At 64.3% G+C, this 228,140-nt stretch carries 200 protein-coding genes and 1 tRNA gene (2 of these 201 only partly in view); 119 read left to right on the forward strand and 82 right to left on the reverse strand.

Annotated elements, in window-relative coordinates; genetic code table 11:
• The 5 genes from VPH41_RS01040 to VPH41_RS01060 all read left to right on the forward strand — a co-directional run.
• Positions 1-1,244 carry the 3' portion of an aspartate aminotransferase family protein gene (locus VPH41_RS01040; RefSeq protein WP_328568683.1) on the forward strand. Its footprint begins 217 nt before the window's first position, so the window shows 1,244 of its 1,461 coding nt (coding positions 218-1,461); the start codon falls outside the window, past its left edge; it ends in the stop codon at positions 1,242-1,244.
• Positions 1,245-1,381: 137 nt separating this feature from the next.
• On the forward strand, positions 1,382-2,530 hold the full coding sequence (locus tag VPH41_RS01045; protein WP_328568684.1) for an ABC transporter ATP-binding protein: 1,149 nt from the start codon (positions 1,382-1,384) through the stop codon (positions 2,528-2,530).
• A gap of 7 nt (positions 2,531-2,537) precedes the next feature.
• Positions 2,538-3,467, forward strand: coding sequence for an ABC transporter permease subunit (locus VPH41_RS01050; protein ID WP_152254919.1), 930 nt, complete (start codon positions 2,538-2,540; stop codon positions 3,465-3,467).
• A complete protein-coding gene (locus VPH41_RS01055; RefSeq protein ID WP_152254920.1) occupies positions 3,464-4,309 on the forward strand; it encodes an ABC transporter permease in 846 nt (281 codons plus the stop codon). Before VPH41_RS01050 ends, VPH41_RS01055 begins: the two co-directional genes overlap by 4 nt.
• Before the next feature lie 36 nt (positions 4,310-4,345).
• Positions 4,346-5,833, forward strand: coding sequence for an aldehyde dehydrogenase (locus tag VPH41_RS01060; protein WP_328568685.1), 1,488 nt, complete (start codon positions 4,346-4,348; stop codon positions 5,831-5,833).
• 105 nt (positions 5,834-5,938) lie between these two features.
• Here the strand turns inward: VPH41_RS01060 and panB are convergent, their stop codons facing one another.
• From panB to VPH41_RS01090, 6 genes are all read right to left on the reverse strand, one after another.
• A complete protein-coding gene (panB, locus tag VPH41_RS01065) occupies positions 5,939-6,814 on the reverse strand; it encodes a 3-methyl-2-oxobutanoate hydroxymethyltransferase (protein WP_328568686.1) in 876 nt (291 codons plus the stop codon).
• Positions 6,815-6,922: 108 nt separating this feature from the next.
• Complete coding sequence (gene folK / locus VPH41_RS01070) at positions 6,923-7,411, reverse strand: 2-amino-4-hydroxy-6-hydroxymethyldihydropteridine diphosphokinase (protein WP_328568687.1); 489 nt, start codon at positions 7,409-7,411, stop codon at positions 6,923-6,925.
• A gap of 8 nt (positions 7,412-7,419) precedes the next feature.
• Positions 7,420-8,793: a polynucleotide adenylyltransferase PcnB gene (gene pcnB, locus VPH41_RS01075; RefSeq protein WP_328568688.1), complete on the reverse strand. Its 1,374-nt coding sequence runs from the start codon at positions 8,791-8,793 to the stop codon at positions 7,420-7,422.
• Positions 8,786-9,457, reverse strand: coding sequence for an HAD family hydrolase (locus VPH41_RS01080; RefSeq protein WP_152284238.1), 672 nt, complete (start codon positions 9,455-9,457; stop codon positions 8,786-8,788). Before VPH41_RS01080 ends, pcnB begins: the two co-directional genes overlap by 8 nt.
• Complete coding sequence (gene hda / locus VPH41_RS01085) at positions 9,457-10,125, reverse strand: DnaA regulatory inactivator Hda (RefSeq protein WP_058048421.1); 669 nt, start codon at positions 10,123-10,125, stop codon at positions 9,457-9,459. The genes VPH41_RS01080 and hda overlap by 1 nt, the downstream gene beginning before the upstream one ends.
• A gap of 76 nt (positions 10,126-10,201) precedes the next feature.
• Positions 10,202-11,284 (reverse strand): AI-2E family transporter, encoded by a 1,083-nt coding sequence (locus VPH41_RS01090; RefSeq protein ID WP_328568689.1) that lies wholly within the window; start codon positions 11,282-11,284, stop codon positions 10,202-10,204.
• 187 nt (positions 11,285-11,471) lie between these two features.
• On the opposite strand from VPH41_RS01090, the gene purM reads away from it, so the two are divergent.
• Positions 11,472-12,515: a phosphoribosylformylglycinamidine cyclo-ligase gene (gene purM, locus VPH41_RS01095; protein ID WP_034788683.1), complete on the forward strand. Its 1,044-nt coding sequence runs from the start codon at positions 11,472-11,474 to the stop codon at positions 12,513-12,515.
• Positions 12,516-12,580: 65 nt separating this feature from the next.
• Here purM and VPH41_RS01100 read toward each other — a convergent pair whose 3' ends face one another.
• Both VPH41_RS01100 and VPH41_RS01105 read right to left on the reverse strand, forming a co-directional pair.
• A complete protein-coding gene (locus tag VPH41_RS01100) occupies positions 12,581-13,912 on the reverse strand; it encodes an MFS transporter (RefSeq protein WP_152284194.1) in 1,332 nt (443 codons plus the stop codon).
• Between the two features lie 124 nt (positions 13,913-14,036).
• Positions 14,037-15,653 carry a GMC family oxidoreductase gene (locus VPH41_RS01105; RefSeq protein WP_152284195.1) on the reverse strand — a complete coding sequence of 539 codons (1,617 nt, stop codon included), beginning with the start codon at positions 15,651-15,653 and terminating at the stop codon, positions 14,037-14,039.
• Between the two features lie 163 nt (positions 15,654-15,816).
• Here VPH41_RS01105 and VPH41_RS01110 point away from each other — a divergent pair, with 163 nt between their 5' ends.
• Positions 15,817-16,665, forward strand: coding sequence for an IclR family transcriptional regulator (locus tag VPH41_RS01110; protein ID WP_328568690.1), 849 nt, complete (start codon positions 15,817-15,819; stop codon positions 16,663-16,665).
• On the opposite strand, the gene VPH41_RS01115 is transcribed toward VPH41_RS01110, so the two are convergent.
• From VPH41_RS01115 to VPH41_RS01145, 7 genes are all read right to left on the reverse strand, one after another.
• Positions 16,662-17,876, reverse strand: coding sequence for a 6-phosphofructokinase (locus VPH41_RS01115; protein WP_328568691.1), 1,215 nt, complete (start codon positions 17,874-17,876; stop codon positions 16,662-16,664). The two genes, VPH41_RS01110 and VPH41_RS01115, sit on opposite strands and share 4 nt — an antisense overlap.
• A gap of 33 nt (positions 17,877-17,909) precedes the next feature.
• Positions 17,910-19,919 (reverse strand): alpha/beta hydrolase family protein, encoded by a 2,010-nt coding sequence (locus VPH41_RS01120; protein ID WP_328568692.1) that lies wholly within the window; start codon positions 19,917-19,919, stop codon positions 17,910-17,912.
• 19 nt (positions 19,920-19,938) lie between these two features.
• Positions 19,939-21,954, reverse strand: coding sequence for a S9 family peptidase (locus VPH41_RS01125; RefSeq protein WP_328568693.1), 2,016 nt, complete (start codon positions 21,952-21,954; stop codon positions 19,939-19,941).
• Between the two features lie 110 nt (positions 21,955-22,064).
• Positions 22,065-24,113: a sodium:solute symporter family protein gene (locus VPH41_RS01130; RefSeq protein ID WP_152284200.1), complete on the reverse strand. Its 2,049-nt coding sequence runs from the start codon at positions 24,111-24,113 to the stop codon at positions 22,065-22,067.
• A complete protein-coding gene (locus VPH41_RS01135; RefSeq protein WP_328568694.1) occupies positions 24,110-24,424 on the reverse strand; it encodes a DUF4212 domain-containing protein in 315 nt (104 codons plus the stop codon). Before VPH41_RS01135 ends, VPH41_RS01130 begins: the two co-directional genes overlap by 4 nt.
• Positions 24,417-25,949, reverse strand: coding sequence for a sensor histidine kinase (locus VPH41_RS01140; protein ID WP_328568695.1), 1,533 nt, complete (start codon positions 25,947-25,949; stop codon positions 24,417-24,419). The genes VPH41_RS01135 and VPH41_RS01140 overlap by 8 nt, the downstream gene beginning before the upstream one ends.
• Positions 25,946-26,680 (reverse strand): response regulator transcription factor, encoded by a 735-nt coding sequence (locus VPH41_RS01145; protein WP_328568696.1) that lies wholly within the window; start codon positions 26,678-26,680, stop codon positions 25,946-25,948. Before VPH41_RS01145 ends, VPH41_RS01140 begins: the two co-directional genes overlap by 4 nt.
• Positions 26,681-26,920: 240 nt before the next feature.
• Between VPH41_RS01145 and recA the strand changes: the two genes are divergently transcribed.
• The 11 genes from recA to VPH41_RS01200 all read left to right on the forward strand — a co-directional run bounded on the left by recA (position 26,921) and on the right by VPH41_RS01200 (position 38,841).
• Positions 26,921-28,027: a recombinase RecA gene (gene recA / locus VPH41_RS01150; protein WP_071321836.1), complete on the forward strand. Its 1,107-nt coding sequence runs from the start codon at positions 26,921-26,923 to the stop codon at positions 28,025-28,027.
• A 119-nt stretch (positions 28,028-28,146) separates the two neighbouring features.
• The gene (locus tag VPH41_RS01155; protein ID WP_287775371.1) at positions 28,147-28,314 is read left to right on the forward strand and encodes a hypothetical protein; all 168 of its coding nucleotides are present in this window, start codon (positions 28,147-28,149) and stop codon (positions 28,312-28,314) included.
• Between the two features lie 34 nt (positions 28,315-28,348).
• Positions 28,349-28,804: a recombination regulator RecX gene (gene recX / locus VPH41_RS01160; protein ID WP_328569600.1), complete on the forward strand. Its 456-nt coding sequence runs from the start codon at positions 28,349-28,351 to the stop codon at positions 28,802-28,804.
• 519 nt (positions 28,805-29,323) lie between these two features.
• Positions 29,324-29,884 carry a DUF2889 domain-containing protein gene (locus tag VPH41_RS01165; protein WP_152254938.1) on the forward strand — a complete coding sequence of 187 codons (561 nt, stop codon included), beginning with the start codon at positions 29,324-29,326 and terminating at the stop codon, positions 29,882-29,884.
• A 78-nt stretch (positions 29,885-29,962) separates the two neighbouring features.
• Positions 29,963-31,132 (forward strand): ADP-forming succinate--CoA ligase subunit beta, encoded by a 1,170-nt coding sequence (sucC, locus tag VPH41_RS01170; RefSeq protein ID WP_152284203.1) that lies wholly within the window; start codon positions 29,963-29,965, stop codon positions 31,130-31,132.
• 13 nt (positions 31,133-31,145) lie between these two features.
• On the forward strand, positions 31,146-32,027 hold the full coding sequence (sucD, locus tag VPH41_RS01175) for a succinate--CoA ligase subunit alpha (RefSeq protein ID WP_034746085.1): 882 nt from the start codon (positions 31,146-31,148) through the stop codon (positions 32,025-32,027).
• Between the two features lie 271 nt (positions 32,028-32,298).
• A complete protein-coding gene (locus VPH41_RS01180) occupies positions 32,299-32,658 on the forward strand; it encodes a hypothetical protein (protein ID WP_152254941.1) in 360 nt (119 codons plus the stop codon).
• A 26-nt stretch (positions 32,659-32,684) separates the two neighbouring features.
• The gene (locus tag VPH41_RS01185; RefSeq protein WP_328568697.1) at positions 32,685-34,007 is read left to right on the forward strand and encodes a TolC family protein; all 1,323 of its coding nucleotides are present in this window, start codon (positions 32,685-32,687) and stop codon (positions 34,005-34,007) included.
• Positions 34,004-35,167, forward strand: a complete 1,164-nt coding sequence (locus tag VPH41_RS01190) for an efflux RND transporter periplasmic adaptor subunit (protein WP_328568698.1) — start codon at positions 34,004-34,006, stop codon at positions 35,165-35,167. The genes VPH41_RS01185 and VPH41_RS01190 overlap by 4 nt, the downstream gene beginning before the upstream one ends.
• Entirely contained in the window at positions 35,157-38,249 is a 3,093-nt protein-coding gene (locus VPH41_RS01195) for an efflux RND transporter permease subunit (protein ID WP_328568699.1), read from the forward strand. The genes VPH41_RS01190 and VPH41_RS01195 overlap by 11 nt, the downstream gene beginning before the upstream one ends.
• A 127-nt stretch (positions 38,250-38,376) precedes the next feature.
• Positions 38,377-38,841 carry a pilin gene (locus VPH41_RS01200; protein ID WP_328568700.1) on the forward strand — a complete coding sequence of 155 codons (465 nt, stop codon included), beginning with the start codon at positions 38,377-38,379 and terminating at the stop codon, positions 38,839-38,841.
• A gap of 21 nt (positions 38,842-38,862) precedes the next feature.
• Here VPH41_RS01200 and VPH41_RS01205 read toward each other — a convergent pair whose 3' ends face one another.
• Entirely contained in the window at positions 38,863-39,585 is a 723-nt protein-coding gene (locus VPH41_RS01205) for a flagellar brake protein (protein WP_287775383.1), read from the reverse strand.
• Between the two features lie 163 nt (positions 39,586-39,748).
• Here VPH41_RS01205 and VPH41_RS01210 point away from each other — a divergent pair, with 163 nt between their 5' ends.
• Entirely contained in the window at positions 39,749-40,129 is a 381-nt protein-coding gene (locus VPH41_RS01210; protein ID WP_328568701.1) for a DUF6713 family protein, read from the forward strand.
• Here VPH41_RS01210 and moaC read toward each other — a convergent pair whose 3' ends face one another.
• On the reverse strand, positions 40,130-40,636 hold the full coding sequence (moaC, locus tag VPH41_RS01215; protein WP_328568702.1) for a cyclic pyranopterin monophosphate synthase MoaC: 507 nt from the start codon (positions 40,634-40,636) through the stop codon (positions 40,130-40,132).
• 196 nt (positions 40,637-40,832) lie between these two features.
• On the opposite strand from moaC, the gene VPH41_RS01220 reads away from it, so the two are divergent.
• On the forward strand, positions 40,833-42,422 hold the full coding sequence (locus VPH41_RS01220) for a beta-barrel assembly-enhancing protease (protein WP_328568703.1): 1,590 nt from the start codon (positions 40,833-40,835) through the stop codon (positions 42,420-42,422).
• On the opposite strand, the gene VPH41_RS01225 is transcribed toward VPH41_RS01220, so the two are convergent.
• From VPH41_RS01225 to VPH41_RS01240, 4 genes are all read right to left on the reverse strand, one after another.
• A complete protein-coding gene (locus tag VPH41_RS01225) occupies positions 42,419-43,015 on the reverse strand; it encodes a DUF2946 family protein (RefSeq protein ID WP_328568704.1) in 597 nt (198 codons plus the stop codon). The genes VPH41_RS01220 and VPH41_RS01225 overlap by 4 nt on opposite strands.
• Entirely contained in the window at positions 43,008-44,033 is a 1,026-nt protein-coding gene (locus VPH41_RS01230) for a YheT family hydrolase (protein ID WP_328568705.1), read from the reverse strand. Before VPH41_RS01230 ends, VPH41_RS01225 begins: the two co-directional genes overlap by 8 nt.
• The gene (locus VPH41_RS01235; protein ID WP_152284214.1) at positions 44,033-44,458 is read right to left on the reverse strand and encodes a YybH family protein; all 426 of its coding nucleotides are present in this window, start codon (positions 44,456-44,458) and stop codon (positions 44,033-44,035) included. The genes VPH41_RS01230 and VPH41_RS01235 overlap by 1 nt, the downstream gene beginning before the upstream one ends.
• Before the next feature lie 74 nt (positions 44,459-44,532).
• Positions 44,533-44,727, reverse strand: coding sequence for a zinc-finger domain-containing protein (locus tag VPH41_RS01240; protein ID WP_034780619.1), 195 nt, complete (start codon positions 44,725-44,727; stop codon positions 44,533-44,535).
• A gap of 258 nt (positions 44,728-44,985) precedes the next feature.
• On the opposite strand from VPH41_RS01240, the gene VPH41_RS01245 reads away from it, so the two are divergent.
• From VPH41_RS01245 to VPH41_RS01295, 11 genes are all read left to right on the forward strand, one after another.
• Positions 44,986-45,720: an AzlC family ABC transporter permease gene (locus tag VPH41_RS01245; RefSeq protein ID WP_328568706.1), complete on the forward strand. Its 735-nt coding sequence runs from the start codon at positions 44,986-44,988 to the stop codon at positions 45,718-45,720.
• Entirely contained in the window at positions 45,713-46,063 is a 351-nt protein-coding gene (locus VPH41_RS01250) for an AzlD domain-containing protein (protein ID WP_152284216.1), read from the forward strand. Before VPH41_RS01245 ends, VPH41_RS01250 begins: the two co-directional genes overlap by 8 nt.
• A 77-nt stretch (positions 46,064-46,140) precedes the next feature.
• Positions 46,141-47,352, forward strand: coding sequence for a phosphoglycerate kinase (locus VPH41_RS01255; RefSeq protein WP_328568707.1), 1,212 nt, complete (start codon positions 46,141-46,143; stop codon positions 47,350-47,352).
• 111 nt (positions 47,353-47,463) lie between these two features.
• Positions 47,464-48,924 (forward strand): pyruvate kinase, encoded by a 1,461-nt coding sequence (gene pyk, locus VPH41_RS01260; protein ID WP_152254955.1) that lies wholly within the window; start codon positions 47,464-47,466, stop codon positions 48,922-48,924.
• An 85-nt stretch (positions 48,925-49,009) separates the two neighbouring features.
• Positions 49,010-50,074 carry a class II fructose-bisphosphate aldolase gene (gene fba / locus VPH41_RS01265; RefSeq protein ID WP_010401625.1) on the forward strand — a complete coding sequence of 355 codons (1,065 nt, stop codon included), beginning with the start codon at positions 49,010-49,012 and terminating at the stop codon, positions 50,072-50,074.
• A 117-nt stretch (positions 50,075-50,191) separates the two neighbouring features.
• Positions 50,192-51,085: a phosphoribosylaminoimidazolesuccinocarboxamide synthase gene (locus VPH41_RS01270; RefSeq protein WP_152254956.1), complete on the forward strand. Its 894-nt coding sequence runs from the start codon at positions 50,192-50,194 to the stop codon at positions 51,083-51,085.
• Position 51,086: 1 nt separating this feature from the next.
• Positions 51,087-51,584 (forward strand): 5-(carboxyamino)imidazole ribonucleotide mutase, encoded by a 498-nt coding sequence (purE, locus tag VPH41_RS01275; RefSeq protein ID WP_328568708.1) that lies wholly within the window; start codon positions 51,087-51,089, stop codon positions 51,582-51,584.
• A gap of 15 nt (positions 51,585-51,599) precedes the next feature.
• Positions 51,600-52,796, forward strand: a complete 1,197-nt coding sequence (locus VPH41_RS01280) for a 5-(carboxyamino)imidazole ribonucleotide synthase (RefSeq protein WP_328568709.1) — start codon at positions 51,600-51,602, stop codon at positions 52,794-52,796.
• Complete coding sequence (locus tag VPH41_RS01285; RefSeq protein WP_287775394.1) at positions 52,793-53,827, forward strand: L-threonylcarbamoyladenylate synthase; 1,035 nt, start codon at positions 52,793-52,795, stop codon at positions 53,825-53,827. The genes VPH41_RS01280 and VPH41_RS01285 overlap by 4 nt, the downstream gene beginning before the upstream one ends.
• Before the next feature lie 241 nt (positions 53,828-54,068).
• On the forward strand, positions 54,069-55,481 hold the full coding sequence (locus VPH41_RS01290) for an esterase (RefSeq protein WP_328568710.1): 1,413 nt from the start codon (positions 54,069-54,071) through the stop codon (positions 55,479-55,481).
• 99 nt (positions 55,482-55,580) lie between these two features.
• Complete coding sequence (locus tag VPH41_RS01295; protein WP_193317593.1) at positions 55,581-56,267, forward strand: OmpW/AlkL family protein; 687 nt, start codon at positions 55,581-55,583, stop codon at positions 56,265-56,267.
• A 42-nt stretch (positions 56,268-56,309) separates the two neighbouring features.
• On the opposite strand, the gene VPH41_RS01300 is transcribed toward VPH41_RS01295, so the two are convergent.
• Positions 56,310-56,816, reverse strand: coding sequence for a flavin reductase family protein (locus VPH41_RS01300; protein ID WP_034780584.1), 507 nt, complete (start codon positions 56,814-56,816; stop codon positions 56,310-56,312).
• A gap of 176 nt (positions 56,817-56,992) precedes the next feature.
• Between VPH41_RS01300 and msrA the strand changes: the two genes are divergently transcribed.
• The gene (gene msrA / locus VPH41_RS01305; protein ID WP_328568711.1) at positions 56,993-57,526 is read left to right on the forward strand and encodes a peptide-methionine (S)-S-oxide reductase MsrA; all 534 of its coding nucleotides are present in this window, start codon (positions 56,993-56,995) and stop codon (positions 57,524-57,526) included.
• Positions 57,527-57,542: 16 nt separating this feature from the next.
• Here the strand turns inward: msrA and VPH41_RS01310 are convergent, their stop codons facing one another.
• Both VPH41_RS01310 and pdxH read right to left on the reverse strand, forming a co-directional pair.
• Positions 57,543-58,778: a cyclopropane-fatty-acyl-phospholipid synthase family protein gene (locus VPH41_RS01310; RefSeq protein WP_328568712.1), complete on the reverse strand. Its 1,236-nt coding sequence runs from the start codon at positions 58,776-58,778 to the stop codon at positions 57,543-57,545.
• Positions 58,779-58,904: 126 nt separating this feature from the next.
• A complete protein-coding gene (gene pdxH, locus VPH41_RS01315) occupies positions 58,905-60,095 on the reverse strand; it encodes a pyridoxamine 5'-phosphate oxidase (protein WP_328568713.1) in 1,191 nt (396 codons plus the stop codon).
• A 112-nt stretch (positions 60,096-60,207) separates the two neighbouring features.
• Between pdxH and VPH41_RS01320 the strand changes: the two genes are divergently transcribed.
• Positions 60,208-61,083 carry a tRNA threonylcarbamoyladenosine dehydratase gene (locus VPH41_RS01320; protein WP_226941509.1) on the forward strand — a complete coding sequence of 292 codons (876 nt, stop codon included), beginning with the start codon at positions 60,208-60,210 and terminating at the stop codon, positions 61,081-61,083.
• Here the strand turns inward: VPH41_RS01320 and thpR are convergent.
• On the reverse strand, positions 61,080-61,607 hold the full coding sequence (gene thpR / locus VPH41_RS01325; RefSeq protein WP_152284226.1) for an RNA 2',3'-cyclic phosphodiesterase: 528 nt from the start codon (positions 61,605-61,607) through the stop codon (positions 61,080-61,082). The genes VPH41_RS01320 and thpR overlap by 4 nt on opposite strands.
• Before the next feature lie 86 nt (positions 61,608-61,693).
• On the opposite strand from thpR, the gene VPH41_RS01330 reads away from it, so the two are divergent.
• Together VPH41_RS01330 and cysK are read left to right on the forward strand one after the other, a co-directional pair.
• On the forward strand, positions 61,694-62,158 hold the full coding sequence (locus VPH41_RS01330; protein ID WP_152284227.1) for an FKBP-type peptidyl-prolyl cis-trans isomerase: 465 nt from the start codon (positions 61,694-61,696) through the stop codon (positions 62,156-62,158).
• Positions 62,159-62,314: 156 nt separating this feature from the next.
• On the forward strand, positions 62,315-63,247 hold the full coding sequence (cysK, locus tag VPH41_RS01335; RefSeq protein WP_152284228.1) for a cysteine synthase A: 933 nt from the start codon (positions 62,315-62,317) through the stop codon (positions 63,245-63,247).
• Here the strand turns inward: cysK and VPH41_RS01340 are convergent.
• Positions 63,208-64,506 carry an SGNH/GDSL hydrolase family protein gene (locus VPH41_RS01340; RefSeq protein ID WP_328568714.1) on the reverse strand — a complete coding sequence of 433 codons (1,299 nt, stop codon included), beginning with the start codon at positions 64,504-64,506 and terminating at the stop codon, positions 63,208-63,210. The two genes, cysK and VPH41_RS01340, sit on opposite strands and share 40 nt — an antisense overlap.
• A gap of 98 nt (positions 64,507-64,604) precedes the next feature.
• Between VPH41_RS01340 and VPH41_RS01345 the strand changes: the two genes are divergently transcribed.
• Both VPH41_RS01345 and VPH41_RS01350 read left to right on the forward strand, forming a co-directional pair.
• The gene (locus VPH41_RS01345; protein WP_328568715.1) at positions 64,605-65,510 is read left to right on the forward strand and encodes a LysR family transcriptional regulator; all 906 of its coding nucleotides are present in this window, start codon (positions 64,605-64,607) and stop codon (positions 65,508-65,510) included.
• 101 nt (positions 65,511-65,611) lie between these two features.
• A complete protein-coding gene (locus VPH41_RS01350) occupies positions 65,612-66,013 on the forward strand; it encodes a ribosomal maturation YjgA family protein (protein WP_328568716.1) in 402 nt (133 codons plus the stop codon).
• Positions 66,014-66,019: 6 nt separating this feature from the next.
• Here VPH41_RS01350 and VPH41_RS01355 read toward each other — a convergent pair whose 3' ends face one another.
• The 3 genes from VPH41_RS01355 to VPH41_RS01365 form a co-directional block, all read right to left on the reverse strand.
• Positions 66,020-68,845, reverse strand: coding sequence for a M16 family metallopeptidase (locus VPH41_RS01355; protein ID WP_328568717.1), 2,826 nt, complete (start codon positions 68,843-68,845; stop codon positions 66,020-66,022).
• A 78-nt stretch (positions 68,846-68,923) separates the two neighbouring features.
• Positions 68,924-69,277 carry a hypothetical protein gene (locus VPH41_RS01360; RefSeq protein ID WP_193317594.1) on the reverse strand — a complete coding sequence of 118 codons (354 nt, stop codon included), beginning with the start codon at positions 69,275-69,277 and terminating at the stop codon, positions 68,924-68,926.
• A complete protein-coding gene (locus VPH41_RS01365; protein ID WP_152254972.1) occupies positions 69,278-70,006 on the reverse strand; it encodes a hypothetical protein in 729 nt (242 codons plus the stop codon).
• Between the two features lie 212 nt (positions 70,007-70,218).
• Between VPH41_RS01365 and VPH41_RS01370 the strand changes: the two genes are divergently transcribed.
• Positions 70,219-71,988 (forward strand): GGDEF domain-containing protein, encoded by a 1,770-nt coding sequence (locus tag VPH41_RS01370; protein ID WP_287775410.1) that lies wholly within the window; start codon positions 70,219-70,221, stop codon positions 71,986-71,988.
• Here VPH41_RS01370 and VPH41_RS01375 read toward each other — a convergent pair.
• Positions 71,981-72,463 (reverse strand): CinA family protein, encoded by a 483-nt coding sequence (locus tag VPH41_RS01375; RefSeq protein WP_152284233.1) that lies wholly within the window; start codon positions 72,461-72,463, stop codon positions 71,981-71,983. The genes VPH41_RS01370 and VPH41_RS01375 overlap by 8 nt on opposite strands.
• 223 nt (positions 72,464-72,686) lie before the next feature.
• Here VPH41_RS01375 and VPH41_RS01380 point away from each other — a divergent pair, with 223 nt between their 5' ends.
• The 3 genes from VPH41_RS01380 to VPH41_RS01390 are packed head-to-tail and all read left to right on the forward strand — an operon-like array spanning position 72,687 to position 77,910.
• Positions 72,687-73,304, forward strand: a complete 618-nt coding sequence (locus tag VPH41_RS01380; RefSeq protein WP_328568718.1) for a YfiR family protein — start codon at positions 72,687-72,689, stop codon at positions 73,302-73,304.
• 2 nt (positions 73,305-73,306) lie between these two features.
• Positions 73,307-75,337, forward strand: coding sequence for an ATP-binding protein (locus VPH41_RS01385; RefSeq protein ID WP_152284235.1), 2,031 nt, complete (start codon positions 73,307-73,309; stop codon positions 75,335-75,337).
• Positions 75,334-77,910 (forward strand): EAL domain-containing protein, encoded by a 2,577-nt coding sequence (locus VPH41_RS01390; RefSeq protein WP_287775414.1) that lies wholly within the window; start codon positions 75,334-75,336, stop codon positions 77,908-77,910. Before VPH41_RS01385 ends, VPH41_RS01390 begins: the two co-directional genes overlap by 4 nt.
• A gap of 18 nt (positions 77,911-77,928) precedes the next feature.
• Here VPH41_RS01390 and thiL read toward each other — a convergent pair whose 3' ends face one another.
• Positions 77,929-78,909, reverse strand: a complete 981-nt coding sequence (thiL, locus tag VPH41_RS01395; RefSeq protein WP_328568719.1) for a thiamine-phosphate kinase — start codon at positions 78,907-78,909, stop codon at positions 77,929-77,931.
• An 88-nt stretch (positions 78,910-78,997) separates the two neighbouring features.
• Here thiL and VPH41_RS01400 point away from each other — a divergent pair, with 88 nt between their 5' ends.
• The gene (locus VPH41_RS01400) at positions 78,998-79,591 is read left to right on the forward strand and encodes a hypothetical protein (protein ID WP_328568720.1); all 594 of its coding nucleotides are present in this window, start codon (positions 78,998-79,000) and stop codon (positions 79,589-79,591) included.
• Here VPH41_RS01400 and VPH41_RS01405 read toward each other — a convergent pair.
• Entirely contained in the window at positions 79,588-80,109 is a 522-nt protein-coding gene (locus VPH41_RS01405; RefSeq protein ID WP_328568721.1) for a MarR family winged helix-turn-helix transcriptional regulator, read from the reverse strand. The genes VPH41_RS01400 and VPH41_RS01405 overlap by 4 nt on opposite strands.
• 125 nt (positions 80,110-80,234) lie before the next feature.
• On the opposite strand from VPH41_RS01405, the gene VPH41_RS01410 reads away from it, so the two are divergent.
• The 3 genes from VPH41_RS01410 (at position 80,235) to VPH41_RS01420 (ending at position 84,747) form a co-directional block, all read left to right on the forward strand.
• A complete protein-coding gene (locus tag VPH41_RS01410; RefSeq protein WP_328568722.1) occupies positions 80,235-81,422 on the forward strand; it encodes an MFS transporter in 1,188 nt (395 codons plus the stop codon).
• A gap of 40 nt (positions 81,423-81,462) precedes the next feature.
• Positions 81,463-82,056 carry an SMI1/KNR4 family protein gene (locus VPH41_RS01415; protein ID WP_328568723.1) on the forward strand — a complete coding sequence of 198 codons (594 nt, stop codon included), beginning with the start codon at positions 81,463-81,465 and terminating at the stop codon, positions 82,054-82,056.
• Between the two features lie 372 nt (positions 82,057-82,428).
• Positions 82,429-84,747 (forward strand): NADP-dependent malic enzyme, encoded by a 2,319-nt coding sequence (locus VPH41_RS01420; protein ID WP_131373471.1) that lies wholly within the window; start codon positions 82,429-82,431, stop codon positions 84,745-84,747.
• A gap of 53 nt (positions 84,748-84,800) precedes the next feature.
• Here the strand turns inward: VPH41_RS01420 and VPH41_RS01425 are convergent, their stop codons facing one another.
• The 4 genes from VPH41_RS01425 to VPH41_RS01440 all read right to left on the reverse strand — a co-directional run bounded on the left by VPH41_RS01425 (position 84,801) and on the right by VPH41_RS01440 (position 91,259).
• The gene (locus tag VPH41_RS01425; protein ID WP_328568724.1) at positions 84,801-85,496 is read right to left on the reverse strand and encodes a hypothetical protein; all 696 of its coding nucleotides are present in this window, start codon (positions 85,494-85,496) and stop codon (positions 84,801-84,803) included.
• A 244-nt stretch (positions 85,497-85,740) separates the two neighbouring features.
• A complete protein-coding gene (locus VPH41_RS01430; protein ID WP_328568725.1) occupies positions 85,741-86,577 on the reverse strand; it encodes a universal stress protein in 837 nt (278 codons plus the stop codon).
• A gap of 312 nt (positions 86,578-86,889) precedes the next feature.
• Positions 86,890-87,909, reverse strand: a complete 1,020-nt coding sequence (locus VPH41_RS01435; protein WP_328568726.1) for a response regulator — start codon at positions 87,907-87,909, stop codon at positions 86,890-86,892.
• Positions 87,906-91,259: an MHYT domain-containing protein gene (locus tag VPH41_RS01440; RefSeq protein ID WP_328568727.1), complete on the reverse strand. Its 3,354-nt coding sequence runs from the start codon at positions 91,257-91,259 to the stop codon at positions 87,906-87,908. The genes VPH41_RS01435 and VPH41_RS01440 overlap by 4 nt, the downstream gene beginning before the upstream one ends.
• Before the next feature lie 296 nt (positions 91,260-91,555).
• Between VPH41_RS01440 and VPH41_RS01445 the strand changes: the two genes are divergently transcribed.
• Complete coding sequence (locus tag VPH41_RS01445) at positions 91,556-92,356, forward strand: class I SAM-dependent methyltransferase (protein ID WP_328568728.1); 801 nt, start codon at positions 91,556-91,558, stop codon at positions 92,354-92,356.
• A 6-nt stretch (positions 92,357-92,362) separates the two neighbouring features.
• Here VPH41_RS01445 and VPH41_RS01450 read toward each other — a convergent pair whose 3' ends face one another.
• From VPH41_RS01450 to VPH41_RS01460, 3 genes are read right to left on the reverse strand one after another with little or no spacing between them, the layout of a single operon-like run.
• Positions 92,363-92,863: a hypothetical protein gene (locus tag VPH41_RS01450; RefSeq protein WP_287775426.1), complete on the reverse strand. Its 501-nt coding sequence runs from the start codon at positions 92,861-92,863 to the stop codon at positions 92,363-92,365.
• 58 nt (positions 92,864-92,921) lie between these two features.
• Positions 92,922-93,668: a M56 family metallopeptidase gene (locus VPH41_RS01455; RefSeq protein WP_328568729.1), complete on the reverse strand. Its 747-nt coding sequence runs from the start codon at positions 93,666-93,668 to the stop codon at positions 92,922-92,924.
• Positions 93,669-93,675: 7 nt separating this feature from the next.
• Positions 93,676-94,092, reverse strand: a complete 417-nt coding sequence (locus VPH41_RS01460; RefSeq protein ID WP_226941356.1) for a GNAT family N-acetyltransferase — start codon at positions 94,090-94,092, stop codon at positions 93,676-93,678.
• A gap of 147 nt (positions 94,093-94,239) precedes the next feature.
• Here VPH41_RS01460 and VPH41_RS01465 point away from each other — a divergent pair, with 147 nt between their 5' ends.
• From VPH41_RS01465 to VPH41_RS01475, 3 genes are all read left to right on the forward strand, one after another.
• Positions 94,240-94,632 (forward strand): Imm10 family immunity protein, encoded by a 393-nt coding sequence (locus VPH41_RS01465; protein WP_077408640.1) that lies wholly within the window; start codon positions 94,240-94,242, stop codon positions 94,630-94,632.
• Positions 94,633-94,700: 68 nt separating this feature from the next.
• Positions 94,701-95,282 carry an NnrU family protein gene (locus VPH41_RS01470; RefSeq protein ID WP_328568730.1) on the forward strand — a complete coding sequence of 194 codons (582 nt, stop codon included), beginning with the start codon at positions 94,701-94,703 and terminating at the stop codon, positions 95,280-95,282.
• A gap of 11 nt (positions 95,283-95,293) precedes the next feature.
• Positions 95,294-95,881, forward strand: coding sequence for a GNAT family N-acetyltransferase (locus tag VPH41_RS01475; protein ID WP_328568731.1), 588 nt, complete (start codon positions 95,294-95,296; stop codon positions 95,879-95,881).
• Between the two features lie 63 nt (positions 95,882-95,944).
• Here the strand turns inward: VPH41_RS01475 and VPH41_RS01480 are convergent.
• The 3 genes from VPH41_RS01480 to VPH41_RS01490 form a co-directional block, all read right to left on the reverse strand.
• Positions 95,945-96,031 (reverse strand) — tRNA-Leu (locus tag VPH41_RS01480).
• A 153-nt stretch (positions 96,032-96,184) separates the two neighbouring features.
• Positions 96,185-97,501, reverse strand: coding sequence for an enoyl ACP reductase FabMG family protein (locus tag VPH41_RS01485; protein ID WP_328568732.1), 1,317 nt, complete (start codon positions 97,499-97,501; stop codon positions 96,185-96,187).
• A gap of 273 nt (positions 97,502-97,774) precedes the next feature.
• Positions 97,775-100,141, reverse strand: coding sequence for a DNA polymerase II (locus tag VPH41_RS01490; RefSeq protein ID WP_328568733.1), 2,367 nt, complete (start codon positions 100,139-100,141; stop codon positions 97,775-97,777).
• Positions 100,142-100,283: 142 nt separating this feature from the next.
• Here VPH41_RS01490 and VPH41_RS01495 point away from each other — a divergent pair, with 142 nt between their 5' ends.
• Complete coding sequence (locus tag VPH41_RS01495; RefSeq protein ID WP_328568734.1) at positions 100,284-101,963, forward strand: AMP-binding protein; 1,680 nt, start codon at positions 100,284-100,286, stop codon at positions 101,961-101,963.
• A gap of 82 nt (positions 101,964-102,045) precedes the next feature.
• Here VPH41_RS01495 and VPH41_RS01500 read toward each other — a convergent pair whose 3' ends face one another.
• From VPH41_RS01500 to hutC, 8 genes are all read right to left on the reverse strand, one after another.
• Positions 102,046-103,026, reverse strand: coding sequence for a choice-of-anchor A family protein (locus VPH41_RS01500; protein ID WP_152282891.1), 981 nt, complete (start codon positions 103,024-103,026; stop codon positions 102,046-102,048).
• A 197-nt stretch (positions 103,027-103,223) separates the two neighbouring features.
• Positions 103,224-104,948, reverse strand: coding sequence for an ArnT family glycosyltransferase (locus VPH41_RS01505; protein WP_152282890.1), 1,725 nt, complete (start codon positions 104,946-104,948; stop codon positions 103,224-103,226).
• 154 nt (positions 104,949-105,102) lie between these two features.
• Positions 105,103-105,372 (reverse strand): type B 50S ribosomal protein L31, encoded by a 270-nt coding sequence (locus VPH41_RS01510; RefSeq protein WP_034746247.1) that lies wholly within the window; start codon positions 105,370-105,372, stop codon positions 105,103-105,105.
• Between the two features lie 294 nt (positions 105,373-105,666).
• Positions 105,667-106,929 carry a transcription termination factor Rho gene (gene rho / locus VPH41_RS01515; protein WP_010401543.1) on the reverse strand — a complete coding sequence of 421 codons (1,263 nt, stop codon included), beginning with the start codon at positions 106,927-106,929 and terminating at the stop codon, positions 105,667-105,669.
• A gap of 155 nt (positions 106,930-107,084) precedes the next feature.
• On the reverse strand, positions 107,085-107,411 hold the full coding sequence (gene trxA, locus VPH41_RS01520) for a thioredoxin TrxA (protein ID WP_152254999.1): 327 nt from the start codon (positions 107,409-107,411) through the stop codon (positions 107,085-107,087).
• A gap of 303 nt (positions 107,412-107,714) precedes the next feature.
• Positions 107,715-108,173 carry a response regulator gene (locus VPH41_RS01525; RefSeq protein ID WP_152255000.1) on the reverse strand — a complete coding sequence of 153 codons (459 nt, stop codon included), beginning with the start codon at positions 108,171-108,173 and terminating at the stop codon, positions 107,715-107,717.
• A 72-nt stretch (positions 108,174-108,245) separates the two neighbouring features.
• Entirely contained in the window at positions 108,246-111,569 is a 3,324-nt protein-coding gene (locus VPH41_RS01530) for a PAS domain-containing hybrid sensor histidine kinase/response regulator (RefSeq protein WP_152282889.1), read from the reverse strand.
• 450 nt (positions 111,570-112,019) lie between these two features.
• Positions 112,020-112,739: a histidine utilization repressor gene (gene hutC, locus VPH41_RS01535; protein WP_152282888.1), complete on the reverse strand. Its 720-nt coding sequence runs from the start codon at positions 112,737-112,739 to the stop codon at positions 112,020-112,022.
• Between the two features lie 181 nt (positions 112,740-112,920).
• On the opposite strand from hutC, the gene ada reads away from it, so the two are divergent.
• The 12 genes from ada (at position 112,921) to VPH41_RS01595 (ending at position 127,925) form a co-directional block, all read left to right on the forward strand.
• On the forward strand, positions 112,921-113,976 hold the full coding sequence (gene ada, locus VPH41_RS01540; RefSeq protein ID WP_328568735.1) for a bifunctional DNA-binding transcriptional regulator/O6-methylguanine-DNA methyltransferase Ada: 1,056 nt from the start codon (positions 112,921-112,923) through the stop codon (positions 113,974-113,976).
• Positions 113,925-114,662, forward strand: coding sequence for a 2OG-Fe(II) oxygenase (locus tag VPH41_RS01545; RefSeq protein ID WP_442906232.1), 738 nt, complete (start codon positions 113,925-113,927; stop codon positions 114,660-114,662). The genes ada and VPH41_RS01545 overlap by 52 nt, the downstream gene beginning before the upstream one ends.
• Before the next feature lie 73 nt (positions 114,663-114,735).
• A complete protein-coding gene (locus VPH41_RS01550) occupies positions 114,736-116,412 on the forward strand; it encodes a mechanosensitive ion channel family protein (RefSeq protein ID WP_328568737.1) in 1,677 nt (558 codons plus the stop codon).
• A 248-nt stretch (positions 116,413-116,660) separates the two neighbouring features.
• A complete protein-coding gene (locus VPH41_RS01555) occupies positions 116,661-117,275 on the forward strand; it encodes a GNAT family N-acetyltransferase (protein ID WP_328568738.1) in 615 nt (204 codons plus the stop codon).
• 66 nt (positions 117,276-117,341) lie between these two features.
• A complete protein-coding gene (locus VPH41_RS01560) occupies positions 117,342-119,015 on the forward strand; it encodes an amidohydrolase (RefSeq protein ID WP_328568739.1) in 1,674 nt (557 codons plus the stop codon).
• Between the two features lie 118 nt (positions 119,016-119,133).
• Positions 119,134-120,837, forward strand: coding sequence for a urocanate hydratase (hutU, locus tag VPH41_RS01565; RefSeq protein ID WP_328568740.1), 1,704 nt, complete (start codon positions 119,134-119,136; stop codon positions 120,835-120,837).
• Positions 120,838-120,856: 19 nt separating this feature from the next.
• On the forward strand, positions 120,857-122,416 hold the full coding sequence (gene hutH, locus VPH41_RS01570; RefSeq protein ID WP_152282882.1) for a histidine ammonia-lyase: 1,560 nt from the start codon (positions 120,857-120,859) through the stop codon (positions 122,414-122,416).
• A gap of 20 nt (positions 122,417-122,436) precedes the next feature.
• Positions 122,437-123,225 (forward strand): N-formylglutamate deformylase, encoded by a 789-nt coding sequence (hutG, locus tag VPH41_RS01575; RefSeq protein WP_328568741.1) that lies wholly within the window; start codon positions 122,437-122,439, stop codon positions 123,223-123,225.
• On the forward strand, positions 123,210-124,598 hold the full coding sequence (locus tag VPH41_RS01580) for a formimidoylglutamate deiminase (protein WP_328568742.1): 1,389 nt from the start codon (positions 123,210-123,212) through the stop codon (positions 124,596-124,598). The genes hutG and VPH41_RS01580 overlap by 16 nt, the downstream gene beginning before the upstream one ends.
• Positions 124,598-125,173, forward strand: a complete 576-nt coding sequence (locus VPH41_RS01585) for a HutD/Ves family protein (RefSeq protein ID WP_328568743.1) — start codon at positions 124,598-124,600, stop codon at positions 125,171-125,173. The genes VPH41_RS01580 and VPH41_RS01585 overlap by 1 nt, the downstream gene beginning before the upstream one ends.
• Positions 125,174-125,183: 10 nt before the next feature.
• Complete coding sequence (gene hutI / locus VPH41_RS01590; protein WP_328568744.1) at positions 125,184-126,410, forward strand: imidazolonepropionase; 1,227 nt, start codon at positions 125,184-125,186, stop codon at positions 126,408-126,410.
• Between the two features lie 84 nt (positions 126,411-126,494).
• Positions 126,495-127,925, forward strand: a complete 1,431-nt coding sequence (locus VPH41_RS01595; RefSeq protein ID WP_328569601.1) for a glycine betaine ABC transporter substrate-binding protein — start codon at positions 126,495-126,497, stop codon at positions 127,923-127,925.
• A gap of 5 nt (positions 127,926-127,930) precedes the next feature.
• On the opposite strand, the gene VPH41_RS01600 is transcribed toward VPH41_RS01595, so the two are convergent.
• Complete coding sequence (locus VPH41_RS01600; protein WP_034746290.1) at positions 127,931-128,110, reverse strand: hypothetical protein; 180 nt, start codon at positions 128,108-128,110, stop codon at positions 127,931-127,933.
• Between the two features lie 228 nt (positions 128,111-128,338).
• Between VPH41_RS01600 and VPH41_RS01605 the strand changes: the two genes are divergently transcribed.
• Positions 128,339-128,476 (forward strand): hypothetical protein, encoded by a 138-nt coding sequence (locus VPH41_RS01605; protein ID WP_193317486.1) that lies wholly within the window; start codon positions 128,339-128,341, stop codon positions 128,474-128,476.
• 196 nt (positions 128,477-128,672) lie between these two features.
• On the opposite strand, the gene VPH41_RS01610 is transcribed toward VPH41_RS01605, so the two are convergent.
• The 4 genes from VPH41_RS01610 to VPH41_RS01625 all read right to left on the reverse strand — a co-directional run bounded on the left by VPH41_RS01610 (position 128,673) and on the right by VPH41_RS01625 (position 131,466).
• Entirely contained in the window at positions 128,673-129,182 is a 510-nt protein-coding gene (locus VPH41_RS01610) for a GNAT family N-acetyltransferase (protein ID WP_328568745.1), read from the reverse strand.
• Positions 129,179-130,123, reverse strand: a complete 945-nt coding sequence (locus VPH41_RS01615; RefSeq protein ID WP_328568746.1) for a DMT family transporter — start codon at positions 130,121-130,123, stop codon at positions 129,179-129,181. Before VPH41_RS01615 ends, VPH41_RS01610 begins: the two co-directional genes overlap by 4 nt.
• 320 nt (positions 130,124-130,443) lie before the next feature.
• Positions 130,444-130,893 (reverse strand): glycine zipper 2TM domain-containing protein, encoded by a 450-nt coding sequence (locus VPH41_RS01620; protein WP_046684332.1) that lies wholly within the window; start codon positions 130,891-130,893, stop codon positions 130,444-130,446.
• Positions 130,894-131,037: 144 nt separating this feature from the next.
• On the reverse strand, positions 131,038-131,466 hold the full coding sequence (locus tag VPH41_RS01625; RefSeq protein WP_152255017.1) for an Mpo1 family 2-hydroxy fatty acid dioxygenase: 429 nt from the start codon (positions 131,464-131,466) through the stop codon (positions 131,038-131,040).
• Positions 131,467-131,552: 86 nt separating this feature from the next.
• On the opposite strand from VPH41_RS01625, the gene VPH41_RS01630 reads away from it, so the two are divergent.
• The 11 genes from VPH41_RS01630 to VPH41_RS01680 all read left to right on the forward strand — a co-directional run bounded on the left by VPH41_RS01630 (position 131,553) and on the right by VPH41_RS01680 (position 146,372).
• Positions 131,553-132,497, forward strand: a complete 945-nt coding sequence (locus VPH41_RS01630) for a hypothetical protein (protein ID WP_328568747.1) — start codon at positions 131,553-131,555, stop codon at positions 132,495-132,497.
• Between the two features lie 36 nt (positions 132,498-132,533).
• Positions 132,534-133,064 carry a DNA-deoxyinosine glycosylase gene (locus tag VPH41_RS01635; protein WP_328568748.1) on the forward strand — a complete coding sequence of 177 codons (531 nt, stop codon included), beginning with the start codon at positions 132,534-132,536 and terminating at the stop codon, positions 133,062-133,064.
• 254 nt (positions 133,065-133,318) lie between these two features.
• On the forward strand, positions 133,319-134,722 hold the full coding sequence (gene uxaC, locus VPH41_RS01640; protein WP_328568749.1) for a glucuronate isomerase: 1,404 nt from the start codon (positions 133,319-133,321) through the stop codon (positions 134,720-134,722).
• 27 nt (positions 134,723-134,749) lie between these two features.
• Positions 134,750-136,348, forward strand: a complete 1,599-nt coding sequence (locus VPH41_RS01645; protein WP_328568750.1) for a UxaA family hydrolase — start codon at positions 134,750-134,752, stop codon at positions 136,346-136,348.
• A gap of 11 nt (positions 136,349-136,359) precedes the next feature.
• Positions 136,360-137,787 carry a tagaturonate reductase gene (locus VPH41_RS01650; RefSeq protein ID WP_328568751.1) on the forward strand — a complete coding sequence of 476 codons (1,428 nt, stop codon included), beginning with the start codon at positions 136,360-136,362 and terminating at the stop codon, positions 137,785-137,787.
• Positions 137,788-137,942: 155 nt separating this feature from the next.
• Positions 137,943-139,232 carry an MFS transporter gene (locus VPH41_RS01655; protein WP_328568752.1) on the forward strand — a complete coding sequence of 430 codons (1,290 nt, stop codon included), beginning with the start codon at positions 137,943-137,945 and terminating at the stop codon, positions 139,230-139,232.
• 114 nt (positions 139,233-139,346) lie between these two features.
• A complete protein-coding gene (locus VPH41_RS01660) occupies positions 139,347-140,618 on the forward strand; it encodes a porin (RefSeq protein ID WP_328568753.1) in 1,272 nt (423 codons plus the stop codon).
• 116 nt (positions 140,619-140,734) lie between these two features.
• Positions 140,735-142,870, forward strand: a complete 2,136-nt coding sequence (locus tag VPH41_RS01665) for a glycoside hydrolase family 28 protein (RefSeq protein ID WP_328568754.1) — start codon at positions 140,735-140,737, stop codon at positions 142,868-142,870.
• Between the two features lie 112 nt (positions 142,871-142,982).
• Entirely contained in the window at positions 142,983-143,930 is a 948-nt protein-coding gene (locus VPH41_RS01670; RefSeq protein ID WP_328568755.1) for a sugar kinase, read from the forward strand.
• Between the two features lie 70 nt (positions 143,931-144,000).
• Positions 144,001-144,723 carry a GntR family transcriptional regulator gene (locus VPH41_RS01675; protein ID WP_328568756.1) on the forward strand — a complete coding sequence of 241 codons (723 nt, stop codon included), beginning with the start codon at positions 144,001-144,003 and terminating at the stop codon, positions 144,721-144,723.
• A 119-nt stretch (positions 144,724-144,842) separates the two neighbouring features.
• Entirely contained in the window at positions 144,843-146,372 is a 1,530-nt protein-coding gene (locus VPH41_RS01680; RefSeq protein WP_328568757.1) for a methyl-accepting chemotaxis protein, read from the forward strand.
• A gap of 1 nt (position 146,373) precedes the next feature.
• On the opposite strand, the gene VPH41_RS01685 is transcribed toward VPH41_RS01680, so the two are convergent.
• Complete coding sequence (locus VPH41_RS01685; protein WP_328568758.1) at positions 146,374-147,582, reverse strand: hypothetical protein; 1,209 nt, start codon at positions 147,580-147,582, stop codon at positions 146,374-146,376.
• Between the two features lie 107 nt (positions 147,583-147,689).
• On the reverse strand, positions 147,690-148,556 hold the full coding sequence (locus tag VPH41_RS01690; protein ID WP_328568759.1) for an HDOD domain-containing protein: 867 nt from the start codon (positions 148,554-148,556) through the stop codon (positions 147,690-147,692).
• A 290-nt stretch (positions 148,557-148,846) separates the two neighbouring features.
• Here VPH41_RS01690 and VPH41_RS01695 point away from each other — a divergent pair, with 290 nt between their 5' ends.
• Positions 148,847-149,425: a DNA-3-methyladenine glycosylase gene (locus tag VPH41_RS01695; protein WP_328568760.1), complete on the forward strand. Its 579-nt coding sequence runs from the start codon at positions 148,847-148,849 to the stop codon at positions 149,423-149,425.
• Here the strand turns inward: VPH41_RS01695 and VPH41_RS01700 are convergent.
• Both VPH41_RS01700 and VPH41_RS01705 read right to left on the reverse strand, forming a co-directional pair.
• On the reverse strand, positions 149,422-151,128 hold the full coding sequence (locus VPH41_RS01700) for a methyl-accepting chemotaxis protein (RefSeq protein WP_328568761.1): 1,707 nt from the start codon (positions 151,126-151,128) through the stop codon (positions 149,422-149,424). The two genes, VPH41_RS01695 and VPH41_RS01700, sit on opposite strands and share 4 nt — an antisense overlap.
• 93 nt (positions 151,129-151,221) lie before the next feature.
• Positions 151,222-151,680: a cache domain-containing protein gene (locus VPH41_RS01705; RefSeq protein ID WP_328568762.1), complete on the reverse strand. Its 459-nt coding sequence runs from the start codon at positions 151,678-151,680 to the stop codon at positions 151,222-151,224.
• A 280-nt stretch (positions 151,681-151,960) separates the two neighbouring features.
• On the opposite strand from VPH41_RS01705, the gene VPH41_RS01710 reads away from it, so the two are divergent.
• From VPH41_RS01710 to VPH41_RS01730, 5 genes are all read left to right on the forward strand, one after another.
• Positions 151,961-153,325 carry a KamA family radical SAM protein gene (locus tag VPH41_RS01710; protein ID WP_328568763.1) on the forward strand — a complete coding sequence of 455 codons (1,365 nt, stop codon included), beginning with the start codon at positions 151,961-151,963 and terminating at the stop codon, positions 153,323-153,325.
• Between the two features lie 2 nt (positions 153,326-153,327).
• Positions 153,328-154,668: an MFS transporter gene (locus VPH41_RS01715; protein WP_328568764.1), complete on the forward strand. Its 1,341-nt coding sequence runs from the start codon at positions 153,328-153,330 to the stop codon at positions 154,666-154,668.
• Positions 154,613-155,461, forward strand: a complete 849-nt coding sequence (locus VPH41_RS01720) for a fumarylacetoacetate hydrolase family protein (protein ID WP_152282859.1) — start codon at positions 154,613-154,615, stop codon at positions 155,459-155,461. The genes VPH41_RS01715 and VPH41_RS01720 overlap by 56 nt, the downstream gene beginning before the upstream one ends.
• On the forward strand, positions 155,461-156,027 hold the full coding sequence (locus VPH41_RS01725) for a carboxymuconolactone decarboxylase family protein (RefSeq protein ID WP_328568765.1): 567 nt from the start codon (positions 155,461-155,463) through the stop codon (positions 156,025-156,027). The genes VPH41_RS01720 and VPH41_RS01725 overlap by 1 nt, the downstream gene beginning before the upstream one ends.
• Before the next feature lie 95 nt (positions 156,028-156,122).
• Positions 156,123-157,676 (forward strand): S1C family serine protease, encoded by a 1,554-nt coding sequence (locus tag VPH41_RS01730; protein WP_328568766.1) that lies wholly within the window; start codon positions 156,123-156,125, stop codon positions 157,674-157,676.
• Positions 157,677-157,732: 56 nt separating this feature from the next.
• On the opposite strand, the gene VPH41_RS01735 is transcribed toward VPH41_RS01730, so the two are convergent.
• The 3 genes from VPH41_RS01735 to yjgA all read right to left on the reverse strand — a co-directional run bounded on the left by VPH41_RS01735 (position 157,733) and on the right by yjgA (position 159,720).
• Positions 157,733-158,401 (reverse strand): alpha/beta hydrolase, encoded by a 669-nt coding sequence (locus tag VPH41_RS01735; protein WP_152282857.1) that lies wholly within the window; start codon positions 158,399-158,401, stop codon positions 157,733-157,735.
• Positions 158,398-159,030, reverse strand: a complete 633-nt coding sequence (gene mog / locus VPH41_RS01740; RefSeq protein WP_328568767.1) for a molybdopterin adenylyltransferase — start codon at positions 159,028-159,030, stop codon at positions 158,398-158,400. Before mog ends, VPH41_RS01735 begins: the two co-directional genes overlap by 4 nt.
• A 90-nt stretch (positions 159,031-159,120) precedes the next feature.
• Positions 159,121-159,720, reverse strand: coding sequence for a ribosome biogenesis factor YjgA (yjgA, locus tag VPH41_RS01745; protein ID WP_152255036.1), 600 nt, complete (start codon positions 159,718-159,720; stop codon positions 159,121-159,123).
• Positions 159,721-159,816: 96 nt separating this feature from the next.
• Between yjgA and pmbA the strand changes: the two genes are divergently transcribed.
• Positions 159,817-161,169 (forward strand): metalloprotease PmbA, encoded by a 1,353-nt coding sequence (pmbA, locus tag VPH41_RS01750; RefSeq protein WP_328568768.1) that lies wholly within the window; start codon positions 159,817-159,819, stop codon positions 161,167-161,169.
• 69 nt (positions 161,170-161,238) lie between these two features.
• On the opposite strand, the gene VPH41_RS01755 is transcribed toward pmbA, so the two are convergent.
• The gene (locus VPH41_RS01755; protein ID WP_328568769.1) at positions 161,239-162,219 is read right to left on the reverse strand and encodes a hypothetical protein; all 981 of its coding nucleotides are present in this window, start codon (positions 162,217-162,219) and stop codon (positions 161,239-161,241) included.
• 401 nt (positions 162,220-162,620) lie between these two features.
• On the opposite strand from VPH41_RS01755, the gene VPH41_RS01760 reads away from it, so the two are divergent.
• Both VPH41_RS01760 and VPH41_RS01765 read left to right on the forward strand, forming a co-directional pair.
• On the forward strand, positions 162,621-165,032 hold the full coding sequence (locus tag VPH41_RS01760) for a TonB-dependent receptor plug domain-containing protein (RefSeq protein WP_328568770.1): 2,412 nt from the start codon (positions 162,621-162,623) through the stop codon (positions 165,030-165,032).
• A gap of 11 nt (positions 165,033-165,043) precedes the next feature.
• On the forward strand, positions 165,044-166,351 hold the full coding sequence (locus VPH41_RS01765) for an aminotransferase class V-fold PLP-dependent enzyme (protein ID WP_328568771.1): 1,308 nt from the start codon (positions 165,044-165,046) through the stop codon (positions 166,349-166,351).
• A gap of 64 nt (positions 166,352-166,415) precedes the next feature.
• On the opposite strand, the gene VPH41_RS01770 is transcribed toward VPH41_RS01765, so the two are convergent.
• A complete protein-coding gene (locus VPH41_RS01770; protein ID WP_152282852.1) occupies positions 166,416-167,540 on the reverse strand; it encodes a M14 family metallopeptidase in 1,125 nt (374 codons plus the stop codon).
• 141 nt (positions 167,541-167,681) lie between these two features.
• Between VPH41_RS01770 and VPH41_RS01775 the strand changes: the two genes are divergently transcribed.
• Positions 167,682-167,933, forward strand: coding sequence for a hypothetical protein (locus tag VPH41_RS01775; protein WP_152282851.1), 252 nt, complete (start codon positions 167,682-167,684; stop codon positions 167,931-167,933).
• Positions 167,934-168,057: 124 nt separating this feature from the next.
• Here the strand turns inward: VPH41_RS01775 and paaX are convergent, their stop codons facing one another.
• Positions 168,058-168,987 carry a phenylacetic acid degradation operon negative regulatory protein PaaX gene (paaX, locus tag VPH41_RS01780; protein ID WP_328568772.1) on the reverse strand — a complete coding sequence of 310 codons (930 nt, stop codon included), beginning with the start codon at positions 168,985-168,987 and terminating at the stop codon, positions 168,058-168,060.
• Between the two features lie 268 nt (positions 168,988-169,255).
• Here paaX and paaA point away from each other — a divergent pair, with 268 nt between their 5' ends.
• The 20 genes from paaA (at position 169,256) to VPH41_RS01880 (ending at position 189,861) form a co-directional block, all read left to right on the forward strand.
• Positions 169,256-170,248: a 1,2-phenylacetyl-CoA epoxidase subunit PaaA gene (paaA, locus tag VPH41_RS01785; RefSeq protein WP_328568773.1), complete on the forward strand. Its 993-nt coding sequence runs from the start codon at positions 169,256-169,258 to the stop codon at positions 170,246-170,248.
• Positions 170,249-170,274: 26 nt separating this feature from the next.
• Positions 170,275-170,559, forward strand: coding sequence for a 1,2-phenylacetyl-CoA epoxidase subunit PaaB (gene paaB, locus VPH41_RS01790; RefSeq protein ID WP_034746356.1), 285 nt, complete (start codon positions 170,275-170,277; stop codon positions 170,557-170,559).
• 14 nt (positions 170,560-170,573) lie between these two features.
• A complete protein-coding gene (gene paaC / locus VPH41_RS01795; protein ID WP_152255044.1) occupies positions 170,574-171,326 on the forward strand; it encodes a 1,2-phenylacetyl-CoA epoxidase subunit PaaC in 753 nt (250 codons plus the stop codon).
• A complete protein-coding gene (paaD, locus tag VPH41_RS01800) occupies positions 171,326-171,853 on the forward strand; it encodes a 1,2-phenylacetyl-CoA epoxidase subunit PaaD (protein WP_328568774.1) in 528 nt (175 codons plus the stop codon). Before paaC ends, paaD begins: the two co-directional genes overlap by 1 nt.
• Positions 171,854-171,893: 40 nt before the next feature.
• Complete coding sequence (gene paaE / locus VPH41_RS01805; protein WP_328568775.1) at positions 171,894-172,973, forward strand: 1,2-phenylacetyl-CoA epoxidase subunit PaaE; 1,080 nt, start codon at positions 171,894-171,896, stop codon at positions 172,971-172,973.
• A gap of 74 nt (positions 172,974-173,047) precedes the next feature.
• Positions 173,048-173,839 (forward strand): 2-(1,2-epoxy-1,2-dihydrophenyl)acetyl-CoA isomerase PaaG, encoded by a 792-nt coding sequence (gene paaG / locus VPH41_RS01810; RefSeq protein ID WP_287775475.1) that lies wholly within the window; start codon positions 173,048-173,050, stop codon positions 173,837-173,839.
• Between the two features lies 1 nt (position 173,840).
• Positions 173,841-175,409: a 3-hydroxyacyl-CoA dehydrogenase PaaH gene (paaH, locus tag VPH41_RS01815; RefSeq protein ID WP_328568776.1), complete on the forward strand. Its 1,569-nt coding sequence runs from the start codon at positions 173,841-173,843 to the stop codon at positions 175,407-175,409.
• A gap of 10 nt (positions 175,410-175,419) precedes the next feature.
• Entirely contained in the window at positions 175,420-175,845 is a 426-nt protein-coding gene (gene paaI, locus VPH41_RS01820) for a hydroxyphenylacetyl-CoA thioesterase PaaI (RefSeq protein ID WP_405002807.1), read from the forward strand.
• A 193-nt stretch (positions 175,846-176,038) separates the two neighbouring features.
• On the forward strand, positions 176,039-177,367 hold the full coding sequence (gene paaK / locus VPH41_RS01825; protein WP_287775477.1) for a phenylacetate--CoA ligase PaaK: 1,329 nt from the start codon (positions 176,039-176,041) through the stop codon (positions 177,365-177,367).
• 31 nt (positions 177,368-177,398) lie between these two features.
• On the forward strand, positions 177,399-178,604 hold the full coding sequence (gene pcaF / locus VPH41_RS01830) for a 3-oxoadipyl-CoA thiolase (protein ID WP_152282842.1): 1,206 nt from the start codon (positions 177,399-177,401) through the stop codon (positions 178,602-178,604).
• Between the two features lie 77 nt (positions 178,605-178,681).
• On the forward strand, positions 178,682-179,833 hold the full coding sequence (locus VPH41_RS01835; protein WP_328568777.1) for an ABC transporter substrate-binding protein: 1,152 nt from the start codon (positions 178,682-178,684) through the stop codon (positions 179,831-179,833).
• 83 nt (positions 179,834-179,916) lie between these two features.
• On the forward strand, positions 179,917-180,795 hold the full coding sequence (locus VPH41_RS01840) for a branched-chain amino acid ABC transporter permease (protein ID WP_152282840.1): 879 nt from the start codon (positions 179,917-179,919) through the stop codon (positions 180,793-180,795).
• Complete coding sequence (locus VPH41_RS01845; RefSeq protein ID WP_152282839.1) at positions 180,792-181,775, forward strand: branched-chain amino acid ABC transporter permease; 984 nt, start codon at positions 180,792-180,794, stop codon at positions 181,773-181,775. The genes VPH41_RS01840 and VPH41_RS01845 overlap by 4 nt, the downstream gene beginning before the upstream one ends.
• Before the next feature lies 1 nt (position 181,776).
• On the forward strand, positions 181,777-182,532 hold the full coding sequence (locus VPH41_RS01850) for an ABC transporter ATP-binding protein (protein ID WP_070311613.1): 756 nt from the start codon (positions 181,777-181,779) through the stop codon (positions 182,530-182,532).
• Positions 182,529-183,260, forward strand: a complete 732-nt coding sequence (locus VPH41_RS01855) for an ABC transporter ATP-binding protein (protein WP_328568778.1) — start codon at positions 182,529-182,531, stop codon at positions 183,258-183,260. Before VPH41_RS01850 ends, VPH41_RS01855 begins: the two co-directional genes overlap by 4 nt.
• A gap of 88 nt (positions 183,261-183,348) precedes the next feature.
• Positions 183,349-183,963 (forward strand): phenylacetic acid degradation protein PaaY, encoded by a 615-nt coding sequence (paaY, locus tag VPH41_RS01860; protein ID WP_099666450.1) that lies wholly within the window; start codon positions 183,349-183,351, stop codon positions 183,961-183,963.
• 94 nt (positions 183,964-184,057) lie between these two features.
• The gene (gene paaZ / locus VPH41_RS01865; RefSeq protein ID WP_328568779.1) at positions 184,058-186,109 is read left to right on the forward strand and encodes a phenylacetic acid degradation bifunctional protein PaaZ; all 2,052 of its coding nucleotides are present in this window, start codon (positions 184,058-184,060) and stop codon (positions 186,107-186,109) included.
• A 414-nt stretch (positions 186,110-186,523) separates the two neighbouring features.
• Positions 186,524-187,786 (forward strand): hypothetical protein, encoded by a 1,263-nt coding sequence (locus VPH41_RS01870; protein ID WP_328568780.1) that lies wholly within the window; start codon positions 186,524-186,526, stop codon positions 187,784-187,786.
• A gap of 10 nt (positions 187,787-187,796) precedes the next feature.
• Positions 187,797-188,204, forward strand: a complete 408-nt coding sequence (locus VPH41_RS01875) for a hypothetical protein (protein ID WP_328568781.1) — start codon at positions 187,797-187,799, stop codon at positions 188,202-188,204.
• Positions 188,205-188,265: 61 nt separating this feature from the next.
• Positions 188,266-189,861: a methyl-accepting chemotaxis protein gene (locus tag VPH41_RS01880; protein WP_328568782.1), complete on the forward strand. Its 1,596-nt coding sequence runs from the start codon at positions 188,266-188,268 to the stop codon at positions 189,859-189,861.
• 33 nt (positions 189,862-189,894) lie between these two features.
• Here the strand turns inward: VPH41_RS01880 and VPH41_RS01885 are convergent, their stop codons facing one another.
• The 12 genes from VPH41_RS01885 to VPH41_RS01940 form a co-directional block, all read right to left on the reverse strand.
• On the reverse strand, positions 189,895-191,118 hold the full coding sequence (locus VPH41_RS01885) for a M24 family metallopeptidase (protein WP_328568783.1): 1,224 nt from the start codon (positions 191,116-191,118) through the stop codon (positions 189,895-189,897).
• A gap of 58 nt (positions 191,119-191,176) precedes the next feature.
• Complete coding sequence (locus VPH41_RS01890) at positions 191,177-191,713, reverse strand: type II secretion system protein (RefSeq protein ID WP_328568784.1); 537 nt, start codon at positions 191,711-191,713, stop codon at positions 191,177-191,179.
• The gene (locus VPH41_RS01895) at positions 191,700-192,083 is read right to left on the reverse strand and encodes a type IV pilin protein (protein WP_152255061.1); all 384 of its coding nucleotides are present in this window, start codon (positions 192,081-192,083) and stop codon (positions 191,700-191,702) included. The genes VPH41_RS01890 and VPH41_RS01895 overlap by 14 nt, the downstream gene beginning before the upstream one ends.
• A 5-nt stretch (positions 192,084-192,088) precedes the next feature.
• Positions 192,089-192,559 carry a type II secretion system protein gene (locus tag VPH41_RS01900; RefSeq protein ID WP_287775490.1) on the reverse strand — a complete coding sequence of 157 codons (471 nt, stop codon included), beginning with the start codon at positions 192,557-192,559 and terminating at the stop codon, positions 192,089-192,091.
• Positions 192,560-192,567: 8 nt separating this feature from the next.
• The gene (locus VPH41_RS01905) at positions 192,568-194,472 is read right to left on the reverse strand and encodes a secretin and TonB N-terminal domain-containing protein (RefSeq protein WP_328568785.1); all 1,905 of its coding nucleotides are present in this window, start codon (positions 194,470-194,472) and stop codon (positions 192,568-192,570) included.
• Complete coding sequence (locus VPH41_RS01910) at positions 194,469-195,008, reverse strand: hypothetical protein (RefSeq protein WP_328568786.1); 540 nt, start codon at positions 195,006-195,008, stop codon at positions 194,469-194,471. The genes VPH41_RS01905 and VPH41_RS01910 overlap by 4 nt, the downstream gene beginning before the upstream one ends.
• On the reverse strand, positions 195,005-195,625 hold the full coding sequence (locus tag VPH41_RS01915; protein WP_328568787.1) for a type 4a pilus biogenesis protein PilO: 621 nt from the start codon (positions 195,623-195,625) through the stop codon (positions 195,005-195,007). Before VPH41_RS01915 ends, VPH41_RS01910 begins: the two co-directional genes overlap by 4 nt.
• A complete protein-coding gene (locus VPH41_RS01920) occupies positions 195,613-196,155 on the reverse strand; it encodes a hypothetical protein (protein ID WP_328568788.1) in 543 nt (180 codons plus the stop codon). Before VPH41_RS01920 ends, VPH41_RS01915 begins: the two co-directional genes overlap by 13 nt.
• Positions 196,146-196,934: a hypothetical protein gene (locus VPH41_RS01925; protein WP_328568789.1), complete on the reverse strand. Its 789-nt coding sequence runs from the start codon at positions 196,932-196,934 to the stop codon at positions 196,146-196,148. Before VPH41_RS01925 ends, VPH41_RS01920 begins: the two co-directional genes overlap by 10 nt.
• On the reverse strand, positions 196,921-198,618 hold the full coding sequence (locus VPH41_RS01930; RefSeq protein ID WP_328568790.1) for a GspE/PulE family protein: 1,698 nt from the start codon (positions 198,616-198,618) through the stop codon (positions 196,921-196,923). Before VPH41_RS01930 ends, VPH41_RS01925 begins: the two co-directional genes overlap by 14 nt.
• Before the next feature lie 10 nt (positions 198,619-198,628).
• Positions 198,629-199,822 (reverse strand): type II secretion system F family protein, encoded by a 1,194-nt coding sequence (locus VPH41_RS01935; RefSeq protein ID WP_328568791.1) that lies wholly within the window; start codon positions 199,820-199,822, stop codon positions 198,629-198,631.
• 249 nt (positions 199,823-200,071) lie between these two features.
• Complete coding sequence (locus VPH41_RS01940) at positions 200,072-202,603, reverse strand: M4 family metallopeptidase (protein WP_328568792.1); 2,532 nt, start codon at positions 202,601-202,603, stop codon at positions 200,072-200,074.
• 674 nt (positions 202,604-203,277) lie between these two features.
• Here VPH41_RS01940 and VPH41_RS01945 point away from each other — a divergent pair.
• The gene (locus VPH41_RS01945; protein WP_152282823.1) at positions 203,278-203,934 is read left to right on the forward strand and encodes a hypothetical protein; all 657 of its coding nucleotides are present in this window, start codon (positions 203,278-203,280) and stop codon (positions 203,932-203,934) included.
• A gap of 52 nt (positions 203,935-203,986) precedes the next feature.
• Here the strand turns inward: VPH41_RS01945 and argH are convergent, their stop codons facing one another.
• The gene (gene argH / locus VPH41_RS01950; protein WP_152255071.1) at positions 203,987-205,384 is read right to left on the reverse strand and encodes an argininosuccinate lyase; all 1,398 of its coding nucleotides are present in this window, start codon (positions 205,382-205,384) and stop codon (positions 203,987-203,989) included.
• Between the two features lie 265 nt (positions 205,385-205,649).
• On the opposite strand from argH, the gene VPH41_RS01955 reads away from it, so the two are divergent.
• The 3 genes from VPH41_RS01955 (at position 205,650) to VPH41_RS01965 (ending at position 207,753) form a co-directional block, all read left to right on the forward strand.
• Positions 205,650-205,847 (forward strand): hypothetical protein, encoded by a 198-nt coding sequence (locus tag VPH41_RS01955; RefSeq protein ID WP_328568793.1) that lies wholly within the window; start codon positions 205,650-205,652, stop codon positions 205,845-205,847.
• Positions 205,848-205,979: 132 nt separating this feature from the next.
• Positions 205,980-206,408, forward strand: coding sequence for a GNAT family N-acetyltransferase (locus VPH41_RS01960; RefSeq protein ID WP_328568794.1), 429 nt, complete (start codon positions 205,980-205,982; stop codon positions 206,406-206,408).
• A gap of 79 nt (positions 206,409-206,487) precedes the next feature.
• Positions 206,488-207,753 carry an alpha/beta hydrolase family protein gene (locus VPH41_RS01965; RefSeq protein ID WP_328568795.1) on the forward strand — a complete coding sequence of 422 codons (1,266 nt, stop codon included), beginning with the start codon at positions 206,488-206,490 and terminating at the stop codon, positions 207,751-207,753.
• A 32-nt stretch (positions 207,754-207,785) separates the two neighbouring features.
• On the opposite strand, the gene VPH41_RS01970 is transcribed toward VPH41_RS01965, so the two are convergent.
• Positions 207,786-209,174 carry a YfcC family protein gene (locus tag VPH41_RS01970; RefSeq protein WP_328568796.1) on the reverse strand — a complete coding sequence of 463 codons (1,389 nt, stop codon included), beginning with the start codon at positions 209,172-209,174 and terminating at the stop codon, positions 207,786-207,788.
• Positions 209,175-209,192: 18 nt separating this feature from the next.
• Positions 209,193-210,329, reverse strand: coding sequence for a succinylglutamate desuccinylase/aspartoacylase family protein (locus tag VPH41_RS01975; RefSeq protein WP_328569602.1), 1,137 nt, complete (start codon positions 210,327-210,329; stop codon positions 209,193-209,195).
• A gap of 202 nt (positions 210,330-210,531) precedes the next feature.
• Here VPH41_RS01975 and VPH41_RS01980 point away from each other — a divergent pair, with 202 nt between their 5' ends.
• The 3 genes from VPH41_RS01980 (at position 210,532) to VPH41_RS01990 (ending at position 215,761) form a co-directional block, all read left to right on the forward strand.
• Positions 210,532-211,539 carry a MurR/RpiR family transcriptional regulator gene (locus VPH41_RS01980; protein WP_328568797.1) on the forward strand — a complete coding sequence of 336 codons (1,008 nt, stop codon included), beginning with the start codon at positions 210,532-210,534 and terminating at the stop codon, positions 211,537-211,539.
• Between the two features lie 33 nt (positions 211,540-211,572).
• Complete coding sequence (locus tag VPH41_RS01985) at positions 211,573-214,362, forward strand: TonB-dependent receptor (protein ID WP_328568798.1); 2,790 nt, start codon at positions 211,573-211,575, stop codon at positions 214,360-214,362.
• A gap of 145 nt (positions 214,363-214,507) precedes the next feature.
• Positions 214,508-215,761: a cyanophycinase gene (locus VPH41_RS01990; RefSeq protein WP_152255079.1), complete on the forward strand. Its 1,254-nt coding sequence runs from the start codon at positions 214,508-214,510 to the stop codon at positions 215,759-215,761.
• Here the strand turns inward: VPH41_RS01990 and VPH41_RS01995 are convergent.
• Together VPH41_RS01995 and VPH41_RS02000 are read right to left on the reverse strand one after the other, a co-directional pair.
• On the reverse strand, positions 215,752-216,954 hold the full coding sequence (locus VPH41_RS01995) for a DUF418 domain-containing protein (protein WP_328568799.1): 1,203 nt from the start codon (positions 216,952-216,954) through the stop codon (positions 215,752-215,754). The two genes, VPH41_RS01990 and VPH41_RS01995, sit on opposite strands and share 10 nt — an antisense overlap.
• Before the next feature lie 8 nt (positions 216,955-216,962).
• On the reverse strand, positions 216,963-217,565 hold the full coding sequence (locus tag VPH41_RS02000; protein WP_328568800.1) for a TetR/AcrR family transcriptional regulator: 603 nt from the start codon (positions 217,563-217,565) through the stop codon (positions 216,963-216,965).
• 214 nt (positions 217,566-217,779) lie between these two features.
• Here VPH41_RS02000 and VPH41_RS02005 point away from each other — a divergent pair, with 214 nt between their 5' ends.
• The 8 genes from VPH41_RS02005 to VPH41_RS02040 all read left to right on the forward strand — a co-directional run.
• Positions 217,780-219,222, forward strand: a complete 1,443-nt coding sequence (locus VPH41_RS02005; protein ID WP_328568801.1) for an IgA Peptidase M64 — start codon at positions 217,780-217,782, stop codon at positions 219,220-219,222.
• A gap of 431 nt (positions 219,223-219,653) precedes the next feature.
• Positions 219,654-219,839 carry a hypothetical protein gene (locus VPH41_RS02010; protein WP_152282814.1) on the forward strand — a complete coding sequence of 62 codons (186 nt, stop codon included), beginning with the start codon at positions 219,654-219,656 and terminating at the stop codon, positions 219,837-219,839.
• Positions 219,836-220,621 carry an enoyl-ACP reductase FabI gene (gene fabI, locus VPH41_RS02015; RefSeq protein WP_152282813.1) on the forward strand — a complete coding sequence of 262 codons (786 nt, stop codon included), beginning with the start codon at positions 219,836-219,838 and terminating at the stop codon, positions 220,619-220,621. The genes VPH41_RS02010 and fabI overlap by 4 nt, the downstream gene beginning before the upstream one ends.
• Positions 220,622-220,631: 10 nt before the next feature.
• Entirely contained in the window at positions 220,632-222,077 is a 1,446-nt protein-coding gene (locus VPH41_RS02020) for an efflux transporter outer membrane subunit (protein ID WP_442906233.1), read from the forward strand.
• 17 nt (positions 222,078-222,094) lie between these two features.
• Positions 222,095-223,168: an HlyD family secretion protein gene (locus VPH41_RS02025; RefSeq protein WP_328568803.1), complete on the forward strand. Its 1,074-nt coding sequence runs from the start codon at positions 222,095-222,097 to the stop codon at positions 223,166-223,168.
• Entirely contained in the window at positions 223,165-225,912 is a 2,748-nt protein-coding gene (gene rbbA / locus VPH41_RS02030) for a ribosome-associated ATPase/putative transporter RbbA (RefSeq protein WP_328568804.1), read from the forward strand. Before VPH41_RS02025 ends, rbbA begins: the two co-directional genes overlap by 4 nt.
• 1 nt (position 225,913) lies before the next feature.
• Complete coding sequence (locus tag VPH41_RS02035; protein ID WP_152282809.1) at positions 225,914-227,038, forward strand: ABC transporter permease; 1,125 nt, start codon at positions 225,914-225,916, stop codon at positions 227,036-227,038.
• A 48-nt stretch (positions 227,039-227,086) separates the two neighbouring features.
• Positions 227,087-228,140, forward strand: partial view of a DUF3141 domain-containing protein gene (locus VPH41_RS02040; RefSeq protein WP_442906212.1) — the beginning only. Its footprint extends 1,235 nt past the window's final position; only the first 1,054 of its 2,289 coding nucleotides appear in the window; its start codon is at positions 227,087-227,089; its stop codon lies off the right edge, out of view.

The raw sequence follows: 228,140 nt of genomic DNA on the forward strand, positions 1-228,140 counted from the left end.
GGAAGATCGTCGACGGCATGTCGGGCCTGTGGTGCGTCAACGTGGGCTATGGCCGCACGTCGATTTCGCAAGCCGTGTACCGGCAGATGGAGACGCTGCCGTTCTATAACAGCTTCTTTGGCACGACCAACGTGCCGGCCGCGCAGCTGGCGGCCAAGCTGGCGCAAATCTCTCCGCCGCAGTTCCAGCATGTGTTCTTCACCAGTTCCGGCTCCGAGGGCAACGACACGAATCTGCGCATGTTGCGCCGCTACTGGGACATCCTTGGCCACAAGGAGCGCCACACCGTCATCAGCCGCCACAATGCGTATCACGGCAGCACGGTGGCGGGAGCGTCGCTGGGCGGCATGGATGGCATGCATGCGCAGGGCGGCATGCCGATTCCCGGCATCGCGCATATCGGCCAGCCCAATTACCTGGAGGCTGGCCATGGATTGACTCCCGAGGAATTCGGTATCAAGGCGGCCGGCTGGCTGGAAGACAAGATCCTCGAGATCGGCGCCGGCAAGGTGGCCGCCTTCATCGGCGAACCGGTGCAGGGCGCCGGTGGCGTCATCATTCCGCCCTCGACCTACTGGCCCGAGATCCAGCGCATCTGCGACAAGTACGGCATCCTCCTGATCGCCGATGAAGTCATCTGCGGCTTCGGCCGCCTGGGGCGCTGGTTCGGCTCCGAGCTGTTCGGCATCAGGCCCGACCTGATCACGTTTGCCAAGGGCGTCACGTCGGGCTACGTGCCGCTGGGCGGCGTGCTGGTGGGCGACCGCGTCGCCAAGGTCCTGATCGAACAGGGCGGCGAATTCACGCACGGCTTCACGTATTCCGGCCACCCCGTCGCCTGCGCGGCCGCGCTGGAAAACATCCGCATCATCGAGGAAGAACAATTGGTGGCCAAGGTGGCCGACGATACGGGACCGTACCTGAAGCAGTGCTTCGCCAGCCTGGGCGAGCATCCGCTGGTGGGCTATGCGGACAGCTGCGGCCTGGTCGCGGGCCTGAACCTGGTGCGCCGGAAGGGCGCCACCGTGCATGAGAACGAACTGTTCGACGAGGATCAGGGCGTGGGCATGATCTGCCGCGGCCACATGTTCGACAATGGCGTCATCATGCGCGCCGTGGGCGAGCGCATGATCGTCGCCCCGCCGCTGGTCATGACGCGCGCGCAGATCGACGAGATGGTGGGCTTGATCCGGGTGTGCCTGGACAAGACGTATGCGGACGTGCAGGCGAAGGGCTGGGTGTAGGTTTTTGCCCAATTTTGCCGCCATCTGCGCATTTTTTGGACCAGAATCGCGGCAGTTCCGCTAAACTTCCATCTTGGCCGCTACTATAGCGGCCAGTTTTTCATTTTGACACCCTCTTACCCAGAAGCTACCCACACATGACGATAGCAACACCTGCCGCGTCGGCCCGCGACGCCCAAGCGCCTTTTCTGCTGATTGATCAGCTGGTCAAGGAATTCGATGGCGTGCGCGCCGTCGATGCGATTTCCGTGACGATCAACAAGGGCGAGATTTTCGCCTTGCTGGGCAGTTCCGGTTGCGGCAAGTCGACCCTGCTGCGCATGCTGGCCGGCTTCGAGACGCCGACGTCGGGCCGCATCGCCCTGGCGGGCAACAGCATCGTCGATGTGCCGCCGCACCAGCGCCCCATCAACATGATGTTCCAGTCGTATGCGCTGTTCCCCCACCTGTCCGTGTGGGACAACATCGCCTTCGGCCTGCGCCGCGATGGCTTGCCGAAAGCGGAAGTGGCGGCGCGGGTCGAGCAGATGCTGGCGCTGGTGCAGCTGGGCCAATACGCGAAGCGCAAGCCGCACCAGCTGTCGGGCGGCCAGCAGCAGCGCGTGGCGCTGGCGCGCAGCCTGGCCAAGCGGCCGCAATTGCTGCTGCTCGACGAACCGCTGGGCGCGCTGGATAAAAAACTGCGCGAGCGCACGCAGATGGAACTGGTGAACATCATCGAACAGGTGGGCGTCACCTGCGTGATGGTCACGCACGACCAGGACGAGGCCATGAGCATGGCCACGCGCATCGCCGTCATGAGCGAAGGGCGCATCCTGCAAGTGGGCGCGCCCGGCGAAATCTATGAAACGCCGAACTGCCGCTTCGTCGCCGACTTCATCGGCAGCGTCAACCTGTTCGATGGCCGCATCACGGAAGACGAACCCGATCACGTGATCATCGACACGCCCGACGGCCGCCAGTATGTCGCGCACGGCATCACGGGCAACCTGGGCATGGATGTCTCGGTGGCCGTGCGCCCCGAGAAAATCGGCATCCAGATCGAACCCCCCGCTCTGGAAGAGCGCGTGTCGCCGGCCGAACATGGCTACAACTGCGCCCAGGGCGTGATCGTCGCCATGGCGTACTTTGGCAATGAAACCAGCTACCACGTGCGCCTCGACAGCGGCACGGTGGTGAAAGTCTCGCGCACCAACGCGGCCCGCCACGATGTCTCGCGCCTCGAGCGCGAGCAGCGCGTGTGGGTATGGTGGGATGGCGCCGACATCGTCGTGCTGACCAGCTGAGGCCATCATGACGTCCCTCCTGCAATCGCTGCGCCACATCGTCACCCTGCGCTGGCTCACGGGCCGCAATGCCGTCATCGCCGTGCCTTCGCTGTTCCTGGCGGCCGCCTTCCTGGTGCCGTTCCTGATCGTGCTGCGCATCAGCCTGTCCGACATGGACACGGCGGGCAGCCCGTTCGGTGGCTTGCTGTCGTACGTCGACGGCATCGTCGTGCTGAAGGTGAAAGTCGCCAATTACCTGTTCATCGCCGCCGATGAACTGTATCTGCTTACCTATCTCAGTTCCATCAAGTACGCGGCCATTACCACGGCCATCTGCCTGTTTATCGGCTACCCGTTCGCCTACTTCATGGCGCGCGCCAGGCCGTCCATCCGCCCCGTGCTGATGATGCTGGTGATGCTGCCTTTCTGGACCTCGTTCCTGCTGCGCGTGTATGCGTGGAAGGGCATCCTGGCCAACCACGGCCTGCTCAACGACCTGCTGCTGGCGCTGGGCGTGGTGAGCGAACCGCTGCACATGATGAATACCTCGTTCTCGCTGGTCGTCGGCATGGTGTACGCCTACCTGCCGTTCATGATCCTGCCCCTGTACGCCAACCTGGTCAAGATGGACATGCGTTACCTGGAAGCGGCGGCCGACCTGGGCGCCACGCCCTTGCAGGCGTTCTGGCGCATCACCGTGCCCCTGTCGAAGTCGGGCATCATCGCCGGCGCCATGCTGGTATTCATTCCATCCGTGGGCGAATACGTGATTCCCGAGCTGCTGGGCGGCCCGGAAACCCTGATGATCGGCAGGGTGCTGTGGGACGAATACTTCACGAACAACGACTGGGCCATGGCTTCGTCGGTGACGGTGCTGGTGATCCTGCTGATCCTCGTGCCGATGGCGATTTTTAACAAATACAAGACGGACCAGGACGCGGAGAAACAAGCATGAACGGACGTAATTTCCTGCAGCGCTGGTTCGGCCGCGGCTGGCTTTCGCTGGGCTATCTGTTCCTCTACCTGCCCATCATCGTGCTGATCGTCTTCTCGTTCAACAGCTCGCGCCAGGACATGGTGTGGAGCGGTTTTTCGCTGCGCTGGTACAGCGAGTTGATGAGCGACACGGAAATCATCTCGGGCTTCGGCCTGTCCTTGAAGATCGCCTTCATGTCGGCGACGTCTTCCGTCATCCTGGGCACGTTTGCCGCCTTTGCGCTGACCAATTACCAGCGCTTCCGCGGCCGCACGCTGTTCTCGTCCATGGTCAGCGCGCCGCTGGTGATGCCGGAAGTGATCATCGGCTTGTCCTTGCTGCTGATGCTCGTGTCCATGCAAAAGGTCTTTGGTTTTCCCGAGCGCGGCGTGCTGACCATCTGGCTGGGCCATACCCTGCTGGGCATGGCGTATGCGGCCGTGGTGGTGCAGTCGCGCCTGCAGGAGATGAGCAAGTCGCTGGCCGAAGCGGCCATGGACCTGGGCTGCCGCGCGCACCAAGTCTTCTTCCTCGTGACCCTGCCGAACATCACGCAGGCGCTCGCCTCGGCCTGGCTGCTGACGTTTACCCTGTCGCTCGACGACGTGGTGCTGTCGGCCTTCCTGTCCGGCCCCGGTTCGACGACCATGCCGCTGGTGATCTTCTCGCGCGCGCGCCTGGGGCTGGACCCGCGCGTGAATGCCATCGCCGCGCTGACCATTCTCGCCGTGACGATCGCCGTCATCGTGTATGCGGTGATGCTGGCGCGCGCCGACCGCAGACGCCGCAAGCAGATGTCTGCGGCGTATTCGGCGGACTAGGAGTAAGCTGGCGTCTTCACCTTTCAGGAGACGGCGATGACGGAAAACACCAGCTGGCATGCACGTGCCGCAGAGATCAAGATCGATGGCCGCGCCTTCATCGATGGCGAACGGATGGCGGCGAAGTCCGGCCAGACATTCGACAATCTGTCGCCCATTGATGGGCGCTCGCTGGGGCCGGTGGCGCGCTGCGATGGCGCGGACGTGGATGCGGCCGTGCAGGCGGCCCGCGCCGCTTTCGACGACCGCCGCTGGGCGGGCAAGTCGCCCGCGCAGCGTAAGCGGATACTGATCAAGTTTGCCGACCTGGTGCAGAAATACGGTCCCGAGCTGGCCCTGCTGGAAACCCTGGACATGGGCAAGCCGATCAAGTACAGCCAGAGCGTGGATGTGGGCGCCACGGCCAATTGCCTGCGCTGGTATGGCGAGGCGATCGACAAGATCTACGATGAAATTGCGCCCACGCCCGCCAACAGCCTGGCGCTGATCACGCGCGAACCGGTGGGCGTGGTCGCCGCCATCGTGCCGTGGAACTACCCGATGATCATGGCCGCCTGGAAGATCGCGCCCGCGCTCGCGGCCGGCAACAGCGTGATATTGAAACCGTCGGAAAAATCCCCGTTGACGGCCCTGCGCCTGGCCGACATCGCGCTGGAAGCGGGCGTGCCGAAAGGCGTCTTCAACGTGCTGCCCGGCTACGGCAACGAGGCAGGTGCCGCGCTGGCGCTGCACATGGATGTCGATTGCATCGGCTTTACGGGGTCCACGCGCACGGGGAAACTGATCGTGCAGATGGCGGGCCAGTCGAACCTGAAACGGGCCTGGACGGAACTGGGCGGAAAATCCGCCAACATCGTCTGCGCCGATTGCCCGGACCTGGACAAGGCCGTGGCCACCGCCGTCGGCGCCATCTTCTTCAACCAGGGCGAAAGCTGCAACGCACCGTCGCGCCTGTTCGTGGAAGAGTCGATCAAGGACGCATTCCTGGCCAAGGCCCTGGCCATGCTGCCCCGCTTCCAGCCGGGCGACCCGCTCGACGAAGCCACCGTCATGGGCGCCATCGTCGACGCCACGCAGATGAAGACGGTCATGGGCTATATCGCGGCGGGCAAGAGCGAGGGCGCGCAGCTGCTGGGCGGCGGCGACGCCGTGCGCACGGAGACGGGCGGCTACTATGTGCAGCCCACCGTCTTCGGCGTGGACGCCGGCATGACGATTGCGCGCGAAGAGATCTTCGGGCCCGTCTTGTCCGTGCTGGGCTTTACGGACATCGCCGAGGCGGTAAAGCAGGCAAATGCCACGCCGTACGGCTTGCAGGCGGCCGTGTGGACTTCCGACATCAGCAAGGCCATCCAGACGGCGCGCGCCCTGCGCGCCGGCACCGTGCACGTGAACCAGTACGACGGCGACGACATCACCGTGCCGTTCGGCGGCTACAAGCAGTCGGGCAACGGGCGCGACAAGTCCCTGCACGCGCTGGATAAATACACGGAGCTGAAGACGACGTGGATACAGGTGGGGTAGGTAAGCCGGAGCGGAGGACCGGGGGCAGACTGGGACGCCGAGTCCCTGAGGGTCTGACCCCGGCAGTCGGGGTTCTGCGAGCAGCCGCGAACCCCGATCAAACCATCAGAAGCAGTGTTCCAGCGCCGGGAAGCTGCCATCCTTGACGGCTTTCACATAGCCGATGACGGCGTCGTCGATGCTGGCCGCGCCTTCCATGAAGTTGCGCACGAAGCGCGCCTTGCGGCCTGGGAACACGCCCAGCATGTCGTGCATGACGAGCACCTGGCCCGAGCAGTCGGGACCGGCGCCGATGCCGATGGTCGGTATCGTCAGCATCTCGGTCACTTCCTTGCCCAGCTGCGAGGGCATCGCTTCCATCAGCACGATGGCGGCGCCCGCGTTTTGCAGCGTCAGCGCGTCGTTCTTCAGCTCCGTGGCGCTTTCCGTGCTCTTGCCCTGCACCTTATAGCCGCCCAGCTGGTGCACGAATTGCGGCGTCAGGCCGATGTGGGCGCAGATGGGGATGCCGCGCTCGGTGAGGAAGCGGACGATGTCGGCCAGCCAGGCGCCGCCCTCGATCTTGATCATATGCGCGCCAGCCTGCATCAGGATGACGGCATTCGCGTACGCCGTCTCGGGCGTGGCATAGGCGCCGAACGGCAGGTCGGCGAGGATCATGGCCGACTTGCTGCCGCGCGCCACGGCAGCCGTGTGGTAGGCCAGTTCGGCCACGGTGACGGGCAGGGTGGAGTTGTGGCCATTGCAGACCATGCCGAGCGAATCGCCGATCAGCAGGATCTCGACGCCGCAGCGGTCCATCAGCGACGCGAAGCTGGCGTCATAGCAGGTCAGCATGGTGATCTTCTCGCCGGCGGCGCGCAGCGTGGCCAGCGTATGGATGGTCACGGCCTTGTTGGCGACAGGCTTGGATGGCGCCGGCGCCGGTACGGCGGCCTTGTCTTTGGCGGCCAGATCTGTTCCTTGCAAATAAGCGGACATAGGTATTCTCTAGAGTGAAAGGGGGTGATGCGATTGCGACGCCGCTAGTGTAGTACTTTATGCGGCGCGCTGCAGGAGCGGCATTGTAGAGGATGCGAGCGAAACGGCTCAGAGCTGGCTGATGGCCTGGCCAGCCACGGCTGCCAGGTAGTCCTGCGCCGGCCCCAGGCCGGGTACGGAGATGGCGGGCGCCAGGGCCAGCAGCGGCACCAGCACGAAGGCGCGCTCGGTGAGGCGCGGATGCGGTACCGTCAGGGTGGTGCTGGCGATCTGTTCGTCACCGTACAGCAGCAAGTCCAGGTCCAGCGTGCGCGGGGCGTTGCGGTAGGGCCGCTCGCGCCCATGCGCCGCCTCGATGGCGTGCAGGGCTTGCAGCAGTTCCTCTGCCGGCAGGGTGGTCGCGATGCGCGCCACGGCATTGATGTAGTCGTCGCCGCTCGAATCGATGGGCGCCGTGCGGTAGCTGGCCGAGGCGTCCAGCAGGCTGGCGCCGGGCAGGCGCGCCAGGCGCGCCAGCGCATCCTGCACGTTGGCGCGCGCGTCGCCCAGGTTCGCCCCGATGCCGATGTAAGCGATAACTTGCGTTGCTGTCTGCATGGCTGCGTTTACTCGCCGCTGGTGCTGCCGGTGGTCGAGCCGCCCGTGCCCGTCTTGCTGCGCGTGCTGCGGCGTGGCGGACGCTTCTTCTTGACGGCGCCCGGCGCGGCATTGGCGCTGATGAGCAGCGCTTCGCGCGTTTCCTCGTCGCCTTCGTAGAAGGCCGTCCACCATTCGCCGATGTCCATGTCGATCTCGCCCGAGGCGCAGCGCAGCAGCAGGAAGTCGTAGCCGGCGCGGAAGCGCAGGTGTTCCAGCAGCTTGTACGGGGCCTTGCCGACCCTGCGCTCGAAGCGCGGCTGCATCGACCAGATGTCGCGCATGTCGGAGCCGATCTTGCGCTGCAGGGCCAGTTTTTCCGTCTGCGAATCGAGCACGTCGTCGGCCGCCAGGTGCAGCGCGGGGATGGTCGACTCGCCGGCGGCGCGGTAGGCCGTCCATTTTTCCAGCACCTGGTGCCACAGCAGCGAGGCAAACAAAAAGCCCGGCGAGACGGTCTTGCCGGCGGCGATGCGGGCATCCGTGGCGTCCAGCGCCAGGGTGACGAATTTCGCGCCCAGCGGCTGCTCCAGCACCACGTCGAGCAGCGGCAGCAGGCCGTGATGCAAGCCTTCCTTGCGCAGCTGCTGCAGGCAGGCCAGCGCGTGGCCGCTCATCAGCAGTTTCAGCATTTCGTCGAACACGCGCGGCGCGGGCACGTTGTTGATCAGCGGCGCCATGACGGGGATCGGCGCGGCGGTGGCCGGCTCGATGGTGAATTTCAGCTTGGCGGCAAAGCGCACCACGCGCAGCATGCGCACGGGGTCTTCGCGGTAGCGCTCTTCGGGCTTGCCGATCATGCGCAAGGTCTGGGCGCGGATGTCTTCCACGCCGCCATGGTAGTCCAGCACTTCTTGCGTGGCCGGGTTGTAGTACATGGCGTTGATGGTGAAGTCGCGGCGCAGCGCATCCTCGTGCTGCAGGCCGAAGGTATTGTCGCGCAGGACGCGGCCATGTTCATCCTTGGGCGCCGAGTCGGCGCCGGCGCCGCGGAAGGTCGTCACTTCCAGCAGATCCTGGCCGAACATCACGTGCACGATCTGGAAGCGCTTGCCGATGATGAAGGCGCGGCGGAACAGGCGCTTGACCTGCTCCGGCGTGGCGTTGGTGGCGATGTCGAAGTCCTTGGGTTTGACGCCCAGCAGCAGGTCGCGCACGGCGCCGCCGACGACGAAGGCTTCGAAGCCCGCTTCCTGCAGGCTGCTGGTGACGCGGATGGCATTCGACGACACCAGTTTCGGGTCGATTCCGTGTTGCGCAGGACCGAGCACCACGGGTGCCGTGGTGTCGCGCGCTGCCTCTTTTTTAACGCCGAGGATCTTGCGGATGAATTTTTTAATCATTGAATAAGTGGAGTGATGGCCAGCCGTGGAGGGATGCGTGTGCGCTCAAAGCGGTGTTGGGATTGGTCGCGACAGGGTGGGTAACGACGGACAGCAAGGGAATATCGTTGTGTGAATCGCTGTAAAAATAGCTGCGCTCGAACTGTCCCAGTTCCTTGCCCATCTTTTCCAGCCAGGCATGGGTGTGGGTCAGCTTGCCCGCGCCCAGGGTCGGCGTGCCCAGCAGCTTGCCCGTGACATTGCCCTCGGCGTCATATTCGGGCATGGCGGCCAGCAGGTGCTCGACGCCCAGCGCATCGGCGATGGGCTTGGTGATGAAATGGTTGGTGGCCGTGACGATGGCCAGCAGGTCGCCCGCGTCCTGGTGCTGTTTCAGCAGGGCCACGACTTCGGGGCGGATGGCCGGCAAGACCACTTCGGCCATGAATTGCTTGTGCAGCGCCTCCAGGCGTTCGCGCGGAAACTGCGCCAGGGTGCCCAGGGAAAACTCCAGGTATTCCACGGGGTCCAGGGTGCCGGCCTGGTATTGCGCGAAAAATTCGTCGTTGCGGCGGGTGAATTCGGCGGCGTCCACGGCACCGATGCGTACCAGGAATTCGCCCCACTCGTGATCCGAGTCGATGGGCAGCAGGGTGTGGTCGAGGTCAAACAGGGCCAGATTCATCATTCTTTCGCTTCCGCCTGCAGCAACTCGCGCAATAAAGGCAAGGTGATCGGGCGTTGGGTTTCCAGGGAGTAGAGGTCGAGAGAGTCCAGCATCGTCGACAGCGAACGCATGTCGCGCCGGAAATGGGACAGCAGATAGGGTAACACGCCCGGCGATAAGGTCAAGCCGCGGGTGGTGGCCGCCTGGGTCAGGGCGGCGATTTTTTCATCGTCCGTCAAGCCGTGGATTTGATAGATCAGGCCCCAGCCCATGCGCGTGCGCAAGTCTTCGCGCACGGGCAGCACGGCCGGCGGCACGGCGCCGCTGCACACCATGAACGCCTTGTTGGCGCGGATTTCATTGAACAGGGCAAAGGCGTCGATCTGCGCCAGCGGCGACAGCTTTTCGCAGTCGTCGAGCAGGTACAGATCCACGTCAGGCGAATACACGAATTCGGACTCGATCGAGAATGGCGAAATATAGCGCGCGCGCTCGGTGCTGGCCAGGGCCTTGAGCAGATGGCTCTTGCCGGCAGCCAGTTCGCCCCACAGGTAGGCAAAATGTTCGCGCGAGGTACGCGCGGCGAACTGGCGCATCAGCTGCGCCACTTCGGCATTCTGTCCCACCTCGAAGGTATCGAGGCTGTGCGCCTGGTCTGTGCCTAAATCGAGCACCAGTTGTTTCATGGCGTACGCCTTGTCCTGTTTTTCATTACTGCATGTGCATCGTGGTATTGCTAGGTTGATATGATATCCGCTTTTATTAGGTATTATAGAAGCTGCTGGAGAGGTAGTGGCGTCTTAGATGCTTAAAAGCGACCATCAGGACGGCAGAAGCAGGCAAAGCCAGCAGAACGCCGACGAAACCAAACAGTTGTCCGAAGGCCAATAAGGCAAAGATCACGGCCAGCGGATTCAAGCCGATGCGCTCGCCTACCAGGCGCGGCGTGAGGAAAAAGCCCTCGATGACCTGGCCGCAGCCATAGATGACGGCCACGGCGATCACGCCGCTCCAGTCGGCAAACTGCAGCAGGGCGGCGATCAGCGCCAGCATCAATCCCAGGCCGAAGCCCAGGTAGGGAATAAACACCAGCAAGCCCGTGATGATGCCCACAGGCAATGCCACTTCGAAGCCGGCGATGGCCAGCGCCACCGAGTAGTACGTGGCCAGCACCAGCATGACGAGCAGCTGGCCGCGCAGGTATTGCGCCAGCAGGGTGTCAACTTCCTGCGCCATGCCCACCGTGCGGCCCACCCAGCGGCGCGGCACGGCGCCGGCGATGCGCGCCAGCATCGGGTGCCAGTCCAGCAACAGGTAGAACAGCACCACGGGGATCAGCACGACGGTGGCCAGCCAGCCCAGCACGGCCGTGCCGCCGATGCGGGCCGAGGCCAGCACGGTGCTCCAGATTTCATCGCCGCTGGTGGCCATCTGCTGGCTCAGCATGCGCTTGATGCCCGTGCCGTCCAGGCGCACGCGGATGCCCAGGTCGCGCAGTTTGGGCGCCAGGAATTCGTTGGCCTTGCTGAGAAACTGGGGAATCTGCGCCTGCAGCAGGGGGATTTCCTTCTGCAGCACGGGCACGACGATCAGCACCAGCGCCGTAATCGCGAGGAAAAACAACACTACGACGATGAGCACGGCCAGGGGGCGGGGCAGGTAAAAACGTTTGTAGTGCAGCCGCTGCAGGCGGTCCACGCCGGGATTGAGCACGTAGGCGAGGATGGCGGCGGCCAGGAAGGGCGTCAGGATGGGGCCCAGGCTGACGAGCAACAGCAAAAATGCCAGCCAGACCGCGATCCAAAATGCTGTTTGCTTCTGTTCGGCGGTGATCGGAAATGGCATGGAGTTGTGTTGTTGCGTTAAAAAAAGGCAGTTAATTACGAAATCGCGGGGGCAGTTTGATAAAATAGCGTCTTGATCGACCGAATTCACCGGCTGGCCGCCTGTCGCAGGATGTCAAAAACATCCGTGCGCGCGCGTGCTGGCGGGTATCCGCCTTCTATTTTACCGCCTCCGCTGCCACCACACCATGAACCAGACTTCTAATGTTTCCCTTTCCTACCGTGACGCTGGCGTCGATATCGACGCAGGCGACGCTTTAGTCGAAGCAATCAAGCCGTTTGCCAAGCGCACCCTGCGCGAAGGCGTGATGGGCGGCCTGGGCGGTTTTGGCGCCATGTTTGAAATCAGCAAGAAGTACAAGGAGCCGGTGCTGGTTTCGGGCACCGACGGCGTGGGCACCAAATTGCGCCTGGCGTTCGAACTGAACCGCCATGACACGGTCGGCATCGACCTGGTCGCCATGAGCGTCAACGACATCCTGGTGCAAGGCGCCGAGCCCCTGTTCTTCCTCGACTACTTTGCTTGCGGCAAGCTGGACGTGGCGATCGCCACCGACGTCATCAAGGGCATCGCCCAGGGTTGCGAACAAGCCGGTTGCGCGCTGATCGGCGGCGAAACGGCGGAAATGCCGAGCATGTATCCGGCCGGCGAATACGACCTGGCAGGTTTTGCCGTCGGCGCCGTGGAAAAATCGAAAATCATCGACGGCACCAAGATCGCCCCGGGCGATGTGGTGCTGGGCCTGGCCTCGTCGGGCGTGCACTCGAACGGCTATTCGCTGGTGCGCAAGATCATCGAAGTGGCCAAGCCGGACCTGGAAGGCGACTTCCACGGCCGCAAGCTGGCCGACGTGCTGATGCAGCCGACGCGCATCTACGTCAAGCCGCTGCTGGCGCTGATGGATGCCATGGAAGTCAAGGGCATGGTGCACATCACCGGCGGCGGCCTGGTGGAAAACATCCCGCGCGTGCTGCAGCCTGGCCTGGTGGCCGAGCTGGACTCGAAAGCATGGACCATGCCGCCGCTGTTCACGTGGCTGCAACAGCACGGCGGCGTGGCTGACGCCGAAATGCACCGCGTCTTCAACTGCGGCATCGGCATGACCGTCATCGTCTCGCAGGAAAACGCGGACGCCGCCATCGCCCAGCTGCAAGCGGCCGGCGAAACCGTCTCGCGCATCGGCACCATCCGCGCCCGCGTGGGCGACGAGCACCAGACCATCGTCATCTAAGTTGTTTTTCGCATGAAAAAGGCAGGCACTCGCAAGAGGCCTGCCTTTTTTTTACGCCTTGGCGCCTACCTTGCGTGCGCCGGCTTCATGCCTCCTTCCGGCTGCGCGCCACCTTTGCCGATCATGGCCACGCTGACGGCCGAGACGAGGGAGGCGAACAGGATGTAGCCGACGATGTGCCACGGTTCGCCATTGCCCGTCTTCAGCAGGTAGGTGGCGATGATGGGCGTCAGGCCGCTGGCGAAGATGCCGGAGAACTGGTATACGAAGGAGATGCCCGTGTAGCGCACCTTGGCGTCGAACAGGTCGCAGAACAGGGCCGCTTCCGGGCCGTACACGGCCGAATACAGCACGCCCAGGGGGATGATCACGGAACACCACAGCAGCAGCGGATTGTCGGCGTGGTTCAGCATGATCCAGAAGGCGGGAATCGACGACACGCCCGTGATCAGCGAACCCCAGAAAAATACCTTGCTGCGGCCGATGCGGTCCGACAGGCGGCCGAAGAACGGGATGCAGAAGCACATCACGACGGCCGACGCCATCACGCCCATCAGCGCTTCCGTGCGGGCGATCTTGATGGTGTTGGTCAGGTAGGTGATGGAAAACACGCCGAAGATATTGAAGAACACGCCGTCGATATAGCGCGCGCCCATGCCTTTCAAGACGTTGCCCGGATAGCGTTTCAAGAGGTCGAAGAACGGGATCTGCGTCTCCGCGTTCTTTTCCTTGACGGCCTGGAATTCCGGCGTTTCCATCACGTTCAAACGTATCCACATGCCGATGAAGACGAGGGCCGCCGACAGGATGAAGGCCACGCGCCAGCCCCAGGACAGGAACTGCGCGTCCGTCAGGCTGTACGACAGGATCGCTACCACGCCGGAAGCGAGGCACAGGCCGATGGCCAGGCCGATCTGCGGCAGGCTCGCATAGAAGCCGCGCTCCTTCGGCGGCGCATATTCATACGCCATCAGCACGGCGCCGCCCCATTCGCCGCCCAGGCCGATGCCCTGCAGCACGCGCAGGAACAGCAGCAAGCCTGGCGCCCAGTAGCCGATATGGTCGTAGGTGGGCAGCACGCCGATCAGGAAGGTGGAAATGCCCATGATCATCAGGGTCATGACCAGCATGCTCTTGCGGCCGATCTTGTCGCCGAAGTGGCCGAAGATCACGCCGCCGATGGGACGCGACAAGAAGCCCACGGCAAAGGTGCCATAGGCCAGCATGGTCGAAACGAGCGGATCGCCGCCCGGGAAATACAGTTTGCTGAACACGATGCCGGCCACCACGCCGTATAAAAAGAAGTCGTACCACTCGATGGTGGCGCCGATCACGCTGGCCATCACGACTTTCCGTAGCTCTTTGGCCTTTTTCGGATTGCGCGGATTGTTATCCATAATATCTAGTCTCCAATCGATATCGATTATGTGTTTTTTGATGCTGGGCTGCTTGCCGAGTCATTGGAGGCGGGCCGCTCTGCCCGCCGTTGGCATCCTCCTTGCTGGGAATGGAACGGGTGGGTCAGGCCGCCTGCGGCAGGCGCACGGCGTCCGCCAGGATCATGTCGGCCGCTTTTTCGGCGATCATGATGGTGGGCGCATTCGTATTGCCCGAGACGATTTCCGGCATGATCGACGCATCGACCACGCGCAGGTTCTGCAAGCCATGCACGCGCAGGCGGTCGTCGACGACGGCCATGGCGTCGTGGCCCATCTTGCAGGTGCCGCTGGGGTGGTAGATGGACTGGCTGAAACGGCGCGCCGCGTCCAGCAGCTGCGCATCCGTCTCGAACTGCGGGCCGGGCACGAACTCGGAAATGATGTGCGGCGCCAGCGATGGCGCGGCGGCGATGCGGCGCGCCACGCGCAGGGCGGCAATCGCCGTCTGCTGGTCGCGGGGATCGGACAGGTAGTTCGGGTAGATGCCCGGGTAGGCGAGGGGATCGCTGGATTTGATCGACACGTGGCCGCGGCTGTGCGGGCGCAGCTGGCACACGGACGAGGTGAACGCGGAAAACGGATGCGCGCCTTCGCCCGGCTTGTCGGCGCTCAGCGGCTGCATGTGGAACTGGATGTCGGGCCGCGTGACTTCGGGCGAAGACCTGGTAAATACCGTCACCTGGCTCGCTGCCAAGGTGAGGGGGCCGGAGCGGGAAAACACATATTGGATGCCCACCCACAGCTTGCCCCACAGGCTGTTGACTTCATCGTTCAGGGTTTTCAGGCGCGTCTTGAAGACCAGGCGGATCTGCAGGTGGTCTTGCAGGTTCTGCCCCACGCCGGGCAAGTCGTGCACGAGCGGCACGCCCACGTCCGCCAGCAGGGCGCGCGGGCCCACGCCCGAGCATTGCAGGATCTGCGGCGAGCCGATGGCGCCCGCGCATAAAATCACTTCGCCGCCGGCACGCGCCTGGCGCAGCTGGCCATCCTGCCTGTACTCGATGCCGACGGCGCGCTTGCCCTCGAACAGCACGCGCGTGATCTGCGCGCGCACTTCCACGCGCAGGTTGGCGCGCTTGCGGGCCGGACGCAAGAAGGCTTTCGCTGTGCTCCAGCGCAAGCCCTTGCTGGCCGTCTGCTGGAAGTAGCCCACGCCTTCCTGCGTGGCGCCGTTGTAATCGGCATTGAAGGGGATGCCGCTTTCCGTGGCGCCCGCAATAAAATGTTCGGCGATGGGACGGCGCAGGCGCAGGTCCGACACTTTCAATGGACCGCCCACGCCGTGGTAATCGCTGGCGCCCCGTTCCTGGTCTTCCGATTTCTTGAAATAGGGCAGCACCTCGGCATAGCTCCAGCCTGCATTGCCCAGCTCGGCCCAGCGGTCGTAATCCTCTTTCTGGCCCCGCACGTACAGCAAGCCGTTGAGCGAGCTGGAGCCGCCCAACACCTTGCCGCGCGGCCATTGCAGCTGGCGTCCGGCGATGCCGGCGTCCGCTTCCGTGCGGTAGCACCAGTCCAGGTTCGGATCGTGCATGGTCTTGAAATAGCCGACCGGCACGTGTATCCAGGGATTGTTGTCCTTGCCGCCCGCTTCCAGCAGCAGCACCTGGTTGCCGCTGTCGTGCGACAGGCGATTGGCCAGCACGCAGCCGGCCGAACCGGCGCCGACGACGATGTAATCGTAGTGTGTTTGCAACATTGCTCTTGTCTCCTGTGTTGCGGTATCGAGCCGCCTCGGCGGGCGTTTTTTGCGATACACTGGTCTTTATTGATTATTTTTGGAACATCTGGTTCCATTTATAAAAGACGTGCAGCACCGGGACAAGCGGAAAACACTGCATACGCGAGAGGTGAAACAGAACATGCATGATGCGTTTCAAAAACGGCCGGCCGAGGCCGAAGAGAGTGGTGCGGCGGGTGGACAGGCAGGCACCGCTGCCGCGGCCAGTCATGGCGACGAGGCGCGGGGCTTGCGCGTGCTGCGCCTGATCGAGCACCTGGCCAGCGCCAGCCAGCCCCTGACCCTGTCGCAGCTGGCCGCCCGCATGCAGGTGCCCAAGGCCAGCATGATGCGTTTGCTCGATACCCTGGAACAGCATGGCTATGTGCTGCGCACGCCCGTGGGACGCGGCTACGTGCCCGGCGCCGCGTCCACCAACCTCGCGTTGGCCACCTTGCGCAACAATGCCCTGATCCGCGTGAGCCGCAGCATCCTGGGCACCCTGGTGGCGGCCACGGGCGAGACGTGCAATCTCGCTATTCCCGAGGGCAATGCGATCGTGTATGTGGACCGGGTGGAAACCCAGGAACCGCTGCGATTGCACCTGGTGCTGGGCACGCGCGCGCCCATGCATTGCACGGCCAGCGGCAAGCTGTTTTTGGCGCACATGACGTTACTGGAGCGGCGCGAATTGCTGGCCATGCTGACCTTGCAGGCGCGCACGCCGAAAAGTATCACGGACCCCGTGCTGCTCGAGCGCGAGATCGTGCGCATCGCTCGCCTGGGCATCGGCATCGATGATGAGGAATTCGTGCACGGCATGGTGGCCGTGGCCGTGCCCATCTGCGCCGCCGACGGGCGCATCGTGGCAGCCGTGGCTTGCCACGCGCCCGTGGCGCGCAAATCCGTGGAACAGCTGCTGCAGCACGTGCCGCAGCTGAAGGAGGCGGCCGTGAAACTGCGGCCGCTATTGCTGGCGGAAAGCCACTAAGGTTTCAAGACTTTCGCTACCTTGGCGGCGCGCAGGCGGAAGGCGTCCGGCATGCCGGAACCGAGCAGCGGACGCAGATACAGGCGGAAGGCATCCGTCACATCCGTGCCGCTGGCGCTGATGAACTCATCTTCCATGGTGCGCGTCTTGCCCGCCACATCGGTAAGGGGCAGCAACTCGTAGTCGACGGAATAAAAGCCCGTGCGCTTGATGGCGACGGAACCGTCGCGCTCGCCCCACATGGCGAACTGCACGGCCTTTTCGCCCACTTCGCGCGCTTCGCGTTGATCGACATCGGAGACGCAGCCGATGAAGGAGCGCTGCAGATAGCCGAAGGTATCGCCGCGCACGCGTTTGATGCCCAGCTTGGCCTTGATCTCGTCGCACAGCAGGTCGGCCAGCGCGCCCGTGCCCGACAGCTGCACGTTGCCGTGCGCATCGCGTTCCACCTCCTTGGCCAGCAGGCTGGCGATCGGTTCGCCCGACGCATCGTGGATGCCTTCCGACACGGCGATCACGCAGCGGCCATATTTTGCATACGTGGCTTTCACGTCGGCGAGGAAGTGATCGAGCACGAAGACGCGCTCGGGCAGGTAGATCAAATGTGGGCCGTCGTCGGGGAACTTCTTGCCCAGCGCCGAGGCGGCCGTCAGAAAGCCCGCGTGGCGGCCCATCACCACGCCCACGTAGACGCCGGGCAAGGCCGCGTTGTCGAGGTTGGCGCCCGCGAACGCCTGCGCGACGAAGCGCGCGGCCGATGGGAAGCCCGGTGTGTGGTCGCTGCCCACCAGGTCGTTGTCGATGGTTTTCGGGATGTGGATGCAGCGCAGCGGATAGCCGGCCTTGTGTGCTTCTTCGCTGACGATGCGCACCGTGTCGGACGAGTCATTGCCGCCGATGTAAAAGAAGTGTTCGATCTCGTGCGCGCGCAGCACTTCGAAGATTTGCTGGCAGTAGGCGATGTCCGGCTTGTCGCGCGTGGAGCCCAGCGCCGAGGACGGCGTAGCGGCCACCAGTTCCAGGTTGTGGCTGGTTTCCTGCGTCAGGTCGACGAACTCTTCATTGATGATGCCGCGCACGCCGTGCAGTGCGCCATACACGCGCGTGACGTGCTGGAAACGCCGCGATTCGAGCACCACGCCCACCAGCGACTGGTTGATGACGGCGGTGGGACCGCCTCCCTGGGCGACAAGAATTTTTCCAGACGGCATGGGATTTCCTCGTAAATGGAACGGTCCTCCAGCCTACTCCTTTTTTGCCGGGGCGCTGTCTTTTCCGATATTCCTGTCGAGAAATTTCTCCACCCGGCCCCAGAAATCGATGCGGTTCTGCGGCAGCGTCCAGCCATGCCCCTCTTCCTCGTACACCACCCATTCGACATCGCGGTTGTGCTGTTTGACGGCCGCATAGAACTGCTTGCCGTGATACAGCGGCACGCGCCGGTCGGCCGCGCCGTACGCCAGCAGCAAGGGCTGGGTGATGCGCGCCGCCTGGGCGATGGGCGAGGTGGCCTGGAACTGGGCGGCGTTGGCCGTCCGATCGCCGATCAGCTCGGGCATGCCGTACTGTTTCCAGTCGTCGCCAAGGTCGGATTTGAAGCTCCAATGGCCGCTGTACAACAGGTTGATATCGGTCACGCCCACCCAGTCGATGGCGCAGCGGAACAGGTCGGGATCGTTGACCAGGCCCATCAGGGCGGCATAGCCGCCATAGCTGGCGCCCGCGATGCAGATGCGGCGCGGATCGGCGATGCCCTGCCCGATGGCCCAGCGCGCGCCGTCGGCGATATCGTCTTGCATCTTCAAGCCCCATTGCTTCCAGCCGGCGCGGAAATGCCTGCTGCCGAAGCCTGTGCTGCCGCGAAATTCCGGTTGCAGTACGGCATAGCCGCGCGAGGCGAGAAATTGCACCTGGGCATCCCATTGCCAGGAGCTGCCGCGCAGGTACGGGCCGCCATGCACGAGCACGACCAGCGGTAATGACTTGCCGCTGCCGCCGCTGGGCACCGTGAGCCAGGCTGGAATATCCAGGCCGTCGCGCGCCTTGTAGCGCACCAGCTGCTGTTCGCTCATCTGCCCTGGTTGGATGAGCGGCTGCGTTTCGCCGATGATGCTCAGCTTGCCCGTGTCGCTGTTAAACAGCGTGAATTTGCCGGGCTGCCGGTCCGAATAGGACGTCACCAGCATGAAGGGCGTGGCGGGCCGCGCCGCCAGCGATACCAGGTTGATGGTATTGGGTAACAGGGCATCGATGCGCGCCTGCGTGGCCGCCATGGCCGGGTCGAACCAGCGTGTGGCGAGCGCGTCGCTCAGATGCCGCACGCCCAGCAGCTTGCCTTGCCGCACGATCAGATTGCCGCTGAAGTCATACCCATCGAGCGAGACGAAGGGCGTGGGTACGATGCGGTTGCCGGCCAGGTCGTAGGCATGCATGGACAGCGTGTCGTTGCCCATGCGGGCACTCACATACAAGGTGCCATCGGGGCCGAAGGACAGGGGCGTGAAGGCATCGGGGCCGCCGAGGTAGGCGTCGAACTGGGCCAGCTGGCGCCATCCGCCGCTGTCCGGATCAAGGTACTGCACGCTTTCGATATTGCGTTCGCGGGTGACCGCCAGGCGCGGTTCGCCGTTCTGGTCCAGCAGCCAGCGCCGCACCTTGCCCGGCGGCTTGACGCTCGTGCTGCGGCCCGTGAGCGTGTCCAGCAGGCGCAGGCTTTCATAATCCGCTTCGCCGGTCGGGGTGTACACCGTGCTGCGGACATAGACGGCACTGGAATGTTGCGCGCCGCGCTGGCCCGTCAGATAGGTATGCCAGGGCAGCAACTTGTAGATCGAGGTGGAGCGGATCAGTTCCGCGCTGCGTGCCGCCAGCTGGCGGAAATCGCTGCCGTCGCGGTTGACGGCAAACAGGCCCGGCCCGTAGCGCAGGTCGCCGGGCGCGGTCTGGAGGTCGCGCGTGTTCAGTATCAGGCGCTCGTCGTTGACCCATTCGACGTCGCCCACGTCGACGTCGCTGAACTGCGCCACGACCTTGATGCTGTTATCGAGCAGGTTGACGACGGCCAGCCGTTCGCGCTTGTTCGGACCGTTGACTTTGACGGCCAGGTGGCGCGCGTCGGGCGACAGCAGGGCGCCGCTGAATTCGGGATTGGAAAAGAAGGCCGACACAGGCGGCGGCGCGGCTTGCGCACCGGCGTTCGTGGCGACGAGGAAAACGGTCGCCAGGGCGGCGCGCAGGAAATGCGATAGGGTCATGGCTGAGCGGGATCGGGGGTTAACGAGGGGCATTGTGGCGGGCCAGGAATTGCTCGACTTTGCGCCAGAAGTCGATGCGGTTGCCGGGCAGTGTCAAGCCCTGGCCTTCATCGTCATAGCGCAGCCATTCCGCGTTCGGGTTGCCTTGCCGGATGGCCTGGTACAGGCTGGCGGCGTCGCTGGCGGCAACTCGACGGTCGAGCTGTCCATGCGCCAGCAGCACGGGCTGCGTGATGCGCGCGGCCAGATAGCGGGGCGAGCTGGCGCGCCACTGGGCGGCATCGCCTATCAGGGTGCTGGCGGGATAGCGGTCGTAGCGCTCGTACAGGCTGGCGCCGAGGCGCCAGCGTCCGTCGGCGATGGTCTCGAGCTCGGTAACGGCGGACAGGGCCACGCCGCAGCGGTACAACTCGCCATCCCTGGCCAGCCCCATCAGCGCCGCGTAGCCGCCGTAGCCGGCACCGACGATGCAGACGCGGCGCGGATCGGCGTAGCCTTGGGCAATGGCCCAGCGTACGCCGTCGGCCAGGTCGTCCTGCATGGCCAGCCCCCATTGTTTCCAGCCAGCGCGGAAATGCGCGTCGCCCAGGCCTTCGCTGCCGCGGTAATCGGGTTCCAGCACGGCGTAGCCGCGCGAGGCGAGAAACTGCGCCTCGCCGCTCCAGCCCCAGGTGCCGCGTTGCCAGGGACCGTCATGCACGAACACGATCAGCGGCAGCCGCGCGGCCGGTGCCTTGCCGGCGCCGGCCCTGGGCAGGGTCAGCCAGGCGGGAATGCGCAGGCCATCGCGCGCCGTGTAGTGCTGCAATTGCTTTGCAGACATGCGCGCGGCGTTGACGCCGGGACGCGACTTGGCCAGGACCGTGAGCTGGCCCGTGTCGCGCTGGTACAGATGGTAGATGGCGGGCTGGGTGTCCGACCAGCTGGCGACAAGCACGAAGGGCGTTTCGCTGCGCGTGCCCACGCTCAGGGTGTTGACGGTGGCGGGCAGCAGGGCATTGACGCTCTGTTGCACGGCTTGCATGTCTTCATCAAGCCAGACGGTGGTTTCCGTGTCGGTGGTGTAGCGGATGCCCAGCAGGCGGGTACTGCTGCGCACCATGCTGGCGCGGATATCGTGATCGGGCGAGGCCACGGCAGGCTGCGCGTCGCGCTGCCTTGTCTGCAGGTTGTAACGGTACAGCGCCGCCTTGTCGCCGCCACTCCTGGCGCTGACATAGAAGTGGCCGTCCGGCGTCAGGAAAGCAGGTTCGAAGACGTCTTCGGCGTTGCTGCGCGGATCGAATTGCGCGAGCAACTGCCATTGTTCCGTGGCGGGATCGCGCCAGTACACGCGGTTCTGGCCATCGGTCTGGGCCGTGGCGATGCGCGCCTGGCCGCCCTGGTCATACAACCAGTAGCGGATACCGGCGGGGGCGTCGATTTCCGCATGGTTGCCATTGACGCTATCGAGGCGCAGCAGCGTTGCCGACTGCACGGCGCCGTGTTCGCCATGCTCCGTTTGCAGCACATGGATAGCGGTGCCGCGCTGGTCGCCGATACTTTCCATCAAGATCGTATTCGGTGGCAGCAAGGTGCGTCCGGCTTTCGACTGCTGTGTACCTTGGCGCGCGGCAAGCTGGCGAAACGCGCTGCCATCGCTGTTGACGGCGTACAGGCCCGAACCGTAGCGGCTGCGTCCCTGGCCTTGCCAACGGTCCGTCAGGCGGAAGGCCAGGCGCCGCTCATTAACCCACAGGAAATCACCTATCGCGGCGTCGCTGAAGGCGGCCGCGGGCTGCATGCGCATGCTGGCCAGATCGAGCACGGCCAGGCGGTCGTGTCCGTCGCCGGGAACCACGCGCAGGGCCAGCTGGCGTCCATCGGGCGACAGCAGGGCGCCGCTCAGCGCGGCATTCTCGAAAAACTGTTCCATGGGTAAGGCTGCCGTGACGGTGACGGTGGCCCGGTCGTCGTTCGCGTGGCTGGCGGCAGACAGCAGCAGGAAAAGCGGGGCGCCGATAGCGCAGAGAAGACTGGCAAGACTGGACCGCATCCATGCTCCATGTGGTGTTGTGAAATGTGGTAGTCATTTAAGCACCATTTTCACAAGATTAACATCGATGCAGTCTCTCAGGATGTTTCTGTACCTTATTTTTCAGGTCTTCATTCCGGCGCCCGGATATGTTCGACCAGCCCCGTGCTGCGGCGTCCCGGCGCCGGTGTCAGCCAGCTGACCAGCACGGCGGCGGCCAGGCCGGCCGGCACGCCGAAGATGCCGGCGGAAATGGGCGCGATATGAAACCATTGACCGCTGGCATTGCCTCCCAGCATGGTGCTCGTGTGCAGCATGTAATACAGGCACACGCCAAAGCCCGTGAACATGCCGGCCAGTGCGCCCTGGTAATTGGTGCGTTGCCAGAACACGCCCAGCACCAGCGGCGGGAACAGGGTCGAGGCGGCCAGGGAAAACGCCACGCCCACCAGCGACAGGATGTCGGCCGGCTTTTGCGAGGCGGCATAGGCGGCGATGAAGGCCACGGCCAGCAGCAGCAATTTGGAAATCGTCACGCGCTTTTGCGTCGAGGCGCTGGGATCGACCACCTTGTAATAGATGTCGTGCGACAGGGCGTTTGAAATGGCCAGCAGCAAGCCGTCGGCCGTCGACAGGGCGGCCGCCAGGCCGCCCGCCGCCACCAGGCCGGAAATCACGTAGGGCAGGCCGGCGATCTCGGGTGTGGCCAGCACCAGCACGTCGGCGTCGATGGAAATTTCCGCCAGCTGCACGATGCCGTCGCGGTTGACGTCGACGATGCTGATCAGGGGACTGAGCTTGTCCACGTTGGCCCAGTACGACACCCAGGTGGGCAGGTTCGCGTATTGCGTGCCCACCAGTGCCGAGTAAATATCGTACTTGACCAGCACGGCCAGCGCGGGAATCGTGAGGTAGATCAACAAGATGAAGAACAGGGTCCAGAAGACGGACACGCGCGTTTCGTGCACGGACGGTGTCGTGTAGGATCGCATCAGGATATGGGGCAGGGCAGCCGTGCCCAGCATCATGCAAAACACGAGGGCGAGGAAATTGTTGCGCTTGATGTCGGACTGCGCGCGGTCCGCAGCGGGAAACGGCTGCGCGTGCGGAATGATCGGCTCGGCGCGTTTCTGGTTCTGCGCCTGCGCCGCCTGCCACAGCACGCGCGCCTCATCCGGGCTTTTCGGATAGGCGATCAGATAGCGCTCTGCATTGCGGATGTCGAACAGCGAGGTATTGCGCTGGCGCAAACTGTCGAGCTGGCGCTGGGCCGCCAGGCGGCCTTGCTCCCACGAGCCGGGCAAGCCGTCGATGCGCGCCTGGTAGCTTTGCGCGCGCTGGCGGAAGATGGCGCGTACTTCGTTTTCTTTCGGGTCCGTTTCCAGCACGTGTTCGCGCGCGCTTAGCTGCGGCAGCACCTTGCCGTAGGCGATCTGCGGCACGGGATTGTCCGCATGCTTGACCGACAGCCACATGGCGGGAATCAGGAAGGCGACGAGGATGATGATGTACTGCGCCACCTGCGTCCAGGTAATGGCGCGCATGCCGCCCAGAAAGGAGCAGACGAGGATGCTGGCCAGGCCCAGGAAGATGCCGACGGAAAAATCCACGCCCGTGAAGCGCGAGGCGATCAGGCCGACGGCGTAGATCTGCGCCACCACATAGGTGAACGACACGATGATGGTGGCGGCCACGGCCACCACGCGCACGCTGGCGCCGCGGCCGTCCGCGCCGCTGCCGTAGCGGGCGGCGAGGAAATCGGGAATCGTGTACTGGCCGAACTTGCGCAGGTAGGGGGCGATCAGGAGCGCCACCAGGCAATAGCCGCCCGTCCAGCCCATGATGAAGGCCAGGCCGTCGAAGCCGTTCAGGTACAGGCCGCCGGCCAGGCTGATGAAGCTGGCGGCCGAAATCCAGTCGGCGGCCGTGGCCATGCCGTTGAACATGGCCGGCACCCGGCGCCCCGCCACATAGTATTCGGTGACGTTCGAGGTGCGGCTGATGACGCCGATGGTGGCGTACAGGGTGATGGTGACCAGCATGAACAGGTAGCCGATCCACGCGCGCGGCATGCCTTCCTGCTCCAGCACGGCCAGGGCCAGCAGGAAGGCGGCAAATCCGCCCGTAAACAGCAGGTAGTAGCGGCTCAGCCGGGCAAAGAAGCTGCGCTGGCCGCTCATGTTTGCTCCTCGGCATGAAAAGCCCGGTCGAGGCGCCGCATGCGCCAGGCGTAGAAGGCGATGATGGCCAGATAGACCAGCGAGGCGCCCTGGGCCGCCATATAGAAGGGCAGGGGCCAGCCGAACAGGTTCAGGTGCAACAGTTCGCGCGCATAAAACACGGTCAGGAAGCCCGTCAGCAGCCAGACCAGCAGCAGGATGGCCGTCAGGCGCCGCGTCTTGCGCCAGTGCGTATCGAGGCGCGCCTGCAATTCGGGGCCGGGCGTGCGCGCGGGCCGCAGCGGCGGCGCGGGAGGGCTGGACTTATCCATACGTGATGTCATCCTCTTCTGGCGCGTCCGGCAACAGCAGGGCGATGCTCAGGCGCAGCAGGGTGCCCGGCAGCTTCGGCGAGTGCGCGCGGGGATTATTGAAAATATCGACTTCGGCGCCGTGCTGCTGGGCGATTTCGCGCACGATGGCCAGGCCCAGTCCGCTACCGTCGACATTGCTGCCGAGAATACGGTAAAAGCGTTCGAACACGTGCGCCCGCTCGGCCGGCGGTATGCCGGGACCCGTATCTTCCACTTCCAGGATGGCCAGTTCCAGGGTGCTGCGCACGCGCACCGTGACGCTGCCCCCGGCCGGCGTGTAGCGCAGGGCATTGTCGATCAGATTGCTCAGCAGTTCACGCAGCATCATGGCATTGCCGGAAATCATGATCGAATACGCGGGCTGTTCGAAGCCCAGGTCGATATGCTGGGCAAACGAGGCTTGCACCCAGTCCTGCACCACGCCGCGCGCCAGTTCGCTCAGCTCGATCGGTTCGAACGCCGTGCCTGCCTGCGGCTGGTTTTCCGCGCGCGCCAGGGCCAGCAGCTGGTTCACCAGCCGCGTGGCCGCTTCCGAGCTTTTCGCCAGCTGCAGCAACGACCGGTGTATCTCGTCGTGGTCGGTCTGGCGCAGGGCCAGCTCCGACTGCATGCGCATGCCCGCCAGCGGCGTCTTCATCTGGTGCGCGGCATCGGCGATGAAGCGTTTCTGCATGTCGATCGACAGCGACAGACGGGCCAGCATCTCGTTGAGCGAACCGACCAGCGGCGTGATTTCCTCGGGCACCTGGCCCGATTCGATGGGCGATAAATCGTCGGGCGGCCGGGCGCGTATGCGCTCCTGCAATTGCGCCAGCGGCGACAGGCCGCGCGCCAGGGCAAACCAGACCAGGGCCAGGATCACGGGCAGGATGATGAACTGCGGCAAGATCACACCCTTGATGATTTCATTGGCCAGCTGGGCCCGTTTTTCCAGCGTTTCGGCCACCTGCACCAGCGCACGGCGCGGTTCGTCGTCGCTGCTGGACGGCATGTCGAGGTAGGTGAACGCCACGCGCACGGGCGTACCGTGGATGGTGTCGTTGCGAAACAGCACCATGCCGCTGCGGTATTTGTCGGGGTCCTGGGGCGGCGGCAAGTCGCGGTCGCCGTCCAGGTATTCGCCGCGCGCGCCCACCACCAGGTAATACAGGGTATCGACATCGTCGCCGCGCAGGAAGTCGCGGCCCTTGCCGTTTTTTTCCGGCACGTGGCGCAGCACGGCGCCATCGGCTTGCTTGACCTGCTGCGTGAGCACGGTCACGCTGTCTTCCAGCGCATGGTCGAACGGCTGATTGGCGATGCTCTTGGCCACCAGATAGGTGATGGCGATGCTCATCGGCCACAGCAGCAGCAGGGGCGCCAGCATCCAGTCGAGGATTTCGCCGAACAGCGAATGCTCGATGGTGTCATCCTGCTCCGTGGTGGGCGGCTCGAACCAGTCGTCGTCGTCCGCCTCGTCCGCTGGCGCCTCGCGCGCCTTCACTTGCTGGCGGGGCCGTTGGTCAGGCCTGCCGACTCGCCCGCTTCAGCGTTCAGGCGCGCCGCTTCCGAGTATTTTTCCAGGCAATAGCCGAGGCCGCGCACGGTGGCGATGCGCACGCCGCCCACCTCGATCTTCTTGCGCAGGCGGTGCACATACACTTCGATGGCGTTGTTCGACACTTCTTCGCCCCATTCGCACAGGTGGTCGACCAGCTGCTCTTTCGAGACGAGACGGCCCGTGCGGCCCAGCAGGATTTCCAGCAAGCCCAGTTCGCGCGCGGACAGGTCGAGCATCTGGTCGTTGATGTAGGCGCTGCGCCCCACCTGGTCGTAGCTGAGGGGGCCGTGCTTGATGATGGTGGCGCCGCCGCCGGCGCCGCGGCGCGTCAGGGCGCGCACTCTTGCCTCCAGTTCCGACAGCGCGAACGGCTTGGCCATATAATCATCGGCACCGAGGTCGAGGCCATTGACGCGTTGTTCGATGGAATCGGCGGCCGTCAGGATCAGTACGGGCAGCAGCGAGGCGCGTGCGCGCAGGCGGCGCAGCACTTCCAGGCCGGACATCTTCGGCAGGCCCAGGTCGAGGATCAGCAAGTCGAATTCCTGGGTGGACAAGGCCGTATCGGCCTCTTGCCCCGTCTTGACGTAGTCGATCGCATAACCGGACTGGCGCAGCGAGCGGGTCAGGCCATCGGCCAGCACGCTGTCATCTTCGGCAAGTAAAATACGCATGGTGCACTTCCTATGCTTGCGGCGGTAGAAGCTTGTATTGTGTTTCATTTTCCGCAAGGTGGCGAATTTTTGTGAAAAACAGGGTTGTATTGATCTGTTTCAAAACAAATCCACGTTCCGCTTGCATTGATCACTGTTTTTTTATACAGTACTGTCTGTGTAAAGAATTTAACCCACTGGCGCTATCGCAGGCCGACCGATTCACGTGAATCGTCGACTGTAGAACGGCTGAAAGAACATATGGACGATAAAAAAGCTGTAGTACCCGCATCGGAAAAAGCCAAGGCGCTCGCCGCCGCACTGGCGCAGATCGAGAAGCAGTTTGGCAAAGGTTCGGTCATGCGCATGGATGCCAGCGCACCGATCGAAGAAGTGCAAGTCGTGTCGACCGGTTCGCTCGGCCTCGATATCGCGCTGGGCGTAGGCGGCTTGCCGCGCGGCCGCGTGGTGGAAATCTACGGTCCGGAATCGTCGGGTAAAACCACCCTGACCCTGCAAACCATTGCTGAAATGCAAAAGCTGGGCGGCACCTGCGCCTTTATCGATGCCGAGCACGCGCTCGACGTCGGTTACGCGCAAAAGCTGGGCGTGAACCTGCATGAACTGCTGATCTCGCAACCGGATACGGGCGAGCAGGCACTGGAAATCTGCGACGCCCTCGTGCGTTCGGGCAGCGTCGACCTCGTCGTCATCGACTCCGTGGCCGCACTGACGCCACGCGCCGAGATCGAAGGCGACATGGGCGACTCCCTGCCAGGCCTGCAAGCGCGCCTGATGTCGCAAGCCCTGCGCAAGCTGACCGGTTCCATCAACCGCACGAATACCCTGGTCATCTTCATCAACCAGATCCGCATGAAGATCGGCGTGATGTTCGGCAGCCCGGAAACCACCACCGGTGGTAACGCACTGAAATTCTACGCGTCCGTACGCCTGGATATCCGCCGCACCGGCTCGATCAAGTCCGGCGATGAAGTGATCGGCAACGAAACCAAGGTCAAGGTCGTCAAGAACAAGATCGCGCCGCCGTTCAAGGAAGCGCACTTCGACATCCTGTACGGCGCCGGCACATCGCGCGAAGGCGAAATCCTGGACCTGGGTTCGGATGCCAAGATCGTGGAAAAATCCGGTTCGTGGTATAGCTACAACGGCGAACGCATCGGCCAGGGCAAGGACAACGCCCGCGCCTTCCTGCAGGAGCGTCCGGCGCTGGCCCGTGAAATCGAAAACAAGGTCCGCGCTTCGCTGGGCGTACGCGAACTGCCGCCGCTGGCTGCTGAAAAGCCGGAAAAAGCGGATAAGGCTGCCGACAAGGCTGCCAAGGCTGCGGAAGCGAAAGCGGCCGAGTAAGAAGGTGGCGCAGGTCGGCTGCGCTGGCATGGCCAGCTGCGGCTGGTCTTGCCTGCGACACGCTGCGATACCTGACGGCCCCTTGCGCCGTGGTTTGCCGCCTAAAAGATCTACAATGAATGCCGCCTCGCGCTTGTGCGCCAGGCGGCATTTGTGTTTTTGACGGCATTGTTGACGGCAATATCGACGGCATTATCGGCGGCATTGTTAACGGCATGTCGGGCGGCATATCTGTCGTGGCGATGTCGTGTTTGAATTGCCTTGAGTTGATGTTGTATTTGATTTGAGTTGTCTTGATGTGTTGAACGATAGGGTGGAATGATGGCAGCGGTACAACTGAGCCTGAAGGGCAGGGCGCTACGCTTTTTGTCGATGCGCGAGCATAGCCGCATGGAATTGCGGCGCAAGCTGCAGCGGCATGCGCAGGAGGGCGACGATGTGGAAGCCTTGCTCGACAGCCTGGAGCAGGCCAACTGGCTGTCGCAGGAGCGTTTTTCCGAGTCGCTGATCCACCGCCGCTCGGCCCGCTTTGGCAACAGCCGCATCATGGCGGAATTGCAAAGTCATGGCATCGCCGGCGAGGCGCTGCAGGAACTCAAGGCGGGCCTGGCCGAAGGCGAGACCGAGCGCGCCTGCGAAGTGTGGCGCCGCAAGTTCGGGCAAGTGGCGCAGGATGCCGAGCAGCGCAGCAAGCAGATGCGCTTCCTGATGCAGCGCGGCTTTTCCCAGCGCGCCGTGCAGGTGGCGTTGAAGGGACTGGAACCCGAGGACGACTAGGCGGGTACTGGTGCGATGCCGGCAAGTCGCGCGTCGCGCCCGTTTTTTGCACTGCCGCTGATCCGCGCTGGCCGTGCTGTGTTCCTGCTACAACAGTTCGCGTGGTGCCCTGGCCGCGCGCACTGGCTGGCCTTGTCGTCTGCCATTATTTTCTTTGCAATGGTCATCGTCCTGTCAAGCGGCTGGCGTGTTGTTGCGTTGCACGTGGCGAACGCTGCCGGTGCTCTGCGATATCGTTGCGGCGGCGGCAACTGAATGTGGTTCACGGTCCCGGCTGCACATATCTATCATCACTGGATCTGATATCTGCATAAAATTTCATGTGTTCTCTGTATACTTTGAAATGTTTTTATCGAAGCAATGAAAAATTATGTTGCGGCGCAACCAGCGCCCAATGTGCTACACTTTTAGGGTTTTTGCGGCGCCGCAGGTGCGGTTGCTGTTCGTAGAAGCTGCGAACGGCGTGCTTTATGCACATGGCTGCTTACTAATTATGGCCGCGCAAGCGGCATCGGTCTTATGCCCCTGTCAACTCCCGTATCCCGGCGCGCCCTACGGCACTCCCGCGTTATCGACGTCCAAGCGTATCTGCGCGACGACGGCCTGTGGGATATTGACGCCCGTATTACCGATATCAAAAGCTACGACGCGACCCTGGCCTCGGGCCCCCGTCCCGCCGGCACTCCTCTGCATGACCTCCATCTCCGCATTACCGTCGATCGCGAACTGACCATTGTCGAGGCCGAAGCCGCCTCCGATGCCGTGCCCTATCCCGGTTTTTGCGATACCATCGGCCCCGCTTACAGGGCGCTGATCGGTTTGAATTTATTGAAGAATTTCCGCCGCGACTTGAAACAGCGCCTGGCGGGAATCGCCGGCTGTACCCATTTGACGGAACTGGCGCAAGTCTTGCCGACTGCGACGGTTCAGGCATTTGCCGGCGATGTCTGGTCGACCCGTGACGGTGCGAATGCTGACTTGTCGCATGAAAAGCCGTTTCAACTCGACAAATGCCACGCCCTGCGCACCGATGGCGGGGCAGTTGCACGGTATTACCCGCGCTGGGTAGCCAAAGCGTGACCCCGGCGCTCTGTTTTTCCTGTTTTTTTTGCACCACTAACCGTATTTTTACAAATCAGTATCAGAAGGGAAGCCAGCATGAAAATCCATGAGTATCAAGCCAAAGAAATCCTCCGGCAATTCGGAGTGACGGTACCACGCGGTATTCCGTGCATGTCCGTTGACGAGGCAGTCAAGGCTGCGGAAACCCTGGGCGGCCCGGTGTGGGTAGTCAAGGCGCAGATCCACGCAGGTGGCCGCGGCAAGGGCGGCGGCGTGAAAGTGGCAAAATCGATCGAGCAGGTCAAGGAATACGCTGACCAGATCATGGGCATGCAGCTGATCACGCACCAGACCAGCGCCGAAGGCCAGAAAGTCAACCGCCTGCTGGTGGAAGAAGGCGCCGACATCAAGCAAGAACTGTACGTTTCGCTGGTCACCGACCGCGTTACCCAGAAGATTGTCCTGATGGCTTCGTCCGAAGGCGGCATGGACATCGAAGAAGTGGCCGAGAGCCACCCAGAGAAGATCCACCACGTCACCATCGAGCCAAGCGTCGGCCTGACCGATGCCCAGGCAGACGACATCGCGACCAAAATCGGCGTGCCTGCCGGTTCCATCGTCGACGCACGCGTCAACTTGCAAGGCCTGTACAAAGCGTACTGGGAAACCGATTGCTCGCTGGCCGAGATCAATCCGCTGATCGTCACCGGCAGCGGCAAAGTCATCGCCCTGGACGCCAAGTTCAACTTTGACCCGAATGCCCTGTTCCGTCACCCGGAAATCGTCGCCCTGCGCGATCTGGACGAAGAAGATCCAGCGGAAATCGAAGCGTCGAAATTCGACCTGGCCTACATCTCGCTCGACGGCAACATCGGTTGCCTGGTGAACGGTGCCGGCCTGGCCATGGCCACCATGGACACGATCAAACTGTTCGGCGGCGAGCCAGCCAACTTCCTGGACGTCGGCGGCGGCGCCACAGCAGAAAAAGTAACCGAAGCGTTCAAGATCATGCTGAAAAACCCAGGCCTGAAAGCCATCCTGGTGAACATTTTCGGCGGCATCATGCGTTGCGACGTGATCGCCGAAGGCGTCATCGCCGCGGTGAAAGCCGTTTCGCTGAACGTACCGCTGGTGGTGCGCATGAAGGGCACCAACGAAGACCTGGGCAAAAAGATGCTGGCCGATTCCGGTCTGCCTATCATCGCAGCCGACACCATGGAAGATGCAGCAAAGAGCGTCGTTGCCGCCGCTGCTGGTCAAGCTTAATTAAGGAATCAACATGTCCATTCTGATCAATAAAGATACCAAAGTCGTAACCCAAGGGATCACCGGCAAGACCGGCCAGTTCCACACCCGCGGTTGCCGCGACTACGCGAACGGCAAAGCTGCCTTCGTGGCAGGCGTGAACCCGAAGAAAGCCGGCGAAGATTTCGAAGGCATTCCAATTTTCGCTAACGTTACCGAAGCGAAAAAAGAAACCGGCGCCAACGTTTCCGTGATCTACGTGCCGCCAGCAGGCGCGGCAGCGGCGATCTGGGAAGCTGTCGAAGCTGAAATGGATCTGGCCATTTGCATCACCGAAGGCATTCCTGTCCGCGACATGATGGCCCTGAAAGACCGCATGGCCAAAGCCAACAGCAAAACCTTGCTGCTGGGCCCTAACTGCCCAGGCTTGATCACGCCAGACGAAATCAAGATCGGCATCATGCCAGGTCACATCCATAAAAAAGGCCGCATCGGCGTGGTATCGCGTTCGGGTACCCTGACCTATGAAGCAGTGGGTCAGCTGACCGCACTGGGCCTGGGCCAATCGTCGGCAGTCGGCATCGGCGGCGACCCGATCAACGGTCTGAAGCACATCGACATCATGAAGATGTTCAATGACGATCCAGATACCGACGCGGTCATCATGATCGGCGAAATCGGCGGTCCGGACGAAGCCAACGCGGCTTATTGGATCAAAGACAACATGAAAAAACCGGTCGTCGGCTTCATCGCCGGCGTGACCGCTCCTCCAGGCAAGCGCATGGGCCACGCCGGCGCGCTGATCTCGGGCGGTGCCGATACGGCACAAGCCAAGCTGGAAATCATGGAAGCTTGCGGCATCACTGTGACCAAAAACCCGTCGGAAATGGCGCGTCTGCTGAAAGCCATGCTGTAATTTCAGCCGGCTTGCCGCAGTACAAAAAAGGAGCTTCGGCTCCTTTTTTTCGTTCCATGCATCGCCGCTCCGAGATCCTTCCTGCCGCCCGTTTCCCTTTTCCTGCCGCGCACCATTGCCGCGCCCGCAGCCATTGGCACGGGCCATGACAGGCATGTGACATTACCAACTTGTAACACCGTTCGGCGCACCGCGCGCCTATGATTCGGCCTGTCAGCACCATCTTCGCGCGCCGCGTGCGCGCCTACTTTCTACATCGGAAATATGCACTATGGATGCCATGAAACCGGGCGTGGCCGCGCTATGCCTGTTGCTGTTATGCGCCTGCGCCGAGGCGCCCAAGGTGGACTGGCAGCGGGGGGCGAAGCGTGCCTGGGTCGTCGCTGCGTACGGGCCGGGACGCGCCGCCGATTTGCCGGCCTGCCTGGCGCGCCTGTCCGACGCCGAACTGGCGAGCCGCCATTTTGTCGAGCTGCGCTACCACCATGTGCGGGTCATGCGCACGGCCGTGGCCGAGGTGCCGCCCGATATCGACGCCAGGCCCGAGATGCAGGTGGAACTGTGGCCGGAGGATTGCGGGCAGGGCCATTTGTCGCGCATATCCAAGTTATTACCCGCCGACAGTAATTAATCCAAGAGAACGCGAAAGCGAACATCATGTCCATGAAACGTTTCCTGTGGCCAGCGGCGCTGCTGCCCTTGTGCCTGCCACTGCTGCTGCATGCGCAGACCCCGCTGGCAGACAGCCTGGGGCTGGAGCAGCTGCAGCGCATTGCGCTCGAACGCAACCACGACGTGCGCGTGTCGGCACTGGCGCTCGATGGTGCCGCCGCCGCCGTGACCAGTGCTGCCGCGGCGCCCAATCCCATGCTGACGGTGCAAACCATGAACATCAACCCAGGCCTTGGCGTGGGCGCAGGCAGCTTGCGCAGCAAGACCGTCGACAGCAGCGTGCGCATCGACCAACTGCTGGAGCGGGGCGGCAAGCGCGGCCTGCGCCGCGAGGGCGCGCTGCACCAGGAGGAGGGGGCGCGCGAAGACGTGCGCGAGGCGCGGCGCCAGTTGCGTCTCGCCGTCAGCCAGGCGTATTACGATGCGCTGGCGGCGGGCGAACGCCTGGCCATCCTCGGCGATACGGCGCAGCTGTACCAGCGTACCGTCGAGGTGGCGCAGAAGCAGCGGCAGGCGGGAGAGGTATCGCCGGCGGACGTGGCGCGGCTACAAGTTGAGGCGCTGCGCGCCAGCAACGATGCAGTGCAGGCGCGCAGCGATGTGGCGCACGCGCGCCAGGCGCTGGCCTTGCTGACGGGCATCGACAGCCGCCAGGCGCAGCTGCCGCTGGCCGATGGCTGGCCAGCGGCCGTCGCCGCCGGCACGCTGGCGCAGGCCGATCTGGCCGGCGCGGCCAGCGATGCGGCCATCGCGCGGCGGCCCGACGTGATGGCGGCCCAGGCGAGGGTGGCGGCGGCCCGGTCGGCGCACCAGCTGGCGCTCGCCGCACGCACGCGCGACGTATCCATCGGCGTGCAGGCCGAACATTATCCTGCCAGCGCCAGCAATCCGCAGGGCAGCGGCAACAGTTTCGGCATATCCGTGCAGGTGCCGCTCTTCCTGCGCTACCAGTATGACGGCGAGATCCGCAGCGCCCAGGCGGCGCTGGACCTGGCGCAGGAAAACCTCGAGCAGGCGCGCATCCTGGCCAGGGCAGAGCTGAGTCGTTCCGCCCTCGACGTGCGCAGCAATGGCGAGCGTTTGCAGCGCATCGACGACAGCCTGCTGCCTGCCGCGCAAAAGTCGGCGCAGGCAGCGGAATTCGCTTACCAGCACGGCGCCCTGCCGATCGCAGATGTACTGGATGTGCGGCGCAGCTACCGTGCCGTGCAGCTCGACGCACTGGCCGCCCGCAACGACTACGCCAAGGCGCTGGCCGCCTGGCTGGCATCCTTTCCCACCGCATCTCTTGAAAGTACGACACCATGATATCGCGCAGCACGTTGACCTATGGCGCCATGTTCGTCCTGCTGTGCGGCGGGTCCGCCGCGGGCGTGCAGTATCTGCAGCGGGCGCACGCCGCCGCCTTGCCGGCCGCAGCCGTTGCCAGCAGCGTCGCCGCGCCTGGCGTGCTGCATTTTGCCGTGAATGCGCCGCAGATGGCCACGCTGAAAATCGCCGCCGTGAGCGCCGTGCCGCTGCCGGCCAGCGCCGCGCTGAACGGACGTATTTCCTATGACGAAAACGTCACCACCCGCGTCAGTTCGCCCGTTCTGGGCCGCGTGCTGGCCTTGCATGCCGATAGCGGCGAGCGCGTGGCACGCGGCGCCTTGCTGGCTGACCTGGATTCGCCCGACCTGGCCAGTGCCGAGGCCGACTGGCGCAAGGCCCAGGCCGACGAAATGCGCAAGCAACTGGCCTATCAGCGCGCCGACACGCTGTTCCGGGGCGAGGTGCTGGCGCGCAAGGATTACGAGTCGGCCGATGCCGACTTCCAGCAGGCACGCGCGGAAACGCGGCGCGCAGCGCTGCGCATGCATAGCCTGAACGCGGCCGGCAGCGACAACGGCCGCTACACGCTGCGCGCGCCGCTGGCCGGCACCATCGCCGACCGCCAGATCAACCCGGGCCAGGAAGTGCGTCCCGACGCCCCCGCGCCCCTGTTCGTCATCAGCGACTTGCGCCACCTGTGGCTGCTGGTCGACGTACCGGAAAGCGCCGTCGCCAGCGTACGGCAGGGACAGGCCGTCAGTGTCGAGACGGATGCCTACCCGGGACGCCGCTTCAGCGCCACGGTGGCGCACGTGGTGCCGGTGCTGGACCCGCAGACGCGGCGCATCCAGGTGCGCTGCACACTGGACAATGCCGATGGCGCCCTGAAGCCGGAAATGTTCGCGCGCGCCTCCTTCCTGGCCGGCGACGGCAGCATACTGGCCGTGGCCTTGCCCAATACCAGCCTGTTTGCCGAAGGCGTGTACAGTTATGTCTTCGTGGAAAAACAGCCTGGCACGTTTGAAAAGCGCCGTGTGAACGTGCGCATCAAGGGACGCGACAGCAGCTTTGTCGATGCGGGCGTGAGCGCCGGCGAGCGGGTCGTCACGGAAGGCGCCTTCCTCCTCAACGCCGAGGTGGCCAGCAATGCTCGCTAAGCTGATCGATTTTGTCCTGGCGCAGCGCGTCTTTGTGCTGATCCTGACGGCGGCGCTGGCCGTCTTCGGCTACCGCGCGCTGAGCAACCTGCCCATCGAAGCCTTTCCCGACGTGCAGGACGTGCAGGTGCAGATCGTTACGCAGTACCCGGGCCAGGCGCCGGAGGAAGTCGAACGCAACGTCACCTTGCCCATCGAGCGGGAAATGAGCGGCGTGCCACAGCAGACGCAGCTGCGTTCCGTGACGATCACGGGCCTGTCCGTGGTAACCCTGACCTTTGCCGATGGCACGAACGACTATTTTGCGCGGCAGCAAGTGCTGGAAAAATTGCAGAACGTCACCTTGCCCACGGGCGTGCAGGCAAGCCTGGCGCCGTTGTCGACGGCGGTCGGTGAAATCTTCCGCTATGTGATCGAGGTGCCGCCCGGCATGGATGCGAACGAAGTGCGGGCCTTGCAGGATTGGGTCGTGCGTCCCGCGCTGCGCATCGTGCCCGGCGTGGCCGACGTCGTCAGCTTCGGCGGTACTGTCAAGGAATACCAGGTGCAGGTCGATCCGGCCGCCCTGCAGCGCTATGGCGTGACCATCGACCAGCTCAGCGCGGCCTTGAACAACAACAGCGCCAACGTGGGCGGCGGCCTGGTGCGGCGTGGCGACGAGGCGCTGGTGGTGCGCGGCATCGGCATCTTCGGCAGCATCGACGATATCGGCCGCGTCATCGTCAGCGCCAAGGGCGGGCGCACGGTGCTCGTGTCGGACCTGGCCGAAGTGACCGTGGGCAATCGTCCCCGTTCCGGCGTGGTGGCTTTCAACCGCGAAAACAGCGTGGTGGAAGGCATCGTGCAGATGAGCAAGGGCAGCAATGCGGCCAAGGTGGTGGCCGACGTCAAGCTGGCCATCGCCGGCCTCGACGCGCGCCTGCCGAAAGGCGTGCACTTGCGCACGATCTATGACCGCACGGAACTGATCGGCCACACGGTGCACACGGTGGCGGAAAACTTGCTGCTGGGCGCTGCGCTGGTGATCGCCATCCTGGTGATATTCCTGGGCAACTGGCGCGCCGCCCTCATCGTCGCGGCCGTGATTCCCCTGTCGCTGCTGTTCGCCTTCATCATGCTCGACGCGCACGGCATTCCCGCCAACCTGATTTCGCTGGGGGCGGTCGACTTCGGCATCATCATCGACAGCGCCGTGGTGCTGGTCGAAGCCTTGCTGGTGCGGCTGGCGCTGCTGGGCGAGCAGGGGCGGCACGATGCCTCCCTGCGCGAGCGCACCTTGAAGCAGACGGTCGTCGACCTGGGCCACCCCATCCTGTTTGCCAAGGCCATCATCATTGTCGCCTTCATCCCCATCTACACCTTTCAGCGCGTGGAAGGAAAGATCTTCTCGCCCGTCGCATTCACGCTGAGCTTTGCCATGCTGGGCGCTATCATCCTGACCATGACCCTGGTGCCGACCTTGCTGGCCTGGACCATGCGCCGCCATCCGATGGCGGAAAAGCACAGCGCATGGCTGCAGCGCATCCAGGATGGCTATGGCCGCCTGCTGGCGGCGGCGCAGCGCCAGCGCATCTTCGTCATGCTCGCTTCGGTGCTGGCGCTGGTCGTGACCCTGGCGCTGGCGCCCCTGCTGGGCAGCGAATTCCTGCCCAAGCTCGACGAGGGCAACCTGTGGCTGACGGTCAGCCTGCCGACCTCCAGTTCGCTGGAAAAGACGCGCGCCGTGGAGCAGCAGGTACGCGCCATCATCCTGTCCTATCCGGAAGTGGGCAATGTCATCTCGCACGTGGGCCGGCCCGACGACGGGACCGACCCCAAGGGCAGCAACAACATGGAAATCCTGGCGGACCTGAAACCGCGCGGCAGCTGGCGCTTTGCGGACAAGGATGCGCTGGTGGCCGACATGTCGGCGAAGATACGCACCTTGCCCGGCGTGCCGACGAACTTTTCGCAAGTCATCGAAGACAATGTGGAAGAGGCGCTGTCCGGCGTGAAGGGCGAGATCGCCGTGAAGATCTACGGCCCCGACCTGGACGTGCTGACGCAAAAGAGCGAGCAGATCGCCGGCATCCTGGGCGGCATTGCGGGCGCGGCCGACGTGGGCGCCGTCAAGATCGGCGGACAAAGCGAACTCGACATCGTTATCGACCGCGAACGCATCGCCCGCCTGGGTGTCAACGTGGCCGATGTCAACACGGCGATCCAGACTGCGCTGGCGGGCAACGTCGTCAACGCGTATTTCGAAGGCGACCGGCGTTTCGACATTACCGTGCGCCTGAAGGAAGCGGCGCGCGATTCCGTCGACGCCATCGGCGCCCTGCAGGTCAATTTGCCAGGTGGCGCGGGCACGGTGGCGTTGGCCGAGCTGGCGCATATCGAGGTACGCCAGGGCGCGGCCCGCATCAGCCGCGAAGCGGGCGGGCGCAATGCGTCCGTCAAGGCCAATCTGCTGGGCCGTGACCAGGGCAGTTTTGTTGCTGAGGCTCAAGAAAAAGTGGCACGGCTCGTGCACCTGCCGCCTGGCTACCAGATCACTTGGGGGGGGCAGTTCGAAAACCAGCAGCGCGCCGTAAAGCGCCTGGAAGTAATCGTGCCGATCACCGCGCTGATGATCTTTTCGCTGCTGTTCTGGGCTTTCCGCTCCGTGCGCAAGGCCATGCTGATCCTGTCCATCGTGCCGTTTACCCTGATCGGCGGCATCCTGGGCCTGGCGCTGGTCGGCCTGCATTTTTCCGTCTCGGCGGCGGTCGGCTTCATTGCCGTGGCCGGTATCTCGGTACAGAATGGCGTCATCATGGTCGAGCAGATCGTCGAGATCGCCCGGCACGATGGCAGCGCCGTCGATAGCGCCATCGCCGGCGCCGTGGCACGCCTGCGGCCCATTCTGATGACGGCGTTGATGGCGGGGCTGGGCTTGTTGCCGGCGGCGCTGTCGCATGGCATCGGTTCGGAAACCCAGCGCCCGTTCGCCGTGGTGATCGTGGGCGGCATCGTGTCGGCCACCTTCTTTACCTTGCTGCTGTTGCCTCTGGCGTATCCTTATTTTGCGGAAAAGAAAGGACTGTCCGCGGACGCGGCCTGACGCAGCTGGTCCGAACCTGCCCAAAAGTGTCGCTTTTCTTTCCATGTGTGCCGCCGCTGCCCGGGCGTGCCGCTGGCATGGCGCTTGCACCATGTACGGCGTGAGCAATGCACAATGGGAGAAGACGATGCGCGCGCAAAGCGGATTTACCCTGATAGAACTGATGATCGTGGTGGCCATTGCCGGCATCCTGGCGGCCGTGGCCATTCCCCAGTACGGCGACTATACGATGCGGGCCAAGGTCAGCAATGTGCTGGCCGCCGCCGCGCCGCTGAAGACGGCCGTGGCCCTGTGCGTGCAGGAAAACGGAGGCGAGGCGACTGCCTGCAGCACGCCCACCCAGGCCGTGCCAAGTTCCATTCCCGTCTTCAGTGCCACGCGCGAAGTGGCGGGCGCCACTGTGGACAAGGGCAATATCGTACTGACCCTCGCTGCCGACCTGGGCACGGGGATCGGCGGACAAAGCGTGACGATGACCATGAAGCCGGGCACCAGCAGTCTGAGCTGGTTCAACAGCACCACCGTGACGAATCCGGCGGCAAAGGAAGCGATTACCAAAAACAATATTCCCGACGTGACCCCGACCCAGTAAGCGGGGTTTGCCAGCAGGGCATTACACGATTTTTTGCCGGTCCGCGATCAGCGCTTCATAGGTGAGGTTTTGCAGCAGGGTGTAGTGGGTCGGTTCCAGGTCGATGAATTGCACGCCATACGTATAGATTTCAGCCACCTGGGCGGCATGGCCATTCGACGGCTTGCCTACGCTGACGTTCTGGATGCGCGCGCGCGTGTTGACGCGCATCTGATGCTTGTTCGGCTGCACAAGCAAGGTAAAGCTCAGTGCCACGCCCTCGTCATCCGGCGTGAGCATGCTGGGCGCTTCGATCAGCGCGCCCGAGACGCTGAGGTTGACGATAAACACGGGCACGGGCGCCACGTCGCGATAGCTGAGCTGCGCGGGGATTTCCACTTTCACGCGCATGGCCGTGCGCAGGCTGGTGCCCTGGATGGCGTCGGGAAAACTCAGGTGGACATAATTGAGCGGGCGGCCAAAGATGCGCAGCACGCTGCAGGAAAATGAACAAACGGTGACGCCGGAAAATACGCGGATGGTCAGCTTGTCGCCTTCGTTGAGCACGATGGCGGCGCCATTCTCCATGGGAATCTTGACGATCAGGTACTCGTCTTTGACGTAGCCGATCAGGGTCGAAAAGTGCTGGATGGGTTTGATGGTGCGATGCGTGATGAACTGGATGCGTCCTCCCACCTGCAGATTCATCGCCTCGAATTCGAAGTCCTGGAGCTTGGTTTCCGCGGCGGGCTTGTTACTAGTCATGCGATGCTCATCTTGATATGGTCGACTCGCAGTATGCATGATTTCTTGATGAAAAAGCATTTATATCAATGAAATTCATATTGGCATCAAAAAATGCCCTGCGCACGTGCTGATGCAGTATTCAGGCTTTACAATTGCGTCAATATTGACGAATGTAAATTTTATGTCACGCAGCTACTTCTGGACCATGTTGTTGTTGATCCTGCATCAAATCGACGCTGCCTACTGGAAAGAGTGGGAGATGTTTCATGTGCCGGGCGGCGTGCAGGGTTTTCTGCTCTTTAACCTGGCGGCGGTTGCCCTGGTACTGGCCGGTTACCGGCACGTGCTGCTGGCCACTCCGCGGGCGACACTGTATGCGGCAGTGTGCGCCGCGCTGGGCGTGGGAACGTGCCTGATTCACGCCGGCTTTGCGCTGGCGGGGCAGGAACAGTTCCACCTGCCCCTGTCCGTGGCCATCATCGTGCTGTGCCTGGGCTGCGCCGCATGGTTGCTGTGTGACTTGCGCCGCGTCCAGGGCCAACTGGCGCGCCAGCCGGCATAGTTACACTTCGGCGTGCCAATCGCCGGATTTGCCGCCATGCTTTTCCAGCACGCGCACGTTGGTCATGACCATGCCCCGGTCGACAGCCTTGCACATGTCGTAGATCGTCAGCAAACCGACCTGCACGGACGTCAGTGCTTCCATTTCCACGCCCGTCTTGCCCGTGGTGTCGACCTGGGCGCGGCAGTGCACGCTGTTGGCCGCGGCGTCCACTTCGAAGTCGACGGTGACGCGCGTGAGGGCCAGCGGGTGGCACAGGGGAATCAGGTCGCTGGTGCGCTTGGCGCCCATGATGGCGGCGATGCGGGCGATGCCCAGCACGTCGCCTTTCTTGGTGTTGCCGGAAATAATCAATGCCAGGGTGGCCGGCTGCATGCGGATGGTGCCGGCGGCCACGGCGCTGCGGCGCGTGTCTTCCTTGCTGCCCACGTCGACCATATGGGCCTGGCCCGTGGCGTCGAAATGGGTCAGTTCCCCGGCGGGGGCTTGCTTGTCTGCTGTTGTCATGGCGTCAAAATAGATGAGAAGTGGGGGCGCGGCGCGCCGTGCCACCGCGTCATGCCGCTGGCATGGCGCATGCTTGTTGCGTGGGAATGGGCGCCGCGAACAAGGTATGATAGCACCCGTGAATTCAAAAACTACCCTTCCGACCGTACTTGAAAACGCCCGTGCGGCATTGCTGCGCAGCCCTTGGCGCGTGTCCGTGCTCGCGGCCCTCTGCCTGGCTGCGCCATGCGCGCCGGCGCAAACCTATACGTCCGCGCCGGTGGCGCCAGCTGCCGGCGCGGCGGCCAAGCCGGCCGGCAACTGGACGCCGCTGGCCGTGCCGCCAGCGCCGAACCTGCCCAACCTGGGCGATACCTCGCGCGAAGACCTGTCGCCGGCAATGGAGCGCAAGATCGGCGAGGAAATCATGCGGGGCATCCGCGGCGACCGCGACTACCTCGACGACGCGCCCCTGCTCGAATACCTGAATACCTTCGGCAACGCCCTCGTGGCGGCGCGCCCCAGCGTGCGCGGCGAAACGAATTACGATTACTTTTTCTTTGCCGTGCGCGACCCGCAACTGAACGCGTTTGCCTTGCCCGGCGGCTTCATCGGCGTCCACTCGGCCCTGGTGCTGGCGGCGCAAACGGAGGCGGAACTGGCTTCCGTGCTGTCGCACGAGATCGGCCACGTGGCGCAGCGCCATATCGCGCGCATGCTGGGCCAGCAGCGCCAAGATGCCCTGATGCCGCTGGCGGCCATGCTGCTGGCGGCGCTGGCTTCACGCGCGGGCGGCGACGTGGCCCTGGGCGTGTTTGCCGCCGGCCAGGGCCTGGCCATCCAGCGCCAGCTCAATTTCGGCCGCGATGCCGAACGCGAGGCGGACCGCATCGGTTTCCAGATCATGGGCGAGGCCGGTTTCGATACCACCGGCATGGTGGCCTTCTTCGGCCGCATGCAGGCGGCCAGCCGTTCGTACAGCGACCTGATGCCCGCCTATCTGCAGACGCACCCGCTGACGACGGAACGTATCGCCGACATCCAGGCGCGCATCCGCGAGCAGCCGTACAAGCAGCGCCCGGACAGCCTGAGTTTCCACCTGGCGCGCGCCCGCGCCCGCGTGCTGCAGGATGAGAGCATGCAAGGCTTGTTGAATGCCAAGGCCGTGTTCAAGACGCAGCTGGAACAGCAAAGCCGCTTCCAGGTGACGGCCGCCCATTACGGCTTGTCTTTCGTTGCCGTCAAGCAGGGCAAGCCCGCCGAGGCGCAAAAGGAACTCGATGCGGCCAATGCCGCCCTGCACCAGCCTGCCGGACCGAATGTGTTTACCTCGGGCGGCACGCAGGGCCCCAATTCGCTGCTGGCGGCGATGGGGCTGGAAGTGTTGTTGATGCCGGCGCAAAAGAAGGAAGTGGCGCAGCAGGCGCTGAAGGCGGCCGATGCGGCGCGCCAGCAATTTCCCCTGTCGCGCGGCATTGCCCACCAGTATGCGGAAGCGCTGATGGCTGCCGGCAAACTGGAGCAATCGACCTTGTACCTGCGCGACCAGGTGCAGCTGTACAAGGAAGAGCCGGAACTGTATGACTTGCTGGCGAAAGCCTATGCGGACCAGGGCAAGATGACCTTGCAGCACATGGCGCTGGCCGAATCCTACGTGCTGCAGGGCGCCACCATGGCCGCGCTGGACCAGCTGACGATTGCCCGCAAGTCGACGGACGCGACTTTCTATGACCAGGCCGTGATCGATGCGCGCGAGCGGGAATTGCAGGAAAAACGCCGCGAACAGCTCAAGGACCAGAAGGGCTAGCCCTTCTCCGCTTGCGGCGCGCGCCGGAAGCCGAAGGTGGGCGCCACGGCATCGTAGCTCAGGGGCTGCACGGCAATTTCCTTGCCGTTATGCAATAACACCAAGTGTCCCTGGCCATTTTCCAGCCAGGCCAGCAGCGCGTCGTCGCTCAGGGCCTGGCCGTCCAGGCGCAACGCAGGCAGCACTTGCGCCATGTCGCGGTCGTCGACTTGCGCGACGATGTCGCCCTGGCGCAAGATCAGCGCGCCGTTGTCACACAAATACGCTTGCGCGATCTGTTCCAGCGGCGCGCCCGTCTGCAGCACGAAGCCGTGCTGCGGGTCGCTGCGCGCGATGTACGGCGTCGCTTCCAGGTTCAGGTACACGCGTTGCGGGCCATTCTGGAAAAACCAGCAGCCCCGCTCGTCATGGTCGTAATTGCGGTTGATAAAGTTCAGCAGGGCCACGTGGGCGATCTTGTCGCCAGGCAGTTGTTGCTGCTGCGCATGCTGGTCGCGCATGCGCCAGTTGCCGCGCGCGTCCAGGCCCAGCCAGCCGTAGCAGTGGGGCACGTTCGGCCATTTGGCCAGGGCCTGTTTGACGAGTTCATCCATGTGTAGCGTTTTCCGTGTGAGTGCGCGCATCGCCAGCGTGACAGCTTTGCGGCGCCGGTGGCGCCGTGCTGCCGCCTTCAAAAAAATGAATCAGGCGCTGCGGCAGCCAGCGCGTGCTTCCCGGCAACTTGCCCGCGGCAAAGCCGACGTGGCCGCCGTGGCGCGGATACTCGAGCGTGACCCTGGGCGCTGCGGTGCGGGGCAGGAAGCGTCCGGGCAGGAAAGGATCATTTTGCGCATTCAGCACCAGGGTGGGCACGGTGATGTCCGGCAAGACGTGCTTGGCGCTGGCGCGGTGCCAGTAATCGTCGGCGTCGCGGTAGCCGTGCAGGGGCGCCGTGACGACATTGTCGAAGGCGTGCAAGTCGCGCGCGGCCAGCATGGCGTCGCGTGCGAACAGGCCGGGAAACTGTTCCAGCTTGGCCAGGCATTTGGGTTTCAAGGTGTTCAGGAACATGCGCGTATAGAGCCGGTTGGCGCCGCAAGACAGGGCCTTGCCCCCTTGCGCCAGGTCCAGCGGGGCCGACACGGCCGCGGCCGCATCGATGAAATCGGCCTGGTGCTGCGACTGGCCCAGCCAGCACAGCAGGGCGTTGCCGCCCAGCGAGACGCCGGCCGCGTAAAACTTGCCTGTCGCGCGCGGGCGCAGGCGCTGCACGATCCAGTCCACTTCCTGTGCATCGCCTGAATGGTAGAAGCGGGGCGCCAGGTTGGCTTCGCCCGAGCAGCCGCGAAAATGCGGCACGGCGCCCGACCAGCCGCGCGCGGCCACCTCGGCCATCAGGGCGCGCGCGTAGTGGCTGTTGGACGAGCCTTCCAGGCCGTGGAACAGCACCACGAAGGGCTGGCCCGGCTGGCCGTCGACCAGGTCGACGTCGACGAAATCGCCATCGGGCGCCTGCCAGCGTTCGCGGCGGAAGGCCACGGCCGGCTTGGCAAGGCACACGGCGGGATAAATCGTCTGCGCATGGCCGCCAGGCAGCCAGAGCGGGGCGGTGTAGGAAAGAGATAAAGCCATCAGTGCAGGATCTGCGCTCCCGTGGCGTCGGCCGGCGCGCCACCGGGGGCGATGGAGGCGTGGTGCAGCACGATGCGCCAGCCGCGCGGCGTTTTCACATACACGTTCGTGGCCAGCAGGTGGGCGGGAGCGCCATCTTCATTGGTGACGCCTTCGATCACCGTGTGTACCGAACTCATCAAATTGTGCGTTTCATGCAGCTGGGCCGGCACGATATGCAGGCCGCCGCCCGCCAAGATGGTTTCCCACGAGGCGCGGATGGCGGCATGGCCGATCAGGCGGGCGCCGCCCGGGTGGATGCAGACGATCTCTTCATCGTCGGCCCAGAGCGCCATCAGCGCTTCGAGGTCGGCGCGGTGCAAGGCATCGTAGAAGGCCGCCTCGATTTCCGCGGCGCTGCCATTGAGTTCTTTCAGACGTTTCATGACGACTCCGGCTTGAGCGGTACAGCTAGCTGTGTAAATGAAAACGGCGCGCTGGAGGCGCGCCGCTGGGCAGTTTAATGATGGCCGGCGCTGGCGCCTTCCTTCAGGGTGTAGGCCGTGCCGCAGTACGGGCACTTGGCGATACCGTCCTTGTTGAATTCCAGGAAGACACGCGGATGCGACGACCACAGCGGCATGGCCGGGTTAGGGCAGTGGGCTGGCAGGTCTTTACTGTCGAGTTCGACCGCTGGCTGGGTGGTTTTTGTCATCTTGTCATGCTCCGTGAGGCTGTATGGAAGGAAGTCGGCTGCTGCCAAAAGCACGATTTTAACGGATTCAGGCAGACAGCAAAAATCATGGCTAAAATGGCGGCTCGACCCTCTTCGGCTGCGGCGCGTTTTTTTGCGAAAATATGGCGCCTGCAGCGCCACACTGACTGGATTTGCCTTGCCGGTACCGCCGTTGTCGCCCTTCTCGCCACGCACCATTGTTGTGCAGTTACCACACTCAGCCAGCCGGAGCGCCGCATGAACGCCATCGCGGCCGCCCGCGATGATGTCCTGCTGAAAGACGCCTGGCGCGCAGGATTGAAACTGGGCGCGCCCAGCCTGCTGGGCATCGCCGCCTGGGGCATGGTGGTGGGCGTGGCCATGGTGAAAAGCGGCCTGACGGTGGCGCAGGCAGGGGCGATGACCCTGTTTGTCTTTGCCGGTTCGGCCCAGCTCGCTTCCCTGCCCCTGCTGGCGGCGCATGCGCCCGTGTGGGTGATCTTTGCCACGGCCCTCGTCGTAAATTTGCGTTTTGTCATCTTTTCCGTGCTGCTGGCCCCCCATTTTACCCATCTGCCGTGGCGCCAGCGCTTTGCGCTCGGTTATGTGTCCGGCGATATCACGGTGGGCCTGTTCCTGCAGCGCTATCCCCATGAAACGCCGGACCCCGCCAAGCTGCCCTTCCTCAAGGGCCTGATCTACCCCAACTGGATGGCCTGGCAAATCGGCTCCTTCATCGGCATCGTGCTGGGCGCCGTCGTGCCGGCCGAATGGGGACTGGGTTTTGCCGGCACCCTGGCGATCCTGTGCGTGACCGTGCCCCTGATCCTCAGCCGCGCGGCCCTGTGCGGCGTGCTGGTGGCGGGTATGGTGGCCGTGCTGGCCTATGGCTTGCCATACAAGCTGGGCTTGCTGGTGGCCGTGCTGGTGGGCATGGTCAGCGCCATGGCCGTGGAAGAATTGACAGAAAAATGGACAAAACGCCATGTTTGACGGTATCGACTGGGGCAGGACCGACGTATGGATCGCCATCGCCGTGCTGACGGTGGCCACGGCCGCCACGCGCAGCACGTTCTGGCTGATCGGCCATCACATCACCATTCCGCGCCGCGTGGGCGAGATGCTGCGCTATGCGCCGGCGTGCGCGCTGGCGGCCATCATCGCGCCCGACATGCTGATGGAGGGGCAGCAGGTGCACTTCGAATTATCTAATTTGAAACTCTTGTCGGGTATTGCCGCCACGATCTTTTTTGTGATCCGGCGCAATATGCTGCAAACCATCGTGTTTGGCATGCTGGTTTTCACGGGCTTGCGACTGTTGCACGTTTTTCAGTAAAGCAGGACAAATCGGCGATTTGCTCTGGTCATTGCGGTAAAATAGCGCACTTCCTTCCACTCGTCATCTGGATCGCCATGTCAGCTGTTCTCAACTTCATCCGTCTGCAAGATTTGATCGCCCAAAATGCACTGCAAGGCAAGCGCGTATTTATCCGCGCCGACCTGAACGTCCCGCAAGATGACAGTGGCAAGATTACCGAAGACACGCGCATCCGCGCCTCGGTGCCGGCCATCCGCGCCGCCCTCGACGCTGGCGCTGCCGTCATGGTGACGTCGCACCTGGGCCGTCCGACGGAAGGCGAATTCAAGCCGGCCGACAGCCTGGCGCCCGTGGCGGCACGCCTGTCCGAGCTGCTGGGCCAGGAAGTGGCACTGAAACAAAACTGGATCGATGGCGCCGGCCTGGACAATCTGGCTGCCGGCCAGGTCGTCCTGCTGGAAAACGTGCGCGTGAACAAGGGCGAAAAGAAAAACAGCGATGAGCTGGCGCAAAAAATGGCCAAATTGTGCGATATCTACGTCAATGACGCGTTTGGCACGGCCCACCGCGCCGAAGCGTCCACGCACGGCATCGCCAAGTTTGCCCCCGTCGCCTGCGCCGGCCCGCTGCTGGCCGCCGAACTGGACGCGCTGGGCAAGGCCTTGCACGCGCCGGCCCGTCCATTGCTGGCCATCGTTGCTGGTTCGAAAGTATCGAGCAAGCTGACCATCTTGAAAGCCCTGTCCGACAAGGTCGATAACCTGATCGTCGGCGGCGGCATCGCCAACACCTTCATGAAAGCCGTTGGCTTGAACGTGGGCAAGTCGCTGGTGGAAGCGGAACTCGTCGAGGAAGCAAAAGCCATCATCGAGATCATGGCCAAGCGCGGCGCGCAAGTGCCGATTCCTGTCGATGTCGTGTGCGCCAAGGAGTTTTCGCCCACGGCCGCCGCCACCGTCAAGGACGTGGCCGATGTGGCGGACGACGACATGATCCTCGATATCGGCCCGAAAACGGCTGCCCTGCTGGCGCAGCAGATCGCCGCCGCCGGCACCATCGTGTGGAACGGCCCCGTGGGCGTGTTCGAATTCGACCAGTTCGGCAACGGCACCAAGACCCTGGCGCTGGCCATTGCTGAATCGAAAGCCTTTTCGATTGCCGGCGGTGGCGACACGCTGGCGGCGATTGCCAAGTACGACATTACCGAACAAATCAGCTATATCTCGACGGGCGGCGGCGCTTTCCTGGAGTTCCTGGAAGGCAAGACTTTGCCCGCCGTGGAAATTCTCATGCAACGTGCTGGCTGATACAGCCTGATTGTAGTGCAATACCAAGCGCAGCCTGACCGCTGCGCTTTTACCTTGCCGGATGCCTGATCAACCGGCCTTGCTCACCTTCGCTCGCGCACAAGGATTCCTATGCCACGTGGTACAAAAATCGTAGCAACAATCGGCCCCGCCTCCACTGACTTCGATATCCTGGTCAAGATGATACGGGCGGGCGTCGACGTGGTGCGTTTGAATTTTTCCCACGGCAAGGCGCAAGACCATATCGACCGCGCGGCGCTGGTACGCCTGGCTGCGCTCGAGTGCGGCCGCGAAGTGGCCATCATGGCCGACATGCAGGGGCCGAAGATTCGCGTCGGCAAGTTTGAAAATTCCCGCATCCAGCTCGAGGCGGGCGACAAGTTCATCCTCGACGCCAAGTGGGGCGAGAACGGCGAACTGGGCAACCAGGAAAGAGTCGGCCTCGACTACAAGGCCTTGCCGCGCGACCTGCACAAGCATGACGTGCTGCTGCTCAACGATGGCCTCATCGTGCTGATCGTCGAGCGCATCCACGGCAGCGAAATCCACACCACCGTGAAAATCGGCGGCGAGTTGTCGAACAACAAGGGCATCAACCGCCAGGGCGGCGGCTTGTCCGCGCCGGCGCTGACGGCCAAGGATATGGAAGATATCAAGACGGCCATGAGTTTCCAGGCCGACTATCTGGCGATTTCCTTCCCGAAATGCGCGACCGACATGGAAATGGCGCGCCAGCTGGCCAATATCGCGGGCGAACCGTACCACCACAAGCCGATGATGATCGCCAAGATCGAGCGCGCGGAAGCCATTCCTGCCCTGCAGGAAATCCTCGACGCGTCCGACGGCATCATGGTGGCGCGCGGCGACCTGGCGGTTGAAGTGGGCAATGCGGCCGTGCCGGCCCTGCAGAAGCGCATGATCAAGATGGCGCGCGCGTCAAATAAACTGGCGATCACGGCCACGCAGATGATGGAATCGATGATCGTCCACGCCGTGCCGACCCGCGCCGAAGTATCGGACGTGGCCAATGCCGTGCTGGACGGCACGGACGCCGTCATGACCTCGGCCGAGACGGCCTCGGGCAAGTACCCGATCGAAACGGTGGAAATGATGGCCGCCATCTGCGTCGAGGCGGAACAGTCCGAATACAACAAGCTTGACGCCGACTTCCTCAACGTCACGTTTACCCGCATCGACCAGTCGATCGCCTACGGCGCCCTGTTTACGGCCCACCATTTGCGCGTAAAAGCCATCGTGGCCCTGACGGAGTCCGGCTCCACCGCTTTGTGGATGAGCCGCCACAGCATCGACACGCCGATCTACGCGCTCACGCCCAGCGTGACGACTTTGCGCAAAGCCGCGCTGTACCGCAATGTTCGGGCGTATCATCTGATGCAGAACGCCCCCAGCGCGCAAGTGCTGAAACAGGCGGAAGACTTGCTGGTGGAACAGGGCATCGTCCGGAAGGGCGACATGATCGTCGTCACCTGGGGCGAGCCCATGGGCCAGGTGGGCGGCACGAACGCCCTGAAGATTGTCAAGGTGGGCGACCTTGAATCAGTGCTGATCTGATGTAAAGAATTCAGGCGCCGGCGCGGCCATCCGCCACGAGCCGCGCAGCGCCGCAACGGTTTCTATTGTTATCTGGAGTATTACCATGTCTCTCGTATCCATGCGTCAACTGCTGGACCATGCCGCCGAAAACGGTTATGGCATTCCTGCTTTCAACGTCAATAACCTGGAGCAAGTGCAAGCCATCATGGCCGCCGCCGATGCCCTGAACTCGCCGGTGATCATGCAGGCGTCCGCTGGCGCGCGCAAGTACGCCGGTGAAGCGTTCCTGCGCCACCTGATCGACGCCGCCGTCGAAGCGTATCCGCACATTCCCGTCGTCATGCACCAGGATCACGGCCAGTCGCCGGCCGTCTGCATGGCCGCCATCCGCTCGGGTTTTACTTCCGTGATGATGGACGGTTCGCTGGAAGCGGACGGCAAGTCGGTGGCTTCCTACGAATACAACGTGGAAGTGTCGCGTGAAGTGGTGAAATTCTCGCACGCCATCGGCGTGACGGTGGAAGCGGAACTGGGCGTGCTCGGTTCGCTGGAAACCATGAAGGGCGACAAGGAAGACGGCCATGGCGCCGACGGCACCATGACCCGCGAGCAACTGTTGACGGACGTGGCGCAAGCGGCCGACTTCGTGCAGCGCACCCAGTGCGACGCCCTGGCCATCGCCATCGGCACCTCGCACGGCGCCTACAAATTCACGCGCAAGCCGACGGGCGACATTCTGGCCATCGACCGCATCAAGGAAATCCACGCGCGCATCCCGAATACCCACCTGGTGATGCACGGTTCGTCGTCGGTGCCGCAGGAATTGCTGGCCATCATCCGCGAATTCGGCGGCGACATGAAGGAAACCTATGGCGTGCCCGTCGAGGAAATCCAGGAAGGCATCCGTCACGGCGTGCGCAAGATCAACATCGACACCGACATCCGTCTGGCGATGACGGCCGCGATCCGCAAGTACCTGTTCGAGAACCCGTCGAAATTCGACCCGCGCGACTTCCTGAAGCCAGCGCGCACCGCTGCCGAGCAGATCGTGCGCGCCCGCATGCAGGCGTTCGGCTGCGAAGGCCAGGCGTCGAAAATCAAGGTCATCACGATGGAAAAAATGGCCGAGCGCTACAAGGCCGGCGAGCTGTCGCAAATTGTGAAGTAAAATTCTGTCTGGAACGGGCAGCAGGCATCCGCAGACAGCGTATCCCTGTGCCCGATTTTCTCGACCGGCGGGCACCCCCTGCCTGCCGGTTTCGTTTCATCCAACTATTCCCCCGCTATGAACAGCCTCTATCAGACTTCCATCCACTCCCTGCCATTGCTGGGCCACGGCAAGGTCCGCGACAATTACGCCGTTGGCGACGACAAGATCCTGATCGTCACCACGGACCGCCTGTCGGCCTTCGATGTCGTCATGAACGAGCCTATCCCCGGCAAGGGCAAGGTACTCAACCAGATGAGCGACTTCTGGTTCGAGAAACTGGGCCATATCGTGCCGAACCACCTGACCGGCGTGGCGCCGGAATCCGTGGTGGCGCCCGAGGAAGTGGAACAAGTGCAAGGCCGCGCCGTCGTGGCCAAGCGTCTGAAACCCATCATGGTCGAGGCGGTCGTGCGCGGCTACATCATCGGTTCGGGCTGGAAAGACTACCAGGATACGGGCAGCATCTGCGGCATCGCGCTGCCAGCGGGCCTGCAACAGGCGGAAAAACTGCCGGAACCGATCTTCACCCCGGCAGCCAAGGCCGAGTTGGGCGAGCATGACGAAAACATCAGCTTTGCTGAAATGGAAGAACGCATCGGTGCCGATCTGGCCGCCAAGATGCGCGACGTGGCCATCGCCCTGTACAAGACGGCCGCCGAATACGCGGCCACGCGCGGCATCATCATCGCCGACACCAAGTTCGAATTCGGCCTGGACGACAATGGCGTCATGCACCTGATGGATGAAGTGCTGACGGCCGACTCGTCGCGCTTCTGGCCTGCGGATTCGTACCGGCCTGGCATCTCGCCGCCGTCGTTCGACAAGCAATTCGTGCGCGACTACCTGGAAACGTTGACCTGGGGCAAGACCGCACCGGCGCCTGCGCTGCCGGCCGACGTCATTGAAAAAACCCAGGCCAAGTACTTTGAAGCCATCGAACGCCTGACGGGCGAGAAGCTGAAGGCCTGAGATGAGCGAGCACAATAAGCCGCTGGTCGGCGTCATCATGGGCTCGTCCTCGGACTGGGACGTGATGCAGAATGCAGTGGCCATCCTGAAACAGTTTGGCGTGCCCTACGAAGCGCAAGTCATCTCCGCACACCGCATGCCCGACGAGATGTATGCGTATGCAAAAAGCGCGCGCGCGCGCGGCTTGCGCGCCATCATTGCCGGCGCCGGCGGCGCCGCCCACCTGCCTGGCATGGTGGCGGCGATGACCATCGTGCCCGTGCTGGGCGTGCCCGTGCCGTCGAAATACCTGCGCGGCGAAGACTCCATGCTGTCCATCCTGCAAATGCCCAAGGGCGTGCCGGTGGCCACCTTTGCCATCGGCGAAGCGGGCGCCGCGAATGCGGCGCTGACGGCCGTGGCAATGCTTGCCGCCAACGACGATGCCCTAGCCGAAAAGCTGGAAGCCTTCCGTGCCACGCAAACGGCCGCCGCCAAGGCCATGGTCTTGCCTGACTAATGTGTTTGAAAAATAATGAATAGTAAATCGACTTCCCCATTGCTGCCTGCCGCCAACCCACCGGCGTGGCTGGGCGTGATGGGCGGCGGCCAGCTCGGCCGCATGTTTGCCCAGGCCGCCCAGAGCATGGGCTATCAGGTGGCCGTCCTGGAACCGTCGGACGCCTGCCCTGCGGGGCAGGTGGCGCAGCGCCTGGTCAATGCCGGCTACGATGATGCTGCCGGCCTGGACGCGCTGGCCGCGCAATGCCTGGCCGTCACCACGGAATTTGAAAACGTGCCGGCCGACAGCCTGTCGCGCCTGGCCAAGCACGTGTTCGTGGCGCCCGACGCCCACGGCGTATCGGTGGCGCAGGACCGCATCGCGGAAAAGCGTTTCTTTGTCGACTGCGCCCCGAAATCGGGCGTGCTGCCGGCGCCGCACATGGTCATCGCCACGCAGGACGACATCGATGCCATCGGCGACGACTTGCTGCCCGGCATACTGAAAACCGTGCGCATGGGCTATGACGGCAAGGGCCAGTTCCGCGTGCGCACGCGCGACGACGTGCGCGCCGCGTTTGCGGAAATGGGCGAGGTGACTTGCCTGCTGGAAAAAATGCTGCCGCTGGCCTATGAAGTGTCCGTGCTGACGGCGCGCGGCGTGGACGGCGAATCCGTCGTATACCCGATCGCCGAAAACGTGCACCGCGACGGCGTGCTGTTTACCACCACGGTGCCGGGCCCGAACGTGTCGGACGATTGCGCCGCCAGGGCGCAGCGGGCGGCGCAAGCCATGGTCGCCGAACTGGGCTATGTCGGCGTGCTGTGCATCGAATTCTTCGTGCTGGAAGACGGCAGCCTGGTGGTCAATGAAATGGCGCCCCGTCCGCACAACAGCGGTCACTACACGATGGATGCCTGCGTCACCAGCCAGTTCGCGCAGCAGGTGCGCGCCATGGCGCGCTTGCCGCTGGGCGATGTGCGCCAGCATTCGCCGGCCGTCATGCTCAATATCCTGGGCGACGCCTGGTTTGCCGGCGACAGCGATGTGGCCATCGAACCGGCCTGGGACCGTATCCTGGCGCTGCCGGGCGCCTGCCTGCACCTGTATGGCAAGGACGATCCGCGCCGCGGCCGCAAGATGGGCCATCTGACCTTCATCGCGGCAACGTTGCCGGAGGCGCAGCAGCGCCTGCGCGACGCGTGCCTGGTCCTGGGAATCGCGCCGTGAGCGTGCCCGCACAAGACCTGGACCAGGCCGCCATCGCGGCGGCGGCCGCCGTGCTGGAAGCGGGCGGCCTCGTCGCGTTTCCGACGGAAACGGTGTACGGCCTGGGCGCCGATGCGGAAAACCCCGCCGCCGTGGCGCGCATCTATGAAGCCAAGGGCCGGCCATCGGACCACCCCGTGATCGTGCACGTGGCGCCCGGCGCCGACCTGGCGCACTGGTCCGACGATATCCCGCCCGAAGCGCAGCAGCTGGTAGCCGCCTTCTGGCCCGGTCCGCTGACCTTGATCGTCAGGCGCGCTGCCCACATTCCCGACGCCGTGTCCGGCGGCCAGGATACGGTGGGGCTGCGCTGCCCGTCGCATCCGGTGGCTATCGCATTGCTACGCACTTTCAAGGGCGGCAAGGGCGGCCTGGCGGCGCCGTCGGCGAACAAATTCGGCAATGTCAGCCCCACCACGGCGCAGCACGTGCGCGACGAGTTCGCGGCGGAACTGGACAGCGGCTTGCTGGGCCAGGTTCTCGACGGCGGACAGAGCGACGTGGGCATCGAGTCGACCATCGTCGACCTGTCGCGCCTGGCCACGCACGGCCCCGTGCTGCTGCGTCCCGGCCATATCAGCAGCGAGCAGATTGCCGCCGTCATTGGCCGTGCACCGGCCGTGGCGGACGCGGCCGCGCCGCGCGCCTCGGGCACCCTGGAATCGCATTACGCGCCACACACGCCTGTTGCGATGCAGCACAGCGACGACGTGCGCGCCACCTTGAACCGCCTGCTCAATGACGGGCGCCGCGTGGCCCTGATCCACTACTCGGATCTGCCGCCGGCCAGCGCCAGCGTGCGCCTGGCCGCCAGCCCGGAAAACTACGCGCACGCGCTGTACGCCTCGCTGCGCACGATGGACCAGGTCGGCGCCGAGCTGATACTCGTCGAAGCGCCGCCCACCGGCCCCGCGTGGCTGGGCGTGAATGACCGTTTGCGGCGTGCCGCGTTCGGCTCAAGTGGTATCTTGCAGCAATTTCTATCCGCATAAAAAGAGCCCCGCAAGGGGCTTTTTCTTGATGCAGCGCAATAGAGATGCTTGCCACGAAATATCTTAAATCCTCCATAATTCATGCGATCGCCCTGTCGCGGCAGGGTGCCGGCAGTGTTGTTATTTCGTTGATTTTTAAAACATATTTTCTATACAAGCCTGAGGAACGATGGCATATTAGTTGGGTAGCGAATAGCACGCCCGTTCGTTTAGAAACCAGAAAAAAGACCGAGGAGACAAAATGCATCAAACAAAATTCGCGCTGGCCGTGCTGGCTGCGGCTGTCCTGGCAGGTTGCGGTGGCGCCAGCGGCGGCGATCAAGCCTTGAAAGTCAAATACACGGCGCAGGTGTCGTTCGGCGACAGCCTGTCCGATGTCGGTTCGTATGCGGTCGCCGGCGTGGCGGCGAGCGGTGGCGGCAAATTCACCATCAATGGCGACAATACCAAGATCAATCCTGAACTGACGGGCAAGAACTGGACCGAGCACCTGGCCGCGCAATTCGGCTTGCCGGCGCCATGCGCTGCCGAAACGGGCCTGGAAGGCAGCATTCCCACCCTGCAGGCCCCGCGCGTCAAGCACGCTGGCTGCTTCGGCTACGCCATGGGCGGCTCGCGCGTCACCAACCCCGTCGGCCCGAACAACAAGTTGACGGGCAGTGCGCTGGGCGCCCTGACCGTGCCCGTGGTGACGCAGATCGCGAACCACCTGGCCGTTTCCGGCGGCAAATTCAGCGGCACGGAAGCCGTCTTCGTGATGGCCGGCGGGAATGACGTCCTGTTCCTGCTGGGCGACTTGCAAGCGAAGGCCACCGCTGCTGGCCAGGCGGCTGGCGCGGCTGCCGGTGCCGATGCTGGCGCGAAAGCCTTTGCCTCCAATCTGGTTGCTGCCCTGGCAGCGCGCGCCGCCAACCCTGCCACGGCGGCGCAAGCCATCGGCGCGGCCGTGGCCGCCGCCGCTGCAGCGCCTGGCGCCACGTCAGCATCGATCGTGGGCGCTGCCGTGACCGCTGCCGCCACCGCCGGCGATACGGCGGTCGCTTCGCCAGCCGTGTATGGCCCGCTGGTGACCAAGGCGCAAGCCGATGCGACGGTCACCGGCAACGCCGCCGGTGCCGCTGCCGGCGCCAAGGCCGGTGCCGATTACGCCGCGGCGAATGGTCCTGCACTGGTCGGTGCCATGAAACAGGCTGGCACCGAGCTGGTGGCACTGGTCAAGGACCAGATCATTGCCAAGGGCGCCAACTATGTGGTGGTCAACAACCTGCCTGACGTGGCCGGTACGCCATCGGGCCTGAGCAAGGATGCCAATACCAAGGCGCTCATCAATGCCATGGTCAGCGCCTTCAACGGAGAGCTGAGCGGAGGCTTGAACGGCAACGCGAAAGTCTTGCTGGTCGACGTGTTTGCCGTCAGCCATGACCAGGGCACCAACCCAGGCCCATATGGTTTGACCAATGTCAGCGAGACGGCGTGCGACCTGACGCCAGCGAAGAATTTCCTGGGCAGCTCGCTGGTGTGCAATGGCACGAACCTGAAAGCGGGCGACGTCAGCCACTACTCGTATGCCGACGATGTGCACCCTACGCCGTTCAACAACCTGTTGCTGGCCCGTTATGTGGCCAAGGACATGGTCGTGCGGGGCTGGCTGTAAGGGAGGGCCGCGCCAGCTGCATCCCCACGATGTGGCTGGCGCTGGCAGCGACAAGACTGGATAGCGGGGCTATCCGCACATAATGAATCAGGAGACAAGATGAAGAATCGTTTGAATACCGCTGTACGCGTGCTGGCCGCGGCCGCCGCGATGGCCATGGCGACGGGCGCTTCGGCGCAAAGCGCAGGCACCTGGATGGCCAAGGTCGGCCTCAACAAGATCACGCCGCATGTGGACAGCGGCGACATTTCCGCGCCGGCACTGCCGGGCACGAAAGCGGACGTCAAGGCGGATACCAAGCCCATCCTGACCTTTGCCTACATGATCACGGACAATATTTCCGCTGAAATGATCCTGGGCGTGCCGTACAAGCATGACCTGATCGGCGACGGATCGATCAAGGGCACGGGCAAGCTGGGGACGGCGGAAGCCTTGCCGCCGACGGCCTTCATCCAGTACCGTTTCTTCCAGCCAACGACGAAGATCCGTCCTTACGTGGGCGCGGGCCTCACGTATGCCTATTTCCAGAAGGAAAAAGGCTCGGGCCAGATGACGGCCTTGCTGGATCCGGGTGGATCGCCCGTCACCTACCGCCTGGACAACAAGCTGGCAGGCAGCCTGGTGGTCGGCAGCACCCTGGCCATCAACGAGCGCTGGTTTGCGGATGTGGCCGTGGTCAAGACGTTCCTGAAAACCAAGGCGAAGTTCTCGACGGGGCAGACGCAGGACATCAAGCTCGACCCGCTCGCCGTGAGTGTCAGCATCGGGTATAACTTTACCCTGTAATGCAAAAAAATCCGCCTCGGCGGATTTTTTTTGTCCCGTCGATCAGGCTGGCGGTGTATTGAACTTCCCATTGTGGAAGATCAAGGGCGGTTGCGCGGCAAACGCGCATTGTTCCACTTCGCCCACGAAAATGACGTGGTCGCCTTCCGGATAGCGGCTGCGGTTATGGCATTCGAACCAGGCCGATGCGCCTTTCAGGATGGGCTGGCCCGTGCGCGACAGCTCGTATTCCACGTCGTCGAACGGATTCGGGGTGCGGCGCGAAAAACGCTGCGCCAGTTCCGCCTGGTCGGCGCCCAGCACATTGATCACGTAATGCGAGTTGCCGCTGAAAATCGGCATGCTGTTGGCCACGGAACCGAGGCTCCACAGCACCAGGGGCGGCGACAGCGAAACGGAGTTGAAGGAACTGGCCGTCAAGCCGCGGAAACTGCCATCGGCCAGGCGCGTGGTAATGACCGTCACGCCGGTGGCAAACTGCGACAGTGCTTGGCGGAAATGCGTCGTATCGAATTCTTGCGCTGGCGCGCGGGGAGAGCGTGTGTTCATGGGTGACCTGTCTATTTGCTGACATTATGCCAAAAATCGGGCGCGCCAGCGCAATCGTGGCCCGCATGCCTCTATGTGCGGTGCGCCACGCGCCGTTTCAAGCGGCGCTGCAGGCCGTGGCGCTTTGCGTTACAGTGGTGAAATGACAAGTGGCAGTGGCGTTGCGGGAGGACATCATGAATCAACAGACGGAAGTGGCGGTACTGGGCGGTGGCTGTTTCTGGTGCCTGGCTGCCGTGTACGGGGAAGTGCGGGGCGTGGCGCGCGTCGAGTCCGGCTACGCGGGGGGCGGCGTGCCCGATCCCACGTATGAACAGGTGTGCGCGGGCGAGACGGGCCATGCGGAAGTGGTGCGCCTGGAGTTCGATCCCGCCGTTATCAGCTACCACGACTTGCTGGAAATCTTTTTTACGCTGCACGATCCCACCACCCTGAACCGGCAAGGCAACGATGTCGGCACGCAATACCGTTCCGTCATCTATTACCAGTCGGCCGAGCAGGAAAAGGTGGCGCGCAAGGTGCTCGCCGAGATGGCTGGCGTGTGGGATGCGCCCCTCGTCACGCAGCTGGCGCCGGCGCCCGCCTTTTACAAGGCCGAGCAATACCACCAGAATTATGTCGAGCAGCACCCCTTGCAGGGTTACTGCGCGCTGGTTGTCGCGCCCAAGGTGGAGAAATTCCGCGCCATGTATGCGGGGCGCCTGAAGTGAGCGCCCCGCGCGCCTGTCAGCTGGCGAGCACGGGCGCCGGGCTGGTGTCCTGTGCATACATGTAGTTGCGCGACCAGGGCAGGGTGGAGGAGCGCCGGCCCGCCTTCACGCAGACGATCTGGTACAGGCTGATCAAATCCTGTTCGAAGGCGTAGGCGCAGCCGGCCAGGTAGACGTGCCAGATGCGGAAACGCCGTTCGCCCGCCAGCGGGCGGATCTGCTCGGCATGGGCTTCGAAATTCTCCGTCCACAGGGCGCAGGTGCGCGCATAGTGGCGCCGCAGGTTTTCCACATCGAGCACTTCCAGCCCGCCTTGCTGCATGGTCTTGAGCACATTGCCGATGTGCGCCAGCTCGCCGTGCGGAAACACGTATTTTTCGATGAATTCGCCGCCGCCATACGGCGTTTCGCCATTGTCCGGATCCGTGGAGGTGATGCCGTGGTTCATTGCCATGCCGTCCGGCGCCAGCAGCTTGTTGATGATGCTGAAATACTCGGGCAAATGCTTGAGTCCCACGTGCTCGAACATGCCCACGCTGGTGATGCGGTCGAACTGGCCCGTCACGTCGCGGTAGTCCTGCAAACGGATGTCGATCAGGTGGGCGAGGCCGGCCGCCGCCACGCGCTCGCGCGCCAGCGCGTACTGGTTTTCCGACAGGGTCACGCCCACGCAGCGGGCGCCATATTGCTGTGCTGCACGAATGACGAGCGCGCCCCAGCCGCAGCCGATGTCGAGCAGGGTCTGGCCTGGCTGCAGCTGGATCTTCTTCAGGATGTGGTCGATCTTCTTGACCTGCGCCTGCGCCAGGGTCTCATCGCCGTGTTCAAAGTAGGCGCAGGAATACACGAGGGCGGGGTCGAGAAACTGCTCATAAAAGGCATTCGACACGTCGTAGTGGTAGCGGATGGCTTCCGCATCCTTGCTCTTGTCGTGCGTAAAGCTGCGCACGATGCGGGCCAGCTTGCCTTCCGGTTTCAAGGTATTGCGCGCCAGCGCATTGCAGATGGAAATCATGTCCATCGCCGTGCCCTTCACCTCGATATTGCCTTCCACATAGGCCGAGCCCAGATTGGCCAGCGAGGGATTGAGCAGGTAGCGGGCGGAGGCGGCTGTCGGCAGGCGGATGGTGACGCGCGGCGTTTCGCTGGACAGGTCGACATGCTGGCCGTTCCACAATTCTATGCGCAACGGCAAGGCGGTCTTGCTGCGGATGCCGGCGATCCAGGACTTGAGTTGGTTTTGTACAAACAAGATGGCCTCCAACGAAGCGGCCGCTGTTGCGGCCGCAAATTGAGAAACAATGTTATTTAGTAACTTCTACCCTCATAGCCTACACCTATATTGAACAGCTTGCTTTGCGCCGCCTTCACGGCGCGCTTACGGTTGCAAGCGCTGCATGCTCCATTGCCCGTCAGCACCGCGCGTAAACACGATGCGGTCGTGGAAGCGCGAGCGGCGGCCTTGCCAGAATTCGATGCGTTCCGGCTGCAGGCGGTAACCGCCCCAGTGGGCGGGACGGGGCGGCTGGGCGTCGCCGAGGGCGGCGGCCACGGCTTCGTAATTGCTTTCCAGCGCGGCGCGGCTGGCGATCGGTGTACTTTGCTGTGAGGCAATCGCCGACAAACGGCTTTGCAGGGGGCGCACATTGAAATACTCGTCGCTCTCGGCCGCCGTGGTTTTCACCACCGTACCCTCGATGCGCACTTGCCGCTCCAGTTCGCGCCAGAAGAACAGCAGGGCCGCGTGCGGGTTGTGCTCCAGCTGCTGGCCCTTGTCGCTGTTGTAGTTCGTGTACCAGGTGAAACCCCGTTCGTCGAACTGCTTGACCAGCACGATGCGCGAGCTGGGCTTGCCGTCGGGACTGACGGTGGACAAGTCCATCGCGTTCGGCTCCATCACCTGGGCCTTGATGGCTTCGCCGAACCATTTCTGGAACTGGGCGATGGGATCGTCCAGCACGTCGGTCTCGCTCAGGCTGGACTGTACGTAATCGGTGCGCATGGCCGCCAGCGCAGCGGCCGCGTCCGGCACTTCCGGCGCGATGCCGCGGCGGCGCTGCATGGCCGTGCCCAGCTGCTCCATCTGCTGCGCGCTGAACAGGCGCTTGGCCATGGGCGCCAGCTGGCCCTCTTCCTTGGCCATGTGGGCCTGGTAGGCGGCGACATAGTCGCGCACGCCGTCGGCGGACAGCTGCGTGCCCGTGCCGGCGGCGATGGCGTCCAGTTCCGGGCGCAGGGTCAGCCAGGCCTGGTCCATGCGCTGGTGGTCGGCCAGGATCTCCGGCACCAGGGTGGCCAGCAGGGATGCATCGTCGCCCGTGGCGGTGGCTTGCAGCATGGGCATCAGATCCTGCTCTTCATCGTCATGGTGAAGATGGGCGGCTTTATTGAAGTATTGCAACACCGCCCTGGCTGCCTGCTGCGCGTCCGCCGTGTTGCCGTGCTGTGCCAGATGGCCCAGCAGGTTTTGCAGGGTCGTCAGCTGCTTGCGGATCTTGTCGTGGCAATGCTTGAGCACGGCGATGGGCTGGTCAAAGCCGGGAACGGAGTCGAACAGGGGAGAGGTCATGGCGAGTTCTCGTAGTGAGCGGTGTGGGGGCGCGGCGACAATGTGGCTTGTCGCTGTGTCAATCCGGCTATTTTAGAATATCCGCCAGCGCAGTGTCCGTTAAAATGGCGCCATGCATACCTCCACCAATGAACTAATTTCCATGGACTTGACCGAGATCGATTTTGAACGGCGCTTCGGCGGCATTGCCCGCCTGTACGGCGCGCCCGCGCTGGCACGCTTCCGCGCTGCCCATGTGTGTGTGATCGGCGTGGGCGGCGTCGGTTCCTGGATCGTCGAAGCGCTGGCGCGCAGCGCCGTCGGCCGCCTGACCTTGATCGACCTCGACAATGTTGCGGAATCGAACATCAACCGCCAGATCCAGGCCATGAGCGACACCATCGGCAAGGCCAAGATCACGGCCCTGGCCGAACGCATCGAGTTGATCAACCCGTTTTGCCAGGTCACGCAGATCGAGGATTTCATTACCCCCGATAACCTGGAGCAATTGCTGGGCGGGCGCGATTTCGACTACCTGGTCGACGCCATCGACAATGCCAAGGCCAAGGCCGCCGTGATCGCGTATTGCCGCGCGCGCAATGTGCCCATGCTGACCATCGGCAGCGCGGGCGGGCAGACGGACCCGACCCTGATCGCCGTGCGCGACCTGTCGAAGACGGAACAGGAACCGCTGCTCAAGCGGGTACGAAAACTGTTGCGCACGGAATATGGTTTCCCCCGTGGCGTGAAAAACAAATTCAATGTCGACGCCGTGTTTTCCATGGAACCGTTGAGCACGCCCGAGAGCGCCGAGGCGTGCGCCATCGACGGCAGCGCGCCCGCCGGCGTGACGGGCCTGAACTGCGCCGGCTTCGGCTCCAGCGTGGTGGTGACGGCCAGCTTCGGCATGGTGGCGGCCGCGCATGCACTGAAAAGCTTGCGCCAGGATCAGCTTGCCGCAGCGCCAATACCCGCGCCAGTACCCGCGCCAGTGCCGGACGCCGCCTAAGCCAGTTGCCGGCTGGCCAGGATGCGGTAGTCGCCGCTGCTTTTCAGCGATTCCACCAGCACCAGTTCCCTGGCCTGCCAGGCGATGGGCGCGAAGTCCTGGCTGGCCGGCGGCGGCGCCTGGCGCGCCAAGGTCACGTGCGGCGTGAAACGGTCGTGCTCGAAGCGGGGCGCCAGCGCCTGCTGCGCCAGGGCGCGCATGCAGGCCGCGCGCAAGTCCAGCAGGGCAGGCGATGGCTGCGCCAGGGCTGCCCAGGCCAGCGCCAGCTTCGTGAAGTGGCTGGCGTGATCGAACAGCAGGGGCATGGCGCGCGCCGGCATCTGCGCCAGGATAGCGAGCAGGGCCGGCAAGTCGCTGGCCGGGCGCTGCCCCAGGAAAGCCAGGGTCAGGTGCAGTTTCTCCGGGCGCACGGGCTGGCCTTGCAATTGCGTCTGCCAGGCCGCCAGCGCCGCGCGCGTGGCGTCGTCGGGCCACAGGGCATAAAACAGGCGGGGAGTGTGTGTATCGGGCGACAAGTTTTTCATATCGTTGCGGCGGTTTGCTATTATTGGCGTTCCCTGCCGGTTCGCTGGCGCAGGGATCTCACCGAAACTCACTGAAAGAATACATCATGACGCGTAGCTCCGTTTTGTTTGCCCTGATCTGCTCCGTCGCCGCGTCGCTGGCGCAGGCACAGGCGCCAGCGCCTGTTCCCGCCTCCGCCGTATCGCTGAGCCCTGGCCCTGCCGCCGATAAATTGATTCTGATCGACAACAAGGTCGGCACGGGCAAGGAAGCGTCCGCCGGCAACAACGTCACCGTGCATTACACGGGCTGGCTGTACCGTCCCCTGGCGAAAGATTCGCGCGGCAAGAAGTTCGACAGCTCCGTGGGCCGCGGCCCGTTTGACTTCCCGCTCGGCAAGGGCATGGTCATCAAGGGCTGGGACCAGGGCGTGGCCGGCATGAAAGTGGGCGGCAAGCGCACCCTGATCATTCCTGGCGAACTGGCCTACGGCCCGCGCGGTGCCGGCAATGGCGACATCCCGCCGAACTCGGCACTGATCTTCGACGTGGAACTGCTGGACGTTAAGTAATTGTTCCGTTTGGCGGCGGCGCATGTTCGCGCCGCCGCCATCGGCACGTAGCAAAATGTTCAGGCCAGGCATGGCAACAACGCCATGAACTTTTTGTTGAGTGTCTTGAAACGCGGTAGACTGGGTTCTTCTGTAATTGCTGTGGAGACCACACCCATGAACATCGCCAACGACGTCACTGAGCTGATCGGCAACACCCCCCTGGTGCGCATCAACCGCATCGCTGCCGGCAGTGTGGCCACCATCCTGGCCAAGCTCGAATTCTACAATCCCGCCCACAGCGTCAAGGACCGTATCGGCCTGTCCATGATCGTTGCCGCCGAAGCGGCAGGCAAGATCCATCCCGACACCGTCATCGTCGAGCCCACCAGCGGCAACACGGGCATCGCGCTGGCCATGGTGTGCGCCGCGCGCGGCTACCGCTGCACCCTCGTCATGCCCGACACCATGAGCCGCGAGCGGCGCATCCTGCTGCGCGCCTATGGCGCCGAACTGGTGCTCACGCCGGGCAGCGAAGGCATGCTGGGCGCCATCCGCAAGGCCGAGGAACTGGTGGCGGCCGACCCCCGCTACCTGATGCTGCAGCAATTCAATAACCCCGCCAATCCCGCCATCCACCGCGCCACGACGGCCGAGGAAATCTGGCGCGATACGGATGGGCAAGTGGACATCGTCGTGGCCGGCGTGGGCACGGGCGGCACGATCACGGGCATCGGCGAAGTGCTCAAGGAGCGCAAGCCTGGCCTGCAAGTGATTGCCGTGGAACCGGAAGCGTCGCCGATGTTGTCGAAGGGCACGAAAGGACCGCACCCGATCCAGGGCATCGGCGCCGGCTTCGTGCCGCAGATCCTGAACACGACCATCTACGATGAAATCATCTGCGTGAAGAACGACGATGCGTTCGCCACGGCGCGCCTGGCCGCCAGCGACGAAGGCTTGTTGGTCGGCATCTCGTCGGGTGCCGCCCTGTGGGCCGCCCTGCAAGTGGCGCACCGTCCGGAAAACGCAGGCAAGACCATCGTCACCATCATTCCGTCGTTTGGCGAGCGCTACCTGAGCACGGCCCTGTACGCAGGCCTGGGCGACTGATCTTGATCAAACAGTAGCGACAGGTCTATCCTTTCCGCCAGCGCCCGGTTGCCCGCATCGCCCGGGTGCAGGTGGTCGCCCGAATCGTAGGCGGGCAGCAGGCGCAGCGGCTGGGCCGGGTCGCTCGTCCACGCGTCGAAGTCGAGCACGGCGTCGAATGTGCCGCTGGCGCGTATCCACGCGTTCAGCTGCTGGCGCAGCGCATCCTTATCAGGCTGATAATAGTCGTCCAGGGGTGTGCCGGGCAGGGCGCCCGCGAACGGCGTCAGGGTGGCGCCGACCACGCGCACGCCGCGGCTGCGCGCCTGGGCGACCAGCCGGGCGTAGCCGTTAGTCAATTCTTCCAGCGTGGGCCTTTGTCCTTGTGGCGCAAACGCCGTGCCGGGCCAGCTGATGTCATTGATCCCCAACAAGACGACCACCGAGCGTACGCCCGGCTGCGCCAGCACGTCGCGCTCGAAGCGGGCCAGGGCGTTCTCGCCCATGCCGTCGGACAACAGCCTCCCGCCGGAAATGCCCGCATTGATCACGGCCACGCCATGCGGCGCCAGGCGTTCGGCGAGGAAATCGGGCCAGCGCGCATCCATCCCCAGGCTGGCGCTGGCGCCGTCCGTGATCGAGTCTCCCAGGATGGCCACGGCTTGCGCGGCCGGCGCCGCCTCGACCTCGATGGCGCTCAGCAGCAGGCGCGCCGTGGTGGTCTGCACGCCGGGCTGCGCGGCATCGATGCGGGCGGCCCGCGTCTGGTCGCGCGGCGCGATCCACGCCGTCTCGCGGCCATCCCAGTGAAACGTGGATGCCGGGCTGGCTTGCGGCAGGTGGACGCTCACCGTCAGCCGGGCCAGGTCCGGCACGGACAGTTCGACGGGGTCGCTGACGAGGGGAGCGCCCGGCGCTGCCGTGGCCGTAGGCTGGCCGGAAAACGTGAGCGTGCGCAGGCTGCCCGCTTCGATGGTTGAACCGGAAGCGGCCAGGGCCACGGTGGCCGCGCCGATGCGCAGCGGCACCTTGCCGTAGGCATTCGACAGCACGATGCGCAAGCGGGGGCCGCCCACGCTGAGGCGCGCCACCTGGCGCACGGTCTGGTCACGCAGCACGGCCGGCACGTTGCTGGGGAAGAGGAACTCGGCGCCCCACACGGCTTGCGGGCTGGCCGTCCAGCTGGCCAGCCAGGCGGTGTCCGCATTGGCGGCCTGGACAGGGCTTGTGCCGAGTGCCAGGCTCAGCAAGGCGGCAGGGAGGATGGAAAATCGTTGCATGGCGGCTCGCTTCATCAAGGGAATGTGCGCATGATGCAAGCAAAGCCATTTATGCACTAGACTATCTTATCGAAGAACATTTATGAGTTGAATTCACAATGGCCAGACTGGATGTCAACCGCTCCGGCGAGCTGGAAGTATTCGTGCGCGTGGTCGAGCTGGGCGGTTTTTCCGCCGCCGCGCGCGCCTGCGGCATGACGCCGTCGGCCGTCAGCAAGCTCGTCTCGCGGCTGGAAGAGCGCCTGGGCGCGCGCCTGCTGAACCGTTCCACGCGCCAGCTGCAGCTGACGGCCGAGGGCTGCGGCCTGTACGAGCGGGGCACGCAGGTGCTGGCGGCCCTGGACGAGGCCGAGCGCTGCGCGGGCGCGCAGGATGTGCCGCGCGGCAAAATACGAGTCAATGCGAACGTGCCGTTCGGCCAGCATTTTTTGCTGCCGCTGGCGCCGCTCTTCCTGGAGCGCTATCCGGACGTGACGCTCGACATCGTGCTCACGGATGCCGTGGTCGATATCCTGGAACAGCGCACGGACGTGGCCGTGCGGGCCGGTCCCCTGAAAAGTTCCGGCTTGCTGGCGCGCAAGCTGGGCCAGACGCGCATGGTGATCGTGGCATCGCCAAGCTATCTGGCGCGGCGCGGCACGCCGCGGCTGGCGGCCGAGCTGGCATCGCACAACTTGCTCGACGCTAATTATGCGCGGGCCCGCTCCGGCTGGCCGCTGCGCCTGCCCGAGGGCGATATCGTCGTGCCGGTCACGGGCAATGCGCAGGCCAGCGATGGCGAAGCCTTGCGGCAACTGGCGCTGGCGGGACTGGGACTGGCACGCCTGGCCGCCTTCCAGGTGCGCGCCGATATCGCGGCCGGCTGTTTGCAGGCGCTGCTGGAAGAGTGCAATCCGGGCGACAGCGAAGACGTGCATGCCGTGTTCGTGGGACAGGGCGGGCATGTGCCGCTGCGCGTGCGCGTCTTTCTCGATTTCCTGGCGCAGCATGTCGACCTGGGGTGATGCGACAGGCTACAGGCGGACACGGCCGCGCAGTACAATATCGGCATACAACAAATACGGTCCGCAATGGTTCGGCCCGTATCGTGTCTCTGAATGGAAATATGTTCCTGGTAAAACCTGAACGCCGCCGCCTGCTGCAGGTGGGCGCGACCGTGGCTGTCATCGCGCTGGGCCTGGCCTCGCGCGCCTATCCCCAATTCCTTCCCGCCGCGCTGGGGAAATATCCTGGCGATGCCCTGTGGGCCATGATGATCGTCTTTGCGCTGGGCGCCTTCGCCACGCGCATGCGCACGTGGCAACTGGCGTTGACGGCCTTGCTGATCTGCTTTGCCGTGGAATTTGGGCAGCTGGTCCAGACGCCGTGGCTCGTCGAACTGCGTGCCCATCCGCTGGGGCACCTGGTGCTGGGGTCCACCTTCGGCTGGACCGACCTGCTCGCCTACACGGCGGGCGTGGCGATGGCGGCGCTGGTCGATGCAGCGGCGCTGTTCAAGCGCCGCTGAACCTGCTTACTTGACGTTACCTTCCGCATCGCGCAATTCCACGGGCGCCAGTTTCAGCTTGCCCAGCTGCGGGGCGATCTTCGCCTTGTCGCCCACGCCGATGACGACCAGCGTGTCCGGCTGCAGGTATTTTTTCGCCACCTGCTGCACCTGCTTGTCCGTCACGCTGGCAAAGCGCTGCGGCAAGGTCGTGTAATAGTCGAGACCCAGGCCGTAGATATACGCGTTGGCCATGCTGGCGCTGATGCTGGCATTCGTCTCGAACTGGCCGGGCAAGGACAGCACCTGCGCATTGCGCGCATTCGCCAATTCCTTGCCGCTCAAGGGCTTGGCGATCATGGCGCGGATTTCCTTGAAGGTTTCCGACACGGCCGGGCCCGTTACATCGGTGCGCACGCTGGCGGCAATCGAGAATGGACCAGGCTGGCTACGGTACTGGAATTGCGAGCGCACGCCATACGTATAGCCCTTTTCCTCGCGCAAGTTGGTGTTCAGGCGGCTGGTAAACAAGCCGCCCAGCGCCGCGTTCATCACTTGCAGCGGCGCGTAGTCGGGCGTGGCGCGCGGTACGGCGATGTTGGCCAGGCGCACGGCCGTTTGCGGCGCGCCCGGCTTGTCGACGAGGATCAGCCTGGCCTTCGTCGTGTGCGGCGCGGCCGCCACGGCCGGCGCCACGGTGCCGGCCTTCCAGGCGCCGAACTTCGCTTCGGCCAGCGCCTTCAATTCCGCCTCGCCGATATCGCCCGAGACGATCAGCGCCGCATTGTTCGGCAGGTAGTGCTGCTGCCAGAAACCGTGCAGGTCGGCGCGGCTGGCCGCCTTCAGCGCCGCTTCCGTGCCCAGCTGGATGTAGCCATACGGATGCTGCGGGCCATACAGGGCAGCCGCTTCCACGCGGGCCGCCACGGCGCCCGCATTTTCGCGCTGCTGCGCCAGTTGCCCGATGCGGCTGGCGCGCTGGCGCTCCACCTCTTCTTGCGGGAACTGCGGGTGCAGCACCACGTCGGCCAGCACGTCGAGCGCCTGCGGGAAGGTCGATTTGAGCGACGTCAGCTGGGCAAACGAGGCATCCGCGCCGGAGCCGGTGCTGAGCAGGGCGCCCAGCTGCGCCACGTCGTCGGCGATTTGCGGCGCGCTGCGCGTGGCAGTGCCTTCCTGCAGCAATTGCGCCGTAAAGCTGGACAAGCCCGGCTGCGCCAGCGGATTGGCGCCCGAGCCGCTTTTGATCACCAGCTGGCTGGAAACGAGGGGCACGGCCCCGTTGTAATGGTGGATCACGGTCAGACCGTTCGCCAGCGTGAACGATTTTCCTTGCGGTAGCACGATCTTCGGTGCGGGACCGGCCTTCGGCACCGTGTTGCGCCATGGTTCGTCGGCATTGATGGCCGTGCCAGGCGCAGGCTTGACCTTGCCCGGCGCCGGCGTCGGCACTTCCGCGCCCAGGTCCGGCGTGCCTGGGACGCCATACACGACCACGCGCGACTGGTTCTTCAGGTAGGTGTCGACGGCGCGCTGCACGCCGGCCGCCGTCACCTGGCGGTAGCGTTCGATATCCTTGGCCAGGTAGCCGGGGTCGCCCAGGTACTGGTTGTATTCGTTGAGCAAGTTGGCCACGCCGTGGCCACCCATTTTTTCCACCTGGCTCAGCATGCTTGTTTCGATGCTGTTGCGCGCGCGCTCCAATTCCTTCTCGGTGGGGCCCTTGGCGCGCAGCTGTTCCAGCTCCGCCTGCAGGGCTTGCTCGATTTCCTCGGGCTTGTGGCCGGGGCGCGCCGTTGCGTCGATGGTGAAGACGGAAGTGAGCGCGTTGGAACCCTGGCTGGCGCCCACGTCCTGGGCGATCTGCTTGTCGTACACGAGGGATTTATACAGGCGGCTGGACTTGCCGCCGGCCAGGATGTGCGCGGCCATCGACAGTTCCGCATCATCGCTGGTATAGGCCGATGGCGTCAGCCAGGCCATGAAGACGCGCGGCAATTCCACCCGGTCCTGCACCACGACACGGCGTTCCTGCGTGATGGGCGGCGTCACGACGTCGGGTTTCGGCACGGCCGGGCCGCTCTTGAAGCTGCCGAAGTATTTATTCACCAGCTCCTTGGTCTTCGCCTTGTCGATGTCGCCGGCAATCACCAGGCTGGCATTGTTGGGGCCGTAGTATTTGGTGAAGAATTTCTTGATGTCGGCCAGTTTCGCGTTCTGGATGTCCGCGTGCGAACCGATGACGCTGGCGTAATACGGGTGGGTCTTGGGAAACAGCTGGTGGTACAGCGCTTCCTGCACGATGCCGTAGGGCGCGTTTTCCACGCTCTGGCGGCGCTCGTTGCGCACCACGTCCTGCTGGTTCGTCAGCGCCGTCTGGTCGAGCACGTCCAGCAGGTAGCCCATGCGGTCGGAATGCGTCCACAGGGCCAGTTCCAGCTGGTTCGACGGCACCGTGTCGAAGTAATTGGTGCGGTCGAAATCCGTGCTGCCGTTCGAATCGGTGGCGCCCGCGCCTTCCAGCAACTGGTCGGCCATGCCGCGCGGCACGTGCTTGGTGGCGGCAAACATCATGTGCTCGAACAGGTGGGCAAAGCCCGTCAGCCCCGGCGCTTCATTGGCCGGTCCCACGTGGTACCAGATATTGACGGCCGTGACGGGCAATTTATGGTCTTCCACGAGAATGACGTCGAGGCCGTTCGGCAAGGTGTATTTTTCGTAGGCAATATTGGGCACGGCCGTCGCGCCCATGGGCGCCGTCGCGGCGGCATCGGCGGCGTGGGTCAGGCTCAAGGGGGCGCCGTACAGCGACAGCAGCAGGGCGGGGAGGGCCAGCAGTTTGATCGGTTTCATGCATGCTTCCAGGCTAGGGTGGGGAAGACGCTGCTGCCCGCTCGTGGCTGGCGCAGCGCGACGGTGCTACGGTCGGTACTACGGTTTATACAGCAGGGCTGCGCCGCCCAGCACCAGCAGTGCGCAGGCGATGGAGACGATGGCGGCTGCGCCCAGCAAGCGCCATTCGCGCGGCGTAAACCAGACGGCTGGCGCAGTCGCATGATCGGCAGGGCTGGCCAGGGCGGCTGGCGGCAGCTCAGGCAAGCCGCCCGCCGCGCGCGCCTGCGACGCCAGCGCTTGCGTGGCGGCGTCCAGCAGGGCCAGCTGGCGCTCGACGGTTTCTGCCAGCACCGCTTCGTTCAGCGCCACCAGGGCGAATATCGGGTCGTCGACGTCGATCTTGATGCCCGTCTTGTCGAACACGTGGCTGCGCAGTTTGTGCTGGTCCATCTACCATTGCACCTTGTCGAGTTGTTCGAAGATGTCGCGGTAGACGACCTTGATGCGCTGCTTTTCCATGATGTTGAACTTGTCGTTCTGCAGCACTTCCTGCATCGTCAGGCGCGCCGTGTTCATTTTCTTGACGTCGGCGCCGAAGGTGTCGGGGTTGCGCTGGCTCAGGGTGATGCTGCCCTTCACGCGCGCGCGGTTGTCGCTGTACGACTGCGATTCGACAAACTGCTTGCCGGACGCCGATTGCAGCAGGCCGAAGTGTTCGTTTTGCCACAGTACCAGCGGCACCTTGGTCGATTGCGCCGTGGCGACAAAGCCCGTGGCCGTGTCGTGCAGGGTGTCGCCGCCGCCGACGATGGTGTGGATATACACTTTGCGGCCCGATTCTTCCAGCAGCGAGAAGCAGTCGTTTTCCAGCAGATAGCCCATCAGCGGCGAAAAGGTATTGGCGCCATTGTCGATCACGCAGTTGCCGTCCGCTTCGAGGATGTCGATCATCAGGGCGTCGAAGCGTTTCGGGTCGATGTTGCGCGCATCCGTCATCACGGGCACATGCTTGACCTGCATTGCCTTGTAGCGCGAAAAAGTGGCGTTTTCCTGATCGGTGTCATAGCAGCGCAAGGGCGTGTCGTCCTTGCCGCCTATCCATTGGGCCAGCAGGGTCGAAACCAGGGTCTTGCCGATGCCGCCCTTGCCCTGCAGGATGAAATGTACCGTGTTTTGCATTGCGACTACTCCAAGTTGTTGCGTCAGTGACAATCAAAGATACGTGGCAGGGGCGCGGGCGCCCGGCCAGGCCACGACTGGCATTTTTACCACAATCCTTTGCAAATATGCCATGCGCAAGAGCGAATCTGGTTATGATGTTAATCAGGATACCATTGATGCAGAGCAAGTTTTGTGTGAAAAATCCACCCCAGAGTGTGAACGAGGACGCAGTGCCGATCTCCAGTCTCGATAAAGCCGACATTGACCGTCTGAATCAGCAGGCCCTGTCCTGCCTGGTCGGCAACCGCCGCCAGGCGCGGCGGCTGGCGCAGATGGCGCTGGCGGCGGCGCAACGGCAACAGTATGCGCGCGGCGACGCGTATGCGGAACTCAATCATTGCTGGCTCGCGTATTACGGGGGCGAGGCCGAACCGTCGTGCGAGCGCCTGCGCGCGTATTTCCAGCAGAGCGGCGACCTGGAAGGGGGCATGGAAGTGGCGGCCCTGCAGGGCGCGTATGCGAGCCGGCGCGGCGATTTTGCCGATGCCGAGCAGCATTTCCTGCAGGCGCGCAGCCAGGCCGCGCAGATCCCCGATTCGCTGCACAAGTTCATGCTGTACGCGCGCCTGGGCGTCGATGCCCTGAACCGCGGCGATACGCAGGACGGCCCGCGCAATTTTCTGCTGGCGCTCGATATCGCCGAGCGCTTCGGCAGCCCCGCGCACCGCGTCAACAGCCTGTCGAACCTGGCGTCGTCGCAGCACGACCTGGGCAACGATGAAGACGCCATCCCCCTGCTGGTCGAGGCGCTCGACATCATCGGCACGCAAAAGCTCAAGTACCAGCAAACCATCGTCTCGGCCAACCTGGCCATGTGTTTATTGGCCACGGGCAAGCCGGCCGAGGCGCTGGCGCTGGTGGAGCCGTTTTACGAGTGGCCGGAAGAAGACCTGGCCATCCGCGCCTTTTTGTTCTGCATCGCCGCCCACGCCGCCATCCTGCTGCAGCAGCCCGCCAGCGCGCTGCAATTGCTGCTGCGGGCCGAAGAGTATGCGCGCCGGGGCCAGGACCTGGAAGAGCAGATGCATGCGTGGCTGGTGCGCGGCAAGCTGGACTTGCACGCGGGCCAGACGGCGCAGGCGCTGGCGTCGCTGACGCAGGCGCACAGCCTGCTGAGCTGGACGCGCAATCCGTTTCACCAGCAGCAGATTCTGCGGGGACTGGCCGACATCAACGCCCAGCTGGGCGAATGGCAGGCCGCGTACGGTTTCCTGCAGCAATACCAGGCCGCGTTCGAGGCCAGCAGCAAGTCGGCGCGCGCCTCGCGCAGCCTGATGCGCAACCTGGAAAAGGAAATGCACAGTCTGAAGGCCGAGCGCGACAAGGCGCTGGAACTGCAGGCCGCGCGCGAATCGGAAAACGTCAAGCTCGAGCACCTGAACCGCGAACTGGCGCACCAGATCCTGCATGTCAACTCGCTGCAGGACAGCCTGAAGGAACAGGCCATGCGCGACCACCTGACGGGCCTGTACAACCGCCGCCATTTTGAAACCTGCCTCAATGCTATCCTGCACGCGGCCGATGCGGATGCGCCCGTGGCCATCGCCATCATCGACCTGGACTTCTTCAAGCGCGTCAACGACACGTACGGGCATAATTTTGGCGATGAAGTGCTGATCCAGTTTGCGCGCCTGGTGGAAAGCCAGCTGCGCGGCAGCGACATGGTGTGCCGTTATGGCGGCGAGGAATTCTGCCTGCTGTTGCGCGAAGCCGACAGCGTCATCGCCGCGCACAAGATCGACGATATCGCCGCGCGCTACCGCCAGCTGCTGATCCGGCAGGCGCCGCACAGCCTGTCGGGCTGTACCTTTTCGGCGGGCATCGCCGAGTATCCGCGCCACGGCGCGGGCCGCCACGAATTGCTGATGCGCGCCGACAGCGCCCTGTATGCCGCCAAGCAGGCGGGCCGCGACCGCGCCTGCATCGCCGAGATCAGTTGATAAATCGCACCAGCCCCTGCAGGGCATGGATGACGGCCTGTTCGCGCACGGCTTGCCGGTCGCCCGCAAACACCCGCCGTTCCGTCTGCACGTGGCCGGCGCGGGCCCAGCCGAAGCAGACGGTGCCCACCGGCTTGCCGGGCACGCCGCCCGTGGGACCGGCGATGCCCGTGGTCGAGACGGCCACCTGGGCCGCGCTGTGGGCCAGGGTGCCCTGCGCCATGGCGGCGGCCACTTCTTCGCTGACGGCGCCGTGTGCCGCGATCAGTTCGGCGGGCACGCCCAGCATGCTGCTCTTGGCCCCGTTCGAATAGGTGACGAAGCCCCGTTCGAACCAGGCGCTCGACCCCGAAACATCGGTGACGGCCTGCGCCACGCCGCCGCCCGTGCACGATTCGGCCGTGGCCAGCAGCAGGCCCTTTGCCTGCAAGGCCAGGCCGAGTTCGGTGGAAAGGGAAAAGAGGGCGTTGCTCATGGAGGACTCCTGCGTGCGGTGGCGGTGGTGGCAAGACTGTAGCATGGCGGACGGTAAAAGAAACTTTCCCCGGTACCAGCGAAAATGCGTACACTCTTTTATACATTTGCTACCACTCCGGGCCGGCAGGCGGGCTGCCGCTGCGCCACCCTGGTGCGCATCGCCCGAATAGGCAGGCGGCATGGTGCCGCGCCTTCGTATGCATTATCTTTACTCGGTTGTCATGGCAATTCTGAACTGGACCTGGTGGCGTCATCCTGGCTCCCTGTGCAGCCCCTTGCGCGGCGCTGGCCGCGGCTGCCTCGGCTGGGGCTGGTTATTGCTGGTCCTGGGCGCGTTGTGCACCGATGCGCGGGCGCAGGTGCCGGGAGAGCTGGAACGCCAGGTCAAGGCCGCGTATCTGTACAAGTTTGCCGGTTTTGTCGAGTGGCCCGATGGCAGCTTTGCCCGGCCCGATGCGCCGCTGGTGATCGGCGTGGCGGGCGCCGATGCGCTGGCCGACCAGTTGGAACAGAGCGTGGCCGGGCACAGCGTCAACGGCCGCGCCGTGCAGGTGAAAAAAGTGCGCCGCGGCGACGCGCTGGCCGGGCTGCACGTGCTGTACCTGGGCGCGCTGGAAAAAACGGCGTTGCAGGAGATGCTGGCCGCCAGCCGTGGCCTGGCGTTGTTGACGGTGTCCGATTCGGATGAGGTCTATGCGATGGGCAGCATGATCAATTTTGTGATGGCCGAGGACAAGGTCCGCTTCGACGTGGCCCTGAAACCCGTGGCGCAGGCGCATATCCGCATCAGTGCGCGCATGCTGCTGGCCGCCTATCGCGTGCAGACGGGGGGCGCCTGACCATGATACGACTGCGTTCCATCCGCCGCAAACTGATGTCGGTGGTCTTGCTGACCACCCTGGTGGCGCTCGTCATTTCGCTGGGCACCATCGTCGTCTACGACTTGCGCGCCTACCACCGCAACCTGGTGGCCGATATCAGTACCCAGGCCGAGCTGCTGGGACACATGAGCTCGGCCGCGCTGGCCTTCGACGACGAACGCCTGGCGCTGGAAAACCTCAACCTGATGCGCATCCGTCCCCGCGTGACGGCCGGCGCCCTGTACAAGGCCGACGGCAGCCTGTTTGCCAGCTACCGCGCGAACCAGGATGTGGGCGAGCTGCCGGCGAAGGTGGGCAAGGAAGGCGAAACCATCCAGGGCAGGTCCGTGGAATTGTTCAAGCCCATCGTCGACAATGGCGAACTGCTGGGCACCGTCTACCTGCGCGCCGATTACGAGCTGGCGGGCCGCACGGCCGACTACCTGGCCATCGCGCTGGGCGTGACGGTGCTGGCGCTGCTGGTGGCCTTGCTGCTGCTGCGCCGCCTCGACTTCGTCATCACGCAGCCCATCCTCGACATCGCCGACGTGGCGCGCGAAGTGATCGAGACGGGCGACTACTCGCGCCGCGCGCGCAAGCTCAGCGTCGACGAAGTGGCGCAGCTGGTCGATTCCTTTAACAAGATGCTGGCCGAGATCGAGCTGCGCACGCAGGCGCTGGAACGCTCGAACGGCGAGCTGGCGCGCGAAGGCGAGCAGCGCACCCAGGCGCAGCAGGAAGTCATGCGCCTGAACCAGGAGCTGGAAGTGCGCGTGCACGAACGCACGATGCAGCTGGAAATGACGAATGGCGAGCTGGCCATGGCGATGGAAGAGGCGCGCAGCGCCAACTATGCCAAGTCGGCCTTCCTGTCGTCGATGAGCCATGAATTGCGCACGCCGCTCAACGCCATCCTGGGCTTCGCGCAAATCCTCAGTTCCGACCGCCTGCCGTCGACCCTGGCGCAAAAGAAGGAGTTCGCCGGCCATATCCTGAAGTCGGGGCGCCACCTGCTGACCTTGATCAATGAAATCCTCGACCTGGCAAAGGTGGAGTCGGGCACGGTCAGCCTGTCGCTCGAACCGGTGGGCCTGGACGCCATCCTGCAGGAATGCCGCGACATGATCGCGCCGCTGGCCAGCCAGCGCGGCATCGCCATGGCCTTTCCCGATGCCTGTCCCCTCAACGTGCTGGCCGACCGCACGCGCCTCAAGCAGATCCTGTTGAACCTGCTGTCGAATGCGCTCAAGTACAACCGCGAGCATGGCGAAGTGAGCATCGCTTGCGCGCCGCAGGCGGGCGGACGCGTGCGCATCAGCGTGCGCGACACGGGCGTGGGCCTCGATGCCGAACAGGTGGCGCTGCTGTTCCAGCCCTTCAACCGGCTGGGGCAGGAAGGCGGCACGGAAGAAGGCAGCGGCATCGGCCTGGTGGTCACCAAGCGCCTGGTGGAACTGATGGATGGCAGCATCGGCGTGGCCAGCGCGCCCGGCGAGGGCAGCACGTTCTGGATCGAGCTGCGCGTGGTCGATGCCTTGCCCGTGCCCGCCGACCCGGCCTTGCCGCGGCCGGACCTGGCCGGCGCGCTGCTCGAGCACAGCGCACCCGTGACCTTGCTGTACGTGGAAGACAATCCCGCCAACCTGACCCTGGTCGAGGAAATCGTGCGCTACTGCCCCCAATTGCAGCTGCTGACGGCAACGGATGGCCGCCTGGGCGTGGAGATGGCGCGCACGCATTTGCCGCAGCTGATCCTGATGGACATCAACCTGCCGCACGTGAACGGCACGGACGCGCTGAAACTGCTGCGCGCCGATCCCCGCACGGCGCACATTCCCGTCATCGCCCTGACGGCCAATGCCATGCCGGGCGACGTGGAGCGCAGCATGGCGCTGGGCTTTTACCGCTACCTCACCAAGCCGATCAACCTCGATGAATTTACCGAGGCGATCAACAGCACCCTGGCCTATGTGGCGCAGCAGCGCCGGCAGAAGGGAACGGGTGCGCCATGATCAGCCAGGCCGATATCTATGCGGCGAAAATCCTCATCGTCGATGACCAGGAAGTCAATTTGCGCCTGCTCGAGCACTTGCTGCAGAGCGGCGGCTACACGGCCATCACCAGCACCCTCGACGCGCGCGCCGTGGCCGGCCTGCATCAGCGCCACCAGTTCGACCTGATCATCCTCGACCTGGTCATGCCGGGCATGAGCGGCTATGCCGTGATGGATGCGCTGCGTCCGTTGGAGCTGGAAGGCTATCTGCCCGTGCTGGTGATCGCCGCCGACCCGGACGCCAAGCTGGCGGCGCTGGAAGCGGGCGCACGCGACTTCATCAGCAAGCCCTTCGACGCGCTCGAAGTGCTCACGCGCATCCGCAACATGCTCGAAGTGCGGCTGCTGCACCGCGCCGCGCGCCACTACAACACCTTGCTCGAACGCACGGTGGGCCAGCGCACGGCCGAATTGCAGCGCTTTCGCGGCGCCATGGACGCCACCACCGACGCCATCTTCCTCGTCGACGTGCTGGGCATGACCCTGGTCGACGCCAACGACGGCGCTTGCCGCCTGCTCGGCTATGCGCGCACGGAACTGCTGGCGCTGGCGCCCGGCACCCTGCTGCCGTCGCCGCCGGCCCCGCCGCTGGCCGCGCTGCCGGGCGGCCCCGCCCACCTGGCCACGGAAGTGACGGAATGCGAACTGGTGCGGCGCGACCTGAGCCTGGTGCCCGTGGAACTGGGCTGGCACTGGTACGCGCAGGCGCCCGTGGCGGGCGGGCCGGCCACGGGCGGCCTGCTGCTGATCGCCGTGGCGCGCGACATCAGCGAACGGCGCCAGGCGCAGGAGCGCCTCAAGCACCTGGCCCATTACGACGGCTTGACGGGGCTGCCGAACCGCAGTCTGTTCTACCAGACGCTGGCCCAGGCCGTCGAACTGGCGCAGGAAAAAAGCTGGCGCATCGTGGTGCTGTTCATCGCCCTGGACCGTTTTAAAAGCATCAACGACACCCTGGGCGCGGCACTGGGCGACGAACTGCTGCGCCAGTTCAGCAACCGCCTGGTCGAATGCGTGCGCCTGCGCGACACGGTAGGGCGCCTGGGCAACGACGAATTCGCGCTGATCCTGACCATGAGCCGCAACCAGCAGGAGGCCGTGGCCGTGGCCAACCAGGTGCGCGAAGCCTTGCGCGCGCCGTTCGACTTGCGCGGCCACGCGGCCACCCTGACGGCCAGCATCGGCATCGCCATGTATCCGGACGACGCCACCGACCCGGAAACGCTGATCAAGTACGCGAATACGGCCATGGGCGGCGCCAAGCAGGCAGGGCGCGACGGCTACCGCTTTTTCACGGCCGGCATGAACGTGCAGGTGCTGGCCCGCCTGGACCTGGAACTGGCGCTGCGCCATGCGCTCGAACACGAGCAATTCATCCTCTACTACCAGCCCAAGGTGGACTTGCGCACGGGCCGCATCAGCGGCGTGGAAGCGCTGCTGCGCTGGCGCCGTCCCGGCTACGGCCTGGTGGCGCCGGCCGAATTCGTGCCGGTGCTGGAAGACACGGGCCTGATCGTGCGCGTGGGCGCCTGGGTGATCCAGGCCGCCTGCCGCCAGATCGCCGAGTGGCGCGACAGCGAAGTGGGGGCCGTGCGCGTGGCGGTCAACGTGTCGAGCCGCCAGTTTGCCGAAGGCGACCTGGAAGGCGCGGTGACGCGCGCGCTGGCGCAGCATGGCGTGGCGCCGGAACTGCTGGAGCTGGAACTGACGGAAACGGCGCTGATGTCGAATGCCGAGCGCACCATCGTCGTGCTGGGCAAGTTGAAAAAGATCGGCGTGAAGGTGGCTATCGACGATTTCGGCACCGGTTATTCGAGCCTGGCCTATCTGCAGCGCTTCCCCATCGACAAGCTCAAGATCGACATCGCCTTCGTGCGCAACATCACCAGCAACCCGAACGATGCGGCCATCGCGCTGGCCATCGTCAGCATGGCGCACAGCCTGAAACTGAGCGTGGTGGCCGAGGGCGTGGAGTCGCGCCCGCAGCTCGAATACCTGCGGCGCAACCGCTGCGATGAAATCCAGGGCTTTTATTTCAGCCGCGCCCTGCCGGCGCTGGAACTGGGGCAGATGATCGCCGCCGGCGCGGGCCTGCCTCCCGGCCACGACCCCGCCGCCCAGCCCGCGCAAACCCTGCTCATCGTCGATGACGACGTCAACGTGCTGTCGTCGCTGCACCGCCTGTTCCGCCCCGAGGGCTACCAGATCCTCACGGCCAGCACGCCGGCCGAAGGCTTCGAGATGCTGGCCCTGCACCGCGTGCACGTCATCGTCTGCGACCAGCGCATGCCCAGCATGAGCGGCACGGAATTCCTCAGCAAGGTCAAGGAGCTGTACCCGGAAACCATCCGCATCATTTTGTCCGGCTACACGGGCCTCGAAGCGGTGCTCGACTCGATCAACCGGGGCGCCATCTACCGTTTTTATACGAAGCCGTGGGACGACACCCAGCTGCGCGACAACATCCGCCTGGCCTTCCAGCACTACTGGATGGTGAACCAGCCGGGGCTGGCGCGCGTGACGGTGCGCTAGCGAAAAGGCGGCGGAAACTCAGTCGCTGAAGTGGTCGAACGACGAGAGCTGCAGGTCCAGCGGCAAGCCCGCCGCATCGACCAGGCGCAAGCCGCTGCCGGCCTCGATGCGGCCCACGCGCGTGGCCGGCGTGCCGCAGCTGACCGCCAGCGCGGCGATGGCCTCGCGCGACGATGTCGGCGCCGTGAAGCACAGTTCATAGTCGTCGCCGCCGGCAGCCGTGTAGCGGCGGCGCAGGGCGGTGGTTTGCCGCGCCAGCACGGGGCCGGCCGGCAGGGCGTCGACGTCGAGGGTGGCGCCCACCCGCGACGCTTTCAAGATGTGGCCCAGGTCTCCTACCAGGCCGTCCGAGATGTCGATGGCCGCATGCGCGAGGCCCTGCTCGGCCAGCGCGCAGCCCAGCGCCACGCGCGGCGTGGGCGTGTGCATGCGCGCCGCTGCCGTCAGCAGGTCGGCGGCCGCCAGTTCCTGTTCCATGCGGTAGCCGGCCAGCGCCAGGCGCGCGTCGCCCAGGGTGCCGCTGATCCAGATATCGTCGCCCGCCACGGCAGCGCTGCGGCGCAGGGCCTGGCCCGGAGCCAGTTCGCCAAACACGGTGATGCAGATGTTCAGCGGGCCCTTGGTGGTGTCGCCGCCGATCAATTCGCAATTGAATGCGTCGGCCAGCGCGAACAGGCCTTCGGCAAAGCCGGCCAGCCAGGCGCGCTCCGCTTGCGGCAGCGCCAGGGCCAGGGTGAATGCCACCGGGCGCGCGCCCATGGCCGCCAGGTCGGACAGGTTCACGGCCAGGCTTTTGTGGCCCAGCATGCGGCCATCGGCGCCGGCAAAGAAATGCCGGTCTTCGACCAGCATGTCCGACGAGATGGCGATCTGCTTGCCGGCGCCGGGCGTGAGCAGCGCGCAATCGTCGCCGATGCCCAGGGTGGCGCGACCGGGGCGCTGGCGCACGAAGTATTGTTTGATCAGGTCGAATTCGGAAAGCGCGTCGTGTGGGGCCATGGTTCGTCTGCAGGTTGAGTAAGGGTGTGGCGCCACTATTATAGGCTGGCCTACAATGCCCGTCTTTGCCAGCCTTGTTCATTTTTCTATGCCCCTACACGATATCCACACCGTGCTGCAGTCGTATCTTGACGACGGCTGGCTGCGCGACCCGCAGGCCGTCGGCCTGGACACGTTTACGGGGCCGGAACTGCTGGCGCGCGGCTTTGATGAACTGTGCGACGGCGGCCAGCTGTGCCTGTATGAGGACGAACGTGACTTCCGCCGCGCCGGCCGCGCCGTGCAGGCCTCGTTCAAGGTGTATCTGCAGCAGGGTCGCCTGCACGCGAACGGGCTGGAACTCGGCTATCAAGTGCGCCTGGCAGGCTTCCTGCGGGCGGCGCGGCGTCCCCTGCCGCCGTTCCGGCTGCTGCTGGAAAGTGGTGCCCACAGCGGGGCGCTGCTGTTCGACAGCGGCCTGGTGCTGCAGTTCGCCACCAACCTGCGCGGCGCGGCCCGCCATTATTTCCTTACCCTCGTCGAGGGACAGCTGCCCGATCCCGGCGCAGGCGACCTCGACCTGCGCGCAGCCAGCGAGGGCCATGTCCAGGCCCTGTACGGCCACTGTGCGCCGGAAGAATTGCAGCGCCAGGCAAGGCGCGGCCATGCTGCCCTGCGCGAGCTGGCACGCGTGCTCGCCTAGCCCTTCTTCGCCTGCGCCATGCCCTGCAGCAGCTTGGCCAGCAACTGGTCGAGCTGGCGCTGCTCGTCCGCGCTGAGCGCCGACAGCATGGCGCGCTCGTTGTCCACATGCAGCAGCACCAGCCGTTCAATCAGTTCCAACCCCTTGTGTGTCAGGGCCACCAGCACGCCGCGCCGGTCCGACGGGTGCTTCTGCCGTTCGATCAGGCCTGCCGCTTCCAGCCGGTCGATGCGGTTGGTCATGCCGCCCGAGGACAGCATGGCCGCCTCGTACAGGGCCGTCGGCGTCAGGCTGTAGGGCGCGCCCGAGCGGCGCAGGGTGGCCAGCACGTCGAATTCGCCCGGTTGCAAGCCGTGTTCGGCGAACAGGGGGTTGAGCCAGTCGCGCGCCATCAGCTGCGCCACCGTGCCCAGCTGGCCCACCAGCTGCATGGCGCGGGTATCCATCTGCGGCAGTTCGCGCTGCCATTGAGCGGCGGCAAATTGCGCGCGCGCGTGTTCTTGCGGGGTATCTGTCATGGCGCTATCCATTTATCTCGACATCAAGATACATTTCTATCTTTATGTTAAGATACTTTTCATCGAGTTATTTTATATGACGCATTAAACCATGTGCCTCCCAGCGAGGCAAGGACTACTCTCCCATGCCATCCGAACGCCCCGTTTCTTCCCCGTTTCCCTCGTCCGCCCTGCTGGTGGCCGCCATCATCCTGCTGGGCCTGAACCTGCGCCCCATCCTGGCCGCCATCGGCCCCCTGCTTGACAGCATCCAGGCCGGCACGGGCCTCAGCAATGCCGACGCGGGCTTGCTGACCACCGTGCCCGTGTTCGCCATGGGCGTGTGCGCGCTGGCGGGCGCGCAGCTGCAGCGCCGCCTGGGCGTGGCGCGCGGCATCGGCATCGGCATCGCCATCATCGCGGCCGCCTGCGCCCTGCGCTGGCCCCTGCACGGCAGCGGCGGCCTGATCGCCACGGCAGCCTTGGGCGGCTTGGGCATCGCGCTGGTGCAAGCCTTGCTGCCGGCCTTCATCAAGCGCCATTTTCCCGAACGGGCCGGGCAATTGATGGGTTTCTACACGACGGGCATCATGGGCGGCGCAGCCATTGCCGCCGCGTCCGCCTCGCCGCTGGCGCAGTCGCTGGGTTGGCAGGTGCTGCTGGCGCTGTGGGCCTTGCCCGCCGTGGCCGCCGCGCTGCTGTGGCGCCGCGCATCGGCCGCGCGCGTGGAGGCAGGCAATGGCGCGGGCGCCAGCCTGCCCGTGGGCAGCCCCCGCGCCTGGCTGCTGATGGTGTTTTTCGGCATCGGCACGGGCGCCTACACCCTGGTACTGGCCTGGCTGCCGCCGTTTTATACGGAACTGGGCTGGAGCGCGGCCCACAGCGGCTTGCTGCTGGGCGCCCTGACCTTGATGGAAGTGCTGGCAGGCTTGGCGGTCTCCAGCGTCATCCACCGCTTTCCCGACCGCCGCATCCTGCTGCTGTCCGTCTTGCTGGCCGTGCTGGCCGGCCTGGCTTGCCTGATCGTGGCGCCCGCGCAACTGGCGCTGCCCGCCGTGATATTACTGGGCTGCGGCATCGGCGCGCTGTTCCCCCTGTCGCTGATCGTCAGCATGGACCATGTGGCGGACCCGGCCGGCGCCGGCGCCCTGCTGGGATTCGTGCAGGGCGGCGGCTACATCATCGCCAGCAGCATGCCCTTCATCGCCGGCCTGATCCGCCAGCATTCGTCCAGCCTGGCCCAGGCGTGGATGGTGATGGCCGCCGGCGTGGTGCTCCTGCTGCTGATCGCCGTGCGCTTTGCGCCCGGTGTGCGGCTGGCCCCGTCGCGTTAGCGTGCGCCTGCCGGGGGCCGGCAGCTGCTATATTTCTCCCATGAACATCGTCGACCATTATTTGGCAGGATTGCGCCAGGCCATGCCGCCCGAGCCGCTGGCGGAGCTGGCGCTGGCCAGCGGCGCCAGTGCGGCGCAACTGACCAGCCTGCGCCAAACGTATCCGCTGTGCCCGGACAGCCTGCTGCGCTTGCTGGGCCAGTACAACGGCACCTATTATCAGAAGTATGCGGGCGGCATGGTGCTGGTGTACATGCTGGGCTCGGACGTGTTCGAGTATCCGTATTACCTGAGTTCCGTCGAGCAGATCCTCCAGGATGGACAGGCGAACCAGCGCAGCATCGCCGACATCTACGGCCATTACCTGGAAGACGATCCCGGCATCGTCGACGCCCGCATCGACGCCGGCATCCGGCAGGGCCAGCGCCTGTGTTTTTCGCACTGCATGAACAATGGCGGCTCGTCGCGGCTGTATGTCGATTTCACGCCCACGGCGTCGGGCAAGGTGGGGCAGGTGGTGCGCTTCCTGCACGATCCCGATAGCTACCTGGTCATCGCCGACAGCTTCGACGCCTATCTGCGCATGCTGATCGATGACGGCTATGCCTTCCTGACCGATGAAAATTTTGAATAGCCCAGCCGCGCCGCCGTCCCTGCTGCCCGCCAACGCCGCATCGCGCTGTCCGGCGAGGAGCTGATGCGCCGCATCCTGTCCGCGCCGTTCGACACCACCTTGGGCGCGGATGACATGGGCGATATCGAGCGCGCTGTCGTAGCGCTGCCGCTGTGGCGCGCCTCCGATATTCCATCATAAAAACTAATTGAAATATAAAATTTGATAGTTTTTCCTGCTCAGGACGTTTGTGCTGCCGGACGGCCTTACAATGCTAGGTTATGCGTTTTCGTGATATCAGACTGTGGCTAGCGGAAAATACCTAGCTAATTGAAAGAATCGGTCTGATAAAATCCGGAACACCCGATCGACCAAACAGGAAGGCAGCACAGCATGGATTCGTCATCTGATAAAAAAGAAGAATTGCGTCAACAATTGCGCTTGGCCGCACTCGAGTATCACGAGTGCCCGCGCCCCGGCAAAATCAGCGTGACGCCCACCAAACAACTGACCAACCAGCGCGACCTGGCGCTGGCCTACTCGCCAGGCGTGGCGGCGCCGTGCGAAGAAATCGTCATCGATCCGGCCAATGCCTATAAATATACGGCGCGCGGCAACCTGGTGGCCGTCATCACCAACGGCACGGCCGTGCTGGGACTGGGCAATATCGGCCCGCTGGCCGCCAAGCCCGTGATGGAAGGCAAGGGCGTGCTGTTCAAGAAATTTGCCGGCATCGACGTCTTCGACATCGAGATCAACGAATCGGATCCCGACAAGCTGGTCGATATCATCGCTTCGCTGGAACCGACCTTCGGCGGCGTGAACCTGGAAGACATCAAGGCGCCCGAGTGCTTCTACATCGAGCGCCAGCTGCGCGACCGCATGAAGATTCCCGTCTTCCATGACGACCAGCATGGCACGGCCATCATCGTCGGCGCGGCCATCCTGAACGGCTTGAAAGCCGTCGGCAAGCAGATCGAGGATTGCAAGCTGGTCGTGTCGGGCGCGGGCGCCGCGGCGCTGGCCTGCCTGGACCTGATCGTCGACCTGGGCTTCCCGCTGAAAAACATCTACGTCACCGACCTGGCCGGCGTCGTCTACAAGGGCCGCACGGAACTGATGGACCCGGACAAGGAACGCTTCGCGCAAGACACGCCGCTGCGCACCCTGGCCGAGATCATCCCGGACGCCGACATTTTCCTCGGCGTGTCCGCCGGCGGCGTGCTGAAACAGGACATGGTGCGCAAGATGGCGCCCAATCCATTGATCCTGGCGCTGGCCAACCCGAATCCGGAAATCTTGCCGGAAGAAGTCAAGGCCGTGCGCAGCGACGCCATCATCGCCACGGGCCGTTCGGACTATCCGAACCAGGTCAACAACGTGCTGTGCTTCCCGTACATCTTCCGCGGCGCCCTCGACTGCGGCGCCACCACCATCACGCGCGAGATGGAAATCGCCGTCGTGCACGCGATCGCCGACCTGGCGCATGCCGAGCAGTCGGACATCGTCGCCACCACCTACGGCATCAGCAACCTGTCGTTCGGCCCTGAATACCTGATCCCGATGCCGTTCGATCCGCGCCTCCTGATCAAGATCGCGCCAGCGGTGGCCAAGGCAGCCGAGGATTCGGGCGTGGCCACGCGTCCGATCAAGGACTTGCAAGCGTACGCGGACAGCCTGCAGCAATTCGTCTACCGCAGCGGCACCTTCATGAAGCCGCTGTTCCTGATGGCCAAGTCCACGCCGGCCGACCTGAAACGCATCGTCTACGCCGAAGGCGAAGAAGAGCGCGTGCTGCGCGCCGTGCAAGTGGTGGTCGATGAAAAACTGGCGCGTCCTATCCTGGTGGGCCGTCCGCCCGTGCTGGAAGCGCGCATCCAGAAGTTCGGCCTGCGCCTGAAGCAGGGCGTCGACTTCGACGTCATCAACCCGGACTTCGACGAGCGCTATCGCGATTACTGGAATACGTATTACGACATGACCAGCCGCAAGGGCGTCACCGAGGAATACGCGAAGCTGGAAATGCGCCGCCGCCATACCCTGATCGGTTCCATGATGATCCACAAGGGCGACGCCGACGGCATGATCTGCGGCACCTTCGGCACCACCCAGCTGCACCTGAAATACATCGACCAGGTGCTGGGCAAGCGCGCCGGCAGCAATGTCTACGCCGCCATGAACGTGCTGATCATGCCGGAGCGCCAGCTGGTGATGGTCGACACGCACGTCAACGAAAACCCGGATGCCGACCAACTGGCCGAGATCACCATCATGGCCGCGGAAGAGATGACCCGCTTCGGCCTGTCGCCGCGCGCGGCCCTGCTGTCGCACTCGAACTTCGGTTCCAGCGACAGCGCCTCGGCGCAAAAGATGCGCGCCGCGCTGGCCATCATCAAGGAACGCGCGCCGGACCTGGAAATCGACGGCGAGATGCACGGCGATACGGCCCTCGACAGCAAGCTGCGCCACAAGCTGATGCCGAACTCGGACCTCAAGCACGACGCCAACCTGCTGGTCATGCCGAACATCGAGTCCGCCAACATCGCCTACAACCTGGTCAAGACGGCGGCCGGCAACGGCATCGCCGTGGGCCCGATCCTGCTGGGCTGCGCCAAGCCCGTGCACATCCTGACGCCGTCGGCCACCGTGCGCCGCATCGTCAACATGACGGCCTTGTGCGTCGTCGACGCCGTGGCGCAGCGCAAAGCCTAAGGGTTTAGCTGCCGCCTGAAAGCCGCGCCATCCGCAAGGAGGCGCGGCTTTTTTTACATGGGCGGCACGGGCAAGGCCGCGGCGGGCGGATGGCGGCGCAGGTAGTAATGGCGGTACAGCAGGATCTCGCCCCATACCAGCAGCAGTGCCGCCAGCGCGAACAGGGCCAGCGTGATCTTGAGCGAGTTGAAATAGGCGCCGGCCTGCTGCTTGATGGCGTCGATGAAAATCATCGGCACCGACTTGTCGAGTTTGCTGAAATCGGCATGGCGCGCCACGTCGGTGGTCAGGCGCACGGCCAGATCGGTGCCCAGCGCGGCCAGCTCGCTCGTCGCCTGGCCACGGAAGTTGGCACCCTTGAGCGCGTCGCCGAGCACGCCGACCCTGGTGATCAGCTGTTCCTGCAGCACCTGCGTCAGCAGCACGCTGCCGCGGCGCAGAATGAATTCATTGATCCAGCGCGCCTTGCTGCGTTCCCAGTAACTGTCTGACGTGGGGCGGTAATACATGCCTTGCACGAAGGGCTCGAGCAGGCTGCGCACGCTGATGGGCTGGCCCGGGGCGATCAGCTTGACCTGCTGTTCCAGGTAGACGCGCAGCGCCGGCATCTGCGCCTCGAACACGGGCTGCACGTCGCGCTCGAGTGCCTGGTTGACGACGCGGTGCACGCTGTGCACGGCGCCCAGGCCTGCGCCGAGGAGCGGCAGCGCGAGCAGGATCAGTACATAGCTGAGCTTGGCATGCCACATGCCAGGCGGGGGGACGGCGCACCAGCAGGCATTTCCTGGCCAGCTGGCAGCAGATGCCGACCGCCAGCACGCAGCCAGCCGCGCTGCACAGCAGCATCCACGGCAGGGCGCTCCACAGCAGTTCGCCGCCAAACGGCACCAGGCCATTGCCCCAATTGGCGAGTTGTTGATTCATGTACATTGCCTTGATGTGGATAAACAGGCAAGTATACCCATTGTGCAACGACAGGGAGCACGCCTGGGGTCAGTGCGCCATCAGCACGGGCAAGGTCATCTGGCGCAGCACCGTTTCCGTCACGCCGCCCAGCAAAATTTCGCGGAAGCGCGCGTGGCCGTAGCCGCCCATCACCAGCAAGTCCGCATGCACTTCGGCGGCCATGGCCAGCAGCGCGGCGCCGATGTCGCCCGTGGCGACGGCGGGGCGCACTTCGACGGGCACGCCATGGCGGCTCAGGTAGGCGGCGATGTCGGCACCCGGATAGCGGGCCGGCTGCGCATGGCCGGCGGGCGGATGCAGCAGGGCCAGCACCACCAGGCGCGCCGCGCGCAGCAGGGGCAGCGCGTGGCCGATGGCGCGCGTCGCTTCCATGCTGCCATCCCAGGCCACCACCACGGTGTTGTCCACTTGCGCGAATTGGCCGCTGCGCGGCACGATCAGCACGGGACGGGCCGCGTTCAGCATCACGTACGGCACCAGGTCGCTCATGGCGCCGGGCAGCGCTTCGCCGGCGTCGTGCTGGCTGAGCACCGTCAAGTCGCTGTAGCGGGCGCTGACGGCCATGCCTCCGTCTTCGTCGTCTTCGATCAGGCGCCGTTCCAGCGAGACGGCGCCGGCCTGGCGCGCCAGCGTTTCAAACTGGTCCAGCGCCTGTTCCGCCTGCCCGTGCAGGGCCGAAATCTGCGCCGCCACGGCCGCGCCGCGCATGCCGCGGTTGTTTTCCAGGTAAAAGCGCGACATGCCCGTCATCGCCGCGCCGATCAGGTGCGTCTGGTGCGCGTGCGCCAGCCGCGCGGCGATGGCGATGCGCTGGGGCGCATGGAGCGACAGGTCGGCGTGCACCAGGATGGATTTGTAGGCCATGTCGTCACTCAGTAGTCAGGATGGCAACAAGGCTAGAACGGCAACACGGGCAAGTCCAGCATTGCCGTGCTGGGCGGGGATTTTCTTTTGCGGGGCTTGATGTGGGTCAAAAAAATACGGGCCGCAGCCATCTGCAAGGCCAAGACCAGGAAATTGCGAGCTGTTTGATGTGCATCAAAATGTCTGGCCCCCAGCCACCGATAATGGCATTGAACTCCTTGCTCTCCCAGTGGTCTGCATCGGCGCCGGCGCCATCTGTCCGGCACTTGCTTGTGTGACGCAACAACGCTGGCCGTGGCGGGAGTTCACTCCTCACGCCAGCGCGTGGTGTTCCCCTTGCTCCGCCCAGCGCAGCCGGATGGCGTCGATGGCGGGCAGTTGCTGCACGAACAGGTCCACCAGTGCGCCGTCGAAATGCAGGCCCTTCTGCTGCTGCAGATAGCCGACGGCATCCGTGACAGGCCAGGCGCGCTTGTACGGGCGCACCGAGGTCAGCGCGTCGAACACGTCGGCCACGGCAACGATGCGGCCCGCCAGCGGGATCGCTTCGCCCGCCAGGCCGCGCGGATAGCCGCTGCCATCCCATTTTTCATGGTGCGACAGGGCGATCTCGCGCGCCAGCGCCAGCATGCCGCCGCCCGCATGTTCGCCGATGATGTCGGCGCCGATGCTCGCATGCGTCTGCATGACGGACCATTCGTCCGCGTCGAGCTTGCCCGGCTTTTGCAGGATGCGGTCGGGAATGCCGATCTTGCCCACGTCGTGCATGGGCGCCGCGTGCAGCAGGTCGTCCGCGGCCGTGTCGTCCAGGCCGGCAGCCACGCCCAGCACGCGCGCGAAATGGCTCATGCGGATCACGTGCAAGCCCGTTTCATTGTCCTTGTACTCGGCCGCCAGGCCCAGGCGCTGGACGATCTGCAGCCGCGTTTCCTTCAATTCATCGATGCGCACCAGCGACAGGTGCGTGCGCACGCGGGCGCGCACGATGGCGGGGCTGAGCGGCTTGGTGATGTAGTCGACGGCGCCCGCCTCAAAACCGCTCAGTTCGTCGCGCATGTCGTTCAGGGCCGTGACGAAAATGACGGGAATGGCGGCCGTCAGCGGTTCCGCTTTCAGCTGGCGGCAGACGTCGTGGCCGCTCATGCCCGGCATCATCACGTCGAGCAGGATCAGGGCGGGGCGTTCCTGCCGCGCCAGTTCCAGCGCCCGCGCGCCATCCTTGGCGAACAGCAGCGCGTAGTCGTTCTGCAATATCTGGCGCAGCAATTGCAAATTGGCCGCTTCATCGTCGACGATGAGGAGGACGGGCCTGGCGTGGCGTGGCGCATTCATGGGAGCTCCGGTGTCAAGGTGTGCAGCAAGTCGTGCAATAGCGACTGTGCCAGGGGGAAATCGAAGTCGTCGATGGCATGCCGCAGCGGCGCCAACGCGGCCCCCTGCGCACCCATGGCGTGCTGCAACTGCGCCTGCGCCACGTCATCGAGTTCGCCGTGCTGCAAGGCATGCAGCAGGGCCTTGGCCGCTTGCCGGGCGGCGGGCGCGTCGATGGCGCTTGCCGTTGCCGCGTGCGCCACAGGCGGCGCCAGCCGGGCGATGGCGGCCAGGGCTTCCGGCCATTGCGTCAGCAGGGCGCCCAGGGTCTCGCCCAGCTGTTGCGCCGTGGCGGGGCCGGGGCTGGCGCACGCCTGTTCCAGCGTTGCCAGGCTGGCGGCCAGCTGTTCCAGGCCGAGGTTGGCTGCCACGCCGCGTAGTTTGTGGCTCTGTGGCAAGAGCGCCGCGTGGTCGCCGGCTTCGATGGCGGCCAGCAGGGCCGGCGGCAGGCGCGGATGCTCGCTGCCGAAACGGGCCAGCGCCGCGTGGTAGGCGCTGTCGTTGCCGGCCCAGCGCTGCAGCGCGCCCGCATGGTGCAGCACCCGCCCGCCAGCGGCCGGCGCCGCTTCGTGGCCGTCGTCGGTCGCTTCCGCCGCCAGGCCCAGCACGCGGGCGATTTCCTGCGACAGCGCTTGCCACTCGACGGGCTTGGTGGCGAAGCCGTCCATGCCGGCCGCCAGCGCCGCCTTGCGGTGCGCATCGAGCACGCTGGCCGTCATGGCGATCACGGGCACGCGGGGACGGCCATCGCGCACGGCGGCGGCACGGATGGCGAGCGTGGCGGCCAGCCCATCCATGCGCGGCATTTGCAAGTCCAGCAGCAGCAAGTCGAAATCGCCGTGCTGCGCCAGCAGCAGGGCTTCCTCGCCATCGCTGCCCGTGGCCACCGTATGGCCGCGCTTGCCCAACAGTAAGCACAGCAGTTCCAGATTCTGCGGCACGTCGTCGGCGGCCAGCACGCGCAGGGGCGGCAGGCGCACGCTGCGGCGTTCGCTGGCGGGCAGCGCTGCCTGGCGTGCGGGCATCAGGGGCAGCATCACCTGGAACAGGGTGCCATGCGGCAGCACGGCATCGGCCCAGATGCGCCCCTGCATCAAGGTCACCAGCTGCTTGCTGATGGTGGTGCCCAGGCCCGTGCCGCCAAAGCGCCGCGTGGTCGAGGCGTCGGCCTGCACGAACGGCTCGAAGATGGCGTCGCGCCGTTCCGCGGCGATGCCGATGCCGCTGTCCTGCACCAGCAGATGCAGCTGGCCGTCCTGCAGGCGGGCGGCCAGGCTGACGGCGCCGCTGGCCGTGAATTTGATGGCGTTGTCGAGCAGGTTGCCCAGCACTTGCCGCATGCGCAATTCGTCGCCATGCAGCATGGCCGGCAGTTGCGGGTCGTACTGCACTTCCATGCGCAAGCCCTTGGCGCGCGCAGCGATGCCATACGTGGACGCCAGTTCGTCGACCAGGGCCAGCAGGCTGTAATCGCGCAACTCCAGCACCATGGCGCCCTTGTCCAGCTTGGCCGTATCGAGCACTTCGTTGAGCAGGCGCAGCAGCGAGCGGCCCGACTGGCGCACGGTATCGAGGTGGCGCCGCTGTTCCGGCAGCAGCGGCGAGTCGAGCAGCACGTCCGTGAAGCCGAGGATGGAATTCATCGGCGTGCGGATTTCATGGCTCATGTTGGCGACAAAGCTGGCGCGCGTGGCGGCCGCCAGCTCCGCTTTTTCCTTGGCCATGCGCAAATCTTCCTCCATCTGCCGCCGTTCGCTGATGTCGAGGATGACGCCGTCGACCCAGCGCACGGCGCCCGCCGCGTCATGCACCACGGTGCCCCGCTCCCACAGCCAGCGCGCCGTGCCGTCGGCACGCAGCAGCCGGTATTCGAGCAGGTAGGGCTCGCCGCTGGCAACGCTGCGGTTGAAGACCTCGATGACGTAGGCGCGCTCTTCGCTGGCGATCAGGCCCGTGATGGTGCGGCGCGGCGCGGCGCCCAGAAAGTCGGCGGGCGGATAGCCGGTGACCGCTTCCACGCCATCGCTGATGAACAGCATGGGCTGGTTTTCTGCGGTGGTGCAGCGAAACGCGATGCCGGGCAGATTGCCGATCAGCGAGCGCAGCTGCTGCTCGCTTTCGCGCAGGGCGGCCAGCATGGCGCGCCGTTCGCTGATGTCCGTAATGAACAGCACATATAAATCCTGGTCGGCCAGGCGCGCGCTGGCCATCGAGCGCTGCACGGCGACCGGTATGCCATCCTTGCGCACGTAGACGATTTCCTCGCTGGTGTGGGATGCCTCGCCTTCGCCCGTGCGCAGGTGGTGCAGCAGGCCGTGCTGTTCCGACTGGCGCACGTCGCTGACCAGCAGGCTGACGTGGCGGCCCACGATTTCCGCCTGCCGCCAGCCCAGGATGCGCTCGGCGGCGCCGTTGAAATCGACGATGCTGCCGTGCCGGTCGATGGTGATGACGCCGTCGACCGTGCTTGTCAGCAGCGAGCGGGTCCAGTTCTCGCTCTGGTTCAGGTGGCGAAACAGTTCGCGGTAGCGCAGGATGCCCACGGCCGAGGCGACGAGGATCGTCAGGGCGATGGTGAGCAGGGTCACGCTGATCACCAGCATGGGCCGGTTGGCATCGGCATCATTGCCTGGGGGAATCGTCCCCACGAAGCGGGCGGCCTGCATGCCCATGTAATGCATCCCAGCAATTGCGCACCCCATGACGCCAGCGCTGATCAAGGTGCGCCGCGAGGCAGACAGGCTGCCGCTCCAGCCGCGCAGGCCGAAGCGTACCCACAGGGCCACGGTGGCCAGCGCCACGGCAACGCACAGCGACAGGGCGAACAGCAGCGGGTCGTAGCGCAGCGACAGGCCCATGCGCATGGCGTGCATGCCCGTGTAATGCATGGCGCCGATGCCCAGGCCCACGAGCAGGCCGCTCCTGAGCAGCAGCGGCGCCGTGACGGCGCGCCGGCTGATGGTGGCCAGGGCCACGAACGAGGCGGCCACGCTGGGCACGATGGACAGCAAGGTCAGGCCCGGAGCGTAGGCGACGCTGGTGCCCAGCTCGAACGCCAGCATGCCGATGAAATGCATGGCCCACACGCCGCAACCCAGCGCCAGGCTGCCGGCCAGCAGGCACAGCAAGTGCAAGCGGCGGCTGATGCTGGCCTGCGCGCGGCTGTACGCCGTCATCTGGAAGGCCATCCACGACGTGAAAATGGCGATTACCAGCGACAGCAGCACCAGGCCCGGCGCATGCTGGCCGTGGTGCTGCAGTGCCGGGTCGGCGGGAATATGGAACAGGTGCTGGAAGCTGGCAGGTATCATCGTAGGAAACAGGTGGCGCCTCGTGGCACTGGCGTCGCCGCCGGCCGCCGTTGCGGGTGATCGATGCGAATTACCTTACCAGATTTCCGGAAACAAATATCTTAATTGTAATTATTTTGCCTGTCGTGCAAGCCCCGGTGCGGCGGGCAAGGCCAGGCAAGCGTTGCTGTTCCCCATGGCAGCGGCCCTCGCGCAAAAGAAGTTGCAACTGAGAATTGTGTGGTTTTTTTGCAAAGTGCGACGTCTTGCCGGGCGGCATGCTACATTCGCGTCCTGTTTTTTCTGAAAGGATGACGATGCCTTCAAGTCACAACTTCTTGCAGCATAATCAGCAAGCCTGGGATGCCCAGGCGGCACGCAACAGTCCGTGGTCGCAGCCCGTCGACAGCGCTACCGTCGCCGCAGCGCGCGCCGGGCAGTGGCAGATCCACCTGACGCCCGGCCCCCTGCCGGCCGGCTGGCTGGACGCGGTGCATGGCAAGCGCATCCTGTGCCTGGCCGGTGCCGGCGGGCAGCAGGCGCCCGTGCTGGCTGCCGCCGGCGCCCACGTCACCGTCTTCGATCTGTCTGAACAGCAACTGGCGCAAGACCGCATGGTGGCCGAGCGCGACGGCTTGCAGTTACGCACCGTGCAGGGCGATATGCGCGACCTGGCCTGTTTTGCCGACGCCAGTTTCGATGTCATCGTGCATCCCGTGTCGAACCAGTACGTGCCCGATATCGGTCCCGTGTGGCGCGAATGTGCGCGCGTGCTGGCCGATGGCGGCGTGTTGCTGAGCAGTTTTTTCAACCCGGCCGTGTTCATCGGCGACCGCGACCCGCAATGGGCACAGCAGGGCTTGATACGGCCCCGTTTCAAGCTGCCGTACTCGGATGTGGAGGATATGGACGCCGAGGCGCTGGCGGCGCGCATGGCCAAGGGAGAGGCGCTGGTCTTCGGCCATGGGCTGGACAGCCAGATCGGCGGCCAGCTGGCGGCGGGTTTCGTGCTGGCGGGTTACCACGAGGAAATGCATCCCCACCCGCGCTTTGAAATTGAAAAATACCTGCCCAGCTTTATTGCCACGCGCGCCGTCAGGCTGGCCCGTGCGGCCTAGCCGTTGTCAGTTGTAGGGCTGCAAGTCGAGCCAGACGGCATACGACAGGCGCTTGCCATTCCACAGGCCGCCGCCGCGGATGACGGCGTCGCACGAGGTCAGCTGGCCCACCAGGTCCTGGCGGCCCAGGTTGCGGCGCAGGCGCAGGGCGTCGTTGTGCGACAGGTAGCCCACCAGCTGGCCGTCGATGAAGACGGCGATGGCCTTGTCCTGGAACGGGTTGGCGTCGTCGCAGACGAGCAGGGCCAGGCATTTTTCTTCCGCATTGCCGGGACCATGCTCGCCCGCCAGTCTGGCAATGGCGGGCTGGTACATCGATTCGTTTTCCACTTCCGACGCAAAGCGGCCCTCGTCGCGCCAGTGGTGTGCGGGCGCGCCCGCAGGGATCGCCGGCACGTACTGGCGCACCGACATAAGCGGCTTGTGCAGCGGTTTGGCGGGCGTGCGGCCACTGAAGACGTAGTACAGCAGGGCGATGACGATCACGATGGCAAGCAGGTAAAGCATGGTATCTCTCTGATTTCGGATGGGGGAGCCGCGGGCGCGCCGCGCGGCGCTGCCGCTACTATAGCAAGTTCGCCGCCCGCGCCCGGGTAAATCTGGCCATGATGCGGCGGCGCCGCCGCAGCGCCAGCGGGTCGCTCGCCACGATGGGCGAGGCGCCCGTCAAGCCCGAATAATACTGGCCGTGCCGGCGCAGGACGATGGCATAGTCGCGCAGCGCGTGGCCGTGCGCCAGCATGCGCGCGTCGCAATCGACCTCGATGGCAAAGCGCAGCTGGTGCAGCTGCCACCACAGGGGCAGGTTCCACGGCATCAGAATAATCAAGGCGTACGCCAGGGCGAGCAACTGCGGGTCGCGCGCGGCCAGCCGGCATTGCGCGTGCGCGAGCAGCAGCGCCTGTTGCTCGTGAGGAATCAGTTGCAGCCAGACGGGCATCACGATGCGGGGCCGCAGCAGCCCCGCCACGCAGGGGCCGATGCCGCCGCTCAGGTACACGGGCGTGCCCAGCAAGGTGGTTCTTTGCCAGCGGCGCTGGTGCGACAGCAGCCAGAGGCTGCGCAGCGCCAGCAGCATCAGCATGCCGCTCGATAACATGAACCAGCCCAGCTTCAGCTGCGCCTGTTCCGCCGGCATGGCCGCCAGCACGCGGGGCAGCCATGCCAGGGGCAGCAGGACGGAGGCGGCGATGGCCGCCAGCCACAGCCAGCGCGTCGCGCGCCCGCGCCCCTGCTGCACGCGCTCGGCGCGCCAGGCGCCGGCCGACAGCAGCAGTGCCAGCGCCATGGCGCACAGCAGCCAGGCAGGCATCGGGGGCCTAGCGCTTCAGCGCCATGCCGACGGAGGCGGGCGCCGTGTGCTGGAAACCGAACTGCGCATACAGGTCTTGCGCCTGGCCATCGGCGATCAGGCTGACATACGCGCTGGACGGCACGTCGCTGTCGATGAACTGGCGGATTTCGCGCATGATCAGCTTGCCCAGGCCCTTGCCCTGGTGGGCGGGCAGCACGGCAATATCGACCACCTGGAAGAAGCAGCCGCCATCGCCGATGACCCTGCCCATGCCCACCACTTCGTCGCCCAGCAGCACTTGCACGGCAAACAGGGAGTTCGGCAAGCCCCTGGCGGCGGCTTCCATGGTTTTCGCGCTCAGGCCGGCGGCGACGCGCAGGTGCTGGTAGGTGGCGATGGCGGGAATGGCCAGGCGGGTGGTGTAGGGCGTTGCTGCGGTCAAGGCGGTCTCCTGTTGAACTGGTTTGGAGCGGCAATTATAGGCGGCCATGGGTTTCCGGGGCGGCACGCTTTATTCGCCGCGCACTATGTTGTCCGCGCCGCTTTTGCGCTATGGTGGCGTCATCCATCCATTTGTTGAAAGCACGCCATGTCCGCAGGATTTACCGCCACCGAGTTGTCCGTCATCAATGAAGACGACGCCCTGATCACCACCCTGGCCGCGCCGGCGGGCAAAGGCGAGCCCGTCTACCTGATGCTGCAGCGCGCCGACGAGTATGACGAGCAGGACGTGGCCATGGGCATGGACGAACCCTACATCGAATATGGCGGCCAGGAATTTGCCTGGTATGGCCACATGCACGCCGTGATCCTGCATCCGAACCGCCTGTCCGTGCAGATGGATGCCGAGGCCGCCATGCAGATGGACGACGACGGCCAGATCGACGTGCGTTTCAATTTGACGCCCGAGCGCTACGCCCAGCTGCAGCAGGCGCTGCGCACCACGTTCGAGGGCTGCGACTACTATCGCGAAGAACGTTGATCTGCGCGCACGGCATCGCTCGCGGCGCCGTTTATGATCGATAACTGCCAACGACTGGGGAGACGACGATGACGGTGCTGATAATCGGCTTGCTGCTGTTCCTGGGTTTGCATTCGGTGCGCATCGTCGCCGACGGCTGGCGCAGCGCCCAGCTGGCGCGCCTCGGCGAAAAACGCTGGAAGGGCGTGTATTCGCTCGTGGCGTTCGTGGGGCTGGGCCTGATCGTCTGGGGCTACGGCCTGGCGCGCCAGCAGCCGCAAGTGCTGTGGACGCCGCCCATGGGCTTGCGCCACGCCAGCGGCCTGCTGATGCTGTTCTCGCTGATTTTATTGGCGGCGGCCAATGTGCCGCGCAACCATATCAAGACCCGGGTGCACCACCCCATGCTGCTGGGCACGCAACTGTGGGCCGTCGCGCATCTGCTGGCCAACGGCAACGTGGCCGACGTGCTGCTGTTCGGCGGCTTCCTCGTCTGGGCATCGTTTGATCTGTACGCCGCCGTGCAGCGCGACCGCGCGGCCGGCGTGGCGTACGAGGGCGGTACCGCGCAAGGCACCCTGATCGCCATCGGCGCGGGCGGTGCGCTGTGGCTGCTGCTGGCGTTCTGGCTGCATGGCGTGCTGTTTGGCGTGCGGCCGTTTGGCTATTGATGGAGATGAAGATGGAACAGACGACGCACATCGCCTTGCACGGCCAACTGGTCGAGCTGCTGCCCCTGCAGGCTGAGCACGCGCCGCAGCTGCTGCAGGCGGCGGCCGATGGCGAACTGTGGAACATGACGGTCACCGTGGTGCCGGGGCCCGCCACCATGGCCGCCTATATCGCCACGGCGCTGGAAGGCCGGCGCGCGGGCACCGTCATGCCCTTCGTCGTCGTGCAAAAATCCACGGGCGCCATCGTCGGCAGCACGCGCTTCTGGAAGATCGACCGTATCAACCGCAAGATGGAAATCGGCCACACCTGGCTGGCCGCCTCCGTGCAGCGCTCGGGCGTGAACACGGAAGCGAAATTGCTGCTGCTGACGCATGCCTTTGAAGCCATGCAGGCCGTGCGCGTGCAATTGACCACCGACGAGCTGAACGAAAAATCGCGCGCCGCCATTGCGCGCCTGGGCGCCGTGCAGGAAGGCATCGTGCGCCACGAGCGCATCATGCCGGACGGGCGCAAGCGCAACTCCGTGCGTTTCAGCATCATCGATACGGAGTGGGAGGCGGTGAAGGCGGGGCTGGAAGCAAGGCTGGGGCGCTAATGCAAAAAACCCGCAGCATCTGGCGATGGGCGGGTTTGATCATGTACTACGAAAAATGTTCTGTGGTGCCGGGAGCCGGAATCGAACCGGCACGCTGTTTCCAGCGCGGGATTTTGAGTCCCGTGCGTCTACCTATTCCGCCATCCCGGCAACGCGAGACGCATTATCACTGATTTATCGCGATACGGCAAGTTTTTCGCTTGGCATACGGTTTAGCCCATTAATAGGATGCTGCCCTGGCATGAAAAACGCCGTCCCGGGCGCGAACCGGGGACGGCGTGGTCAGGCTGCGGCGATGCTGGATCAGTTATGCACGGAGTTCAGCTGGCGCGCGATGATGTCGTGGTTGAGCCAGACGACGGGTGCTTGCGGTTCCGACATGGCGTGGAACATCAGCGGGCCCGTGCCTTCCAGAACCAGCGAGCTCAGGTGGTCGGTGATCAGTTCCTTGCGGTCCTTGTGCAGCTTGGTGATCTCGTCCGAGGTACCGATCATGACTTCGGCCAGTTCCGGCGTGTTGTCCATCGGCCAGGCGGCGAAGTTGCGGAACTGCACGCTGGTGGCGTCGCCATTGTAGGCGGCGATACGGTCGAGCAAGTCTTGCAGCGAGACGCCGTCTTCCAGCAAGCCCTGGCAGATCTTCCACTGTTCTTCGGCCCAGGCTGCGCCGCCTTCTTTTTTCAGCGCGTCGAGCAGGGGGAACAGCGACAGTTCCACGCCCACGAAGATGTCGGACGAATTCGTGCGGATTTCCGGGCAGTTGAAGACGGTTGCCTTGATGCCTTTTTCCCACGCGGCCTTGGCCACGTTTTCCAGGCGCATCTTGGCCAGGCCTTGCGTGTAGTTGCTGTACGTTTGCCACTGGTATTTGCCGTCGATCAATATCTCCGTGCCGTGGTAGCCGTAGGCGCTGTAGCGCACCTGGCCGCCCGTTTTCTCGATGCGGGCACGGATGGCGGCGCTGCCGTCGATCAGGTGCTGCAGGGTGTTGGCCGTGACTTCGTCGAAGTTCATCAGGATCAGCTTGCCCAGGTCGCTGTCGAGCAGGGCGCGCGAGGACATGAAGCGCTCGCCGCGGCCTTTGTAGATGCGGTTGGCGATGGCCAGGAAGACCTTGACTTTCGGAATGCCGCCGGCCATGGTGTGGGCGAAATACACATTGCTGCCGTCAGGAATCAGGCTGTCCAGTTCGGCCATGGCTTTCGCCACGGAAGCGCTGAAGCGGGCGATGCCGGCTTCGCGGCAGCGTTCGATCTGCGCCCAGTCCAGTTTGTCTTCCTGCCAGCTTTTCAGGGTCATGTCGGCCAGCAGGGCCGTCGGGGTCGGCTCGCCGGCCGGCGCGTCCAGGTCGAAACCGGCCATCAGCGGCACGTTGATGATGCGGCCGCCCAGGTTGGCTTCGGCTTCCGCCAGCTCTTCCGCGTTCAGCGGGCGCAGCGCCATGTTTTCATCGCGGCGGCCCACCGTCATGCCGACGATATTCATGCCCGCCTTGCGCGCTTCGTCCAGCAAGCCATTGACATAGCCGCGGCCGAACAGCTCGCCGAACAGTACAAAGGTGTCGCCCTTGCGGAAGATATTTTTTTGCGGGATGTCTCTTAAGGACGTGATCTCGGTCATGGTATCAATTCATTCAAAAATTAGCGGGGCAGACGGCTAAACGCGCTGCCCGCTGGTTCAACATAGTGTGAAATTATGCGCCATTTCAGCGTGGAAAATCCTGTTGCGAACGATTCTCGTCTGGAATGGCATTTTCTTCTTCGTGCAGTTCTTATTCTTTCGCCATGGCGTATTTTACGCTGCCGCAGCGTACAACGCCCGCAGACAGGGCCAGATAAGCCCGGCAGGCGCCGATATTACCTCAGCTTGGTCATGCTGGTCAGTAAAATTGATTTAAAACAAATCCTGCTGCCCGGACACCAGGCGCGAAAAATCGTCGCCCAGGAACGGCAGGATCGCGTCGGCCACCGGTTGCAGCTGGCGCGTCAGGTAATGGTGGTAATCGATGGGCGAACGCTGCGTTTCCAGCGGTTCCGGCCCCGCCACCGTGATCACATAGCTGATCCAGCCGCCGTTCTGGTATTGCAGCGGCCGCCCCTGCGCCAGGTTGTAGGCGTCGGCCGTGCGCGCCGCGCGCACGTGGGGCGGCACGTTGCGCTGGTAATCGTCGAGGGGGCGGCGCAGGCGCTTGCGGTAGACCAGTAGCGCGTCGAATTCGCCGCGCACGGTGCGCGCCACGTAGTCGCGCACATAGTCCTGGTAGGCGCTGCGCTGGAAGATGCGCCTATATAGATCCTGCTGGAATTGCTGCGCCAGCGGCGTCCAGTCGCTGCGCACCGTTTCCAGGCCCTTGTAGACCATCTCTTCGCTGCCGTCGGGCTTGCCCACCAGGCCCGCGTAGCGCTTCTTGCTGCCTTCTTCCGAGCCGCGGATGGTGGGCATCAGGAAACGCCGGTAATGCGTCTCGAATTCCAGTTCCAGCGCATTGTCCAGGCCAAACTCTGCGCGCAGATGCGCGTCCCACCAGGCGTTGACGTGCGCCACCAGGGCGCGGCCGATCTTGCCCGCTTCGTCATCCGTATGCGCTGTCTTGAGCCACACGAAGGTGGAGTCCGTGTCGCCGTAGATCACCTGGTAGCCCTGCTCGGTGATCAGTTCGCGCGTGCGGTGCATGATGTCGTGGCCCCGCAGGGTGATCGACGAGGCCAGGCGCGGGTCGAAGAAGCGGCAGCCGCTGGAGCCCAGCACGCCGTAAAACGCGTTCATGATGATTTTCAAGGCTTGCGACAGCGGTGCGTTGCGCTCGCGCTTGGCCGCCTCGCGCCCCTGCCACACCTGTTGCACGATGGCGGGCAGGCAGTGTTTGACGCGCGAAAACTGCGCGCCCCGGTAGCCGGGCACGGTATCGGCCTCGTCGCCGCTGGTGCCCACGACCAGGCCCACGGGATCGATGAGGAAAGTGCGGATGATGGATGGGTACAGGCTTTTATAGTCGAGCACGAGCACGGAATCGTACAGGCCCGACTGCGAATCCATGACGAAGCCGCCCGGGCTGTTTTCGCCCGAGACATCGCCCAGGTTGGGCGCCACGTAGCCTTGCCGGTGCATCAGCGGCAAGTACAGGTGTTCGAAGGCGGCCACGGAACCGCCGCTGCGGTCGGCCGCCAGGCCCGTCACGCTGGCCCGTTCCAGCAAAAAGGTCAGCAATTCGGTTTTCGCAAAGATGCGCGTGACCAGTTCGCAATCCTTGAGGTTGTAGCGGGCCAGGGCAGGCTTGTCTTCGCGGAAGCGCCGGTCGATCTCGGCCATGCGCTGGTAGGGATTGTCGATGGACTTGCCTTCGCCCAACAAGGTCTGCGCCACGTTTTCCAGGCTGAACGAGGAGAAATTCCACGTGGCCGACTTCAGCGCTTCGATGCCGTCGATGATCAGCCGTCCCGCGGCGGCCGCAAAATAGTGCTCTTGCTTGCCGCCGTGTTCGCGCCATTCCATGACGGCGCCGCCCCGTCCCAGCCGCAGGGGCACTTGATAGCGCTCGGCATGTTGCCTGAGCACGCGCAAGTCGAACTGCACCAGGTTCCAGCCGATGATGGCGTCCGGATCGTGGCGCTCCATCCACGCGTTCAGGCGCTCGAGGATCTGCGCGCGCGAATCGCAGTATTCGAGGTCGAAATCGCGTTCCCCGTCGACGCCGTTTGGCGGCCCCAGCATGTAGACCTGGCGCTGGCCGCAGCCTTCCAGCGCCAGCGAATACAGTTCGCCATGGGCCGTCGTCTCGATATCGAGCGACACCAGCTTCAATGCGGGACGGTAGCCGGCAGCGGGTTTCAGATGGACGTTCTCGCCCGGGTTGGCGCCGTCAAATGCCACCGGCGCCGTGATGAAACGCTCCATCAGGTAGCGCTCGGGCGGGCGGATATCGGCTTCGTACACGTCGACGCCATGCGCGCGCAACTGCTTTTCCAGCTTCAGCAAGTGCCGGTATTGCTTGCAATACAAACCCAGCACGGGACGGTGGTGAAAATCGGACAGCGACAGGGGGCGCAGTTCGGCATGGCGTTCGCCGCGCAGCAGCAGTTCCGCCTGTTCGCGCTGCTCCATGGGAATGAAGGCCACGGACGTCTGCACGGGCAGGCGCACGTGGCGGGGCCCGGCATCCGTTGCCAGCCAGAAATCGACATCCGTGCCGGCGCTGGTGTCGCGCCAGTGGCGGGTCAGGATGAAGCCCTGTTCGAGCGGGTGCTGCGTGTTGCCTGTCATGGTGCCGTCAGTTGCCGTGGGTATCGTGTGTGTCGGTCTGCACATTACAGCAAGCCGGTGCAGGGTGGGGGCGGTTGCGGCTATAATTTTTGTAGTCGATGACCATAAGAAGAGCGCGTCGCGCCATTACCCTGGAGACAGCATGCAAGCAATGAGTTATGTACACGGCGCCCACGAGACGCCGTTGATCGGCGAAACGATAGGCGCTTACCTCGACGGCATCGCCGCCCGCTACAGCCAGCACGATGCGCTGATCGTGGCGCACCAGAACGTGCGCTGGACGTATCTGGAATTCCAGCAGCGCGTGCACCGCCTGGCCGCCGGCTTGCTGAAGCTGGGCCTGCAGCCGGGCGACCGGGTCGGCATCTGGTCGCAGAACTGCGCCGAGTGGGTGCTCACACAGTTTGCCACGGCAAAAGCCGGCTTGATCATGGTCAACATCAATCCCGCCTACCGCCGTTCGGAACTCGAATACGTGCTCGACAAGGTGCAGTGCAGCGCGCTGATTTTGTCGCCCAGCTTCAAGTCCAGCGACTACCTGGCCATCGTGCAGGACGTGGTGCCGGAAATCGCCCGTTCGCGCGCCGGCGCCCTGCAATCGCCGCGCCTGCCGCAATTGCGCCACGTCATCCGCCTGGGTACCGCCGCCACGCCCGGCATGCACCAGTTTGATGCCTTGATGGACGGCATCACCGACGCCGACCTGGCCCACCTGGCAGAAGTGAGCGCTACCTTGCAGTTTGACGATGCCGTCAACATTCAGTTCACGTCCGGCACCACGGGCGCGCCCAAGGGCGCCACCTTGACGCACCACAATATCCTCAATAACGGCTTTTTCATCGGCGAAGCGATGCGCCTCACGCAACAGGACCGCTTGTGCATTCCCGTGCCCCTGTACCACTGTTTCGGCATGGTGCTGGGCAACCTGGCCTGCGTCACGCATGGCGCGGCCATGGTGTTTTCCGGCGAAGGCTTCGATCCGAAAGCCGTGCTCGAGACAGTGCAGGCCGAACGCTGCACGGGCTTGCACGGCGTGCCGACCATGTTCATCGCCATCCTCGATCATCCTGATTTCAAGCAATACGATCTGTCGAATTTGCGCACGGGCATCATGGCCGGTTCGCCCTGCCCGATGGAAGTCATGACGAGGGTTATCGAGCTGATGCACATGGCGGAAATTACCATTGCGTATGGCATGACGGAAACCTCGCCCGTCAGCTTCCAGACGGCAATCGAAGACCCGCGCGAAATGCGCGTCTCGTCCATCGGCCGCGTGCACCCGCACCTGGAAGTGAAAATCGTCGATGCGGAAGGGCGCATCGTGCCGCGCGGCGAAAAGGGCGAATTGCTCACGCGCGGCTATTCCGTGATGCAGGGTTACTGGGGCGATGCGGAAAAGACGGCGGAAGCCATCGATACGGCGCGCTGGATGCACACGGGCGACCTGGCCGTGATCGACGCCAACGGTTTTTGCAGCATCGTGGGACGCTCGAAAGACATGGTCATCCGCGGCGGCGAGAACATCTACCCGCGCGAGGTGGAGGAATTCCTGTATCGCCACCCCAGCGTGCTTGACGTGCAATGCGTGGGGGTACCCGATGCCAAGTATGGCGAAGAGTTGTGCGCTTGCATTATCTTGCGTCCGGGTACGCAGGCTACCAGCGAGGACATCCGCGCCTTCTGCGATGGCCAGATCGCCTATTACAAGATTCCCCGCTATGTGCGCTTCGTCGAGGAGTTTCCCATGACGGTGACGGGCAAGATCCAGAAATACTTGCTGCGCCAGCAGGTGGCAAACGACCTGGGCCTGGGAACCCAGTAAGCGCCTGCTTTCTGGCTGGGCATAAAAAAAACACCGGGACGCTCGCGCGGCCCGGTGTTTTTTTATTGGTTTAGCGTGAAGCTTAGGCCATCGCGGCTTGCGGTGCGCGCGCTGGCGTGCGGCGGCGCATGAATGCCAGCAAGCCCAGGCCGGCCAGCAGCATGGCGTAGGTGCCTGGTTCAGGCACGGCCGAGACGTTGACCGTGTTGAAGCCGGAACCGTTCATGGAAACGTGGCCATAGTTGATCGAGCTGACGGAATTGGCGACCAGGGTGCCGTTCATGCTGCCCGAACCGGAAAACGCGGCGTTCGGCGCCAGGATGCTGCCGTTGATGCCAACGTTGTTCAGGTTGGTGGTGGTGGCGTTGGAGAAGTTGAACAGCGTGCGGTCGGCGAAGCTGCCAAAGTTGTCGAAGCCACCGCTCATGGTGATGTTGGTGGCCGTGCCGTTGATGATGATGCTGGCCGTGCTTTTCAGCGAGGACAGGTCCAGGGTCAGGTTATGCAGGTTCGACGCATCGATATTGAAAATATTGACATCGGCGTTGACATTGCCTACCAGGGTCATGTTGCCGTACTGGGAGACCACGGTGCCGTTCGATTGCAGCTTGGCCACATCGCCCGACAGGGTCGTCAGTTGCTGCTTGGCGCCTGCAAAGTCCAGGGTGGAGGCATTGCCCTTGCTGAAGGTGCCCGTTGGGTACCACGATGGCGCCGTCACGGTGCCGTTGGCATTGCTGACGCCGTACACGCCCGTACCGCTGATGGTACCGTTACCGATGTTCAGGCTGTTACCGGCGACCAGCGTGTTGGCGGCGCTGCCGGCTTTCTTGTTGGTACCGACGCTGTAGCTGTCCAGGTAGATATTGCCGCCGGCGGCCAGGCTGCCGCCCACGCTGGTGAAGCCGCTGGAGCCGCTGCTGCCGATATTGCCGAAGATGAAGGCCGAGTAGCCGTTGGCGACGCCGAGGTCAATCACGGTCGCCTGGGCCGAAGCGCTGAAGGAGAAGGCAAACAGGGCGGCGCTGATGAGCGGCAAGGTGCGTGTGGAAAATAATTTCATGAATAATCTCATAGTGAATTGGGGGACGAATCGGGCGGGAAAGCAAGACACCGCCATCGCGCAAGCCATCATTATAATCTAAAAAACAATTCTAGTTCATTTTAGTTAATTAACTATATTTAAAAGCAACACTTTTGCCATCGCCAGCGTTTGTCTGGCGAGCAAAAAAAACCGGGACTGGCCCGGTTTTTTGCTGCTTACCTGACGCGCTGGTACAGGCGGAAACGCTCCACGTCATCGGTGGGGCGGCGTCCTTCCCACAGCTTGATCCAGTCCGCGCCGTGGTGCTCGGGCAGCTGTTCCTTGCTGTCGGGAACCTTGATGCTATCTTGCAACAGGAACACATCGCATTGCTGCTGACCCACGCTGGCAAACGGCAAGTGGCCAAAGTAGGCGAACGAGGCGCGCTGGGCGGCGCCCACATTGCTGTTGATGCACTTGCTGCCTGGCGGCAGGTGGACGGAAATCTGGTGCGCCACGCTGGCGTAGCTCTTGCTGTAGTTCAGCTGGGGCAGGAACAAGGTCATGATCAGCACCCAGATCAGGATCAGGCCGCCGGACGACAGCACCACGGCGCGCCACAGTACGGCCGGCTGGCGCGAAATGCGCCAGTGCACCAGCGCCACCCAGCCCGCGCTGGCGCAGGCGGCCACGAAAAAGGCCAGCACGTCCAGTTCGGGTTTGAATCCAGGCAACAGTTTCAAGGCATTGTGGGCCAGGCGCGGCGGCCAGCCCGTCAATGTGGCGAACCAGAACAGCCACAGCGTGGCAGCGCAAATGGTCAGCACCATCACGGAGAACCAGTCGATGGCGTTGATGGCGCCCCGTTTCATGGTCAGCAAGCCAAACGCCGCCATCACGGCCAGCGGCGGCAGCAGGGGCAGCAGCTGGCTGGGGTCGGGATCGGGATGGCACAGGCCCAGGATGGCCAGCATGGCGACAAAGGTCAGCGGCACGACGATGTGCAGCACATGGTGCTGGCGACGCCAGGCATACACGGCCCAGGCGGCGAAAGGCCATGCCGGCCAGAAGAACCAGATGCCGACACGCATGAAATACTGCACGCTTTTCAGGCTCGGGGCGCTGAACTGGCGGCAATTCCACTCCATCCATGCCTGGATCGGCGAATGGCCGTATGGCTTCAGCCATTCGCCCGGCAGCAGCCAGACCAGGGTCAGTGCGGCGCCGATCAGGATGGCCAGCGCCAGGTGGCGCACGCTGCGCAGCAGCGGCAGGCGCAGGAATACGGTACACAGCAGCAGGGCGATGCTCAGCGCTGCTGGCGTGATCCAGCCGCGCGTGAGGGTCAGGCCGCCCAGCGCCAGGCCCAGCAGGGCCGCATTGCGCACGGACGGGCCTTCCATGTAGCGCACGGCGCGGTACAGCAGGTAAGCCATCAGGGAAACATACAGCGCTTCGGCCGTGATGTCGTGGCTGTGCTGCAGCAGGCCCAGGCAGCCTAAATAGATGAGGACGGCGGCATCGGCCAGGGTGCGGCCGAAATCGTCGGGCTCGGGATGGCCGCCAAACGCCAGGCGCAGCGGCTGGGCGTCGTTGCGGCGGCCCAGGTTGAAGGCCGTATACCAGACGGACAGGGTGCTGACGACGAAGATGCCGATGGTCGACATGCGCGCGCCAAAGACGTCGCCGTCGATCCAGCCGAACAGCTTGATGAAGATGGCGCCCAGCCAGAAGGCCAGCGGGCCCTCGTCCGGCACCGACAGGCCGGCCACGTTGGGCCACAGCCAGTCGTTCAGGCCGCCATGCGCCATGGTCCACATGATGCCGAAACTGGCGGCATCATCGTTCTTCCACGGTTCGCGGCCGATCAGGCCAGGCAGGATGTACAGCAGGCCGAGCGCAAACAAGGCCCATCGTGGCAGCGCGAGTGTGGCAGCGGCGGGAAGGCGGACTGGCTTCATCGATAGTCGTTATCAGAAAAAAATGGCAAGACGCGACGAATGGCGTCGGGTATGCGCGAGTATAAAGTAAAGCGGCCAAAGACAAAAAAGGCAGCCGTAGCTGCCTTTTCTCTGGTAGCCGAAGCTGCCCTTCTTTGCCGCAGAGCGGCAAAAATCAGCCTGCTGCGACTGCGGTTTTCGAACCAACGGAACCGAACTTCTGACGGAACTTCTCGACGCGACCAGCGGTATCGACGATTTTGTGCTTGCCCGTGAAGAATGGGTGCGATTCAGCCGAAACCTCGATCTTCACCAGTGGGTATTCTTTACCGTCGTGGGTGATTTTTTCGCGGGTTTGGATGGTCGAGCGGGTAACGAATTTGAAATCGCACGACAGATCGTGGAAAACAACTTCGCGGTATTCTGGATGGGTATCGACTTTCATGGGATTCTCTCTAAGTAGGTAGCCAAACAGCACTTCGTCGGTCGTCTTGCTTCTTGACCCGATTGCCGATCACTTGCCAGGGTTTAAAATAATGCAACCGTCGATTATATAGCGCTTTCCGGCCGGCGGCAATAAAAAAGCCGCTCAATGAGCGGCTTGGGCCGGTAGCGCCTTGATATGACGCCACCGAGGGGAGGGAAACCGTAGCGAGCAGGCCCGATATACGGCCGAGTAGCGCAGCTGTACGAAGGTACAGCGAGCAACACAGGCCGTAGAGCGGGACGCGCAGTAGGTTTACCCCCCTCGGCGCATCATGTCGAAGAACTCGGCGTTGTTCTTCGTTGCTTTCATCTTGTCGAGAATGAACTCCATCGCCTCGATCTCGTCCATCGAGTACAGCAACTTGCGCAGGATCCAGATTTTTTGCAGCTCGTTCGGCTTGATCAGCAGTTCTTCGCGGCGGGTACCCGATTTGTTCAGGTTAATTGCCGGATAGACACGTTTCTCGGCCAGGCGGCGTTCCAGGTGGACTTCCATGTTGCCGGTACCCTTGAATTCTTCAAAGATCACGTCATCCATGCGCGAACCCGTTTCGATCAGCGCCGTGGCGATGATGGTCAGCGAGCCGCCTTCTTCGATATTGCGCGCGGCGCCGAAGAAGCGTTTTGGACGTTGCAGCGCATTCGCGTCGACACCGCCGGTCAGTACCTTGCCCGAGGCAGGGATCACGGTGTTGTAGGCGCGGGCCAGGCGGGTGATCGAGTCGAGCAGGATCACCACGTCTTTTTTCATTTCCACCAGGCGCTTGGCTTTTTCCAGCACCATCTCGGCTACTTGCACGTGGCGCGTGGCCGGCTCGTCGAAGGTCGAGGCGACGACTTCGCCGCGTACCGAACGTTGCATTTCGGTAACCTCTTCCGGACGTTCGTCGATCAGCAGCACGATCAGCGTGATATCGGGGTGGTTTGCCGTGATCGCGTGCGCGATGTGCTGCAGGATCACGGATTTGCCGGATTTCGGCGATGCCACCAGCAAGCCGCGCTGGCCTTTGCCGATCGGGGCGATCAGGTCGATGATGCGGCCGGTGATGTTTTCCTGGCCATTCATTTCACGTTCCAGGCGCAGCGGCTCGTTCGGGTGCAGCGGCGTCAGGTTTTCAAACAGGATGCGGTGCTTCGAGGCTTCCGGCGATTCGCCGTTGACCTTGTCTACTTTGACCAGTGCGAAATAGCGTTCGCCATCTTTCGGGGTCCGTACCTCGCCTTCGATCGAATCGCCGGTGTGCAGATTGAAGCGGCGGATTTGCGAAGGGGAGATGTAAATGTCGTCGGTGGACGCCATGTAGCTGGCGTCGGGCGAGCGCAGGAAGCCGAAGCCGTCAGGCAGCACTTCCAGGGCGCCATCGCCAAAAATCTGTTCGCCGGACTTGGCGCGTTTCTTCAGGATAGCGAACATCAGCTCCTGTTTGCGCAAGCGGGCTGCGTTGTCAATGTCAAGACCGATCGCCATCTCAAGCAGGGCGGATACGTGTAGGGCCTTTAGTTCGGATAAATGCATATGTGTTGAGTGTCCCGAGACGGGATGTAAAGGTAGGGGAGGGGACTGCGTGGCTTGATTAATTATTCGGGAAGGTTTTGCATGAATGGTAGCAAAGCCGCTTTCCGGTGTGTCCAATCAGGCGGCGCTGCGGGCGCAGCGCTGCCCATCATACATTAAATGTTGCTGTCGACGAAAGTGGTCAACTGGCCCTTGGCCATGGCGCCCACTTTTTGAGCAGCTGCAACACCATCCTTGAACAGGATCAGGGTCGGGATGCCGCGAATGCCGAACTTGGCAGGAACAGCCTGGTTGGCGTCCACGTCCATCTTGGCGATCACGATGCGGCCCGCATATTCCTTGGCCACTTCTTCCAGGATCGGGGCGATGGCCTTGCAGGGACCGCACCATTCTGCCCAGAAGTCGACCAGTACTGGCACTTCGGATTTCAGGACGTCTGCTTCAAAAGATGCATCGCTAATGTGTTTGATATATTCGCTCATATTTTCCTCAAATGAGGGTGGGATCAATAATGCCTGGAATTAACCATACGCTGGTTCGCCATCCATGCTTCCTGGAATGCAGTTAGAAGATGGGGGCAATGGGCACAAATTCAATGTTCTTGGAAGGTGCGACCAGAGGTATGCAGGCGGGGATGGCTGAAATAATAACCCATTTTTTCAAAGCGTGGCGATTATTGCAGAAAAACTTGCGGCAGATCGTCCCCGCGCGTGCCGGCATGGCGGCAAAGCCGCATGCCTGCTGGCCCGCAGCGCCGTGTCCGCCCTTGCGGCCAGCCTCCACGCTCAGGCTTGGACGCTGGCCAGGCGGGCCGTGTGCTGCAGTTGCAAGTTCACCATGAGCTGCAATTCCGCGCTTTCCATCGGCTTGCGGAAGGTGCCCAATATATGCAGGCCATTGGCCACGGCCAGGCGTTCGGCCGCCAGGCGCACGGCCGAGTGCAGGCCCGACAGCAAGACCACGCCGCCGCGGAAGCCATTGTCCGCCGCCATGCGCAGGAATTCGATGCCGTCGATGTCGGGCATGGACAGGTCGCAGATCAGCAGGTCGGGCTGGTGCTGCTTCAGGGTGGCCAGCGCCTGTTCGCTGTGCGACTCGCAGCGGATGTCGAACGGGCCCATTTGCTCGAGCATGTCGCTGAGCACGTCGAGCATGAAAACGTCGTCGTCCAGCAGCAGCACGCGCAACGGTGCCAGGCCTGCTTCGTTCTGTTCGCGGACTGCTTGGTTTGATACTGTATTCATCGTCATGTCTTTCTATGGATATGCTGCATCGCTGTCGATGCCGATACCTTGCCGCAACCCAATTGGCGGTAGCTAATCGTCATTGGCAAAGCTGGTGTTGTTCATGATTTGTTCGGTAATCTGTTCCAGCAGTGGCCACAGGCGCGCCACGATGTGCCGCGCCCGCTCGGCCTCGTCGGCCGGTTCGCCCGGCGCCAGGGTTTCCAGGTTATGGCACAGCTCGGCCAGCCCCAGCGCGCCCACCGTGCGCGCCGACGACTTGATGCGGTGCCCCAGTTCGCGCACCTGGTGCACGTCGCCGCGCGCCAGGGCCGCATCGATGTCGCCGAAGCCATCCTGCGTGGTCTGCAGGAACTTGAAGGCGAATTTGCGCACCTTTTCCGGGTTGTAGCCGAGCAGCTTGGCCAGGATGGACAGGTCGATCACCTGCGGGTCGCCGGCCAGGGTGGTCTTGAAGGCGGGCGCGGCGCGGCTGCGGGCGGGCGGTGGCGGCGTCTCGCGCGCCGGCAGCCAGCTGGCGATGGTCTGGTACATCATGGCCGGCTGGATGGGCTTGGAAATGAAATCGTCCATGCCCGCGTCCAGGCAGCGCACGCGGTCTTCGCTGGTGGCCGTGGCCGTCATGGCCAGCACGCGCAGATGCGCCAGCTGCGGGTCGGCGCGGATATGGCGCGTCGCCTGCAAGCCATCCATCAGCGGCATCTGCACGTCCATCAGCACGCAGTCGAACTGCGTCTGGCGCAGCAGGTCGAGCGCTTCCTCGCCATTGTTGGCCAGGCAGACGGAGGCGCCCGCTTCTTCCAGCAATTCCAGCGCCACCTGCTGGTTGAACGTGTTGTCTTCCACCAGCAGGATGCGCGCATGCTTGAGCGTGCGCATGACCAGGGCCGCGTCGGCGCTGGCGCGCATGGCCGCGGCCGTCTGCACCATGCTGTCGAGCATGGCTGGCGCCGCCTGGTCGGAAATGCCCAGGTTGGCCGTGAACCAAAAGGTGCTGCCGGCGCCGGGACGGCTGTCGACGCCCACGTCGCCGCCCATCAGCTGCGCCAGCTGCTTGCAGATGGCCAGGCCCAGGCCCGTGCCGCCATACTCGCGCGTGGTGGAGGTGTCGGCTTGCTGGAAGGACTGGAACAGCTTGCTCATCTCGTCCTGCGACAGGCCGATGCCGTGGTCGCACACTTCAAAGCGCACCAGGCAGTGTTTCGCATCGGCTACCACCCTGCGCACTTTCACGGTAATGCTGCCCTGTTCGCTGAACTTGATGGCGTTATTGGCGTAGTTGATCAGTACCTGCCCCAGCCGCAGCGGATCGCCTACCAGCACGGCCGGCAGTTGCGGGTCGATTTCGAACAGCAGTTCCAGGTTCTTGCCGGCGGCGCGCGGCGCCACCACCGTCATCAGGGTTTGCACCACATGGTCGAAACTGAAGTTGACGCGCTCGATCTCCAGCTTGCCCGCCTCGATTTTCGAGATGTCGAGGATGTCGTCGATGATGCCCAGCAGGTGTTCGCCGGCAAAGCGGATCTTTTCCAGGTAATCGCGCTGGCGCGGTTCCAGTTCCGTCTTGAGGGCCAGGTAGGCCATGCCGATCACGCCATTCATCGGCGTGCGGATTTCATGGCTCATGTTGGCCAGGAATTGTCCCTTTGCCAGGCTGGCTTCTTCGGCCACCTGCTTGGCCTGGTCGAGCTGTTCCGTACGCTGCGCCACCCGTTCTTCCAAGTGTTCGTTGAGCTCGCGCAAAGCGCTCTCGCTGCGCTTGTGATACGTGATGTCCGTCAGGCTGGCCACCACCATGCCCACCTTGCCGTATTCATCGCGGATGGCTTCCGTATTGACGGACAGCCACGACAGGCTGCCGTCGGGCTGCTTCACGCCCATCAGCACGTCGCGCATGGCTTCGCCCGTCGACAGGGTGATGTGCACGGGATGGCTGCGCTGGTCGAAGGCGGAGCCGTCTTCGCGGATGGCTTGCCACAGGCTGTTGCCGGCCGGACTGGCCGCCAGCATGCGCTCGGCGGCGGCATTGCTTTCCAATATGTGGCCGTGGCTGTCCTGTACCACCAGGCCATTCGTCACGGCGCCGAAGACGGAGGCCATGCGCTGGCTGGAATTGGACAGCGCGATCGATGCCTGACGCCGCTCGGTGATGTCGGTGATCATCGCCAGGGTGCCGCCCGGCTCGCCGTTGTCCGACTGGATGCTGGTGCTCGACAGCAAGCCCCACAGGCTGGACAAGTCCTTGCGGAAGAAGCGGAAATCGACCTGGTCCGGCTGGCTGGCGAAGCTGCCGTGGCTGGCCAGGCGGCGCTGCATCAGCAGCTGGCTGTCGCGGTCCATGAAGTCGAGCAGGGGACGGCCCAGCATTTCCTGCACCGTGTAGCCGAGCATGTGCGCCATCTTCGGGTTGACGAAGGTGGTCTTGCCATCCGCATCCGTCATCCAGATGCCTTCGGCCGCCGTCTGCACGATCAGGCGGTAGCGTTCCGAACTGGCGTGCAGCGCTTCCTCGGCGCGTTGCCGCTGCGTCATGTCGCGCAGCGAGACGATGGAAAATACCTGGCCTGCCATGCGCAGCGGCGACAGGCTGACCTTGGCGGGGAAATGCGTGCCGTCGCGGCGGCGCGCCATCATCACCCGGCCTGGCAGGCTGTGCCGCGCTTGCGGGTCGCCCACGGATTGGCTGGCCGTGCTTTCCGGTACCAATTGTTCCAGCGACATGCCCGTCAATTCGGCCAGCGGATAGCCGAAGCAGCGCGCGCCGATCTGGTTGGCGTAATGCACCTTGCCCTCGACATCGGCGATCAGCATGGCTTCGGGCGCCGCTTCCAGCATCGAGCGCATGCGCGCTTGCTCGTCCTGCTTGCGTTCGCTGATATCGCAGACGATGCCGCTGGCCTGCGTGGCGGCGCCATTCGAGGCGCGCGCCAGCACGGCGCCGCGCGCCAGCAGCCAGCGCCAGTGGCCGTCGCTGTGGCGCAAGCGGAATTCGCAATTGAAGGTGCCGGACGCCTGGCCGTCCAGATGCTGGCGAAATGCCAGACTCAGGCGCGCGCGGTCGTCCCGGTGCACTTCGGCCAGCCAGTCGCTCAATGTCTGGTCGAGCTTGGCGCTCTTGTCGCCCAGCACGTCCTGGTACTGGGGCGCGAACTGCAGCCGGTCGGACTGGCGCCGCCACGTCCAGCCAGCCAGCGAGGCACCCCGCAAGGCTTGCCACGCATCCTGTTCGGCCAGCGCATGCGCGGGCAGCAGCAGGCGGTGCAACTGTTGCCGCAGGCGCCAGGCTTGCCAGCAAGCCAGTCCCGCCAGGGCGGTGGCGCTGGCGGCAGCATACGGCCACAGCAGTGCCGGCGCCATGCCGTGGACCGCCGCCTGCGCCGGCAGCGACAGCGCCATGCCGGCAGCCAGCATCGTACGAGCGAGCCGGCGCAGCGCAGGGCGCCGTGGGCGTGGTGCGCTGAAACTCGTGTGGCTGCAATACGACAAATGCATCCCTTTCTGGGGCGTGATTGGACTGTGCTGGCAGTGCATGAGACGCGCTCATATAAACGCCTGCGGCGCTTTCTGGCGGCAACTATAGCATCGAATATTTACTCGGAGTAGTTAAGTTCGGAAACGGCCAAAACGGCGTTTTTTTTGCCCCGTCATGGCTGTTTTTTTCGCGATTTGGTGAGAATCTGTGACAAAGTTTGCGCGAAATCGTGCTACTGAACCACCAGATGGGAAGACGCCTGATAAAACCGTAGCGAGCGGTAGCGTTTTGTGGCTGAGAAGCGCAACCGTGCTGTAGCACGGTGAGCATCACAGGCCGCAAAGCGCGACGCGCAGCAGGTTTTTCAGGTGTTCTCAGCTAAAGCTGCCGGCGAACTGATAGCGGTGTCCGGGATGCCACATGGTGGCGATTGAGGCGATCTTGCCGCCCGAGCGCGTCTGGCGGCGCAGCACCAGGCAAGCCTGCTTCGTGTCGATGGCCAGCATTTCGGCGATGTCGCGCGGCGCAGACAGCGCTTCGATGCTGTAGGTGGCGCCCTGCAGGGGGGCGGCGGCCATCAGGTATTCGTTCGGCGTGATGCTGGAAAAATCCTGCGTCATGTAGTCGGGCGCGCACTCGGGATTGACCCAGCGGTCTTCCACCTGGATCGGCACACCGTTTTCGAAATGCACGATCAGCGAATGAAACAGCGGGTGTTCCGGCGGCAAGCCGAATTGCTTGGCCAGCAAATCCGACGCCTTGGTACGTTCGAGCAATTGCAAGCTGCTGCGGTGGATATGTCCGCGCGCGCGCACTTCATCGGCGATACTCTTGATTTCCAACAAGGTCGCCTGGTATTTTTGCTGTGCCACATAGGTGCCGGAACCCTGGCGCCGCGTCAGCACCTGTTCGCTCGTCAGTTCGCGCACGGCGCGGTTGACGGTCATGCGCGAGACGCCGAATTGTTTCACCAGTGCCTGCTCGGAAGGAATCACGTCGCCTTCCTTCCAGCGGCCGGCAGCGATGCCGGCCAGCAGAAAATCCTTGATGCGCTGGAAAATGGGCGTATTTTCTTGTGTATTGTGATCGTCCAATGCGGTTTCTCCGGGGCGCGGGCAGGGCGCGCCGCCGGCTGGAGGCGCGATGGCCGATTTTAGCACCGAGCACGATGCCCGCCGCCAGCCTTTTTTCGAATTCAAAAGCAAGCGCCGGAGTGTGGCGCGCGCGGCGACTGGCTATGCTGGTGACTTACTATTGACTTGCATGGAGTTGGCCATGGAACACTCTTACTCGACCGATGATGAACGCTGGGATGCCCTGCAGCGGCGCGCGCCCGATGCCGACGGCGTCTTTTACTACTCGGTGCGCACGACGGGCGTGTATTGCCGTCCTTCCTGCGCGGCGCGCCCCGCCTTGCGCCGCAACGTGGCTTTCCACACCAGCTGCGAGCAGGCCGAGGCGGCCGGCTTTCGTCCCTGCCTGCGCTGCAAGCCCAACCTGCCGCCGCTGGCCCAGCGCCAGGCGGCCCTCGTGGCCGATATCTGCCGCCTGATCGACGCCAGCGACGAGCTGCCTGACCTGGACAGCCTTGCGCAGGCAGCAGGCCTGAGCCGTTTTCATTTTCACCGCGTCTTCAAGGCGCACACGGGCATCACGCCGAAAGCCTATGCGGCGGCGCGGCGCGGCGAGCGCCTCAAGGCCGGCTTGCAGGGCGCGGCGAACGTCACGGAAACCTTATATGCGGCCGGTTTCAATTCCAGCGGCCGCCTGTATGCGGCCACGCCCGGCTTGCTGGGCATGACGCCGGGCGCGTTTCGCGACGGCGGCAGCGGCGCCGTGATCCGTTTCGCCATCGGCGCCTGCTCGCTGGGCGCCATCCTCGTGGCCAGCACGGACAAGGGCATCTGCGCGATTCTGATCGACGATGACCCCGACGTGCTGCTGCGCGACTTGCAGGACCGCTTTCCCCGCGCCGAGCTGCGCGGCGCCGAGCCCGAGTACGAACGGACGGTGGCGCAGGTGGTGGGCCTGGTCGAGGCGCCGGGCCTGGGCCTGGACTTGCCGCTCGACGTGCGCGGCACCGTGTTCCAGCAGCGCGTGTGGCAAGCCTTGCGCGAGATTCCTGCCGGCAGCACGGTCAGCTATGCCGAGCTGGCCAGGCGCATCGGCGCCCCGAAAGGCGCGCGGGCCGTGGCGGGCGCCTGCGCGGCCAATGCGCTGGCCGTGGCCATCCCCTGCCACCGCGTGGTACGCAACGATGGCGCGCTGTCCGGCTACCGCTGGGGCGTGGAGCGCAAGCAGGCGCTGCTCGAGCGCGAGGGCGAGCGGTGAGGGCGCTGGACTGGCGCCGGATCGAATATGATCTGAATCAATACGGCTGTGCCGTCGTGCCGGGCTTGCTGGACGCGGACGCCTGCGCCGCGCTGGCGGCCCGGTATGACGATGCTGCGCATTTCCGCAGCACGGTGGTGATGCAGCGCCATGGTTTTGGCCAGGGCGAGTACCAGTATTTCGCCTATCCCTTGCCTGACCTCGTGGCCACCTTGCGCGAACAGCTGTACGGCCCGCTGGCGGCCATCGCCAACCGCTGGCAGGCGGCCATGGGAGTGGATGGGCGCTTTCCCCTGGCGCACGGGGACTTTCTTGCGCGCTGCCATGCGGCAGGGCAAACCCGGCCCACGCCCTTGCTGCTGCGCTACCGCGAGGGCGATTACAACTGCCTGCACCAGGACTTGTATGGCGAGCACGTGTTTCCGCTGCAACTGGCCGTGCTGCTGTCGCGCCCGCAGGAAGACTTCACGGGTGGCGAGTTCGTGCTGACGGAGCAGCGCCCGCGCATGCAGTCGCGCGTGGAAGTCGTGCCGCTGGCGCAGGGCGACGCCGTGCTCTTTCCCGTGGCGCAGCGTCCCGTCAATGGCACGCGCGGCAGTTATCGCGTGAACATGCGCCACGGCGTGTCGCGTGTGCGCACAGGCTTGCGCCACACGCTGGGGATCATTTTCCACGATGCGAGCTGAACGGTAGCTGCGGCGCTTGAGTTTCCAGGATTACATGGCATGATGGCTCTTCCTGTTACTTTTCATTTCTGCCATGTCCGCGCTGCTCCGCCTGTTGTACCTGTTGACCATTTTCCTGCTGCCCGCAGCCCATGCGGACGAGGGCGTGTCCGCGCTCGTCTCGGAGGCCGCGTCCGCCATGGTGCCGTCACAGGCCGCTGCCGTCCGGACGGCGCCGCTGATGTTTGCCAACCGCAAGATATTTGTCTTCCGCGCCGCGCTGGCCGGCTATCCGCCCGATGAGCGGGCCATCGGCGCACAGCGCCGCCTGGAAGGCGTGCTGGCCAAGAATGGCCCCTTGCGCACGGGCACGCGTCCTATTCCCGAAGGCACGCAAGTGCTGCTCGACGGCGTGCAGCTGTTCGTCGTCGTGCCCGGCGACGTCAACCTGCTGGCCGGCGACACGACGGAAAGCGTGGCGAAAACGGCAGCAGAGGAATTGAGCAAGGCCGTGCTCGACTACCGCGAACAGGGCAGCTGGCGCTACCTGGCGATCGCGGCCGCCGTGTGCGCGGCCGCCACCCTCGTGTTCTGGCTGGTGTGGATGGGGCTGACGCGCCTGTACCACTGGGCCAAGCGCCGCAGCGGCATCCTGCTGGCCTCGCGCCTGCGCGACGTGCGCCTGAAGAACGTGCGCGTGCTCGATGCCGAGCATTACATCGCCTTCGCGTATCAGCTGCTCAGCGCCGTGCTGTGGGGCTTGCGCCTGATGGCCACGTATCTGTGGGCCGCCTTCGTGCTGGGCCGTCTGCCCTACACGCGCTCGTGGGGCGAAAGCCTGAGCGGCTACCTGTTCGACGTGGCGGCCGACGTCTTCCACGCCATCATCGGCGCCTTGCCGGGACTGGTGCTGGTGTGCGTGATCTTCGCCATCGCGCGCCTGATCGCCGCCACGGCCGCTTCGCTGTTCAAGCGCGTGGAAAGCGGGGAACTGCAGATCGGCTGGCTCGACAAGGACACGGCCCTGCCCACGCGCCGCATCGCCAGCGTGGTGATCTGGCTGTTCGCGCTGGCCATGGCGTATCCGTATCTGCCCGGTTCGCATACGGCCGCCTTCCAGGGCTTGTCCGTGCTGGTGGGCCTGATGGTGTCGATCGGCGCGTCGAGCATCGTGGGCCAGGGCGCCAGCGGCCTGATCCTCATGTACACGCGCGCCCTGCGCAAGGGCGAATATGTGCGCGTGGGCGACAGCGAAGGCACGGTGGTCGACGTGGGCATGTTCGAGACGCGGCTGCGCACGGGCCTGGGCGAAGAAGTGGCCTTGCCGAACGCGTGGGTGATGTCGCAGACGACGAAAAACTATTCGCGCGCCCAGCCCGGCGGCGGTTTCGTGCTCGACGCCACCGTTACCATCGGCTACGCCACGCCATGGCGGCAAGTGCACGCCATGCTGGAACTGGCCGCGTCGCGCACGACGGAACTGTCCACCATGCCAAAACCGTACGTGATGCAACTGGCGCTGCAAGATTACTACGTGCAATACCGCCTGGTGGCCTACGCCAGCGCCGAAGTCCCCCGCCAGCGCGCCGAAGTGCTGAACCGCTTGCACCAGAACATCATCGACGTCTTCAACGAATTCGACGTGCAAATCACCTCGCCGCACTACATCGACGACCCGAAAGAGTCGCACGTGGTGCCGCCGGAAGACTGGTTCAGGGCGCCGGCGAAGCGGGGGGAGGACTCGAGTCAACTGGCGCCTCCCAAGCCTTGAGTGCTGTGACCGGTTTCTTGAGGAGGCATGCCCTATCGTGACTTTTCTTCGGGGGCACAGGCATGCTTGCCGTTTGCCAGTCGAACGCCGTGAAATCCCCCGGAAGGTGCCGTGAGCAGGCAAAAATCTGCCGAGTAGCGCGATGTGGGATCGGATAGGCCCGCGCCAGCCATGCGGGTATTGACCGGGCGCAAGGCCTGCGCGCTTGCGTTAAGATGCGGGGCGTTTCCATGAACAGAAAGAGAACCATGTCCAGCCCCTCCCGCACCGCAGCTTCCCGCACCGCCCGCAGCCTGGCCGCCGCCCTGGCCGGCGACCCGTTCTACCGCACCGTCACGGTGGCGTGCGGCGACGACGAGGCGGCGCGGCTGGCCATGCTGGAAGCCTACTTCGCGCTGGCGCTGGCCGAGGGCGAGCAGGCGGGGCGCATCGACCTGGCTGACGACGCGGGCAATGGCGCCGCCATCTGGACCACGGATGCGCCGGCGGCCCTGCGCCAGGCCGCCTACGCTTTGCGCGAAGCCGCCTTGCGCGACTTGCTGGGGGAGCGCGGCTTCGCGCATTTCACGGCCATCGTGGAAAACATGGAGCACGCGCTGGCGCCGCATGGTCTGCAGGACGCGTGGTACCTGTCGATCGCCGGCATCGCTCCCGCCGCGCAAGGGCAGGGGCTGGGCGCGTCCGTGCTGGCGCCGGGCCTGGCGGCCGTCGATGCGGCCGGCGCCGCGTGCTTCCTGGAGACCTACAACGAGCGCAGCCGGCCGTTCTATGCCCGCCTGGGCTTCGTGGCGGCGGGACGCTACGCGGAAGCCGTCACGGGCTGCGACTACTGGCTGATGGTAAGACCACCTTCCGCTGCCTGATTGACCATTTTGCCAATTTCTATACACTCGTCTTTTTTCTAACGACTAAAAGACCTGGAGATGGAAATGCCGACCCTGCGCCGCAACCTGCTCACGCTCGCCTGCCTGGGCGCCTTCGCCCTGCCCCACGCCCGTGCCGATACCGTCATCGACAATGCCAACGGCTACACGCTCAATGCTGCCGGCAAGGTGGTGCGCTTCACGGCGCTGGCGTTTGACGACGCAGGCAAGCTGCTCGCCGTCGGCAGCGCCGCGCAGGTGAAACGCAAGGCGGCCAAGGGCGCCCTGCACGTCGACGTACAGGGAAAAACCGTGCTGCCTGGCCTGATCGACGCGCATGGCCACGTGTTCGGCCTGGGCACGATCGCCAGCGGCGTGATGCTGTACGGTTCTGCGTCGCTGCCGGCCGCCGTGCAGGCCGTGGGCGACTTCGCCCGCGCGCATCCGCAGCGCAGCTGGGTGATCGGCAATGGCTGGAACCAGGAAATCTGGAAACTGGGACGCTTTCCCACGGCAGCTGAACTCGATGCGGCGGAAAGCGCGCGGCCTGTGTGGCTGCGCCGGGTCGACGGCCACGCGGGCTGGGCCAACAGCCGTGCGCTGGCGCTGGCCGGCATCACGCGCGCCACACCGGATCCGGCCGGCGGCAAGATAGTGCGCGACGCGGATGGCAACGCCACCGGTGTGCTGGTCGACAGCGCCATGGACTTGATGGATGCCGTGCTGCCCAAGCCGGGCGACGTGGAAAACCGCGCCGCCCTCGATGGCGCGCTGGCGCAGCTGTCGCAAGTGGGCCTGACCAGCGTGCACGATGCGGGCATCGGCCAGATGCAGGACAGCCTGTTCCGCGATTACGCGGACCACGGCAAGCTGACGGTGCGCGTGTACGGCATGATCTTCGACACGACGGAAGACTTCGACGCGCTGTCGAAGAACGGTCCCGTAAACAGCTATGCGCGCGACATGTACGCCTTGCGCGCCGTCAAACTGCTGTCCGACGGCGCCCTGGGCAGCCGCGGCGCGGCCCTGCTGGCGCCGTACAGCGACGATCCGAGCACACGCGGCCTGCTGTTCTACCCGGACGCCGCCATGCGCGCGAAGATGGAAAAGGCCATGCGCGCCGGCTATCAGGTCAACGTGCACGCCATCGGCGACGCGGGCAACCATCAGATCCTCGACGGCTATGCCGCCTTGACCGCGCAATACCGCAGCGTGGGCCTGCGCCACCGCATGGAGCACGCGCAGGTGGTGCAGTTATCCGATATCCCACGCTTCAAGACCCTGGGCATCGTGCCCTCGATGCAGCCCACGCACGCCACGTCCGACCAGAACATGGCGGAGCAGCGCGTGGGCCACGAGCGCATCAAGGGCGCGTATGCGTGGCGCACCTTCCTCAAGCAGGGTTCGCGCATCGCCTGCGGTTCCGACTTCCCCATCGAATCGCCGAATCCGTTCGAGGGTATCCACGCGGCCGTCACGCGGCAGAACAGCGAAGGCTTCCCGGCCGGCGGCTGGTATCCGCAGCAGGCCATGACGGTGACGGAAGCGCTGCGCTGCTTCACCCTGGACGCGGCCTGGGCGGCGCACCAGGAAAAGGTCATCGGCACCCTGGAAGCGGGAAAATGGGCCGATTTCATCGTCGTCGACCAGGACCTGTTCAGTGTGGAACCAAAGGCCATCGGCAAGACGCAGGTGCTGCAGACGTGGGTGGCGGGCAAGCGCGTGTTCGAGAAAAAATAGGCCGTTTACGTTTGCAAAAACCTGTTGACTTGGTTGTATAGACAACCTATGCTGGGTGTACAAGAGCGGGCCAGGTATCAGGCTAGATACGCCCGCTCGCACCCTACGAGGAGACAGCATGAACAGCACAATGGACAACGATCCACGCTTTGATGCCAGCCGTGTCATCCGCGCCCCGCGCGGCACGGCCATGGCTTGCAAGAGTTGGCAGGCCGAGGCGGCCTACCGCATGTTGCAAAACAACCTGGACCCGGAAGTGGCGGAAAATCCGCAGCACCTGGTCGTCTACGGCGGCATCGGCCGCGCCGCCCGCAACTGGGCCTGCTTCGACCAGATCCTCGCCTCCTTGCGCGAACTGGAAGACGACCAGACCTTGCTGATCCAGTCCGGCAAGCCGGTGGGCGTGTTCCGGACCCACGCGGACGCGCCGCGCGTATTGATCGCCAATTCCAACCTGGTGCCGAAATGGGCGAACTGGGAACACTTCAACGAACTCGATCGGCAAGGCCTGTTCATGTACGGCCAGATGACGGCCGGCAGCTGGATCTATATCGGCACGCAGGGCATCGTGCAGGGCACGTATGAAACCTTTGCCGAAGCGGGCCGCCAGCATTTCGGCGGCGACTGGGGCGGACGCTGGATCTTGACGGCGGGCCTGGGCGGCATGGGCGGCGCGCAGCCGCTGGCCGCCACCATGGCGGGCGCCGTTTCGCTCAACATCGAGTGCCAGCAAAGCAGCATCGATTTCCGTCTGCGCACGCGCTACCTGGACAAGCAGGCAGCCAGCCTGGATGAAGCCCTGGAACTGGTCAAATACCACACGCAGCGCAAGGAAGCGATCTCCATCGGCTTGCTGGGCAACGCGGCCGAAGTGCTGCCGGAACTGGTGCGCCGCGCGAAGGCGGGCGGCCTGGTGCCGAACCTGGTGACGGACCAGACTTCCGCGCACGACCTGGTCAACGGCTATCTGCCGCGCGGCTGGAGCGTGTCGGACTGGAAGGCGGCGCAGCAGGACCCGCAGCGCCATGCGCGCCTGACGGTGGCGGCCGCCGATTCCTGCGCCGCCCACGTGCAAGCCATGCTCGATTTCCACGCCATGGGCGTGCACACCGTCGATTACGGCAACAACATCCGCCAGGTGGCGTTCGACCAGGGCGTGCAGAACGCCTTCGACTTCCCCGGTTTCGTGCCCGCCTACATCCGCCCGCAGTTCTGCGAAGGGCGTGGGCCGTTCCGCTGGGTGGCCTTGTCGGGCGACCCGGAAGACATCTACAAAACGGATGCGAAGATCAGGGAGCTGTTCCCGCACCACAAGCAGGTACACCACTGGCTGGACATGGCGCGCGAACGCATCGCCTTCCAGGGCCTGCCGGCGCGCATCTGCTGGCTGGGACTGGGCGAGCGCCACATCGCGGGCCTGGCCTTCAACGAGATGGTGCGCACGGGCGAACTGAAGGCGCCCATCGTCATCGGCCGCGACCACCTGGACACGGGTTCCGTGGCCAGCCCGAACCGCGAGACGGAAAGCATGAAGGACGGCACGGACGCCGTGTCCGACTGGCCTTTGCTCAACGCCATGCTCAATACGGCAGGCGGCGCCACCTGGGTCTCGCTGCACCATGGCGGCGGCGTGGGAATGGGGTATTCTCAGCATGCGGGCATGGTCATCGTGGCCGACGGCAGCGAAGCGGCGGCAAAACGCCTGGCGCGCGTACTGGTCAACGACAGCGGTTCCGGCGTGATGCGCCATGCCGATGCCGGCTATGAAACGGCGGCCGCCTGCGCCAAGCGCAACGGCCTGATTCTTCCCATGCTTCCTTGAGACCTTGATCCGAATGACTATGACACAGCATGCCAAAAGTTGGACCCTGAAGCCGGGCGCGATGACCCTGGCCGACCTGCGCGCCGTCTGGGCCGCGCCGGCAAAATTGATCCTCGCCGCCGAGGCCTATCCCGTCATCGAGGCGTCGGCCGCCGCCGTGCAGGCCATCGTCGCCAAGGGCGATGCAGCCTACGGCATCAACACGGGCTTCGGACTGCTCGCCAAGACGCGCATCCCCGATGAGAAGCTCGAGCAATTGCAGCGCAACCTGATCCTGTCGCACTCCGTCGGCACGGGCGAGCTGCTGTCGGACGCCGTCGTGCGCCTGATCATGCTGATGAAGATCGGCAGCCTGGCGCGCGGCTTTTCCGGCGTGCGCCCGCTGATCGTCGACACCCTGATCGCGCTGTACAACGCGGGCATCATGCCGGCCATTCCCGCCAAGGGTTCCGTGGGCGCCTCGGGCGACCTGGCGCCCCTGTCGCACATGACGCTGGCCATGCTGGGCGTGGGCGACGTGCGCGTCAACGGCGAATTGATGGCGGCCCCCGAAGCGCTGGCGCAGGCGGGCATCGCGCCCGTTGTGCTGGCTGCCAAAGAGGGCCTGGCGCTGATCAACGGCACGCAGGTGTCGAACGCGCTGGCGCTGCATGGCCTGTTCATGGCCGAGCGCCTGCTGGAAGCGGCCATGGTCACGGGCGCGCTGTCGCTCGATGCGGCCAAGGGCAGCGACTCGCCGTTCGACGCGCGCGTGCATGCCGTGCGCGGACAGCCGGGGCAGATCCTGGCCGCGCAGATGTACCGCCAGCTGGTGGCGCACAGCGCCATCCGCGCCTCGCACCTGGAAGGCGACGAGCGCGTGCAGGACCCGTACAGCCTGCGCTGCCAGCCGCAGGTCATGGGCGCCTGCCTCGATTTGATCGGCAATGTGGGCCGCACCCTGCTGATCGAAGCCAATGCCGTCACGGACAATCCGCTGATCTTCCAGGATGGCCCCAACGGGCAGGCGGAAATCGTCTCGGGCGGCAATTTCCACGCCGAGCCGGTGGCCTTTGCCGCCGACACCCTGGCGCTGGCGATTTCTGAAATCGGCGCGCTGGCCGAGCGCCGCATCGCGCTGCTGATCGACGCCACGCTTTCCGGCCTGCCGCCGTTCCTTGTGCGCGATCCGGGCGTCAATTCCGGCTTCATGATTGCCCACGTGACGGCCGCCGCGCTGGCGTCGGAAAACAAGTCGCTCGCGCATCCGGCCAGCGTCGACAGCCTGCCCACGTCCGCCAACCAGGAAGACCATGTGAGCATGGCCACGTTCGCCGGGCGCCGCCTGGACGACATGGCGCACAACACGGCCGTCATCGTCGGCATCGAGCTGCTGGCCGCTGCGCAGGGCATCGATTTCCACCGTCCGCTGAAAACCTCGCCGCACCTGGAGCACGTGCATCACCAGCTGCGCCAGAAGGTGCCGTTCTTCGATGCCGACCGCTTCTTCGCGCCCGATATCGAAGCGGCCAAGCAGATGGTGCTGCATGGCGAGTTGAGCAGTACGTGCAAGAATTTGTTCGCCCCGCTGTACGCCTGAGTGGGCGCAAGGAGACAAGCATGGATTTCCGCTTCAATGAAGGCAGCATCCCGCTGCTCGTGTCGATGCCCCACGTGGGTACCGACATACCGGACGATATCGCCGCGCGCATGACGCCGCAGGCCCTGGTCAAGGCCGATACGGACTGGCATCTGCGCGAACTGTATGGATTTTTGCAGGAGATGGATGCGTCCGTGCTGTCGGCGCGCTGGTCGCGCTACACCATCGACCTGAACCGGCCGCAGGAAGACACGAATCTGTATCCGGGACAGGATACGACGGGCTTGCTGCCCAGCGATACATTTCACCGCGAGCCGCTGTACCTGCCAGGCCGCGAACCCGATGCAGCAGACGTGCAGCAGCGCCTGCAACGCTACTGGGCGCCGTACCACGGGCAGCTGCGCGCGGAGCTGGACCGCCTGCTGCGCGTGCATGGCGCCGTGGTGCTGTGGGATGCCCATTCCATCGCCTCGCACGTGCCGCGCTTTTTCGACGGCAAGCTGCCCGACCTGAACTTCGGCACGGCCGACGGCGCCAGCTGCGACAGCGGGCTGACGTCCGCCGTGGTCGATATCGCGCGCGCGCAGGATCAATTTACCGTGGCCTTGAACGGCCGCTTCAAGGGCGGCCATATCACGCGCCACTACGGCCAGCCGGAAGGCCGCGTGCATGCGATCCAGCTGGAGATGTGCCAGTGCGTGTACATGGATGAAGCGGCGCCGTTTGCCTACCGGCCCGACCTGGCCGCGCAGGTGCAGCCGCTGCTGCGCCAGATGATGGGCGCAGCCGTGGCATGGGTGGCGCGTTGAGCGGCTGTTTGTTCGCGCGCCATGCGCTGCTGCCGCAGGGCTGGCGCCGCGACGTGCTGCTGGAATGGGATGCGGCCGGCGACTTGACGCGCGTCCAGGCCGATACCGCGCCATCGCCAGGCGTGGAGGTGGCGCAATATGTCTTGCCCGGCATGGTCAACCTGCATTCGCACGCTTTCCAGCGCGCGCTGGGCGGCATGACGGAGATCGCCGGCGAGGCAACGGGCAATGCGCCGGACAGCTTCTGGACGTGGCGCGAACTTATGTACCGCTTTGCGCGCCACATCACGCCGGAGCAGATGCAAACCATCGCCGCGCAGCTGTTTGCCGAATGCCTGCGCCATGGCTACACTTCCGTGTGCGAATTTCACTACCTGCAGCGCGATGGGGCAGGCGCGCTGTATGCGCGTCCCGCCGAAACGGCCGAACGGGTGCTGGCCGCGGCGCGTCTCAGCGGCATCGGCATGACCATGCTGCCCGTGCTGTACAGCCATGCGGGCTTCGGCGAGCAGCCCTTGAAGGCCGAGCAGGCGCGCTTTCGCACGGATGCGCAGGACGTCTTGCGCATCATCGAAGCGCTGGCGCCGCAGCGCGGCGGGCAGGTGGAGGTGGGCTTCGCGCCGCATTCGCTGCGCGCGGCCAGCGTGGCGCAGATCCGCGAAGTGGCGCAGGCACTGCCGGCGGACCGTCCCATCCACATCCACATCGCCGAGCAGCAGGGCGAAGTGCGCCAGTGTGTCGACTACAGCGGCCGGCGCCCGGTGCAGTATTTGTACGACCACGCCGACGTCGATGCGCGCTGGTGCCTCGTGCACGCCACGCATGTGCAGCCCGACGAGGTGGCGCTGATGGCTGCCAGCGGCGCCGTGGCGGGCCTGTCTCCCACGACGGAAGCAAACCTGGGCGATGGCCTGTTTCCTTTGGCCGAATTCATCGCGGCCGGCGGATCTTTCGGCGTCGGCAGCGACAGCCATGTGTCGCAGTCGCCCGTGGAGGAATTGCGCTGGCTCGAATATGGCCAGCGTCTGCAGCGTCAGCAGCGCAATGTCGCCGCCACGCCGGATGAACGCCGTGTGGGCGACTTCCTGTGGCAGGCGGCCTTGCGCGGCGGCGCGCAGGCGGCCGGGCGCAAGCTGGGCGCCCTGGCGCCGGGCTGCCGCGCCGACCTGCTGGTGCTCGACGAGGCGCACGTGAACCTGGGCGGCGTGGCCATCGGGGATGTGCTGGGCAGTTTTCTCTTTTGCGGCAACGACAACCTGGTGCGCGACGTGCTGTGCGGCGGCCAGTGGCAGGTGCGCGGCGGTCGCCATGTGGCGCAGGACGCCATCGCCACCGCCTACAAGCGCACCCTGGCGCAATTGAGGGCGCTCTGATGGCCACTTTCATCCCGCATGAATGCCTGCGTGCCGCGCCGTGGAAAAATGGCGGCGGCAGCACGACGGAAATCGCCATTTCGCCAGCGGGCGCTGGCTTCGACGACTTCGACTGGCGCATCAGCCTGGCGACGATCACGGCCAGCGGGCCGTTTTCCTGCTTTCCCGGCATCGACCGCAGCCTGATGCTGGTCGATGGCGACGGCGTGCAGCTGACGCTCGATGGCGCGCGCAAGGTGGTCTTGAGCGCGGCGCAGCCCATGCTGTGGTTTCCCGGCGAAGCGGCCGTCGTGGCGCAGGTCAAGGGGATCACGACGGATTTCAACGTGATGACGCGGCGCGACCGCTGCCGCCACCAGCTGGAAAAGATCACGGCGCCGGGCAAGCTGGCGCGGCGCAGCGCGGCGACCCTGCTGTTCGTGGCCGGCGAAGGTTCCGTGCTGGCGCGCGCCAGCGACCAGCAGTTCGCGCTGGCCCGCTACGACGCCTTGCTGCTCGACGCGGACGATGCGCAGGAGTGGCGGCTCGACGCCTTGCAGCGTTCGGCCGTGCTGTGCGTCGACCTGTTTACCTAGGAGAGAAGCGATGCAAGAGTGGGACCTGGTCATCCACAACGTCCACCTGGCCACGATGGAGCACGGTTATGGCGAGCTGCTCGACGCGGCCATCGCCGTCAAGGATGGCCGCATTGCCTGGTTCGGTCCCGGCGACGAGCTGCCGGCCAGTGGCGCCGTGCTGCACGACGGCCAGGGCTGCTGGCTGACACCGGGCCTGATCGACTGCCATACCCACATCGTCCACGCGGGCAACCGCAGCGACGAATTCGAGGCGCGCCTGAATGGCGCCAGCTATGAAGAGATCAGCCGCGCCGGCGGCGGCATCATGTCCACCGTGCGCGCCACGCGCGCGGCCAGCGACGACGAGTTGCTGCGGCAAAGCCTGCCCCGCGTGCTGGCGCTGCTGGCCGAGGGCGTGACCACGCTGGAAATCAAGTCCGGCTACGGTCTCGACGCGGACAGCGAGGCGAAGATGCTGCGCGTGGCGCGCCAAATCGGGCAAACGCTGCCCGTATCCGTGCGCACCACGTTTCTCGGCGCGCACGCGCTGCCGCCCGAGTATGCGGGCCGGGCGGACGCCTATATCGACCTGCTGTGCGCGCAGATGCTGCCCGCGCTGGCCGGCGATGGCCTGGTCGACGCCGTCGACGCGTTCTGCGAGCGCATCGGCTTTACGCCGGCGCAAACGCAGCGGGTGTTCGCGGCGGCGCAGGCACTGGGCCTGCCCGTGAAACTGCATGCGGAGCAGCTGTCCGACTTGGGCGGCGCGGCGCTGGTGGCGCGCTACGGCGGCCTGTCGGCCGACCACCTGGAATTTTTGTCGGAAGAGGGCGTCGCCGCGATGGCGCAGCACGGCACGGTGGCCGTGCTGCTGCCCGGCGCATATTACTTTTTGCGCGAAACGCAGCCGCCGCCTGTCGCGGCATTGCGCGCTGCCGGCGTGCCGATGGCCGTCTCCACCGATTGCAATCCGGGCACCTCGCCCATGACGTCCTTGCTGCTGGCGATGAACATGGCCTGCACCCTGTGGCGCCTCACGCCGCAGGAAGCGCTGGCTGGTGCTACGTGCCACGCGGCGCGCGCGCTGGGCTTGCAGAATGACACGGGCAGCCTGGCGGTGGGCAAGCGCGCCGATTTCGCCCTGTGGCGCATCGCGCGTCCGGCCGACCTGTCGTATGCGTTGGGCCTGAACCCGTGCGCGGGCGTGGTACACGGCGGTGTCTGGCGCGCGCCGGTGGTAAGCTTGACGGATTGATCATCCGTCCTGGAGCGCCGCGTGCGTGCTGCTTATTTGCTGTTGTTACTTGTCTTCGCCGCCGCGCCCATATCCTCCCTAGCCATGGACGGCGGCACCCTGAAAGTGGGCTCGAAGCGCTTTACGGAATCCTACATCCTCGGCGAAATCGTCAAGCAGAGCGCCGCGCCGCACGTCAGGGCGGAGCACCGCCAGGGGCTAGGCAACACGGCCATCGTGCTCGCCGCGCTGCAGGCGGGCAGCATCGACGTGTATGCCGAATACATGGGCACGATCGCCAGCGAAATCCTCAAGCACGACAAGCCGCTTGACCTGGAACAGATGCGGCGCGAGCTGGCGGCGCTGGGCCTGGGCGTGGCCGTGCCGCTGGGGTTCAACAATACCTATGCGCTGGCGATGCGCGGCGATGAAACGCGCATCGCCAGCCTGGGGCAGCTGGCGCAGCATCCCGCCTTGAGGTTCGGCCTGTCGCATGAATTCATCGGCCGCGTCGATGGCTGGCCGGGCCTGGCCGCCCGCTATGGCTTGCCGCAGCGCCCGCGCGGGCTCGATCACGGCATCGCCTATGAAGCGCTGGCGCAGCGTCAGGTGGACGTGATCGACATCTATTCGACGGACGCGAAGATCCGCCAGTATGGCTTGCGCGTGCTGGCCGACACGCAGCAGTATTTTCCCCGCTACGATGCCATGCTGCTGTACCGGCTCGACGTGCCGGTCCGCTTTCCCGCCGCCTGGCTGGCGCTGCAAGGCTTGCAGGGGCGCATCAGCGAGAGCGACATGATCGCCATGAATGCGGCCGTGGAAATCGATGGCAAGACTTTTTCCGGCGTGGCGCACCAGTGGCTGGCCTCCGGCACGTCGGCGAAAAAACCGGCCGCCGCGCGCAGCAAGCTGCTCGATAAAATCATCGGCGACGATCTGTGGACCCTGACGCGCCAGCACCTGACCCTGGTGCTGCTGTCGGTGGCCCTGGCGTGCGTGATCGGCATTCCGCTGGGCGTGCTGGCGGCGTTTTCGGCGCCGCTGCGGCAAACGGTGCTGGCCTTCGTGGGTGTGCTGCAAACGGTGCCGTCGCTGGCCCTGCTGGCGATATTGATTCCGCTGCTGGGCATGATCGGCACCGTGCCGGCGCTGGTCGCCTTATTCGTGTACGCCTTGCTGCCCATCGTGCGCAATACCTGCACCGGCATCCTGCAGGTGCCGCAAGGCTTGCGCATGGCGGCGCTGGCGCTGGGCTTGAGCCGGCGCGACCGCCTGCTGCACGTGGACTTGCCGCTGGCCTTGCCCGTGATGCTGGCGGGCATCAAAACGGCGGCCGTGATGAGCGTGGGCACGGCCACCATCGCCGCCTTCATCGGCGCGGGCGGCTACGGCGAGCGCATCACCATCGGCCTGGCGCTGAATGACAACGACATGCTGCTGGCAGGCGCGATCCCCGCAGCCGTGCTGGCCCTGCTGACGCAAGGCTTGTTCGAACTGGTGGAGCGCTGGGCCGTAACCGGCCAGCAACGCTGACGCCATCACAGGGAGTGCAGTTTCGAGCGCACCGAGACGACGGCCTGGTGCAGGATGCGTTCAGCCTGGAAGTCGTTCTCGCGCTGTTCGGCGATGGCTTGCAGATCGCGCGTGTAGCGTTCCAGGCGGGACCGCAGGTAGGCGCGGTAGATTTTCATGACGAGCGGCTTGGCAGAGACATTCATGATGTGGCTCCCGTATGCATAACGATTCGTTCATTGATTCGTTCATTGTGTGTGAGCGCATTGCTGCCATTTTGCGACGCATCAAACGCCAGCACGCCGTCACTGTGACGCGTTTGATATGCCGCAATGCCCCACTAGCAGAAGATGCCACACTGAATCTTCCCTGCCTGGCCTGGCCCGCATTGGCCGCAGGTTCCGATTCCCTCAAGCATACTCAAGGAGCGTCGCATGGTCATTTTTGCCGTGGTTGCTGGCTGCACCGCCTGCCTGACAGTGTACCAAATCTATAAAAATTCGCAGGGCGGCAATGGTCTTACGCAACAACATATCGGTTTGCACGGCACATTGATTGAGCCACGGAAATAAACTGTGGCAAAGGGGGGACAGTGAGCACACTACTTTAAGTAAAATGTAAGGCCCGGTAAGCAAATGTAAAGGTCGGTACGGTGACAAGTCGTAGCGTTTATATTGATAACCGTTGATTGCATTCTCCCCCTCCCACTTGACAATGGGTTCACCCCGCGGTGCCGCTAGCCCGCGGGGATTTTTTTGGGCAATCGGTTTATGCGGGTGTCGGTGTTCCGGCCGACAATTGCGTCAAGGCATCGCCAGCGACGCGGCAGATGCGCCAGTCCGGCATCACATCCGCGCCCATGCCCTTGTAGAAGTTGATCGCGTTTTCATTCCAGTCCAGTACCGACCATTCGAAGCGGCCGCAATCGCGTTCGACGGCCAGTTGCGCCAGCGCCACCAGCATCTGCTTGCCATAGCCCTTGCCGCGCACCGATTGTTTTACGTACAGGTCTTCCAGATACAGCCCCTTGCGGCACAGGAAGGTGGAAAAATTGTGGAAGAACAGGGCGAAGGTCACTACCTCGCCATTGTCCTCGCCCACCAGCGCTTCGCATGCAGGATGGGCGCCGAACAGGCTGTCGTGCAGCATGGATTCCCTGGCGATCATCATGTGTTCGAGTTTTTCAAACACGGCCAGTTCGTGGATCATGCCGAAGATGGCGGCCACGTCGGTTTCCCGGGCGGGGCGGATGGCGAGAGTGGCGTTGGTAGTGTTCATGTTGCCTTTGCTGATGGAGGGGTGGAAAGGGAGGCGACGGCCGCCGTCTTGCGGGCGCCCGACGTCAGGGCCCAGGCCACGCTGGACAGGCACAGCAACATACCTACCCATTCGATGGCGGCGGGCCGGTAATGTTCGAACTGCACCGACAGCAGCACGGAAATGACGGGCGTGACGACGCCGATATACACGGTCTTTTGCGTGCCGATGCGCGCGATTAGGGTGAAATACGCGCTGAAGGCGATCACGGAGCCGAAGATGGCCAGATACAGCAATCCCATCCAGTAGCTGGGGCGCGCGGGCAGTTGCCAGGACTGGCCCGTGGCAATGGCCCACACGGCCACCATCAAGGTACCCCACAGCATGGTCCAGGCCATGGTCAGCATCACGTTGCCCGACTGTTCGCGTACCTTCATGACCAGCGCGTTGCCCACCGTGCTGGAAACGGTGGCCACCAGGGCCAGCATGAAACCGAGCAGGAAGTGGCCATTGCCGCCGCCCAGAATATCGTGCAGCGCCGCACCGATCGACTGGTAGAACAGCAGCACGATGCCGCAGATGGCGACAAACGCCGCGCAGCAGGTGCTCCAGGTGATGGGCGTGCCGAACGCGATGCGGTTGAGCAACGGTGTCCAGAATACCATCAGCGCAAACAGCACGCTGACGAGGGCGGAGACCAGGTACTGTTCGGAACTGTAGGTGCACACATAGCTGAGGGCAAACGAGGCCAGGCCTTGCAGCAGCATCCATTTTTGCGCGCGCCAGGGCAGGCGCAAGGTATCGCCGCGCACGGCGCACCAGGCAAACAGGGTGGCGGAAGCCAGGCCGAAGCGGTAGACCACGGAAACGGCGGGGGCCACATCGCCCAGCTGCAAGGTGATGGCCCAGAAGGTGGAGCCCCAGATCAGGCAGGCAATGATGAACAGGAGAGGAGAGGACATCGCGCAAGTATACGGGCATCGCGCGGGGATGGCGAGTCTTGGTCGAGCTTGCTCAACGAGTGGTCAGCAGGTGCCCAGGCATTGAGCCAGCGCAGTGCTTCTGGAGAATGTTGAATTTATGAAAATATTTACTTTATTATCAAGTAAATATTTTCTGAATCGCATCTTTGAAGGGGACCACCATGCTAGCCTCACTGCAGATCAAAGTATGGAGCGTGCTTGTGTATGTCGTCGTGACCGCCGTGCTTGCCATCTGGCTGCACCCTTCTGCCTTGCTCGCTGCCGGCGCCTTCGGCTGAGCGCATGCGCCGGCAAGCAGATCAGTGGGTGACGCGGGTCTTGCGGCCATCGGACAGCAGGCGCACGCGTTCGCCCGGACGGAACAGTTCGTCCGCGTCTTGCACGATGGCGCGCATGTCGCCATTGTCCAGGCGTACGGTGATTTCCAGGCCGGGCTTGTTGGAAGCGTTCGCTTCGATGCTTTTGCCTGCCATGCCGCCCGCGACGGCGCCCAGGATGCTGGCCGCGATGGCGCCCTTGCCGCCACCGACTGCCGAGCCGGCCACGCCGCCCAGCGCCGCGCCCGCCAGCACGCCCGTGCCCGTTTCACCCTTGTCGATGGTGACCTGGCGCACGGATTCAACCGTACCCATGCGGACCGATTGTTCATTCTGCGCCTGGCGCGCGTTGTACACATTCGCCGAGTTCGGTTGTACGGCGCAGCCGGCCAGGGTGGCAAGCAATGCCACTGCAATAATTGGTGCTTTCATGTGGGACTCCCTTGGACAAAAGTTAGTTGCCGGTTACATTGACCGGCAGATGATGACTTATCATAAGGACACTTGCCTCATATAACTAGTTGCGAATAGTAAAAATCTGTTACGGCCCCGGCAGGCCACAAGACCACTTGCCGCTCAATACGCGAGCCGCAGGCGCCGGTACAGAAATCCCAGCACGAACAGCGGTCCCACGAGCAAGAAGCGCAAGTCGTCCAGGAACGACGGTTTCTTGCCTTCGATCTGGTGGCCGATGAACTGGCCTATCCAGGCCAGCACGAACAGCGCCAGCGACACGGGCAGGATGGTCAGCGCCGGCATCAGCAACAGCAGCCCCAGCATGGCGGCCAGCATCGCCAGCATGCCCGCCGCAAACGGGCGCGACAGCTTGTAATAGTAGTATAAAGCCAGAATACTGCCGAGCAGCGCCACGCTGGCATGCACGCTCCATAGCAGCCCCAGCAGGCTGAAAACGATCAAGGGCACGCACACGATGTGCACCCATTCATTGACGTGGTTGCGGTGGCTTTCGCCATACTGGGCCAGCAGGATGTCGATGGTGCGCATGGGGGTCTCTCTGATGTTGTTATTGCTGGAAATTTTACACTGGAACTCCGGCTGCCGAACGCGGCATACCATGGAGGATTGCCAGATTGGCAATTTTGCGTTATTATTTCTTTTTGGAAATATTTCCGCTCATTTCAAAGGCATCCGTGACGTCGCCAGCCAGCCATCCCAATCCTGATTACCAGCGCTATTCTATGGCGTCCCTGCAGCAAGCCTTGTCCGGACCGGAGGGTGCCGATGCAGCGCGGCGGCAGCGCATTGAAGCGGAAATTGCCCAGCGCGAGCAGGATGAGCTGGAAGCGCAGCAGCGCCAGTGGGCGGCGCGACCGCAGGACCGGCCACTCGACCCCGCCACTGCCGCGCTTGCGGAGGCTGCCAAGCCCTACTTGCAGTCAGCGGGCTATGCGCTGCTGTTCACGTGGATCGTGTTGAGAATGACGGTGTGGTTTGACATCGTTCTGACGGATAGCCGGAATTATTATGTTGGCGGTATCGAGTTGCTTATCTTTGGTATTTTCTTGTTGCGCGGCAACCTGCGTGCGGCGAGATGGCTGCGCTGGCTGGCCGTTTTCTCGGTGGTGCCCACCGTGCTGACGCTCGATTTCCTGTTCCTGCAACCGTTGTCCCTGACCGCGATGCAGTTCAAGCTGGCGCCCGTCCGTTATGGCTGGCTGGTGCTGGAAACCGTGCTGTCGCTCTGGGTCATCCATTATTTGTACCGTCAGTTGGGGATGCCTGCCGTCATGGCCGCCTGCGATGCGAGGGGATACCGGCGGCGCAATCTGCGCATTCCCGCCATGATCGGCTTGATCCTTGGTACGTGCAGCGTCGTCCTCGGGCAGGCGGCCTTGCAGGGCGAGACGGCCCGGCAGGCGCGCACGATAGTGGCGCAGCGCTATGGCTCGGGCTACCAATACCACGTCAACAGCGTCGGCGAGTCCGTCGCGCCGCAAGGCAGGTTTTATACGGCACAGGTACTGATGTGGGATGACAAGGGCGTCACTTCCGTGCCCGTGCAGTGGCCCCGGTAAAATAAGCGCTACCACCACTCCCACAGGATGCCGCTTTTGTCCCGCTTATTGTCTGATGAGCCGGCCGTGCCGGACACCCGCAAGCGCTGTTTCGATCCCGTCGTCGATGCCGATACGCGCTTGCTGATACTGGGCAGCCTGCCCGGCGAAAAATCGCTGGCGCACAGCCAGTACTATGCGCATCCGCAAAACAAGTTCTGGATGCTGCTGGGCGAGGTGCTGGGCGTGGATCTGAAAAGCCTGCCCTATGAAGCGCGTCTGGCAACCTTGCTGGCGCATGGCGTGGGCCTGTGGGACGTGGTGGCGCAGGCGCACCGTAGCGGTAGTCTCGACAGCAATATCCGTAACCGCGACGACAACGATCTGCCCGGCTTGCTGGCCCGTTTTCCTGCCATCCGCGCCATTGCCTTCAACGGCGGCACGGCCGCCAAATTGGGCATCAAGGTGCTGGGCGGACAGGCCCCGCATTACCGGATCGTGGAGCTGCCGTCGAGCAGCCCTGCCTATACCAAACCCTATCTGGAAAAGCTGGCGCAGTGGCATGTCTTGCGCCAGGCGCTCGCCTGACACTGTCCACTCCCGCCGCCTTCCTGTAGCCGGCGCCAGCACCGGACGCTGAACTCCTCCCCCATCCCGGCGCAGGCTGTTGCGCCGCGCGATTCCCTCGCCGCCTGTTGTTTCCACGCCCATCTGCGACCCCCGCTTGATTTTTGCGCTTGCTTTTACTGATATATTACATTTAATATCCTGATATATCAGAGTGCGCCAGTTTGGTGCCACGACAAAAACACAGCGCGATGCCCGTCGCGCGCAGCAAGGAGATGGCTACGATGACCGAGTTCATGAATCAGGATTTTCTTCTCACCACCGAGACGGCCCGCAAGCTGTACCACGAAGTGGCGGCCGACCTGCCCATCATCGATTACCACTCGCATTTGCAGCAGGGCGAGATCGCCAGCCGCAAGACCTTCCGCAACATCGCCGAACTGTGGCTGGCGGGCGACCACTACAAATGGCGCCTGATGCGCACGGCCGGCGTGGCCGAGGAATTCATCACGGGCGAGCGCTCGGACCAGGAAAAATTCCGCGCCTTCTGCAAGGTGCTGCCATTGGCCATCGGCAACCCGATCTACCACTGGAGCCACCTGGAACTGCGCCGCATCTTCAATATCGACCTCATCATCAACGAGGCGAATGCGGACGCCATCTGGGAACAGGCCAACGACATGCTGGCCACCATGGATACCTGGTCCTTGCTGGAACAGGCGGGCGTGGAAATCGCCTGCACCACCGACGACCCGGCCGACGACCTGCTGCAGCACGCGGAAATCGCCGCCTCCGGCCTGAAGACGCGCGTGCTGCCCGCCTACCGCCCTGACAAGGCCATGCGCATCAACCAGCCGCGCTTCCCCGAATATTTGCAGCGCCTGAGCGCGGTGGCCGATGTTCCCGTCACCTCGTTTGCCTCGCTGATCGCCGCGCTGGCCGTGCGGGTGGAATTCTTCCACTCGCGCGGTGCGCGCATCTCCGACCACGCCGTCGACGTGACCCTGCCCGTGCAGGCAGCCAGCGCCGAGGAGCTCGAAGCGCTGTTCGCCAAGCGCCTGCAAGGCACCTTGCTGAGTGACGTGGAAAACGGCCTGTACCTGCGCGGCCTGCTCGAAGCGATCGGCCGCGTGTATGCGAACTATGGCTGGACCATGTGCTTGCACATCGGTGCGCAGCGCAATAACAACGACCGCATGCGCGGCTTGCTGGGACCGGACACGGGCTACGACTCGATTTCCGACATGAGCTGCAGCGCGGGCCTGGCCTCGCTGCTCAACGCGCTGGACCTGGACGACCGCCTGCCGAAGACCATGCTGTTCTGCCTGAATCCGAACATGAATGAAGTGCTGTCGACCATGGTGGGCAACTTCCAGGATGGCACGGTGGCGGGCAAGCTGCAATTCGGCCCGGCCTGGTGGTTCAACGACCACAAGGAAGGCAATCTGCAGCAACTGGTGGGGTTTGGCAACCACAGCGTGCTGGGCGTGTTCGTCGGCATGGTGACCGATTCGCGCAGCTTCGCTTCCTACCCGCGCCACGACTACTTCCGCCGCCTGGTATGCCGCCAGATCGGCGAATGGGTGCACGGCGGCGAATACCCGAACGATTTCGAGGCGCTGGCCACCATCGTGCGCGGCATCTGCTACGAAAACGCGCAGAAGTATTTTCAGCTGTAATCCCATAGCCGCCGCCAGGAATTAGTCATGCAAAAAGTGTTGTGTATCCATCCCGACGACGACATGCTGGTCGCCTTGTCCGATCTGGCCGCCGGCGAAGTGGTGAACTGGGAGGGCGAGTCCATCCTCATCAGCAGTGCCGTGAAGACCAAGCACAAGCTGGCCCGCCGCGCCTTCGCGGCAGGCGACATCCTGCGCCTGTACGGCGTCCCCGTCGGCAAGGCCACCGTGGCCATCCGCCGCGGCGAAGCCGTCACCACGGAAAACCTGCACCATTACGCGGCCGAAGTGGAGCTGGAACCGCAGGCGCCATACAGCTGGACGCCGCCCGACGTGGCGCGCCTCGATGGCGCCACCTTCCCCGGCGTGGTGCGCGCCGACGGCAGGGTGGGCACGGCCAATTACTGGCTGATCTTCCCCCTGGTCTTCTGCGAAAACCGCAACGTCGAGCACTTGCGCAATGCGCTCGAGGCGCCGCTGGGCTACACGCGCAACGACCTGGCGTCGTTCACCCTGTCCTTGCTGGGCGAGGACATGGAAGCGCCGAAGCCCGTCGTGCGTCCGTTCCCGAACCTGGACGGCGTGCGCATCATCACGCACAACGGGGGCTGCGGCGGCACGCGCGCCGATGCGCGTTCGCTGTGCAAGATTCTCTCCGCCTATGCCGACCACCCGAACGTGGCCGGCATCACGGTGTTCAGCCTCGGTTGCCAGAACGCGCAGATCGCCATGTTCCAGGACGCGCTGGCAAAACAGAACCCGCATTTCGACAAGCCCTGCCTGATCTACGAGCAGCAGAAATGGGACAGCGAAGAGACCATGATGAAGGCCGTGCTGACGGATACCCTGGCGCAGCTGAAGGAAGCGAACAAGGTGCGGCGCCAGCCGGTGCCGCTGTCGCACCTGAAAATCGGCGTCAAATGCGGCGGCTCGGACGGCTTTTCCGGCATTTCCGCCAACCCGGCCATGGGCCTGGTATCGGACATGGTGGTGGCCGTGGGCGGCTCGTCCATCCTGGCCGAATTCCCGGAACTGTGCGGCGTCGAGGCCAACCTGATCGAGCGCTGCGAAAACGACGATGACAAGCGCCGCTTCCTGGGCCTGATGCGCGATTTCGAAGCGCGCGCCGAAGCCGTGGGCACGCATTTCGCCGACAACCCCAGCCCCGGCAACATCCGCGACGGCTTGATCACGGACGCCATGAAATCGGCCGGCGCGGCAAAGAAGGGCGGCACGTCGCCCATCGTTTCCGTGCTCGATTACGGCGAGCAGAGTCTGAAGCCGGGCTTGTCGCTGCTGTGCACGCCGGGCGGCGACGTCGAGTCGGTGACGGGCATCGTGGCCTCGGGCGCTAACGTGGTGCTGTTTTCCACGGGCCTGGGCACGCCGACGGGCAACCCCATCGTGCCCGTGCTGAAAATTGCCAGCAACACGCGGGTGGCGAAAAAGCTGTCGGACCTGATCGACTACGACTGCGGCCCCGTGATCGACGGCACGCCTTTGCCGGAAGTGGCCAACGGCCTGTTCGACATGGTGGTGGCCACGGCCGGCGGCCAGTACCAGGCCAAGGCGGACCGCCTGCAGCAATACGACTTCATCTTCTGGAAACGCGACATTTCACTGTGAACGACATTCCCATGCAAGCATTGCGCCGCGGCGCGCCGTTCGACCTGCCGATCAAGATCCTGCAATTCGGCCAGGGTAATTTCATGCGCGGCTTTTTTGACTGGCAGGTCGACCTGCTCAACGAACGCACTGGCCTGAACGGGGGCGTGGTGGTGGTGCGCCCGCGCGGCGGCAGCGCGTCGCCCCTGCTCGACGTGCAGGACGGCCTGTTTACCACCGTCGTGCGCGGCCTCGACGAAGATGGCCAGGCCGTCAGCACCTGCCGCACCATCTCCTGCGTGCAGCGCGAAATCGATCCGGCCACCATGTATGGCGACTACCTGGCGCTGGCCAGCCTGCCCGAGCTGCGCTTCATCGTCTCGAACACCACGGAAGCGGGCATCGCCACCAACGACAGCGACGCCTTCGACGACGCGCCGCCGTCGAGCTTTCCCGCCAAGCTGGCGCGCCTGCTGTTCGACCGCTACGCGTATTTCGACGGCGACCGCACGAAAGGCGTGGTACTGCTGCCGTGCGAACTGATCGAACGGAATGGCCCGGCCCTGAAGGCGGCCGTGCTGCACTTCGCCAGTCTGTGGCAGCTCGATGCGGGCTTTGCCGCCTGGATCGAGTCGGCCTGCGTGTTTTGCTCGACCCTGGTCGACCGCATCGTCACCGGCTACCCGCAGGACGCCGCCGCCATCGAGGCGGAACGCGGTTATCGCGACCAGTTCATGGTGGCGGCCGAATACTACTACCTGTTCGTCATCGAAGGCCCGGCAGCGCTGGCCGATGAATTGAAGCTGGCGGGCGCGGACCTGAATACCGTGCTGGTCGACGACATCACCCCCTACAAAAAACGCAAGGTGGGCATCCTCAACGGCGGCCATACGGCGCTGGTGCCGGTCGCCTTGCTGGCCGGACTCGAGACGGTGGGCGATGCCGTCAACGACGCGCAGGTGGGCGGCTACCTGGCCGACACCCTGGCGCAGGAAATCATCCCTGCGCTGCCCCTGCCGCAGGACGAACTGCAGCAGTTCGCGCGCGACGTGCTGCTGCGCTTCCGCAACCCTTACATCCAGCACCGCCTGGCGTCCATCGCCCTGAACAGCTGGAGCAAGTTCGCCGCGCGCATCGCGCCGCAGCTGCTGCGCTACGTGGAATTGCACGGCCGCCTGCCGCAACGCCTGGTGCTGGCGCTGGCCGCCACCATGCGCCTGTACCGCGGCGACGTCATCGCCCTGTCCGACGATCCCGCCACCCTGGCATGGTTCAGCCGGGCCTGGGCCGATGCCGATGCGGGCAGCCTGACGTTGGAACAGCTGGCGCAGGGCTGGCTGGCACAGGAAGCCGTGTGGGGCCGCGACATGAACGCGGTGCCAGGCCTGGCGCACGCCGTGGCCACGGCCTTGCAGGACATCGCATCGCAGGGCATGCGCGGCGCCTTGCAGGCCGTGTAGGAAAGAAAAGCAGCACCGCGACAGAAACAGACAGCAGTACCGCAACACCGCAACACCCATAAAAACCGAGGCCGGAGGCACTTCCCCAGGAAGGCTGACCGGCCCAAAAAGTGGCGGCGCAGCTGCGCCGCCTTGGATGGATAGAGGGAGACAACATGACTAAAATACGCGGCATGCGCTGGTGGATGGTCGGCCTGGTCACGGCTGGACTGATCGTCAATTACCTGGCACGCAATACCTTGTCGGTGGCGGCGCCCACGATGATGAGCGAGCTCAATATCACCACGCAGGAATATTCGTACATCGTGGTGGCGTGGCAGGTGTGCTACGCGCTGATGCAGCCCATCGCCGGCTACGTCATCGACGCCATCGGCACCAAGATCGGCTTTGCCGTCTTTGCCCTGGCCTGGTCCGTGGCGTGTGCCTGCGCGGCCATGGCGACGGGCTGGCAAAGCATGGCGCTGTTCCGCGGCATGCTGGGCCTGACCGAGGCGGCCGGCATTCCCGCCGGCGTGAAAGCGACGACCGAGTGGTTTCCCGCCAAGGAGCGTTCGATCGCCATCGGCTGGTTCAACATCGGTTCCTCGATCGGCGCCCTGTGCGCGCCGCCGCTGGTGGTATGGACCATCCTGCACGGCAGCTGGCAGATGTCCTTCGTCATCGTCGGCGCCATCGGCATCGTCTGGACGGGACTGTGGCTGGCCTTCTACAAGCATCCGCGCGATCAGAAACTGCTGTCGGACAAGGAGCGCGACTTCATCCTGGAAGGCCAGGAAGCGACCCACCACAGCGACAAGGCGCCCAAGGCGCGCTGGCACCAGATCGTCCGTAGCCGCAATTTCTGGGCCATCGCCATCCCGCGCTTCCTGTCCGAACCGGCCTGGCAAACCTTCAATGCCTGGATTCCCCTGTACATGGCCACCGAGCGCCACATGAACATCAAGGAAATCGCCATGTTCGCCTGGCTGCCGTTCCTGGCCGCCGACATCGGCTGCGTGCTGGGCGGCTACCTGAGCCCGTGGTTCCACAAGTACTGGAAGGTGTCGCTGTTTACTTCGCGCAAGCTGGTCGTCGTCGTGGGCGCCGTGTGCATGATCGGCCCGGCCTGTATCGGCCTGGTGGCCAGCCCGTACGCGGCCATCGCCCTGCTGTGCGTGGGCGGCTTTGCCCACCAGACGCTGTCCGGCGCGCTGTATTCGATCACCTCGGATGTCTTCGGCAAGAACGAAGTGGCCACGGCCACGGGCCTGGCCGGCATGTCCGGCTACCTGGGCGCGACGATCTTCACCCTGGTGTTCGGCGTGCTGGTGACCCTGGTCGGCTACAGCCCCCTGTTCATGCTGCTGGCCGTGTTCGACCTGGTGGCTGCCGCCGTCGTCTGCCTGCTGATACGCGAAAAGATGGCGCCGGGCGTGCCGCTGGCCAGGCCTGCCTTCAGTACCTGACGACTATTCCTGAATTTCCCCCGCTGTTTTCCTGCACCGCGCGGTGCGGCGGGGAGCTGTTTTTTTGATGTTTATACATATGCGCCAATGAAGGCGCGAGAAGAGGAGAAGCACATGACACCACAGAACAACCGTTGCACCCGCCGTGTCCTGGCGGTGGCGATCCTCGCCGCCCTGTCGGGCGGCGCGCTGGCCGAAGGCATCCTGGAAAACCGCCACGTCGAAACCCGCATCTACGGTTTCCTGAACGGTGAGATCGAATCGGTGAAAGCCGTCGGCGGCGCCACGCCGTACGCCAGCCGCGGCCGCATTTCGGACGGCAATTCGCGCATCGGCTTTGCCGGTTCGATCGGCCTGCGCGACGATATCCGCGGCATCTGGCAGATCGAGGGCAGCTTGAACAACTTCGACGAGGGCGGCGTGAATGGCCAGGGCAAGTCGGCCACCATCGAATCGCGCAATACCTTTGTCGGTATCGAGAGCAAGCGTTTCGGCCGCTTCATCGTCGGCAATAACGACTCCGTCTACCGCAGCCTGGTGGGTTCGGGCGGCGCCCTGGGCGGCAACCTGGGCCTGACGGTGCAGGGCGTCGACGTGTGGAACAACACCTCGGCCCAGTTGAGCGGCAATGCCGACAGCCTGTTCGGCCGCGGCGAAGCGCGCTACAAGAACTCGGCACACTACCTGTCGCCGGAATGGCGCGGCTTCCAGGCCGGCGCTTCCTACGGCTTCGATGAGCAGCGCACGACGGGCGACGACCGCGCGCGCTACTCGCTGGCGGCCAAGTACAGCATCGGCGCGTTTTCCATCGGCGCCGGCTACGACCGCCAGCAGAACACGGGCGTGGACGTGGAAAACCTGTCGAAGGGCTTCGGCATGCGCAACGCCTCCGTCAGCGGCGTGAACACCTCGTTCTACAAGCTGCTGGCAACCTACAAGTTCCCCACCAAGACGTCGGTCGGCCTCGGTTTCGAGTCGGGCAGCTATGGCTATGCGGTGCAGTCGCTGCCCACGCCAGGCAACATCTATACCTCGCTGCAGACGGGCAGCATGAAGCAGCGCTCCGTGATGGCGTCGCTGAGCCAGGAAGTGGGCTACGACGTCACCGTGATGCTGGCCGCCGGCAAGCTGGGCAAGCTGGACAACACCACCTTCGCCAAGCCGGACGACTTCGGCGCGACGCAGATTTCCCTGGGCGCGACCTACAAGATCGACGAGCAGTTCATGCCTTACGTGTATTTCACGCGCATCAACAACAAGGCGCAGCAAAACGTCAACCTGGGCCAGTCGCCGCTGCACAGCAATAACTCGGGCCAGGACGATGCCTTCCTCGCGCCAGGCAATTCGCCGCGCGCGTTCGGTTTCGGCTTCATCGCCCGTTTCTGAAGTAGTCCGGCGCAAGCCGGGACAGCGCCGGCCACCGGTTCCAGCGGAACCGCGTGGGCGGCTCATTTATACAGCGTTGCCACCTCAGAGCGGCGCTTATATCAGGAGATGCATTCATGAAGTCAGGCAGCAAAAAACTCAACTCAGGCTGGACGCAGGCATGCGTCGCATTGCCCTTGGCCGCCGTGCTGGCCGCTTGCGGCGGCGGTGGCAGCACCGACGGCGCCACGTCCACCACGTATAACCCGGGCAGCGTCTACCAGGTAGGCACGACCTCGTTCGACCCGGACCTGCCGGCAGAACCAACCCTGCCGAAGGACACGCAGGTGTGCGCCACCCTGGAAGCGTCGAGCAACCTGGTGCGCCGCCCGGACGGCTCGCTGCCGCCGGAAGCCGATCCGTCGAAGCCGGGCGTGGGCGTGGCGGTCACCACCGCCACCGCCAATCCGGACCAGGCCCGCATCCAGGCCGCGCTGGACGCCTGCGGCGCCGCCGTCGATGCGGAAGTGGGCGCGAAGATCGCCGCCGCCGATGCCGCCTCCACGGCCGCGCAAAAGACGGCCAACGTCAAGAACGTGAATATCGCCGGCGTGTCGGGCGAAGAACTGGCCAAGCCCGAATACCGCGGCAGCAAGTTCGCCGTGCGTCTGGTGGTCAACAGCTCCGGCGTGGGCGATGGCTTCATCAGCGGTCCATTGACCCTGCCATCGGGCGTCACCCTGTGGATCGACAAGGGCGTGACCCTGTATGCGTCGCGCGACGTCACCACCTATTCGCCGAATCCGGCCGGCCCGTACTGCGGCAACACGGCCGTCAGCTCCAGCAAGGCTGGCAGCTCGGGCAACTGCTCGGCGCTGATCAACGGCTCCAACCTGGTCAACTCGGCCGTCATGGGCGACGGCTCCATCGACAGCCGCGCCTATGCGGAAATCGTCACCACCAACAAGCTGTATCCGCTGATGAAGGTCGACATGACCTGCTCGAACACCTACGCCATGTATGCCACGGGCAAGCAGGCCGCCGACGGCGTGTCGTGCGATAACGGCGGCACCATCGTCGACTCGAAATCGTCGGCGCGCAACATGAGCTGGTGGGACCTGGCCTTCCTGGGCAACATGGTGCAGAACGGCGTGACGGGCACGGGCTCGCAGTCGAACTTCCGCATGATGGTGTTCAACTATGCGAAAAACCTGACCTTGTACCGCATCTCGCTCAATAACAGCGCCAACTTCCACGTCGTGCCGAGCGGCGTCGATGGCTTGACGGTATGGGGCGTGAAGGTGCAGACGCCGACCCTGGCGGCTTTCGCCAACCCGGCCGGCAACGGCAACCCGCTGTATAACGGCGAGACCTACAACGCGGACAACGTCAAGAACACGGACGCGTTCGATCCGGGCGCCGCCGGCAAGGCCATTTCCGGCAAGCTGGCCACGGGCAGCAAGACCACCTCGACGGGCGCCATGTCGTTCGACGGCTATCTGAAGAACTTTGTCTTCGCGTATAACTTCGTCAGCACGGGCGACGATGACGTGGCCCTGAAGGGCAGCGCCAACCCGTCGCCGGTCGGTTCGGGCCTGTTCGCCATCGACGGCAAGCGCGACGTGCGCTCGGACCGCAAGCACGGCATCGTCATCGCGCATAACCACATCTACTGGGGCCATGGCATTTCCGTCGGCAGCGAAACGAATGCGGGCGTGACCAACGTCGAGGTGTATGACAACTCGTTCACGCATTCCGAGGAAGGTTTGCGCATCAAGTCCGACTATGCGCGCGGCGGCGAAGTGAGCAACGTCCACTACCGCAATATCTGCATCCGCGATGCGCAGAATGCGCTGTTGTTTACCACCTACTACAGCACCAAGGCATTGCCGACGGCAGGTCCCCTGTACCCGAACTTCCACGACATCACCCTCGATAACGTGCGCATCCTGGGCAATACGGCCATCAAGCTGCAGGGCTTCAAGGCCAATACGGGGGGCTTCGACAATCCGCAGTATCCTCTGGTCATGACCCTGAATAATGTGGTGACGGATACGCCGAACGCCACGACGATGACTTCGTCGGATGCCAACCTGACGATCAAGGGTACCAACCTGCCGATCTTCGCCAATGCGGCCGAGCGCGTGACGGTCAACGGCACGGCGACGCAGGCGGTCGATGTGGAAAAAGTGGTCGATTGCAGCAAGGCCTTTGTCGACTTCCCGGCCATCGGCCAGTCGAACCTGTTCGGTTCGACCTGGGACAAGAAGTAAGCCTGCGACGCAGGCCTGGGTAGCACGGAAGTAGCGCGCGCCGCGCCGGCCATCTTTCGGGATGCCGGCGCGGCGCCGCTCTGAATCGATGGAAAATCGGGAGGAAACCGCAATGCAAGCACCACAAACCGTTTTCGTCATCGGCGAATGCATGATCGAATTGCAGCGCGCGGAGCAGCAGCAGGAGCAAAAGCCGGCCATGGCCTACCGCTTTGGCGGCGATACCCTGAACGCGGCCGTGTACATGGCGCGCCAGCTCGACGCGGGCCGGCACGCGGTGGCGTACGTGACGGCGCTGGGCAGCGACAGCCTGTCCGACGACATGTGCGCCAGCTGGCAGGACGAGGGTATCGATACGCGCTGCGTGCAGCGCCTGGCCGACAAGCTGCCAGGCATGTACCTGATCGAGAACGATGCGCAGGGCGAGCGCCGCTTTCACTACTGGCGCAGCGATTCGGCCGCGCGCCACTGGCTGCGCGGGCCGCAGGCGCCGGCCATCCTGCAGCAGCTGGCCGGCGCGCGCCACGTGTATTTGTCCGGCATCAGCCTGGCCATCCTGCCGCCGGCCGACCGGGAACTGCTGCTGGCGACGCTGGCGCAGTGCCAGGCGCAGGGCGGACAGATCATCTTCGACAATAACTACCGTCCGCGCCTGTGGGAAAGCGCCGATGCGGCTGCCTCGGCCTACCATCGCGTATTGAGCCTGGCGTCGCTGGCCCTGCTGACGCTGGATGACGAAGACGCCTTGTATGGCCCGGCCGACGTGGCGCAGGTGCTGGCGCGCACCGGCGCGCTGGGCGTGCCCGAGATCGTGCTCAAGCGGGGCGCGCAGCCCTGCATCGTCAGTTTCCACGGCGTCGTGGAAGAGGTCGCGGCCCAGCCGGTGGCGAACGTGGTGGACACCACGGCGGCCGGCGACTCGTTCGGCGCAGCCTATGTGGCGGCGCGGCTGGCAGGGCAAGCGCCAGCCATGGCGGCGGCGTCGGGACACCGTCTCGCCGCCTGCGTGATCGGCCGGCGCGGCGCCATCATCGCGCGCACGGAAATGCCTGCCGGATGAGCGCAGACCCTGTATCATCGATTACACTGTTTTTTCCTGTTTAACTTTGCCGTTTCGCTACAATAAGTCTATGAATCTGACGTCTTCTCTTCCTCCTGCCGATGGCGAAACCGGTGTCAGCGCCGCGCGCCGCGTGTATGGATTGCTGCGCCAGCGTATCGTCGACATGAGCATGCTGCCGGGAACGCGCATCGTGGAAAAGGAACTGGCCGATGAACTGGGCACCAGCCGCACGCCCGTGCATGAAGCCGTGCAGCGCCTGGCGGAGGAAGGCTTGATCGAAGTGCTGCCGCGCGTGGGCACTTTTGTCGCGCGCATCCCGCTCGATTCGCTGGAAGAAGCCATGCTGGTGCGCTGCGCCCTGGAGACGGCCATCATCGAAAAGGCCACGGAAAGGGCGACGCCGGAAGGCATCGCCAGCCTGCGCGCCATCCTGGCGGCCCAGGCCCAGTGCATCGAACGCAACGACATCCGCGGGTTTCACCGCACCGACGAGAACTTCCACGCGGCCCTGGCCGAGCTGTCCGGCTATCCGGGCGTGTGGCCCATGATCCTGCAGGCAAAGACGCAGATGGACCGCTATCGCCAGCTGACCTTGCCCCTGGCAGGACGCATGAGCGATGTCATGGCCGAGCACAGTGACGTGGTGGAAGCGGTCGCCTCGGGCGATCCGCAGCACGCCGTCGCCGCCATGCGCAGCCATCTCGATCACGTGCTGCCGGTGCTGGAAATCACCCGCAAACTGCGGCCTGAATATTTCATGCCGCATCTCGCCGTCAAACCCAAACGCTAGCGTCCCTGCGCGCTCCATCGCCTGTCCACCGGCCGCTGTCAGCGGGCCGGCAGGGCTAGCCACGCCTGTCGTGGCCGATGGCGCGCAGCCATGCACAGCGAATGCTCCAAAGGATACCCATGAAAGTTTCTCACCGCCTGATTCTGCTGGTTGGCGCCGCCCTGCTCGGCATGGCCCTGCTGGGCGCCTACAGCCTGCGCAATCTGTACCAGGCCATGCGGCATGACCGCGAGGCGCAGATCGTCAACATGCTCAAGATGGGCGAACACCTGGCCGCCCACTATCACGCGGAAGAACTGGCCGGCCGCCTGACGCGCGAACAGGCGCAGACGGCCGCCAGGCAGGCATTGACCCAGCTTAATAATGACGGCAAAAGCTATTACTGGGCGCGCCTGCCGAACGGCTTGAACCTGGTGCACCCGAATCCGAAGAATATCGGCGTGATCGCCGAAGGCGAAACCATGGATGGCCGGCCCGATTCGCAGGCGTATGTCGAGGCGCTGGCCAGCAGCGAAGTAGGTCTCGTCTCCGTCAAGAGCAAGCGCGACGGGCAGCTGGTGGCCAAGCTCAATGGCATCATCGCCTTCAAGCCCTGGGGCTGGTGGATAGGCACGGGTTTTTTCAATGACGATATCGAGAACGCATTCTGGCAAGCGGCCATGCAGTTCCTGTGGTTTTTCCTGGCCGCCCTGGCCGTGATGTCGGTGCTGGGCTGGCAAGTGATCCGCAGCGTGCTGGGCGCCCTGGGCGGCGAGCCGGCCTACGCGGGCGACGTCACGCGGCGCATCGCCGGGCGCGACCTGTCCGCCCCCGTGGCGCTGCGGGCGGGCGACAAGGCCAGCCTGCTGCACAGCATCGCGCGCATGCAGCAGGACCTGGCCGGCACCGTGCGCCAGATCCGCGGCAACGCCTCGGCCATCGCCACGGCGTCGCAGGAAATCGCCAACGGCAACCTGGACCTGTCGGCGCGTACGGAGGCGCAAGCCAGCTCGCTCGAGCAGACGGCGGCCTCGATGGAGGAACTGACGGGCACCGTCAGCCAGAATGCGGGCAATGCGCAGCAAGCCAGCGTGCTGGCGGGCGATGCCGCGCAGCTGGCGCGCCAGGGCGGCGCCGTGGTGGCGCGCATGGTCGACACCATGGGCGCCATCCGCCAGTCGTCAAACCAGATCGCCGACATCACGGGCGTCATCGATGGCATCGCCTTCCAGACGAATATCCTGGCCCTGAATGCGGCTGTGGAAGCGGCGCGCGCGGGCGAGCAGGGACGCGGCTTTGCCGTGGTGGCTGGCGAGGTACGCAGCCTGGCGCAGCGCGCGGCCGGCGCGGCGAAGGAAATCAAGGCGTTGATCGGCGTCTCGGTGACGCAGGTGGAGGCGGGCGGCGAACTGGCCGGGCAGGCGGGCGACGCGATGCGGCACGTGGTCGAGAGCATCGCCAGGGTGACGGCCTTCATGCACGACATCAGCACGGCCACGCACGAGCAAAGCGAGGGCATCGCGCAGGTCAACCAGGCCATCATCAGCATGGATGACGTGACCCAGCAAAATGCGGCCCTGGTGGAGCAGGCTGCCGCCGCCGCCCAGGCCATGCAGGAACAGGCGCATCAGCTGTCGGAACTGGTCAGCCTGTTCAAGCTGGAACGGTGAATCAGGCTGCCCGGTACGCCTGCGCTTCCACGGGCTGGCCCTGGGCGTCGAAGCGCAGCGCCACGGACAGTTGCGTCACGCCGATGGTGGCCAGCGCGTCGCAGATGTCGTCGACTTCGTCCTGCAGGTCGGCCGCCAGGTCCAGCGGCTTGTCTGCGCTGTGCAGCAGTTCGCCGCCCGCCGTCGTGACGTTGACGCGCAACAGCATTTCGCCGAGCTCGTCGGCAGGACCGACGACCACCGAGACATCCGCTGCCGCCACATTGTTTTCTGCCAGCGCATGGTTGATGCCCGACATCATCTGCAGCATCGCATACTCGTTCAATCCTTGTTCCTTGCCACCGTGGAACAGGTCCTGGTACAGGAAGCTCACTTCCAGGGCGTTGCCGGCCGGCGCCAGGCAGCGCTTGACGAGCTCGGCCACTTCCGTCGTCCACTGCTGGTAGCGGGCCATGCGCGCGTCGAACCAGGCGTCGAGCGCCGCTTCGTCCTTCGGTTCCGCGTAGAACGGATCGTCCACGCGCTTGAGGGCAAAGCCCAGCAGGAAGCGCAGTTCGACGGCCGTGTCCTGCGGGCCGAAGGCCGTTTCGCTCCAGCCCACGATGCTGCTTTCCAGGCCCGGCGTGGCGACGATTTTCTTGTCCGTCATCGAAGCGTAGGCATCGCGCACCATCTCGTGCAGGTGGCTGTAGGTGATGCGGTCGATTTCATCGAGGTCGTAGGCATGGCTCATCAGGACCACCTTGGCCTTGGCGCTTTCCAGCTGGGATTGTTGAAAACTCTTCACCAGCGCTTCGAATGCGTCCTGGTCCTGGAAGCTGTCCGCTTGCTTGAGGCCGCCCGTGCTTTGCACCAGCAGGGGCACGACAAAGGCGTTGATTTCCATGGACGGCGCATTGTCGCGGCGGATCACGGAAATGGACGCGGCTTCCTCGATATGGCTGCGCAAATACTGGTAGGCGCCCACGTCCTCGTATTTGGCGCGCTCGATGGCGTCGTACAGGATTTCATCTTTCTTTTGATTCAAGGCCTTGCGGATCAGGCGGCCGAACTCGACGGCTTGCTCGGCCAGCACCGTGCCCTGCGATTCGCTGTCTTCCTGCTCCGCCAGGTTCAGGGCCATCGTGCACAGCATGCGCGTGACGGATTCATCCTTGTCTTCAGGCGTGTTGGCGGATTTACGGGGGACAGGGCGCTTATTTTTGGGCATGGCGATCAACAGGTTAAGAAATACGGGTCAGGCAAACGGAAACGGGCGCCAGGGCTCATGCCAGGCGCCGGGACAGATCATACAGGCGGACGCGGCCGCCCGATACATCAATGGTCGGTATCGAACATCTCGTGCAATTCGTCGAGCAGGTCGGCCGCTTCTTCCTGCGACAGGCCGAGATGCTGGCAGGCAAGTTCGCCGCCTTTATCCCACTCCAGCGAGGTACTGTTGCCATGGTAGCGCTGAATGCCCTTTTCGGCCAGCAGCGACAGGGCGACGAGCGAGCGGATGGCGTCGTCCGTGGACGGGTCCGCCAGTACCGAGTAGTCGTGGTGGTGCAAGATCGCCCAGGAGACATCGGAGGACAGGCCCCAGTTGCGCGCCAGCAAGCAGCCGATGGCCGCGTGGTTGGTCTGGTGGCGCGCGTCTTCCAGGCTGGTGAAGCAATTGTGTGCATCGTTGGCCGCCGCCGCGTATGTGTTGACGTAGTCGGGGAAGCGGTTCATCAGCAGGGGCACGCCGATATCGCAGAACAGGCCGAAGGTGTGGGCGATGTCGGGCGGGGCGATGCGCAGCTTGCGCGAGGTAAATACCAGGGCGCGCGCGCGCTTGGCCGACACATCCCAGAAGTTGGTCAGTTCCACGCCTTCCGCTTCCAGCGCCTGGCGTGCCAGCAAGCCCGTCATCATGGCGCTGCACTGGTTGATGCCGAGAAAATTGATGCCTTGCTCGACGGACTTGGCCTTGCGCGCGGCGCCATAGAACGGCGAGTTGGCCAATTTCAGCAGGGCGCCGGACATGCCCACATCGTCGGCGATGATGCGCGCGATGCGGCGCGGCGACGGATCGTCTTCGGCCAGTTCGCGCTGCAGGTCGACCAGCAGGCTGGGACGCGGCGGGATGCGGATGGAACGCATCAAGGCGTCAACCGGATCTTCCTGCTCTACCTGCTTTTGCGCTGCCGCTCTCATCATCACGCTTTCATCATCATTTTTGTGCCCGCTGGTTATTCTGTCGCGCGCTGCCGCTGCCCGCTTCATGAGCGTCTGGCGCAGTGCCCGACGATTATCGCTGTTTATGCATGGCAATAGTTCATCTCTGCAATATATTCTGGAAAAAATCCCCGTTCTGGCCTGGTCCAGCCCCGATTTTCGTCATTTTACGACGCTATCCATCATGGTTTCCGTGATGAAAATATCAAGTTTTATTTGTTTTCAAGGCAAGGGAGGGCGTGCGGCGCGAAGCGCGGCAGTACAATTGCCGGATGAAAAAAATCCTGGCAGGCATCGATTTTGCGGACGATTCCAGCAGCGTGGCGCGCCAGCTGATCGGCGTGACCGTGCTGGTCGACGGCGTGGGCGGGCGTATCGTGGAAACGGAAGCGTATGACCGGCTGGACCCCGCTTCGCACACGTATGGGGGCGTGACGCCGCGCAACGCCGTCATGTTCGGCCCGCCTGCGCACGCCTATGTCTACCGCTCGTACGGCATGCACTGGTGCCTGAACTTTGTGTGCCGCGAAGCGGGGCATGGCGCAGGCGTGCTGATTCGCGCCATCGAGCCGCTGGCGGGACTCGATGCCATGCGGGAGCGGCGTGGCGTCGAGGGGGAACGGCTGCTGTGCTCGGGACCGGGCAAGCTGTGCCAGGCGCTGGGCGTCAGCCACCTGCACAACCGGCTGGCACGTGATGCGCCGCCATTCCAGTTGCTGGCCCGCGAGGAAGAGGTCACGGTGCACGCGGGACCGCGCATCGGCATTTCCAGGGCGATGGAAACGCCGTGGCGCTTCGTGCTGGCCGGCTCGCCCTATCTGAGTAAACCGTTGCGGGCACCCGCCGTCTAGCTGCGTCGGCGCCGCGATGCATCGTTGGCGCCAGGCCGGCCGGGCATGCCGCGCAGCGGGCTGTGCAGCGCCCTCCGGTCGCTGCCTTCTCCCCTGGCGGGGCTGGCCGGATGCTGGAATGCCTCGTCTTCGGCATGGCCGGCCGGCGTAGCAGGGGGCTCGTCCAGGGTGAACACGGCCACGGCCGCCGACAATTTGACGGCCTGGTCCTGCAAACTGGCCGCTGCCGCGGCTGCCTGTTCCACCAGGGCTGCATTTTGCTGGGTGACGTCATCCATTTGCGTGACGGCCTGATTCACTTCCGTGATGCCCGAGGCTTGCTCCGCGCTGGCCTCTTTCACGCGCTGGATGATTTCATTGACTTGCTGCACCGAGGCCACGATGGCGCCCATGCTGTCGCCCGCTTGCTGCACGGCCACGCTGCCCCCGTCGATGGTGGTGACCGAGGTGGCGATCAGGGTCTTGATTTCCTTGGCCGCCTGCGCCGAGCGTTGTGCCAGGGTGCGCACTTCGGAAGCGACCACGGCAAAGCCGCGGCCTTGCTCGCCTGCGCGTGCCGCCTCCACTGCCGCATTCAGCGCGAGGATATTGGTCTGGAAGGAAATGCCGTCGATCACGCCGATAATATCCACGATCTGGCGCGAATTGGCCCGTATCGTCGCCATCGTCGTCACCGCCTGCTGCATCGACGCGCCGCCTTGCACAGCCAGGGTGGACGCTTGCCCCGCCAGCTCGCAGGCCAGCTGGGCGTTGTCGGCATTGTCATTGACGGCTTGCGTCAGCGCTTCCATGGCGCTCGACGTTTCTTCCAGCGAACTGGCTTGCATTTCCGTGCGCGCCGATAAATCGAGGTTGCCGGTGGCAATTTCACGCGAGGCCGTGTCGATCGATTGCACGGCGCCCATGATGGTGCGCAAGGTCTGGTTCAGGTTGGCGATGGTCTGATCCAGCACGCGCGACGTGTCGGCGATCTCGTCATTGCCCTGCTTGGGCGCGCCCGCCATCAGCTTGCCCGCCGCCAAGTCTTGCACGGCGTCGGCGATGCCGCGGATTTCCACCAGCATGGCGCGCCGCACCAGCATGGTCACCACGATGGAGACGAGGATCGAGAGCAGGACCGTCAGCAGCAGGCTCCAGCACAGGCTGCGGAACTCGGCGCTGGCCGTCGCATGGGCCTCGCTGCCGAGGGTCGTTTCCAGCGCCGACAGTTGCGCCAGCTGCGTATTGAACTGGCCGAATTGCGTTTCTGCCTTGAGCATGGAATTGGTGGCGATCGACTGGTCCATCTGCGCCATTTCCATGGTTTCCAGCACGGCCTTGCGGTAGCCGGCCAGGGCCGCGATGGCCGCATCGACCAAGGTGCGTTCGGCGCCCGTGGCCGTGGCGCGCAAGGTGGCCAGCTGGGTGCCGATGGCCGCATGGCGCGCCTTGATTTGCTGCTCCAATGTATCGATGCGGGCCTTGGCGAAGCTGCCATTCGTCCACGACAGCAACTGGTACATATTGCCGTGCACATGCTTGGCGTCGCCGGCCACGTCGGATGCCGCCTTCAGATGCGCGATGCGTACCTGCACCATGTTTTCCAGCGAGGCATTTTGCCGCACCATGCCATACCAGGCACCGGTCGAGCTGAGTATCAGCAGCAGCAAGACCAAGGCGGGCGCCAGCAATAATTTCGGTCCTATGCGTAATCGATTGAGCATGCTTGACTCCCGGCTATGGCTGTTCAAACGGCAGGCGGCACAGGGGCAGGCGTGGGGGCGCCGCGCACTGCATGCGCATGCGCCGCCCCTGCCTTATTTCTTGTAGATCCCCGCTTCCAGCACTACATCGTTGACGCGCAGGATGTAGGTGGTCTTCGGCTCGATCTTGCCAGTGGTGGGATTCTTGTACTGGTAATCGACCCAGCCCTTGCCCTGCTTTTGCGCCAGCTCAATGATTTCACGGCGATATTTCTTGCCATTGGCGTCGGGCACATCCGTCAAATCCTTGCCCACGATGGAAGGATTGATGGGGTGGGCCAGCACGATGCCCGTCTTGATGTCGCGCATGTCCACGTATAGCGAGCCCTGCACGAAATCCGGGTCTTTCGCCGTGATTTTTTTCATCATTTCTTCCTTGCCATGCGCCTTCATGAAGGCGGCGCCCCGTTCCGCCATGGCGATGGCGTCTTTTTCCGTTGGTTCGACGGCGGCATGGACGCTGCCGACGGCAAATGCCAGGCACAGCAGGCTACCCGTGAATAAGCGTTTCATGAAAGCTCCTTGTGATATCGAGGGATGTGTTGCCAAGTCGTAATTTACGTCGCCGAGGTCCCCCTCAAATTGCGATGGCACAAACTAAGGTGTTGCTTGTCGGCAGCCTGCAACGTATCGACCGCTTGTTGATGTGTAGCAATTTGGTTCCGCACAGCAAGAACTATGATGACTTTCACAGCATGCCGGGTTGGCATGGCAGTGGCATAAACAGGCTGAATTGGCCGATATAGGGCTGATTTCATGGAAATTACCGCTATTTATTGGCAAGGAGCCGACCGTGGCCGCACGCATTCCCGAGCCGTTTTCACCGAAGTTCAAGCCGTACACGCGGCATACCATTCAACAGGCGCGGCAGTGGGAATGGCTGCCGGAAGAGCAGCGCGAAGCCGTGCAAGTGGTCTCGCACGTCTTGCCATTCCGCACCAATGAATATGTGCTCGACCAGTTGATCGACTGGAACAATATCCCTGACGATCCCATCTACCGCCTCGTCTTTCCCCACCGCGACATGCTGCCGCCCGAGCAGTACGCGCACTTGCGCGAGCTGGTGCTGGTGCAGCGCGACAAGGCCGCCATCGATGCCTATGTGCATGGTATCCGCCTGGGCATGAATCCCCATCCGGCCGGACAGATGACGCATAACGTGCCCAGAGTCAACGATACGGCCGTGCGCGGCGTGCAGCACAAATATGCGCAAACGGTGCTGTTTTTCCCCAGCGCAGGGCAGACCTGCCACGCGTATTGCACTTTCTGTTTCCGCTGGCCCCAGTTCGTGGGCATGGACGACATGAAGTTCGATGCGCGCGAGTCGCATGAGCTGGTTGCCTACCTGAAATTACATCGGGAAGTGACGGATGTGCTGATCACGGGCGGCGACCCGATGATCATGAACACGCGGCAACTGGCCGCCTACCTGGAGCCGCTGCTGGCGCCTGGCCTGGAACACATCCAGAACATCCGCATCGGCACCAAGGCGGTGGCGTATTGGCCGCAGCGCTTTGTGTCGGACCGCGACGCGGATGATTTGCTGCGCCTGTTCGAGCGCATCGTCAAGGCGGGCAAGAACCTGGCCGTGATGGGCCATTACAGCCATGCCGTCGAGTTGCGCCAGGATATCGCGCAGCAAGCCGTCAAGCGCATCGTCTCCACGGGCGCCACCTTGCGCATGCAGGGGCCGCTGATCCGCCACATCAATGAAGACCCGGCAAGCTGGGCCGAGCTGTGGCAGACGGGCACGCGCCTGGGGGCGATTCCGTATTACATGTTTGTCGAGCGGGACACGGGTCCGCGCAGCTATTTTGAGTTGCCCCTGGTGAAGGCGCACGAAATCTTCCAGGCCGCTTACCAGATGGTGTCCGGCCTGTCGCGCACGGTGCGGGGGCCGTCCATGAGCGCGTTTCCCGGCAAGATCGTCATCGATGGCATCGTCACCGTGAATGGCGAGAAACTGTTTGCCCTGCAATTTTTGCAGGCGCGCAACCCGGACTGGGTGCGCCGGCCGTTTTATGCCAAGTTCGATGCGGAAGCGACATGGATCGACGATTTGAAGCCGGCCTTTGGCCACGACAAGTTTTTCTTTGAAACGGATGAGCCAGTGCCGCAGGTGCCGCATAAAATCATCCGCCTGGCGCAGGCCGCCTGAGCATGCACGGTGCCGGCGGCTCTTCCCGTTCCGGCGCGGCCGTGTTTTGCCTGGTGTTCCTGCCGTTCGCGCTGGGGCATTACCTGTCGTGCCTGTTGCGGGGCGTGAATGCCGTGCTGACGGCCGAGCTGCTGGGCGCCATCGCCCTGACGCCAGCGCAGCTGGGCTTGCTGACCAGCGCCTTCTTTCTCGCCTTTGCACTGGTGCAATTGCCGGTTGGCATGGCGCTGGACCGTTACGGCCCCCGCACGGTGCAACTGTGGCTGCTGGCGCTGGCGGCCCTGGGCGTGTGGCTGTTCAGCCGGGGCCACAGCTTTGCCGGGCTGATGTGGGCGCGCGCCCTGATGGGAGCGGGCCTGGGCGGCTGTTTCATGGCGGCCGTGAAAGCGAGCTCGTGCGCCATCGCGCCGTCGCGCCTGCCTTCCGTGCACGGCTACCTGATCGCCGTGGGCGGTCTGGGCGCGGCCACGGCCACCATGCCCGTCAAGCTGGCCCTGCATTACACGGACTGGCGCGGCGTGTTCCTGGGCCTGGCGCTGGCGGCGCTGGCCATCGGCTTGCTGATCCGCCTGCTGTCGCCGGCCATGCCCGCGCCCGCCGCTGCGGGGAACAAGGTCAGTGTCTGGAGCGTGTACCGGGACCCCGGTTTTCGCCGCACCATCGCGCTGATCCTGCTGCCGCACACGGTGTTCTTTGGCGTGCAGGGCCTGTGGGTGGGACGCTGGCTGGCCGACGTGGGGGGCTTGTCCGACGACAGCGTCGCGTACTTGTTGTATCTGGGCATGGCGGCCGTCATCTTCGGCGCCATCGGCATGGGCATGCTGACGGAGTGGGCAGGGCGGCGTGCGATCGAACCCATGCAAGTGGCGGGCGCCGGCATCGCCCTGTTTGTCGCCGTGCAAGTGGCAATGGCATGCAACGTGCTGCCGAGCCTGCCCTTGCTGTCCGTACTGTTTACCCTGCTGGGCACGGTGACGGGCCTCGAGTATGCGATCGTCGCGCAAAGCATGCCGGCCAGCCTGACGGGCAGGGCCGCCACCAGCCTCAACCTGCTCATTTTCACGGGCGCCTTCCTGGTGCAGGCGGGCTTTGGCCTGATCCTCGGATGCTGGCCCCTGAACAGCCTGCAACAGTATCCGCCCCAGGCTTACCAGGTGGCATTTGGCGTGCTGGCGGCCTTGCAACTGCCGGGACTTGCGATGTTTTTCATTCACCGCTACAGGCGTGCCGGACCATCCGGTAAAATGGCAGCCTGCACAGCGGCAATGATCAACTCCAAGGAAGACTATGAAACTCGTTCGTTATGGACGTCCAGGCAAGGAAAAACCGGGCCTGATCGATGAAGAAGGCAAACTGCGCGACCTGTCCGGCGTGATCGCCGATATTGACGGTGCGCAACTGTCCGACAAGGCCCTGCGCAAGCTGGCCAAGCTCGATGAAAAGACGCTGCCCCTGGTGCGCGGCAACCCGCGCTTCGGCGTGCCGCTGGCGAAAGTCGGCAAGTTCATCGGCATTGGCCTCAATTACGCGGATCATGCGGCCGAGGCCGGCATGGCTATCCCGGCCGAACCCATCGTCTTCATGAAGGCCATTACTTGCCTGAATGGCCCGGACGACAATGTCGTGCTGCCGAAAGGCTCGAAAAAGACGGATTGGGAAGTGGAGCTGGGCGTCGTCATCGGCACGCGCGCCCAGTACGTGAGCGAAGAGGACGCGCTGAAATACGTGGCCGGCTACTGCGTCGTCAACGATATCTCCGAGCGCTCGTTCCAGCTGGAGCGGGGCGGCCAATGGGACAAGGGCAAGGGCTGCGACACCTTCGGCCCCGTCGGCCCATGGCTGGTGACGCGCGATGAAGTCATCGACGAGCAGGATCTGGATCTGTACCTGGAAGTCAATGGCAAGCGCATGCAGACCGGCAATACGCAAACCATGATTTTCACGGTGGCGCAGATCGTCAGCTACCTGTCGCAATTCATGACCCTGGAACCGGGCGACATTATCGCCACGGGCACGCCGCCGGGCGTGGGCCAGGGCCGCAAGCCGCAGCGCTTCCTGAAAAAAGGCGACAGCCTGCGCCTGGGAATCGCCGGCCTGGGCGAGCAGCAGCAGGACGTGGTCGCCTGGACTGCCTGATGGCCGGTAGCGATATCGACCGCTTGCCGCCGCTGCCGCTGGACCAGCTCGACGCCCAGCAGCGGGCCGCCGCGCAAGCCATCATCGATGGGCCGCGCGGCGCCCTGTACGGCCCCTTCGTGCCGCTGATCCGCAGCCCCGAGCTGATGGAAACGGCGCAGCGCATGGGCGAGTACCTGCGCTACCGCAGCGCCATCGGCACGCGCTTGTCGGAGCTGGCGATCCTGGTGACGGCGCGCCAGTGGGACCAGCAGGTCGAGTGGGCCATCCACGCGCCGCTGGCCGTGCAGAACGGCATTGCGCAGGCGGCCGTGGACGCCATTGCCGCGCGGCGCGCACCGCTGGCCCTGAAAGACGACGAGCAAGCCGTGCATGATTTCTGCATCGAGCTGCAGCAGCACAAGCGCGTCAGCGATGCCACGTACGCGCGCGCGCTGGCCCTGTTCGGCGAGCATGGCGTGGTCGACTTGATGGGCATCAATGGCTATTACACCTTCCTGGCCATGGTCATGAACGGCGCGCAGACGGCCGTGCCGACCTTGGGCGTGCCGCCCATGCCTGCCTGATTAGAGGAGTTCTTCGGGCAAAGATGGACAAAGTGTAATGAAGTTGAAATTATTCAATATATAATTTTGCTTCCCTTCCATTGCCAAAAAGCTCAATGAAAACTCGTCCGTGCTGTACCCTGATGGGCCGCGCCTTCCTGGCGCTGGCCCTTTCTTTTTGCCCCTTGATGGCGGTGCGTGCGCTTGCCGCGGAAACCGCCGCCACCGCCAGCGCTTCCGCGCTGGAAAACTCCGTCGTCAAGGTGTTTTCCACCTTGCGGGGACCGGACCCCTACAAACCCTGGAGCAAGGCTGCGCCGCAAGAGGTGACGGGTTCCGGCGTCGTCATCGAAGGACGCCGCATCCTCACCAATGCGCACGTGGTCGGCTATGCCAGCCAAGTGCAGATCCAGGCCAATGGGGCGGGCGACAAGATACCGGCAACCGTGCTGGCCATCTCGCGCGGCATGGACCTGGCCTTGCTGAAGATCGACGACGACAGCTTTTTCGCCAGCCACAAGGCGGTGCCGCGCGCTAATGTGTTGCCGGACGTGCGCGATGCCGTGCTGGCGTATGGCTATCCGACGGGCGGCACGTCGCTGTCGATCACCAAGGGCATCGTGTCGCGCATCGAATTCGTGCGCTACAACTTCCCCGTGTCCGGCTTGCGCATCCAGATCGATGCAGCCATCAATCCGGGCAATAGCGGCGGCCCCGTGATTGCCGGCGACAAGATGATCGGCCTGGCCTTTGCCGGCATGGTCAATGCGCAAAACATCGGCTACATCATCCCCAACGAGGAAATCGAACTGTTCCTGCGCGACCAGGAAAGTGGCACGCCCAAGGGCAAGCCGGCCATGCGCGACATGACGCAGACGCTGGAAAATCCTGCGCTGCGCACGTATCTGAAGCTGGCCAAGGGTGTCGAGGGCGCCGTCGTGATGACGCCGGCCAGCAACGATGCCGCCTATCCGCTCAAGGAGTGGGACGTCATCACGCATATCGGCGATTTTCCCATCGACAACCAGGGCATGGTCAAGCTGAATGCCAACAGCCGCGTGCGCTTCCAGTACCGGGTGCAGCAGCTGGCGAAAGACGGCCTGTTGCCGTTGACGGTGGTGCGCCAGGGCGCGCCCCTGAAAATCAAGGTGCCCGTGTCGGCGGCGCACCCGATGCTCATTGCCAGCCTGCAGGGCAATTACCCATCGTATTTCATCTTCGGTCCCATGGTGTTTTCGCGCGCCAGCACGGAATTCATGGCGGCGCCGAATAGCAATCCAGCGATGCTGGGCGGCATGGCGTTTGCCGGCAATCCGCTGGCCACGCGGCGCGGCGATGCGCCCGACAGCGAGCGCGAGGAACTGGTGGTGATCGCCGCGCCGTTTTTCCCGCACAAGCTGATGAATGGCTACAGTACCCGTTTCTTTTCCGTCGTCGATTCCGTCAATGGCGTGCGCGTGCGCAGCCTGGCGCACCTGGTGGCCTTGCTGCGCGACCAGACGGATGAGCTGCTGACGTTCCGCTTCCAGCAACGCGACGCGGAAATGGTGGTCGTGCCCCGCAAGGAGATGCTGGCAGCGACGGAATCGGTGCTGACGGACAACGGCATCCGCTCGGAAGCGTCGCCCGACATGCTGAAGATCTGGAATGAAAAAACGCCGGCGAACTGAGCGTTCCCGGCGTTCCGTATGACAACAGGCGCGGCGCGCACCGCGCCTGTTGGATGTCAGGCGAGGACTTTTTTCAGCCACGCGCCGATGGCGTCGATTTCTTCCTGGCACAGCGAATGCTGCATCATGTATTCATGCCATTCCACCTTGTAACCCATGCCGGTGAGCAAGTCGCGCGATTGCTGTGCACGGGCAATCTGCACCACGGGGTCGGCCGTGCCGTGCGCCATGAAGATGGGCGTCTGCAGGCTCGCTGGCGTACGCTCGGCAGCCGTCTTGTCGGCCAGCGGCAGATAGCCGGACAGGCACATCAGGCCAGCCAGCGGTTCCGCATGGCGCAAGCCCGTTTGCAAGGTCATGGCGCAGCCTTGCGAGAAGCCGGCCAGGATGATGCGGCTGGCAGGAATGCCGCGCGCCTTTTCGCGGGCGATCAGCGCTTCGATCTGCCGCTGCGAGGCGCGCAGGCCGTTCTCATCTTCGCGGCGCACGAGGTCGCTCACGAGTATGTCGTACCAGGCGCGCATCACATAGCCGTTGTTGATGGTGACGGGCATGGTGCCGGCGCTGGGGAAGATGAAGCGGATGGCGGGGCAGCCGCGCAAATCGAGTTCCTTCACCAGGGGCACGAAGTCGTTGCCGTCGGCACCCAGGCCATGCATCCAGATGATGGAGACGGTGGGGTTAGGTGCGCTGTCGAGTTCTATGGTTTCCAGCAAGGTGCTCATGTATTTTCCTCAGGTAAAGGTTGCGCCGGACGCAGCGCCGATTTGGGACGGAAGGCCTTGCAGATGGCCGGATCGGTTTCCATGTAGGGACCGCCGATGAGGTCGATGCAATAGGGCACGGCGGCAAAGATGCCGTTCACCAGCTGATGGCCATCGGCGTCTTTCAGTCCTTCCAGGGTTTCCTTGATGGCCTTGGGCTGGCCCGGCAAATTCATGATCAGGGCGGCGCGCTCGGGCGTTTCGCGGATCACGGCCACCTGGCGCGACAAAATGGCCGTCGGCACGAATTGCAGGCTGATCTGGCGCATCTGTTCGCCGAAACCGGGCATTTCCTTGGTTCCGACGCTGAGCGTGGCATCCGGCGTCACATCGCGCCGTGCCGGGCCCGTGCCGCCCGTCGTCAGGATCAGATGGCAATGGCTGAGGTCAACCATGTCGATCAGGGTGTTTTCAATCTGCGAACGCTCGTCCGGGATCAGCCGCTTTTCCAGGCGAAACGGCGTGCGGATGGCGGCGGCCAGCCAGCTTTCCAGGGCGGGAATGCCCAGGTCTTCATACACGCCGCCGCTGGCGCGGTCCGAGATCGACACGAGGCCGATAATCAATTCGTCTTCGAGGGTGGTGGACATCGGTCACCTATAAAAAGTCTGGAGTGGCGTAAAAACAATAAAACCGGGATTATCCCGGTTTTTTGTCCATCCTTGGTTGTGGACGGCGGATTATTCGTCGTCTTCCGGCTCGACGCCGTCTTCATCCGCCTCATCCTTGCCGCCGTTTTGTTTCTTGGCGATCTGTTTCAGGATCTGGAAGATTTCGCGGTAGGCCTTCGGCGGCTTGTTCTCGGCTTGCTCCTTGCGGGCATTGCGGATCAGGGTGCGCAGGTGCTGCACGTCCAGTTCCGGGTTTTCCGACAGCAAGACGGTCAGGGCCTTGTCGTCCGTCAAGAGTTTGTCGCGGCGGCGTTCCATCGCGTGCATGGCGGCCGTGTCGGCTTTCGACAAGCCTTTCCAGCTATCGATGGTGCGTTGGATGGCGGCAACTTCTTCTTCATCCAGGGTGCGCATTTTCTTGCCCACGTATTGCAGCTGGCGGCGGCGGCCTTCGTGATCCTTGATCAGCTGGCATTCGAGGATGGCGTCGCGCACGTCTTCCGGCATGGGAACGCGCTTGACGCGGTCGCGTGCTTCATTGACGAGTTCTTCGCCCAGCTTTTGCAGGACGGTCATCTGGCGCTTGAGTTCCGATTTCGACGGACGTTCATATTCCTGTTCGAATTCGGACGATTGGAAGCCGCAAGCTCCCCGGTTTGGATTTGGCATGATATATAAGGCGGGAGAGGACTTGTGGACCGCTCCTGTAAACTGTAAACGACTGCTATGATAACCTTTTTAGCGGCTTTCCGAAGAAAACAGCGCATGAACGACTCCGTATTTACCCATAGTCAAGAGCAATTGCAGCAACTGGCCCGTGATGTGTTGTCTTTTGCGCGGGAAGCGGGCGGTACCGACGCTGCCGTCGAAGTCAGCGAAGGCGGTGGCCTGTCCGTTTCTGTACGAAAAGGCAAGATCGAGACGATCGAGCAAAACAAGGACAAGGGCATGGGCGTGACCGTGTTTGTCGGCAAGAAACGCGGCAATGCCAGCACTTCCGACTTTTCTCCGTCCGCCCTGCGCGCCACGGTGGATGCCGCCTACAACATCGCCCGCTTCACGGCCGAGGACGATTGCGCGGGCCTGGCCGACGCGGAGATGCTGGAAATGTCGCCCCGCGATCTGCAATTGTTTTATCCGTGGCTCATTTCCGCCGAGGATGCCGTCGTGCTGGCCCAGCGGGCCGAAGCGGCCGCGTTTGCCGTCGACCCGCGCATCACGAACAGCGAGGGCGCCAGCGTGCACGTGCAGCAATCGCATTTTGTTTCCGCCAATTCGCGCGGCTTCATCGGCGGCTACCCGTTTTCGCGCCACACGCTGTCCGTGGCGCCCATTGCGGGCAAGGGCGCGAAGATGCAGCGCGACGACTGGTATTCGTCCGTGCGCGACGCGGCCAAGATGTCGAGTCCGGAAGCCATCGGCCGCTACGCCGCCGAGCGCGCCCTGTCGCGCCTGAACGCGCGCAAGTTGGGCACGCGTACCTGTCCCGTGCTGTTCGAAGCGCCGCTGGCGGCGGGTTTGCTGGGTACCTATGTGCAAGCGACCTCGGGCGGCGCCCTGTACCGCAAGTCCACTTTTCTGCTCGATTCCCTGGGCACGCAGGTGCTGCCATCGCACGTGCAGATCTTCGAAGACCCGCATGTGATCGGCGGCGTCGGTTCCGCGCCGTTCGATGAAGAGGGCGTGAAAACCGTCAGCCGCGATGTCGTCAAGGATGGCGTGGTGCAAGGTTATTTCCTGTCGACTTATACGGCCCGCAAGCTGGGCATGCAGACGACGGGCAACGCGGGCGGCTCGCACAATCTGTACCTGACCTCGACGCAGACGGCCGCCACCGACGATTTCGTTGCCATGCTGAAAAAGCTGGGCACGGGCTTGCTGGTCACGGAACTGATGGGACAGGGAACCAACTACGTGACGGGCGACTATTCGCGCGGCGCATCCGGTTTCTGGGTGGAAAATGGCGTGATTCAATATCCGGTGGAAGAAATCACCATTGCCGGCAACATGAAGGACATGCTGCGCAACATCGTGGCCGTGGGCGCCGACGTCTTGCGCCGCGGCACCAAACAGACGGGCTCCATCCTCATCGAGAGCATGGTGGTGGCCGGCGGTTGAACACTGCCCGGATACGCCCCAGCCAGCGGCATCGCTGCCGGCAGGCTGGGGCGCTACTAGTTTGCTCGCTTACTTCGATTGGACGTTGACGCACGTCCACGAAATATTCGTGGCGTCCCATGTCGCTTTCCAGTTAATCGTCGTCTGGTCCCGGCATGCCTGCTCGGACGCAAACTTGGTATCCTGGTAGCGCTGGTAGATATAGCCGTCCTGAGGACGCCACACGGCGCCATACCAATAATTGTTGGCATCGACGGCGGTTCCCAGTTGTTCCACCGGTTTATTCAGGGCCGTGTTCTTGTAGTCGATCGCGACGCTGCCGTCCTCGTTGTAGAGTCGAACCCATGCGGAATTGTTCTGCGTGCCGGCCGCATCGACTGGAATGCACATGCGCGTCTTGGTCTTGGACATGCTGCCAGGCATGCTCAGGCAGAAATAGGGATGCGGCGAACCTGCCGCAATCGACCATTCCACGTTGGTGCTTGCCGTGCCGCTTGGGTCGCAGTAATTCGCGTATTTCCCCGCTTTGAAACCTTCCGTATAAGTCAGCGTCTGCACGCCTGAAAAATACGTCCCGGATGCATTGCTGAGGGTGGGCAACTCGTTACGGCCCGTGACGGACATGCATGCCTTGTAGCCGGCATCGGCATAGCCGATCGCCATGCCGATGGGCTGCATGTTCGCATCCAGGTGCAGTTTCCAGGTATTGCGGTATTGCAGTTTGCCACTGGCATTGCTACGCAGCAGTGAAATGACTTTGACGGATGCCGCTTGTTGCGACACGCCATTGGTAACGAAGGGGGCAGGCTGTCCGAATTCCTGGCTGACGATCAATGTCGCCGTCCCAAGACTGCCATCATTGGATGCCAGGTTCGAGATGGTCAGGTCGCTGCCCAGGAATTTCTTTAATGCATCAGCGGCATTGATGGATGCCAGTACTGGTGCCGGTGGAACCACCGGCTTGAGATCCGGGCTGCTGCCATTCCCGCTACCACCGTCACCGCCGCCGCCACCGCCGCAAGCGGCGAGCAAGCTGACGAGGGCGCACAATATGGTCTGTTTCTTCATCTTTACAACCTAATATAGCGACAAGAATGCGTGTCGTTGCGCCGCCGCATTATAGGGAGTGTTGATTGTAGGAAATCTATCGAATTGTCTCATCGCCCCCTCCATTTCTCCTCCGAATACCGGTGCCATGCGCCTGCGTGCGTTCGACGCAAGCCAAGGCGGCCTGGCTGCCGCCGCTGCACGGTGCATGCGGTGTTTTGCCAGCAGTGCTCGGCGCGTCATACGGGTGAAATATTGCCTTCGTATGATGTCGCCATCTGACGTTATCTGCGCAAATTAGATGCTTTTAATGTAAGTAAGCCGAACTTCGTGATATTTCATGCAAGATGCGAGTCTTGCCGTGACGCGTCGTTGTTGATCCAACCTGCATAGTGACTCTCTCCATGACCTACTCCCGTACCCGCATCGCCCGCGCGGTGGCCCTGTTGTGTGCCATGAACGCCCTGTTTGCCAATCAGGCCCAAGCCAGTGGCGATGCGCCCGCTGCCCCAGCTTCCGCCAGCGACGCCATTGAAGCCCCGCAAGCCGTGATCGTCACGGGCACGCGCGGCAGCAACCGCACGCAGTTCGACACCATGGCGCCCGTCGATGTGTTCAACCGCGAAGATATCGGCGCCGTCGAATCGTCGGACTTGAACGATGTGCTGGCGCAACTCGTGCCCTCATATGTGGTGCAGCGTCTGCCGATGGCTGACGGGCAAGTGTTCGTGCGTCCCGCCACCCTGCGCGGCCTGTCGCCGGACCAGACCCTGGTGCTGGTCAATGGCAAGCGTTTCCACCGCAGCGCCCTGCTCGGCGCGCGCGGCGCGCAGGCGCCGGACCTGGCGCAGATTCCCGTGTCCGCCATCAAGCGCATCGAAGTGCTGCGCGACGGCGCTTCCGCCCAGTACGGTTCCGATGCGATTGCCGGCGTGATCAACATCATTCTCGACGACACGCCCGGTACGGAGGTTTCCGTGCACCATTCGCAATATTCGGAAGGCGACGGCAAGGGCAATGAAGTGAACCTGAAGACGGGTTTTGCCTTTGGCGAGACGGGCAAGGCGACGATTTTCGGCGCGCTGGCCAAGTCCGATCCCACGTCGCGCACGCGCCAGCGGGTCGACGCCATTGCTTTCCAGAATGCGCATCCGGAACTGAAGGTACCGAATCCCGTGCAGCGCTGGGGCCAGCCTGAACTCGACAGCAAGCGCATCGGCTTCAATGCCAGCATGGCCTTGTCCGAGACGACGGAACTGTACGGTTTCGGCCTGTTCAGCCGCAGTGACGGCACCTCGGACTTCAACTGGCGCAATCCCGACACCAGCACGGGCGCGTACAAGACCAGCAGCCTGTTCCCCGGCTGGGACTTGCGCAGCCTGTACCCGCTCGGTTTCAGCCCCAGCTATTCGAACGACCAGGACGATTTGCAGCTGGTGGCTGGCGCGCGCGGTCACTTCAACGACCGCTTCGGCTGGGATGTGAGCGCTTCCTACGGCCGCAACCGCATCGACTATCACCTGGCCAACTCCATCAATGCGTCGATGGGGCCGACCAGCCCGACGTCGTTCTACCTGGGGCAGTTGTCACAGGTGGAAAAGATCCTCAACGCCAACTTTAATTATGAATTGCCCGTGGCATCGCTGCCGCAACCGGTGAATATCGCGTTTGGCGCGGAAGCGCGCAACGAAACCTATGGCGTGAAGGCGGGCGATGTGGCGTCCTGGACGGTGGGACCGGGCGCAGCCATCGGCCTCGATGCGAACGCGAACGGCGCGCCAGGCTTCAGCGACCGCCAGGCGGGCAACTGGGGGCAGGACAGCTATGCGGCCTACCTGGACGTGGAAGTGCCCGTCAGCAAGGCGCTGAGCCTGGGCGGCGCGGCCCGCTACGAGCATTTCTCGGAATTTGGCAGCACCGTCAACGGCAAGTTGTCGGCCCGCTATGCGCTCAGTGACGACCTGGCCCTGCGCGGCTCCTACTCGACGGGTTTCCGTGCGCCAACGCCGGGCCAGTCGAACACTAACAGCACGAACCAGGGGCTCGACACCAAGACCCTGCTGTTGTTTACCAGCGGCCGCCTGGCCAACAACGATCCGCTGGCCATCCTGCTCGGCGCGCAGGCGCTGAAGCCGGAAAAATCGAAAAACCTGTCCCTGGGCTTTACGTGGAAGACGCCGGCCGGGTTCTCCGGTTCCGTCGATGTGTATGACATCAAGGTCAGCGACCGCTTCAGCACGTCCGCCTCGTTTGCCGTGCCGGCCGGCGTGGCCAACCCGCTGCGCTACACTTCCGTCAGCTATTTCACCAACGACTTCGACACCACCACGCGCGGCATCGATATCGTGGGCAGCCACCTGAGCCGCGTCGGCGACGGCAAGCTGAACCTGACCCTGGCCTACAACTACAACACCACCAAGGTCGATGGCGGCAAGTCCAGCCTGGTGACCAATCCGGCCCAGCGCCAGGTGTTCGAGGAGCGCCTGCCGCGCCAGAAAGCCACCATCAGCGGCAACTATGACCTGGGCAACTGGAACACCCTGGCCCGCGTGCGCTATTACGGCGCGTGGACGGACAATTCGGGCAACGCCACGGGCGACATCTTCCAGCGTTTTGGCGCCATGCAATTCCTGGACCTGGCGGCCAGCTACAAGATCAGCGACAAGCAGTCCGTGCGCGTGGGTATCGACAATGTGCTGGACAAGTATCCTGACGAGGCAACCTTCCAGGCCAGCCGCGGTCTGATCTATTCGCGCAATGCGCCGTACGACACGGACGGGCGTAATCTGTACGTCGAGTACAAAGTGAAATTTTAAGGGAGATGACGATGAATCCACAACGCCGCGCCCTGTTGCGCGCGGGTTCGCTGGCGGCAGCGCTGCCCATGGCTGCGGGCGCAGCGTCGGCAGCGTCTGCGGCCCTGCCTCCGTCCTTGCCGCCGGTGCCGGCCGGCACCACGCCGGATGTCCTGGCCGGCAACCAGGCATACTGGCAAGCCGTGGCCGCGCAATACGACACGACCGATGCCATCGTGCAGCTCGACAACGCCTTCTGGGGTTCGATGGCCAGGCCCGTGCTGCGCCATTACGAGCAGCAGCTGGCCATGGTCAACCGCGACAATGCCTGGTATGCGCGCATGCGCTTTCCCTCCGACTTCGAAGCGGCCCGCGCGGCGGCGGCCAGGGCGCTGGGCGTGGGGATCGATGAAATCGTGCTCACGCGCGGCGCCACGGAAGCGCTGCAAGTCCTGATCGCCGGCTACAATCGCCTGCAGCCGGGCGATGCGGTGCTGTACGCGGATATCGATTACGACAATATGATCACCGTCACGCGCTGGCTGCAGCAGCGGCGCGGCGCCCAGGTCGTGTCGGTTGCCATGCCGGAACCGTTTACGCATGACAACGTTGTTGCCGCCTATGTTGCTGCCATGGACCGCCATCCAGCCCTGAAACTGATGCTGCTCACGCACGTCAATCACCGCAACGGCATGGTCTTGCCCGTGGCCGAGATCAGCCGCCTGGCGCGCGCGCGGGGCATCGACGTGATCGTCGATACGGCGCATGGCTTTGGCCAGCTGGACATGACGATTCCTGACCTGCAGGCAGATTTTGCCGGCATCAACCTGCATAAATGGATAGGCGCGCCCGTCGGCGTGGGCGCTGCCTACATCAAGCGGGGCAGGGTGGCCGATATCGACCCCTATCTTGGCGAAAAGGCGGGCGACGATATCCGTACGCGCGTGCATACGGGCACGGTCAATTTTGCCGCCTACCTGAGTCTGCCGGCGGCGCTGGACTTGCACGCGCAGATCGGCGTGGCCAACAAGCAGGCGCGGCTGCGGCTGCTGCGCAACCGCTGGGTGGAGGCGGCACGCGCCATCGAGGGCATCGAGGTGCTGGCGTCAGCGGACCCGCGCCTGACGAGCGCCATCGCCTCGTTCCGTCTGAAGGGCAGGACGAGCGTGGCCGACAGCTATGCGCTGTCGAAAAAACTGGTGCAGGAACACGGCATCTTTGCCGTGCCGCGCGACGGCCTTGCCAGTGGCGCGTGCGTGCGCGTGACGCCGGGCATCTTTACGCCCGAGTCGCATCTGGACCGGCTGGTGGAAGCCTTGCGCAAGGTAGCGAAGGGCTGAGAGAAAAGCGCGGCCCGCCTGCAAGGGGCGGGCCGCGTGACTGCGGGTGCTGCCGGGTTATCGTTTAGGCGCGCAGGGTTGCCAGGATAGGCTGCAGTACTGCCGCGCCCAGGGCGGCGCTGCGGGCGCCGCTCCAGCCCGTTTGCGGGTCGGGATCGTTGGCGTTGTCTTTGAACGGCAGTTCCAGCGTCAGCGACAGGCAGCCGAAAGCATGGGTGATGTGGGGCGAACCCATGGTCAGCACTTCCGGCGTGAACGGGCCATCTTCATAGCCGTGCTCATCCTGGAAGTCGGGGCTGGCCACCTTGAAGTCGGCGATGAAGCGGTCTTGCTGGGCCTTTTGTGCTGGCGTGAAATTTTCCAGCGCATCGCTGCCGGCCACGAACACGTACGGCAAGCCTTCGTCGCCATGCACGTCGAGGAACAGGTCGCAGCCGATTTCATGCATTTTCTGTTTTACCAGGAATACTTCCGGGCTGCGTTCCATCGTCGGCGTCATCCATTCGCGGTTCAGGTTGGCGCCCGCCGCGTTGGTGCGCAGGTTGCCATGCACGGAACCGTCCGGGTTCATGTTCGGCACCACGTAGAAGACGGCGTCCTGCAGGCACTGGCGGGCAAACGGGTTGGCCTGGTCCAGCAAGGCTTCGAGCATGCCTTCGACAAACCATTCCGCCATCGTTTCACCGGGATGCTGGCGCGCGATGACCCAGACTTTCTTTTCGGCATCGGCGTCGCCGACGACCAGCAGATTCATGTCGCGGCCTTCCACGGTGCTGCCCAGGTCGATCAAGCGCACCAGCGGCGACGCTTGCGCGCTGTCGATCAGGGCCAGGTGGCGGTCCCATGGGTACGGCTCGAAATACGCGTAGTACACGCTTTCCTCTTCCGGCGTATGTTCGATGGTCATCACCGTGCCGTCAAAGCTGGTGGGCACGCGGAACCACGTTTCGCGGTCGTAGCTGGCCACGGCCTGGTAGTCTTTCCAGCCGTCCGGGTAGGCCGACTTGCCTGCGTTCAGGAAGCGGATCTTGCACGCCTCGCCTTGTGCGCCTTGCAGGCGGAAGTAAAACCACTGCGTGATGTCGGCGTGGGAATCCTTGCGGATGTTCAGCTCGATGGATTGGGCATCGTCGGCGCGCAGCACCTCGATCGCGCCGGCGTCGAATTGCTGGCTGATTTTAATGGTCATGAGTGTTCCTGATAAAAACGTATGGGTTTTGCATCGTGTGCAATGGCGCGATGATACCTGTTTTGCGGCGCCCTTTGTGCTGGCGCAAACGATGACGGACATGCTTTGCTAACGTGATAGCTCCACCACGGGGAGATCATCATGGACGACAACGGCAACCATATACGCGATCTGGAAAAGAAAATCAGCGCCCTCAGCGACGCCCTGGCGCACCTGGGCAAGGGCACGACCTTGCAGGAATTGCTGCGCATCATACGTTTCCCCGGCTATACGACGCCGGCCGAATTCAGCTTCAATATCGCCATCCTCGATACCATGCTGGTGCAGGCCAATGCGCTGGAAAAGCTGGGGCAGGATTTATTGGCTGGCGCCAAGCAAGTGGCGAAGCAGTAGCTTGAGGCGGGTTTGATATCGTCACCGCAAACGCCAGGGCCGGGGGCAGAGCCTCAGGGGAACAGGGGCCAATGGAGCGTATTCCGATTCCGAAGGAAGCGCCCCCGCTGCCGGGCCGTTGGGTTCAGGTATCAAGTCCACCGAAACGTTCAAAAAACCACGGCTCCACATCGGGCGCCTGTTCATCTTCGCGCCGCAAGGTGGCCAGGATATGTTCCTCGGCGGACGCATACGTGATGCGGTACAGGTCGCGCGCCAGCGCATATGCCTGCGTGCCGGGCCACGGTTCGGGCAGCAGTTCGACGGGCAATTGCGGATCGTGCAATTGTACGCGGCGGTAGGCGTGCGTCAGCAGCGAGCGGATGACGAATGCCTGTTCCGCATCGAATACGGGCTCTTCTTGCAGCAAGGTCAGCAGCGGCTGGAAGCTGGCGATGAATTTCTGGTAGCCGGCCATCACTTCCGACAGATCCCAGCATTCGCCCACCATGTCGCGCAGGGGGCGCGTGCTGACACCCGGCAATTCCGTGGTGTGGCAGACATACAGCTTGCCCTGCACCTCATTGCGCACCAGGATATCTTCCAGCGCCTCCGTATTGCTGGCCGGATGGCCAAAGATGCCCGGCGAGATCAAGCCATAGCCGGCCCATAATAATTCCTTGCGCAGCGCCCCCCGCTCGGCGGCGCCGATGCTGCCGGCCGGCCCGATCACCAGGGTCCAGCTGCCATCCCAGTGCACGACCAGTGGCGCATAGATGCGGCGATAGGCGCGCTCGAAGCGGGCCAGCGCCTCCGGGCGTATCGTATAGGCGCTGCGGCGGCCGTCGCGCTGCGAGCTGAGCCAGCCCTCCTGGGCCAGGCGGAACACGCTGGTGCGCAACAAACGGTCGTTCACGCCGAATGGCGCCAGCAGTTCGATCAGGCTGCCCAGCCAGATGGCGCCCCCGCGCGGCACGATGGCATCGCCAAAGATGGTCATTACCAGGGACTTCGAGCGCGGCGGGTCGCGTTCCAGGAAATCGGCTATCCATGCCGTGCAGCGGGTGTTCTTCATGTGGTTCCGGTCTGGCCGTGTTGCGGTCGATTCAATAAAAGCAGCAGTTTACTTGGCTGCGCGGGTAGCGCGTCAATAATTTGCCGGAGGCGCGGGTAGCGCTGCCGTCGTGTTTTCTCATAAGCAATATCATACGCACAAAAAAGCTGCACAAGATACGATTTTTTAAAATGACTCAAATCAAGTGTATGCAAATCGATTTTTGTATCGTATTATCTGTTCATCGCACCGCGTTGCTGCGCAAAATCAAAGACATGGGAGACAGATCATGTACGCACAAATGGTTGAAACCGGCCTCAAAAACGTCCGTTCCATCGATGACATGGGTCAAGAAGAGCGCGCTTTCCAGGCCCGCATCGACGAAGGCATCAAGATCGAGGCCAAGGACTGGATGCCGGACGCTTACCGCAAGACCCTGATCCGCCAGATTTCGCAGCATGCGCACTCGGAAATCGTCGGCCAGTTGCCTGAAGGTAACTGGGTCACGCGCGCCCCCACCCTGAAACGCAAGTCGATCCTGCTGGCCAAGATCCAGGACGAAGCCGGTCACGGCCTGTACCTGTACAGCGCCGCGGAAACCCTGGGCGTGTCGCGCGACGACTTGCTGGCCGCCTTGCACTCGGGCAAAGCCAAGTATTCCAGCATCTTCAACTATCCCACGCTGTCGTGGGCCGACATGGGCGCCATCGGCTGGCTGGTCGACGGTTCCGCCATCATCAACCAGATTCCCCTGTGTCGCTGCTCGTACGGTCCGTATGCGCGCGCCATGATCCGCGTCTGCAAGGAAGAATCGTTCCATGCGCGCCAGGGTTACGACATCATGATGTCGCTGTGCAAGGGCACCCCGGCACAGAAAGCCATGGCGCAGGATGCCTTGAACCGCTGGTGGTGGCCGTCGCTGATGATGTTCGGCCCATCGGACGCCGCTTCCGTCAACAGCGCCCAGTCGGCGCAATGGCGCATCAAGCTGTTCTCGAACGATGAGCTGCGCCAGCGCATGGTCGACCAGACCGTGCCGCAGATCGAATACCTGGGCCTGACCGTGCCCGATCCCGACCTGAAGTTCAACGCGGAAATGGGCCACTATGAATTCGGCGAGATTGACTGGTCCGAGTTCAACAATGTCCTGAAGGGCAATGGCCCGTGCAACCGCGAACGCCTGCAAACGCGCGTGAAAGCGTATGAGGACGGCGAGTGGTTCCGCGATGCCCTGGTCGCCTACGCAGACAAGCAAGCCGCGAACGAAAAAGCGGCAGCCTGAAAACATCTATAAAAGGGAATAGCAACATGAGCAAAGAATGGCCTTTGTGGGAAGTTTTCATCCGCAGCCAGCACGGCCTGGCGCACAAGCATGTGGGCAGCCTGCACGCTTCCGACGCCACCATGGCGGTCAACCATGCGCGCGACGTCTACACGCGCCGCAATGAAGGCGTGAGCATCTGGGTGGTGCGCGCAGCCGATATCGTCGCCAGCAGCCCCGGCGACAAGGGCGCCCTGTTCGAGCCATCGAACAGCAAGGTGTACCGCCATCCCACCTTCTTCCCGATGCCGGAAGAAGTCAAGAACCTGTGATGGGAGCACCGGCAATGGATGACAAGGTTAACTACTTGCTGCGCCTGGGTGACAACGCCCTGATCCTCAGCCAGCAGCTGTCGCAGCTGTGCGGCAAGGGTCCCGCGCTGGAAGAGGACATGGCGCTGACCAACGTGGCGCTGGACCTGCTGGGCCAGACGCGTTTGTGGTTCAGCTATGCGGCCGAGCTGGAAAACGCGGGCCGCGACGAAGACGACATCGCCTTTTTGCGCGATGCCCACGATTTCAAGAATTGCCTGCTGGTCGAACAGCCGAACGGCAACTACGCTGACACCATGATGCGCCAGTTTTTCTTCGACAGCTGGCACTACTTCCAGCTGCTGGAACTGGCGAAATCGGCGGATGCGCGCATCGTCGAGGTGGCGCAAAAATCGATCAAGGAAGTGACGTATCACTTGCGCCGCAGCGGCGACCTGATCGTGCGCCTCGGCGACGGCACGGCGGAAAGCCATGCGAAAACGCAGGCCGCGGCCGACAAGCTGTGGATGTACACGGGCGAGATGTTCCGGTACGACGCCGTCGACCAGGCCATGGTCGCTGCCGGCATCGCGCCCCCATCGGACATCCTGCGCCAGGCTTTCCTCGAACACGTGGCCGAGATATTCGCCGAAGCGACGCTGGTCATGCCGGCGCCCGACGCCTGGATGCAAAAGGGCGGCAAGCAGGGCACGCACACGGAACACCTGGGTTTTATCCTGGCCGAGATGCAGTTCCTGCAGCGCGCCTATCCCGGGGCGGAGTGGTAATGAACACGGCCGCGGCAGCGCTGGACGCCGCCCAGGTCTGGGCCTGGCTGGGCGACGTGCCGGACCCGGAAATCCCCGTCATTTCGGTGGTGGACCTGGGCATCGTGCGCGCCGTCGAAGTCACCGGCGGCGACGCCTGCACCGTGACGATCACGCCCACGTATTCGGGCTGTCCGGCCATGCAGGTGATCGCCGACGCCGTCACGGATGCCTTGCGCAGCCATGGCGTAGCGAAGGTGACGCTGGTAAGCCAGCTGGCGCCCGCGTGGACCACGGACTGGATGAGCGAGACGGGCAAGGCCAAGCTGAAAGGCTATGGCATCGCCCCGCCGCAGCAGCAGGTGATCGACATCAGCGGTTTGCGCGGCGGCATCAAGCGCCAGGCCATGCCGAAACTGGACGTGATCTGCCCGAACTGCGGTTCCACGCATACGCAGCTGACCAGCCAGTTCGGCTCCACGCCGTGCAAGGCCCTGTACAAATGCCTGGCTTGCCGCGAACCGTTTGACTACTTCAAGTGCCACTAAAAAAATCAGGCACACGTTCCGAAGAAACTGGAGATGAAGCATGAGTAAATTTTATCCGCTGAGCGTGGCGAACGTGCGCAATGAAACGCGCGACACCATCGCCGTCACGTTCGACGTGCCAGCCGAACTGCAGCAGCAGTTCCGCTTCCAGCAGGGCCAGCACCTGACCCTGCGCGCCCATATCAATGCGGAAGACGTGCGCCGCTCGTATTCCATCTGTTCGGCGGTGCAGGACGGCACCCTGCGCGTGGCCATCAAGCGCACGCCGGGCGGCGCCTTTTCCACCTGGGCGAACGACACCCTGAAAGCCGGCGCCACCATCGAGGTGATGCCGCCCATGGGCCACTTCAACGTGCCGCTCGACTGCGTCAACCGCAAGCACTACCTGGCGTTTGCGGCCGGCAGCGGCATCACGCCCATCCTCTCCATCATCAAGACGACACTGCTGACGGAACCACTGAGCCGCTTCACCCTGTTCTACGGCAACCGCGCCTCGTCGTCCGTCATCTTCAAGGAAGAATTGACGGACTTGAAGGACGTGTACCTGGAGCGTTTGAACCTGGTCTACGTGATGAGCCGCGAGCAGCAGGACATCGAATTGTTCAACGGCCGCATCACGCAGGAAAAATGCGAGCAGTTCCTGCAGCACTGGATCAAGATCGAAGACTACGACAATGCCTTCATCTGCGGCCCGGAAGACATGATGCTGGGCGTCTCCGCTGCCCTGCAGGCAGCCGGCATGCCCAAGCAGAATATCAAGATCGAACTGTTCGCCGCCAGCATCCCGAAAAATGCCCACAAGCCGCGCGCCCAGCTGGCCGCCGATGCCGTGCAGGAAACGGAAGTGACAGTCATCCTGGACGGCAACCACACCACCTTCACGATGGACAAGGACAAGGAATCCATCCTCGACGCGGGCCTGCGGCAGGGCATCGACATGCGCTATTCGTGCAAGGGCGGCGTATGCTCGACCTGCCGCTGCAAGATCCTCGACGGCAAGGTTGAAATGGACGTCAACTACGCGCTGGAAGATTACGAAGTGGCGCGCGGCTTCGTCCTCAGCTGCCAGAGTTTTCCATTGACCGACAAGGTCGTGGTCGATTTCGATCAGGCAGAATAAAAGCCGGGGTCAGACCCGCCGGGTCTGACCCCAGATTTCCGTTGCGGGCCAATAAATAAAAATAGCGAGTCGCCATGACCTACCAAAACATCCTCTTCACCATCGAGCAGGGCATCGCCACGCTGACCCTGAACCGTCCCGACAAGCTCAATAGCTTCACGCAAGCCATGCACGAGGAAGTGCGCGACGCGATTGCGAAAGTCAATGCCGACAGTTCCGTGCGCGTGTTCGTGCTGACGGGGGCGGGCCGCGGCTTTTGCGCGGGCCAGGACCTGTCCGACCGCGCCGTGGAACCGGGTTCGAAGGGCGTGGACCTGGGCGAGTCCGTGGAAAAGAACTATGCGCCGCTGGTGCTGGCCCTGAAAGCGCTGCCGATGCCCGTGATCTGCGCCGTCAATGGCGTGGCTGCCGGCGCGGGCGCCAACCTGGCGCTGGCGTGCGACATCGTCATCGCCGGCAAGTCGGCCAGCTTTGTCGAAGTGTTCTGCAAGCTGGGCCTGATTCCGGACACGGGCGGCACCTTCTTCCTGCCGCGCCTGATCGGCTCCGCGCGCGCCATGGGCCTGGCCATGCTGGGCGAAAAACTGACGGCGGAAAAAGCGGAAGACTGGGGCCTGATCTGGAAATGCGTCGAGGATGCCCAGCTGGCCGAGGAAACGCGCAAGCTGGCCGTGCATTTTTCTACCGCGCCGACCAAGGGCCTGGCCTATACCAAGCAGGCGCTGGCCGCCAGCGGCGCCAATACCCTGCCGCAGCAGCTGGCGCTGGAAGCGCGCATGATGAGCGATCTCGGTAACAGCGACGATTACCGCGAAGGCGTGGCCGCCTTCATGGAAAAGCGCGCACCGCAATTCAAGGGACATTGATATGGCAGCTCTGGACAAGAACAGTATCGTCGCCGTCATCGGCAGCGGCGCCATGGGCGCCGGCATCGCGCAGGTGGCGGCAGCCGCCGGCTATCGCGTGAAACTGTACGACACGCGGGCGGAAGCGGTCAGCAAGGCGCTGGCCGACATCGCGAAAATGTACTCGAAGCTGGCCGAAAAGGGCCGCATGACGGCCGATGAAGCGGCGGCCGCCACGGCGCGCCTGCAGGCGGCCGGCAGCCTGGCCGATGTGAGCAACGCTGCCCTGGTGGTGGAAGCCATCGTGGAAAACCTCGACGTCAAGCGCGGCCTGTTCGCCGAACTCGAAGCCCTGGTCGGTGACGACTGCATCCTGGCGACGAACACCTCGTCGATTTCCGTCACGGCCATCGCCGCCAAGCTGCGCCGCCCGGAACGCCTGGTCGGCATGCACTTCTTTAATCCCGTGCCCCTGATGGCGCTGGTGGAAGTGATCAGCGGCCTGGCCACCAGCGAGCAAGTCGCCGCCACCGTGTACGACACGTCTGTCGCCTGGGGCAAGAATCCCGTGCACGCGAAATCGACGCCGGGCTTTATCGTCAACCGGGTCGCCCGTCCGTTTTATGCGGAAGGCTGGCGTTTGTTGAGCGAGCAGGCGGGCGACCCGGCCACCATCGACGCCGTGCTGCGCGAAGCGGGCGGTTTCCGCATGGGCCCATTCGAATTGATGGACCTGATCGGCCATGACGTCAATTTCTCCGTCACGCAATCCGTGTTCGGCGCCTATTTCAACGACCCGCGCTTCACGCCGTCCGTGCTGCAGCAGGAAATGGTCAACGCCGGCTTCCTGGGCCGCAAATCGGGCCGCGGCTTTTACCAGTACGGCGAAGGCGCGCCCGCTCCCGTGGCGCAGGCGGAAGGCGCGCAGCCCAAGCCGGAATTCGTCGCCCTGTCGGCGGCCATCGGCGGCGATGGCCGTGGCCACAGCGGCATCATCCGCAGCCTGGTGCAGCGCCTGGAGCAAGCGGGCATCACGGTCAGCCGCCGCGTGACGCAGGAAGGCCAGGCGCATGACGAGGCGCCGGCCCTGCATTGCAACGGCGCCGCGATCTACCTGACCGACGGGCGCAGCGCCACCCAGCGCGCGCACGACAACCAGCATCCGGATACGGTGCTGTTCGACCTGGCGCTCGATTACGCCAATGCCCGGCGCATCGCCGTGGCCCGTGCCGACCAGTGCAGCGATGCCGCCTACGCGGCCGTCGTCGGCCTGTTCCAGGCGGCCGGTTTCATCGTCACGCGCCTGGACGACGTGCCTGGCCTGGCCGTCATGCGCACGGTGGCCATGCTGGCCAACGAGGCAGCCGACGCCGTCAACCAGGGCGTATGCACGGCGGCCGCCGCCGATATCGCCATGCAGAAGGGCGTCAACTATCCGCGCGGACCGCTGGCCTGGGCCGATGCGGTTGGCGTCCAGCACATCGTGACCGTGCTGCACCACCTGGCGCAGGGCTATGGGGAGGACCGTTACCGCGTCTCGCCGCTGCTGCGCCGCAAACTTGCTACTGGAGCCTCGTTTCATGCCGAATGAAGATCACAACATGACTGCACAAGCCCTGGCCGAAGCGGCCGCCGCCTCCATGCTGTCGCGCGATAACGCCACCGCCGCCATGGGCATCGCCCTGGCCGAAGTGGGACCGGGCCATGCGCGCATGACCATGACGGTGCGCGCCGACATGCTCAATGGCCACCAGACCTGCCATGGCGGTTTTATCTTTGCCCTGGCCGACAGCGCCTTCGCGTTTGCCTGCAATAGCTACAACCTGAACACCGTGGGCGCGGGCTGCACCATCGATTACCTGGCGCCGGGCCGCGAAGGCGACGTGCTGACGGCGCACGCCGTCGAACAGGCGCTGGCGGGCAAGAGCGGCGTCTATGACGTCAAGGTCAGCAACCAGGAAGGGCGCGCCATCGCGCTCTTCCGCGGCAAGTCGATCCGCGTGTCGGGTGAAGTCATTGGCGGTTGAAGGTACAAGAGCAGGCTTGAACTGCCGGAATGGTTGTAGATTTTTTTAAGATTAAAAACGCCTCGACAAAACCGTCGCGAGCGGAAGTGAGTTGTGGCCGGGAAGCGGAACTGTGCTGTCGCACAGGGAGCATCGCAGGCCGCCAATCACGACGCGCAGCAGGTTTGGTCAGGCGTTACTAAAGGAGACAGAAATGGTCCAACGTACGCCTTCCCCGAATGACCTGGAGCCGATCGAACGCGCCAGCAAGGATGAACTGCAGGCGCTGCAGCTCGAACGCATGAAATGGACGCTCAAGCACGCGTATGACAACGTGCCCCATTACCGCGCCGCCTTTGATGCGGCGGGCGTGCATCCGGACGACCTGAAGTCGCTGGCCGACCTGTCGAAATTCCCGTTCACCGATAAAAAAGTCCTGCGCGACAATTACCCGTTCGGCCTGTTTGCCGTGCCACGCGAGCAGGTGGTGCGCATCCACGCGTCCAGCGGCACGACGGGCAAGGCCACGGTGGTCGGCTATACGCAGAACGACATCGATACCTGGGCCAACGTGGTGGCGCGCTCGATCCGCGCCGGCGGCGGCCGCGCGGGCGACATGGTGCACATCTCCTACGGCTACGGCCTGTTCACGGGCGGCCTGGGCGCGCACTACGGCGCCGAGCGCCTCGGTTGCACGGTCATCCCCATGTCCGGCGGGCAGACGGAAAAGCAGGTGCAGCTGATCCAGGATTTCAAGCCATCGATCATCATGGTCACACCGTCGTACATGCTCAACATCATCGAGGAATTCACGCGCCAGGGTCTCGATCCGGCTGAATCGTCGCTGAAGGTGGGCATCTTCGGCGCCGAGCCGTGGACGGACGCCATGCGCTCGGAAATCGAAGCGCGCGCCGGCATCGACGCCGTCGACATCTACGGCCTGTCCGAAGTGATGGGCCCGGGCGTGGCGTCCGAATGCATCGAGAGCAAGGACGGTCCCGTCATCTGGGAAGACCATTTTTACCCGGAGATCATCGATCCGGAAACGGGCGAAGTGCTGCCGGACGGCGCAGAGGGCGAGCTGGTATTTACCTCGCTGTCGAAAGAGGCGCTGCCCATCATCCGCTACCGCACGCGCGACCTGACCCGCCTGCTGCCGCCGACATCGCGCTCGATGCGCCGCATCGGCAAGATCACGGGCCGCTCGGACGACATGCTGATCATCCGCGGCGTGAACGTCTTCCCCACGCAGATCGAAGAGCTGATCCTGAAAATGCCGAAGCTGGCGCCGCAATACCAGCTGGTGGTCACGCGCGACGGCCACCTCGACAAGCTGGAAGTGATCGCCGAGCTGCGCGTCGACCTCACCGCCGCCATCTCGGCCAGCGAAACGGACGCCCTGGCGCGCGAGCTGGAACACCGCATCAAGACGCACGTGGGCGTGAGCACGCGCGTGCGCCTGGTGGCCGCCGCCGGCATCGAACGCACGCTGACGGGCAAGGCCCGCCGCGTGGTCGACCAGCGCCCGAAGATTTTTTCCTAAATTTCCCTACATCGATCAAGCAGGATAGACCATGAACGAAGCCTTTATTTGTGACGCCGTGCGCACTCCCTTTGGCCGCTACGGCGGCGCGCTGTCGAGCGTGCGCGCCGACGACCTGGGTGCGCTGCCGATTGCCGCGCTGATCGCCCGCAACCCGTCCGTCGACTGGTCCGCCATCGACGACGTGTTTTACGGCTGCGCCAACCAGGCGGGCGAAGACAACCGCAACGTGGGCCGCATGGCCGCGCTGCTGGCCGGCTTGCCGGCCGCCGTACCCGCCAATACCATCAACCGCCTGTGCGGCTCCAGCCTCGATGCCGTCGGCATGGCGGCCCGCTCCATCAAGGCGGGCGAGGCGGAACTGATCATCGCCGGCGGCGTGGAAAGCATGACGCGCGCGCCTTTCGTGATGGGCAAGGCCGACAGCGCGTTCTCGCGCGCGGCAAAGATCGAAGACACGACCCTGGGCTGGCGCTTCGTGAACGGCAAGATGAAGGCGCAGTACGGCATCGACACCATGCCGGAAACGGCGGAAAACGTGGCCGTGGAATTTGGCATCAGCCGCGCCGACCAGGATGCTCTGGCCCTGCGCAGCCAGCAGCGCTGGGCCGCGGCCCACGCGGCCGGCGTGTTCGAGCGCGAAATCGTGCCCGTCGCCGTGCCGCAAAAAAAGGGCGATCCGAAGATGGTCACCGCCGATGAACATCCGCGTCCCGACACCTCGCTGGAAATGCTGGCAAAGCTCAAGGGCGTGGTCAAGGCGGACGGCACCGTCACGGCCGGCAATGCCTCGGGCCTGAACGACGGCGCCTGCGCCATCCTGCTGGCGTCCGCCGCCGCCGTCGACAAGTACAAATTGACGGCCCGCGCAAAAGTGCTGGGCATGGCCACGGCCGGACTGGCGCCGCGCATCATGGGTTTCGGTCCTTCGCCCGCTTCGCGCAAGGTGCTGGCGCAGACGGGTCTGACCATCGAACAGATGGACGTGATCGAACTCAATGAGGCGTTTGCCGCGCAGGCGCTGGCCGTCACGCGCGACCTGGGCCTGGCGGACGATGCCGCGCACGTGAACCCGAATGGCGGCGCCATCGCCATCGGCCATCCGCTGGGCGCATCGGGTGCGCGCCTGGTGATGGCCGCCCTGAACCAGCTCGAACGCACGGGCGGGCGCTATGCTTTGTGCACCATGTGCATCGGCGTGGGGCAGGGTATTGCTGTAGTGATTGAACGCGTATAAAAAAGTAAAAAAGGCGCAGGCTGGTAAAAAAGCGCCAACCATACATAGACCGTAGTGCCAACCTGGTGGAGACCACAATGATTGCCAATATCTTCAAGAAAACCCTGATCGCCGGCGTGCTGGCCATGTCCGCTGCGGGCGCGTATGCGGCCGATAACATCAAGATCGGCTCCGTGCTGTCCGTCACGGGTCCTGCCGCCTTCCTGGGCGACCCGGAGCTGAAAACTCTGCAGCTGTATATCGAGAAGATCAACGCGGCCGGCGGCGTCCTGGGACGCAAGCTGGAACTGGTGCATTACGATGACGGCAGCGATGCCGCCAAGGCCAACGGCTTTACCAAGCGCCTGATCGAATCGGACAAGGTCGACGTGCTGATCGGCGGCACCACCACCGGCGCGACGATGGCGATGGCGCCATTGGTCGACCGCGCCAGCATGCCCTTCATTTCGCTGGCCGGCGCCGTGGTCATCATCGATCCCGTGAAGAAGTGGGTGTTCAAGACGCCGCACACGGACCGCATGGCGGCCGAGAAGGTGTTCGAAGACATGAAGAAGCGCGGCATCAGCAAGGTGGGCCTGCTGTCGGAGACGAGCGGCTTCGGCGCCTCGGGCCGCAAGGAATCGCAGATCGTCGCCTCGAAATACGGCATCACCCTGGTGGCCGATGAAACCTACGGGCCGAAAGACACGGACATCACGGCGCAGCTGACCCGCATCAAGAATACAAGCGGCGTGCAAGCCGTCTTCGTCTTTGGCCTGGGCCAGGGCCCGGCCGTGGTGACGAAGAACTACGGCCAGCTGGCCATGTCCGCGCTGCCGCTGTACCAGTCGCATGGCGTGGCGTCGGACGAATACCTGAAGCTGTCGGGCAAGGCCGCCGAAGGCGTGCGACTGCCGACGCCAGCCCTGCTGATCGGCGCCATGCTGCCCGACAGCGACGCGCAAAAAGCCGTCGTCGTCGGCTACGACAAGACCTACAAGGAGCGCTACAAGATCGACCCGTCGACCTTTGGCGGCTATGCGCTCGACGCCCTGAACCTGTCGGTCGACGCCATCAAGCGCGCCGGCGGCACGGACCGCGAAAAAGTGCGCGCGGCGCTGGAGCAGACCAAGGGCTTCGTGGGCACCACCGGTGTCTTCAACATGTCGGCCAAGGACCATATGGGCCTGGACCTGTCGGCTTTCCGCATGGTCGAAGTGAAGAACGGCGAATGGCAATTGTCGAAATGATGTTCGAAACAAGGTAAGCCGGAAGTACCGCGCGGGCTGCCCTCGACGGCGGCCCGCGCGCAGCCGAACATAATGGAGACACCATGGAAGTCGCTCAATTTCTACAATTTCTGTATTCCGGGATGACGGTCGGTTCCGCCTATGCGCTGGCGGCGCTGGGCTTTACCATCATCTACAACACCAGCGGCGTGATCAACTTCGCCCAGGGCGAGTTCATCATGCTGGGCGGGATGCTGGCCGCCGTGATGTCGGCCGCCGGCGTGCCGCTGCCGCTGGCCATCATCCTGGCCGTCGTCGCCACGGGTATCGTTGGCCTCCTGATGGAAAAAACCGTGATCGAACCGGCGCAAAACGCGCAGGTCATCACCCTCTTGATCATCACCATCGGCGCTTCGCTGGTGCTGCGCGGCCTGGTGCAAATCTGGCTGGGCAAGGATACGCATGCGCTGCCGGCCTTTTCCGGCGACGCGCCGATCGAATTCCTGGGCGCCAGCCTGCTGCCGCAAAGCCTGTGGGTGCTGGGCGTGACGGTCGTCATCGTGCTGGTGCTGGGATGGTTCTTTGGCCGCACCCTGATGGGCAAGGCCATGCTGGCCACCTCGCACAACAAGCTGGCCGCGCAACTGGTGGGCATCAATACGCGCAAGGTGCTGCTGTTTTCGTTCGGCCTGTCGGCGCTCCTGGGCGCGGCGGGCGGCATCCTCGTCGCGCCGATCACGTATACCTCGTATGACGCGGGCATCATGCTGGGCCTGAAAGGCTTCGTTGCCGCCGTCCTCGGTGGCCTGGGCGGCGGCGCGGGCGCCATTGCCGGTGGCCTGATCCTGGGCATCGCCGAAGCCATGACGGCCGGTTACATTTCCTCGGCCTACAAGGACGCCGTGCCTTTCGTGCTGATTCTGCTGATCCTGTTCTTCCTGCCGCAAGGCTTGTTTGGCGCTAAAAATTCGGAGCGAGTATGACCAACTTTTTCACGCGCTCGCGCCACGGCGGCTTGCTGGTGCTGGCCCTGGTGCTGGCCATCCTGCCCCTGTTTCTCAGCAACGCGTTCTACTATGACGTGGCGATCCGCATCGCCCTGAACGCCATCGTCGTCATCGGCCTGAACCTGTTGATGGGCTATACGGGCCAGATCAGTCTCGGTCACGCGGGTTTCTATGGCCTGGGCGCATATGCGTCGGCCGTGCTGACCACCCACTACGGCTGGCCGCCGCTGGCCGCGCTGGCGGCGGGCGCCGTCGCCACCGGGCTGCTGGCGCTGCTGTTGGCACGCCCCGTGCTGAAACTCAAGGGCCATACGCTGGCCATGGCGACCCTGGGCCTGGGCATCATCATTTCCATCGTCATCAACAACGAGACGCAGTGGACAGGTGGCCCGGACGGCATCGGCGTGTCCGCCTTCACGGTGGCCGGCCTGGAAATCGCCGGCGAGAAATCGTGGTACCTGGTGTGTGCCGTGCTGCTGTTGCTGGTCACCTGGCTGGCCCTGAACCTGATCGATTCGCCCGTCGGCCGCGCGCTGCAGGCCATCCACGGCTCGGAAGTGGCAGCCCGCGTGGTGGGCGTCGACACGACCCGCTTCAAGGTGCGCGTGTTCGTGCTGTCGGCCGTCATCGCCAGCATCGCGGGCAGCATCAGCGCCCACTACATCGGCTTCATCACGCCCAACCTGGCCGGCTTCTTCCACTCGATCGAGCTGGTGACGATGGTGGTGGTGGGCGGCATGGCGTCGATCTTCGGCTCCATCATCGGTGCGGCCCTGCTGACGATCCTGCCGCAACTGCTGTCCAGTTTTGAAGGCTGGGAAACGGTGGTGTTTGGCGTGATCCTGATGGCGACCATGATCTTCATGCCCAAGGGCCTGGTGCCCAGCCTGGCCAGCCGTTCGCGCAAGCGGGCTGCCACGCCCAAGGCGCCCGTCAAATCCGCGCAGGAGGTGTGACATGCTGACGATTAACAATCTGAGCAAGAGCTTTGGCGGCGTGCACGCGGTGCAGGACGTGAGCTTTACCGTCAAGGAAGGTAATATCCATTCCGTGATCGGCCCGAATGGCGCCGGCAAGACGACCCTGTTCAACCTGATCACGGGCGTGTACACGCCCACCAAAGGCGAGATCCTGCTCAATGGCGAAAACGTGGCTGCCATGTCGCCCGATGCGCTGGCGCGGCGCGGCATGAGCCGCACCTTCCAGAACCTGCAGGTGTGCATGAACATGACGGCCATCGACAACGTGATGGTGGGCGCGCACCTGCGCCTGAACCAGAACCTGTTCGCTTCCATGCTGCGCTTGCCGTCCGTGCGCCGCGCCGATGCGGCTTGCCGCGACGAGGCGGCGGGCCTGATGGAATTCGTCGGCGTGGGACGGCATATCGATGACGAAGCGGGGCAGATGTCGTACGGCGCCTTGAAGCGCCTGGAAATCGCCCGCGCGCTGGCGGCCAAGCCGAAGGTGCTGCTGCTCGATGAACCGGCCGCAGGCCTGAACCACACGGAAACGGGCGAAATCGAAGCCTTGATCCGCAAGGTGGCGCAGTCGGGCGTGACGGTGGTGCTGGTCGAGCATGACATGAAACTGGTGATGAATCTGTCGGACCATATCCTGGTGCTCGACTATGGCAAGAAGCTGGCCGAAGGGACTGCCGCCGAAGTGCGCGCCAATCCCGACGTGGTGGCAGCGTATCTGGGAGTGGCTGCATGATGATGGAAAAACCTCAATCGCCGCTGGTGCTCGACATCCAGGGACTGACCAGCCATTACGGCCGCATCCAGGCCCTGCACGGCATCGACCTGCAGGTGCGTCAGGGCCAATTGGTGGCGCTGGTGGGTGCCAATGGCGCCGGCAAGACGACCCTGCTGCGCGCCATCTCCGGCGTGCAGCCGATCAGCGCCGGCAGCATCGCCTTCGCGGGCCAGGACGTGAGCCGCATGAGCGCGGACAAGCGCGTGCGCAGCGGCATTTGCCAGGTGCCGGAAGGGCGGCAAGTGTTCGGCCCCATGACGGTGGAAGACAATCTGCGCCTGGGCGCCTTCACGCGTCCTGCGCAGGACGTGGCGGGCGACATGGAGCGCATGTACGGCCTGTTCCCGATCCTGAAGGAAAAGCGCCTGCTGCTGGCCGGGACGCTCTCCGGCGGGCAGCAGCAGATGCTGGCCATGGCGCGCGCGCTGATGGGCCGTCCGCAACTGCTGCTGCTCGATGAACCGAGCATGGGCCTGGCGCCCTTGCTGATCGCGGAAATCTTCCGCATCGTGGCCGAGTTGCGCGACCAGGGCATCACCATCTTCCTCGTCGAGCAGAACGCGCATGCGGCGCTGTCGATCGCCGACGTGGGCTATGTGATCGAGACGGGCGCCATCACGCTGTCCGGCCCCGGTCCCGAATTGCTGCATAACGAGCAGGTGCAAAGCGCTTATCTCGGCATGTAAAAATCAGGGGTCAGACCCGTCGGGTCTGACCCCAGCTCTACGCTGCGTCTAGAAATAGATTTCGCGGCATTTGTATTGGAGAGTGAGTATGGTCAAAGTCTACGAAATCAACGGCGTCACCCCCGTCGTCCACCCCAGCGCCTATGTGCACCCGTCGGCCGTGCTGATCGGCGACGTGATCGTCGGCCCGCGCTGCTATATCGGCCCGCTGGCCTCGATCCGCGGCGACTTCGGCCGCCTGATCCTGGAAGAGGGCGCGAACCTGCAGGACACCTGCGTCATGCACGGTTTTCCCGGCTGCGACACGGTGGTCGAAGTCGACGGCCATATCGGCCATGGCGCCGTGCTGCACGGTTGCCGCATCGGCCGCAACGCGCTCGTCGGCATGAATGCGGTGGTGATGGACAACGCCATCATCGGCGAGGAGTCCATCGTCGCGGCCATGAGTTTCGTCAAGGCGGGCATGATCGTCGCGCCGCGCAGCATGGTGGTGGGTACGCCGGCCAAGGTGATGCGCGCGCTCACCGACGATGAAATCAAATGGAAAAGCTCGGGCACGGGCCAGTACCACGAACTGGCCGTGCGCTCCATGCACACGATGCGCGAAGTGGAAGCCCTGACGGAAGTCGAGGCAAACCGCCAGCGCCTGAATTTCGAATCGGCCTTGCCGCTGCATCTGCACAAGAACGCAGCAGCGCAGTAAGCCAGCATGGGCCTAGGTCGGATCAGCGGGGCAGTGCCCCGCGCAATCCGACGCCACCAACCTCACCAACACCTTTGTCTTACGGAGAAACCACATGGCTCACATATCCACGCTGCAAAGCCTGATCGCCGGCCGCTGGCTGGGCGAAAGCGCCGCCGTGCCCCTGCACAGCGCCTTGAACAACCGTGTCATCTATCACACGCACGGGGAAAAGATCGACTTCGACGAAGCCGTCACGTATGCGCGCAAGACGGGCGTGCCGGGCCTGATGGCGCTGGACTTCCAGCAGCGCGCCGCGCGCCTGAAGGCGCTGGCCCTGTACCTGGTCGAGCGCAAGGAAGAGCTGTATGCGATCTCGCACCTGTCGGGCGCCACGCGCGCCGACAGCTGGGTCGACATCGAAGGCGGCACGGGCACCCTGTTCGCCTACGCCAGCATGGGCAGCAACGAGCTGCCGTCGTCGAACGTGCTGCATGAAGGCCCGGCCATCGCGCTGGGCAAGAAGGGCGGTTTCGCCGGCACGCACATCCTGGTGCCGCGCGGCGGCCTGGCCGTGCACATCAACGCCTTCAACTTCCCCATCTGGGGCTTGCTGGAGAAATTCGCCCCCAGCTTCCTGGCGGCCATGCCCTGCATCGCCAAGCCGGCCACGGCGACGAGCTACCTGACGCAAGCCGTCGTGCGCATGATGCACGAATCGGGCTTGCTGCCGGCCGGCAGTTTGCAGCTGGTGATCGGCTCCACGGGCGACTTGCTGGACCGCCTGAATGGCCAGGATTTCGTCACCTTCACGGGATCGGCCGCCACGGCCGCCAAGCTGCGCACGAATTCGAACCTGATTGCCCAGTCCGTGCCGTTCAACGGCGAGGCCGATTCGCTCAATTGCGCCATCCTGGCGCCGGACGTCACGCCCGACGACGTGGAGTTCGACCTGTTCGTCAAGGAAGTCGTGCGCGAGATGACGGGCAAGTCGGGCCAGAAGTGCACGGCCATCCGCCGCATCATCGTGCCCGAGCACCTGATGGACGCCGTCGGCACGCGCTTGCGCGAACGCCTGGCCAAGGTGGTGGTGGGCGACCCGTCCATCGAAGGCGTGCGCATGGGCGCGCTGGCCTCGAAAGAGCAGCAGAACGACGTGGCCGAGCGTGTCGCCACCCTGTCGCAGGGTAACGAGGTGGTGTTCGGCGCGGCCGACGGCTTCAACCCGCTGGGCGATGGCGCTCAAGATGGCAGCTTCTTCTCGCCCACCCTGCTGCTGTGCCGCGACGCCTTCGGCAACGATGCCGTGCATGACGTGGAAGCGTTCGGTCCCGTCAGCACCATGATGGGCTACAACGATATCGATGAAGCGCTGGCCCTGGCCGCGCGCGGCAAGGGCAGCCTGGTGAGCACCCTGGTGACGCGCGATCCGAAGATCGCCGCGCGCGTGGTGCCGCAAGTGGCGGCCACGCATGGCCGCGTGCACGTGCTCGAGCGCGTGGCGTCCGTCGATTCGACGGGCCATGGCTCGCCCCTGCCGCAGCTGAAGCACGGCGGCCCTGGCCGCGCGGGCGGCGGCGAAGAGCTGGGCGGTGTGCGCGCCGTGCGCCACTACCTGCAACGGGCGGCCGTGCAAGGCTCGCCGACCATGCTGGCGGCCATCACGGGCGAGTACGTGCGCGGCGCGGACGTCAACGAAAGCCCGATCCACCCGTTCCGCAAGCACTTCGAGGACTTGAAGACGGGCGACTCGCTGCTCACGCACCGCCGCACCGTCAGCGAAGCGGACATCGTCGCCTTCGGCGGCATCTCGGGCGACTTCTTCTACATGCACTTCGACGAAATCGCGGCCAAGGAATCGCAGTTCGGCAAGCGCATCGCCCACGGCTACTTCGTGCTGTCGGCGGCCGCCGGCCTGTTCGTCTCGCCCGGCGTGGGCCCCGTGCTGGCCAACTACGGCCTGGACAACCTGCGCTTCGTCGCGCCCGTCGCCATCGGCGACACCATCCGCGCGCGCCTGACGTGCAAGCGCAAGGTCGACCGCAACCGCAAGGACGTGTTTGGCGTGGGGCAGGGCGTGGTGGCGTGGGACGTGCAGGTGACCAACCAGAATGAAGAGCTGGTGGCCAGCTACGACATCCTGACCCTGGTGTCGAAGCGCGAATAAGCGTTTCCGGCTGGACTGGCTTGAACGGCGCCGCCCGCGATATTCGCGCGGGCGGCGCTTTTTACATGCGTGAAGGACGGCTCCATTCCACGGAGTCCTTTCCGTCTTGAATTATCCATAAGTGTATGAAAAGTATAGTGAAAGTGTGGTTTTGCACGGCGTGCTATTTAGATAAACCCCTCTAGAACGCGTGCTTTTTCCCTGAAAACGGGCGAATTTGCTCATTGCCTCCAGAAAACTTTCCAAAGTAAAACCTTTTCTCTGTAGCATGGTTTTACTCACTGGTCACGCCGCCATGCACGCCCAAGGCGACGGCGGCGCGAAAAAAACGGACCCGGCCTTTTACGGCCGGTGAGCCATCGACCTCGAGTCCACTCCACGATTAATGTTCACCGCTACGGGTATTTAATTACTATGAATAAACACGTCCTGATTTTCCTGCTGGCCATGCCCCTGGCCATCAGCCATGCCTATGCCGAAGAGGCCATCGGGCCCTCCGTCAAGATCAGCGGTTACGGCAGTGCCGCCCTGACCATGGCCGATACCGACAACGCGCAGTTTGCGCGCCCGAACCAGGCTGCGGGCGCCGGCCGCACTGCGCGCACGGGTGTCGATTCCAACCTGGGCTTGCAGGCCAATGTCACCGTCAATCCGTGGCTGTCGGCCACCGTGCAGGGCCTGGCGCGCAAGGATGGCGAGGATGATTTCGGCGCCGAACTGGCGTGGGCCTTCGCCAAGGCCAAGGTGTCGGACAGCTTCAGCGTGCGCGTCGGCCGCATGGGCCTGCCCGTCTTCATGATTTCCGATTACCGCAACGTGGGCTATGCGAACACCATGCTGCGCCCGCCCGGCGAAATGTATTCGCAGGTTCCCCTCAACAGCATCGACGGCATCGACGGCACCTACCAGTTCAGCGCGGGCGATACCAGCATCACCACGCAGCTGGCGCTGGGCCGCACCAAGGCCACCCTGGCCACGGGTCCCGATTCGACCGTGCAGGTGGAAGGCAAGTCCATCGTCGCCCTCAACGTGGTGGCCGAGCATGGCCCCGTCACCGTGCGCTTCGGCCGGGCCGAGACCAGGCTGACGATCAACGATTCGCCCAGCCTGAACACCTTGATGGGCAGCCTGCGCGCGGCCGGCAGCGGCTACAGGATCGCCCAGCTGGGTGCCCTGGCCGATGCGCTGGAAGTGAAGGACAAGAAGGCGTCGTTCACGTCCGTGGGCCTGGGCCTGGACTGGAACAACGTGCTGGTGCAGTCGGAATATGCGAAGCGCAAGACGGACAGCTATGTCAGCGACAGCACCTCGTGGTACGTGATGGGCGGCTATCGCATGGGCGCCTTTCTGCCGTATTACAGCCACGCCAGCCTGAAGGCCGATGGCCGCGTGAACAACACCGTGCCTGCCGCCTGTCCTGCCGGCTATCCGGCCGCCTGTACGCCGACCCTGCGCGCCCTGTCGGCTGGCGTCGACACCCTGGCCTATATGCGCAACCAGCTGGAGCAGTCGACGGACAGCATCGGCGTGCGCTGGGACTTCCACCGTTCGGCCGCCCTGAAGGTGCAGATCGACCGCATCAAGCCGAAGAATGGCCCGGGCCTGTTCGTGCAAGCCAAGCCAGGCTTCCATGGTCCCGTCACGGTGGCTGCCGCCGCCATCGATTTCGTTTTCTGAGGAGCGCCGCATGAAACCATTTATTGCAAATGTGGCTGCCTTGCTGGCACTGTCGAGCGCCGTTCCCGCCATGGCTGAAGTGGTCGTGGTGGTCAATCCGAAGAGCGCCGCCGGCGCCATGACGAATGAACAGGTAACGCAATTCTTTCTCGGTAAATCGACGGCCATGACGCCGATCGACCAGCCGGAAAGCGCCCCCGTGCGCGCCGAGTTCTACAAGAAGGTGACGGACAAGGAGCCGTCGCAGGCGAAGGCCCTGTGGTCCAAGCTGGTCTTCACGGGCAAGGCGACCTTGCCGAAGGAAGTGGCCAATAGCGCGGACGTGAAGAAGGCTGTTGCGGCCGATCCGAAAGCCATCGGCTATATCGAAAAGAGTGCCGTCGACGGCACCGTCAAAGTGGTGCTGACGGCGCCATAAAGCCGGCTCGGGCCGCACGCCATGCGGCGGCCCGACAATCGATCAACATCAGGAGACAGCAATGAGCATCAAACGCAAGATATGGGCGCTGCCTGTCGTCTCGGCCGTGATTTTCGGACTGGGACTGGCCGTCAGCGCCTATCTGTCCACGGCCACGCTTAATTCCATCCACGCCACCGAAAGTGCCGACTATCCCGTGCTCGACATGGCCAAGTCGCTGACCCTGGACGTGGCCGCCGTCGGCGACGCCCTGCGCGATGCCGTCAGCGAAGGCGACAAGGAGCGTATCGGCCAAGTTGGCGGCCAGGCCGTCAAGCTGCGCGCCAAGCTGGGCGATTTTGCGGCGATCCCCGGCCAGCGCGAGCAGGGCCAGCGCCTGGCCAAGGAATTCGATGCCTACTATGCGCCGGCGCTGAGCGCGGCGCGCATCATGCTGGAAATGGAGGAAGGCGATCCGCAGGCGACCGTGGCGCGCATGCAGGGTGCGCTGGCGGTGCTCAACGCCGACCTGGCGAAGACCAACGAACAGGCGCAAGTGCAGTTCAAGCAGGGCATAGAACGCAGCGCGGCCAATGTGCGCAATGCGCTCAATACCAGCATCGTCGTGGCGCTGGCCGTCATCGTCTGCCTGGTGGCCGTCTCGCATTTCGTCGTGCGCGCCATCTGGCAGCAGCTGGGCGGCGAACCCGAATACGCGCGCCAGATCGCGCGCGCCGTGGCCGACGGCGACCTGTCCATGCATATCGTGACGGAGGCGGGTGACCAGGACAGCCTGCTGGCGGCGCTGAAGGACATGCGCGCCAAGCTCGGTGGCATGGTCTCCGATATCAAGGCGTCGGCCGAAACCATCCAGGTGGCCAGCGCGGAAATCGCCCAGGGCAATGCGGACCTGGCCGCGCGTACGGAATCGCAGGCGGGCAGCCTGGATCAGACGGCGCGCAGCATGGACAGCCTCACCAGCACCGTGCGCGACAACGCCGCCAATGCAGGGCAGGCGCACGAACTGGTGGTGTCGGCGTCGGTGGTGGCGGTCAAGGGCGGGCAGGTCGTCAGCCAGGTGGTGAGCACCATGGGCGAGATCAACGATTCGTCCAGGCGCATCGTCGACATCATCGGCGTCATCGACGGCATCGCCTTCCAGACGAATATCCTGGCCCTGAATGCGGCCGTGGAGGCGGCGCGCGCGGGCGAGCAGGGACGGGGCTTTGCCGTGGTGGCGTCCGAAGTGCGCAATCTGGCGCAGCGCAGCGCGGCGGCGGCGCGCGAGATCAAGCAATTGATCGGCGATTCGGTGGCCAAGGTGAATGTCGGCTCGAAGCTGGTCGACGAGGCGGGGCTGACCATGGGGCAGATCGTCGATTCCGTGAAAAAAGTGGCCGACATCATGGCCGAGATCAGCGCAGCGAGCCAGGCGCAAAGCGCCGGCATCGGCGATATCGGCGTGGCCATCGGCAGCATGGACCAGATGACGCAGCAGAACTCCGCGCTGGTGGAACAGGCGTCGGCAGCGGCAGAATCGCTGCAGGAACAGGCCGTGCAGCTGGGCACGGCGCTGGCCGTCTTCAAGCTGGCGCAGGGCGGCGCCGTGCCGGACTACGCGCGAGGCGCCTCGGCCCCGCTAATCCGACCTACCTTGCTGGCGTTGGCGAAGAGGTAGGCTGGATTAGCACAGCGTAATCCAGCACCTGGACTACGCCTGCAGCCCGAACGGATCGTCGATACTGTACGCCGGTTCGGTGAACCAGCGCGGACCGTTTTCCGTCATGTAGAAATGGTCTTCATGGCGGATGCCGAATTCGCCGGGGATGCAGATCATCGGCTCGTTCGAGAAGCACATACCCACGTCGAGCGGCGTCGTGTCGTTGCCCACCAGGTAAGGCCATTCGTGGATATCGAGGCCGATGCCGTGGCCCGTGCGGTGCGGCAGGCCGGGCAGCTTGTAGCCGGGGCCAAAGCCGTCGGCTTCCAGCGAGACGCGCGCCGCGCGGTCCACGTCGCCGCAGGGCACGCCCAGCTGTGCGGCGGAAAACGCCGCGGCCTGCGCCGCCTTTTCGCTGTTCCACACGCTGCGCTGGCGCGCGCTGATGGCGCCAAACACATAGGTGCGCGTGATGTCGGAGATGTAGTTCATCACCTGGCAGCCCGTGTCGATCAGCACCGTGTCGCCCGCCTTCAGCGTTTGCACGTAATTGACGCCATGCGGATAGGCCGTCGCTTCGCCGAACAGCACGATGCAGAAATACGAGCGGGGTGCTCCCACCTTGCGATGCGCGCGCTGGATGAATTCTTCCACTTCCACGGTCGTGATGCCTTCATACAGCATGCTGGCCGTGGCCACGTGCACGGCCAGGGTCATGTCCATCACGCGCTGCATCAGGGCGATTTCCGCGGCGGACTTGCGGCTGCGGCAGTAGGCGGTGACGGCGCGCGCATTTTCCAGTGCGTAGCCGGGAGCCAGCGGCCGGATGCCGTCATAGATGAAGAAGGCGGCGCTTTCGCAGATGCCCACGCGCGGCGGCGCGGCCGCATCCTGGACTATGCCCATGCGCGCCAGCGCGTCGACGAACAGCTGGTATGGGCTTTCGTGCTCTTCCCAGCAATTGACCTTGCCCTCGATGACCATGAAACCCGTCAGGGTGCTTTCTTCGAAGGCGGGGGCGATGTATTCGAGCTCTCCGCTGGCTGGCAGGATGGCGCCCACCATGCGTTCGCTGGCATACCACTTGGTGCCCGTGAAGTACGTGAGGTTGGCGCCCGCGTTCAGGTAGATCGCGGCGATGCCCTGTTTGCGCATGAAAGCCTGCGCCTTGGCGATGCGCTGCGCATGTTCGTCCTTGCCGATGGCGACCATGCCGGACGTCATGTCCGACAGCGATGCCAATGCCTGTTCGATGGAAGTGCCACCTATGCTCATGCCTGCTCCTTTGTACGATGCGTGATGTCGATGCGTGATGCCGAAAGGCCGCATGATATCAGTTCGCGCCTTTCGGCTTGAGTCCGGGCGCGCCGCCGGCGGCATCGGGCTGGGCCAGCACCAGATCGTGCGGATACGTGAATTGCCAGTCCGCGTAGCGCTGCTTGCGGCGCAGGCTGGCGTCTTCGTCGAGGAAGTTGTCCTGCTTGATGGGCAGTTGCGGCGACAGCGAATGGATGCCGACGATGCGGCCCTCCTGCCGCAGCAGGCCCCATTCCTCCTTGCCCGTGACGGGGTCCGCATACAGGCGGCGCAGATGCCGCCGGGCGTTGGCGTAGCGCGGGTCGCGCAGCAGCTCCTGCAAGGTCAGGGGATAACGGGGGCGGCCATCGCCCGGCGTGCTGTCGTAGTAGCGGCCAAGCGCGTTGCGGAATTCATGGCCGATGAACAGCAGCTCGCGCTCCTTTTCGCGCCGCGCGGCCGTGGCAAGCAGCTCGCTGGCCAGCACCAGGCCCACGCCCATGAAGGCCACCAGCATCAGGGTCCAGATATACGCGAAGCCCCGTGCGCGGCGCAGAAAGCTAGAGCTGCTCAAAGGGGATGCCCTCGCGCGTCTTGCCCTTGGCGCCGCTGCGCACGTCGGCCACGCCGCCGATCTCGCCATTCGGCGACGGGATCAATTGCCAGGTGGCGGCGGACTCCGTGACGGGGTCCAATGGCACGCTGCGGAAGTAGTGGTGGGTGACCAGGTCGGCCAGGGCGGCCGGATACTCGCCCTTGTCGGCATAGTATTTATCGAGGCCGCTCCTGAGCACCTGCAAGTTTTCCTTCAGCGCCACTTCCTTCGATTTTTCCACCGAGCCGAAATAGCGGGGAATGGCGATCGTCAGCAGCAGCGAGATGATCGCCAGCACCACCAGCAGTTCGACCAGGGTAAAGCCACGCCGCAAGGACGGGTAGGACATGTCGGTCACCATTGATTGAGCGGCACGCCGTTCAGGCCTGCCTTGGTCGAGCGCGAGGCGACGTCGAACACGTCCTCGCCTTCGCTGGGATTGTCGGGCGGCGAGGCATAGGCGCGCTTGCTCCAGCTGTCGGCCGCGCTGCCCGCTTCCCTGGGCTGGAACGGGTCGCGCGGCAGGCGGCGCAGGAAATAGATGTTCTGCTTCGACGGGCTGCGCTGGTCGGGCACGCCCTCGACCAGTTCCTCGAGTTTCTTCGGATAGCCGGAAGCGCCCAGTGACAGCTTGATGCGGCCATTGTCCGAGGCACGCTTGTAGGCGTCGATGGCTTCGCGCATCTCGATCAGGGCGCTGCGCAATTCATGTTCCTTCGCCCTTTGCTGCGCCACCTGCGCCATCGGCACGGCAACCGTGGCCAGGGTGGCCATGATCGCCAGGGTGATCATCAGCTCGATGAAGGTAAAGCCCTGCTGTTTCATGGTCCACCTCACTGGCCGCCCTTGACCGTGGCCGATGGCGTGGCGCCGGCCTTGTCGCCGGCGGCGGGCGCCTCGTCGCCGCCCGTCATGGGCGAGCCGCTGCGCGGGGCGGCCTGCTCGGGTGCTGCGACGGATTCGGGGCTGCCGCCCACGCTGGCGCGCCCGCCCACGGAGGCCTCGGTGCCGGAATTGAATTCGGCCGTCATCAGGTCGGGGCGGCGGATGCTGCGCAGCAGGCGCGGCGTGATCGACAGCACGATTTCGCTGCGCATGGCGTCGTCCTTCTGGCTGCCGAACAGGCGGTTCAGCACGGGCAGTTCGCCCACGCCGGGCACCTTGTTGGCCGTGCCCCGGTCTTCGTCGCTGATCAGGCCCGCCAGTACCTGCGTCTCGCCATCCTTCAGGCGCAGCACCGTGGAGGCGCTGCGCGTGCCGATCTGGTAAGCCTGCGTACCCGTCTTGCTGATCACTTCCTTCACCACGTTCGACACTTCCAGGTTGATCTTGATGGCCACTTCGTCGTCCAGGTAGACGTTCGGCTCGACGTCGAGCTTCAGGCCCACGTCGATGTAATTGACGCTGTCGGAACTGACGCCGTTATTCGTCGTGACGGTAATGACGGGCACGCGGTCGCCGATGAGGATCTTGGCCTTTTCCTTGTTGCGCACGCGGATGCGCGGGTTGGCCAGGATATTGCTGTCGCTATCGGTCTTGTTGGCGTTGAGCGTGACGCCGCCGATGGCCAGGTTGATGTTGTCGCCATTGATGCGGTGCAGGTCGGCCACCTTCAGGCCGCCCAGGCCCGTGCCGACGCCGGCCAGCGTGAGGCTGGCCTGGTCCGGCCAGCGCACGCCCAGCTCCATCAGGCGCGTGCGCTTCACTTCCAGCACTTCCACCTCCAGCATCACTTCCGGGTCGGCCAGGTCCTGCACGTTGATGATGCGCTCGGCCATGCGCACCATTTCCGGCGTATCGCGCAGCATGATGATGCCCAGGCGCTCGTCGGTGACGACGTCCTTGGCCTTGAGCAGGGTCTTGATGGAAAACGCCACCGTCTTGACGTCCGCATTGGCGAGGAAGAAGGTGCGCACCACCAGCTGCTGGTAATCCTTCACCTTTTGCGGCGTGTTCGGGTAGATCGTGATCGACTTGTCGCTGGTGACGCTCTGTTCGAGCTGGTTGGCACCCAGCAGCATGGCGATGGCTTCCTCGATGCTGGTGTCGCGCACGGAAATGGTGGCGCGCAGGGCCGGGTCGACTTCCTTGTCGAAGACGAAGTTCAGGCCCGACACCTTGCTGAGAAGATCGAACACGGAACGCAGCGGCGCGTCGCGAAATTCGAGGGTCACGGGCTTGCGGTAGGCGGCCGCCAGCTTGCCGCCGGCCGGCCGCGCCTTCGCCTGCTCGTCGCCGATGCGGCTTTTCAGGGCCAGCGCCTCGCGCTGTGCGGGGCGTTCCTGCAGCACCTGGCGCAAGGCTTCCTGCGCCTGCGCGACATTCGCTTCGCCGCCGCGCTGGTAGCTGGCCTGCGCTTCCTGCACCAGCTTGCGATGCCGCGCATCCTGCGCCACGCCGTCCAGGCCACGCTGCGCCACGTCGTTGCTGGGGTCCAGCGCCAGCGCCTGCTGGTACAGCGCTTGCGCCCCGGGCAGATTGCCCTGCTGGCGCAGCGCCTCGGCGCGGCCATTCAGGTTGTTCAGCGCGCGCATCCTGCCGTTCGTGACGGCGATGCGGTACTTGGCGTTGGTCGGCTCGGCTTGCGCCGCCTGTTCCAGCAGGGCCAGGCCCTGTTCCGTGCGGCCCGCTCCCAGCATGGCCTGGCCGTCGTTGTAGGCCTGGTTGCCGGCGCAGGCGGCCAGCAGGGACAGCAGCGGGAGCAGGGTGATGATGGTACCTGGTGCGCGTCGTTTCAATTGAGGTCCCCTACGGCGAGTGTCTGTTTCTGGTTGAGCGGCAGATAGGTAAATTGCAGTGCGCCCTGCACCACGCCGTCGAAGCGGTAGCGCTCTTCGAGCGTGTCGCCGGGACGCGCCACCACGTTGCGGTCGCCCGCTTGCAGGAAGTAGGCGGCCTTGCCTTCGTCGACGAAGCGGCCGAGGAATTGAAAGGGCAGCGGCGGCGGCGCATTCGTATCGACGGCCGCCGCGGGCAACGCAGCCTTGGCGGCCTGCTGGTCGAGCATGATTTTTTTCGGCGTCTCCGGTTGCCAGCTTTGCTTGGCAAACAGGGTAGCCGCTTCGTCATCGTCGAGCGCGCGCCGCGGATGGATCGCCAGCGGGCGGCCAGGCGCCGGCGCGGCGGCATCGGGAAGCATGGTCGCTGACGCCACCCGCTCCACCTGGCGCGTGGTGGCGGTGGCCGGCCCCACGATGCTGCCTTCGTCTTCGGGCGCGAAGAGGGCGGCCAGCAAAGTGGCCACGGCGGCGCCTCCCAGTACGGCTTTTTTCATCGGCGTACCTCCGGCTTCTTCACCAGCAGGATGAACTGGATGCGGGCGTCGATCTCGCCCGCTTCGATCTGCTCGCGCTTGAAGAGCACGGAGTCGAGCGTCAGGGTGGGCAGCTCCTGCAAGGCGTCGACGATGAACGTTTGCAGCTGCGTGTATTCGGCTTTCACGGGCAGGGTGATCTGGTAGCGCAGGAAGGCCGTGTTGCCATCTTCCTGCGGCTTGTAGTCCGCCTTGGCCAGGGTGACCCCGCTCTTCTGCGCCACCTCCAGCAAGGTTTTCAGCTGCTCGGGAATGCTGTCATGCGCAGGCAGGTAGGCGTGGAAAGCGGCCAGGCTGTCGGCGTCGGCATCGAGCGCGATGGGAGCCGGCGGCTGCGCCGACTGTTTCGCCGCAGCGGCCAGTTGCGCGGCCAGTTGCTGCTGGCGCGCAGCCAGCGCATCGCCTTGCTGCATGGCGAAGGCGGCCAGCGCCAGGCAGGTCGCGCCGATGGCGCTGGGCCAGCCCAAAGTACGCCATAGCCGTTGCGCTTCCCACCGCAGGCGCGGCGGAAGGCGCAGCTGCAGGCGTGGACGCGCCACGGGCGTGCTGGCTTTCAGCACGGATTTTATTGCCGCCATTGCGCCTCCAGCTGAAAACGGTACGGGTGTTCGGGAGCGTTCGCATTCATCTCGTGTTTGAGCAGGTACACGGAACTGAACATGGGCTGCTGGTTCAGGAAGGCCAGGTAGTTGAGCATGTCCTGTGGCGTTTCCGCTTCGGCGGCGATTTTCAGGACGCTGGCGCCATCCTGTCCCTGCTGCGCGTTCAGGTCCAGCCCCAGCAGGGCCACGCGCAGGTCGCGCGGCGCCTGTACCGTTTTGACCAGGCGCGTGACGGGCAGGTTGAGCTGGCGCACGGCGGCGGCCACCTGTTTCAGTTCGCTATCGCGTTCGCGCTGCTGGGCCGCCGAGAGGGGGGGGCGCACGGGACGCGCGGGCTGCAGCTGGGCCAGTTGCGCTTCCAGGCGCCGCGTTTCCTGTGCCTGCACCAGCCAGTACACGGCGGCCGGCAACAGCAGCAGGGCACCCGCCAGGCACAGGGCCAGGCGCCAGCCGCTGAAGGTCTGCATTGCGCCCGGCGCCAGCAATTCCAGGCGGCTCAGGCCCATGCGGCCTCCCGCATCAGGTGCGCGGCGCTGGCCACGGCAACGGGCTGGAAGCGCGCCGGCAGTGCATCCTGCGGTTCGCCGCTCAGGTCCAGCAGCGCCACGTGTTCGATCGCGTCGAGCTGCGGCGCGCGCAAGTTCCAGCGCCGCCACGCCCGATCCAGTTCGTCACCCCAGGCGGGGCCGCAGGACTGGCTGTGCAGGGCCGCGATGCGCCCGCCGCTGCTGGTGGCCAGCAGCAGCCGTCCCCCTTCCACCAGGGCGAAGGCGGCAGGTTTGCTACCGGCGATGCTGCGCCAGGCCGGGCCCACGACGGGTTCGATGGACAGGCAGCGCCGGCCATGCGCGGCGGCGGCATCCTGCACGCCCTGCAGCAGGGCCGCATCGATGCCGCAGGCCAGGCGCGGCTTGCCGTACGGCGCATCGTCGGCAGCGAGGCGCCAGGCGCGCGCGCCATCGCCGTAGACGGCGGCGAACTGGCTGTGCAGGAAGCGCTGCGCGCTGGCCCGGTCGAGCAGGGCGCCGCTCCACGGCACCATCAGCATGGCGCACCAGCGGCTGGCCAGGCTGACGGCCAGCGGCAGTTTTTTTTCATTGTGCTGTTCGAGCCAGCCGCGCAAGCTTGCCAGCGCCACTTCCCAGCTGGCGTCGGGGTTCAGGATGGGCACGTGAAAAGCGCTGTCCGCTACGGGACGGCCGGCGCGGCGCAGCACGCCGTCCAATCCGTGCGGCGCCAGGTGCAGGCATACGGTGGCCCGGGTAACGCGTTCAATAAGTGACACGATTGAGCTCCGCTAAAGTGGTTTCGCCGCGCCGCACCAGGTCCAGGCCCGCCTCGCGCGCCAGGCGGAAGCCGTTGCGCGCCGCTTCTTCCTTCATCAGGCTCAGGGGCGCGCGCGTGCAGATCATTTCGCGCATGGCGTCGCTGAGCATCAGGACTTCGGCGACGGCCTTGCGGCCCTTGTAGCCGGTGCCGCGGCAGTGGCCGCAGCCCTTGCCGGCCATGAATTGCCAATCCTGCACCTGGTGCAGGGCCAGGCCGCTGTCGCGCAGCTGCTGCGCATCGGCCAGCACTTCGGCGCTGGCGTCGACGGCGCAATGGGCGCAATTGAGGCGCAGCAGGCGCTGTGCCACGATGCCGTTCAGGGCCGCCGCAAAGCTGTAGGCGTCGACGCCCATGTGCAGGAAGCGGCCCACCACGTCGAACACGTTATTCGCGTGCACGGTGGTAAATACCAGGTGACCCGTGAGCGCCGCCTGCACGGCGATCTGCGCCGTCTCGTCGTCGCGGATCTCGCCGATCATGATCTTGTCGGGATCGTGGCGCAGGATGGAGCGCAGGCCGCGCGCGAACGTCAGCCCCTTTTTTTCGTTGACGGGAATCTGCAGCACGCGCGGCAGCCGGTACTCGACGGGGTCTTCGATGGTGACGATCTTGTCGCGTCCCGTGTTGATTTCCGTGATGGCCGCGTACAAGGTGGTGGTCTTGCCGGAACCCGTGGGACCCGTCACCAGCAGCATGCCGTGCGGCTTGGCGGCCAGGCGCCGTATCTGTTCGATGGCGTCCTCGTTCAGGCCCAGGCTTTCCAGGCGCAGCGCCTGCGCCGCTTCCGTCAATGCGCGCCGGTCCAGCAGGCGCAGCACGGCGTCCTCGCCAAAGATATTGGGCATGATGGAGACGCGGAAATCGATCTCCGCCCCTTTTACGCGCACCTTGAAGCGGCCGTCCTGCGGGATGCGGCGCTCGGCGATGTCGAGGTCGGCCATCACCTTGATGCGCGAAATGATCTGTTCCGCCATCGCCAGGCCCTGCACCTGGCCCGCCTGCACCAGTACGCCGTCGACGCGGTATTTGATGACCAGGCTGGCCACGTCGCATTCGAGGTGGATGTCGCTGGCCTGGAATTTCAGGGCGTCGTAGATGGTGGAGTTCACCAGTTTCACCACGGGGCTGCTGTCTTCGCTGATGCGAATGAGCGAGATGTCTTCGATGCTCTGGTCGAGGCCCGGCACGTCGTCCCCATGCTGCATTTCCTGCATCGCCTGCTGCACGCTTTCCTGCTGCTGCAGGTAGGCGGCCAGGTCGTCCGGATGCGCCAGCGCCACCGTGAAGGGCGTGGACAGGGCGAAGTCGGCCCACTGCAGCAGGTCTTCGCTGAAGGGGTTGCCGATGACGAGCACGGGCGGCACGCCGGGAGCGCCCGGCTGCATCAGCACGCAGTCGCGCTGGGCGCAATCGGTGTAGGGCAGCAGGGCAAAGGCGGGCAGGGCGGCTTGCAGCTTGGCCATCGTCCAGGCCGGATAGCGGAACAGGGCGGCCAGCTGGCGCAGGAAGACTTCGGGCGGCAGGGCCGCCGTTTCCTGCAGCACGGCCATCTGCGGACGGCCCTGTTCCAGCGCGCTGGCGTGGGCGCGGCGCAGCATGGCCGCATCAAGCACGGCCCGTTCTTCGTCGCGTGCGTTCATGGCATGACCCTCAAGATAAGCTCCCGGCCAGTTCAAAGATCGGCATGTACATCAGCACCACCACGCCGCCGATCACCACGCCGATGATGGTCATCAAGAGCGGCTCGAGCAGGCGCGAAGCCCAGTCCACCCAGCGGGCGAATTCCTCGTCGTGGAATTTGGCCGAGCGTTCCAGCATGTCGCCCAGGCGGCCCGTGTTTTCTCCCACTTTCATCAGCGATTGCGCCACGGGCGTGGCCATGCCGGCCTGTTCCAGGGCGGTGGAAAACGGCATGCCTTCCTGCACCGCGCGGCGCGCCTGTGCCAGCTGTTCCTGCTGCGCCGGCAGCAACATGGGCGCGACCATGGCCAGCGCCTTGTGCAGGGGGATGCCCGCATGCAGCAGCAGGCTCAGGGCACGGTAGAAGCGGGCCAGGCGGAATTCCGCCGCCTTCCCGGCCAGCACGGGCAGGCGTAGCAGGCGCAGGACCAGGGCCTGGCGCGCGCCGGCATTGGCGGCGCCGAAGACCACGGCGCCGACGGCGGCGGCCAGCGCGCCGGCGCACAGCAGCGGGTGGGCGGCCAGCGTCTGGCCAAAGCCCAGCAGCATCTGCGACATCCACGGAATTTCGCGCCCTGAGCTTTCGTAGACGACGCTGAACTTCGGCACCACATAGCCGAGCAGGAACAGCGTCACCAGGCCGCCGACGACGAGCAGCATGCATGGGTAGATGGCGGCGGAAATGAGTTTTTTGCGGATGGCGTCGAACTGCAGCTGGTAGCCGACAAAGCGCGCCAGCGCCTCGGGCAGGTTGCCCGAGCGTTCGGCCGCATGCACGGTGGCGATGTAGATGTCGGGGAAGATGTCGGGGAAACCGGCCAGGGTGTCGGAAAAGCTTTGCCCCTGCTGCAGGGTGAGCACGATGGCGGCCAGGGTGGCCTTGGCGCCAGGGCGCGTTTCCTTGTTGTGCAGGGTAGCCATGGCCTCGCCCAGGTTCAGGCCTGCTTCGAGCAGGGCCAGCAGCTCCTGGCTGAATTGCAGCAGGGGCAGCCCCTGCTTGCCCGCGCGCGGCGCGGCGCCCGCATCCTGCGCACTGCCGTCATCGACGGCCAGCACGCGCCAGCCGCCGCGCACGGCCGCGCGGATCGCCTCGGCCTCGCTGGCGGCGTCGATGGCCAGCGCCTGGCTGCCCGCCGGGCCCTGCACCTGGAGGTGGAACTGCATCGTCGGCTCAGGTGAGCATGGCGACGGAAGCGGATGGGGACAGGCTGTTATGGGGGAAGGCGCGTGCGGTCAAAGTAGGCATCGGTCGGGAACAATCCAAAAAAAGTTCAATTCGTCGCGGGTACCGGCAGCAGCAAGATGCAGTGAGTTGCCTCAGGGTAGACTGGAATTGCCAGAAAATCAATCGTGTCGTGCTGCTAAATGCGGGCGGCTGGCCGCAATTGGCCGGCCGCCCGCATGTTCAGCCGCTTACTGGGTAACCAGGCTGACCTTGTCGATCACGAACGAGGTTTGCAGAGAAGCGTCCTCGGTCGCGGCAAACGAGATCTGCACGGTCTGGCCCTTGTAGGCGATCAGGTCGAACGTGCGGATCTGGTAGCCGGCTGCCTTGTTCACGTTTGAATACGTGGCCAGGGTGCCCAGCACGGTGCCGGCGCTGTTCTTCACGGTGACGACCAGCTTGTCGTACACGGTATTGCCCGTTTCCGCCGTGTCGATGTGCAGCGCAAAGGTCAGGCTGGCGGACGTGGCGGCGGCCGGAATGGCCACGCTTTGCGTCAGCGATTCGCTGGCCGTGGCGCCATTGCCGCCCAGCCAGGCGTACTGCGTGCCTTCATACGCCACCTGGCCCGTGAAGGTGCCGATGGCGCCCGTGGTGCCGCTCCAGCCCGTGGCGCCGGACTCGAAGCCGCCGTTCGTCACGCGTTCGGTGGCGCTGCTGGTACCCACCGTCAGGGTGGCGTTGTTCGACGTCGCCGTCACGGCTGGCGAGGACGAATCCGTCACCGTGGCCTTGAAGACGGCGCCGTTGTCGGCCGCTGCAGCCGTGAAGCTGTAGGCGGGCGACGTGGCGCCGCTGATCACGGCGCCGTTGCGGTACCACTTGTAGGTGTACGGTGCCGTGCCGCCGCCCGCGCCCACGGCGAACGAGGCGGTGGCGCCCGGTGCGACCGTGATGCTGGCCGGCTGGCTGGTGATGCTCACCGCGCCGCCCGTGGTCGATTCATCGACGTCGGCGCCCACGTTGATGGCCGCATAGGCGCGCTTGACGGCGATCGACTCGGCGCTGCCCACGCCATACAGTTCCTCTGCTGCCTGCAGCACCTTGTTGCGCGCATCGGCGTAGTTGGTCGACGAGGTGAACTTGGTGGTCGCGGCCTTGAACCAGATGCGGTAGGCCTTGTCGCTGCCGATACCCGTCATGGCCAGCGGGCTCTTGTTCAGGTAGGAGCTGTAGTAGTCGCTGCTGGACGTGGAGTTCGAACCTTGCGACAGGAAGTAGAACATGCGGTTGTTCGGGCCGCTGCTGTAATGGACGTCGAGGTTCTTGATGGTGCTGCTCCACGCATTCGGGCTGCTGCCATCCTTGCTTGGCTTGTACAGCCAACGCAGCGGCTGGCCATTCTTGGCGATCTCCTTGCCCGTCATCCAATCGTTGCCCGTGTTGGGGATGCTGGTGCCCGTGCCGCCGGCGCGCGCATACGCTTCCACCATTTCACCGGCGATGTCCGAGCTCGATTCGTTCAAGCCGCCCGATTCCTGCGAGTAGATCAGGCCCGAGGTGGCGTCCGTGATGCCGTGGCCCATTTCATGGCCGATCACGTCGATGGAGCCGAGGTTGTTGAACGAGCTGCCGCCGTCGCCGATGTACATGCACTTGCAGCTGCTGTCGTAATAGGCGTTGTCGTAGGCCGTGTTGACGTGGGCGGCGATGTGCGTGGCCGTGTTGTTGCCGTCCAGGCTGGACCAGCCCAGCACATTCTTGTGCGTGTCGTAGGTGTTCATCAGGCCCCACATGGCGTTCACTGCCGCCGTCTGGCCGTTGGCGTTGGTGGTGCTGCCGCCGCTGATGTATTGCTGGCCGTCGCCCCAGGTATTGCTGGTGCTGCTGTACACGCTGCCCGAGGTGGTGCCGTGGTTGGCATTCGTGATGGCCATGCCGCCGAAGCTGCCGCCCGTGCCGCGGCTGGGGTCCTTCATGGTGTAGGTGCTGCCCGTGAGCGTGGTGTTGAGCGGCACCTGGCCGTTGTACTGGCTGTTGCCGATGCCGGCCACGGTTTTCAGGGCTTTCCATTGACGCAGGATGCGGCCATCCTTGGCGCTGACGATGGTGTCGTAGTAGACGGGCTTGTTGCCGCTGATCATGCGCGTCTGCACCAGGTAGGCCAGCTCATAGTGGTCGACCACGTCCTGCACGTCGAGGGCATTCAGCGCGGCTTCCGATTTGTTTTCGGCGCCAGCCACGCGCACCGTTTTCATCACGGGATAGATCAGCAGCTGCGCCTGCGGCGGCACATGGTCGACGGCCGGCACGCCGATGTTTTTCACGGCGGCGGCGATGGCGGCGGCGGCGCTGACGGCCGGCGTGGTGTCGATATCGGTGGTGGCGCTGCGGGTGACGGAATTGACGCCGCCGCTACCGAGGCCGGAGGCGCGGTCCGACACGGATTCGCTGACGATGTCGCCGGCGTTGTTGCTGACCACGACCGTCTCGGAACCGAAGACGGGCAAGCCCTTGTAGGTGTGCTGGACGCGGCTCACGCGCGTGCCGTTGACGCCAGGATGCTGGGCGCCGACGGCAAAGCCATGTTCGGTATTGAGGCCGCGGCTGCGCGCCTGCGCCGCCAGCTTGTTGACCAGGCTGGCGTTCTCTTGTGGAGAGGCCAGGGTGACCGGCGCGGCCATCAGGGTTTGTGGCAGCGGCGTGGCGGCGTCGGCCGTGGTGGCCATCAGCGGCAGGGCGGCGATGGATGCGGCAACTATCGTCAAACGTAAATTCATTTCTGCTCCATGGTATCGGTTAAGGAAATGGTGAATGAACTGGCCGCGATGTCTGATGGCCACCCCGACGGGCCTGGCGGCAGGCGGATAGCCTGTCGTTTTGTGGTGGCATGACGCCGGGTAGGGGGACACTAAACTTGTCGATATCGCCATGTCAAAAAATTCAAGAAATGGGTCACTACACGAATTTTTGTTAAGAATTGAACATTTATCGGCGCTGCACTAGAGGAAAGTTTGATTTATCGCAAGCTGCAATTTTTGTTTTGGACTACTTCTTCAAATGGCGCGTTCTGTTGGAAAAACACTGTTGCATTTTTTAAATGTTGCGATCTACACTAGGTATTCGCGTGATCCCCAGCGGGCTACGCGAGGACAAAAAAAGCGCACGCGGCAATGACCGCGTCCAGATACAGCGCATCGGGAAAAAAATCGGGAGTTTCACATGACGTCAGTTCTGTTTTCTGCTGTTGGTTTCAGCCATTTCCCCTCTGGAGCGGCATTCATGCTGCATCCGCCTTCCTAGCCGCCGCTACCTGGCTCTTCCCCCGCGAGGGGGTTCTTCTCAGCGAGTCCGACCGCGCCGCCCGGCGCGGCCGCTGGCGCAGTGCATCCTTTTTTTCAGGAAGGGTTGCCGGCTCCTGGTGCGTGCACCGGAATCACCGGCCCGAAGAACTATGCTTTCGATAGCGACCAAAGTGGAACAGATCGTGATGGAGTCGGCCTTTCTCAGCGAGGGATTGGGCCGGGGCTTGCTTAACCTGTCGGAACTGGCGCGCCAGCTGCAGCCGCAATTGCAGACCGATTTGTGGAAGCCCGTGGGCCAGGCGGCCGTGGTGATGGCGCTGCGCCGCCTGGCCGAGCGGATGCCGCAGCAGAAAAGCCGCGAGATCGTGCTGGCGCACCGCGCGGGCGAACTGTCCACGCGCAGCGAATTGATGATTTTTACCTACCGCTATTCCGACCAGACCTACGCCTGCCAGCGCCAGTTGCTGGCGCTGGCCGCCCCCCAGCGCGGCACGTTCATCACGGTGACGCGCGGCGTCAACGAGGTGATGGTGATCTGCAGCCGCTCGCTGCATGCGCTGGTGGAGGAGGTCTTCGGCGCAGAGCAGGAACTGGCGCGCCTGGAGCGGGTGACGGCCGTGACCTTGCACCTGGCGCCCGAGACCTGCTACACGCCAGGCGTGTATCACGCCATCCTCAAGCGCCTGGCGTGGGAGCGCATCAACCTGATCAACATCATCTGCACCTACACGGAGCTGACCTTGCTGCTGGAAGCGTCGCAGACGGGGGCGGCGTTTTCCGTGCTGTCGAAAATCGTCGCGCAATGAAAAACGCCCCGCTGCAGCGATGCAGCGGGGCGTGGACAGGCGCAGGCGCCGTTTATTTTTCCAGCTGCGTGCGCACGCGGGCAATCGCGGCGCGCACCTGGCGCGGCGCGGTGCCGCCCACGTGGTCGCGTGCGGCCACAGAGCCTTCCAGGGTCAGCACCTCGAACACGTCTTCGTCCGTCAGGGGCGAGAAGGCGCGCAGCTGCTCCAGCGACAGGTCGGCCAGGTCGCAACCGGCATCGACGCAGGCGCGCACGGCCAGGGCCACCGCTTCGTGGGCGTCGCGGAACGGCAAGCCCTTCTTGACCAGGTAGTCGGCCAGGTCGGTCGCCGTGGCGTAGCCTTGCAGGGCTGCCGCGCGCATCGCTTCCGGTTTCACCGTGATGCCGCCGGCCATGTCGGCGAAGATGCGCAGGGTGTCGATGACGGTGTCGACGGTGTCGAACAGCGGTTCCTTGTCTTCCTGGTTGTCCTTGTTGTAGGCCAGCGGCTGGCCTTTCATCAGGGTCAGCAGGCCCGTCAGGTGGCCATATACGCGGCCCGTCTTGCCACGCGCCAGTTCCGGCACGTCCGGGTTTTTCTTTTGCGGCATGATCGACGAGCCGGTGCAGAAGCGGTCGGCGATGTCGATGAAGCCGATGCGCGGGCTCATCCAGATCACCAGTTCTTCGGCCATGCGCGACACGTGCATCATCAGCACGGCGGAGGCGGCGCAGAATTCGATGGCGAAATCGCGGTCCGACACGGCGTCGAGCGAGTTGTGGCAGACGTCGTCGAAGCCCAGGGTCTTGGCCACGCGCAGGCGGTCGATGGGGAAGGTGGTGCCGGCCAGTGCGGCGGCGCCCAGCGGCAGGCGGTTGACGCGCTTGCGGCAGTCGGCCATGCGCTCGGCATCGCGGCCGAACATTTCCACGTAGGCCAGCATGTGGTGGCCGAAGGTGATCGGCTGCGCCACCTGCATGTGGGTAAAGCCCGGCATGATGGTGTCGGCATGCTGCTCGGCCAGGTCCGTCAGCGCGCTGCGGAACGTCGCCAGCAGGGCGGTGATGTCGTCGATGGCGGCACGCACGTACAGGCGGATGTCGGTCGCCACCTGATCGTTGCGCGAACGGCCCGTGTGCAGGCGCTTGCCCGCATCGCCTACCAGTTCGGTCAGGCGTTTTTCGATATTCAGGTGGACATCTTCCAGGTCCAGCAGCCATTCGAACTGGCCGGCGGCGATTTCCTGCGAGATTTGCGCCATGCCGCGCTGGATTTCCGCGTAGTCGGCCGGGCTGATGATGGCTTGCGCATGCAGCATTTCCGCATGGGCCAGCGAACCTTCGATGTCGAACAGCGCCAGGCGCTTGTCAAAAAATACAGAAGCTGTGTAGCGCTTGACGAGGTCCGAGACCGGTTCGGAAAACCGGGCCGACCAGGCTTCGCCCTTTTTGGAGAATTGATCAGTCATGAAAGAAGTCCTTTAGTGTAGGGCGATTATAAACAAGGTTGGCCTGCGGTAGGGCTTTTAGGGGCTTGCAGGGCCCTGAAATGGCCAGGAATGGGGCTGGCACGCCTGAAATGCCACGGCGCAGGCGCCGTTGCACGTTTCATCCGGGCTTTTTGTATTCTGTCCCGCGAATCGTGCGTTTTGTCGCAATCCGATGGTGGTTCGACGGCGATCGGCCTACAGTTCAATCATCGCAGCACACAACCCGCCACCCAAAGGAACCATCATGAACATCGCTAAAAACATGGAAGCCATCTTCGTTGCCGTCATCGCCATCGCCGCCGCCACCAGCCTGGCTACCGCCGCCGTGCCGAAATTCCGCGCCGCGCCTGCCACCATCGTTGCCAGCGCCGACCAGGCCACCATGCACACCGTGCACGTCAGCGCCAAGCGCCTGAGCGCCGAAGAAAAAGCCGCACTGTAAGCGCGGCCATGCAATGCAGGCAGTACCCATCACCGGCAACCAGGACGGGCGGCGCCCCCGGTTCTTTCCTGCCCAGGTGACAGCAGCACAAAAATCGCCGATGATCGGGTTTTTCCACGACAGGCGGACAGCGTGATACCACATTTGACGATCAGCAGCGACAAGACGGAACTCGACGTTCCGGCCATTCACCATTTTCTCAGCACGCAATCGGCATGGGCCAGCGGCATCGCACTGGCCACCGTGCAGCGCGCGATCGACCATTCGCTCTGCTTCGGCGGCACGCTGGACGGCCGCCAGGTGGCATTCGCCCGCGTGGTCAGCGACTACGCCACGTTTGCCTATCTGGTCGACGTGTATGTGCTGGAAGAGTACCGCGGCCGCGGCTACAGCAAGCGCCTGATGGAGGCCGTGATGGCACATCCCGACTTGCAGGGCTTGCGCCGCTTCATGCTGGCCACCAGCACGGCGCATGGCTTGTATGCGCGCTACGGCTTTACGGCGCCGCTCCGGCCGGAGACGCTGATGGAACGCTATTTTCCCGATCTGTACCGGCAGTGAACGGCTGGCGCGGTTTGCGCGGCCCTGGTCCAGCCCTGCCATTTCCACTGTATTGATCCCCCTGACGGACCCTGACTCCATGACCTCTTCCTTTCTCTGGCCTCTCCTTGCCGTTTCGCTCACCGCGACTGGCGCACCCCTGCCGGAGGCATTCAGTCCGGCGCCTTGCGAGACGGGCATTTTCCGCCAGGACCAGACGGATTTCGTCGCCCTCACCCAAGGTGGCAAGGGATACAGCTATACCTTCAGCGACGGGACCGTCGGCAACACGCAGGATGCCGGGGCGCTGCTCGCATGCGGAAAGGACGCCGTGCTTGTCCGCGGCAAGGAGCGCTGGCCGAAAGTGGCACTGGCCGAATCGGATACGCGCTTCGCATCGAACGGCGTCATGCTCGCGGGCCGCTTGATGGAGGCGCCGGACGCAGGCAAGGATACGCCGCTGGTCGTGTATGCCCACGGTTCCGAAGGCAGCGGCTGGATCGGCCGCGCGCGCGATCCTTACCAGATGGTGGCACGGGGCGTGTCCGTTTTCGTGTATGACAAGCGCGGCACCGGCCTGTCCGAAGGTGAATATACGCAGAATTTTCCGCGCCTGGCCGATGACCTGGTGGCCGCGTCGCGCGAAGCCAGGCGGCTGGCGCAAGGCCGCTACGGCCGCTTCGGCCTGATGGGGGTAAGCCAGGGCGGCTGGATCGCGCCACTGGCGCAGGCGCGCGCCAAGGCGGACTTTCTCGGTATCGGCTATGGCCTGGCGGTCGATATCGCGGAGCAGGATGCGGCGCAGGTCGCCAAGGAATTGCGCGACCGCGGCTATGGCGACGACGTCCTCGCCAAGGCCCGGACGGTGACGGATATCACGGCAAGGCTCGTCAGGTCCGGCTACAAGGATGGCCTGGACGACTTGTCCGGGGCGCAGCAGCGATTCGGCAAGGAGCCGTGGTTCGTCCTCGTCAAGGGCGGCTACACGGGCGTGTTCCTGGCGATGCCGGTCGAGGAATTGCGCAAGCATGGCATACCGCAGTTCGACAAGCTCGGTGTCGACTGGTCGCAAGATCCCGTGCAGGCATTGCGCCAGGTCGCGGTGCCGCAGCTATGGGCCCTGGCGGAAGATGACCGCCAGGCGCCGCCGGCTGTCACCGTGGAGCGCCTGGCGGCGTTGCGCAGCCAGGGCCAGGCCATCTCCATCTACCTCTTCCCGCAGGCCGATCACGGCATGCGCAGCTACGATCAGGCGGCGGATGGAACGCGCAAGCCCACCACCATCACGCCAGGCTATTACGATCTGATGGCCGACTGGGCCAAGGGCCGCGTCGAGGGACCTTACGGGCGGGCGTCTCGCAAATAAAGCCGCGGCGGCCGTGCGTCGCCGCGGCTTTCCTATTGCCAGTGCATCAGGCAGGGCGGAATCAGGAGCAGCAGCGCCAGCACCAGGTAAATCAGCTGCAGCGGGATCATCCACTTGGCCCACGTAATCCAGGGCACGCGCGCCAGCGCCAGCACGCCGACGGTGATGCCGGAGGTGGGGATCATCGGCGTGGTGAATTCGCCGAACTGGAAGGCCAGGATGGCCGTCTGGCGCGTCACGCCGACCAGGTCGGCCAGCGGCGCCATGATGGGCATGGTCAGCGCGGCCTGGCCGCTGCCGGAATGGATGAAGAAGTTGATCACCGACTGCATGAAGAACATCTTTTGCGCGGCGAAGACGGGACTTGACGAGGCCACCAGGGGCGTGAGCGCATGCAGCATGGTGTCGATGATCTGTGCGTCGCGCGCCAGGATCATGGTGCCGCGCGCCAGCGCGATGACCAGCGCCACGCTGACCATGTCGCGCGCGCCCTGGACAAAGGACGCCACCAGGCTGTCCATGTCGAGCCGGCCCACCAGGCCGACGACGATGGCCATCACCAGGAACAGGGCGGCGATTTCATCGATGAACCAGTCGTACTTGACGACGCCGACGACCATCGTCAGCAAGGTCGCCATGAAGATCCACAGCACGGCGCGGTGCGTGCGCGTCATGCCGGCAAAGCTTTCCAGGTCCATCGAGTGCTCGCTGCGCTTTTCGATGTCGAGCAGATAGGTCGGGCTTTTTTCCGGATGGCGCTTGATGCGGGCCGCGTACCACATCAGGAAGACGATGCTGACGGCCGTGGCAATGGCCCAGACGATCAGGCGGTAGCCGATGCCGGAAAAGATCGGCACGCCGGCGATGCCCTGCGCGATGCCGACGTTGAACGGGTTCAAAAAGGCGGCTGAAAAGCCCACCTGCGAGCCGATGAAGGGAATCGACACGCCCGTGATGGTGTCATAGCCCAGGGCCAGCGCCAGCGGCACGAAGATCAGGATGAAGGGAATCGCTTCTTCGTTCATGCCGAAGGTGGCGCCGCCCAGGGAAAACATGGTGAAGAAGACGGGAATGATGGCGGCGCGCACGAAGCGCGAGCTGGTGTGGGCCTTGGCGATCGCCTTGATCAGCGAGTCGAAGGCTTCCGTCTTTTGCAGCACGGCGAAGGCGCCGCCGACGATCAGCACGAAGCCGATGATCAGGCTGGCGTCGACAAAGCCCTTGATGGGCGCCATCATCAGGGCGGCCAGTCCCTGCGGCTTGTTGTCCACGTAGTGGAACGTGCCGGGGATGATCAGCTGCTTGCCGTTGACCAGCTGCGTATCGAATTTCCCGCCTGGCACCAGCCACGTCGCCAGGGCGATCATGGCCAGGATGCCGCACAGCAGGACGAAGGTATTGGGGAGCTTGAATTTTCTCATGGCGCTTTTTTGTGACATTTATTGGCTCAGCAGGCTGCCGCCGCGGAAGGCGACGGCGCCGGCGACCTTGCCGACGTTCATGCCGCGCAGGACGTGGCGGTGCGCGCTGCGCGCGAAGAAGACGCCGGCGACCGTGCAGCGCAAGGTCGTCGTCTCGCCGCTGACGGGATCGATCAGGTCGGCCAGCGCATCGCCGGCGGCCAGCACGTCGCCCATTTCGCGCAGGTAGACCAGCACGCCGTGATGCGGCGCGAGGATAGGTTCTACCCCGGCCAGCGGCGTCGGTGCGCATTGCGGCGCGGGCAGGTCGTCGCCGGCGCCGGCAATCTCCAGCACGCCCTCGATGGCGAGAAAGCGCAGCAGGGCGGTGGCGTCGCGTTCGGCCAGGGCGTAGCTCACTTCCACTTCGCCGCGCAATTCGACGGTGGTCGACAGGCAGGCGGCGGGGATCGGATAGCGTCCCTTGAAGTGCGCGTCGAGATCCCACCACAGGCGGCTGCAGGCTTCGTCGAATGGCTCTTCGCCGGCCGCCAGTTCCAGCAGCACGGCGCGCGCGCCCAGCAGCGCGGACAGCGGCGCGATCTGCGCCGCCAGCGGCGTGCCCGTATAGATATGCAGGGCCGCCTCGTTATCGCAATGCAGGTCGAGCACGATGTCGGCGTCGATGGCCATGCCCAGCAGGGTTTTCTTGAGTACCTCCGCATCCGTACCCGGCCGCCAGGCGGCGACGGCGTCGCGCGCATGCCGGCGTATCAGCGCCACGTTGGCTTGCGCATCCTGTCCCAGCAGGCCATCGAGCGTGGTTTTCAGTTCATCGGCCACGTGGCGGTAGGCGCGGTTGAAGTTGATGCCGGTGGTCAGGTCGAAGCGGCCGAACGGCGCGCCATGGATGGCTTGCGCCAGGCCGATCGGATTGGCGGCCGGCACCAGGATGATTTCGCCGTGGATCTTGCCCGCCGCTTCCAGCGCCAGCAGTTCGCGGCGCAGGAATTGCGACACCAGCATGCCCGGCACCTCGTCCGCGTGCAGCGCCGCCTGGATGTACACCTTCTTGCCGCTGCGGCTGGCGGCAGCCGCGCCGCCGAAGTGAAAACTGCTCAACTGGCAGGACACGCTGGCGTGCGCGGTGGAGATGGGATGCTGTTGTACTTGCATGGTGAATTCGCCCCAAAACGGGGCGCGGTTGATGGATTTCGGTCGATTATGTAGCATTATTTTCACGAAGTAAATCAATGAAAATCCTTTTACAAATATTTGTTGAGTTTTCTTTTTGATATGAGTACAGTAAGTTTCAGCGACCCGATTTCGCCTTTCCGCCATTCATCCGCAGTATCCAAGAACACAGGCCGCCAGTGATATGAAAGCATCCGCCAGTCCTGCCAGAAGCAGCGTCCGCACGCCACCCGCCGCCGCGCTGTCGTCGCCCGATGCCGCCTTCGCGCAGTCTCCGCTGGGACAGGCGCTGATGCACGTGCTGGCCGGCGGTTCGGCTTCGCAGCGGCAGATCGCCGACTACCTGCTGCGCAACCAGATGCGCGTCATTGCGCTGGGCATCGAGGAATTGGCCGACAACTGCCAGGTGTCGACGGCCACCATCAGCCGCTTCGCGCGCGACATCGGCCAGAAGAATTATTCGGCCATGCGCGGCGCCATGGCCGAAACCCTGCAATCGCTGTTGCAGCCCGTCGACAAGCTGCGCCATACGATAGAGCGGCGCGCGCGCGCCACCTCGCCCGTCACGGAAAGCCTGGAATATGCGGCCGCGAACATCGCCGCCACGTCTGCCGCCCTGTCGCTGCCCGACATGCACGCCGTGGTGCGGCGCCTGACGCGCGCCAAGGTGGTGTATGTGATGGGTTTTGGCCTGTCGGCCAACCTGGCCGGCATGCTGGTGCAGCATCTGCAGCCGTTTTGCCCGCATGTGGTGGAAGTGGTGGGCATCGGCGGCTCGGAAGTGGCGGCCGGACACCTGGTCAACCTGACGGCGCAGGACGTGCTGGTGGTGATTTCGTTTCCCCGCTATACGCTCGATTGCATCGGCCTGGCCAGCTTCGCGCGCGACCGCGGCGCCTGCATCGTGGCGCTCACCGATTCGCCCGCCTCGCCGCTGGCCGAGCTGGCCGAGCATGCGCTATTTGCGCAAAGCACGCATCCCGTCCTGCCCAGCAGCGCCAGCACGGCGCTGGCCATGATCGAGGCGCTGGCCGTGGCGCTGATGGTGTCGAACAAGGACAACGTCGACAAGGCAGCACGCCTGAGCGAAGTGATCGCCGCCTACCTGTATGGCGGCGAGCATGGGGTGCAGGTTCCCAGGAAAACAGCAGCACAGCAGCGCAAGGCAGTCCATAAAAAGCAGTCATTATAAAAATCAGGGTCAATACCATTGGGGAGAGTTGGAATGCATAAGGAAAAACAACAGGGCGGGCCTGCACTGCCACGTGAAGCGGCACTGGCACATGCCGTGCGCCTGGCGCTGGGCGCCTTGAGCGTGACGGCGGCGCTGGGCATGCTGGGCAATGGCGCGCTGGCACAGGAGCAGGATGGCGAACCTGCCGCGAAAAAAATGCAGCGCGTGGAAATCACGGGGTCCGCCATCAAGCGCCTGGAATCGGAGACGGCGCTGCCGGTGCAGGTCATCACGCGCGCCGATATCGAAAAGGCGGGCGTGACCACGGCGGCCGAGCTGATGGCCCGCGTGTCGGCCAACGTGGGCGGCCTGACCGATGGCGCCAGCATCAATATCGGCGGCGACCAGCGCGGCTTCAACAGCGCCAACCTGCGCGGCGTCGGCACGTCGTCCACGCTGGTGCTGCTCAATGGCCGGCGCATGGCCAACTTTGCCTCGCCTGGCGACGATGCGGGCGTGGATCTGAACAACATTCCCGCCGCCGCGCTGCAGCGCGTGGAAGTGCTGCTCGACGGCGCCTCGGCCCTGTACGGCACGGACGCCATCGGCGGCGTCATCAATTTTATTACGCGCAAGGATTACCAGGGCGTGGAACTGAATGCGTATGGCAGCGGCACGCAGGAAGGCGGCGCCGGCAAGCGCACGGCCAGCATCACGGCAGGCACGGGCGACCTGGCCACGGATGGCTACAATATCTTTGCCGTGGTCGACCTGCAAAAAACCGACCGCCTCAGCTCTTCGCAGCGCAAGTTCATTCCGAACCTCCAGGTGCCGCAGCGCCTCGGGCACTTGCTGTCCAGTTTTACCAGTCCGGCGAATATCCGCCTCAGCGGCGCCCAGCGCACGCATTTGCAGGACAACGATTTCCTGCTCAACGGGCAGCCGATTACCAACCGCCAGATCAATTTTTCGATCCCGAACTGCGCGCCGCCGGCCAATCTGTACCTGCCGGCGGGCACGGGCGGCGTCGATGCCTGTACCTATGATTATATGGGCGACACGGAGCTGTATCCGAAGACGGACAAGCAGAACCTGCTCACGCGCGGCGTGCTGAAACTGAATAACGACCACCAGCTGTATGCGGAAGTGGCGCTGAGCCGTTCGCGCAGCTATTACGTGGGCTCGTCGGCACGCGTCATCGGCTATCTCGATTACAGCAAGGTGCCGCAGCTGGCCAATGCCGGTTTCGATACGGCGCTCGACGAGGATGGCGAACCGGTGGGGCGCGAACTGGAACTGCGCATGCGCCTGAACGAGGCGGGCATGCGCACCAGCGAGTTGACCAGCGAGAGCCAGCGCTTTGTCGTGGGCGCCACCGGCACGCTGGCCGGCTGGGACTATGACGTGGGCTTGAACCACAGCGTCAACGTGGTCAAGGACCGCGACACGCATGGCTATGTCCTGTACGACAAGCTGTTGCAAGGCATCGCCGATGGCCGCATCAATCCCTTTGGCCCCTCCAGCGCGGAAGGCAAGGCGCTGCTCGACAGCATCCAGGTCAATGACGAGGTACGCCATGCGCGCGGCACCATGGACTCGCTCGATTTCAAGGCATCGCGCGCGCTGATGGCGCTGGGCGGCGGCGACATGGCGCTGGCCGTGGGCGGCGAGGTGCGGCGCGAGCGCACCGAATTTCGTCCCTCGGCGTTGCTGATGAGCGACAACATCAACAACGACGCGGCGCCGGAAGGCGGCGTGGCCACCAGCGACAGCCGCAACGTGCAAGCCATCTACAGCGAACTGCTGCTGCCGTTTACCAAACAGTGGCAGGCGCAGCTATCGGGCCGCTATGACCATTACCAGCAGGTAGGCGGCGCCCTCAGTCCGAAGATCGGCCTGACCTACATGCCCAGCAAGCAGGTGCTGATGCGCGCCTCGGCCGGCAAGGGCTTCCGCGCTCCGTCGATGTCGGACCTGCACCGGCCCACGGCCTACAGCAGCACGTCGACCCTGCCCGATCCCGTGTATTGCGCGAGCGAGAACAACGATTACTCCGTCTGCGCCGATAACTGGGATACGCGCCGCTACAGCAACGACAAGCTGAAACCGGAGCGCAGCCGCCAGTTCACGGCTGGCCTGGTGCTCGAGCCGAGCCAGCACTGGACCTTCAGCTTCGATTACTGGAACATCAAGCGCACGGACCTGATCAGCGAAATCGGCGACGACATCATCCTGGGCAATCTGGGCAAGTACGGCGACCTCGTACATCGCAACGCTGACAATGAAATCGACTACATCGAGCTGCGCAAGGAAAACCGCGGCGCGCAAAAAGCCTCGGGCATCGATATCACGGCCGACCTGCATGGCGTCAGGACGGCGTGGGGACGTTTCGGCGGGCACCTGAGTGGCACGTACGTGCTCGATTCGAAAATCCAGACCAGCCCTGGCGACGATTTCATCAGCAACCTGAATACCTTTGTCACGGACGGCGTGGTGCAGCGCTGGCGCCACACGATCACCGTGGACTGGGACCACGGCCCGTATTCGGCCAGCCTGTCGAACACGTATTCGAGCGGCTACCAGGACCAGAATTCGGCCATCAACACGGATAACGGCAGCGTGGTGGCGGCCAACCGCGTGAAGGCGTATTCGATCTGGGACATGTCGGGCGCGTATGCCGTCAGCAAGCAGTTCAAGCTGCGCGCGGGCATACAGAATCTGTTCAATACCAGTCCGCCGTACTCGAACCAGGCGTACTATTTCCTGTCCGGCTACGACCCGACGTATACGGACCCGCGCGGCCGGCGCTTCTATGCCAGCGCCAATTACAGCTTCAAATAGGGCGGAAAAACTGGAGCTGCCGCAATACCGCTGTCACACGCAGCGGGTAGTATCGTAGTTCGATGGGGTTGGGTTGCAAGCAGCAGTATTGGCAGCAAGGGCGCGCGTCCGGCGCGCGCCCCTTTCTTTGCATTCGAAAGGCACCATGAAATCATCTTCAAGCCTGTATCACACATTCCGCGCCGCGCTGCTGTTCGCGCTGGCACTGTGCAGCGTCCATGCCGTGGCGGCGCCTGGCGGCAGTGCCATCGGCAGCGCGCCGCAGGGCACGCTCGTCATCATCGGCGGCGGCCTGCGCGCCGACAATGCCGAAGTCTGGCAGCGCATCGTCAAGTTGTCGGGCGGGCCGGGCGCACGTATCGCCGTGCTGGCTTCGGCCGCGATGAACCCGGAAAAATCGGGCGAAAGTATCATCAAAAAACTCAACCAATACGGCGCCGAAGCCTTTTTCGTGCCGCTGGCCGTCAAGCTGCCCAACCGCGATTATCGCAAGGCAGCCGAAGACCCGGCCATCGTCACGCAGATCAAGTCGGCCACCGGCATCTATTTTGCGGGCGGCGATCAGGGGCGCATCACGCAAGCCCTGCTGCGCCCGGACGGCAGCCGCACGGCCGCGCTGGAAGCCATCTGGTCGGTCTACCGCAACGGCGGCGTGATTGCCGGTTCCAGCGCCGGCGCGGCCATCATGAGCACCACCATGTTTTACGACGCCAAACCCGTGCTCGACATGCTCAAGATGGGCGTGACGGACGGCCGCGAGATCGCGCCCGGACTGGGCTTCATCGGCAGCGACGTTTTCGTGGACCAGCATCTGCTGGTGCGCGGGCGCTTTGCGCGCATGATTCCCGTGATGCTGAAAAAAGGCTATCACCTGGGCCTGGGCATCGATGAAAACAGCGCCATGGTGGTCGACGCCATGCGCGACGTGGAAGTCATCGGCTATAGCGGCGCCCTGCTGATCGACCTGTCGGGCGCCATCAGCGACCGCGGCGTGAAAAATTTCAACATCAGCAACGCGGCCATCAGCTACCTGGACCGGGGCGACAAATTCAACCTCGTCACGCGCGTGTTTACGCCGTCGCCGGACAAGGCCGACAACAAGCTCGATCCGAACCAGCCCGACATGCGCGAACCCGTTTTCACCAATGACATCCTCGGCAACAACGCCGTGCTGGACCTGATGGGCAACCTGATCGACAACGCGCAGCAGGAAGCCATCGGCATCGCCTTCGGCAACCCGCGCGACCCGTATCCGGACCTGGGCTTCGAGTTCCGCTTCAGTAAGACCGTCAACAGCGTCGGCTACAGCTCGACCGAGGCGGAAGCGTATTCGGTGCTGAAACTGCGCCTCGACATCCGTCCCATCCAGCTGCGCCAGCCGCTGTACCGCTACAAATAGCCGGCGCCGGCGCGCCGCCAGCGGGGCCACGCCGCAATCGTCAGGGCCCTGAGCAGCCACTCGACGGGGCCATACGCGTGGCGGCGCAGCCACCAGCGGCTCAATGGCAGCTGCAGGCCGAAGATGACGGCGGCCAGCGCCAGCGCGCCCAGCGGCGATACGCTGCCCATCAGGCGAGCGCCATAGGCGAGGAACAGCCAGGCGCAGACGGCCGACTGCAGCAGGTAGTTCGACAGGGCCATGCGGCCCGTGTCGGCCAGCAGCGCAAACAGCGTACCGTCGCGCAGGCGTTCGAACAGGGCCAGCGCCAGCGCCAGGTAGGCGCCCGCCAGCAGCGGCGCGCTGGCCAGTCCCACGGCCAGCCCCGCCACCTGCCATGCCTGGCTGTCCCCATACACGGAAGTCCACGCATAGAAGGCGGCGCCGGGCAGCCCTAGCAGCGCTCCTGCCTGCAGCAGGCGCCGGCGCAGCGGCAGGTAATCGCTTGCGTGCAGCAGCATCTCGCGCTTGCCGGCGGCCAGGCCGCACAGGAACATGGCCAGCGCGCAGGGCGCCTGCACCAGCAGCAGGACGATCCAGATTTCACTCAGTTCGCGCAGGTGCTGCGCAATGACGGCGGCCGGCGTGGCACGGTAGGCGGCCAGGGCGGCGGCCGCTTTCCGCGCCATCGCCAGGGCATTGTCCGCGGCGTCGCCCGCCGGCTGCAGGCTTTGCAGCCACGCCATGCCGGCCCAGAACGCCACGCAGGCGGCGACGAGGAGACAGGCCAGGGCCAGGGCGGGCCGCTCGCCGCAGCGGTGCAGCGCCAGCAGCACGATGCCCAGCACGGCATAGGTGGTAAGTATGTCGCCATGAAACAGGAACACCGCATGCAGGGCGCCGATCAGCCACAGGCCGGCCTGCCGGCGCAGCATGCGCGGCACGAACGGCGCGCCGGCCCGCGCGGCCGCCTGCATCTGCAAGGTGAAGCTGTAGCCGAACAGGAAGGAAAACAGCAGATAGAACTTGGTCTCGAACAGCAGCGCGACGAGGAAGTGCGTGGCGCGGTCCACGCTGCCGTGAAAGGCCGGATCGGTCAATCCCAGGCCGAACCACGGCGTGGCGAAGGCGCCGATGTTGACGGCCAAAATGCCGAACAGGGCGCAGCCGCGCAGGGCGTCGACGTCGGCGATGCGCTTGGGCGGGCTTGGCATGGCGGCCTTCATGCGAGGGCAGGGCGCAGGAAGCGCGCCAGCAGCAGGTGCAGGCTGGCGCGCTGCGCCAGCGGTGCGTAATGGGGATCGACGGCGACCCGGTTGAAGATGCCGTCGATCAGCGCCGCGATCCAGCTGGCCGTTTGCGCGGGGTCGAGCGCGGCGTCGACCTGGCCTTGCGCGGCCGCGCTTTCCAGCAGCGCCTGCACGCCCGCGCGCAGCACGGCATCGTTGCGGGCGACCCTGGCCGCGATGTCCGCGTCGCGCATCGCCTCGGCCGCTATTTCCAGCGCCAGTCCCGCAAAGTCCCCGTCGGCCGCCAGTGCCAGCACCAGGTCCATGAAGTCGAGCAGCGCGCCATGGGGATCTGCGCTGCCTTGCACGCCGGCGAAGTAGGCGGCCGTTTCGCTGCCTTCCTGGTCGACGATGGCGGCGATGATGGCTTGCTTGGTGGGGAAGTAGTGAAACAGGTTGCCGGGACTCATGCCGGCTTGCGCGCAGATGGCGGCCGTGCTGGTCTGGTGAAAACCCTTGCGGGCAAAGCACTGGCGCGCCGCCGCAAGAATGGCGTCGCGGCGTGCCGCGTGTTTGTCGGGATCGATGGTGCGCATGCGGTGTGCTCTCCTTTTAATTAATCGACTAGTCAGTCTAATATAATCGGATCGGATGCCATGGTCAAGCACATCGCGCGCAATGGGTGCTTTGCACGCTTCCTTCCTGTCGCTACAATGTGCCGCAGCGGTTTTTCCCGCGCCTGCCGGCAGGCCCGCTGATTGTTTGGAAAACCGTTCCCTTCACCTGTTTTTCTACCGTTTTAGGAATGACATGCAGCAGACCCCGATCCGATCCTTCCTCTGCGCGCTGGCGCTGGCCGCCGGCATGCTTCCTGTCGCGCACGCTGCCGGTGCGCCGCAGCCGGCCACCATGCGCCTCGATTACCAGCACAGCGGCAATGCGCTGGGCGAACATTACGCGGTCGAGCGCGTGCTGGTCGAACCGCTGCCATGGGCGGGGAATATGGCGCGTACCATCGACGACAGCAACCGCGGCAACAACCTGCTGGAAGTGGTCGATATCAAGTCGGGCAAGGTGCTGTATTCGCGCGGCTTTTCCACCATCTTCGGCGAGTGGGCCAGCACCGATGAAGCGAAGACCACGACGCGGGCCTTCCAGGAATCCGTGCGCTTCCCGCAGCCCGAGCAGCCCGTGCGCGTGCGCATCCTCAAGCGCGACGAGCGCGGCCTGTTTTCCATCGTGTGGAGCACCGATGTCGACCCGGCCGCGCAGGACGTGATCCGCAAGCAGCCGCCGGCCCCCGTCAAACCGATCCCGATCCGCATCAGCGGGCCATCGCCCGACAAGGTCGACCTGCTGATCATGGGCGACGGCTACACGGCCGCCGAAATGGGCAAGTTCGAAGCGACGGCGCGCAAACTGGCCGAGCACCTGTTTACCGTCTCGCCGTTCCGCGAGCGGGCCAATGACTTCAACGTGTGGGCCATGGCCGCGCCGACGCAGGAGTCGGGCGTGTCGCGTCCATCGACGGGCGTGCACCATGCCTCGCCGCTGGGCACGCGCTACGATATCTTCGGCAGCGAGCGTTATGTGCTGACCACGGACAACCGCGCCCTGCGCGACCTGGCGCAATATGCGCCGTACGAATTCATCGAGATCCTCGTCAACAACGATACCTATGGCGGCGGCGGCATCTTCGGCCAGTTCAGCACGGCGGCGGCCAACAACGACTGGGCCAATTACCTGTTCGTGCATGAATTCGGCCACCATTTCGCCGGCCTGGCCGACGAGTACTACACGTCGCCCGTCGCTTATCAGTCGAATGGCGAGCGGCAGGAACCGTGGGAGCCGAACGCCACGGCGCTGCGCGATCCGGCCAGGCTGAAATGGAAGAAGCACGTCAAGGCCGGTACGCCGCTGCCCACGCCGTGGCCGAAGGAAGCGTACGACAGCCATGCGCGCGAGTACCAGAAGCAGCGCGCGGCCCTGCGCGCGGCCAACCGCCCGGAAAGCGAGATGAGCGACTTGTTCAAGGCCGACCTGGCGTACACGCAGCAGCTGTTCTCGAAGGCGCCGCAGCGCCATGCCGTGGGCGCCTTCGAAGGCGCGAACTACGAGTCGTCCGGCTACTACCGGCCCGAGATGCAGTGCATCATGTTCGACCGCAGCGAGACGTTCTGCTCCGTATGCCAGGACGGCATCAGCACCATCATCGACCTGTATTCGCGTCCCGCCCCGGCGCCGGGCAAATAATGGCCTTCATGCCATTCCTGTAATTCATGGTGGGCCATGTTGCATTGCAATAGCGTGGCCCCCATTTTTGCCTTTTTCCGCCGTTCCCCCGCCGCCGCCGCGCATCTGCACAGGTTTTGCCGGCCATACCACTTGTCGTTTGCCGTCCCTCTTTTCTTCCCGCCAGCCCGATATGGTTATCAAATAGCTATGGCGATTCGATTGCTTACAATTTGTTTCATTTAAATAATATTGATGTAGAATTTGATGTACATCAATGTTGCATCGCCGCAATCGCACTTATAGTTGACCTAGCTCAAAAGCGTCATGCATGCGGACCGGACTCATCACGAATTACGCATCTAAATGCTGTAGAGTAATTTTCGCCCCGTACCAGTTCCCCAACAATGCACTGGCGCGGGCCTCGAATTTCAGTGACGGAAGCCAGATTCATGAAGATGCAGATCCCCGCGCCTGACGCGTGCAGTACCCTCCATCCCCATACCCCGATTGCCTTGCCGTATGCGCGTGCCGGCGGCGTGACGCTGGCCACGTGCGCGGCCTCCGTGTGCGCCGGCGCGGTGCAATGCGTGAACGCGGCCACGCCGTGGCCCGCCCTGCGTCCGAACAAGCCATGACGGCGCCCGCGCCGCAGTTCCTGCCATTGCAGGGAAAACGGGGGCTGGTGGTGGGCATCGCCAATGGGCAGAGCATCGCCTGGGGCTGCGCCAGCGCGCTGCGCGCGGCCGGCGCCGAACTGGCCGTCACCTGGCTCAATGACAAGGCCCGCCCGCACGTGGAACCGCTGGCGCAGCAAGTACAGGCGGCCATCATGGCGCCGCTCGACGTGGCCGTGCCGGGCCAGCTCGAAGCGCTGTTCGCGCAGATCGAACGGCAGTGGGGGCGGCTCGACTTCGTCGTCCACTCCATCGCCTACGCGCCGAAGCAGGATTTGCATGGCAGGGTCACGGACAGTTCCGCCGGCGGCTTTGCGCAAGCGATGGACATTTCCTGCCACTCCTTCATGCGCATGGCTAAGCTGGCCGAACCGCTGATGCCGGACGGCGGCAGCCTGATGACCATGAGCTACCTGGGCGCGGAGGAAGTCATCGCCGACTATGGCCTGATGGGCCCCGTGAAGGCGGCGCTGGAATCCTCCGTGCGCTACCTGGCGGCGGAACTGGGTCCGCAAGGCATCCGCGTCAACGCCATTTCGCCCGGCCCCCTGGAGACGCGTGCCGCTTCCGGCATCGCCCATTTCGACCGCCTGATGGCCGACGCCATCGAACGCTCGCCCATGCGGCGCCTGGCCACCATCGAGGACGTGGGCGCGCTGTGCGCCTTCCTCGCCGGCGACGGCGCGCGCGCCATCACGGGCGGCACCCTGTACGTCGATGGCGGCTACAACATTCTGAATTGACTGGAAGATGATGACCATGGCTGTTCCCGTTCTACTCCCACGCGCCAGGATGGCCGCGCTGGCCGCCACGCTGGTCCTGGCCGGTTGCGCCTCGATGGCGCCGCCGTACGCACCGCCGCCGCTGCCCGTGGCGGCCCGGTATCCGGAAACCGATCCCGCCGGTGCGCAGGCTACCGATATCGCCTGGCAAGCCTACTTTGCCGACGCGCGCCTGCAGGCACTGATTGCGCAGGCGCTGGCCAATAACCGCGACATCCGCATCGCCGCCCTGCGCGTGGAAGAGGCGCGCGCCGCGTATGGCATCCAGCGCGCCGAGCAGTTCCCCACCATCGCGCTGGGCGCCTCCGGCAGCCGTGCGCGCGTGCCCGGTGACCTGAGCGTGACGGGCCGTCCCATGACCAGCGCGCAATACCAGGCGGGCTTGAACGTGAGCGCCTGGGAACTCGATTTCTGGGGCAGGGTGCGCAGCCTGAAGGACAGCGCGCTGCAAACCCTGCTGGCCAGCGACGAGGCGCGCCGCGCCGTCGGCGTGGCCCTGGTGGCGCAGGTGGCCAATGGCTACCTGGGCTTGCGCGAACTCGACGAACGGGTGGCGCTGGCGCGCGCCACGGTCGACAGCCGCGCCGAATCGCTGCGCATCTTCACGCGCCGCTTTGAGGTAGGTTCGATTTCCAAGCTGGACCTGACGCAGGTGGAAACCCTGCTCAGCCAGGCCCTGTCCCTGTCGGCCCAGCTGGAACAGGCGCGCGCCGTGCAGGCGCACGCGCTGGCCCAGCTGGTGGGCGGCGCCGTCGACCTGGCGCCGGTGGCGGGTGAGGTGCGCCGCTTCGATGACGCCAGCGTGCTGCAGCCGCTGCATGCGGGCCTGCCCTCGGCGTTACTGACGCAGCGTCCCGACCTGGTGGCGGCCGAGCACCAACTGCGCGCCGCGCAGGCCAATATCGGCGCCGCGCGCGCCGCCTTCTTCCCGTCGATTTCGCTGACGGCGGCCTACGGCACGGCCAGCGCGGAATTGAGCGGCTTGTTCGATTCGGGCAGCGGCGCCTGGAATTTCGCGCCGCGCCTGGCGCTGCCGATCTTCGACGCGGGCCGCATCCGCGCCAATATGGACCTGGCCGAGGTGCGCCGCGACGTGGCCGTGGCCAATTACGAAAAGAGCGTGCAGGGCGCCTTCCGCGAAGTGGCCGACGCGCTGTCGAACCGGCGCTGGCTGGCGCTGCAGGTCGATATCGGCAAGACGACCTTGGCCGCGCAGAGCGAACGGGCGCGCCTGGCCAAGCTGCGCTATGACAATGGCGCCGCGCCCTATCTGGAAGTGCTCGATGCACAGCGCGACTTGCTGACGGTCGAGCAGCAGCTGGTGCAGACGCGCCGCGCGCTGCTGTCGAGCCAGGTCAGCCTGTACGCCGCCCTGGGCGGCGGCGCGCCAGCTGCCGCCACGTTCACCAATAATTAAAAACGATTGCCGATACCATGACTCCACAACTGAAGAAAAAACTCGTTCCCGCCGCGCTGCTCGTGGCCGTCCTCGTGCTGGGCTTTGTGGCCTGGAAAAAAATGCGTCCCACGGGCCCCGGCGAAGGTTTCGTCAGCGGCAATGGCCGCATCGAGGCGACCGAGATCGATGTCGCCACCAAGCTGGCCGGCCGGGTCAAGGAGATCCTCGTGCGCGAGGGCGACTTCGTCAAGGCGGGTCAGCCGCTGGCCACCATGCAGGTCGATTCGCTGACGGCCCAGCGCGACGAGGCGCGCGCGCGCCAGCAGCAGGCATCCGACGCCGTGGTGGGCGCGCAGGCGCAGGTGGCCGTGCGCGAAAGCGACAAGGCGGCCGCGCTGGCCATGGTGGCGCAGCGCGAAAGCGAACTCGATGCGGCCAAGCGCCGCCTGGCCCGCTCGGAAACCCTGTCGCAGGAGGGCGCCTCTTCGGTGCAGGAACTCGACGACGACCGCGCCCGCGTGCGCAGCGTGGCCGCGGCCCTGAACGCGGCCAAGGCGCAGGTGACGGCGGCGCAGGCCGCCATCGACGCGGCCAGGGCGCAGGTGGTCGGTTCCCGTTCGGCCGTGACGGCCGCCGAGGCGACCACGGCGCGCATCGACGCCGACCTGGCCGATGGTCAGCTGGCGGCGCCGCGCGACGGCCGCGTGCAATACCTGGTGGCGCAGCAGGGCGAAGTGCTGGCCGGCGGCGGCAAGGTGCTCAACCTGGTCGATCTGTCGGACGTCTACATGACCTTCTTCCTGCCCGAGACGGCGGCCGGCAAGGTGGCGCTGGGCGGCGAAGTGCGCATCATCCTCGACGCGGCGCCCAATTACGTGATTCCGGCAACGATCTCGTTTGTCGCGGCCAGCGCGCAGTTCACGCCGAAAACGGTGGAAACGGCCAGCGAACGGCAGAAGCTGATGTTCCGCGTGAAGGCGCAGATCAGCCGCGAGCTGCTGCAAAAGCACCTGGCCCTGGTCAAGGTGGGCTTGCCCGGCGTGGCCTGGGTGCGCCTCGATGCGCAGCAGGCATGGCCCGCTGAACTGACGGCGAAGGTTCCGCAGTGAGTACAGCGGCCACTTCCTTTGTTGTCAGCATCAAGGGCGTCAGCCAGCATTACGGCAAGACGGTGGCGCTCGACGCCATCGACCTGGACGTGCCGGCCGGCCGCATGGTGGGCTTGATCGGTCCCGATGGCGTGGGCAAATCGAGCCTGCTGTCGCTGGTGGCCGGCGCGCGCGCCGTGCAGCAAGGTACCGTCGTGGCGCTGGGCGGCGACATGCAGGATGCGCGCCACCGCGACGACGTCTGTCCGCGCATCGCCTACATGCCGCAAGGCCTGGGCAAGAATCTGTATCCGACCCTGTCGGTCGAGGAAAACCTGCAGTTTTTCGCGCGCCTGTTCGGCCATGACGCGGCCGAACGCCGGCGCCGCATCGACCAGCTGACCCGCAGCACGGGCCTGCACCCGTTCCTGGCGCGCCCGGCGGGCAAGCTGTCGGGCGGCATGAAGCAGAAGCTGGGCCTGTGCTGCGCGCTGATCCACGATCCCGACCTGCTGATTCTTGACGAGCCGACCACCGGCGTCGATCCGCTGGCGCGGGCCCAGTTCTGGGACCTGATCGCAGGCATCCGCGTGCAGCGCCCGCAGATGAGCGTGATGGTGGCCACCGCCTACATGGACGAGGCGCAGCGCTTCGACTGGCTGGTGGCCATGGATGACGGCAAGGTGCTTGACACGGGCACGCCGGCCGAGCTGCTGGCGCGCACGCACAGCGACAACCTGGAAGCGGCCTTCATCAAGCTGCTGCCCGAGGCCAAGCGCGCAGGCCACCAGCCCGTGGTGATCACGCCGCTGGACGCTGCCAGCGCGCAGGACGTGGCTATCGAGGCCAAGGACCTGACCATGCGCTTCGGCGATTTCACGGCCGTCGACCATGTGAATTTCCGCATCGGCCGCGGCGAGATTTTCGGCTTCCTCGGTTCGAACGGCTGCGGCAAGTCGACCACCATGAAGATGCTCACGGGCCTGCTGCCGGCCACGGAAGGCAAGGCCTGGCTGTTCGGCAAGGAAGTCGATTCCAACGATATCGATACGCGGCGCAGGGTCGGCTACATGTCGCAGGCGTTTTCCCTGTACAGCGAACTGACGGTGCGCCAGAACCTGGTGCTGCATGCGCGCCTGTTCCACGTGCCGCCAGGCGAGATCCCGGCCAGGATCGATGAGATGGCGCAGCGCTTCGACTTGCGCGAGGTGATGGACGACTTGCCCGACAGCCTGCCGCTGGGCATACGCCAGCGCCTGTCGCTGGCCGTGGCCATGGTGCACAAGCCGGAAATGCTGATCCTCGACGAGCCCACGTCCGGCGTCGACCCGATTGCGCGCGACAATTTCTGGCGCCTGATGATCGAGCTGGCGCGGCGCGACCACGTCACCATTTTCATTTCCACCCACTTCATGAACGAGGCCGAGCGCTGCGACCGCATCTCGCTGATGCATGCGGGAAAAGTGCTGGTCAGCGATGCGCCGGCCGAACTGGTGCGCAAGAAGGGCGCGCCATCGCTGGAAGCGGCGTTCATCGCCTACCTGGAAGAGGCGGGCGGCGGCACGGCCGCGGCGCAGGAAAGCGAGGCCCCCGTGCAGACGGCGGCAGCGCCGGGGCCGCAGCAGGAGCATAAGCGCAGCCGCTTCAGCCTGGGACGCATGCTCAGCTACATGTGGCGCGAAACCCTGGAACTGCGCCGCGATCCCGTGCGCCTGACCCTGGCGCTGGGCGGCTCCGTGCTGCTGCTGTTCGTGATCGGCTTCGGCATCAGCCTGGACGTCGAAGACCTGAGCTACGCGGTGCTCGACCACGACCAGACGACCCTGAGCCAGAACTACACGAACAACCTGGCCGGCTCGCGCTACTTCGTCGAGCGCCCGCCCTTGCGCGACTATGCCGATATCGACAAGCGCATGCGCAGCGGCGAACTGTCGCTGGCCATCGAGATTCCGCCCGGCTTTGCGCGCGACGTACAGCGCGGCGCGCCGGCGCAGGTGGGCGCGTGGATCGACGGCGCCATGCCGATGCGCGCCGAAACCGTGCAGGGCTATGTGCAGGGCATGCACCAGCTATGGCTGGCGGACCAGGCCCTGCACCGCTACGGCATCAAGATGAGCAACCCCGTCGCCATCGAGACGCGCTACCGCTACAACCCCGACGTGAAAAGCCTGCCGGCCATGGTGCCGGCCGTGATTCCCCTGCTGCTGCTGATGCTGCCGGCCATGCTGGCGGCGCTGTCCGTCGTGCGCGAAAAGGAACTCGGTTCCATCATCAATCTGTACGTGACGCCCGTCACGCGCCTGGAATTCCTGCTCGGCAAGCAGGTGCCGTACGTGCTGCTGGCCATGCTCAACTTCGTGCTCATGGCGCTGCTGGCGGTCACCGCCTTCGGCGTGCCGATCAAGGGCAGCCTGCCGACCCTGATCGGCGCCACCTTCATCTTCAATATCTGCGCCACCGGCATCGGCCTGTTTGCTTCGACCTTTACGCGCAGCCAGATCGCGGCCCTGTTCGTGACGATGATCGGCACCATGATCCCGGCCATCCAGTTTTCCGGCCTGCTCAATCCCGTCTCGTCGATGGAAGGCGTGGGCAAGGCGATCGGCCTGATGTACCCGGCCACGCACATGCTCAATATCAGCCGCGGCGTGTTCAACAAGGCGCTGGGCTTTGGCGACCTGCACGCCTCGTTCTGGCCCCTGATCGTGGCGATCCCCGTGATCCTCGGCGTGACGGTGGCGCTGCTGAAGAAACAGGAGAGCTGATATGCGGCATCTTGAAAACATCTACCGCCTGGGCGTGAAGGAAATCTGGAGCCTGATCCGCGACCCGATGATGCTGATCCTGATCCTCTACACGTTCACCTTGGCCATCTACGTGGCCGCCACGGCCAAGCCGGAAACCCTGCACATGGCCTCGATCGCCATCGTCGACGAGGATGGTTCGCCCCTGTCCGGGCGCATCGCCTCGGCCTTCTTCCCGCCGCAGTTCACGCCGCCGGCCATGATCAACCAGAGCCAGGTCGATGCGGGCCTCGATGCGGGCCAGTACACGTTCGTGCTGACGATACCGCCCAAGCTGCAGGCCGACGTGCTGGGCGGGCGCCAGGCGGAGCTGCAGCTGAACGTGGACGCCACGCGCATGAGCCAGGCTTTCAGCGGCAGCGGCTACATCCAGCAGATCGTCGCCGGCGAAATATCCGAATTCGCGAAACGCTACCGGGGCGCGACGGTCTCGCCCGTGGAACTGGTGATGCGCGCGCGCTTCAATCCTTCGCTGAGCCAGGCGTGGTTTGGCTCGCTGATGGAAATCATCAACCAGGTGACGATGCTGTCGATCATCCTCACGGGCGCGGCCCTGATCCGCGAACGCGAACACGGCACCATCGAGCATCTGCTGGTGATGCCCGTGACGCCGGCCGAAATCATGCTGGGCAAGGTCTGGTCGATGGGCCTGGTGGTGCTGCTGGCCGCCGCCCTGTCGCTGAACCTGGTGGTGCGCGGCATGCTGCACGTGCCCATCGAAGGCTCGATCGCGCTGTTCCTGTGCGGCGCGGCCCTGCACCTGTTTGCCACCACGTCGATGGGCATTTTCCTCGCCACCGTGGCGCGCAGCATGCCGCAGTTCGGCATGCTGCTGATTCTCGTGCTGCTGCCGCTGCAGATGCTCTCGGGCGGCAGCACGCCGCGCGAAAGCATGCCCGAGCTGGTGCAGAACATCATGCTGATCGCCCCGACCACGCATTTCGTCGAACTGAGCCAGGCGATCCTGTACCGGGGCGCCGGCATCGACGTGGTATGGAAACCGTTCCTGGCCCTGCTGGCAATCGGCACGGCCCTGTTTACCTTCGCGCTGGCGCGTTTTCGCAAGACCATCAGCCAGATGGCGTAGGCCCGGCGCCGGAATGTTCCGGCGCCTGTTTGCATGAAAAGGATAGCCATGAAGATCGAATCTGCTCCATTTTTTTCCACCGGCGGCTTGCCGTCCCTGGGCATGCTGGGCGACTATGCACGCGACTCGTGGCAGCGCATCGTGCTGTATGCGGACGTGATGCGCCGGCGCGGCAACCAGTACCAGGAGCACCTGGCCGAGGAAGTGCCGAACGTGCTGGACTTTCCCGCCGAACTGGTGATGTCCGGCCTGGAGCTGGCGCGCCCCGTCAACTACGGCCTGGCGCGCATCCTGACGCCCGATGCGCCGCAGCCCGATCCATCGAAGCGCCCCTTCGTCGTCGTCGATCCGCGCGCCGGCCATGGTCCCGGCATCGGCGGCTTCAAGGCGGAAAGCGAGATCGGCGTGGCCTTGCGCGCCGGCCATCCATGCTACTTCATCGGCTTCCTGCCCGATCCCGTGCCGGGACAGACGGTGGAAGACGTGATGCACGCCGAGGCGGCCTTCCTGGAGAAAGTCATCGCCCTGCATCCGCTCAGCGAGGGTAAACCCGTCGTCATCGGCAATTGCCAGGCGGGCTGGCAGATTCTCATGACGGCCGCCATGCGTCCGGAACTGTTCGGCCCCATCATCGTGGCCGGCGCGCCCGTGTCGTACTGGGCCGGCTGGCATGGCCGCAACCCCATGCGCTACGCGGGCGGGCTGATGGGCGGCAGCTGGGCTACGGCGCTGGCGGGCGACCTGGGCAACGGACGCTTCGACGGCGCCAGCCTGGTGCAGAATTTCGAGAAGCTGAACCCGGCCAACACCCTGTGGACCAAGCAGTACAACCTGTACGCGAACATCGACACGGAAGCGCCCCGCTACCTGGAATTTGAAAAATACTGGGGCGGCCACGTGTTCCTCAACGACGTCGAGATGCAGTACATCGTCGACAATCTGTTCATCGGCAACCGCCTGGCCACGGCCGAACTGATCACCTCCGACGGCGTGCGCCTGGACTTGCGCAATATCCGTTCGCCCATCGTCGTGTTCTGCTCGAACGGCGACAACATCACGCCGCCGCCGCAGGCGCTGGGCTGGATCACGGACCTGTACCGCG

The sequence above is a fragment of the Janthinobacterium sp. P210006 genome, assembly GCF_036231885.1.
GTDB lineage: Bacteria > Pseudomonadota > Gammaproteobacteria > Burkholderiales > Burkholderiaceae_D > Janthinobacterium > Janthinobacterium violaceinigrum.

What these genes read in the sequence shown, in the direction of transcription:
- VPH41_RS01465 (WP_077408640.1), top strand. Translation starts at nt 94,240, where the DNA reads ATGTCCGCAGGATTTACCGCCACCGAGTTGTCCGTCATCAATGAAGAC.
- folK (WP_328568687.1), bottom strand. Translation starts at nt 7,411, where the DNA reads ATGCAGACAGCAACGCAAGTTATCGCTTACATCGGCATCGGGGCGAAC.
- VPH41_RS01720 (WP_152282859.1), top strand. Translation starts at nt 154,613, where the DNA reads ATGAAACTCGTTCGTTATGGACGTCCAGGCAAGGAAAAACCGGGCCTG.
- paaK (WP_287775477.1), top strand. Translation starts at nt 176,039, where the DNA reads ATGGTCCAACGTACGCCTTCCCCGAATGACCTGGAGCCGATCGAACGC.
- VPH41_RS01110 (WP_328568690.1), top strand. Translation starts at nt 15,817, where the DNA reads ATGCATGATGCGTTTCAAAAACGGCCGGCCGAGGCCGAAGAGAGTGGT.
- yjgA (WP_152255036.1), bottom strand. Translation starts at nt 159,720, where the DNA reads ATGCCAAATCCAAACCGGGGAGCTTGCGGCTTCCAATCGTCCGAATTC.
- VPH41_RS02010 (WP_152282814.1), top strand. Translation starts at nt 219,654, where the DNA reads ATGAAGATGCAGATCCCCGCGCCTGACGCGTGCAGTACCCTCCATCCC.
- VPH41_RS01420 (WP_131373471.1), top strand. Translation starts at nt 82,429, where the DNA reads ATGGATTCGTCATCTGATAAAAAAGAAGAATTGCGTCAACAATTGCGC.
- VPH41_RS01595 (WP_328569601.1), top strand. Translation starts at nt 126,495, where the DNA reads ATGGACGGCGGCACCCTGAAAGTGGGCTCGAAGCGCTTTACGGAATCC.
- VPH41_RS01555 (WP_328568738.1), top strand. Translation starts at nt 116,661, where the DNA reads ATGTCCAGCCCCTCCCGCACCGCAGCTTCCCGCACCGCCCGCAGCCTG.
- msrA (WP_328568711.1), top strand. Translation starts at nt 56,993, where the DNA reads ATGAATCAACAGACGGAAGTGGCGGTACTGGGCGGTGGCTGTTTCTGG.
- VPH41_RS01245 (WP_328568706.1), top strand. Translation starts at nt 44,986, where the DNA reads ATGAACGCCATCGCGGCCGCCCGCGATGATGTCCTGCTGAAAGACGCC.
- VPH41_RS01985 (WP_328568798.1), top strand. Translation starts at nt 211,573, where the DNA reads ATGCATAAGGAAAAACAACAGGGCGGGCCTGCACTGCCACGTGAAGCG.
- pmbA (WP_328568768.1), top strand. Translation starts at nt 159,817, where the DNA reads ATGAACGACTCCGTATTTACCCATAGTCAAGAGCAATTGCAGCAACTG.
- VPH41_RS01870 (WP_328568780.1), top strand. Translation starts at nt 186,524, where the DNA reads ATGAATAAACACGTCCTGATTTTCCTGCTGGCCATGCCCCTGGCCATC.
- VPH41_RS01165 (WP_152254938.1), top strand. Translation starts at nt 29,324, where the DNA reads ATGCCCCTGTCAACTCCCGTATCCCGGCGCGCCCTACGGCACTCCCGC.
- paaE (WP_328568775.1), top strand. Translation starts at nt 171,894, where the DNA reads ATGAGTAAATTTTATCCGCTGAGCGTGGCGAACGTGCGCAATGAAACG.
- VPH41_RS01225 (WP_328568704.1), bottom strand. Translation starts at nt 43,015, where the DNA reads ATGGATGAACTCGTCAAACAGGCCCTGGCCAAATGGCCGAACGTGCCC.
- VPH41_RS01510 (WP_034746247.1), bottom strand. Translation starts at nt 105,372, where the DNA reads ATGAAAGTCGATACCCATCCAGAATACCGCGAAGTTGTTTTCCACGAT.
- VPH41_RS01715 (WP_328568764.1), top strand. Translation starts at nt 153,328, where the DNA reads ATGCACGGTGCCGGCGGCTCTTCCCGTTCCGGCGCGGCCGTGTTTTGC.
- ada (WP_328568735.1), top strand. Translation starts at nt 112,921, where the DNA reads ATGGAACACTCTTACTCGACCGATGATGAACGCTGGGATGCCCTGCAG.
- VPH41_RS01350 (WP_328568716.1), top strand. Translation starts at nt 65,612, where the DNA reads ATGTTCCTGGTAAAACCTGAACGCCGCCGCCTGCTGCAGGTGGGCGCG.
- VPH41_RS01490 (WP_328568733.1), bottom strand. Translation starts at nt 100,141, where the DNA reads ATGACAGGCAACACGCAGCACCCGCTCGAACAGGGCTTCATCCTGACC.
- VPH41_RS01530 (WP_152282889.1), bottom strand. Translation starts at nt 111,569, where the DNA reads ATGGCGCTGTCGCTGCCGGCGCAGGCGGCGGTCCACGGCATGGCGCCG.
- VPH41_RS01895 (WP_152255061.1), bottom strand. Translation starts at nt 192,083, where the DNA reads ATGTCCTACCCGTCCTTGCGGCGTGGCTTTACCCTGGTCGAACTGCTG.
- VPH41_RS01945 (WP_152282823.1), top strand. Translation starts at nt 203,278, where the DNA reads ATGCTTTCGATAGCGACCAAAGTGGAACAGATCGTGATGGAGTCGGCC.
- VPH41_RS01915 (WP_328568787.1), bottom strand. Translation starts at nt 195,625, where the DNA reads ATGGCGGCAATAAAATCCGTGCTGAAAGCCAGCACGCCCGTGGCGCGT.
- VPH41_RS01955 (WP_328568793.1), top strand. Translation starts at nt 205,650, where the DNA reads ATGAACATCGCTAAAAACATGGAAGCCATCTTCGTTGCCGTCATCGCC.
- VPH41_RS01990 (WP_152255079.1), top strand. Translation starts at nt 214,508, where the DNA reads ATGAAATCATCTTCAAGCCTGTATCACACATTCCGCGCCGCGCTGCTG.
- moaC (WP_328568702.1), bottom strand. Translation starts at nt 40,636, where the DNA reads ATGACAACAGCAGACAAGCAAGCCCCCGCCGGGGAACTGACCCATTTC.
- VPH41_RS01650 (WP_328568751.1), top strand. Translation starts at nt 136,360, where the DNA reads ATGCAAGCATTGCGCCGCGGCGCGCCGTTCGACCTGCCGATCAAGATC.
- panB (WP_328568686.1), bottom strand. Translation starts at nt 6,814, where the DNA reads ATGTCCGCTTATTTGCAAGGAACAGATCTGGCCGCCAAAGACAAGGCC.
- VPH41_RS01975 (WP_328569602.1), bottom strand. Translation starts at nt 210,329, where the DNA reads ATGCAAGTACAACAGCATCCCATCTCCACCGCGCACGCCAGCGTGTCC.
- VPH41_RS01615 (WP_328568746.1), bottom strand. Translation starts at nt 130,123, where the DNA reads ATGTCCTCTCCTCTCCTGTTCATCATTGCCTGCCTGATCTGGGGCTCC.
- sucC (WP_152284203.1), top strand. Translation starts at nt 29,963, where the DNA reads ATGAAAATCCATGAGTATCAAGCCAAAGAAATCCTCCGGCAATTCGGA.
- VPH41_RS01045 (WP_328568684.1), top strand. Translation starts at nt 1,382, where the DNA reads ATGACGATAGCAACACCTGCCGCGTCGGCCCGCGACGCCCAAGCGCCT.
- VPH41_RS01255 (WP_328568707.1), top strand. Translation starts at nt 46,141, where the DNA reads ATGTCAGCTGTTCTCAACTTCATCCGTCTGCAAGATTTGATCGCCCAA.
- paaC (WP_152255044.1), top strand. Translation starts at nt 170,574, where the DNA reads ATGGATGACAAGGTTAACTACTTGCTGCGCCTGGGTGACAACGCCCTG.
- VPH41_RS01855 (WP_328568778.1), top strand. Translation starts at nt 182,529, where the DNA reads ATGATGATGGAAAAACCTCAATCGCCGCTGGTGCTCGACATCCAGGGA.
- VPH41_RS01130 (WP_152284200.1), bottom strand. Translation starts at nt 24,113, where the DNA reads ATGAGCGGCCAGCGCAGCTTCTTTGCCCGGCTGAGCCGCTACTACCTG.
- VPH41_RS01385 (WP_152284235.1), top strand. Translation starts at nt 73,307, where the DNA reads ATGATACGACTGCGTTCCATCCGCCGCAAACTGATGTCGGTGGTCTTG.
- VPH41_RS01190 (WP_328568698.1), top strand. Translation starts at nt 34,004, where the DNA reads ATGATATCGCGCAGCACGTTGACCTATGGCGCCATGTTCGTCCTGCTG.
- VPH41_RS01415 (WP_328568723.1), top strand. Translation starts at nt 81,463, where the DNA reads ATGAACATCGTCGACCATTATTTGGCAGGATTGCGCCAGGCCATGCCG.
- VPH41_RS01120 (WP_328568692.1), bottom strand. Translation starts at nt 19,919, where the DNA reads ATGACCCTATCGCATTTCCTGCGCGCCGCCCTGGCGACCGTTTTCCTC.
- VPH41_RS01435 (WP_328568726.1), bottom strand. Translation starts at nt 87,909, where the DNA reads ATGAATGCGCCACGCCACGCCAGGCCCGTCCTCCTCATCGTCGACGAT.
- VPH41_RS01770 (WP_152282852.1), bottom strand. Translation starts at nt 167,540, where the DNA reads ATGACCATTAAAATCAGCCAGCAATTCGACGCCGGCGCGATCGAGGTG.
- VPH41_RS01685 (WP_328568758.1), bottom strand. Translation starts at nt 147,582, where the DNA reads ATGCCCAAAAATAAGCGCCCTGTCCCCCGTAAATCCGCCAACACGCCT.
- trxA (WP_152254999.1), bottom strand. Translation starts at nt 107,411, where the DNA reads ATGAGCGAATATATCAAACACATTAGCGATGCATCTTTTGAAGCAGAC.
- VPH41_RS01525 (WP_152255000.1), bottom strand. Translation starts at nt 108,173, where the DNA reads ATGAATACAGTATCAAACCAAGCAGTCCGCGAACAGAACGAAGCAGGC.
- VPH41_RS01270 (WP_152254956.1), top strand. Translation starts at nt 50,192, where the DNA reads ATGAACAGCCTCTATCAGACTTCCATCCACTCCCTGCCATTGCTGGGC.
- VPH41_RS01375 (WP_152284233.1), bottom strand. Translation starts at nt 72,463, where the DNA reads ATGAGCAACGCCCTCTTTTCCCTTTCCACCGAACTCGGCCTGGCCTTG.
- paaI (WP_405002807.1), top strand. Translation starts at nt 175,420, where the DNA reads ATGACTGCACAAGCCCTGGCCGAAGCGGCCGCCGCCTCCATGCTGTCG.
- VPH41_RS01885 (WP_328568783.1), bottom strand. Translation starts at nt 191,118, where the DNA reads ATGAGCATAGGTGGCACTTCCATCGAACAGGCATTGGCATCGCTGTCG.
- pdxH (WP_328568713.1), bottom strand. Translation starts at nt 60,095, where the DNA reads ATGACCTCTCCCCTGTTCGACTCCGTTCCCGGCTTTGACCAGCCCATC.
- fba (WP_010401625.1), top strand. Translation starts at nt 49,010, where the DNA reads ATGTCTCTCGTATCCATGCGTCAACTGCTGGACCATGCCGCCGAAAAC.
- VPH41_RS01090 (WP_328568689.1), bottom strand. Translation starts at nt 11,284, where the DNA reads ATGCCATTTCCGATCACCGCCGAACAGAAGCAAACAGCATTTTGGATC.
- VPH41_RS01735 (WP_152282857.1), bottom strand. Translation starts at nt 158,401, where the DNA reads ATGAGCACCTTGCTGGAAACCATAGAACTCGACAGCGCACCTAACCCC.
- VPH41_RS01775 (WP_152282851.1), top strand. Translation starts at nt 167,682, where the DNA reads ATGGACGACAACGGCAACCATATACGCGATCTGGAAAAGAAAATCAGC.
- paaY (WP_099666450.1), top strand. Translation starts at nt 183,349, where the DNA reads ATGGTCAAAGTCTACGAAATCAACGGCGTCACCCCCGTCGTCCACCCC.
- VPH41_RS02025 (WP_328568803.1), top strand. Translation starts at nt 222,095, where the DNA reads ATGACTCCACAACTGAAGAAAAAACTCGTTCCCGCCGCGCTGCTCGTG.
- VPH41_RS01445 (WP_328568728.1), top strand. Translation starts at nt 91,556, where the DNA reads ATGCCTTCAAGTCACAACTTCTTGCAGCATAATCAGCAAGCCTGGGAT.
- hutI (WP_328568744.1), top strand. Translation starts at nt 125,184, where the DNA reads ATGCAAGAGTGGGACCTGGTCATCCACAACGTCCACCTGGCCACGATG.
- fabI (WP_152282813.1), top strand. Translation starts at nt 219,836, where the DNA reads ATGACGGCGCCCGCGCCGCAGTTCCTGCCATTGCAGGGAAAACGGGGG.
- VPH41_RS01930 (WP_328568790.1), bottom strand. Translation starts at nt 198,618, where the DNA reads ATGAACGCACGCGACGAAGAACGGGCCGTGCTTGATGCGGCCATGCTG.
- VPH41_RS01605 (WP_193317486.1), top strand. Translation starts at nt 128,339, where the DNA reads ATGGTCATTTTTGCCGTGGTTGCTGGCTGCACCGCCTGCCTGACAGTG.
- VPH41_RS01230 (WP_328568705.1), bottom strand. Translation starts at nt 44,033, where the DNA reads ATGGCTTTATCTCTTTCCTACACCGCCCCGCTCTGGCTGCCTGGCGGC.
- VPH41_RS01295 (WP_193317593.1), top strand. Translation starts at nt 55,581, where the DNA reads ATGAAGAATCGTTTGAATACCGCTGTACGCGTGCTGGCCGCGGCCGCC.
- VPH41_RS01935 (WP_328568791.1), bottom strand. Translation starts at nt 199,822, where the DNA reads ATGCAGTTCCACCTCCAGGTGCAGGGCCCGGCGGGCAGCCAGGCGCTG.
- VPH41_RS01495 (WP_328568734.1), top strand. Translation starts at nt 100,284, where the DNA reads ATGCAAGCAATGAGTTATGTACACGGCGCCCACGAGACGCCGTTGATC.
- paaX (WP_328568772.1), bottom strand. Translation starts at nt 168,987, where the DNA reads ATGAAGAACACCCGCTGCACGGCATGGATAGCCGATTTCCTGGAACGC.
- VPH41_RS01425 (WP_328568724.1), bottom strand. Translation starts at nt 85,496, where the DNA reads ATGTGGCATGCCAAGCTCAGCTATGTACTGATCCTGCTCGCGCTGCCG.
- VPH41_RS01700 (WP_328568761.1), bottom strand. Translation starts at nt 151,128, where the DNA reads ATGCTCAATCGATTACGCATAGGACCGAAATTATTGCTGGCGCCCGCC.
- VPH41_RS01340 (WP_328568714.1), bottom strand. Translation starts at nt 64,506, where the DNA reads ATGCAACGATTTTCCATCCTCCCTGCCGCCTTGCTGAGCCTGGCACTC.
- VPH41_RS01485 (WP_328568732.1), bottom strand. Translation starts at nt 97,501, where the DNA reads ATGACCGAGATCACGTCCTTAAGAGACATCCCGCAAAAAAATATCTTC.
- VPH41_RS01055 (WP_152254920.1), top strand. Translation starts at nt 3,464, where the DNA reads ATGAACGGACGTAATTTCCTGCAGCGCTGGTTCGGCCGCGGCTGGCTT.
- VPH41_RS01400 (WP_328568720.1), top strand. Translation starts at nt 78,998, where the DNA reads ATGCCCCTACACGATATCCACACCGTGCTGCAGTCGTATCTTGACGAC.
- VPH41_RS01585 (WP_328568743.1), top strand. Translation starts at nt 124,598, where the DNA reads ATGGCCACTTTCATCCCGCATGAATGCCTGCGTGCCGCGCCGTGGAAA.
- VPH41_RS01440 (WP_328568727.1), bottom strand. Translation starts at nt 91,259, where the DNA reads ATGATACCTGCCAGCTTCCAGCACCTGTTCCATATTCCCGCCGACCCG.
- VPH41_RS01705 (WP_328568762.1), bottom strand. Translation starts at nt 151,680, where the DNA reads ATGAAACGCTTATTCACGGGTAGCCTGCTGTGCCTGGCATTTGCCGTC.
- mog (WP_328568767.1), bottom strand. Translation starts at nt 159,030, where the DNA reads ATGTCCACCACCCTCGAAGACGAATTGATTATCGGCCTCGTGTCGATC.
- VPH41_RS01060 (WP_328568685.1), top strand. Translation starts at nt 4,346, where the DNA reads ATGACGGAAAACACCAGCTGGCATGCACGTGCCGCAGAGATCAAGATC.
- VPH41_RS01505 (WP_152282890.1), bottom strand. Translation starts at nt 104,948, where the DNA reads ATGAAGCCAGTCCGCCTTCCCGCCGCTGCCACACTCGCGCTGCCACGA.
- VPH41_RS01360 (WP_193317594.1), bottom strand. Translation starts at nt 69,277, where the DNA reads ATGGACCAGCACAAACTGCGCAGCCACGTGTTCGACAAGACGGGCATC.
- VPH41_RS01290 (WP_328568710.1), top strand. Translation starts at nt 54,069, where the DNA reads ATGCATCAAACAAAATTCGCGCTGGCCGTGCTGGCTGCGGCTGTCCTG.
- VPH41_RS01680 (WP_328568757.1), top strand. Translation starts at nt 144,843, where the DNA reads ATGAAAGTTTCTCACCGCCTGATTCTGCTGGTTGGCGCCGCCCTGCTC.
- VPH41_RS01195 (WP_328568699.1), top strand. Translation starts at nt 35,157, where the DNA reads ATGCTCGCTAAGCTGATCGATTTTGTCCTGGCGCAGCGCGTCTTTGTG.
- VPH41_RS01450 (WP_287775426.1), bottom strand. Translation starts at nt 92,863, where the DNA reads ATGCTTTACCTGCTTGCCATCGTGATCGTCATCGCCCTGCTGTACTAC.
- VPH41_RS01625 (WP_152255017.1), bottom strand. Translation starts at nt 131,466, where the DNA reads ATGCGCACCATCGACATCCTGCTGGCCCAGTATGGCGAAAGCCACCGC.
- VPH41_RS01730 (WP_328568766.1), top strand. Translation starts at nt 156,123, where the DNA reads ATGAAAACTCGTCCGTGCTGTACCCTGATGGGCCGCGCCTTCCTGGCG.
- VPH41_RS01155 (WP_287775371.1), top strand. Translation starts at nt 28,147, where the DNA reads ATGCCGCCTCGCGCTTGTGCGCCAGGCGGCATTTGTGTTTTTGACGGC.
- VPH41_RS01280 (WP_328568709.1), top strand. Translation starts at nt 51,600, where the DNA reads ATGAATAGTAAATCGACTTCCCCATTGCTGCCTGCCGCCAACCCACCG.
- VPH41_RS01695 (WP_328568760.1), top strand. Translation starts at nt 148,847, where the DNA reads ATGAAAAAAATCCTGGCAGGCATCGATTTTGCGGACGATTCCAGCAGC.
- VPH41_RS01875 (WP_328568781.1), top strand. Translation starts at nt 187,797, where the DNA reads ATGAAACCATTTATTGCAAATGTGGCTGCCTTGCTGGCACTGTCGAGC.
- VPH41_RS01210 (WP_328568701.1), top strand. Translation starts at nt 39,749, where the DNA reads ATGTCACGCAGCTACTTCTGGACCATGTTGTTGTTGATCCTGCATCAA.
- VPH41_RS01345 (WP_328568715.1), top strand. Translation starts at nt 64,605, where the DNA reads ATGGCCAGACTGGATGTCAACCGCTCCGGCGAGCTGGAAGTATTCGTG.
- VPH41_RS01725 (WP_328568765.1), top strand. Translation starts at nt 155,461, where the DNA reads ATGGCCGGTAGCGATATCGACCGCTTGCCGCCGCTGCCGCTGGACCAG.
- VPH41_RS01240 (WP_034780619.1), bottom strand. Translation starts at nt 44,727, where the DNA reads ATGACAAAAACCACCCAGCCAGCGGTCGAACTCGACAGTAAAGACCTG.
- VPH41_RS01995 (WP_328568799.1), bottom strand. Translation starts at nt 216,954, where the DNA reads ATGCCAAGCCCGCCCAAGCGCATCGCCGACGTCGACGCCCTGCGCGGC.
- VPH41_RS01690 (WP_328568759.1), bottom strand. Translation starts at nt 148,556, where the DNA reads ATGATGAGAGCGGCAGCGCAAAAGCAGGTAGAGCAGGAAGATCCGGTT.
- VPH41_RS01560 (WP_328568739.1), top strand. Translation starts at nt 117,342, where the DNA reads ATGCCGACCCTGCGCCGCAACCTGCTCACGCTCGCCTGCCTGGGCGCC.
- VPH41_RS01365 (WP_152254972.1), bottom strand. Translation starts at nt 70,006, where the DNA reads ATGCAAAACACGGTACATTTCATCCTGCAGGGCAAGGGCGGCATCGGC.
- VPH41_RS01405 (WP_328568721.1), bottom strand. Translation starts at nt 80,109, where the DNA reads ATGACAGATACCCCGCAAGAACACGCGCGCGCGCAATTTGCCGCCGCT.
- VPH41_RS01410 (WP_328568722.1), top strand. Translation starts at nt 80,235, where the DNA reads ATGCCATCCGAACGCCCCGTTTCTTCCCCGTTTCCCTCGTCCGCCCTG.
- VPH41_RS01920 (WP_328568788.1), bottom strand. Translation starts at nt 196,155, where the DNA reads ATGGGCCTGAGCCGCCTGGAATTGCTGGCGCCGGGCGCAATGCAGACC.
- rho (WP_010401543.1), bottom strand. Translation starts at nt 106,929, where the DNA reads ATGCATTTATCCGAACTAAAGGCCCTACACGTATCCGCCCTGCTTGAG.
- VPH41_RS01765 (WP_328568771.1), top strand. Translation starts at nt 165,044, where the DNA reads ATGAATCCACAACGCCGCGCCCTGTTGCGCGCGGGTTCGCTGGCGGCA.
- VPH41_RS01200 (WP_328568700.1), top strand. Translation starts at nt 38,377, where the DNA reads ATGCGCGCGCAAAGCGGATTTACCCTGATAGAACTGATGATCGTGGTG.
- VPH41_RS01840 (WP_152282840.1), top strand. Translation starts at nt 179,917, where the DNA reads ATGGAAGTCGCTCAATTTCTACAATTTCTGTATTCCGGGATGACGGTC.
- paaD (WP_328568774.1), top strand. Translation starts at nt 171,326, where the DNA reads ATGAACACGGCCGCGGCAGCGCTGGACGCCGCCCAGGTCTGGGCCTGG.
- VPH41_RS01115 (WP_328568691.1), bottom strand. Translation starts at nt 17,876, where the DNA reads ATGCCGTCTGGAAAAATTCTTGTCGCCCAGGGAGGCGGTCCCACCGCC.
- VPH41_RS01355 (WP_328568717.1), bottom strand. Translation starts at nt 68,845, where the DNA reads ATGAAACCGATCAAACTGCTGGCCCTCCCCGCCCTGCTGCTGTCGCTG.
- VPH41_RS01600 (WP_034746290.1), bottom strand. Translation starts at nt 128,110, where the DNA reads ATGAATGTCTCTGCCAAGCCGCTCGTCATGAAAATCTACCGCGCCTAC.
- VPH41_RS01330 (WP_152284227.1), top strand. Translation starts at nt 61,694, where the DNA reads ATGACGCGTAGCTCCGTTTTGTTTGCCCTGATCTGCTCCGTCGCCGCG.
- VPH41_RS01845 (WP_152282839.1), top strand. Translation starts at nt 180,792, where the DNA reads ATGACCAACTTTTTCACGCGCTCGCGCCACGGCGGCTTGCTGGTGCTG.
- VPH41_RS01760 (WP_328568770.1), top strand. Translation starts at nt 162,621, where the DNA reads ATGACCTACTCCCGTACCCGCATCGCCCGCGCGGTGGCCCTGTTGTGT.
- VPH41_RS01455 (WP_328568729.1), bottom strand. Translation starts at nt 93,668, where the DNA reads ATGCCTGCCTGGCTGCTGTGCGCCATGGCGCTGGCACTGCTGCTGTCG.
- VPH41_RS01670 (WP_328568755.1), top strand. Translation starts at nt 142,983, where the DNA reads ATGCAAGCACCACAAACCGTTTTCGTCATCGGCGAATGCATGATCGAA.
- paaA (WP_328568773.1), top strand. Translation starts at nt 169,256, where the DNA reads ATGTACGCACAAATGGTTGAAACCGGCCTCAAAAACGTCCGTTCCATC.
- VPH41_RS01660 (WP_328568753.1), top strand. Translation starts at nt 139,347, where the DNA reads ATGACACCACAGAACAACCGTTGCACCCGCCGTGTCCTGGCGGTGGCG.
- argH (WP_152255071.1), bottom strand. Translation starts at nt 205,384, where the DNA reads ATGACTGATCAATTCTCCAAAAAGGGCGAAGCCTGGTCGGCCCGGTTT.
- uxaC (WP_328568749.1), top strand. Translation starts at nt 133,319, where the DNA reads ATGGCTACGATGACCGAGTTCATGAATCAGGATTTTCTTCTCACCACC.
- VPH41_RS01610 (WP_328568745.1), bottom strand. Translation starts at nt 129,182, where the DNA reads ATGAACACTACCAACGCCACTCTCGCCATCCGCCCCGCCCGGGAAACC.
- paaH (WP_328568776.1), top strand. Translation starts at nt 173,841, where the DNA reads ATGGCAGCTCTGGACAAGAACAGTATCGTCGCCGTCATCGGCAGCGGC.
- purE (WP_328568708.1), top strand. Translation starts at nt 51,087, where the DNA reads ATGAGCGAGCACAATAAGCCGCTGGTCGGCGTCATCATGGGCTCGTCC.
- VPH41_RS01185 (WP_328568697.1), top strand. Translation starts at nt 32,685, where the DNA reads ATGTCCATGAAACGTTTCCTGTGGCCAGCGGCGCTGCTGCCCTTGTGC.
- VPH41_RS02000 (WP_328568800.1), bottom strand. Translation starts at nt 217,565, where the DNA reads ATGCGCACCATCGATCCCGACAAACACGCGGCACGCCGCGACGCCATT.
- VPH41_RS01880 (WP_328568782.1), top strand. Translation starts at nt 188,266, where the DNA reads ATGAGCATCAAACGCAAGATATGGGCGCTGCCTGTCGTCTCGGCCGTG.
- paaB (WP_034746356.1), top strand. Translation starts at nt 170,275, where the DNA reads ATGAGCAAAGAATGGCCTTTGTGGGAAGTTTTCATCCGCAGCCAGCAC.
- VPH41_RS01655 (WP_328568752.1), top strand. Translation starts at nt 137,943, where the DNA reads ATGACTAAAATACGCGGCATGCGCTGGTGGATGGTCGGCCTGGTCACG.
- VPH41_RS01965 (WP_328568795.1), top strand. Translation starts at nt 206,488, where the DNA reads ATGACCTCTTCCTTTCTCTGGCCTCTCCTTGCCGTTTCGCTCACCGCG.
- hutH (WP_152282882.1), top strand. Translation starts at nt 120,857, where the DNA reads ATGACACAGCATGCCAAAAGTTGGACCCTGAAGCCGGGCGCGATGACC.
- VPH41_RS01940 (WP_328568792.1), bottom strand. Translation starts at nt 202,603, where the DNA reads ATGAATTTACGTTTGACGATAGTTGCCGCATCCATCGCCGCCCTGCCG.
- VPH41_RS01390 (WP_287775414.1), top strand. Translation starts at nt 75,334, where the DNA reads ATGATCAGCCAGGCCGATATCTATGCGGCGAAAATCCTCATCGTCGAT.
- VPH41_RS02005 (WP_328568801.1), top strand. Translation starts at nt 217,780, where the DNA reads ATGCAGCAGACCCCGATCCGATCCTTCCTCTGCGCGCTGGCGCTGGCC.
- VPH41_RS01135 (WP_328568694.1), bottom strand. Translation starts at nt 24,424, where the DNA reads ATGGATAAGTCCAGCCCTCCCGCGCCGCCGCTGCGGCCCGCGCGCACG.
- paaZ (WP_328568779.1), top strand. Translation starts at nt 184,058, where the DNA reads ATGGCTCACATATCCACGCTGCAAAGCCTGATCGCCGGCCGCTGGCTG.
- pyk (WP_152254955.1), top strand. Translation starts at nt 47,464, where the DNA reads ATGCCACGTGGTACAAAAATCGTAGCAACAATCGGCCCCGCCTCCACT.
- thpR (WP_152284226.1), bottom strand. Translation starts at nt 61,607, where the DNA reads ATGAAAAACTTGTCGCCCGATACACACACTCCCCGCCTGTTTTATGCC.
- VPH41_RS01835 (WP_328568777.1), top strand. Translation starts at nt 178,682, where the DNA reads ATGATTGCCAATATCTTCAAGAAAACCCTGATCGCCGGCGTGCTGGCC.
- VPH41_RS01100 (WP_152284194.1), bottom strand. Translation starts at nt 13,912, where the DNA reads ATGGATAACAATCCGCGCAATCCGAAAAAGGCCAAAGAGCTACGGAAA.
- VPH41_RS01645 (WP_328568750.1), top strand. Translation starts at nt 134,750, where the DNA reads ATGCAAAAAGTGTTGTGTATCCATCCCGACGACGACATGCTGGTCGCC.
- VPH41_RS01235 (WP_152284214.1), bottom strand. Translation starts at nt 44,458, where the DNA reads ATGAAACGTCTGAAAGAACTCAATGGCAGCGCCGCGGAAATCGAGGCG.
- recA (WP_071321836.1), top strand. Translation starts at nt 26,921, where the DNA reads ATGGACGATAAAAAAGCTGTAGTACCCGCATCGGAAAAAGCCAAGGCG.
- VPH41_RS01050 (WP_152254919.1), top strand. Translation starts at nt 2,538, where the DNA reads ATGACGTCCCTCCTGCAATCGCTGCGCCACATCGTCACCCTGCGCTGG.
- VPH41_RS02020 (WP_442906233.1), top strand. Translation starts at nt 220,632, where the DNA reads ATGACCATGGCTGTTCCCGTTCTACTCCCACGCGCCAGGATGGCCGCG.
- VPH41_RS01970 (WP_328568796.1), bottom strand. Translation starts at nt 209,174, where the DNA reads ATGAGAAAATTCAAGCTCCCCAATACCTTCGTCCTGCTGTGCGGCATC.
- sucD (WP_034746085.1), top strand. Translation starts at nt 31,146, where the DNA reads ATGTCCATTCTGATCAATAAAGATACCAAAGTCGTAACCCAAGGGATC.
- VPH41_RS01320 (WP_226941509.1), top strand. Translation starts at nt 60,208, where the DNA reads ATGCATACCTCCACCAATGAACTAATTTCCATGGACTTGACCGAGATC.
- VPH41_RS01665 (WP_328568754.1), top strand. Translation starts at nt 140,735, where the DNA reads ATGAAGTCAGGCAGCAAAAAACTCAACTCAGGCTGGACGCAGGCATGC.
- VPH41_RS02035 (WP_152282809.1), top strand. Translation starts at nt 225,914, where the DNA reads ATGCGGCATCTTGAAAACATCTACCGCCTGGGCGTGAAGGAAATCTGG.
- VPH41_RS01250 (WP_152284216.1), top strand. Translation starts at nt 45,713, where the DNA reads ATGTTTGACGGTATCGACTGGGGCAGGACCGACGTATGGATCGCCATC.
- VPH41_RS01430 (WP_328568725.1), bottom strand. Translation starts at nt 86,577, where the DNA reads ATGGCCTACAAATCCATCCTGGTGCACGCCGACCTGTCGCTCCATGCG.
- hutG (WP_328568741.1), top strand. Translation starts at nt 122,437, where the DNA reads ATGGATTTCCGCTTCAATGAAGGCAGCATCCCGCTGCTCGTGTCGATG.
- VPH41_RS01500 (WP_152282891.1), bottom strand. Translation starts at nt 103,026, where the DNA reads ATGAAATTATTTTCCACACGCACCTTGCCGCTCATCAGCGCCGCCCTG.
- VPH41_RS01620 (WP_046684332.1), bottom strand. Translation starts at nt 130,893, where the DNA reads ATGAAAGCACCAATTATTGCAGTGGCATTGCTTGCCACCCTGGCCGGC.
- hda (WP_058048421.1), bottom strand. Translation starts at nt 10,125, where the DNA reads ATGAAACAACTGGTGCTCGATTTAGGCACAGACCAGGCGCACAGCCTC.
- VPH41_RS01380 (WP_328568718.1), top strand. Translation starts at nt 72,687, where the DNA reads ATGGCAATTCTGAACTGGACCTGGTGGCGTCATCCTGGCTCCCTGTGC.
- recX (WP_328569600.1), top strand. Translation starts at nt 28,349, where the DNA reads ATGGCAGCGGTACAACTGAGCCTGAAGGGCAGGGCGCTACGCTTTTTG.
- VPH41_RS01080 (WP_152284238.1), bottom strand. Translation starts at nt 9,457, where the DNA reads ATGAATCTGGCCCTGTTTGACCTCGACCACACCCTGCTGCCCATCGAC.
- hutU (WP_328568740.1), top strand. Translation starts at nt 119,134, where the DNA reads ATGAACAGCACAATGGACAACGATCCACGCTTTGATGCCAGCCGTGTC.
- VPH41_RS01900 (WP_287775490.1), bottom strand. Translation starts at nt 192,559, where the DNA reads ATGAAACAGCAGGGCTTTACCTTCATCGAGCTGATGATCACCCTGGCG.
- paaG (WP_287775475.1), top strand. Translation starts at nt 173,048, where the DNA reads ATGACCTACCAAAACATCCTCTTCACCATCGAGCAGGGCATCGCCACG.
- VPH41_RS01550 (WP_328568737.1), top strand. Translation starts at nt 114,736, where the DNA reads ATGTCCGCGCTGCTCCGCCTGTTGTACCTGTTGACCATTTTCCTGCTG.
- VPH41_RS01675 (WP_328568756.1), top strand. Translation starts at nt 144,001, where the DNA reads ATGAATCTGACGTCTTCTCTTCCTCCTGCCGATGGCGAAACCGGTGTC.
- VPH41_RS01980 (WP_328568797.1), top strand. Translation starts at nt 210,532, where the DNA reads ATGAAAGCATCCGCCAGTCCTGCCAGAAGCAGCGTCCGCACGCCACCC.
- purM (WP_034788683.1), top strand. Translation starts at nt 11,472, where the DNA reads ATGAACCAGACTTCTAATGTTTCCCTTTCCTACCGTGACGCTGGCGTC.
- VPH41_RS01910 (WP_328568786.1), bottom strand. Translation starts at nt 195,008, where the DNA reads ATGAAAAAAGCCGTACTGGGAGGCGCCGCCGTGGCCACTTTGCTGGCC.
- cysK (WP_152284228.1), top strand. Translation starts at nt 62,315, where the DNA reads ATGAACATCGCCAACGACGTCACTGAGCTGATCGGCAACACCCCCCTG.
- thiL (WP_328568719.1), bottom strand. Translation starts at nt 78,909, where the DNA reads ATGGCCCCACACGACGCGCTTTCCGAATTCGACCTGATCAAACAATAC.
- VPH41_RS01300 (WP_034780584.1), bottom strand. Translation starts at nt 56,816, where the DNA reads ATGAACACACGCTCTCCCCGCGCGCCAGCGCAAGAATTCGATACGACG.
- pcaF (WP_152282842.1), top strand. Translation starts at nt 177,399, where the DNA reads ATGAACGAAGCCTTTATTTGTGACGCCGTGCGCACTCCCTTTGGCCGC.
- VPH41_RS01205 (WP_287775383.1), bottom strand. Translation starts at nt 39,585, where the DNA reads ATGACTAGTAACAAGCCCGCCGCGGAAACCAAGCTCCAGGACTTCGAA.
- VPH41_RS01470 (WP_328568730.1), top strand. Translation starts at nt 94,701, where the DNA reads ATGACGGTGCTGATAATCGGCTTGCTGCTGTTCCTGGGTTTGCATTCG.
- VPH41_RS01105 (WP_152284195.1), bottom strand. Translation starts at nt 15,653, where the DNA reads ATGTTGCAAACACACTACGATTACATCGTCGTCGGCGCCGGTTCGGCC.
- VPH41_RS01180 (WP_152254941.1), top strand. Translation starts at nt 32,299, where the DNA reads ATGGATGCCATGAAACCGGGCGTGGCCGCGCTATGCCTGTTGCTGTTA.
- VPH41_RS01125 (WP_328568693.1), bottom strand. Translation starts at nt 21,954, where the DNA reads ATGCGGTCCAGTCTTGCCAGTCTTCTCTGCGCTATCGGCGCCCCGCTT.
- VPH41_RS01580 (WP_328568742.1), top strand. Translation starts at nt 123,210, where the DNA reads ATGGGTGGCGCGTTGAGCGGCTGTTTGTTCGCGCGCCATGCGCTGCTG.
- VPH41_RS01850 (WP_070311613.1), top strand. Translation starts at nt 181,777, where the DNA reads ATGCTGACGATTAACAATCTGAGCAAGAGCTTTGGCGGCGTGCACGCG.
- VPH41_RS01145 (WP_328568696.1), bottom strand. Translation starts at nt 26,680, where the DNA reads ATGCGTATTTTACTTGCCGAAGATGACAGCGTGCTGGCCGATGGCCTG.
- pcnB (WP_328568688.1), bottom strand. Translation starts at nt 8,793, where the DNA reads ATGATTAAAAAATTCATCCGCAAGATCCTCGGCGTTAAAAAAGAGGCA.
- VPH41_RS01475 (WP_328568731.1), top strand. Translation starts at nt 95,294, where the DNA reads ATGGAACAGACGACGCACATCGCCTTGCACGGCCAACTGGTCGAGCTG.